We start from the raw sequence: 171,907 nt of genomic DNA on the forward strand, positions 1-171,907 counted from the left end.
AAATCCCGCGCCCATCTGCGCGATCTTGTGGTCGCCGATGGCCGGGTATCGGCCAAGCTGGTCGAGGCCAATCAGGATGCGGCACACGGTCTGGCATGGCTTGCTACCTATCTGGAATCGCTCAGACAAATGCAGGGCTGGGCCGAGCGGATGACCTCGGAAAGCCGCTTTGGCGAACTGGAAGCCTTGCTCCACCAAATCGCTTTTGGCGAATACCTCGCGCAGATCCGCGGCGGCATCCCGATGAACCAGGGCGAGATCGTGCGCCCGCGTGATTTCGGCGTCGACCCGTCCGAATTGAAGGTGCTCGACACCCCCGAAATCGAAACTCTGCTGACCTCTGGCAACACCACCGCCGCCCGCATGCGGCTGGTCGAGCTGATGCAGTTGCAGCATGGCGCAACGATGTTCGGCGCCTCCGGGCTCGACGAAGAGCTCGAGATGATCCGCGACCAGTTCCGCCGCTACGCGGTCGAAAAGGTTGAACCCTATGCCCATGACTGGCATCTCAAAGACGAGCTCATCCCGATGGAAATCATCGAGGAACTGGCCGAAATGGGCGTCTTTGGCCTTACCATCCCCGAAGAATTTGGCGGATTTGGTCTGTCCAAAGCCTCTATGTGTGTGGTCTCCGAAGAGCTGTCGCGCGGCTATATCGGTGTCGGCAGCCTTGGCACCCGCTCGGAAATCGCCGCCGAGCTGATCCTCGCGGGCGGCACCGAGGCGCAAAAGGCCAAGTGGTTGCCCGAGCTCGCCTCGGGTGAAAAACTGCCCACCGCCGTGTTCACCGAGCCCAACACCGGCTCCGATCTCGGCAGCCTCCGCGCCCGCGCGGTCAAGGACGAGAACGGCGATTACAAAGTCACCGGCAACAAGACCTGGATCACCCACGCCGCCCGCACCCATGTGATGACGCTACTGGCGCGAACCGATTCAGACACCAGCGATTACAAGGGCCTAAGCATGTTCCTGGCCGAGAAAACGCCGGGCGACGATGCCAATCCCTTTCCGACCGAGGGCATGACCGGCGGCGAAATTGAGGTGCTGGGCTACCGTGGCATGAAGGAGTACGAACTCGGCTTCGACAACTTCCACGTCAAAGGCGAAAACCTGCTTGGTGGCGAAGAAGGCAAAGGTTTCAAGCAGTTGATGGAGACCTTCGAATCCGCCCGCATCCAGACCGCCGCCCGCGCCATCGGCGTGGCGCAATCGGCGCTGGATGTGTCGATGCAATACGCGCTCGACCGCAAGCAATTCGGCAAGTCGCTGATCAATTTCCCCCGCGTCGCGGGCAAGCTGGCGATGATGGCGGTCGAGATCATGGTCGCGCGCCAGCTTACCTATTTTTCGGCCCGCGAAAAAGACGAAGGCCGGCGCTGTGACCTTGAGGCTGGTATGGCCAAACTCCTCGGCGCGCGCGTCGCTTGGGCCGCGGCCGACAACGGCCTCCAGATCCACGGCGGCAACGGCTTTGCGCTGGAATACAAGATTTCGCGCATCCTTTGTGACGCCCGCATCCTGAACATCTTTGAAGGCGCCGCGGAAATTCAGGCGCAGGTGATTGCCCGCCGTCTGCTCGATACCAAAAGCAACTAAGCGCTCAGCGCGGCGGCCCAAAAGGGCGCCGCGCTGTCACGCAAACTCAGCAATCAGCGCTTTGCGGTTTTTCAAGTGCCGCTGCAACAGCGTGCGAATCTGACGCCCCTTTTCGGCCAACAGCCGCGCCGGGGTCGGCTTGCCGCACTGCTCTGACAGCTCGGGAAACAGGCAGGTGATCTCTTCCACCGCCGCCGGGGCCATCCCCGAAAGCGCCTGCGGACCCGGATAAAGGCTCTCGGTCGCGGCCCCCTCGGAAAACAGGATTTCGTGCCGTTCGAGCAGCAGGTGAAAATACGTCACCTCGCGCGCGGTTTCGATCACCTCGATCCCCGGCATCCCCACCAGCTTGACCGCCGCAACAAGGATCTCCGATTCCGCAAACATCCGCTGCGCAATCGTCGAACGGATCATCACCCGGTGCTGCGGCGATACCACAAGATCGCGCTCCGGCGTGCCCCGCCCCAAGGCCCCCGCCGCAATGCGGATCGGCCGCAGTTTCGGCCGCAGCATCAACTGCGCCGGGCCAAGCCGGCATGACCCAATCCACCGCAGCGGCTGCTCGCCATTGTCCATCGTTGTGACCATATCGCCCACGCGCAGGTCCTCAACAGCCACCGGCCCGGCCCCGGTGGCAATCAGGGTGCCCGCCGCAAAACACACCACTTCCGAGCTTTCGATATTGCTGCTCTTAAAGGTGCTCGGCTCGGTCTCGGTGTACAGCGTGTCGTTGTCCTTGCCGCCGTCAATCTCGTCAAGCTGCGCGTTCTTGCCAATCCGAATAACGTCGTCGCCATCGCCGGTTCTAAGGTGATCGAACATGGTGAAATCATCACCGGCGGTGAAGGTATCGACCCCTTTTGAGCCGTGATAATGGTCAAGGGTAACACCATCCCCCGCGACCAAAACAATCGAATCCGCCTTGTCGGCATTGATGAAGGTGTTGCTCAGGTCAACATTGTCACTGATGTTGATCGTCGGATTAAGCCCGTTGTCGAACTTGTAATCCACCTTGTTAAGATTGCTCTCTTCGAACCGGACTTCAAAGTTCACCGGCGCGCCGTCGGGCGATTTGAAGTCGACATCTTTGTCGGCGGAGGGGTCGATGATAAACACATCGCCGTCGTTAACCACAATATCATCGCCCGCCCGGATCTCATTCGGACCAAGCGGATCAGTGTCGTCTGCAACAATGGTATAGGTCGCCATAGGCTCAACTTCTCAGTTCGCAAATCAGGGGCCCGCGCAAGGGTGAGAGGCGCGCGGGGTCGTAAGGCCGTGTCTTAGGCCGCGCGGTGCCGCAGCAGCGCGCTTTCGCTCGAGGTCAGGTTGCGGCGGGCATAGGCGCCATAGCTGTGCGCGTCGTGTTCGATGGTCGGCAATCCGGCGATAAGCCGCGCGCGGTCCTCGGCGTCCAAAGTCGACAGCTGCGCGCTCGCGGGGTGAAAGCTTTCGGTCTCCAGCCCGTTGGCCCACAGGATCTCGTGCCGGGGCAACAGCAGATGCACATAGGTCACATCGCGCACCGACAGATCGGTCTGCGCACAGGCCGTCCCGATAAGGTCGCGCGCCGCCACCAGCACCTCAGGCGTGTTGAACAGCGCCTCAATCTCGCGCCCACGCAGCAAAAGCCGGTGCTGCGGCGACACAAGAAAGCTGGTCTCGGGCAGATCGGTGCCAAAGGCGCCGGCAAAAATTCGCACCGGGCGCAGTTCGGGCATGGCATACAGCCGCGCGCCCGACATCCGCCGCGCGCCCGCCCAAAGCACCTCTTGCGGGCCATTGTCGCGGGTCAAAACCCTGTCGCCTTCGCGCAGATCCTCAACAGGGCAGGGGCCATTCGGCGTTTCAATCGCGGTGCCGGGGGTAAAGCAGATCACACCGGGGTCATCCGCCTCGCACGCAAACCCGTGATCCAGATCAAGGTTCACCACCCACAGCGCCACATCGCGCGGCGGCACCTCTCCGAGAAACATCAACAGCCGGTCCTGGCCCGCCGGAATCAGGGTCACGGCATAGCTTTTCAGCCCGTCGGTCACGACAAAGCTGCTCTCACCGGCCAGCGGTGCGATATCGCCGGACGGGGCGTTTGCGCCACCCGCCAACGCCCGTCCCACCAATTTGTTAACCATGCGCGCTGCGCGTCTGCGCAATGCGTCCTCTCCGTCTGCGTCGCCCAGTCGCAAGACATCGTTGGGGCCATCCACGCAAAGTGTCTGCCCCTGCCAGCTCCAGCGCGCGCCAACCCTCAAGGATGAGAGCGATGCGGCGGCGAAGCCGTCAATCTCTGTTTGCGACCATGAAATGACAAACGTGCCGCGATAGCCCGCTTCCATGCCCGGTCCTGCCTCGATTTTATTTTTATTACCTAAGGATTAACAGACTTCGGGCCGGATGGGAATTGCCTTTGACGTGGCGAAGTTTCGCCGTTGCAAACTTGCCCAGACCGGCCAAAGCCGCACTTAGGCTAGACGCATCGCGGGCGCTGCGATAAATGCGGGCAATGAACAAAAGATGTGCACCCCCCTTGGCAATCTCGATCGCGGCGCTTTTCTGGCTCTCGGGGTGCGGTGATCCTTTGGCAGGCGTCGACCGTCTGTCTGACATCGAATTGGCCGACGAGGCGCAAGTGCCCGCCATGGCCGCGCCCGAGGAGGGCAGCGACCAGCCAGTGGCGCGCGAGGGTCTGCTCCAGCAGATGATCGGCGGCGATGACACCACGCCAGACGCGCCAAACGCGCAAGCCGGACAAACCGCCGCGCTCAGCGCCCCCAAGCCGCGCCGGGGCCTGTTTGGCCGCATCACCGGCGGCGCATCGAACCGTTCCAGCGAACAGCCGCCCTCTGTTCCCGCCGGAACGCTGCTGTCCTTCGGTCTGGTCAAACCGGTCTGCGATCTGCCAAACGACAAACGCGGCGCCGAAATCGAAGCCTTCCCAGCGCGCAGCAAGGCCTATCGCCTCTACAATTCCGCCCCCGGCAAGACAACGCCGCATCCGTTCTACATCACCGGCTTTGCTGATGGCTGTGCCCGCACCTTCACCGCCGCCGTCGCGGTCTTTGGCGCGCCTGCGATGCACGAGTTGCTGCGCTATGGCCTGCCCGCCGAGGTCCAGCCCTACTCCGCCATCGACAGTGCTTATGAAACCATCAAGTCGCGGGTTTGCCGGGTGCGCGCGGGCCAACCCTGCGGCTCCAAAGTCTCGGCCATCGAAAAGAACACCGTGTTTGTAAGCGCTTATGAGACGTATGGCAGCAATGCCCATTGGCTCGAAATGCTGCTGCACGATGGCGCGCTGGTGGAAACCGTGGTCAAAAGCAACCCCGAGTAACCCCCGAGTAACGCAGCCAAAACCTAAAGCCGCAAACCCCTAGTAATGCGGCGGCCGCTCATCGCCCAGCACAATGCCGCCACTACCGGCGTCCTGCCGCTGGCCCTCACGGTCCATCAGCATCTGCACCCGGTGGGTCAGCCGCGCAATCTCGGTATCTTGCCGGGCGATCACGTCCGACATGTCATCCACCGAGCGGATCAAATGCGCAACACGCTCTTCAAGCGCTTGCAGTTTGTCTGTCATGCTGTCTGTCATCCGCCGCCTTATAGACGATTGCGCGCGCGTGTCAGGCGAAATCCGCCGGGGCAGGGGGCCGTCCGCCTTGCCCCGCGCCATGCTTCCCGCTACACCGCGCGCGAACCCCAGACAGCCGGAGCCTGACATGGCCAAGCAGAAGAAACAGCCCCGCCCCAAGGCGATCACCCCCAAAGGGTTTCGCGATTACTTTGGGCATGAAGTCACCGAGCGGGCCGAGATGCTCCAGACGATTGCCGGGGTCTATCATCGCTATGGCTTTGACGCGCTCGAAAGCAGTGCCGTCGAAACGGTCGAAGCGCTGGGCAAATTCCTGCCCGATGTCGACCGCCCCAACGAAGGCGTCTTTGCGTGGCAAGAGGACGATGCCGATTGGCTCGCCCTGCGCTATGACCTGACCGCGCCCTTGGCCCGCGTCTATGCCCAATACCGCAACGATCTGCCCACGCCTTATCGCCGCTTTGCGATGGGTCCGGTCTGGCGCAATGAAAAGCCCGGTCCGGGGCGTTTTCGCCAGTTCTATCAATGTGATGCCGATACCGTTGGTGCGCCCTCCGTTGCCGCCGACGCCGAAATCTGCGCCATGCTGTCCGACACGCTCGAGGCGGTTGGAATCGCCCGTGGCGACTATGTCGTGCGGGTCAACAACCGCAAGGTTCTGAACGGCGTGCTTGAGGCGATGAACGTCACCGACGAAGGCCAACAGGCCGCCGTGCTGCGCACCATCGACAAGTTCGACAAGGTCGGCGAATCCGGCGTGCGCGAACTGCTCGGCAAAGGCCGCCTCGATGCCTCGGGCGCTTACATCGACGGCGTCGGCCTCGCCGAGACCCAAGCCGAACCGGTGATTGCCTTCCTCACCTCCAAAGGCGCCGACGCGCAAACCACGCTCGCCAACCTGCGCGCCGCCATCGGCGACAGCGCGATTGGGGCCGAAGGCGTCGCAGAGCTCGAAATGATTGCCTCGCTGCTCGCGGCCCAAGGCTATGGCCCCGACCGCATCGAAATCGACCCTTCGGTCGTGCGCGGCCTCGGCTATTACACCGGCCCGGTGTTCGAGGCCGAACTCACCTTCGAAATCCTCGACGAAAAAGGCCGCAAGCGCCAGTTCGGCTCGGTCGCGGGCGGCGGGCGCTACGACGACCTCGTCAAACGCTTCACCGGCCAAGCCGTCCCCGCCACCGGCGTCAGCATCGGCGTTGACCGCCTGCTTGCCGCCCTGCGCGAAAAGGGCCGGATCACCTCGCAGGAACGCGGCCCTGTCGTTGTCACCGTGATGGACCGTGACCGCATGCCGGAATACCAGACCATGGTCGCCGAACTGCGCAACGCCGGCATCCGCGCCGAAGTTTACCTTGGCAACCCCAAGAACTTTGGCAACCAGTTGAAATACGCCGACAAACGCCAAAGCCCGGTTGCCGTGATCGAAGGCAGCGACGAGGCCGCGCGCGGTGTCATCCAGATCAAAGACCTGATCCTTGGCGCGCAAATCGCCGAAAACGCCACGCTTGAAGAGTGGAAAGAGCGCCCCTCGCAATTTGAGGTGCCCCGCGCCGATCTGCTCGCCAAAGTCTGCGAAATCATGGAGTCGCAAAGCTGATGCCCAACCGCTCCCAGATCATTGCCGAGGCCCAGCGCCTGCGCGCCGGCTTCGAGGCGTCGGGCGCGCGGGTGATCGACACCCCCGTGCTGCAACCCGCCGAGGCGCTTCTTGACCTCTACGGCGAGGATATCCGCGGCCGCGCCTATGTCACCGCCGACCCGCTGCGCGGCGAGCAAATGCTGCGCCCCGATTTCACCGTGCCCGTCGTGCAAATGCACATGGACGCGATGCAGCAAGGCGGCGCCGAACCCGCCCGCTACACCTACGCCGGCGCGGTGTTTCGCCGTCAAGAAGACGACCCCGCGCGCGACAACGAATATTTCCAAGTCGGCTACGAGGTGTTCGACCGCTCCGCCCCTGCATTGACCGAAGCCGAAGTCTTTGCCCGCCTCTCCGGTGCCCTGCGCGATCTGCGTCTGCGCGCCGCCACCGGCGACATCGGGCTGCTCAAGGCCGCCATCGCCGGGCTTGAAACCACCGAGAAACGCAAAGCCGCCCTCAGCCGCCACATCTGGCGCCCCCGCCGCTTTCGCGCCCTGCTCGAACGTTTCGCAGGCCGCAGCCCGGTGCCCGCCAGCCGCAAAGCGCTGTTGAAAAAGCCCGATCCGATGGGTGCCATCGCCAACCACATCGGCATGCGCGGCCCCGAAGAAATCAGCGCCCGCATCGCCGCCCTGCACGATGACGCCGCCACCCCGCCGATCTCCTGCGCGCAGGTCGACCTGATCGAAGCGCTGCTTTCCGTGCGCGAAAGTCTGCCGTTCGCGCTCGAACAGCTGCGCGATATCGCGGTTGATCTGCCGTGGATGCAGCACGCGGTCGACCGCGTCGCCGCCCGCTGCGAAGCGCTGCACAAACGCGGCGTTGACGTCGATGCCCTTGAATTTGAAGGCAGTTATGGCCGCACCTCGATGGAATATTACGACGGTTTCGTCTTTGGCCTCTATGCCGAGGGCCGCCCCGATCTGCCCCCCGTCGCCAGCGGCGGCCGCTATGACGCGCTGACCGCCGCCCTTGGTGGTGGCCGCGATATTCCCGCCGTCGGCGGCGTGATCCGCCCCGGCTTGGCGCTGCAATTGCGGGAGTCCGCGCAATGACGATCAAACTTGGCGTGCCGTCCAAAGGGCGGCTGATGGAAAAGACCTTCGATTGGTTCGGCGCGCGCGGCGTTACGCTTGAACGCACCGGGTCCGAGCGTGAATATGCCGGCGCGGTCTCGGGCGTTGAGGGTGTTGAACTCGTGCTGCTGTCGGCCGGGGAAATCCCGCGCGAACTCGCCGCCGGGCGCATCCACCTGGGCGTCACCGGCACCGATCTTGTGCACGAAAAGCTGCCCGTCTGGGAACAACAGGTCGAGCCGCTGGCCGAGCTGGGCTTTGGCCACGCCGACTTGATCATCGCGGTTCCGGCCTGCTGGGTCGATGTCGACACGCTCGACGATCTTGATGCCTGCGCCGCCGCCTTCCGCGCGCGCCACGGCTTCCGTCTGCGCATCGCAACCAAATACCACCGGCTTGTGCGCGACTTCCTGCGCGATGCCGGCGTCGCCGATTACCAGCTGGTCGACAGCCAAGGCGCCACCGAAGGCACCGTGAAAAACCTCACCGCCGAGGCCATCGCCGACATCACCTCGACCGGCGAAACCCTGCGCGCCAACCACCTGAAAATCCTTGGTGACGGTCTGGTGCTGAAATCGCAGGCCACGCTCTTTCGCGCCCGCGCCGCCACGCTCAACAGCGATGAACGCGCCGCGCTTGGCGCGCTCCGGGCGAAACTGGCGCTAGACGGTTAATCACCGCTCCGGCAGGCTTTATTAACGGTGCCGAAAGAGGGGCCAATGCATAGTCTTCGAAATCTGGCCACCACACTGGCCGCCGCTCTGGCGCTCACCGCCCCGGCCTTGGCCGAACCATGGTACAAAGTCGGCAATGTCGCCACCAACGACACGCTGAACGTGCGCAGCGGGCCCTCCGTGGCCTTTCCGGTGCTGTCCAAACTGGCCCCCTCCGAAGGCGGCCTTGAAAAGCGCGTCTGCGTTTTGGTCAAGCCCGACCCAGACGGCCCAGCCCCGGCCAAAATGCCCGAATGGTGCCTGATCGCGCGTTCGGGCACGGTGCTCGGCTGGTCGCACGCCCGCTATCTGGTCGAGGATGAGCCGGTCGCCGGGGGGGCCACGCCCACGGTAAGTCTGGTGTTCCTCGCCGGATACCGCTCGTACAATGATACCTGCCAGTTGGTTGGCGACAGCGCGGCGATGGCCCCGATGCAAGACGCAGGTGCCGATATCGTCGCCTGTCCGGTCAGCGATGCGGGCATCGATGCGCTGATCCACGAGGTCGGCGCCCGCCGCCTTGGCGTGATCGATGGCTACATGCTGCTCGCGGTGCCGCTCGGCTAAGCCTGCGGCATCTGCCCGAACTGCCCGGCATAAAACGCCAGCGCATCGCCATCGCGCATCGCGACATGCGTCACCTTGCCAACGAAAATCTCATGATCCCCGGCGCTGTGGCTGGCAAAAGCCTCGCATTCAAACCGCGCCAAACACCCCGCCAACAGTGGCACCCCCGCCGCATTCAACCGATGCGGCACGTCGCGCAAAGCAAAGGCATCGCGCGAACACGCAAAGCACAGATCCGCTTGTTTGGCCGACAGCACATGCACCGCATAAGACCGCGCATCGCGGAAATACGGATACCGGCGCGAGGCCGTGCCCGCCGCCCACATCACCAGCGCCGGATCAATCGACAGCGAGGAAAAGCTGTTGGCGGTGATGCACACCGGCCCGTCGTCGCTGGCACAGGTGATCACCGTCACCCCGGTCGCAAACCGCCCGAAAGCATCGCGCAACGCGCGGCTGTCGTCCTGCCCCGGCACAAACGCCCGCTCCATATCACCCGTCATCGCGTTCATTATGCCACCTCATGTCCCAGCGCGGCCTCATACAGCCGGAACCAGCTTTCGCGCGTCAATGTCACCTTAAGCGCGTCTGAAATCCGCCCGATCCGGTCAAGATTGTTGGTCCCCATCACCGGCAAGATCCGCGCCGGATGCGCCAGCAAAAACGCCACCGCCACCGCTGCGCGGTCGACGCCAAACTCTTCGGCTAGCTCGGTCATCACCGCCCCCGCCGAAATCCCCTGCGCCATCAGGCTGCCGCCGCCCAGCGGCGACCACGCCATCAACGGCGTGCCAAGCCTTTGATGAAACGCCACATCTCCATTGGTAAACGGCGCAATCTCGGCCAAGGACACCTCAATCTGATTGGTCGCCAGCGGCGTTTTCATCGCCGATTGCAGCAATTCCCAATCCCAGCGGCGAAAGTTCGACACGCCCACCGCGCGCACCTTGCCCGACTGCACCAGATCATCCAGCGCCGCCCCGGTCTCATGGTGGTCCATCAGCGGATCAGGCCGGTGGATCAGCAGCATATCGATGTGATCAATCGCCATATCCGCCAGCGAATGTTCCACCGACGCCTCGATATGCGCCCGGCTGGTATCATAATACTTCACCGACTTGTCGGCATAGCGCCCCATCGGCGCAACGATATCGCATTTGGTGACAATCTCGACCCGGTGGCGCAGCCCCGGATTGGCCCGAAACGCCCCGCCCAGCACCGCCTCGGCCGCATATCCACCATAGATATCCGCCTGATCCAGCGTGGTAATCCCCTGATCGAGGCAGGCGTTAATCTTGGCCTCAACATGCCCAGCCGAGGTATCGGCATCATCGCCCAGCCGCCACATCCCGTACACAATACGGCTAAATTCAAGCCCTTGGGCAATCTTCACACGGTCCATCAGCGGCGCTCTCCGTTTCCAAGCGGTGTTGCGGGGGTCTCATCCGGCACCCGGCCATAGGCCTGCGGCAGCGAACACGTCTCAAGCTGCGGCAGAACCCGCGCTCCGAAATGCCGCGCCTCCTCCAAATGCGGATAACCGGAAAAGATAAACGCCCGCATCCCCATCTTGCGATAGTCTTCAATCTTGCTCATCACCTGATCGGTCGACCCAACCAGCGCCGCGCCACAGCCCGACCGCGCCCGGCCCACCCCGGTCCACAAGCCCGGCTCGACATAGCCAAATTTATCCGCCAATTCCCGCGCCTTGGCCTGATGCGCCACGCCAAGCGAGGTCGAATCCAACGCCCGCTCGCGGATCAACTGGCCATATTCATCGTCGAGTTTCGATACGATATACTCGGCATATTCCCGCGCCTCAGCCTCGGTATCGCGCACAATCATATGCACCCGCAGCCCATAGTCCAAAGTCCGCCCCTTGGCCTCAGCCACCGCATGCACCGCCTTCATCCGCTCGGCCAACTGGTCCTTAACCTCTGGCCACATCAGGTAAACATCGCAATGCTCGCCACACAACTCCAGCGCATCCGGCGAATACCCCCCGAAATACAGCAGCGGCCCGCCGGTCTGATACGGCTTCACCGGATCGGTGGTCAGCCCGGCAAAGTCATACACCTCGCCCTTGAGATTGATCTCATCGCGCGTCCAGGCCTGCTTCAAAATCTCGACCACCTCACGCGACCGCTGATAGCGATACGCGCTGTCCTCTTTCTGCCCCGGAAAATCCGAACTGATGATATTAACCGTCAGCCGCCCCTTCAGCATGTGGTCCAGCGTCGCCAAAGTCCGCGCGAGCATGATCGGTTGCATCTCGCCACAGCGCACCGCCGCCAGCAGATTGATGCGCTCGGTGATCGGCGCACAGCCCGCCACAAAGCTCAGCGTATCCTGCCCAACCTGATACGACGACGGGCACAGGATATTGCGAAACCCCTGCGCCTCGGCCTCTTTCACAATTGCCGAACAATGCTCCCAGCTTGAGCGTAACGCGCCATCCGGCACCCCCAAAAACTGGTAATCGTCTGAGCACAAAGCGGAAAACCACGACACTTCAACCGCATCCAGATCGGCAGAGGTGATGGGAACAACGGTCATGGGGCAAGCTCCGGTAAAGTGGGCGACAGGTGCAATTTCCCCTTGCCTAGCAGTGCCGTTTTGATAAATCAATGGTGTATCAATTCTCCCTTGCCCTGGGTGAGCCCCGTGCCTCAATCCGCCAGAAAAGCCGCCGCGCTGCCCGTCTTCATCCAGATCGCGGAAATGCTGATCCGCGATATTGCCGCGGGCCGTCTGATCATTGGCGAACGCCTCCCGCCCGAGCGTGAGATGGCGCAGGGCCTCGGTGTCTCGGTCGGCACCCTGCGCAAGTCTTTGGCCGAACTGGAAAAAAAGGGCATGTTGGAGAGGGTGCAAGGCTCCGGCAACTACATCCGCGAGGCCGCCACCGTCGACAGCGTCTATGCCATGTTCCGCCTCGAACTGCCGGAGGGCGGCGGCCTGCCGCGCGCCGATCTGCTCTCGGTCGACCACCTCGACAAACCCGCCGATCTGCCGAAATTCGGCACCGCGGCCAAAGGCGCACGCGTCCGCCGCCTGCGCTCTCTCAATGATACACTCATCGCGGTTGAGGAAATCTGGCTCGACGACAGCGTCGGCAAAATCGACCCTGCGCTGCTCTCCGACTCTCTCTACCGCTACTACCAAGCCCACCTCGGCTTCTGGGTCTCACGCGCCGAAGACCGAGTCTCGCTGGGCCGCGTCCCCGACTGGTCGCCTGCGAGGTTTCAAAAAGAACCCGGCGCGACAGTGGGCTTTATCGAACGGTTCAGCTGGGCCGACGCGCCCGCACCGGTGGAATATTCGCGCACATGGTTCGACCCGGATCGGGCGATTTATGTGCAAAGATTGAAATAAATTAAAGGGGGCGGCGCATGGCCGACACGGTCAACTACGGCATAATCGGCTGCGGCATGATGGGGCAGGAGCATCTGCGCAACATTGCCCTGCTCGACGGCACCCGCATCGCCGCGATCTATGAACCCGACGAAGCAATGGCACAGGCCGCCGCCGTGCTCGCCCCCGACGCCACCTTCGTCAATTCGCTCCACGATCTCCTGCACATCGAAGCCCTCGATTGCCTCGTGATCGTCAGCCCAAACCATTGCCATATGGCGCAACTCGAACAGATCGCCGCCACCCGCGCCCTGCCGATCTTGGTGGAAAAGCCGCTGTTCACCGACCCCGCCGACCTTGCCCGAATTGACGCTTTCCGCGCGACCTATCCCGCCCCGGTTTGGGTCGCGATGGAGTACCGCTACATGCCCCCCATCGCCGCGCTTCTGGCCGAAGTCGAGGCGATCACCGGCGGCGTGCAGATGCTCACCATCCGCGAACACCGCTTTCCGTTTCTGCCAAAAGTCGGCGATTGGAACCGGTTCAACCGCAACTCCGGCGGCACATTTGTCGAAAAATGCTGCCATTTCTTCGACCTCATGCGGCTGATCCTGCGCTCCGATCCGGTGCGTATCATGGCCACAGGCGGGCAGGCCGCCAACCACCTTGACGAGCGTTACAACAGCGAAACCCCCGACATCCTCGACCACGGTTATGTCATCGTCGACTTCGCCTCCGGCGCCCGCGCCATGCTCGAACTCTGCATGTTTGCCGAGGGCGCGCGCTATCAGGAAGAGGTCTCCGCCGTCGGCCCCATGGGCAAAATCGAGGCGCTTGTGCCCGGTCCCGGCCGCTTCTGGCCCGCCGATCTTGGCGCCCCCCCGGTGCCCCGCCTGATCGTCAGCCCGCGCTACCCCAAAGGCCCCGAAGAGCGTGACATTCCCGTGCCCGATCTGCTGCTCGACGCCGGCGATCACAACGGCTCGACCTATTATCAACACATGCGGTTTCTCGACGTGGTGCGCGGCAACGCCACGCCCGAGGTCACTTTGGACGATGGCGCTTGGGCCGTCCGCATGGGGCAGGCGGCGCAACTTTCGGCCGCCACTGGCGAAGCTGTCCGGCTCTAACGCCCGATCAGCTCGGCCACAATTTGCGCCGTGCGCGGGGCCATCGTCAGCCCAAGATGCCCGTGCCCAAAGGCCAGCACCACGTCATCGCCGCCCTTTGAGGCGCGAATAACTGGCACTGTCGACGGCACCGAGGGCCGAAATCCCATCCATTTGCGGCTCGGCGCGCCCAGCCCCGGCAGAAACGTCGCCGCATGCCGCTCCAACAAATCCCAGCGTTTCGGATCGGGCGGCAGCCGCAGATTGGCCATCTCAACCATCCCAGAAAACCGCATCCGCCCAGCCATCGGGATCGCATAAAACCCCCGCATCCCCGAGGCCACCACATGCTGCAAAGGCATATTTTCCATATCGTATTCAATATGATAGCCACGCTCGGTATCAAGCGGCACCCGGTCGCCCGCCATCGCCGCCAAAGGCCGCGAATAGGCCCCGGCGGCAATCACCACCCGCCGCGCCACAATCTTCCCTTTGTCGAGGTTAAGCTGCACGCCATCGCCCGTCCGCTCCAGCCACTGCACCTTTTGCGGGACCAAAGTCACCCCGGCCACGTCCATCGCCGCCGCCAGTCGCGCCATCATCGCGCCCGGATCTGTCAGATGCACAATGCCGGGAAAGAAATGCGCGCCACCCTCAATCGGCCGCAACTCCGGCTCGACTTTGGCCACCCCAGCCGCGTCCAAAACCTCGATCTCCACCCCGAGCGACCGCCGAAATTCCCGGTCGGTGCCCGCATTCGCAAACGCTTCCGCGCGCTCATACAAATACAGCACCCCGTCGCGCCGGATCAGGTCCGCCGCCCCCGCCGCCGCCGCCGTCTCAATCCAAAGCGGCCCCGCATCGCGCAGCAACTCCGCCAAAGCCAGCGCATTCATCCGCGCCCGCCCCGGCGTACATTCGCGCAAAAACCGCGCAAACCACGGCGCAAGGCCGGGCAGGGCACCGTAGCGCAGCGAAAATGGACTGTCCCGGTCAAACAACAACGACGGCAAATTGCGCAACAGGTCGGGCGACCCGAGCGGCGTCACCGCATACTCTGCAATCGTTCCGGCATTGCCATACGACGCCCCCGATCCCGGCGTCTCGGGGTCGATAATCGCCACCTCATGCCCCTCGGCTGCCAGCCGCAGCGCGGTGGTCATCCCCACCACACCCGCGCCGATCACCGCAATCTCAATCCGCGCGCTCATCTAGGTGAACTTTCTGAAAAGCTTTGTCTGATCAAAGGCTTGCTCCAAAGCATCCGTGCGTTCCTTGACCGTTTCCCACATCATTTCCTGCACCGCCGCAATCGTGCACTCCACCAGCAACATCAGCGCCAGATTGGAATCCCACGCCGAGGGCACCGAGATCCGCGCCCCAAAAGTATACCGCGCAAACCGATGGATCGGCGAGCGCCATTGATCAGTCAACAGCGCCAAAACCGCCCCGCGCTCCGCCGCCATCTGCGCCATCTGCAACGAGTCATTCTGATAGCGCCGCACGTCAAACATGATCACCAGATCGTCGGCGCGAATATCCAGCAGATCATGCGCCCAAGCCGAATTGCCCGGCAACAGCCGCACGTCAGGCCGGATCATTTGCAGATGCAGAAACATATATTGCGCCAGCGGCCCGGTGATGCGCCCCCCGGCGATAAACACCCGCCGCGTCGGGTCGGCAATCAACTGGCACAGCCCGTCAAATTGCACCGGATCAAGATGCTCCAACGTCGCCCGCTGGTTGTCAAACGCGGCGCGGGAATAGCGCGAAATCACATGCTGGTCGGGCAGGTCGCTCTGCCACGCCTTGTGCTTGGCGATCGGGTTGGAAATCACCTCGCCCAGCTCCTCGCGCAGCGACGATTGAAAGTCCGGATAGCCGCCAAACCCCAGCTTGCGCACCATCCGCAGCACCGTCGGCGTCGACACCGCCGCCTTTTCCGCCAGCTCGGTGATGCTGCCCAGCCCCGAGATCGGATAATCGTCCAGCAAACACTCGGCCAACTGCCGTTCAGACCGGGTCATCTCGGCGGATTTGGCTTGAATTTTCTCGGCAATCGACATGCGCAGTCCGCCATTTTACGGGCAATTTTCAACGACGTTACATCCGACACGCGCGCCAATCAAACCATTTAAGAAACATTCTTGACAGGGCCGTGCGCTCTGTAGAATATTTTACAGATGACGCAATCCATCATCGATTCCAGTTTCGGTTCTGTTGTGCAGGTGGCGGATGCGCCCCCCGGCGCTGACGTGATTGTTGTCTGCGAACACGCCGCCAACGCCATCCCCGCGTCGCTTTCCGGGCTGGGCATCAGTCGCGAAACCGGCGAAAGCCATGTCGCCTGGGATCCCGGCGCGCTGGGTGTGGCCAAGGGGCTGGCGCAGCACCTCTCTGCGCCGCTGGTTTATGGCTGCGTCTCGCGGCTGGTCTATGATTGCAACCGCCCGCCCGAGGCGGCTGATGCAATCCCGGAACGCAGCGAAGTGCACGAAATCCCCGGAAATTCCGGCCTAAGCCCCGATGCGCGCACCGCCCGCATCACCGAGGTTTACGCACCTTTCCGCGACGTGCTTGCCCATGAAATCGCATCCCGGACGGGGGCCCTCGCGCTCATGGTCACGGTACACAGCTTCACGCCGGTCTATCGCGGCGTTTCCCGCGAGGTCGAGATCGGGCTGCTGCATGGCCGCGACGCCGCAATCGCCAAAACCATGCTGGCCGCCACCCCGCCCGACATGCCGTTCCGCGTTCGCCTGAACGAGCCCTACAGCGCCGCCGACGGTGTCGCCCACACGCTTGATGTGCACGGCGCGGCCAACAATCTGCCCTCCGTCATGCTGGAAATCCGCAGCGATCTTATCTCGACCGCCGCCGACCAAAACGCGATGGCCGCCCGGCTTGCCCCGTGGCTGCGCCAAACCCTCGTGGCCTACAAAAACGGAGAGGCCGCATGATCGCCGCCATGCTCGGATATGTCCGCGTGGTGGACGCCCTCAACCGCCGGGTCGGGCGATTTGCGATGTACGGGCTGTTTGGCATGATGGCCATTCTGCTCTGGTCGTCGATCTCCAAAACCTTTTTCCTGCCCTCGCTCTGGACGCTGGAAATCGCGCAATTCGCGATGGTCGCCTATTACATGATCGGTGGCCCCTACGCGATCCAGATGGGGTCGAACGTGCGGATGGACCTGTTTTACGGCGAATGGAGCACGCGGCGCAAAGCGGCGGTTGACTGTATCACTGTGTTTTTCCTGATCTTTTACCTTGGCGTGTTGCTTTATGGCGGCCTTGGGTCCACGGCCTATTCGCTTGGCTACTGGGGCGACGCGCCGATCACTTTCTTCGCGGGCCTCCTCACCGGAGCCGAGGAAATCGGCCGGGTCGAACGCTCCTCCACCGCATGGCGCCCCTACATCTGGCCCGCCAAAGGCATCATGGTGCTCGGCATCTTCCTGATGCTGCTGCAGGCCATTTCCGAACTGTTCAAAGACATCGCGCGCCTCAACGGGCATGACATCCCGGAGACCACCATATGAGCCAGGAACACATCGCGCTGTTCATGTTTGCGTCCATGATGCTGATGCTGCTGAGCGGCCAACGCGTGTTTGGTGCCATTGGTGCGATTGCCGCCATTGCCGCGATGGCGCTTTGGGGTGGGACTGGCGGCTATGACATCCCGTTTTCTGCCGCGATGAAGCTGATGAAATGGTATCCGCTGCTGACCCTGCCGATGTTCATTTTCATGGGCTACGTGTTGAGCGAGAGCAAGCTGGCCGACGACCTCTATAAGATGTTCCACGTCTGGTTCGGCAACGTCAACGGCGGTCTGGCGATGGGCACCATCGGCCTTATGGTGCTGATTTCCGCGATGAATGGCCTGTCGGTCGCGGGCATGGCCATCGGCGCGACAATCGCCTTGCCGGAGCTGCTGCGCCGCAATTACGACAAACGCATGGTGACTGGCGTCATTCAAGCGGGGTCCTCCCTTGGCATTCTCGTTCCGCCCTCCGTGGTCCTCGTTCTCTATGCCATGATCGCGCGCCAACCGGTCGGGCAACTCTGGCTCGCCGGGGTGCTGCCCGGCCTGATGATGGCGACGATGTTCGTGTTCTACATCTGGCTGCGCTGCAAACTTCAGCCCGAACTCGGCCCCGCGCTCCCCGAGGCCGGCAACGTGCCGCGCGCCGAAAAGCTCCGCCTTCTGGGCGCAGGCATCCTGCCGCTGCTGATCTTTGCAGCGATGATGGTGCCCTTTGTCAACGGCTGGACCTCGCTAGTCGAAAGCTCCGCCATCGGCGCGCTCACCGCCTTCTTTGCCGCCGTCGCCAAACGCCGCATGTCGTGGCAAGTCTTCGAAACCTCCGTCCGTCAAACATTGGGCATCTCCTGCATGTTCATGTGGATCATCCTCGCGGCACTTGGTTTTGGCGCGGTCTTCGATGGCCTCGGCGCGGTCAGCGCCATCGACAACCTGTTCACCGAACAACTCGGCCTCAGCCCCTGGGTCATCCTGATCTTGATGCAGCTCAGCTTTATCCTCATGGGCACCTTTCTTGACGACACCGCCATGCTGGTGATCGTCGCGCCACTTTACGTTCCGCTGGTTGGCGAACTCGGTTTCGATCTGATTTGGTACGGCGTGCTCTACACCATCACCACCCAGATCGCCTATATGACGCCGCCCTTCGGCTATAACCTCTTCCTCATGCGCGCGATGGCCCCGCCCGAGATAAGCCTGCGCGATATCTACATCTCCATCATCCCCTTCGTCGGGGTGATGGTCCTGGCGCTCAGCCTGATCATGATCTTCCCACAGATCGCAACTTGGCTGCCGGACTACGTTTACGGGCAATAAGTTAAAAAAGAGTTTCCCCAAGGAAACCATCCATTCACAACAAGGAGAAGTCTCATGACCACGACCAGACGCAAGTTCCTGACCACAGCCGCCGCCGGTGCCGCCGCGGCCCCCCTGGCCACGCCCGCCCTCGCGCAGGGCAAGATCACATGGCGGATGCAAACCTACGCTGGCCCCGCTTTGGCCGCCCATGTCATCGACCCCGCCATCGAGATGTTCAACAAAATTGCCGGCGACCGCATGCAGATCGAGCTGTTCTACGCCGACCAGCTTGTCCCCACCGGCGAGCTGTTCCGCGCGCTGCAAAAGGGCACCATCGACGCGGTGCAATCGGATGATGACTCGATGGCCTCCCCCACCGATGTCACTGTTTTCGGTGGATATTTCCCCTTCGCCTCGCGCTATTCTCTCGATGTGCCGGTGCTGTTCAACCAATACGGCCTGAATGAAATCTGGGATGAGGAATACTCCGCCGTCGGCGTCAAACACATCAGCGCCGGCTCGTGGGATCCCTGCCATTTCGCCACCAAAGACCCGATCAACTCGCTCGAAGATCTCAAGGGCAAACGCGTCTTCACCTTCCCCACCGCCGGGCGTTTCCTGGCGCAATTCGGCGTCGTGCCGGTCACCCTCCCGTGGGAAGACATCGAGGTCGCCGTACAGACCGGCGAGCTTGACGGCATCGCATGGTCGGGCATCACCGAAGACTACACCGTCGGCTGGGCTGACGTGACCAACTACTTCCTGACAAACAACATTTCCGGCGCCTGGGCCGGGTCGTTCTTTGCCAATATGGACCGTTGGAACGAGCTGCCCGAAGACCTCCAAACCCTGTTCCGGGTCTGCTGTGACCAGTCACATTACTACCGCCAGTGGTGGTATTGGGGCGGCGAAGCCTCGCTGCGGGTCAATGGCCCCAAGATGGAGCTGACCACCATCCCCGATGCCGAATGGGCGCAGGTCGAAAACGCCGCCGTAGAGTTCTGGGATGAGATCGCCGCCGAAAGCCCGACCAAGGCCAAAGTTGTTGAAATCATCAAGAAATACAACGCCGACATGCAGAAAGCCGGGCGGCCCTACCGCTACGGCTGATGCGATGAAAACCGCCTCGGGACAGTCCCGGGGCCAGATGGCATGCGCCCCGGAGCACACCCGGGGCGCATCTCGGTACAAAAGATGACAAGAGGTGGCACATGAGCCAGCAAATGAGCCTTGAAACGCTGATCCAACAGGTGAAGCGCGGCGAAATCGACACTGTCCTGACCTGCACCATCGATATGCAGGGCCGGCTGATGGGCAAACGCTTCCATGCCGAGGCCTTCCTCGACATCGCCCATGGTGAAACCCATTGCTGCACCTATCTGCTGGCCACCGATCTCGAAATGTCGACGCCCGAAGGCTTTGCCTCGACCAGTTGGCAGACCGGCTATGGCGATTATATCCTCAAACCCGATCTCGCCACCCTGCGCCCGGTGCCGTGGCTCGACGGCACCGCGATGGTGCTGTGCGATGTGCTCGATCATCACGATCACGCGCCGGTGCCGCACGCCCCGCGCGACATCCTCAAACGCCAGATTGCCCGCGCCGAGGCGATGGGCCTGACCCCGGTCACCGCCACCGAACTCGAGTTCTTCCTGTTCAAAGGCACCCATGATCAGATCGCCGAAAACGGCTTCCGCGATCTCAAACCGATCTCGAACTACAACGAAGATTACCACATCTTCCAGACCAGCAAGGAAGAGCCGGTGATGCGCCCGATCCGCAATCATCTGCGCGCGATGGGCATCCCGATCGAAGGGTCGAAAGGCGAGGCCGAGGCCGGCCAGGAAGAGCTTAACGTCAAATACGCCGACGCGCTGGCCACCGCCGACCACCACACCATTGCCAAACATGGCGTCAAGGAAATCGCGCATTTACAAGGCTTTGCCGCAACCTTCCTGCCGAAATACCGCCATGACAAGGTCGGCAGCGCCGCCCATGTCCACCAATCGCTCTGGCGCGACGGCGAAAACGCCTTTTTCGATGCCGACCGCCCCTTGGGCAAATCCGAGCTGATGGACCACTATATGGCGGGCCTGATCAAATACGCCGCCGATTACACCTATTTCGTCGCTCCTTATGTCAACAGTTACAAACGGTTCGCCAAAGGCACCTTCGCCCCGACCCAGATCGTCTGGTCGGTCGACAACCGCACCGCCGCCTACCGCCTTGTCGGCAACGGCACCAAGGGCATTCGCGTCGAATGCCGCACGCCGGGCTCCGACATGAACCCTTACCTCGCGCAGGCCGCCATGCTGGCCGCAGGGCTGAAAGGCATCGAGGAAAAACTGGCCCTCACCGCGCCCTTCAAAGGCGACGCTTACGGCAACGAGAAGGCCGCCCATATCCCCCGCAACCTGCGCGACGCCCGCGAAGCTTTGCTGGCCTCCGACATGCTGCGCGCAGCCTTTGGCAAAGATGTCATCACTCACTACGCCCGCGCGGCAGAGTGGGAACTCGAAGAATTTGACCGCGTGGTGACAGATTGGGAAATCGCACGCGGGTTTGAAAGGGCATGACCATGCTACACTGTATCTCTCCTATCGATGGCTCGGTCTTTGCCGAACGTCCTGTTCTAAGCCTCGACGATGGCACAGCCGCCGCCGCCCGCGCCCGCAAGGCGCAGAAATCCTGGGCCGCCCGCCCCCTGTCCGACCGCATCTCGCTGGTCATGGCCGGTGTCGCCGCGCTGGGTGCGATGGGCGACGAGGTCACAACCGAACTGGCCCACATGATGGGCCGCCCCGTGCGCTACGGCGGCGAATTTGGCGGCGTCAATGAACGCGCAAGCTATATGGCGGGCATCGCAGAAGCCTCCCTTGCCCCGACCATCATCGAGGACAGTGCCAATTTCGAACGTCGCATCCTGCGCGAACCGCAGGGCGTCATTCTGGTGGTCTCGCCGTGGAACTATCCTTACATGACGGCGATCAACACGGTCGCCCCCGCGCTCATCGCGGGCAACGCCGTATTGCTCAAGGGTGCCACACAAACCTTACTAGCAGGTGAACGGCTGGCCAAAGCCTTCCATTCCGCCGGTGTCCCCGAGGACGTGTTCCAGAACGTGTTCCTCGACCACCAAACCACCTCTGCCCTGATCGCTGGCCGCGCCTTCAACTTCGTTAATTTCACCGGTTCCGTCGGCGGCGGCCAAGCCATCGAACGCGCCGCTGCGGGCACCTTCACCGGCGTCGGCACCGAGCTTGGCGGCAAAGACCCCGGCTATGTCATGGCCGACGCCAACCTTGATGCCGCCGTCGACACCCTGATCGACGGCGCGATGTTCAACTCCGGCCAATGCTGCTGCGGCATCGAGCGGGTCTATGTCCACGACAGCCTGTTCGACGCCTTCATCGAAAAGGCCAAAGCCATTGTCGACGGCTACGTCCTTGGAAACCCGCTTGACCCCGCCACAACCCTCGGCCCGATGGCCAACATCCGCTTCGCCCAAACCGTCCGCGCCCAGACCGAAGACGCCGTCGCCAAAGGCGCCACCCGCGTCATCGACACCGCGAAATTCGCTGATGACGGCGGCGCCTACCTCGCGCCGCAAATCCTCACCAACGTCACCCACGACATGACCGTGATGCGCGAGGAAAGCTTCGGCCCGGTGCTTGGCGTCATGCCCGTGTCCTCCGACGAAGAGGCCATCGCTTTGATGAACGACAGCGATTTCGGCCTCACCGCCGCCCTCTGGACCGCCGACGCCGAGCGCGCCGCGCGCATCGGCAGCCAACTCGAAACCGGCACCGTCTTCATGAACCGCTGCGATTACCTCGACCCGGCGCTCTGCTGGACTGGCTGCAAAGACACCGGTCGCGGCGCCGCCCTCTCCTCCTTGGGGTATCACTCGTTGACCCGCCCCAAATCCTACCACCTCAAGAAAGCCTGAACATGTCCCTGACTGCCAATTGGTCATATCCCACCGCCATCCGTTTCGGCGCCGGCCGCATCTCCGAGATCGCCGAAGCCTGCGCGGCGGTGGGCATGCAAAACCCGCTCCTCGTCACTGATCGCGGCCTCGCCACCCTGCCGATCACCACCAAAACCCTCGACCTGATGGAAGCCGCGGGCCTGGGCCGTGGCCTCTTTGCCGAGGTCGATCCCAACCCGAACGAGGCCAACCTCACCGCCGGCGTCCAAGCCTACAAAGCCGGCAACCATGACGGCGTGATTGCCTTCGGTGGCGGCTCCGGCCTCGACCTTGGCAAGATGGTCGCCTTCATGGCCGGCCAGACCCGCCCGGTGTGGGATTTCGAGGACATCGGCGATTGGTGGACTCGCGCCGACGCCTCCGCCATCGCCCCCATCGTCGCCGTGCCCACCACCGCCGGCACCGGCTCCGAAGTGGGCCGCGCCAGCGTGCTGACCAACGCCGACACCCACGAGAAAAAGATCATCTTCCACCCCAAAGTCCTGCCCAGCGTCGTCATCGCCGACCCCGAGCTGACCACCGGCATGCCCCCCGCGATCACCGCAGGCACCGGGATGGACGCCTTCGCCCACTGCCTCGAGGCCTTCTGCTCGCCGCATTACCACCCGATGAGCCAGGGCATCGCGCTCGAAGGGCTGCGGCTGGTCAAGGAAAACCTGCCAACCGCCTACGCCACCCCCACCGACATCGAGGCCCGCGCCCATATGATGTCCGCCGCGATGATGGGCGCCACCGCCTTCCAAAAAGGCCTCGGCGCCATCCACGCCATTTCGCACCCCATCGGCGCGATCTATCACACCCACCACGGCACCACGAACGCGGTGGTCATGCAGGCGGTGCTCGATTTCAACCGCCCCGCCATCGAGGCCCGCATCGAGCAAGCCGCGGCCTACCTCGGCATCGACGGCGGCTTTGACGGCTTCCGTGCCTTTGTCGGAGACCTCAACGCCACCCTCGGCATCCCCGAGAGCCTCGCCGCAATGGGCGTCGCCACCCCCGACAAGGCGGCGATCCTGGAAGGCGCCCTCAAAGACCCCAGCTGCGGCGGCAACCCGATCGAGCTCACCCGCGAAAACGTAAGCGCGCTGCTCGATACGCTTTTGTAAGGCCTCGACAAACGGGCAGTGCACTCTCAAACCTACCGGCCAAGGCCAACGGTGCGGGGGGCGGATCTTGACGGTTCAACCACCCGCACCGTACTGTTTTTCGTAAACAAAGTCACTTGGGGCAGAGAATGAAAATAGATAAGGTTGTAACGAATGTTCTGTACACGGGCGCGCTCTGGGACGAGCTGACCGCCGCTTTCGCGCCAGCCGAAGTGACCCGTATCGAACCTGAGGATTACGACGGTTTGCGCCGCTCCTTGGCCACAGCCGATGTCGCCCTGCTGCAAAATCTGCTGCCGCCCGAGGAAATCCAAGGCGAAAACTTGCGTTGGGTGCATGTCACCCACGCGGGCGTCGATAGGATCGCGCGCCCGGAAATGTTGGAACGCGGCATCCGTGTGTCTGGCTCTGCGGGCTACTCGGTCGAGGCACTGGCCGAACACGCGCTGTTTTTCATGTTGTCGCTTGCTTACAAATCTACCGATCTTTGGGACTCGCAACGCCGATCCGCATGGGAAAAAGACGGACGCGAACACCTGCGCTCGCTCTATGGCCATACGGTGGGCATCGTGGGCCTTGGTCATATCGGTAAGGCCTTGGCCACACGGTGCGCGGCGATGGGAATGCGCGTCGTTGGCTATCGTCGCAGCGACGGGCCAGCGCCTGCCGGGGTCGATCAGCTTTATACCGAAAGCCAAAAGGACGGTCTCGAGACACTGCTCGGCGAGTCCGATTATGTGGTTCTTGCCGTGCCATTAACCAATGCAAGTCGCGGTTTGATGAACGCGCGCACGCTTGGCATGATGAAACCCAGCGCCCGACTGATCAATATTGCGCGCGGCGCGGTGGTGGATGAACCGGCGCTGATCGAGGCCTTGAAACGACAGCAGATTGCCGGTGCCGGTCTCGATGTCTTTTGCCAAGAACCGCTGCCGTCTGACAGCCCGCTCTGGACGTTGCCCAATGTTTTGATCACGCCGCACACATCGTCCCGAGAACCTGACCGGGATGCGCGGGCCGTGGCCCTCATTTGCGACAATATCAATCGCTATCGCACGGGTCTGTCTCTGCTGAACGAAGTGACCGAGGATGATCTTTTCACCCCCTGACGCGAGCGCAGTCCTAGGGCCGGGGGCCCTCACTCCTCCCAAACCACATCCACCGTCTCCCGCGTGATCGCCTTCACCCGCTTCCACTTCTCGTAATTGTCCTCCAGCCGTCGCCGCTCTTCTGCCAATGACCGGCGTTCCCATTCTTCCAGCCGCTCGCAGTGAAAGAACGGCACCACCGCCGCGACAAACCTTCCGTGTTTGGTCAGCCACAAGCGCCCGCCCATATGCTCGACCCAGCCGGTGAGCTGTGAGCAGTGTTTGCGGTAGTCCGAGAGGGGGGAAATGCGGTAGGGGGCGAGGGTCATGGCGGTCTCCGATCTGGGGCACAGTCTGCCCTAATACGGTTGCCAATTCCTTAATCCGGCGTGCGCGGCCCACAGCGCAGACGGATGGGTAGGGCCAAAGAATAGGGCAGGGGGATCTGACCAGATAAATAGGTCAAATCCCCCCAAAGCCCCTAAACTCAGGCGTTCTGATACGCGGTCAGCGCCGCCTCGACGCCCTCCGCCCAGATCAGATTGAGCCACGTCGAAAACTCCGACGCAAATCGCTCATTGTCCGCCAGATCGCCATAGAAATGCCGCTGCTCAAGCCAGACGCTCGGGTCGTCCTTCGCCGCCAAAGCCGCTGCATTCAGCTCGTCCCAAACCGGATCATTCGGCTCGATCACACTGCCATCTTCGCGCGTTCCGGCGCACATCCGGCACCAAAACGCTTGCGACAACGCCAAGCCCGACACCGGCGTTCCCGCCGCCAGAGAGTCGCGAATACCGGGCAAAACCGCCCCGGTCTGGCGCGACGATCCGTCAAACGCGACGCGGCGCACGGTGTCGTGAATCTTTGGGTTCGAGAAACGTCTGTCAATCAAATCAGTGTATTGCCCGGTGGTCATCCCCGGCACATCATCGACATGCGGCGCGATTTCATCGGTGGCCACCTTGCGCAGCAGCGCCTTGATGCCCGGATGCTCCAACGTGCCCGCAATCGTCTCGATCCCAAGGATCTCGGCCGGGGCCACGATGATCTGGTGCCCGCCGTTCAACATCCGCAGCTTCATCGCTTCGAAGTCATGCACGTTGTCGGTGAACGTCGCGCCGGCCTTTTCATAATCGGGGCGCCCGTTACAGAAGTCGTCCTCGATCACCCATTGGCGAAAGTTCTCATGCGTGACCGGCACCGCATCGTCGATCCCCAGCCCCTTGGCCAACTCAAGCTCTTTCGGCCCTGTCGCAGGCACGATGCAGTCCACCATCGAGTTGGGAAAGCTCGAGTTATTCTTAATCCAATCAAACAGTTCCGGGTCCATCAGCTCAGCGAGACCCAGCACGACTTCACGCAACTTCGTGCCATTGCCTGGGAGGTTGTCACAACTTTGGCAAGTAAAGGCAGGTACGCCAGCATCACGTCGCTGTTTAAGCGCCGCAATCATTGCCCCGAAAGCTGTACGGGGCGTGTCGGAGTTGGCGATGTCGTGCTGGATGTCGGGATGCCCGGGGGCAAATTTCTTCGTCGCGGGATCAAGGTAGTAGCCGCCTTCGGTCACGGTCAGCGCCACGATGCGGATCGCCGGATCGGCCATCTTTGCAATCAGTGGCCCGTTGCCTTCAACGATCGGAACGTAGTCGATCATCGAGCCGACAACCTCGGCGGAACTGCCCGCAGGGTCGAGCTCGATCAGGGTGGTCAGGTAATCCTGCTCCGCCATTTTCAGCCGCATCGTTTCATCATAGGCGCGCACACCTGCGCCAACGATGGCCCAATCGAGTGCGTCGCCGTCCTGCATCAGCCGGTGCAGATACCACGCCTGATGGGCGCGGTGAAAATTGCCGAGGCCGATATGCACAATGCCGGCGGTCAGCTTGGAGCGGTCATAGGTCGGCCGGACAACAGAGTCAGGCAGGTCGTTCAAAGTGGCGTTGGACAGTTTCATGTTCTCGTCCCTTTTCCGGTCAGCTCATCCATTGGCCGCCGTCGACATTATAAGTTTGCGATACAATGTAATTGGCCTCGTCCGACGCCAAAAATACCGCCATTCCAGTCAGATCGCCGGGCACGGCAAACCGGCCAGCAGGTACGCTGGCCGCGACTTCCGCCTTCTTCTGGCCGGGCTTCTTGCCCTCCAGTTTGGCAAACATCTCGTCCACATGTACCCAGTGATCGCCATCCACCACGCCGGGTGCGATGGCATTGACGTTGATCCCGTGGCTGATCAGGTTAAGCCCGGCCGACTGCGTCATCGAGATGACCGCCGCCTTGGTCGAGCAATAGACCAGCACCAGAGATTCGCCGCGTCGCCCCGCCTGGGACGCCATATTGATAATCTTGCCACCGTGGCCCTGCGCAATCATCTGACGCGCGGCCGCCTGCATGGTGAAAAGGGTTCCGGCAACGTTTACAGCATACAGCCGGTCATAGCTTTCACGGGTGATATCCACGGTCTCGGCCGCATCGAACAGCGCGGCGTTGTTGATCAGGATATCGAGCTTCCCCGCTTCGGCCACAACGCTTTGGATTGCTGTGTCGATGCTGTCTTGTTGCGTGACATCGAGATGCACGGCATAGGCCCCGCCCCCGATGTCATTTGCCGCTGCGCGGGCGGCGTCGAGGTTGATATCCCCGATCGCCACCTTTGCTCCCTCGTTCATGTAGGCTTGGGCAAAGCCCTTACCGATACCGCGTGCAGCACCGGTAATAAGGGCGGATTTACCCGCCAGCCGCATCAGTCGATCCGAAGTCCGTCAGCGCCGAACTTGTGGATGTGCTGCGGTTGCGGTGTCAGGTACACGGTGTCGCCGTGCTTGACGCCCACTTCGCCACCCGCACGCACGGTCAGCGGGTCGCAACCCGGAACGCCGTGGATGTGGATGAAGGTGTCGGAACCGAGGTGCTCGGCCACGCCGACCGTCCCCTGCCATGCGCCTGCCGTTGTCGACACGTCAAGGTGCTCAGGACGGATGCCGATGGTGTGCACGCCATGTTTGGACGCTTCGGCACCTTCGATCAGGTTCATCTTGGGCGAGCCGATAAAGCCCGCGACGAACTTGTTGCGCGGCGCTTTGTACAGTTCGAGCGGTGATCCGACCTGTTCGATCACACCGGCCTGAAGCACAACGATCTTATCGGCCATGGTCATCGCTTCGACCTGGTCGTGGGTCACATAGATCATCGTGGTCTGAAGACGCTTGTGCATCTCCGAGATTTCCAGACGCATGCCAACCCGCAGAGCCGCATCGAGGTTCGACAGCGGTTCGTCAAACAGGAAGGCCGAAGGTTCGCGCACAATCGCACGGCCGATGGCAACCCGCTGACGCTGACCACCCGAAAGCTGGCCGGGGCGACGCTCAAGATAGTCGGTCAGGTTCAGCGCTTTGGCCGCGGCATCAATGCGCCGGTCCTGCTCGGCCTGCTCCATGCCCGCCATTTTCATCGGGAACGCGATGTTCTTGCGCACCGACATATGCGGATACAGAGCGTAGGATTGGAACACCATCGCCAGACCGCGCTTTGCAGGCGGCAGATTGGTGGCGTCCTGACCGTCGATCTCGATCTGGCCGCTGGAGATATCCTCCAGACCGGCAATCAGACGGAGCAGCGTGGACTTGCCGCAACCCGAGGGGCCAACGAAGACCGTGAACTCGCCGTCATAGATCGTCAGATCAAGAGGCGGGATGACATTGACGTCGCCAAAGCTCTTGGTGACTTGGTTCAGTTGAATTTGTCCCATGATTTCAGGTCCTTATTTCACAGCGCCGAAGGTGAGGCCGCTGACGAGTTGTTTCTGGCTGAACCAGCCGAGGATGAGGATCGGCGCGATGGCCATTGTCGATGCCGCGCTGAGCTTGGCGTAGAACAGACCCTCGGGGCTGGAGTAGCTGGCAATGAACGCTGTGAGCGGGGCCGCTTTGGCCGCAGTCAGGTTGAGCGTCCAGAATGCCTCGTTCCAGGCCAGGATGAAGTTCAACAGCAGGGTCGATGCGATGCCAGGAACAGCCATCGGGGTGAGAATATAGATAATCTCATCCTTGAGGTTGGCCCCGTCCATCCGCCCGGCCTCGAGGATCTCGCCAGGGATCTCCTTGAAGTAGGTGTAGAGCATCCAGACAATGATCGGCAGGTTGATCAGCATCAAGACGACAACCAGACCAAACCGCGAGTCGAGCAGGCCCATTTTGATGAAGATCAGGTAGATCGGGTACAGAACGCCGACTGCCGGGAGCATCTTGGTCGAGAGCATCCAGAGCAGGATGTCTTTGGTCCGCTTCGAGGGCACGAATGCCATCGACCAGGCCGCCGGAACCGCGATGATAATGCCAAGGACAGTCGAGCCGCCGGCAATAATGATCGAGTTCCACAAGAAGCGGGCGTAGTTCGACCGTTCAAGGACTGTTGCGTAGTTTTCCAGCGTCCAGTTAAAGGCCAGGAACACGGGAGGATCAGCGATCGCTGTGGCTTCGGTTTTGAAGCTGGTCAGGATCGTCCAGAGGATCGGGAAGAAGATCAGCAAGCCGACAGCCCAAGCGGCCACGGTGTTGATGATCTTGCGATTGTTGGTAACGGAACGTGCCATGATTAATATCTCCTCACGCGTCCAGGTTCTTGCCGACGATGCGCATCAGGAAGATGGCAACGATATTGGCGAGAATGATTGCATAGACACCGCCTGCGGAGCCAAGACCGACGTTCTGGCTTTCCAAAACACGCTGGAAGATCAAGTAGGTCAGCGTCCGAGAGCCGAATGCACCGCCGGTGGTCACAAAGATTTCGGCGAAGATCGACAGGAGGAAGATGGTTTCGATCAGGACGACAATGGTGATCGCGCGGCTCAGGTGGGGCAGAACAATATACCAGAAGCGTTTCAGAACGGGTGCGCCGTCCATTTCAGAGGCTTCCAGCTGTTCGCCGTCAAGCGACTGGATCGCGGTCAGCAGGATCAGCGTGGCAAAGGGCAGCCACTGCCAACTGGTGATCACAATGATCGAGAACAGTGAGGCATCCGATAGCCAAACCACCGGTTCCGCGCCGAAAAATTTCCATAGGTGGGCAAAAAGGCCGTTCACCGGGTCCATGAACATGTTCTTCCAGACCAGCGCCGAAACGGTAGGCATGACAAAGAAAGGCGCGATGACGAGGATACGGACAACGCCCTGGCCCCACATCGGTTGGTTCAAAAGGATGCCAAGCAGAACACCAAAAAGCACGGTGATCATCAGGGTGCCACCAACAATGATCAGTGTGGCCTGAACACTGGGCCAAAACGCCGAGGAGGTGACGAATTTGACGTAGTTGTCAAATCCGGTCCAGCCAAGATCGCCGCCGCGCAGGGGCAAGTAAGTTTTAAATGAGAAATAGAGCGTCATGATAAGCGGGACGAGCATCCATCCTAGAAGTAGGATAACTGCTGGTGCCATCATCATGCGCGCTGCGGATCGGGAATGCTGAGTCGCCATGACACAAAGCCTCTCTGTTCACGCAAGTTGCATGTTGAACACGGGGATACGGGGGTAAAGGAACTAAAAGTTGTTAAGGGAACCGAGGGGCGGACATGCCGCCCCCCAGCCCTTGGGAGGATGCCTCAGTAACCTGCGGCTTCCAGTTCTTCTTCGGCAATCGCCTGCGCTTTTTCGAGCGCTTCGTCAGCGGTTTGCTGACCAGCCAGAGCTGCGGAGAACTCTTGGCCGATTTGACCGGCAAGGCCCGACCATTCCGGAATGGCAGCGAACTGAACGCCAACATAAGGAACCGGATCAACGGTCGAGTTTTTCGGATCAGCCGATTGGATCGACTTCAGGGTCATCTCTGCAAACGGAACTTTCTTGTAGTTCTCGTTTTCGTAAAGCGAGGTACGCGCGCCCGGAGGAACGTTGGCCCAGCCTTCGTTTTCAGCAACAAGCTCGATGTAGTCTTTCGAGGTTGCCCATTTGATGAACTCTTTCGCGGCGGCTTCTTTCTGAGTGCCGGCCGGGATGGCCAGTGCCCAGGCCCAGAGCCAGTTGGAGTTTTTGCCCAGACCGGTGTTCGGTGCGAGAGCAAAGCCAACCTTGTCAGCCACTTCAGAGTCGTCGGGGTTGGTCACAAAGGACGCCGCAACTGTTGCGTCGATCCACATGCCGCATTTGCCCTGTTGGAACAGCGAAAGGTTTTCGTTGAAACCGTTCGAGGATGCACCGGGAGGGCCTGCTTCGTTCATCAGGTCGATGTAGAAGTTAAGCGTGTTCGACCATGCTTCGGTGTTGTACTGCGGCTCCCACTCTTCGTTCACAAAGCGCGCGCCGAAAGCGTTCGACATGGCTGTGAGGAACGCCATGTTCTCACCCCAGCCGGCTTTGCCGCGAAGGCAGATGCCGTAGATTTCGTTTTCTTTGTCGGTCATCGCGACCGCAGCTTCTTTGATGAAGTCCCAGGTGGGGGCTTCCGGCATCTCTTTGCCAGCGGCTTCCATCAGGTCGGTGCGGTACATGATCATCGAGCTTTCGCCGTAGAACGGTGCCGCATAAAGCGTGCCGTCAAGGCTCAGGCCGTCTGCCATTGCGGGCAGGATGTCGTCGGCGTCATAGTCTTCGCCCAGGTCGTCCAACGAAACCAGCCAGTCGTTGCCAGCCCAGATCGGCGCTTCGTACATGCCGATTGTCATGATGTCGAACTGACCGCCCTTGGCGGAGATGTCGGTAGTGACGCGTTGGCGCAGTGTGTTTTCTTCCAGAGTGACCCAGTCCACTGTGTGGCCGGTCTTCTCGGTGAAATCATCGGTCAGGCCCTGCATGCGGACCATGTCGCCGTTGTTCACTGTTGCAATCGTGAGTGTCTCTGCGGTGGCTGCTGTCGCTGCGACAGATACCAGCGCGGACGCCGCGAAAAGTGCGTTCGTCAAGTTCATCCATTTTCCTCCCTTGGTTCTGGATGTAGAGACGCCAGTTAGCCCGATTCTGATGCGCGGGTCAACAAAAAGTTTACGCGCGTAAGATTTCAAGTTTCCGCGCCGCAGCGAGAACTTTCTGCAGTGCAGCGAGCTCAGGCGGAATCCCGCATTACCAGTTTCCCCTCGAACATCGACTCTACCCGAGGATGATTGTTATCAGCGTTTTCCATGACTTCAAACAAAGTTTCGACGCTCGTATCCGAAATAGCGGCGTAATCCTGGGCGATGGTTGTCATCGGCGGACAGGTGAATTGCGCGAACGGATGGTCGTCCATTCCGGCCACGCGCAGCGTACAATCCGCGCCGCGCCCCACGCGCACGCCCTTGGAGTAGGCGGCGGAAATCAGGCCAATCGCGAGGCGGTCATTGCTGCAAAGAATGGTGTCGGTCGGGAAATTTCCGTCTTCGATAAGCTTGATGCCGCCTTGAAATCCGATTTGTTCAAAACTCCAGCCATCGCCGCCGACTTTGATGATTTCGGGCGTGTGGCCCAAGGCCTTCATCGCCGCAAGATAGCCGTTTCGGCGGCGGTTGGCGTTCGGGTTGACCGGTTTGTCCATCTCGAAAAACATCGGCGGTTGGCCACTGCGGCACAGGTAATCCACCATGACATGCACCACCTGTGCATGGTCCGATCCCACGAAAGCAGCGCCGGTTTCCTCAAGATAACTGTCAAAAAGCACGGTTGGCACGTCATCGCAGAACCGCATGATCTGCTCACGATCAGAGTTGCGCCCCAAGGCCGCCAGCAGCACCCCCGCCGGTTTCAGCAGCCGCAGCGAGTTGAGAATTGCGGTTTCCTGTTCGCGTTCGCCATGCGAGCTGAACAGCAGCGGGAAAAAGCCCGCATCGATGCAGCGACGTTCGATATTTCGGGCGATTTCGGCAAAGAAAGGGTCGGCCAGATAGGGCACCACGACGCCGATGTTCTTGGTCAGCTGCCGGTTCTGGTTCATCGCGAAAATGTTGGGGCGATAATCGTATTGCTCAAGCGCTTGTTCGATCCGGGCGCGGGTGGATTTCCGCACGCTGTCGGGGTCGTGAAAATATTTCGAAACGGTTGGACGAGAGATGCCGCTGACCTCAGCAAATTCTTCCATATTTTTGATCTTGCGCAGCATGGGTTTCCCTATTTTCTGCGCCGCAAGCGGGTTGGTTCCCGGTGTTAATTAACGAAAAAGGCCCGTGTGGGCCCTAAGTTTACGCGCGCAAGATGAAACTTGACGTTATGCCGCGAGATTATTGCGGTCAAGCAAATCTAATCCTGCGCGCGTTATGTCAGCGGTAAAGTTCCGATATTAATTCAGGCGCTCTGCCACAAGTTTGATCAGTTTCTTGTGGTCAGCGTCGAACTTACGGATGCCTTCGGCCAGTTTTTCGGTCGCCATTGCGTCGGCACCCAGTTCCCAGCGGAAGGTCGCTTCGTTCATGCTGACGGCGTCCACGCCGCTCGCATTGTCGGGCGACAGCACGCGGGGCAGGTCGGCGGTGTCTTTGTCCAGCTCGTCAAGCAGCGCCGGGGCGATTGTCAGGTTGTCACAGCCCGCCAGCGCCTTGATCTGGTCGCTGTTGCGGAAGGAGGCGCCCATGACCACGGTCTTGATGCCGTTGGACTTGTAGTAGTCATAGATCGCGCGCACCGATTTCACGCCGGGGTCTTCATTCGCGGCATAGCTGTCGACGCCCTCGGCCTTTTTGTACCAATCGGTGATCCGGCCCACAAACGGCGAGATCAGGAAAGCGCCCGCATCGGCACAGGCAACGGCCTGCGCCATCGAGAACAGCAGCGTCAGGTTACAATCGATGCCGTCCTTTTGCAGGATCTCCGCCGCGCGGATGCCTTCCCAGGTCGAGGCCAGCTTGATCAGGATGCGCTCTTTGCCGATGCCGCGCGCGTCGTAGTCGGCCAAGATTTCGCGCGCACGCGCCACCGAGGCATCGGTGTCATACGACAGGCAGGCGTCGACTTCGGTCGAGACCCGGCCCGGCACAAGCTCGGTCAGGCGCGCGCCGACGGCCACGGTCAGCTTGTCTGCGACCTGTTCGGGCGTCAGCCCCGCCTTGCGTCCGGCTTCGATCTCTTTGGTGACAAGGTCGTCCGAGGAAGAATCGCTCAGCACGCTGAGCACCAGCGAGGGGTTGGTGGTGCAATCCACGGGTTTGTAGGTTTTTACAGCTTCGACGTCGCCGGTGTCGGCCACAACCACTGTCATGTCTCTGAGTTGGTCCAAAACGCTTGTCATAAGGCTACTCCTTCGTCTGATGTGTGCCGGTGCGCGGGGATCGCAGGCCGGTCCTGGTGTTCATCGGCGGTCCCGACCGTTTGGCCGTGACGCACCGGGGGTGTCTGTTGGTCGTCCCGCAGAAGTCTGCGGGCCCGAGATTAGCCGCCGAAACCGGTGCGCCCGGCGCCGGACTTGCCAAACCCACCGCGCGAGGCGGCGGTGGCGCGGGTCATCGGGGCTTTGCCTGCCGTGGTGGCGGGGCGGGTGAACTGCGAAGTGTTCAGCTTGGCCGCGCCACGGTTGGTGGAAAAGGTGCTCGTCCGGGCGGCATTGGTGAATTTGCCATCGGCGGTTTTATACATCGGTTGCGCCGACGCCATGCCCGACCGACCGCCGAGCATATTGCCGATCAGATAGCCCGCGAGCAGTGGCATAAAGATGCTGCCAGATCCGCCCTGCGTCGCGCTGGCCTCGGACCCGCAGGCCCCTTCGCCGTGCTGCTCTTCGCAAACCTCAACACTGTCATAGCGCGGGGCGGCCTCAACGTGCAGCGCCTCGGCCTGAAGGAACGAAAGCTCGCAGTCTTGCGCCGAAAAGGCGGGGTTCTGCGCAGACTCGTTGATGCAGGACTGAAGGTCGGGATAGGCGGCGGCGTCGATTTTTTCATCTTCACAGCCCGCAAGGGCAAAGGCGGAGGCGCCGACAATGGCGATGGCAACCCGTTTCGAGCGTTTGGTCATGACAAGCGTGCTTTCTGCGCTGATGGCGATTGGGCGTGCGGTTTAGACAGTAATATAGTGCGGTTTGAAGCGGGATAAATCCTGGGTGATGCGGGATTTGTCTTCGCGGATGCCGATCCCGGCACAGGTCCGGCCCACGATCCACGCGCCGATCACCGGGCGAAACCCGTCAAATACTGGCAGGGGGGCGTAGGCCTGGATGATGCGGGGATGCTCGGCGTAGTCGGTGTTTTTCGACGCCTCAAGAAGGTCGCCGTCTTGGTGGATCGTCACCGAAGCCCCCTCGCGCGACAGGATCGGTTTGTGGACATGGCCCGCCGTCAGCCGCTCTTGGGCGCGCTCAAAGGCCTCGGCCACTGCGGGGGCCGTTGTGCCGCCTGTCATGGCATCCGAGATGTCGCGTTCAAAGAACGCGGGCAGCAGGTTGGGGTGATCCTCGAACATCTGCCAGAGCACCGGCAACAGACCCTTGTTCGACAGAAGAGCCTTCCACGCCGGTTCCAGAAACAGACAGCCCGACCCGGCGATGTGTTTGGCGTAGTCGTCGCGCAAAAGGTCTTCCCACGGGTAGAGCTTGAACAGCACCGCAATCCGGCGATCCTCGTCATCAAGGAACTGGCCGTCCTTGCTTAGCCCGATCTTGTCGAGATCGAAGTAATGCGCGCCAAGGCCGGCTTCGCGCGCCGCCCAACCCATCGCCTCGACGGTGCCATAGTCTTCGGGGCTGCCGGCGACGGCGGTGAAATGCAGATCGCTGCCCGCCTCGAACACCTCGGAAAACCGCGCGACAAGCGCCTCGTGGATGCCATTGAACTGGTCGGCCCCCTCGGGCAGCACCCCGGCCTTGAGCTGATCTTCCAGCCATTGCCACTGAAACGCGGCGCTTTCGTAAAGCGAGGTTGGGGTGTCGGCGTTATATTCCAACAGTTTGGCGGGGCTCTTGCCGTCATAGGCAAAATCGAACCGGCCATAAATCTCGGGATCGTCGTTGCGCCAGCTTGCGGCCACAAGGTCGCGGTGCGCCTCGGGGATGGCCAGCCGGTCCATCAGCTCTTCGCTCTGAACGATATGGCCCACGGCTTCGCGGCACATCTCATGCAGCTCGGTGGCCGGGTCTTCCAGCTCGGTTTCGATCTGCTCAAGCGAAAAGGCATAGGCCGAGGATTCGTCCCAGTAGGGTTCGCCATACATATCGGCAAAGGTAAAACCGACCTCTTCGGCATGGGCGCGCCAATTTGGCCGCTCTGGCAAGGTGATCTTCTGCATAGAGCCGCTCCCCGGTGTTGCTGGAACCGTTTAGTTGGTTTTGTTTTTGGCAACCAGCCCAAGTTTGCCGTGACGTCACACCGGCGCATGCGGGCAGAGGACCCGCCGACCCCGGCCCAAGCGCGCAGGCCCAAGCACACAGGCCCAAGCGCGCAGGCCCAAGCACCCTGTGCGAAGCCGAGCATTTGCCCGCATTGCGCGGCTTGATCCGCGTGGCTGGCGGGGGAACAAGAAAACCGCCAGTCAGGTGACCGGCGGTTTTTCTTGTGCTCATTCAGGTAGATGTAGTGGTGAGCCGTGATGGGTTCGAACCATCGACCTACTGATTAAAAGTCAGTTGCTCTACCAACTGAGCTAACGGCCCACTGGCGGCGTATCTAGAAATGTATGGGCTAGCGGTCAACCCCGAAAACGCGAAAAAATGCGAGGCTCTGGAATTAGTTCTGACAGACGCGTATATGCGCGCAGATGAGCATTGCGAAAAACAGCAACTTGCCGTTCATGAAGATGCACGGTTTGGGCAACGACTTCGTTGTCGTGGATGGGCGTGCGCGCCCGGTAGAGATGACGGCCGCGCTAGCGACAGCTTTGGCCGACAGGCAACGTGGCGTCGGATTCGACCAGCTTGCGGTGATTGTGCCGGGTGAGAACGTCGATGCCGAGCTGATCTTTTACAACGCCGATGGCTCGATCTCGGCGGCCTGTGGTAATGCCACCCGCTGTATTGCGCGCCATCTGATGACTGAGACCGGGCAGGGGGCGTTGCGCCTGCGCGCCGGGACGCGGGTGCTTGCCGCGCGCGATGCGGGCATCGGTCTGACCAGTGTGAACATGGGGCTGCCGGACACCGACTGGCAAAGCGTGCCCCTGGCCCGCGCGATGGACACGTTGGAACTGCCGATTGACGGCACGCCGACGGCCACCGGCATGGGCAATCCGCATTGCACCTTTTTCGTCGAGGACGCCGAGGCGGTTGATCTGGCCACCCGCGGCCCCGAGATCGAACATCACCCGCTGTTTCCCGAGCGCACCAACGTGCAGTTCGCCAGCGTGATCGGCGAACACACCCTGCGGATGCGAGTGTGGGAGCGGGGGACGGGCATCACCTTGGCCTCTGGTTCTTCGTCCTGTGCCACTGCCGTTGCGGCGCATCGCCGAGGGCTGACCGGGCCAGAGGTGACGATTCACCTTGATGGCGGTATCATACAGATCAAAGTGACCGAGGATGGCGTTTGGATGACCGGGCCAACCATGCATGTGTTTTCCGCCGAACTGACGGCGGAGTTTCTGGAGAGCCTGTCATGAGTGCGCCCGTTCTGTCCAAACCTGTTTTCTCGACTTTAGGCTGCCGTTTGAACGCCTATGAGACCGAGGCGATGAAGGAACTGGCCGCCGAGGCCGGGCTAGGCGATGCCGTGGTGGTCAACACATGCGCCGTCACCGCCGAGGCGGTGCGCAAGGCGCGGCAAGAAATCCGGCGGTTGCGGCGCGAGAACCCCAATGCGCGGCTGATCGTGACGGGCTGTGCGGCGCAGACCGAGCCCGAGACCTTTGCCAAGATGGATGAGGTCGACGCGGTGATCGGCAACACCGAAAAGATGCAGCCCGACACTTGGCGCGGCATGGCGGCGGATTTTGTGGGCGAGACGGAAAAGGTGCAGGTCGACGATATCATGTCGGTGACTGAAACCGCCGGCCATCTGATTGACGGTTTCGGCACCCGGAGCCGCGCTTATGTACAGGTGCAGAACGGCTGTGATCACCGCTGTACCTTCTGCATCATTCCCTATGGTCGGGGCAATTCGCGCTCGGTGCCCGCCGGTGTCGTGGTCGATCAGATCAAGCGGCTGGTGGATCGCGGCTATAACGAGGTGGTGCTGACCGGGGTGGACCTCACGTCTTGGGGGGCCGATCTGCCCGGCACGCCGCATTTGGGCGATCTGGTGCGGCGAATCCTGAAACTGGTGCCCGATTTGCCACGGCTGCGAATCTCGTCGATTGATTCGATTGAGGCCGATCCGGCGTTGATGGAGGCGATTGCCACCGAACCCCGGCTGATGCCGCATCTGCATCTGTCGCTGCAGGCGGGCGATGACATGATTCTCAAGCGGATGAAGCGGCGCCACCTGCGCGACGACGCGATTGCCTTTTGCGAAGAGGCAAAGCGGCTGCGCCCGGATATGACCTATGGCGCGGATATCATTGCCGGTTTTCCGACCGAAACCGAGGCGATGTTTGAAAATTCGTTGAAGCTGGTCGAGGATTGCGGTCTGACCTGGCTGCATGTCTTTCCCTATAGCCCGCGTCAGGGCACCCCGGCGGCGCGGATGCCGCAGGTGAATGGACGCGCGATCAAGGACCGGGCGGCGCGGCTGCGTGCGGCGGGCGAGGTACGGGTCTCCGAACATCTGCGCGCCCAGACCGGGTTGCGCCATGCGGTGCTGATGGAGAATCCGGGCATGGGACGGACCGAGCAGTTTGCCGAGGTGCGCTTTGGCAGCGATCAGCCCGAGGGCCAGATCGTGCAAGCGACGATCACCGGCGTCGACGGCCAGCAATTGGTCGCCTGAGCGATGCACCCCAACCCAATCTTTCGCCGCGAGGCCGAGGCCAGAAATCTGGACTATGCCCGCGAGCGGGGATTCGGCTGTCTGACGGTGGGCAATGGCGATGCGGCTCCGCTGATCGCGCAGGTGCCTTTTCTTTTGGCACCGGACGGCGGCTTGGCCGAGCTGCATCTGGTGCGCTCGAATCCGATTGCCCGGCTGTGCACGGTGCCTTTGGCAGCGCGGATTGCGGTCAATGGCCCCGATTCTTATGTCTCGCCCGATTGGTATGAGGTCGCCGATCAAGTGCCGACGTGGAATTATGTGGCGGTCGAACTGACCGGGCGGTTGTCACCGCTGCCGCAAGACGCGCTGTGGGATCTGCTGAACCGGCAATCGGCGCTGTTTGAAGAGCGGCTGCGGCCCAAACGCCCCTGGACCACCGACAAGATGTCGCCCGGGGTGATGGCCAAGATGATGCGGATGATCCAGCCGTTCCGGTTTGAGGTCGCGGCGGTTGAGGGCACCTGGAAGCTGGGCCAGAACAAGCCCGGAGAGGTGCGCGATCGTGCCGCCGATGGCATTGCGGCCTATGGTCAGGGGCAGGAATTGGCGCTTCTGGCGGCGCTGATGCGGGGCGTGGACAAGGACGCGTAAGCTGCTAACCTGCGGTGAAATTCAAACACTGCGGAGACGAACGGCATGAAACTCCTGATGGCGGGTCCGTCGCCTTTCGTGCGCAAGGTCATGGTGACGTTGCACGAGACCGACCAGAAAAATGCGGTTGAATATGAACGGGTTGTGGCCTCGCCCACCGGCCCTTCGCCCGAGCTTATCGCGGCCAATCCGGTGGGCAAGATCCCCGCCTTGATCCGCCCTGACGCCCCTGCGCTGTATGACAGCCGGGTGATTTGCCGGTTTCTCAACGCGCGCGTTGGCGGCACGCTGTACCCCGAAAAACGCCAGTGGGATGTGCTCACGCTTGAGGCCACCGGCGATGGCATCATGGAGGCGGCGGTGCTGATGATCTATGAAGAGCGGTTTCGCCCCGAACAGAAGCGATCTTCGGAGTGGGTCGAGGCGCAATGGGCCAAGATTGACCGCGCGGTTTCGGCGCTGAACACCCGCTGGGTCAGCCATCTGCACGGGCCGCTGGACATTGGCCAGATCTCGGTGGCCTGCGCGCTGTCCTATCTCGATTATCGCCACGCCGCGCGGCAATGGCGCACCGGCAACACCGCGCTGGCCGATTGGTACAAGGTGTTCGCAGAGCGCCCGTCGATGGTGGAAACCGAACCTTCGGACTGAACACCGGCTGAACACGGGGTGAACACCGGCTGAATACGGGCTGAATTTGCCGTCTGGGTGCCGCGGGATGCGGACAAAAGCTCCCGACGGCAAAAAAGATTCGCCCGAGTCGCGTTATTTGACGATTTCTGTCCACTACCCGTTTGCCAAATTGGCGAAATCACCGGACAATCCGGCCACTGGTGTCGCCAAGACCGGTTTTCAACGTTTTTTTGGCGCGACATTAGGGCGCGATGTGCCCTGCGCGCTTTTGAACGCTGGACGTCATTTTGACGCGGCGCTAAACACCGCCCCGGGGAGCTGCGTCAGATTTGAGATGCAGCCGGGAATTGTTTTGCCAGTCATCTGGCGCTGAAATGGAGATCACTCGTGTCCCACGCAGACGATCACGAAGGCACCCGCAGAGATTTTCTCTACTATGCCACCGCAGGCGCAGGCACCGTTGCGGCCGGTGCCGCGGTTTGGCCGCTCGTTAATCAAATGAACCCGTCCGCCGACGTGCGCGCGCTCAGCTCGATCCGGGTTGACGTGTCTGGCGTCGAGGTCGGCACACAGCTTACCGTCAAATGGCTGGGCAAGCCGGTGTTCATTCGCCGACGCACCCAGGAAGAAATTGACGAAGCACGCAATGTCGATCTCAGCACGCTGATCGACGGTGTGGCCCGGAATGAAAACATTCAAGGCCAGGCCGCAGCCTCCGACGAAAACCGTTCGATGGACGAAAACGGCGAATGGCTGGTGCAAATCGGTGTCTGTACCCACCTCGGCTGTGTGCCTTTGGGTGACGGCGCGGGTGACTTTGGCGGGTGGTTCTGCCCCTGTCACGGCTCGCACTACGACACCTCGGGCCGCATTCGCAAAGGGCCGGCACCGCAGAACCTGCATGTTCCGCTGGCCGTCTTTGAAGACGACACAACCATCAAGCTGGGTTAAGGAGCGTAGATATGGCTGGTATTCCTCACGACCATTACGAACCGAAGTCCGGCGGCGAAAAGTGGCTGCACAAACGGCTTCCTATCGTTGGGCTCGCGTATGACACGCTGATGATCCCGACGCCGAAGAACCTCAACTGGATGTGGATCTGGGGCATTATCCTGACATTCTGTCTGGTGTTGCAGATCGTCACCGGCATCATTCTGGTGATGCACTACACGCCGCATGTTGATCTGGCCTTTGCCTCGATCGAACACATCATGCGCAACGTGAACGGCGGCCACTTTATCCGCTATGTCCACATGAACGGCGCGTCGCTGTTCTTTGTTGCGGTCTATGCGCATATTTTCCGCGGCCTGTATTACGGCTCGTACAAAGCCCCGCGTGAAATTACGTGGATCATCGGCATGCTGATCTATCTCGCGATGATGGGCACGGCGTTCATGGGCTATGTTCTGCCCTGGGGTCAGATGTCCTTCTGGGGCGCGACCGTGATCACCGGCCTGTTTGGCGCGATCCCGTTCATTGGCGAACCGATCCAGACTTGGCTCTTGGGTGGACCGGCGGTTGATAACGCGACGCTGAACCGCTTTTTCTCGCTGCACTATCTGCTGCCGTTTGTGATTGCGGCGCTGGTTGCGGTGCACATCTGGGCGTTCCACACCACCGGCAACAACAACCCCACGGGTGTTGAAGTGCGCCGGACGTCGAAAGCCGATGCCGAGAAAGACACCCTGCCGTTCTGGCCCTACTTCGTGATGAAGGACCTGTTCGCGCTGGCCGTCATCCTGGTGGTGTTTTTTGCCATCGTTGGCTTTATGCCCAACTACCTTGGCCACCCCGACAACTACATCGAGGCCAACGCGCTGGCGACACCGGCACACATCGTTCCGGAATGGTACTTCCTGCCGTTCTACGCGATCCTGCGGGCGTTCACCTCTGAGGTTTGGGTTGTGCAGTTTGCCAGCTTCGTGACCGGCGGTATCGTCGATGCCAAGTTCTTTGGTGTTCTGGCGATGTTTGGTGCGATTGCCGTGATGGCGCTGGCCCCTTGGCTGGACACCTCCTCGGTACGGTCGGGCCGCTATCGCCCGATGTTCAAGTGGTGGTTCGCGCTGCTGGTGATCGACTTCATCGCGCTGATGTGGCTGGGTGCCATGCCCGCCGAAGAGCCTTACGCCAGCTTCTCGCTGATCGCGTCGGCCTATTGGTTTGGCTACTTCCTGGTGATCCTGCCGCTTCTGGGTGTGATCGAGAAACCGCAGGCCGTGCCGGACACCATCGAAGCCGATTTCAACGCCAAGATGGCCAAGAAGGCCGCAAAAGGCACTGGCTCCGCCAGCCAGCCGGCTGAATAAGAGGACGAGAGAATGATGATCAAGAAACTCACCCTCTCTGCTGTCGCGGCGTTGGCGCTGAGCGTCAGCGGCGCATGGGCGGCAGGCTCGGAAGGTCACATCGAAGATGTGGACTTCTCGTTCGAAGGCCCGTTCGGTGCCTTTGACCAGAACCAGCTGCAACGCGGTCTTCAGGTCTACACTGAGGTCTGTGCTGGCTGTCACGGTCTGCAATATGTGCCGCTGCGCACGCTGGCCGACGAAGGTGGCCCGCATATGCCGGCGGATCAGGTTCGGGCCTATGCCGGGCAGAACTTTGAAGTGTTTGATGCCGAGCTGGATGATTTCCGCCCGGCGGTGGACACGGATAACTTCCCGGCCAACACGGCGGCGGGCGCTCCTGACCTGTCGTTGATGGCCAAGGCGCGTGCCGGTTTTCACGGGCCGTATGGCTCGGGCATGAACCAGCTGTTCAAAGGCATGGGCGGCCCTGAGTACATCACCGCGGTGCTCACCGGTTACACCGGCGAGGAAAAGACCGAAGCAGGTGCGACGCTGTATGAGAACACCGCCTTTCCGGGTGGCTGGATCTCGATGGCCCCGCCGCTGGATGATGGTCTGGTAGAGTTTGCCGACGGCCATTCCAACGATCTGCATTATCTGGCCGAAGACGTGTCGGCCTTCCTGATGTGGACGGCGGAACCCAAGATGATGGCGCGCAAGCAGGCGGGTCTGACCGGGGTGATCTTCCTCGTGCTGCTGTCGGTGCTGCTGTACCTCACCAACAAACGCATCTGGGCCCCGGTGAAACGGCAAGCCAAGCTGGCAGGCAAGTAAGCCAAAGCAGTAAATTGTCGAAAGGCCCTGCGGTTTCGCGGGGCCTTTTGCGTTTGGAGAGGGCCGATCCATCAATGGATCGGTGCTGATCTGTCAACAGATCAGGCAATGCGCGCTACTGAAGCGTCATGGGCAACGGTCCGGGAGAGAGATATCGCCGCCGCCGGCCTCCCGATCCATCAATGGATCGGTGCTGATCTGTCAACAGATCAGGCACCGCGCGCAGTCAAAGCATGACGGGCAACGGTCCGGAGAGAATCATCGCGGCCGCCGGACCCCCGATCCATTGATGGATCGGCACTGATCTGTTGACAGATCAGGCACCGCTCACAGCCCGAGGTAAGCGGCCAAATTCTCGGGGGGGGCAGCAAACAGCGTCGCGGTCGGCTGCGGCGGATGCAAGTGGCCATCGCCGACCCACGCGGTTTGGTCCGCCACCCGGCGCGCATCTTCGGGCGCGTGGCTGACCATGATCACCTTGATCCCGGCCGCGCCCGCCAGCCGCGCCACCAGATCGAGCATCTCGGCGCGCAGCGCCGGTCCCAGCGCCGAAAACGGCTCATCCAGAAGCATCAGCGGCCGGTCCTGCAACAGCACCCGCGCCAGTGCAGCGCGGCCTTGCTGACCGCCTGACAGTTCCGCCGGTTTGCGCCCGCCCATGCCGGTCAGGCCGACGTGCTCCAAAGCTGTCTCGATCTTAGCGACTTGGTCTTTCGAAGGGCGGCGGGTGGTCAGCGCCAGCGCCAGGTTGGCGGTGATGGTGAGATGCGGGAACAGATTGTTGTCCTGAAACAGGATGCTGACCGGGCGTTTGGCCGGGGGCAGAGCCGTAAGGGCAGCACCGCCCCAGAGGATCTCGCCGGTCGAGGGCGGCAAAAAGCCTGCGATCATGTTGAGGACGGTGGATTTTCCCGCGCCAGACGGCCCGATCAGCGCGGTGAATTGCCCCTCGAACGTGGCGTCGGCTTGCAGGTGAAAACCGGCCTGCTCCAGCGTGACAGTGCTCAGTTCAAGCATCGGTGCGACCTCCTCGATCAAAGGCCCAGAACACCCCCAGGCTCATCATCAACAGCAACAGTGCCGCCCCCTGCGCGGCCTCCATCCGGTAGGCCCCCATCAGCCGGTACAACTGTAGCGGCAGGGTCGCGTGTTCGCCATCGGCAAACAGCGCAATCACCCCCAGATCGCCCATCGACAGCGCCGCCGTCAGCCCGGCAGCAAAGCCCAAGGGGCGGCGCAGGCGTGGCAACAAGACGATGCGCCACAGGGCAAAGCCAGTGAGGCCCAGCGTCGCTGCGAGGTTGCCGAAATCGGCGCGGGCGGCTTCAAGCTCGGGCCGGAGAATGCGCAGCACGAAGGGCAGGGCCATCAGGGCGTTGACCAAAAGCGTGACCGGCAGGGCGGCCTCGGCGGGGCGGATGAACGGCTGCACGATAAGAAACAGCCCGGTGCCCAGCACCAGCCCCGAAACCGCCACGCCCAAAAGCCCGGCCAATTCGCCCGCCCGGGTGGCCAGCGGCAGGGCCAACAGCAACGTCACGCCGGTGGCCCCCAGCGCCACCGTCAAGGAACGCACTGCGGCCCACCACACGTCGGGCGTCAGCAACAAAAGCCCCGGCACACCGGCCAGCACGATCATCGCCAGCGGCGTCAGCAAGAACAGCGCCGCCAGCGCGATCCAGCAGTAATCCAGCGCGCGGGCCAGCGCGGTCTGCCCGTCCCAGCGCGCGTGCGCACGGTCCAGCCCTGCACCAAAGCCATCAGGCGGCGACAGCCAGAACAGCGTCAGCGCCGCCGTTAGGCCCAGCGCCAGTTGCACAAGCGCGAGGCTCGCCGCCTTGCCGAGATCGAAATCGAATTTGAACGCTTGGTAGATCGCCAGTTCCACCGTGGTCGCCTTTGGCCCGCCGCCCAAGGTCAGCGCGACGGCGAAAGACGTCAGGCAGATCACGAAGCTCACCGCAAAGGCCCCCGGCGCGATCCGGCGCAGCATCGGCCACTCCAGCAGCCGCCCCACCGGCGCGTCCAAGGACGCGGCTAGGCGGAAGCGTTCCGCCGGGATCGCCAGCCACCCCTGAAGGATCAGCCGGGTTGCCAGCGGCAGATTAAAGAACACATGCGCCAAAATCACGCCGTGATAGCCATAGATATCCATACGCGGCAGGCCAAAAGCGCCGCCAATTTGATTGACCAGCCCATTGCCGCCAAACACCGCCAGCAGCCCGAGCACCGCGACGATCACCGGCAGGATGAACGGCGCGCCCATCAGCGCGATGAGCAGCCCGCGGCCCGGAAACCTCTGCCGTGACAGGGCGCGCGCGACGGGCACGGCCAGCGCGACGCTGACCGCGGCCGACACCGCCGCCTGCCAAATGGTGAACCACAGCGCATCGAAATCCGCCGCGCCCAAAGCCCCAAGGCCCCCGCCACGCCAGATCACCGCAGCCACGGGGCCGATCACCAGCCCCGCAACCAGAAGCGCCGGGATTACTGCGACAGCGCGCTGCGCCATGCGTCGATTGCCGTGTCGCGAAGCTCTGCGGCTTCATCCTCGGTATAGAACAGCACCTTGTCGGGCACCGGCAAATCGCGGAATCCGTCGGGCCATTTGTCCACCGGCAAAGCGGCCGGGAACGACCAGTTCGACGTCGGGATCATGGTCTGGAACTCTTCGGTCAGGATGTAGTCCATGAACTGATCGGCAAGGTCGGGGTTGTCGGTGCTGGCCAGTTTGCCCACCAATTCGGCCATGAAATAGTGGCCTTCTGGGAAAATCGCCGCCGATTTGGTCAGGTCGCCCTCGGCGATGATGTGGTAGGCGGGCGAGGTGGTGTAGCTTAGCACCATATCGGCCTCGCCATCGGTGAACAGGCCATAGCTTTCCGACCAGCCTTTGGTGACGGTGACGATCTTGGGCGCGAGCTTCTCCCACGCCGCCTGAGCGCCATCGCCGTAGACCGCCTGCACCCAAAGCACCAGCGCGAGGCCAGAGATTGACGAACGCGGGTCCTGGATCACCAGCCGCAGATCGTCGGGGGCGTTCAGCAGGGCGTCAAACGTTGCGGGCGGAGTCACGACCAACTCGTTGTTATAGATAAACGCGGTGTGGCCGTAGTTGAACGGCAAGAAGGTGTCGTCGTCCCAAGCCACCGGCAGAGTCAACGACGCAGTGTCGACCCCGTGCGGCGCAAACAGCCCGCTGTCGCGTGCTTTCTTGGTGATGTCTGTGGTCAATCCGATCACCACGTCGGCCTCGGTCCGTGCGCCTTCCAGCAGGATGCGGGGCAGAATATCGCCGGTCTTGTAAACCAGATCACAGCCACAACGCGCCTCGAACCCCTGTTCGATGCCGGGGCCGGGGCCCCATTCGGAATTGAAATAATCGCCTGCGTAAACAGTCAGCACGGGGGTCTCTGCGCTGGCCAGTGTGGCCGAAGCAGTGACAAGTCCCGCAACGATGGTGCGTCCCAGCATGGGGCTCTCCAAATGTTGTGGGCGGAGTGGGGGGTGCACACGCAGTCAACCTTCCCTCCGCCGGTTTTAGCCGGTTCAGGTTCAACGGGTTCGCCAATGGCATCTCAGCAGTTTCACGCGAAACAGCTCCCCGAGGTGGGGCCAGTGGTACGCGCCCCATGGGGGTGCCACAAGGCAATTGTGCTTGAGGGTCAGCGGTAGGGGGCTTAGAGAAATGGGCAGATGGAGGGTCTCACATGAGCTACAACACCTTTGGCCGCATGTTCCGCGTCACCACATGGGGCGAAAGCCACGGGCCTGCGCTTGGCGCGACGGTGGATGGCTGCCCTCCGGGGGTCGCGATCGACGCCGCATTCCTTCAAGTCTGGCTCGACAAACGCAAGCCCGGACAGAACAAGAACATGACCCAGCGCAAAGAGCCGGATGAGGTCGAGATCTTGTCGGGGGTGTTTGAGGGCAAATCCACCGGCACGCCGATCCAGCTGATGATCCGCAACACCGATCAGCGGTCGAAGGATTATGGCGATATCGTTGAGAAATTCCGCCCCGGTCACGCCGATATCACCTATTGGCAGAAATACGGCATCCGCGATTATCGCGGCGGCGGGCGGTCTTCGGCGCGCGAAACGGCGGCGCGGGTGGCGGCGGGTGGCGTGGCGCGGGCGGCGCTGGCGCATATGCTGCCGAGGCTGAAGATCACCGGCTACATGGTGCAGATGGGTGAGAAACATATCGACCGGTCGCGGTTTGATTGGGACGAAATCGGGCGCAATGATTTCTGGGTGCCGGATGCCGAGGCTGTGCCGGAATGGGACGCTTATCTTGGCCACTTGCGCAAGGACGCGCATAACTCGGTTGGCGCGGTGATCGAAGTGGTGGCGCAGGGCGCGCCGGCGGGTCTGGGCGCGCCGGTCTATGGCAAGCTGGACACCGATCTGGCGACGGCGATGATGTCGATCAACGCGGTGAAAGCGGTTGAGATTGGCGATGGCATGGCGACGGCGGCGCTGACTGGCAGCGAGAATGCCGACGAGATTTTCATGGGGCCGGAGGGGCCGGTGTATGCGTCCAACCACGCGGGTGGTATTTTGGGCGGGATTTCCACCGGGCAGGATGTGGTGGTGCGCTTTGCGGTGAAGCCGACGTCGTCGATCCTGACCACGCGCAAGACGATCACCAAGTCGGGGGAAGAGACCGAGATCATCACCAAGGGTCGCCATGATCCCTGTGTTGGTATTCGCGCGGTGCCGGTGGGCGAGGCGATGATGGCCTGCGTGATCCTCGATCACATCCTGATGCACCGTGGTCAAATGGGCGGCGCGGTTGGCGACACCCTGGGCAAGATCGGATAAAACTTTTCCGCTTGCGGGGTAGCTGATCCATTGATGGATCAGTCCCGATCTGTTGACAGATCGGGCGTGTCGCGCTGGTTTAGAGGACGCAGTGCATCGGCTGATCCATTGACAGATCGGGTGTGTCGCACCGGTTTAGGGGTCGCGGCGCATCGGCTGATCCATCAATGGATCAGGACCGATCTGTCAACAGATCGGAGCTGACGTCAGGAATGCGCGCGCGCCGCCCCTTCCTGGATCGCAGTCCGCAGCTTGTTCTCCAACGTTTTCTGTTTGCCCGGCGAATGGAACTTCAGCCCGAACATGTCCTTGACGTAAAAGCTGTCCACCACCTGTTCGCCGTAGGTCGCGATCACGGCAGACGAGATATAGACGTTGGCATTGGCGAGCGTCCGCGTCAGATCGAACAACAGGCCGGGTCGGTCGCGGGTATCAACTTCGATGATCGTGTAAATTTCCGACCCATCGTTGTCGAAGGTGATATGCGTTGGCACCCGAAAGGCCCGTTCGCGCTTTTTGATCTTGTCGCGTGATTTGATTGCATCGCGCGTCACCACTTCGCCCAGCAAGGTTTTGTGGATCATGGTGCGCATCCGGGGCAGCTTGCTGGCCTCATACGGCGCGCCTTCGCTGTCTTGCACCCAAAAGGCCGCTGTGGCGAAACCGTCTTTGGTGGTAAAGGTCCGCGCGTCCACCACATTGGCCCCAACCAAGGTCAGTGCGCCGCACATCCGGCTAAAGATACCGGGGTGGTCGGCCATGGCAAAGCATACGCGGGTGGCATCCCGGTCTTCGTCGGGGTGCAGGTCGATGGCGATTTCGTTGTCGGCCAGATTGCGCAGCAGCCCCGCAAACACCACATGCGCCGTGACATGCAGCCCTTGCCAATACGGCGGATAATGCCGCCCGGTCTCGGCGCGCACCTCCTTGGTGGGCCAATCGACCAGCGCCTTGCGCAGATCCTTCTTGGCCTCGGTGCCGCGGTTCTCGCGGTTGAGCGCCTCCATACCGTCTTCGAGCGCCCGCCGGGTCTGGCGATAGAGCGCGCGCAGCAGCGCCGCTTTCCAGTTGTTCCAGGTGCCCGGCCCGACGCCGCGAATATCACAGACCGTGAGCACGCAGAGCAGATTGAGCCGCTCCACCGTCTTCACCGCCTTGGCAAAGTCGCGCACCGTGCGTGGATCGGCGATATCGCGTTTCTGGGCCATGTCGGACATCAACAGGTGATAGCGCACCAGCCATTCGACGGTTTCGCATTCTTTCTTGGTCAACCCCAGCCGCGGGGCCACCACCCGTGCAATGCGCGCGCCAAGAATGGAGTGATCCTCATCCCGGCCTTTGCCGATGTCATGCAGCAGAAGCGCCACATACAGCACCTTGCGGTCGATACCTTTCTCGATGATCTCGGTCGACACCGGAAGCTCTTCGTCGAGCTCGCCACGCTCGATCTCGGCAAGGTGGTGGATGACCTGAATGGTATGCTCGTCCACCGTATAATGGTGGTACATGTTGAACTGCATCATCGCCACGATCGGTGCAAATTCCGGGATAAACGCGGCCAGAACGCCCAGTTCGTTCATCCGGCGCAGGGCGCGTTCCGGGTTGCCATGTTTGAGCAGCAGATCAAGGAATTGCTTCGCCGCCGCCGGGTCGCGGCGCATGTCATCGTCAATCAGCGACAGGTTCGATTTCACCAGGCGCATTGCGTCCGGGTGGATCAGCACCTCCGAGCGCAGCGCCTCTTCGAACAGCCGCAGCATGTTGAGCTTGTCCGACAGAAAGGCGGCCTCATCGGCAATCGCCAGACGGCCGTTGGTGACGATGTAACCGTCCTTGACCTTGGGCGTGCGGCGGAAAATCCGCTCGATCAGCGCCGGGCCTTTGGTGTGATCAGCCTCGAGAGAGGTCAGGAAAATCCGCGTCAGATCCCCCACCTCGGTGGCGTGCAGAAAGAAGTCCTGCATGAAGTGTTCGACGGCCCGTCGACCGCCTCGGTCGATATAGCCCATCGCCGACGCCACTTCGACCTGAAGGTCGAATGTCAGCTGTTCTTGCGGGCGCCCCGCAACAAGGTGCAGGTGGCAGCGCGTGGCCCAGAGAAAGTTTTCCGCCCGCTCAAAGCTGGAGTATTCCTCGGGGTCAAACACGCCGAGCGGCACCAACTCGCTGGAATGGCTGACATGGTGGACGTATTTAGCGATCCAATACAGCGATTGCAGATCGCGCAGCCCGCCCTTGCCCTCTTTGACGTTGGGCTCAACCATATAGCGCTGGCCCCCCTGTTTTTCGTGCCGGGCGTCGCGCTCTTCCAGCTTGGCCTCGACAAATTCACGCTCAGTGCCGGTGAAAAGATCTTCGCTCAACCGGGTGTCGAGCCGCTCGGCCAAAGGTTCGTCTCCGGCCAGCAAGCGATGCTCTAATAGGGCGGTGCGGATGGTGAAATCTTCGCCGCCAAGCCGGATGCAATCGCGCACCGTGCGCGACGAATGCCCCACCTTTAGCCGCAGATCCCACAGGATATAGAGCATGGATTCAATCACGCTCTCGGCCCAGGAGGTGATCTTGTACGGCGTCAGAAACAGCAGATCGACGTCGGAAAACGGTGCCATCTCGCCACGGCCATAGCCGCCGACGGCGATCAGCGACAGCCGCTCGCCTTCGGTCGGGTTGGACAGCGGGTGCAACAGCTCGGTCGCCACGCGCCAAGCGGTCAGCACCAGTTTGTCGGTCAGCCACGTATAGCTGCGTTTGGCCGGGATCGCGTTTAACGGATTGGCGCGCAACTCTTCGGCAATCGCGGCCATGCCCGATTTGCGCGCCGCCAGTAGGTGCGCGACCAGCGTCTTGCGAAACGACGCCTGCTCTGCGCGGTCAAATTCGGCCATCAACGCGTCAACCGCGGCGTCATCAAAGATGCGCGCCGCGGGACAGATCAGGTCTTCATCGGTGAAAGTCGGACGTGCCGGTTCAGAAACCGGCACCGCCAAAGCGTTTGGGGGCTGGGTCAAGTATTACCACCTTTTTGCCGCGCACAGTGGCCACTGCCAGCGCGCGTTCGTTTGTACCGTCGGACAGCAGCCGGAAGATGCCGCCAACACCCTGGAAGCCCGAAGTTTGGGTCAGGGAGCGTGTTGTCAGCGCATCCGATTTGCCTTTGGCGACCAAGGCGCCGATGGCGGCGATGCCGTCAAATCCGAGACCGGCCAGCGGGTGCGGCGACTCGCCGTATGCGGCGCGGTAACGGCTCTCGAAGGCGGCTGTGCGGGTCTGATCGGGAAGGGCGAACCAGCCACCCTGCACACCGGGCAGCGCCAGCGTTGCCGGCGGCACATCCCAACGGGCCAGGCCGATATACTGCTTGGCGTCCGGCGCGATGCCGTTCTCGGGGAGGAGTTGCACCAGAAGCGGCAGGGCACCAGCGGCGTTCGAGGTCAGGAAGACCGCGTCAGATTTGCGCGCCGCAGCGGCGATGCGCGGCATGGCCGACACCACGCCGTCTTGCGAGAAGTCAAAGCCTTCGGCGCTGGTCACTTCGATGCCATTTGATCCGGCGGCGGCCTCGATGGCGACCTTGCCAAACTGGCCCTCAACATTGTTGGGATAGACAATCGTCACCGATTTTTTGCCAGAGCGGCCCGCGTAGTCCATCAGCCGGTTGGCGGTGTTGCGGAAGGTCGCGCCGAGCACAAAGACGTTGCCACCGGCAATCGACGGGTTGTTGGAGAAGCTCAGAACATTGACGTTGTCATCGGCCACCTGAACGCCCACGGCGTTGGCGGCTTCGCCAAACAGCGGGCCAAGGATGATCTTGGCACCGTCGTCGACAGCCTTTTGTGCCTGCGCAGCAGCGGTCGCGGCACTGCCCGCCGTGTCATAAACCCGCAGATCGATCCGCACGTTGCCCAGATCGGCCACCGCCAGCTTGGCCGCGTTTTCCAAGGCACGGGCCACCGCGCCGGCGCCCGCATCGCTCTTGGGCACCAAGAGCGCGACAGGAACCGGTTGGCTGGCGTCAATCTTCTGGCCGCCGCCGCTGCCAAGCCCGCCCATCTCGATCGGTTCACAGGCGGTGAGTGCGATTACGCCGAACGACGCCGCCGCAACGCGGGCAAAACGGGGCAGACGCAGCCGCTTGCGGGCTACAGACAAAACGGCAAACATGGCATATCTCACTTCGTGGTTTGACGGGGGGGCACGCGCCACCCTATTTGGCGCAATAATAAACACAGAGCGGGGCGGGTCCAGTGGGGAATGTGAACGAGGGCCATAAGTGGCAGAGAGACGCCCGTGCGCTGGCGGGGGGCTTGTATTTTGTGGCGGTGCCAATTGGCAATGCGCGCGACATCACGTTGCGCGCGCTTGATGTGCTGGCGCAGGCCGATGTGCTGGCCGCCGAAGACACTCGCGCCCTGCGCCGACTGCTGGAATTGCATGGCGTGGCGCTGAATGGGCGGCAAATCCGGGCCTATCATGAACACAACGGCGACAAGGTGCGCCCCGGCTTGCTTGCGTCTTTGGCCGAGGGGCAATCGGTGGCCTATGCGTCTGAGGCGGGCACGCCGTTGATCTCGGATCCGGGGTTTGACCTTGCGCGGGCGGCGGCGGAAGAGGGGGCCAAGGTGATGGCCGCGCCGGGGGCCTCGGCGGTTCTGAGCGCGCTGAATGTGGCCGGATTGCCGACCGACAGGTTTTTGTTTGCCGGTTTTTTGCCCTCCTCGGCCTCGGCGCGCCGGCGCGCGCTTGAGGGCGTGGCGAACATCGAAGCGACGCTGGTGTTTTACGAATCGCCCCGGCGGGTGGCTGCGATGCTGGCCGATGCGGCGCAGGTGCTGGGCGAAGATCGCCCCGCCGCCACCTGCCGCGAACTGACCAAGAAATTCGAAGAGGTTGTGCGCGCGCCGCTGGGCCAGCTGGCCGCGCAGATCGCCGAAGGCGAACCACGCGGCGAATTTGTCGTGGTGATCGGCAAAGGCGCGGCAGAGGAGCAATCCGAGGAAGACATCGAAACGGCGCTGCGCAAAGCGCTTGAGACGATGACGGTGCGGGATGCGGCGGATGTGGTGGCCAAGGCCTTTGGTCAAAAGAAACGATTCGTTTACCAAATGGCCATAGAGTTGAGCAAAGAATAACCATCTCAGAGGTATGTCATGGCGCTGGATATTGGCTTTGCGGATCGTGCCGAGGTACGCGCCCGGCGTGGACGGTCCAATCATCTGGCCGGCAGTTCCGCTGAAACGGCGGTTGAACGCCGCTATGTCGACAGCGGCTATACGGTCTCGGCGCGCCGATGGCGCGGCGCAGGTGGCGAGATTGATCTTATCCTGCGGTCTCCCGCTGGCGAATGGGTCTTTGTCGAGGTCAAGAAAGCCCGCGATTTCGATCAGGCACTGGCGCGCATCTCACCCCGGCAAGTGGCCCGCATCCATGCCGCCGCCGCCGAGTTTCTGGCGCAATTTCCGGGGGGCGAAAACAACGATATGCGATTTGATGCCGCGCTGATGGATGCAATGGGACAGATATCCATTCAAGAGGGTGTGTTGCTGGGATATTGATCGGTCTTCGTTGCACCATTGAACCCGGGTTGGGCTTGGGCCATGTATGAGGCTGCAACAGCTTGGGACTAGCACATGAAAATTGCCTTCCAGATGGATCCGATCGAAACGGTGGACATCAATTCCGACAGCACATTCCGGCTGGCCGAAGAGGCGCAGGCGCGGGGGCATGAGCTGTTTTATTATCTGCCGGACCGGATTGCCTATCAAGAGGGGCGGATCACCGCGCGCGGGCAGGATCTGCGTGTCAAACGTGAGCAGGGCGCGCATGCAGAGCTTGGGCCGCTGCGCGAGGTCGACCTGTCAGAATTCGATGTGATCTGGCTGCGTCAGGACCCGCCGTTTGACATGCATTACATCACGCTGACCCATCTGCTAGATCGGCTGCGTGGACAGGTTTTGGTGGTCAATGATCCGTTCTGGGTGCGCAATTACCCCGAAAAGCTTCTGGTGCTGGATTTCCCCGATCTGACCCCACCCACCGCCATCGCGCGCGATCTTGATACGCTGCGCGCGTTCCGCGAACGGCACGGCGACATCATCCTCAAGCCGTTGTACGGCAATGGCGGGGCCGGTGTGTTCAAGCTGAATAAGGACGACGGAAATCTTGCGTCCCTGCATGAATTGTTCAGTGGTTTTTCGCGCGAGCCGCTGATCGTGCAGAAATATCTGCCGGCCGTAACCGCAGGCGATAAACGGGTCATTTTGGTGGATGGCGAACCGGTTGGCGCAATCAACCGGGTGCCGGCCAAAGGCGAAACCCGCTCCAATATGCATGTCGGCGGCCGCCCCGAGAAGATCGGGCTGACAGACCGCGACCGCGAAATTTGTGATCGCATTGGCCCGTTGCTGCGCGAAAAGGGGCAGGTGTTTGTCGGCATCGACGTGATCGGCGACTATCTGACCGAAATCAACGTGACATCGCCCACCGGCATTCAAGAGCTGGAGCGGTTCGACGGGATCAACGTGGCCGAAAAAATCTGGCAGGCGATTGAAGCCAAGGTCAGCTGAGGATGATCCGCCACCTTCTCAATCCGTATTTGCGGATGACGGAAAAGCGGCGGCTGTCGCGGGTTGACGACCCTAAGGCGCTCCGCCGGGCCTTTGAGATAAACGCGCGGCTGTTCTTCTGGCCACCGCGCGGCGCGGCGTTTGCCGCGCGCGAAGTGGCGGGCGTGCCGGTTACCGGCGTCAACGAGCATGCGAAAGGGCCGCTGATTCTTTATCTGCATGGCGGCGGCTATGTGTTCGGCTCGCCGCGCACCCATCGCGCCATGGTGGCGCATCTGTCCCGGCACACCGGGTTTCCGGCGCTGTTGCCAGATTATCGCAAGGCCCCCGAGCATGCCTTTCCCGCGCCAGTCGAGGATGCGCTCGCGGTTTACCGCGCCGTGATGGCGCGTCCGGGCGGCATCATTTTTGGCGGAGACAGCGCCGGGGGCGGGCTTGCGCTGGCCTTGCTGGCGGAGTGTTTGCGTCTGGACTTGCCTTTGCCGCGCGCGCTTTTTGCCTTTTCGCCGCTGACGGATCTAACCTTTTCCGGTGCCAGCGTTAAGACAAATGCCGCGTCTGACGTGGTGCTCCCGGCGCATCGGACCGCCGAAATTGCCGAAAAATACCTGCAAGGCGCAGATGCAAAAGACCCGCGCGCCTCGCCCTTGTTTGCCGATTTCACCGGTGCTCCGCCGGTCTGGATCACGGTCGCCGACCGTGAAATCCTGCTGGATGACACCGTGCGGATGGCGGCGCGTCTGCGCGCACAGGGGGTGCAAGTGACTGACATTATTGCGCATGATTTGCCGCATGTTTGGCCGCTTATGCACGGGCTACTGCCCGAAGGTCGGGCGACATTACGCGACTTGGGTCAATGGCTTACACGTCTTTCACCCCCAAAAGCCGATAGCTGAGCGCTTCGGCGATATGGGGCCGGTGGACGCTGGCGGAGCCGTCGAGATCGGCAATCGTGCGCGCCACCCGGATCACCCGGTGATAGCCGCGCGCCGAAAGGCCAAAGCGGTCGGCCGCCGTGAGCAACAGCCTGCGCCCCTCGTCATCGGGCGTGGCAAAAGCCTCTAACGCCTTGCCTTGGATGTCGGCGTTCACGCGGGTGTGATCCAGCTCGGCATAACGCGCGGTTTGCACGTCACGGGCGGCGGCGACACGGGCGGCGACCTCGGCCGAACTGTCACCGCTTTCAGGCAGATCGAGATCGGCAAAGGACACCGGCGGCACATCGACCCGAAGATCGAAACGGTCCATCAACGGGCCGGAAATGCGGCCCATGTAGTCTTCGCCGCACTGCGGCACACGGGCGCAAGCGCGGGCGGGATCGGGCAAGTAGCCGCATTTGCAGGGGTTTGCGGCGGCCACCAGCATGAAACGGCAGGGATATTTGACGTGCGCATTGGCGCGGGCCACCATGACTTCGCCGGTTTCGATAGGTTGGCGCAGGGTTTCCAGAACCGTGCGCGGAAATTCCGGAAACTCGTCCATGAACAGCACGCCGTTGTGCGCGAGGCTGATTTCGCCCGGTTTGGCACCGCGCCCGCCACCGACAATTGCGGGCATCGATGCGGTGTGATGCGGCTCGCGGAAGGGGCGCACGCGGGAGATGCCGCCTTGGTCAAGCAGCCCGGCGAGCGAGTGGATCATCGAGGTTTCCAAGGCTTCGGTGGCCGAAAGATCCGGCAAAATCGAGGGCAGGCGGGCCGCCAGCATGGATTTCCCCGACCCCGGCGTGCCGACCATCAAGAGGTGGTGGCGCCCGGCGGCGGCGATTTCCAGCGCGCGTTTGGCGCGTTCTTGCCCGCGCACATCCCGCATGTCGCGGCCCGTTCTGGCCGCGATCACCTCGCCCGGTTCCGCCGGGGGCAGCGGCGATTGGCCGGTGAAATGGCGCACCACATCCGACAATGTCGCCGCGCCGATCACCTGGGTTGCGCCCACCCAGGCGGCCTCGGGGCCAGAGGCGCGCGGGCACAGCAGGGCGCGGTTATCCTCGGCGGCGGCCATCGCGGCGGGCAGGGCGCCGATCACCGGGATCAGCCCGCCATCGAGCGACAATTCCCCCAGCGCGACGATGCCAGCCACCGCATCTTCTGGGATGATTTCCAGTGCGGCCAAGAGGCCCAGCGCGATGGGCAGGTCGAAATGCGAGCCCTCTTTGGGCAGGTCAGCGGGCGAGAGATTAACGGTTATCCGCTTGGACGGCAGCGCAATCGACATCGAGGCCAGCGCAGAGCGCACCCTGTCGCGCGCTTCTGACACCGCCTTGTCGGGCAGGCCGACGATCGAGAAGGCGGGCAGCCCGGCGGTGACCGCGCATTGCACTTCGACGGTGCGCGCCGTCACGCCCTCAAAGGCCACCGTATAGGCACGCGAAACCATGAAAACATCCTTAACCACTGATCACACGCGAGGGTGGGCCTGAGTGGTTGAGGAAGGGTTAACAGCCGGTCGAAAAGGTTACCGGCGGCTGGGTCAGGCGCCGTCGACCATGGCGATGAATTGGGGCCAGGCGGTGGGATCAACGCAGGTCTTGTCCCGGCAAAACGGGTTGCAAAACCCCCAGACCTTGCCGCGAAATTCGAGGAAATCTGTCACCGGATCGCCCGAGTAGGGGCAGGTGTCATTGACGGATGGGCCGGTTTCGACACGCGCCGCAGGCTCGGGGACCGGGCCGGGCCAGTCCACCACGGCAAACTCTTTGGCATAGCGTTGCAGCGTCGCGCCCTTAACGAGCCCCATCGCGCGGAACCGGCGAAAGGCCGGATCGGACAGGTGTTGGGCGACGTATTTCGCTGCTGCATCGCTGATCGGCAGGCCGTACCCCGCCAGCCGCGCCGCCACCGGAGCAAAGAAGGCATCGGCGGCAGAATACTCGCCGCACAGCCACGGACCGCCTGATTTTGCCAAAGAATACGCCCAAATTTCTTCCAGCCGCGCGAGGTCTTCCGCCAATGCCGCAGACACCGGCACATCGGTGTAGGCCAGCCGCAAATTCATCGGGCAAAAAGAGCGCAATTCGCCAAAGCCCGCGTGCATTTCAGCCGTCAAGGACCGGGCTGTTGCACGTAGCGCAGGGTCGCTTGGCCACAACCCCAATTCGGGGTGCCGCGACGCCAATTCCTCGGCCAAGGCCAGCGAATCCCAAACCAAATCGCCATTTTCCAGCCCGGCAGTGGGAACTGTTTTGGCCGGCGGACGTTGTAACTGCAGAGCTACGGAGGCGTCATCGTGAAAATCCAGCAGTCGAACACGGCAATCGCGACCGAAGCGGCGGAACAAAAGCCAGCCGCGCAGGGACCAGCTGGAATAGGCGTAATCGCCAATGTGGAGAATGTCAGTCATGCGCGCAGCTTAGGGCCGCTCGGAATGGCTGTCCAACAGCGTTTTGTGCGCACCTTCATAAGGATTTGTGAATGTTCGTAATGGCACTCTTCAAGCTTTCAATAGCGGGTTCAACAATGAATCTGATCCAACAGGGACACCGGGGCGTACCAATTGTGGTGACACGACAGACGGTCAAATCAGTGAGGACGAAACATGGCGCTTGATGCTTTGAACGACAGGGTGCTTTCGCGGGCGGCAATGAAAGCCGAGCTGCTGGACGCGGAAACCGAGCTCAAGCTGGCCTATGCGTGGCGGGACGACCGGGATGAAGCCGCGCTTCACCGCCTGATCACCGCCTATATGCGGCTTGCCATTTCGATGGCGTCGAAATTCCGCCGCTATGGCGCGCCGATGAATGACCTGATCCAAGAGGCCGGTCTTGGCCTGATGAAAGCCGCCGACAAGTTTGACCCCGATCGCGGTGTGCGGTTCTCGACTTACGCTGTGTGGTGGATCAAAGCGTCGATCCAGGACCACGTGATGCGCAATTGGTCGATGGTGCGCACCGGGTCGACCTCCTCGCAAAAGTCGCTGTTTTTCAACCTGCGCCGGGTGCAGGCCCAGATCGAGCGTGAGGCCGCGGCCCAAGGCCAGACGCTGGACCAGCACCAGATGCGCCACAAGATTGCCACTGAGATTGGCGTGCCGCTAGCGGATGTCGAGATGATGCAGGGGCGGTTGTCCGGCTCCGACTTCTCGCTGAACGCAACGCAATCGGCCGAGGATGAAGGCCGCGAATGGATTGACACGCTTGAGGATGATGGCCCGCAAGCTGCCGATCATGTCGAGTTGTCGCATGACAGCCGGCAGCTACGGCAGTGGCTGTTGGTGGCGATGGAGCAGTTGAACGAACGCGAGCGGTTCATCGTGCGCGAACGCAAACTGCGCGGCAAACCACGGACGCTTGAGAGCCTAGGCGACGAGCTGAGCCTGTCGAAAGAGCGCGTGCGCCAGCTTGAGGCGGCTGCGTTTCAAAAGATGCGCAAATCGCTTGAGGGCCAGAGCCACGAGGTGCAACACTTCCTTCTATGAGGATGTTTCTGGTTTTACTGTTAACGATTATTGCCCCGGTCGCCTCTGCGTCCGGGGTTTTTGACGTGGTGGTGCTGGGCGAGGTGCATGACAATCCGGGCCATCATCAGGAACAGGCGCGGCGGGTTGAGACGCTTGAACCAAAGGCGCTGGTGTTCGAGATGTTAACCCCGGAGCAGGCTGCAAAGGCGGTTCCCGAGATCCGCGAAGATGCGGCGGCGCTGGGCGCGGCCTTGGGCTGGGCTGACAGCGGTTGGCCGGATTTTGCGCTGTACCACCCGATCTTCGCCGCCGCGCCCCAGGCGCAGATTTTCGGTGCAGCGATCCCGCGTGCCACCGCGCGCGCGGCGATGCAGTCCGGCGCAGGGGCTGTTTTTGGCGCGGAGGCGGCGCGGTTCGGGTTAAACGATGCCTTGCCGCCCGACACCCAAACCGCGCGTGAAGCTTTGCAAATGGCCGCCCATTGCGATGCCTTGCCCGAAGCGATGCTGCCGCAAATGGTCGAGATCCAGCGGCTGCGTGACGCCGCTTTGGCGCGGGCGGTGCTCGCCGCGATGGCGCAAACCGGCGGCCCGGTGGCGGTGATCACCGGCAATGGCCATGCCCGCAAGGATTGGGGCGTGCCGCAGGTGCTAGCAAAGGTCGCCCCCGATTTGCGGGTGTTTGTGCTCGGGCAGGGCGAGGAGGGCACCCCGCCCGAAGGCGGCTTTGACGAGGTGGTTTTTGCCCCGGTCCCCCTGCGTGACGATCCCTGCGCCGTCTTCCGATGATACCGGCTCTTCCGCCCTTGCGGGCCTCGTCGCATTGGCCGTAGGGTCGGGCGCAATTCTCTGAAAGGGGCCGGGCATGTTGGCGGGCAAGCGGATACTTCTGATCATCGGTGGCGGAATCGCGGCCTATAAGTGCCTCGATCTGATCCGCAGGTTGCGGGATCGCGGTGCCACAGTGACCCCGGTGATGACCCGCGCCGCCGAGGAATTCGTGACCCCCCTCAGTGTTTCGGCATTGGCGGGCGAGGCGGTGCACCGCGATCTGTTCGACCTCACCAAAGAGGCCGAGATGGGCCATATCCAGCTAAGCCGCGTGGCCGATCTGGTGCTTGTGGCCCCGGCAACGGCGGACCTGATGGCGAAAATGGCGGCGGGGCTGGCCAGCGATCTGGCAACGACGCTTTTGATGGCGACGGATACCCCGGTGATGATTGCCCCGGCGATGAACGTGCGGATGTGGCAACACGCGGCGACGCAGCGCAACCTCGCCACTCTGCGCGGCGATGGCGTGACGGTGATCGGCCCCGACGCTGGCGACATGGCTTGCGGTGAATTTGGTCCGGGGCGGCTTTCAGAAGTGCCCGACATTCTCGCCGCGCTTGAGGCGCATTTCACCGCTGGGCCGCTGTCTGGCAAGCGGGTGCTGGTGACCTCTGGCCCGACGCATGAGCCGATCGACCCGGTGCGCTATATCGCCAACCGGTCGTCGGGCGCGCAGGGCACCGCCATCGCGCGGGCGCTTTTGGCGCTGGGGGCCGAGGTGGTTTTTGTCAGCGGACCGGCGGATGTGCCGCCGCCCGAAGGCGTCGAGCTGCACGCGGTCGAAAGCGCGGAGGAGATGCTGGCGGCGGTCGAGGCCGCCTTGCCCGCCGATGCCGCGATCTTTGCCGCCGCCGTTGCCGATTGGCGGGTGGCCGAACGCAGCAACTCGAAGATCAAGAAACAGGCCGGGGCCTTGCCGGTGCTGAGCTTCACCGAAAACCCCGATATCCTCGCCCGTGTGGCGCAGATGACGGACGGACGGCCCGGTTTGGTGGTGGGCTTTGCCGCCGAAACCGACGATGTGGTGGTCAATGCCACGGCTAAGCGGGCGCGCAAAGGCTGCGACTGGATCGTGGCCAACGATGTGCGCCCCGAGACCGGGATTATGGGCGGAACGGAAAACGCCGTGGTGCTGATTACCGACACCGGGGCCGAAGAGTGGCCACGGATGAGCAAGGGTGCTGTGGCCGACAAATTGGCGCAGCGGCTGGCTGATGCGCTGAGCTGATCCGGTAAAATATGTGTATTATCAACAAGAAGGGTGGCGCGTGGTTTCGCTGAACATCATGTGGGAGACCGGGGCAGACCGGGATTTGGGCTTGCCGCGCTATGAAACGGCGGGGGCGGCGGGGGCAGACCTGCGGGCCGACCTCCCGGATCGCGGATCGGTCGAGCTTGCGCCCGGCGCGCGGACCTTGGTGCCGACCGGGCTGCGGTTGGCGGTGCCGGCGGGCTATGAAGTGCAGCTTCGACCACGTTCGGGGCTGGCGTTGAAACATGGCATCACCCTGCCCAACAGCCCCGGCACAATCGACAGCGATTATCGCGGCCCGCTGGGGGTGATCGTGATGAACGCGGGGCAGGAGCCATTTACGATTTCGCACGGCATGCGGATTGCGCAGATGGTCATCGCCCCGGTGGTGCAGGCCGAATTCGCGTTGGTTGAGGCGCTGGACGACACCACGCGCGGTGCCGGTGGCTTTGGCTCAACGGGGCGCGACTGATGCTTTTGGTGCTGGCCATCGCGGCGGCGATCTGGGGCTTGGGTTATGCGCTCGGCCTGCCGCGCAGCGCGCGTTGGCCGCTGATCGGGCTGTTGTTCGTGGCGGTTTTGGGCATCCAGTTCCTGTTTCCCGACGGCCACCCGTTGCGTGCCGCCACCGGCGGCGACCCGGCGCTTTGGCTGCTTTTGGCCGGTTTCGGCATTCTGGTGATGGCCTACCGGCAGGTCTTGGTGCATCTGCGCGCCCGCGTTAAGGCGAAGGCCGCCCCGGCACCCACTTCCGCCAGCGAAAAAATGAGCGAAGCCGAGCTCGAACGCTACGCCCGCCATATTGTTCTGCGTGAACTGGGCGGGCCGGGGCAACAGCGGCTGCGGCGTGCCCGCGTGCTGGTGATCGGCGCGGGCGGACTTGGCGCTCCGGCGCTGCAATATCTCGCGGCGGCGGGGGTCGGGCATATCGGCGTGATCGACGATGACACGGTGGAAAACGCCAATCTGCAACGCCAGGTGATCCACCGCGACCGCGACATCGGCACGCCCAAAGTGTTCAGCGCCGAGGCCGCGATGCTGGCGCAAAACCCCTTTGTCACCGTCAAACCCTATCACCGGCGTTTGACCGATGAGATCGCGACAGAGCTGTTTGCCGACTATGATCTGGTGCTCGACGGCACCGACAATTTCGAGAGCCGCTACCTTGCCAATCGGGTGGCGGCGGCGGCGGGGATTCCGCTGATTTCGGGCGCGCTCAGCCAGTGGGAGGGGCAGCTTTCGATCTTTGATCCCGCGCGCGGAACGCCCTGTTATCAATGTATTTTCCCCGAGGCTCCCGCCGCGGGCCTTGCCCCCTCCTGTGCCGAGGCCGGGGTGCTTGGCCCGCTGCCCGGCGTGGTCGGGGCGATGATGGCGGTCGAGGCGATCAAGGTGCTGGCCGACGCTGGCGCGCCGCTTCGCGGTGAGATGTTAATTTACGATGCGCTGTGGTCCGAGACCCGCAAAATCGCGCTAAAGCCCCGCCCGGATTGCCCGGTGTGCGGCGCAAACAAGGAACAATAACATGACGAACCCGCTGCTTACGGATTGGACCGGGCCGTTTGCCCTGCCGCCCTTTGCCGAGATCACCGACGCCGATTTCGCCCCCGCGCTTGACGCCGCTTTGGCCGAGGATCTCGCCGAGGTGGAGGCCGTCGCCACGCAAACCGACGCCCCGACATTTGCCAATACCATCGAGGGTCTGATGCGCTGCGGCGCCACGCTCGACCGGGTGGCGGGGGTATTCTACAACCTCGCTGGCAGCGACAGCACGCCCAAGCGCGAGGAGCTGATGCGAGAGTTTTCCCCCAAGATGGCGGCACATTCGGCGGCGATTTACGGCAACCTCGCGCTGTTTGACCGCATCCGCAGCATCTGGGAGGCGCGCGATACGCTGGACCTGACGGCGGAACAGGCGCGCGTGCTGATGCTAATGCATCGCAATTTTGTTCGCGCCGGCGCGGCGTTGACCGGCGATGAGGCCGCGCGGATGAAGGCGATCAAACAGCGGCTGGCGACCCTTGGCACCAGCTTCACCCAGAACCTTTTGGCGGATGAGCGCGACTGGTTCATGCCGCTGGCCGAGGCCGATCTGGACGGGCTGCCGGGCTTCGCCGTCGCTGCCGCCAAGGCCGCCGGACAGGAGCGGGGGCAGGAGGGGCCGGTGGTGACGCTGTCGCGCTCGATCATCGTGCCGTTCCTGCAATTCTCGCCGCGCCGCGATCTGCGCGAAACCGCGTATAACGCCTGGGTCGCGCGTGGGGCCAATGGCGGCGAAACTGACAATCGCGGCATCGCGGCGGAAACCCTCGCGCTGCGCGAAGAGCGCGCCAAGCTGTTGGGGTATAAGGATTTCGCCAGCTACAAGCTTGAGACCGAAATGGCGGGCACACCCGAAAAGGTGCGCGATTTGCTGATGGCGGTCTGGGCACCGGCCAAGGCGCAGGCCGAGACAGATGCACAGAAGCTTGAGGATATGATGCACGCCGATGGCGTCAACGCGGCGCTCGAGCCGTGGGATTGGCGCTATTATTCCGAGAAGCGGCGCAAGGCCGAGCATGACCTCGATGAGGCGCTGCTGAAGCCGTATCTGCAGCTTGATCGCATGATCGAGGCGGCGTTTGACTGTGCAAACCGGCTGTTTGGATTGGAATTCCGGGCCTTGGACGTGCCGCTGTATCATGCCGATGCCCGCGCCTGGGAAGTCACGCGCGACGGTGCGCATGTGGCTGTGTTCATGGGTGATTATTTCGCGCGCGGCTCGAAACGCTCGGGCGCGTGGTGTTCGGCGATGCGGTCGCAGAGCAAGTTCCCCGAGGTGCAGCGCCCGATTGTCGTGAACGTCTGCAACTTTGCCAAGGGCGATCCGGCGCTGCTGTCTTATGATGACGCCCGCACGCTGTTTCACGAATTTGGCCACGCGCTGCACCAGATGCTGTCGGATGTGACTTATGAAATGGTGTCTGGCACCTCGGTTGCGCGCGATTTTGTGGAACTGCCAAGCCAGCTTTACGAGCATTGGCTCGAGGTTCCCGAGGTGCTGCGCAGCTTTGCCACGCATGTCGAAACCGGGGCGGCGATGCCGCAGGACATGCTCGACAAGGTGCTTAAGGCCGCGAACTATGACCAAGGGTTCCAGACGGTGGAATATGTCGCCTCGGCGCTGGTCGATCTGGCGTTTCACGAAGGCGGGGCGGCCAGCGATCCGATGGTGAAGCAGGCCGAGGTGCTGGCCGATCTGGGGATGCCGCATGCCATCGGGATGCGCCACGCCACGCCGCATTTCGCGCATGTCTTTGCCGGGGACGGATATTCCAGCGGCTACTACAGCTATATGTGGTCGGAAGTGATGGACGCCGATGCCTTTGCCGCGTTTGAAGAGGCGGGCGGGGCGTTTGATGCCGAGATGGCGAAAAAGCTCGAACGCCACATCCTGTCGGCGGGCGGATCAGAGGAGGCCGAGGCGCTGTATCTTGCGTTTCGCGGTCAGATGCCCGGCGTTGAGGCGCTGCTCAAGGGGCGGGGTCTGGCGGCCTGACATTGCGAAAAGCGGGGCCGCGTTTGGCCCCGCAATCCGATCAGAACGGCAGCCGTTCGAGGGTATAGCCACGCTGTTCTAGCTGGCTTAGCAAGCCGCTTTCGCCCATCAGATGCGCGGCCCCGACGGCCACGGCGATGTGACTTTCCGGGGCAGCTTCGATCACCTCGATCCACGCCAGATTGCGGTCGGTCAACAACCCTTTTTCCATCTTGTCCTGCATCGCGGCCACCTCGGCTTCAGGCAAGTCGATGTGCGCGAGGCTGACCATACGCGACAGTTGCCAGCTGTCGGAATGCGACTCTTCGAAATAGCTGTTGAGGGTCGAGGCCATCAGATCGCCGCCCATATCCTCGGGCGACACGCTGATTTGCAGCATCTGCAATTGCTCATCCAGCGGCTCGGCGTTGAAGACGCGAAACACGGTGTCATAAGGTTCAAGCGAGCGGCGCGCGACCCCGGCTTCGGTTGCGAGCGCTTCGAGCCGCGCGTCCAGCCCCTTGCCCTCGGTCATCACGTCCATCGCGCAAGCCGGCATCGCAAGCACAAGCGAGAGATACCAGGGCTGCATCTTGGCCGCCATAAACGCGGGAATGCCGCGCTCTTTCGCGGCGTCCGCCAGCGCTTGCCAGTCGTCCTCGGCGAGCAGCTCAGGCAGGGTTGTGTCCTGCAACAACAACAGCGAACTGTCGGTGGCAAGGTTACGTTCAAGCGCCTTGCGGTCTTCGGCAATGGCCTCAAGAAACAGCAAATCGGCGGTGTCGATCACCGGAGAGAAGCGGGTCACAACCGGGTCAAGCCGCGGGTCGGAAATGTGGATCGTGCCGATCAGATCAATCACCCGGTCGTCGCGGGTGGCCCGCCAGCGATTGCCGGTGGAAAACGGCGTTTCGGCTTCGGCTTTGGCCAAATCGGCCTTTTGCGCGGCACTCAGACCGTCGCGCAGATCGGTGCCAGAACAGGCCGCCCAAAGGGACTGGGGCAGCAGGATCAGCATGCAAAACAGGAACAATCGCAAACCGGGAACTCCAAACAGGGGCGGGCTTTAGTGGACCGCTGAAATCTTGTGATCGGTGTCGTTAAAGGAAAAGCTGTCGCCCGCGCCCAGGCCCTTCATCGCGCGAAAAATCGGTGCGGCGGGCGAGATGCCCATGGTCTTTTGGCCTTCAAATTCAAACTCTTGGGTGGAGACGCAGACCACCAGCACCCGACCGTCCATCTCAACCGCCGCCCCGGCCTCGACCTCGGTTTTGGGGCCAAAGTCGATCTCGTCCAGCCGCTTGATCCGCGCCTCATCGTCGTGCATCGCCTCGTCCCAGGCTGCCGCCAATTCGCCGGTAGACTCGGCCTGCGAAAGCTGGTCGCGGTCGATGGTTTCATCGCCTGAAACCCGCGCCTCGGCGGCAAGGGTTTCGTACTTCTGGCGCGCGGCGTCATAGTCGGCCTTGGCCAGTTCCTGAAGGCGGGATTTAAGCTCGGTTTTGTTCATGTCACGTCCTGTCATAGCCGAATGCGGAAAGGGGGGAGGCGCAGGCGGTCAGGTGCCGCAGAAGGTCTTGTACGGGCCGAAATCCGCCGGGGCCGGGGTGGCATAGGCCTCCAGTCCGGGGCGGGGGGCAAAGGGGGCGCGCAGGGCCTCAAGCAGCTGTACCACGGGGGCCATGTCGCCCTCGGATTCGGCGGCGACAAGCGCGGCCTCGACCATGTGATTGCGCGGCACATAGACCGGATTGACCCGGTTCATTGCATCGCGACGCTCGGCCGGATCGCGACCGTCGCGCGCCAGCCTGCCACGCCATTGCGGCAGCCAGTCGTGGATCGCTGTGGCGTCGTCAAATAGCGCCAGAAGCGCGGTCTCGTCGCCCTCGGCAGCATCAGGCAGGTGGCGGAAGAACAGTGTGAAATCAACGCCCTGTCCGGCCATCGCCGCATGCATCGCGTTGATGAACTCGGAATCATTGTCTTCCTTGCCCAGCCCGATCTTCGCGCGCGCCCCCGACAGCCACGCCTCGGCATAGAGTTGCGGGAAACGCTCGATCTCTGCGGTGGCGATGCGGATTGCTTCGTCCTGATCCTCGGCCAGCAGCGGCAGCAGGGTTTCGGCCAGCCGCGCAAGGTTCCACTGCGCGATGACAGGCTGGTTGCCATAGGCATAGCGCCCGCCGTGGTCGATCGAGGAGAACACCGCCTTGGGATCGTAGGTGTCGATAAAGGCGCAGGGGCCGTAATCGATGGTTTCCCCCGAGATCGTCATATTGTCGGTGTTCATCACTCCGTGGACAAAGCCGACGTGCACCCAGCGCGCAATCAGCTCGGCCTGCCGCTGCATCACGGCGCGCAGGAAGGCGAGGTATGGGGCGTCACGCCCCGCCAGATCGGGGTCGTGGCGGGCGATGGCATAATCAGCCAGCTGTTTGACGCGTGCATGGTCGCCTCGGGCGGCGAAATACTGAAAGGTGCCAACGCGCAGGTGGCTGGCGGCAACACGGGCCAGCACCGCACCGGGTTTGGGGCCTTCGCGATAGACGGTCTCGCCGGTGGTCACCGCCGACAGCGCGCGCGTGGTGGGGATGCCAAGCGCGTGCATCGCCTCGCCCAGAATGAATTCGCGCAGCACCGGGCCCAGCACCGCCTTGCCATCGCCACCGCGTGAAAACGGCGTGCGGCCCGAGCCTTTGAGATGCAGGTCGACCCGGTCGCCGTGGATGTCGATCATCTCGCCCAGAAGGATCGCGCGGCCATCGCCAAGCTGCGGGGAAAAGCCGCCGAACTGGTGGCCAGCATAGGCCTGCGCCAGCGTCGTGGCCCCCTCGGGGGCGGTGGTCCCGGCAAGGATCGCGGCGCCTTCGTCGCTGTCGAGCGCGTCGGGATCAAGGCGCAGGTCCTCGGCCAGTTCGGCGTTCAAGAGCACGATGCGCGGGTCGGGCACCTTGTCGCCGTCCCACGGCACGTAAAAGCCGTCAAGCTCGCGGGCATAGCTGTTGTCAAAGGTGAAGTGCGGCGATTGATGTGTCATGGTTTACAAGGTGTGTCGTTTGGCGGGGATTTCCAAGGGCAAGTTTCGGATCACCGCAAAAGGAACCAGCCCGCACCGGGGGGGGCGCGAAAGAAAACCCTCGCGCCCGGCGTTATCACTCTGCCGCATTCCGGCGGGGCAGCACCCAATGTTTGCGCGGGAAATGGCAGGTATAGCCGCCCGGTATCCGCTCAAGATAATCCTGATGCTCAGGCTCCGCCTCCCAGAAATCGCCCACCGGTTCGACCTCGGTCACCACTTTGCCGGGCCAGATGCCCGAAGCATCGACATCGGCAATGGTATCAAGCGCCACGGCCTTCTGCTCCTCATCCACGTAGTAAATTGCCGAGCGATACGACAGGCCACGGTCGTTGCCCTGTTGGTTGACCGTGCTCGGATCGTGGATTTGGAAGAAGAACTCCAGCAGTTCGCGATAGCTGATCTGCTCGGGATCATAGACGATCTCGATGCCCTCGGCGTGGCTGCCGTGATTGCGATAGGTGGCGTTGGGCACGTCGCCGCCGGTATAGCCGACACGGGTGTCGATCACGCCCGGCATCTTGCGAATCAAATCCTGCATGCCCCAGAAACACCCGCCGGCCAGAACTGCGCGCGCGCTCATTGCGTCACCTCTTCAACCTGATCAAGGTACGCGCCATAGCCCTCGGCCTCCATGTCCTCACGCGCGATAAAGCGCAACGAGGCGGAGTTGATGCAATAGCGCAGCCCGCCGCGATCCCGCGGACCATCGGGGAAGACGTGGCCGAGGTGGCTGTCGCCGTGGGTCGAGCGGACCTCGGTGCGAATCATCCCCATCGTGGCATCGCGCACTTCGTTGACATGGGCAGGCTCGATTGGCTTGGTAAAGCTCGGCCAGCCGCAGCCGGATTCGAACTTGTCAGACGAGGCAAACAGCGGCTCACCCGAGACGATATCGACATAGATCCCCGGCGCGGTGGTGTCGTTGTATTTGCCGGTAAAGGGCCGCTCTGTGCCGCTTTCCTGAGTGACCCGGTATTCCTCGGGGCTAAGTGCGGCAACAGCGTCGGCGGATTTGGTATAGGTCACGTTGGAACCCTCCTGTTCGTGGCGTTGAGCCGAATGTGGGGTGACGGGGCCGATTTGTCCAATGTCTGTCAATCCCGTCACGCGAGCGTGAGCAGTTTGCCAGCCCCAGACCAAGAGGCACCCAGCGCAGCGTTACGCAACCCTTACTTGCGTAAGTCAAATGGGCAACAGTGGGGCGCGCTCCGTCGCACAATCTATAAATCATGTTGATTTACTTATTCAAGAATGCCACTATTCGCCAAGAAGGAGCCTTGCCCATGGAGCGACATGACGTCCGGACGTTCAACGCCGGTGTTAATCAAAGCGGCGTTCGTGACTATAACGAACGGCTCTTGCTGACGATGATTCAAAAGCTTGGCCCCTTGCCAGGCAGCGATATCGCGCGTCAGGCCAGTCTCTCGGCCCAGACCGTATCGGTCATCCTGCGCTCGCTTGAGGCGGATGGTCTGTTGGTCAAAGGCGAGCCGCAACGCGGCCGAGTCGGCAAGCCGCGCATCCCGATGAAGCTCAACCCAGAGGGTAGCTTTTCCATCGGGCTTAAGGTGGGGCGGCGGTCTGCGGATTTGGCGCTGATGGATCTTATCGGCAACGTGCGGATGCAACGTCAGCTGTTTTACCGCTATCCCGACCCGTTGAAATTGGTGGATTTTCTCCACAACGGTCTGGACGAGATGACCGACAGCCTGCCCGAACATCTGCGCGAGCGGCTGTGCGGCATTGGCATCGCGGCCCCGTCCGAACTGTGGAAACGCAACCGGTTCATCAACGTCGAAGACCGCGCATTGGACGCTTGGCACGATGTCAGCATCGCCGAGCAGGTGTCGAAATTTACCGAATTGCCGGTGTCTTTTGTCAATGACGCCACATCGGCCTGTTATGCCGAGAATACCTTTGGCCGGGGCGTGGGCTATCGCGATTTCGCGTATTTCTTTATCGGCGCCTTTGCGGGCGGCGGCGTGGCGATGAACGGGGCCGTGTTTGAGGGCCACCGGGGCAATGCCGGCGCGCTTGGATCGGTAATAATCCGCGACGAAAAAGGCCGGTTTGTGCAGCTGATGGACAAGGCCTCTATCGCGCAGTTGGAATCCGCAATCAGCCTTGCGGGCGGCAATCCGACCGAGCTTTGGGCCCATGGCGCGGATTGGTCGATCTTCGAGGCGCAGCTTGGTCCCTGGATCGAAATGGCCTCAGAAGAGCTTGCGATGGCGGCGATCACCTGCTGTGCGATCATCGATTTTGAAGCGGTGGTGATTGACGGCGCCTTCCCGGCGGCGGTGCGCGCGCGGCTTGTCAAACGCACGGTCGAAAAGGCGCGGGCGATTGAAACCATCGGCCTGTTGCGCCCCGAAATCATCGAAGGCAGCGTCGGGGCCAATGCCCGTGTTCTGGGCGCCGCCTATCGGCCAATTGCGACGCAATACTTCCTTGGGAACAACGGCTTGAACGCCTACCTCTAAGCTGAGCCACGGCGGTTTATCGCAAGATATGCTCCGCCGTGCGCATCGCCAGACCCGCAATCGTCAGGGTCGGCGCGTTGACCGGCATGGTCACATGCGCCGACGACCCCATGACATACAGATTGCGGTGCTGGTGCGATTGTTGCTCGGCATTCACCACCGATGCATCCGGGTCATCGCCCATCCGCGCCGTGCCGCCGATGATGGCGTTGGACAGGTAAACCTCGTCTGATTTGATCTCGGTGGCATGCAGCAGTTCCAGCACCTTTTTGTTGATTTCCAATGAGATATCCATGCCCGCACGGGTATAATCGTCGATGCTATAGGCAATCCGCGATTTCGGCAGCCCGGCGCTGTCGCGCTCCTCCGACAGCGTCAGACGGTTGTTGGCGTCCGGCAGAATCTCACCACTGGAATTGAGCCGCAGATGGCGCGACACCACCCGGTTGATCTCAGCCGCCAAAGGCTGTCCCATCATCCCCTTCGCAATCAGCGCTTTCGCCACATTGGTCGCGTCGGAATTGCCGCTGTGCCCGGAGTTCATGAAACTGGTGCCAATTGCCGCGTGCGACGATCGGAAATCGCCGTCGCGCAGTTCGATCAACCCGCTGGTTTGTTGCGGGCCACGGTACGGAAATACCGGATCGCGGGTCACACCTTGGGTGTCTTGATTGGCCTGCGTGATCAGGTAACGCCCGACAGCATCCGAGCCATTGGCCACGCCATTCGGCGCGTTTTCCTGCGCCGACATCAGCAAAAGCCGAGGGTTTTCAATCGCATGGCAACAAAGCGCATAGACATTGGCCGTCACCCGCGTCTCGGTCCCGTCGGGGCGGCGCACGTCGACACCGCTCACCAGCTTATTCGCGCCGATGTGGATCATTGTCACCACCGCTTCGGTGATGATCTGCGCGCCCGCCGCTTCGGCCTTGTCGGCAATCACCGAGCCGTCAAGCTTGGCCCCCACCGGACAAATCGGCACGCAGGTGTTGTTGCCACAGCAGGGCGGGCGGCCATCGAATTGCACCGAATTGCGCGCGTGGGAAAAGATGCCGGAGTGCAGCCCCATCTGCCTAAGCGCGATATCCACCTGCCCATCCATAAACGACGCCGGGATTGGCGGCATCGGATAGGGCTCTTTGCGCGGCGCGCCCCAAGTGTGGTCCATACTGCCCGCCACGCCCCAGATCTTCTCGGCGCGCACGTAATACGGCTCTAGGTCTTCGTAAGTCACCGGCCAATCCAAAGCGACGCCATAGTCGGTCTTCATTCGGAAATCGGCGGGGCGCAGGCGGTCGGCAAAGCCGGTCCAATGCCAAGTCGAGCCGCCGTATATCCGCAGGTACGCCCCGACAAACTCCATCGGCCCGGCCTGATCGTAGAACGTGCCATAGCCGCCATCTTCGGGATGCGGCGCCCAGGCATTCGACGGATAGGGGGCCTGTGGGCCTTTCACCGGGTTGTTGGTAAAGACCGACATCCAGTCGTGGCGCGGCTTTTTCGGCCCGGCCTCAAGCACCGTGACCTGCCGCCCGGCCTGCGCCAACTCCAGCGCCAGATGCGACCCGGCCATGCCGGCGCCAACCACCAGCACATCAACGTTTTCGGGCACTGGGTTGCTCATCGTTGCGGCTCCACCCAATGGCCAAACGGCCCGCCACACAGCCCCGGCGCAGTGGCAAACGTCAGCGATTGCCAGGCCAGACAGTAATCGTAATAGCGCACCTCGCCATCAACCTCGCCAGTGTACAGAAACGCCGCGATCCAGCGCATTTGGTCGCCGGCCAGCGTGCTTGCCGCCGCGCTCATCGCCTCAAGATCAGGCCGCCGCCGCGCCAAGGCCACCAGCGAAAACATCGCCTCAACCCCGAAGGCGCGGGCGAATTCGGTTTCGCAAGCCTCGGTCAGCAGGGTGGGGATATAGGTGGTGCCGCCAATCGCGCGGATGATGTCACGAAACACCGCCAGATCATCCTCAACCCCCAAACGCGCCGAAGCCCCCGCCGGGGCCAGCGCCATCGCCGCCCCAAGAATGCGGATCACATCGCGGCGGGCAAACATCTAAAACGTCCTCACAATGGCGAGCCCGCGCGAGCGGTTGGACGAACTGTCTTTATCCAGCATCGCCTCATACAGCAGCGACATCGGGATCCACGACGGCGGGTATTTGTACCCCGCCACATCCAGCACCAACACGGAATCGCTGGCCTCGTGATAGGCCGCGATGGGCGAGACATGGCCTTCGCCGTTCTGCCCGACAATGCCGCGATTGTAGTTCAGGATCACCCGCGCGCCGGGGTCCGACAGCCCCTCAAGGATGGCATTGCGCATCAACTCAAGGCTGTTGTCCTCGGCAAAGATCGTATCCACCTGCACATCAAGATGCGTCAGATACAGCCCGATCTGCTCAAGCGTAAGCCCGTCTGTCACCACCTTTTCAAAGGTTTTGACCTGCTGGTTGGCGGCGTTAAAGATATTGTCTTGGGTGAAATACGGATAGGGATAGCGCGCGGTGTCAATTGGCCGCTGCAACGCGTCGCCAAAGGAGTTCAGCACCGCCGCCATCGTGGCAATCGAACAGAAGGTGAGGAATTTCTCGCTCTCGACGTATGGCGCGACCATGAAATAATCGAGGTTGAACTGGCTCTCAACCAGCCGCGCCGCGCCTTCGCGGGTATTAAGGTATACCAGCCGGTCCTCGGCCCCCTCGGCGGCGGCCTTGATCAGATGCGCAATCGGCGCGGTCTGCACCACCGAGACATCGGAGCCAAAGAACCCGGCCAACTGGTTGATCTGCGCCTCGCTCAATTGCCGCGCCACCGCCTGCATCACATCCGCCGTGCCGCCGCTGCGGTCTCCGGTTTTGTAGGCGTGCAGGGCGTTCACCAGATAGGTCTGCGATTGGCCATGAATGATCGGCACATGGTTAATATGCGCCACCCCGTCGACCGAATGACAGCTAAGACAGGTCTGGGCGTCGACCGATGGTTCGGCCAACGCGGGACCGGCAAACAGGGTGAGGGCCAGAAGGGCAGGGCGCAAAAGGGTCATGGCAAAATCCTTACGTTCATCATCATGCCCGCGTCTTCATGCGGCAGGATGTGGCAATGGGTGACAAAATCGCCGTCAAAATCTTCGAACCGAGACCGGATGGTCAGCGTCCCGGCGGCGGGCACAACAAAGGTGTCATACCACGGGCGCGCGGGCTCAGGCGTGCCGTTGATCGCCACCACCTGAAACGGGTTGATGTGGATGTGCATCGGATGCGGATAGGCGGTGGTGTTGACGAAGGTCCATTCCTCTGCAGTGTCGAGCTTGGGGTCTAGGTGCCAAGTGTCGGGGTCATAGGACTTGCCGTCGATGGTAAATGCCAGATCAAACACCGCGCGCGGATTTTTCGTCTCGCCCAGCACCACGGTCCGGCGGCGGACGATTTCCGCGTCGGTGATGTCGGGCGGGGCGGATGCGCCGGCGGGCATGAGATCGGACGTCCCGCTGCCGACCTCCACATGCACCTGCCCAATCGTGCGCGCGTCAAGATCGACCAACCCGTGCCGATAGGGTTGGCGCAACATGTCATGCAGCCCCGGCGCGAGGCCTTCGACAACCACATCGATTCGGTTTCCAGGTGAGAGCAGCACGTCTTCCACCGCCTCCGGCGTGGTCAAAGGGGTGCCATCCCGGCCCACAAGCAGCGCTTTCAGCCCCATTGCCTTGAAATTAAGCGGACAAAACTGAAAATCATTCGCCAGCAGGATGCGCCAGAATTGCCGTTCGCCGTGGCGCAGCCGAATGGTCGGGCGGTACTGGCCGTTGAGGGTAAAGATGCGCGGTGCTTGCAGCGACATGAACTGTTCGGGGTCGTCAAATGCCGCTTCATCGCTGCCAATCACGGTCTGGATCACAATCTGCCGTTCGGGCAAACCTTCGGGCAGATAGCCCTCCGGCTCGACGATGATCAGCCCGGCCATGCCGGTGCCGATTTGGGCGGCAACCGAGCCGTGCCAATGCGGATGATACCAAAAGCTGCCGGTCGGATGGGTGTCGGGGATCTGCACGCGATAGTTGAACGTGCCGCCGGGTTCGACGGTTAGAAACACATTGTCGCTGTCGCCCTTGGGGCTGACGTGCATACCGTGGAAATGCAGGTTGGTGGTGTTGAGGTCATGCGGCGCGACATGCACCGCCTCTGTGTGGCCAGTGCTTTGCGCGCCGGAATGTGCAACCGCAGCGAGATCGTCCGGGTTGGGCGGCAGGCCGTTCTCGAGCCTGATTTCCATCAGGTCGCCGGGCCGCACCCGCAGCGTTGGGCCGGGCAGACCATCGTTGTAGCGGCGCAGTTTGCGCGGCTGATCATTCACCAAACCCTGCCCCAAAGTGGGCCGAAGCGTGACCTGCAAAACGCCATTTTTGCTCTGAATTTCCGGCGGATTGACCAGATCGCCGGGGCCACCAAGGCCAAACCCCGTCAGCGCATCCGCCACCGCACGCCCCGACCAGGCCAAAGCCGCCGCGCCGCCAAGCGCGGCCCCCACAGCCCCCAGTGCCAACATCTGTCTGCGATTGTGCATCTGTCCGTACTCCGCTGCGGTGCAGCTTGCCACGAAAGCACCGAGAAAACGAGTTTCCTGTATATCGTAATCAATTTTTAAGATGTATAGGTGTGACGCATGTCACTTTAAAAGTTTTTGCGTTGTTCAGCAATTGTGAAAGTTAATCGGCGGGGGTCCCGATTGCAGGTTGAAGACTGGCTCCAAAGCCACGGACTCGCGAAATACGCGGCTCGCTTTGCCGAGCATGACATCGGTCTCGATATCCTCGGGTCGCTGACCGATGAGGATTTGCGCGAGATCGGCTTGCCCTTGGGCGCGCGCAAACGGGTGTTGCAGGCGATTGCCGGGATGAACGCGGCCGATCCTGTTGCGCCGAATGCGCCGCGCGCGGTGGCTGCAGGTGGCCCGGCGCAGTACGCAGGCGAGCGGCGACATATCACTGTGCTGTTCTGCGATCTGGTTGATTTCACCGGGCTGGCCACGGCAATGGACCCCGAAGACCTTGAGGCGCTGATTGCCCGGTTCGTGGAAACCTGCCGCAGCGTGGTCGACCGTTGGGGCGGGCATGTCGGCAATTACCTTGGCGACGGCGTTCTGGTGTATTTCGGCTGGCCACGCGCCTTTGAGGACGCGCCGCAGCGCGCCGCCCATGCCTCGCTCGCTTTGGTCAAGGCGGTCCAACGGATCAAGGCCCCCACCGGACGCCCGCTTGAGGTGCGCGTGGGCATGGCCTCGGGGCTGGTGCTGGCGGGGCGTACATTGGAATCCGGGTCTGGGCAGCTTGAAACCGTATTTGGCAAAACGCCCAATCTGGCGGCGCGGCTTGAGCAGCTGGCGAGCCCCGGACAGGTCATGATCTGCTCCGCCACGTCGGCCCTGCTGCCCGCCCCCCGGTTTGCGCAGGTCAATCTTGGGGTGCATGCGGTCAAAGGGTTTGCCAGCCCGGTCGGCGTTTGGCGGCTTGAGAATGCCTCGCTGCAAACGCCGGGCCATGGCCGGATCGCACGTCTGGGCGAAGCCCCGATTGAGGGCCGCGCCCGCCCGCTGGCGCGGCTCGAGGGCTGGTGGCACGAGGCGGGCTCTGGGCAAGGCATGCGGCTGGTGTCGCTGGTCGGCGAGGCGGGCATTGGCAAAAGCCACACGACCGCCCACTTCCTGCGCATTTGCCGTGCGGCGGGGGGGCAGGATTTCGAACTGCAATGCTGGCCGTTCAATGACAATGCCACGCTCTATCCCTTTGTCGCCTGGTTCTGCGAACGGGCCGGGGTGCGCCCGGATGCCCCGCGCGGCGTGCGGCGCGCGGCCTTTGCCGCGATGGCGGCGGCGAATGGGGTGCCGCGAGAGGTCTATTTCGACAGTCTCGGCGATCTGTTGGATCTTGAACCCGCCCCTGTCGGGCAAAACGCCGACCTGCGTCGCGCCACATGGTTTGGCGCCATCGCCAAGGATCTGCGGGCGCTTTGTGCGCGGGCACCGACACTGCTTGTCATGGAAGACATGCATTGGACCGACCCCCTTACCGAGCAATTGCTGGGCACCTTGATAGAGACCTGTCGCGATCTGCCGTTGATGATCCTGGCAACCTCGCGGCCCCATTTTACGCCCGCATGGAGCGCCGGGGCCGGGGCGCGCAAGCTTGAGTTGACCCGCCTTGCACGCACCGCCGCCGAACGGATGGTCAAGCATCTGGCCGCTGATCTGCCGCTGACGCCAACGGTGCGCGAAAAGATTGTCGAGGCCTCGGACGGGGTGCCGCTGTTTGTGGCGGAACTGACGCGCGACGTGATCAAGCGCGCGGCCGAGGGCAGCGAAGATGCCGCCACGATCGAGATCCCGGCAACCCTGCAAGGCGTGCTCTCGGCGCGGCTTGAATCGGCGGGCGAGGCGCGCTCTGTGGCGCAGGCCGCCAGCTGCATCGGGCGGGTGTTCGACCGCGATCTGGTGGCGCGGGTGACGGGCCTTGACCCTGCGGATCTGACGGCGCGGATCGAAGCGCTAGAGCGCCTCGCGCTGATCGAACCGCTTGATGACAGTGAGGCGCGCTATATCTTTCGCCACGCGCTGATCCAGGAATCGGCGTATCAGTCGCAACCTCGGTCACGCAGGCGGGCGATCCACGGCGATATTGCCGATGAAATCGCCCTGCGCCCCGGCAATGACGCCCGCCACCTTGCCCATCACATGACGGCCGCAGAACGGTTCGACACGGCGATCACGCAATGGAAAGTGGCAGGCGACCGCGCCATGCAGCGTTCGGCGCTGGGCGAGGCGGTCGATCTCTACCGCCGGGGTCTTTCGCTTGTGGCCAAACTGCCGGTCGGCACGGCGCGCGACGCGCGGCATCTGTCGATGCTGTTGGCCTTGGGGCCGGTGCTCTCGGCGCATGATGGCTATGGGTCTGAGTCTGTGGGCAGCCTTTATGCCGAGGCCGCGCCCCTTGCCGATGCTTTGGGCCACGTGTCCGACAGGTTTGCGGTGCGGCGCGGCCTGTGGATGTACCGCCAGATGTCGGCGCAATACGTGGCGGCCGAAGATGTGGCGCAAGACATGATGACGCTCGCCAGCGAGAGCGACAACGAGACCGACAAAGCGGTCGAGGCCAACCGCGCCTTGGGGGCCACGGCGTTTATGCGGGGCAAACTGCGGCTGGCTCGGCACCACCTTGAAGCGGCGATTGCCGGATATGCCCGCGGGGCCGGGGCCGACAACACCGAGCGCTACGGCGATGATCCCGGCCTTGGCTGCATGGCCTATCTCAGTTCGGCGCATTGGTATCTGGGCGATGTCGACGCGTCCCGGCAATGCTGTGCCGAGATGCTGGCCCTCGCGCGCAAACTGGAACATCCGTTTTCAATGGCGCGCTCGCTGACCTTTTCGGCCTTCACCTATCACCTGATGCAGGATTTCGACCGCCTCATTCCCACCGCGCAAGAGGCCGCTGCGCACGCCGACCGCTATGAATTCCCCTTTCATGCCGGTGTCGGGCGCATTCTGGGCGGCTGGGGCCTGTGTCGGATGGGCGATCACGATCAGGGGCGCGCGTACATCGACGCCGGGTTTTCCAGTTATGGCGCGTCGGGGAGCCAGATGCTTTTGCCGCTCTACCTGTCGCTGCGGGCCGGGTTGGCGGATGAATGCGCCGCACCCGAAGAGGCGTGGTACTATTCCGAACAGGCGATGACGGCACTGGCCAAATCGCAAGAGGATCTGGTCAAACCCGAAGTCCTGCGGGTGCACGGCGAACTGATGGTCAAACGCGGCCAGCACAGCGAAGGCTTTGCCCATCTCGACCGCGCCATTGCCCTCGCGCAAGAGCAGGGTTCGGTGTTTTGCCATCTGCGCGCGCTCAGCGCGGCTTGCCGCCTTGGGGCCGAATACACCGATGCGCTGGCCAAGGCCGTGGCGCAGTTTCCCCAAAGTACAACCTCCCCCGATCTTGACGCCGCGTGTGAAATTCTCAAGAAAGTTGGCTGAGAATTTAAAGGCCAAGCCATGAGCAATCAGGACACGCACGACATCTGGAACGGGCAATCCGGCCGCGATTGGGCGAATTTCCAGACCCAGCTTGATACCTTTCTTGCGGATTCGATACGCCGGTTGCTGGCGCTTTTGCCCCTTGCCCCCGGCGCGCGGGTGCTTGAGATCGGCAGCGGTGCCGGCACCCTGAGCCTTGAAATGGCGCGGGCTGTTGCGCCCGCCGGTTCGGTGCTGGGGCTTGATATCTCGGACCCGCTGCTTGATCTGGCGCGGCGCAGGGCGGTGAAGCAGGGCAATCTTGGCTTTCGCAACCTCGACATCCAGACCACCGATCTTGACGAGACCGGGTTTGATATCTGCGCCGCGCACGTCGGCATGATGTTCTTTTCCGATCCGGTGCTGGCACTGTCGCGCATCCGCGAGCACTTGGCCCCCGGCGCGGTGATCGCCTTCAACGGCTGGGCCGATCACGACAATCCGTGGTTCTCGGTGCCGATGCAGGTGGCCGAGCGTCATCTGCCGCCCTTGCCCGCCTCTGCCACCAGCAAAATCCCGCCGCCGGGGCCGCTGGCTTTTGCCAATGTGACCTATGTAACAGGCGTTTTGAACGCGGCAGGGTATAGTGGAATCGAGGGCTGGCAAGAGGGCATCGAAATCCGCCATCCCGGAGGTATGGAGGCGCTCATGCAGTCGCTGTCTTACGTCGGCCCGATTTCCACGCTCTACCGGTTGCGCCAACCGGATGCGGCCACGCAGGCGCGCATCGCCGATGAAATCCGCACGGCTTTCGCCCCCTACATCGCCAAAGACGGGTCACTGCTGTTGCCCGGCACCATGTCGTATTACCGGGCCATCGCGCCATGAGCGCCGAGGTCCTTTGGCTGTTGGGGTTGATTGCGGGCCTCCAGATCAAGCATCTGTTCGCGGATTTCCTGATGCAGACGCGCTATATGCTCGACGGCAAGGGCCGCTATGGCCATCCCGGCGGGCTGGCACATGCCGGGGTGCATGGCGGGATGAGCTTTGTGCTGCTGGCACTGGCCAATGTGCCCCTCGTGGCTGTCGCGGGCTTGGTTCTGGCGGAAATCGTGGTGCATTATCACCTCGACTGGGGCAAGGAACGCTGGTGTCAAAAGCACCGCCTTGGCCCGACGCGGCCTGGGTTTTGGCGTGCCTTCGGGGCCGATCAGACCTTGCACCAACTGACTTACCTCGCGATGGCGGCACTGGCGCTAGGGGCGGTGGGCTAGGCGCTTGGCCACGGGATTTGCGGCTCCGCAACCGCTGTGGATGCAAAACGGGCTTACAACCGGGCGCCGAGGGCGTTAAAGCCTTGGGCAACAGCCACAAAGCCTGAAAAAAACCCATGTCTGAAGAATTTTACCGCCTGCGCCTGCTCCCGCCCTATGTGATTGCCGAAGTCACCGCGATGCGCGCGGCGGCGCGGCGCGAAGGCCGCGATGTGATCGATCTTGGCATGGGCAACCCCGATCTGCCGCCGCCCCAGCACGTCATCGACAAGCTGGTGGAAGTGGCGCTAAAGCCCGACGCGCACGGCTATTCCCAGTCCAAGGGCATCCCCGGTCTGCGCCGCGCGCAGGCGAATTACTATGGCAATCGCTTTGGCGTCGATCTTGACCCCGAAACCGAAGTTGTCGTCACCATGGGCTCGAAAGAGGGGCTCGCCAGCCTTGCCACCGCGATCACCGCGCCGGGCGACGTAGTGCTGGCCCCCGATCCGTCTTACCCGATCCACACCTTCGGCTTTATCATGGCCGGGGCCACGATCCACGCGGTGCCGACCACGCCGGATGAGTTCTATTTCGAAAGCCTCGAAAAGGCCGTTGCCGACTGTCGTCCCAAGCCCAAGGTGCTGGTGGTCAACTATCCCTCGAACCCCACAGCCGAGACCGTGGACCTTGCGTTTTACGAGCGCCTCGTGGCGTTTGCCAAGGAAAACCACCTCTATGTCGTCTCGGATCTCGCCTATTCCGAGCTGTATTACGATGGCAAACCCACCCGTTCGATCCTCGAAGTGCCGGGCGGCAAGGATGTCGCGGTCGAGTTCACCTCGCTGTCGAAATCCTATTCGATGGCGGGCTGGCGCATGGGCTTTGCGGTCGGCAATCCCAAGCTGATTGCGGCGATGACGCGGGTCAAATCCTACCTCGATTACGGCGCCTTTACCCCGATCCAAGCCGCCGCCTGCGCCGCGCTGAACGGACCGCAGGACATCGTGGCCGAAAACCGCGCCCGCTATCAGAAGCGCCGCGATGTGATGGTCGAAAGCTTTGCGCGCGCTGGCTGGGACATTCCCGCGCCAGCGGCATCGATGTTCGCCTGGGCCCCACTGCCGCCCGCGTTGGCGCATATGGGGTCACTGGAATTCTCCAAGGCCCTGCTGACCAATGCCAATGTCGCTGTGGCCGCCGGGATCGGCTATGGCCCGCGCGGCGAAGGCTATGTGCGCCTTGCCATGGTCGAGAATGAACAGCGCATCCGGCAGGCCGCGCGCAACATTCGCCGGTATCTGCAATCGGTCGGGGTCAACACGCCCGCGCAGAAGGACTAAGCGTTACGCTGGCGGCAAAAGCGCCGCCAGTTCCGCCACCTTTTGCGCGTTGTCGCGGGCGATATCGCCATTGCGCAACTGGCGCGAGTTTTCAAACCCGATCCGGCATTTCCCGCCAAGCGATGCGGCGTGCAGCAGGCAATCCACTTCGCGTGCGCCAAAGGCACAGATCGCCCAATCCGGCGTCAGGGCTTCGCGCGCCAGCCAGTCGGTAAAGGGCGTCAGATCCTCGGGCGTGGACTGGCCATTGCTGCTGTAACGGCCGAGCACATAGATCAATTGCAACGCATCCGAGCGCAACAGCGCCTCGGGCAATGCGCGCAGCAACAGCGCGCAATCCTCAACGTCATACAGGATGTGCTGGATGGCGATGCCCTTGGACTCGCAGGCGTTATAGAAGTCTGCCACCGGCGCAGAGGTATCCCGGCTCAGCTCGCGGATTGACGCCGACACCAGCGAAGCCCCCGAGGTCAGCGCCACGTCGCGCTGCACATCCGGTTCGTAAATCCCCACCGCTTCGGTGGTGATCTGCACCGTCAGCTCCGGCACCGCCTGCGAAAGTTCTGCCAAAGCCTCGCGATACGCCCCCGCATCAAGCAGATGCCCGCCATCAGCGTCGCGCAGATGCAGGTGAAGCCCGTCAGCCCCCGCCGCATGACACGCCTGCGCGCAGGTCACGATCTCGGGCAGGGTCAGCGGAAACGCGGGGTGATCGGCCTTTTGCAAACGCGCGCCGTTGGGCGCAACCATGATCCGGGGCAGGGGCATCGGGGCATCTCCGTGAAGCACATGTTGCCCCAGCGATACCCCAGCCCATGCCCCGGTAACAGGGGTTTATTCCGCCGCCGCCCGCAGCCCCGGTTTCGCATTCCGGTCAAGCGCTGCGGCAATCGCCTGCGGCACCGGCTGGCCGGTGCGCCCGGCGGCAAAGACGTATTCCCCGGCGGGATTGACCTCAAAAAACACATGCTCGCCCTCGGGTGTCACCCGCAGATCAAGCGCGCCGTAGACCAACCCGAAGTGGTCCATAAGCGCCTGCAATTGCGTCTGGATCTGGTCAGGCAGATCATAGGCAAAGACCTCGGCCGTGCCGATGCCCGAGCGATAATCCACCTCATGCGCGACCTCGCTGCGAAACGCGGTGGCAAACATCTCGCCGTCCACCGCCGTGACCCGAATATCGAGCGACAGCGGGATGTATTCCTGAAAGATCACCGGCGCAAACCGCACCGCATCCAGCCGCGCCAATTCATCCGGGCCAACCTTCATCGTCTCACGCGGGGCCTCGGGCAGGTTGCGAAACGCCTTGCGGATCGTGCCGGTGGCCTCATGCGCCTCGATAAAGGCACGCGCCTGCTCGGGCCCGTTGGTGACAAGCGTGTCGGGCACCCGCATCCCCAGCCGTTGCGCCACCCGCAGCTGTGCGATTTTGCGGCTTGCGGCCTCGTCGGCGTTGGGGTGGTTCATCCAGAAACAGTCCATCGCGTGCCACAACCCGTTCACCGCCTCCGTCGTCTCAGACCAGGCAAACATCCGGCTGGTGTCATCGGTCAGCGCGGGGTCAAGCTCGAACGGGCGAATGCGCCGGTTCCAGATCGCGCCGACCTCATCAAGGTTTATGCGCTGGCCATCGCTGGTGTCGATAAACAGCGCATCGCCCTGCGCCCCGGCCATCGCATGCAGCTTGGCCCGCTGGGGAAAATCGGCGAGATCGAGCACGGTATAGGGCTGGGTCACATGCTGCAAAACGCGCTCTACGTGGTCGTTATCGGAAAATGTGATGATCAAAATCATGGCGGTTGTCCAAATCGGGCCTGAGTGGGGGGCACCCGGCGAAACCGCTCCGCCGGGCGCAATCGGTCACATCGCGGGTTATTGCCCGCCCATCTGGACATAGGCCTCATAGGCCTGCTGGAAGCCCTGAAGCCCCTGATGATCGAGCATACCGCGCTGATTGAGCTGCATATATTGGCTCAGGATCATCGCATAATGCTGCAACATCATCTGCTGGCCCTGATCGGGGGCAGGGGGCTGGGGTTGCGCCTGAGGTTGGACCTGTGGCTGGCCGGGCGCGGCCCCGGTGCCAAGCACGAAAGGCATCGGGCTTGGGAAGGGGAACGGAAACGGGCCAGGGAACGGGCCGATAGGGCCGGGATCAAGCTGCTTGGGACCGGGATCGAAAATCTTGGGGCCGGGGTCAAGCTGCTTGGGTCCGGGGTCGCGGATCTTCGGACCAGGGTCGAGGATCTTGGGGCCGGGATCGAAAATCTTTGGCCCCGGATCGCGCACCTTGGGCCCGGGATCGAAGGCCCCTTTTGGACCCGGCTCCAGAATGGATTTCGGATCGGCAAAGGGTGGCTTGGGATCGAACGGGAGATCCTTGGGGAAATCCTTGCCGGGATCCTTGGGAAAGTCCTTCGGCCCGTCTTTCGGAAAGTCCTTTGGCCCGTCCTTGGGGGTTTCCTTGATCGGATCCTTGATAAAGTCCTTGGGGCCATCCTTTGGCAGTTCCTTGATCGGAATTTTCGGACCGACCACGATATCACAGGAGATCGCCTCACCGATGGTGCTGCGCACCCCGTCAAGACAGGCGTGCATCCGCGCCACCTGACCCTCGGAGAACATCACCATCGTATCATCGTCGACATAATCCATGTAATTCATGAACATGTCGCCATTCGGCCCGTTGCTGCAGGAAATCGACGGGAACGTCGGTTTGCCCACGTTCTCCCCGCCCTGATTGGGCGTATCGGCCACGAAATCGGTGCCGGAGCAGCCGCCGCCGTCATCGCCCCAGATGTGGCGCAGGTTAAGCCAGTGGCCGATTTCATGCGTCGTGGTGCGGCCCTTGTCGAACGGATCGCGCGCGGTGCCGGTGGTGCCAAAGCCGGTGTGGGTGACGACCACGCCATCGGTTGCCGCTGCACCGCCGGGGAACTGGGCATAACCCAACAGCCCGCCAGACAGGTTGCCGACCCAAATGTTAAGGTATTCGTCACTGGGCCAGGCATCCTTGCCGCCGCGCCCATCGAACTTGATGTCATCGTTGCCGCTGAAAGAGGTCTTGCTGGTTTCGGTGCGGGTCACACCGTCGGTTGGATTGCCCTCGGGGTCGGTTGAGGCGAGTATGAACTGAATGCGCGCATCCGCCGCCAAGGGGGCAAAGGGCGCGGGCACATTGGCCACATCGGCATTACGCTTGCGAAAGTCCTTGTTGAGCACGTCGATCTGACTGTCGATCTGCGCCTGTGTGATATTCTCTGCGGCGGTTTTGTGAACCACGTGAACGACAACCGGAATGCGCACACACCCGGGGCGCATCACCGGGCCGCTCATCGCCACACGAAAGGCGTGCTCTTCGATCCGGGCCAGCCTGCGGGCATAACCGGGGTCTTCGTCAAGCAAACGCCGGTGGTTCTTCATCGTACCGCAATCGCGGTGCTTGTGCTGTGTCTCGTCAGCCATGGGAAATCTCCTTTGAAACGAATTCTTTTCCGCGGGGGTGCCGCGCCTGTAAAAAGGGTCAGGCCTGATGCCCCGATCCCCTTTCGGGGATCTCGCGCCGAAAATGCAGCACGGGTCAGGGCAAATTTACTCTCAGGTGGCCAAACCTAGCGGCGCCGCAAAATCAGCGTGTCGTCAGATAGCTCTTCTATCTCATACGTGCCCTCCCAATCCTTGAGGCGCAGCGCGAGCGAGGCACCGTCGAGGGTCCAACTGCCGCGGCCATCCTCGACCAGCGCATCGGTTGGGCTGCCCGACATCTGCGTGGCGCGGCCCTGTCCCGACAGATCAAGCTGGCGGCGCGGGGCGCGGGTGCGGGGGATATCGGCCTCGGGGCTTTTCAGAACGATTTTGCCGTCGCCCGAAAGCTCGGACATCTCGACCCAGGTTTGTTGCAGTTTGGTTTCATCGGTCATGGTTCTCTTACCTTTCGTGACACGGGGGTACGCCCCTATCAGGTAGTGCGCGCCACCAGAGTATCATGGGCATATCGCAGCGCCTGCCATGTCATCCTGTCCTCATTAGAGAGCCACCCCGACGGGCCAAGCCGGGCATATTGCGCCATCAGGATCTGGTAATGCCGCGCCAATTCGCGGACCTGTTGGCTCTGCGCGCTCTCGCCACCCCCACAGCCACAGCCGCAATCCTCTTTCGGTTTGGGCGCGTCGGCCACCACCGCCGCCTCGGCCAGATACCCGGCGTTCATCCGCAGGATTTCAGCGCCGTAGCCGGTGTCGATCTTGTCAAGCGTGTCATTGCCGGTGTGAATGTCGGAATTGGCGGTGTCGGTGCCCTCGATGCTCAGTACCGCCGGGATGCCGACATCAAGAAACGGCATGTGATCGCTGGCAAAAGGCAGCAGCGAGACCTGCACCGTGAGGCTGGTAAAGGCCGCAGCGGCGGCGGCCATCTTATCGATCTGATCCTGCGCAAACGGGTGGCTTTCCAGCAGCACCGCCTGCGGCATCGCATTGACCGTGCCGATCATATCCATGTTGAGCACACCGGCGATCCCGTCGCGGTCGCCTTGGCTCAGCCCGGCAACATATTGCGTGCTGCCGTGCAGGCCCTGTTCCTCGCCGCCGACCAGCACAAAGGTGATGTCATGTTCGGTGTCGCGCCCGGCCAGCACCTGCGCCAATTCCAACAGCCCGGCCGAGCCAGAGGCATTGTCATCCGCGCCGGGGGCAGGCGCGGCAGGGCCATCGCTGTGATTGACCGAATCCAGATGCGCCACAACGACATATTCGCGCGGCTCGGCCCCGGTGCCGCGTTTGTGCGCCACCACATTGTGCGAGGTGCCGCCGGGGATCGTGACATTGGTCAGTTCCGCACCATAGCCCATCGCCGCCAGCTCATCCCGCGCCCATCGCGCCGCCTGCACAAACTCCGGGCTGGACGACAGCCGTGTGTGATAGCTGGTCAGATGCGCCAAACGCTGGCCAAACCGCGCGGCATCAACGGCGTTCACCACGCTTTCCACCGCCGCGCTGCTGCGCTGGGTTGCGCCGGGCTGAACGGTTTCAAACGCCACCGAGTTCTCGGCCAGCGGCAGGATCTCGAAACAAACCTCATCCTTGTGGATCAGCTTCGACACCTTCTTGGGCGCGACATCAATGACCAAATAGCGCCCCTTGTCGAGCAGCACCGGAATGTCGGGATGGGCCTGCTGAAAGGTGCGGCCCTTCTGCACAACCAGATGCATATTGCCCTTGCGCGCAGATCCCTCGGGCTGTGCCGCGTTGCGTTTGGCAAGGCCCTTGGTCACGTCCGACCATTTGTCATTGGCGGAATAGACGAACAGATCGTCACCGAACTGAACCCACCAGCCCTCGGATTTTTCGGCTTTTCGGCGTGCAGCTTTGGCACCGCCCGAAGGGGCGGGAAACGTGGAAAATTTCATGGCAAAATACCTATAAGAACGAGAGGTATCTTAGCAAAATCAGGCGATTCCCTCAACCATAGCGAAAGTAGAGGTGCAACCCAAAGTTTTGCTTTGGGAACACAGGTTTACTGCAAAACCTTGGAAAAACGGCCGGTCGGGTATACCTGACTTACGCGCTATGGTTGATTTGCGCTATTGCGCGGCGATTCGACATCCGGCGTTTTTGCCCGTGTGCGCGCGGCGATGAAAGTGCGCCCCAGCTCAAGCGTATATTGCTCAAGCGCCTGCAACACCCGGTCGGCCTCGCGCGGTTTGCGCGCCTCGATCGCGTCAATCAGACGGGCGTGCAGCCCGAGGATCTGTTCGCGCGACCGGGCGGAAAAGGTGATCATGTTCATCAGCGGCTGCATCGCCTCGACCGCGCCCGCCAGTTGATACGACAGGATCGGATTGCCCGCCGCATCCACCAAGCGGCGATGCAGCGCCACGTCGGAGGCGCAGAAATCTTCGTCGCTCAGTCCGGCCTGCGCCTGCCGTCCAATCTCGGCCCGCATCGCAGCAAGATCCTCATCGCTGCGCCGCTTGGCCGCAAGCCCGGTACAGGCGGTCTCCATCGCGTAACGCGCTTCGCAGGCGACCTCAAAATCGACCTCATTGATCGACAACAACAGCGTCGAGGTGGTGGCATGTTGCGCCTGCGCCTCGGCATAAGACAGCCGCCGCACAAAGGCCCCGCCAAAGGCCCCACGCTCAGTTCGGATCAGCGATTGCGCCGCCAACCGCTTGAGCGCCTCGCGCACCGTGGGCCGCGACACATCAAAGGTTTCGGCCAGGTCCTGCTCGGACGGAAGCCGGTCATCCGCCGTCAGCTCGCCAGTCAGAATCGCATCCCGCAGCGCCTTGGCAATTTGCGCCGGAAGATCGGATCGTTGATTTAGCTTGGTTTTTTTCATTTGTCTTACATTTAATTGTAAGGCATTTTATACCGCAGAATAGGGGCACATGGCAAGAACGGGGAGGGTTCATGCAGGCAATACGTGGCATTACCGTCGGCCGGCTGCACTGGCTCACCTTCTTCGGGGCCGTCCTTCTGGGCTGGGTCGCGCTGTTCGCGATGGCCATCCCGCAAGAGCTGCGCACGTTCGAGGCGACCTATGGCGGCACAGGCCTGTCCCTGATCGAAATCCTCTGCGGTGGGGCGCTGGGCGCATCCGGGTTCCTGACCGCTTTCGCGATGTGGGCGCTGATGAGCGCGGCGATGATGGCCCCGACGGCTGTGCCCGCCTTTCGCACCTATGACGACATCGGCCATGTCACCGCCACCGGTTTTGGCAAGCTCCTCACCGGCTATCTCACCGCTTGGATCGGCTTCTCGGCGCTGGCCGCCGCCGCGCAGGTCGCGCTGTTCGATCTCGGGCTGATCGGCGCGCTGGGCCAAAGCCTGTCGCTGCCGCTGACGATAGCGCTGCTGATCGGCGCGGGGGCCTATCAGTTCAGCCCGATGAAGGCCGCCTGCCTGTCGCGCTGCCGTGCCCCGCTGACGTTTTTCATCCAACATTGGGACGAAGGTCCGCTGCGCAACGGCCTGCGATTGGGCCTCGATTGCGTCGGCTGTTGCTGGGCGCTGATGACGCTCGGCTTTGTCGGCGGCACGATGAACCTCGCCTTTATGGGCCTCGCTATGGTGCTGATGACATTGGAAAAACTGCCCGACATCGGGCGTTACCTGACCAAACCGATGGGCGCGGGGCTGATCGCTTCGGGCCTGATGCTACCGCTATTCTGACACGGGAGGAGACACCCCATGGCGCTTGATGCCACCACGATTCCGGACTGGACGATCAAAGGCGAATTGATCCTGAACTGCAACTGCACGGTGTTCTGCCCCTGCGTTGTGTCGCTGGGCAAACACCCGCCCACCGAGGGCTATTGCCAGGCTTGGGTCGGCGTCCGCATCGACGAAGGTTCCTATGGCGACGAAGATCTCTCGGGCCTCAATGTCGGGCTGATCATGGACATTCCCGGCAACATGGGCCGCGGCAACTGGAAGGCCGCCGCCTATATCGACGACCGCACCAGCGCGGCGGCATATGATGCGCTGATCGCCATCTTCTCGGGCGCGGCGCGCGGCACGACAGGGCTGTTTGGCATCATGGTGAGCGAATTTCTCGGGGCCGAACGCGCGCCGGTTTCATTCGAAACCGAAGGCACCACCCGCCGCCTTATGGTTGGCAAAAAGATCCAAGGCGAAGTGGTGCCAGTGACCAACGCGCAGGGCAAGGAAACCGTGATCACCAACACCGATTACTGGATGGGCCCCGACATCACCGTCGCCACCGCCACCAAGGCGCGGGTGCGGGCCTATGGCCGCGTGTGGGATTTTGAGGGCCGCTCGGCCGAGATTTGCCAGATCGATTGGCACGGTCCACGTTAACCTGAAAGGAACTCGGGCGATGGCACTGTTGTCCCAATCGCGGCGTCTGCGCCGCACACCGTTTTCCGATGGGGTCGAGGCTGCGGGCGTGCAGGCTTATACCGTCTATAATCACATGCTGTTGCCGACGATGTTCCGCAGCGTGGAAGAAGACTATCGCCATCTGAAAGAGGCGGTTCAAGTCTGGGATGTCGCCTGCGAACGGCAGGTCGAACTGCGCGGGCCAGACGCCGGGCGGTTGATGCAATTGCTCACCCCGCGTGACCTGCGGGCGATGCTGCCGGGGCAATGCTATTACGTGCCGATTGTCGATGAAACCGGCGGCATGTTGAACGATCCGGTGGCGGTGAAACTGGCCGAAGATCGCTGGTGGGTGTCAATCGCCGACAGCGATTTGCTCTATTGGATCAAGGGGCTTGCCTATGGCTATCGGCTTGATGTGCTGGTGGATGAACCCGACGTTTCGCCACTGGCCATTCAAGGGCCGCGCGCCGACGATCTGATGGCGGCGGTGTTTGGCGACGTGGTGCGCAACATTCGGTTCTTCCGCTTCATGCACCTCGATTTCCAGGGCCGCGATATGGTTGTGGCGCGCTCGGGCTATTCCAAACAGGGCGGGTTCGAGATTTATGTCGAGGGCGAAGACATCGGCATGCCGTTGTGGAACGCGCTGATGGAGGCGGGCCGGGGCATGGATGTGCACGCCGGTTGCCCCAATCTGATCGAGCGGATCGAGGGCGGATTACTGTCGTATGGCAACGACATGACCGACGACAACACGCCCCACGAATGCGGGCTGGGGCGGTTCTGTAACACGCAGACGGCGATTGGCTGCATTGGCCGCGATGCTTTGTTGCGGGTCGCCAAGGAAGGCCCGGTCAAACAGATCCGCGCGCTTGCGATTGACGGCGATCCGGTGCCGGGCTGCGACCGGTTTTGGCCGGTGCGGGCGGGCGAAAAAGTGGTGGGCCGGGTGTCCTCGGCGGCATGGTCGCCCGACTTTCAAACCAACGTTGCCATCGGCATGGTCCGCATGACCCATTGGGATGCCGGCACCGCGCTGACGGTCGACACGCCGGCAGGCGCGCGGGCGGCAACGGTTCACGAAAACTTCTGGCTTTAAGGGAAAAGTAACATGTTCAAGGCACTCCTCGTTGAGAAGGACGAAGACGGCAAGACATCGGCCAGCGTGCAGGAGGTCAGCGAAGACCAACTGCCCGACGGCGATGTGACGGTGGCGGTGGAGTATTCTACCGTGAATTACAAAGACGGGCTGTGCATTGGACCGGGCGGCGGTTTGGTGCGCACTTACCCGCATGTGCCGGGGATCGACTTTGCCGGGACGGTCGAGGCGTCGGACGACGCCCGCTACAAACCCGGCGATAAGGTTGTGCTCACGGGGTGGCGCGTTGGCGAAAACCGGTGGGGCGGTTATGCCGAAAAGGCCCGCGTCAAGGCGGATATGCTGGTGCCGCTGCCCGAGGGGCTGGACACACGGCAGGCGATGGCGGTGGGCACCGCCGGTCTGACCGCGATGCTGGCGGTGATGGCGCTGGAGGATCAGGGAATCAAAGACGGGCCGGTTCTGGTGACGGGCGCGGCGGGCGGTGTCGGTTCTGTTGCCACGGCGATCCTGGCCAATCTTGGCCATCAGGTGGCGGCTGTCACCGGGCGGCCCGATCAAGAGGACTACCTCCGAAGCCTCGGCGCGACGCAGATCGTTGCGCGCGAAGAGCTGACGGAAGTGACGCGCAAGCCGTTGGAGGCCGAACTCTGGGGTGGCTGCGTGGATGCTGTCGCGGGGGCAATGCTGGGCCGGGTGCTGAAACAGATGCAATACGGGTCGTCTGTGGCGGCCATCGGTCTTGCGGGCGGCGCGGCAATTGAGGGCGGTTTGATCACGCCGTTCATCCTGCGCGGCGTCAATCTGCTGGGCATCGACAGCGTGATGCAGCCCTATGACAACCGGGTGCGCGCCTGGAAGCGGATCGCCAAGGATCTGCCGATGGACAAGCTTGAGGCGATGGTTCAGCCCGCCACACTGTCGGATCTGCCGGGGTTGGGGCGCGATATCCTGAAGGGTCAAGTCAAGGGCCGGGTCGTTGTCGACGTAAAAGGCTGATTTTCGCCACGCCTGCGCGTGTCGACAGGCTGGGGGGCGCTGCCTCCGTCGTCCATTGGGCTCGGACCAATGGCGCCACAATGGACGACCCCCTGAGGTATTTTTGAACAGAAGAAGTAGGGGGAAAGGCCGCAAGCTGGTCGTATCAGCTTTGCAGCAGAATAGCTGTTCCCAGCCCGCCTGCGGCGGCGATGGCGGCGAGGCCGAGGCCAGTTGTCTGGCGTAGTTGGTGGAACAGGTCGACGGCAAGTACGGCACCGCTTGCGCCGATTGGGTGGCCGCGGGCCAAGGCACCGCCCTGTTGGTTGACGATATCACTGGGCAGATCGGCCCCACGTTGGCAGGCGATGGCCTGAACCGCGAAGGCTTCCATGATCTCCGCCGCCACCAACGCGGGGCGATTCGTGGTGTCGAGCAGGGCGTTGATTGCAGCGACCGGGGCCAGGCCCGGCATATCTGGCGTGCCGCCGAGGGTCAGGCCGGACGCGATTGCGATGGCGTCATGGCCCCGTGCCACGCGTTCGGACACCACCAGCGCAAAGGCGGCCCCATCCGCCGCAACCGCCATATTCGCCGCCGTGATCGTGCCATGCACCACCGGCGCACGGGCGCAAAGCGCGGGGCTCAGCCGTCTGGCGAAAGGGTCGCGCTCCAGTCCATTGATTGCGACGATGCCAGCCGGAGGTGCCGCCATCGCCTTGCGGTGGCTTTCGACGGCCCAAGCGGTTTGCGCCGCGCGGTCGATCCCAAGCTTGCGGGCCAGCAGATCGGCGGCCACCGCCATAGCGGGGTCGCGCTCGGGCCAGGGGGTGAACCGCGCTTGGGTGTAGGCTTCGGGCGGGCGGCCGTCGGCAAAGGTCCGCAATCGGTGTGGCCTGCGCGAATAGCTCTCGGATCCTCCCGCAATCACCACGTCATGCACACCCGCGCGCACCAAAGCGTCGGCCAGCACCAGCGCGTCAAGCCCGCCGGCGCATTGCCTGTCGATGCTCAACCCGGCCACCTGTTCCGGCAACCCAGCGGCCAGAGCCGCAACCCGCGCAGGGTTGCCGCCGGCCCCAAGCGCGTTGGACAGGATCAACTCGCCCACCGCCTCGGGTGCCATCCCTGCATCGGCCAGCAAAGCGTCGATCACCGGCACGGCCAGCTCGGGGCTGTCAAACGTTGCCAAGGCCCCGCCGTGCGGCACAACCGGGCTGCGCCGGGCAGCAATGATGTAGCTCCGGCTCATGTCAGCTCCTCCGCCATCCGCGCCAAGGCTTGCAAATCCGGCTTGCCCGCAGGCAGCAGCGGCAGCGGGTCCAGGCGAACAAACCTGTGCGGCACCGCCTGCGCCCCAAGCGCCACGCGACAAGCGCTGCGCATATCGCGATCCTGCGCGTCACCTTGAACAAACCCAACCAGCCGGTGCCCACGCGCCAGATCAAGCCGGGGCACCACCGCACAGGCCACGACGCCGGGCAGAGCGGCGATCACCCGCTCGATCTCCTCGGGAAAGACATTGCGGTCGGCCACCGTGACCATCCGGCTCTTGCGACCGCGCAGAAACAGGAACCCCTCGCCGTCCAGATACCCCATCTCACCGATGCGCACGGTGGCGTTGCTGCGCGCCGGGTGCCCGTCGTAGCCGTCAAACAGATAGGGCCCCGCGACCTCGATCTCGCCAGTCTCATGCGGCGCGGCAGCGATGCGCAGCTGCACGCCAGGATAGGCGCGCCCGACCGATCCGGGCGGGGTATCGGCATCGCTCATAGTGATAAAACTGGTCTCGCTGGCACCAAAGAATTCGCGCAGCTCGGCCTGCGGGAACAGACCGGCCAAGGCCTGCCACAGCGCCGGGTCAAGCGTGCCACCGCCGCAAAATATCCGCCGCATGTCGGGCAGGGCGGGGATGTCCTCGGCCTCGGCGGCGCGCAGCACCAGCCGCAGTTGCGTGGGCGTGGCATAAAGCACCGTGATGCGCTGATCGCTCAGAAACCGCAGCTGGCGCCGTGGCGAACGCCCCGCCAAAGCCGCCACATCGGCGCCAATGTGCATCGCCTCGAGCACGCCATACAGCGACAGCGAATGCCCGAGCTGGCCGAAGGTGGCATAGCGGTCCGCCGGCCCAATCTGGAACGCCTCGGCATTAACCTCGAACGAGCGCTGCCAGCTTTCGGGCCGCCGCCGGATCACCTTGGGCGCGCCGGTCGATCCTGAGGTTTCGCAAAACAGATAGGGCGCAATGCCCACCGTAACCGTTACTGTCGCGGTCACCGCCCGCTGCGACACCCGAAGCGACAGCCCGCGCCGCACGCCGTCGATCAACGCCGCGATGCCGGGGGTGTCCGGGGTCAGCACCTCGCAGGTGTCGGATATGGCAAAGCCGCGCATCATCGGCCCTGTCATGGCATATCCGCGCGGCTTTGGCGACGTCAGTAATCGCGCTCGTAGAAGATGCCGATGCCGGTGTCGCCATCGCTGCCAACCCGCCCGCGCACGGTCACATCCGGCGTCAGATCAAGATTGAGATTGATCTCGCTGGTGCCATCGCTGCTGACCGTGACGTCGGTATAAATGTTCTCTGACAGATACTTACCCACCCGCGCCTCGGTGTTGCCCTCGGCATCGGTGCCAATATCAAGATCGTCGACGCCCAGCCCCTCACGCAGGGTGCCGGTCAGGCCAAGCCCGCCTTGCCCGGTCAATGTGCGGATCGCCGCCGCCAATTGCACCGCCTGAAACGGCGAGATCGAGGTGACATCGCGCCCGAACAGGAACAGCGACAGCGCCTCTTCCTGCGGCAACTCCGGCACCGACGTCACCGTCAGTTCGGGGGCCGAAGCCAGCCCTTCAATCCGCAGGGTGATCGCAACATCATCGACCTGCGTGGTGGCTTCAAACGCGATGATCGGGTCGAAACTGCCGCGCAAAATCACCTCGCCCTGGGTCACGTCCAACCGCCGCCCCAACAGATCAAGCCGCCCGCGAATAAGGGAGAAACTGCCCACCGGAACGATATTTGTGGTGGTGCCCGTCAGGCGCAGCCGCCCGCCGAGTTCGGCGTCAAGGCCACGCCCGCGCACAAACAGCCGGTTGGGGGCGTTCACCACCAGATCGATGGGATACGACGGGCCGCTGCCGCGCCGCGTTTCAACCTGCTCCAGCCCGGCATAGCGCAGGGTCTGGCGCACATCGGCAGGCGGGTTGATGTGGCGCAAACCGTCAAGCGCGGAATACGAGGGCCCCAGATCGGGAATGCGCATCTCGGCGGTTTCCAGATTGATCGCCCCGCCGATGCGCGCCCCGCCAGTGAGCGGCCCGGTCATGGTGATCCGCCCGCCCAGAAGCACCTCGTAAAGCGACTCGTCGCGCAGGGTGACGTTGATCAGTTCAGCCGTCAGATCGGCGTTGAACGGCGCAGCAAGCGCCACGGGGCCGGTGATCCGCAACTGTCCGCCGCTGGACAGCGTGCCGCCGATGGCCACCCGCGCCTGCGCGCCAGCCAGATCGACCTGCCCGCTGATCCCATCAACCGAAAGCCCCTGCGCCGGGAGCGCCAGCCGCGCGTCGGCCAGGCTCAACCGTCCCGAGACCGAGCTTAGGGCAGGGGGGCCGTTCACCGCGAGATCGAAGCGGACAAAACCGCTCAGCGCCTGCCCCGACAGTTGGCGATTGGCCAGCGCGAGCGGCACCAACCCGCTTGTGGTCAGGTCAAGCCGCGAGCCGTCTTGCGCCGCGCGCCCGCGCACCGACAGCTCGATGCCGCCGGGGCCGGTGCCTGCGGCGTTGATCTGCCAGCTGTCGCCTTGTTGCTGGGCGGTGCCGGAGACGCTGGCGGGGCCGGGCAGATCGGGCACCACAAGCCCGAGATTGGGCAGGGACACGCGGTAAGTCACCGACCCGCTGTTGTCGCCGAAACTGCCGCTGACATTTGCATCGATGCCGCTGGCGTCGAGCATGACATTGCGGATTGAAATCGCCCCATTCGCGGCGCGCGCGATAGAGAGGTCGAACTGCGATGTGCCGCGCAGCAGCGGCTCGATTGCGGGCACGCCAAAGCCTGGATTGCTCGCCGATCCGCTGGCGGTGATGTCAAATGCGCCGTCAAGCACCGCGATCTGCCCCTCCGCCGTAAGCGACACCGCACCCGAAAGCGGGCGTCCGGCCAGCGGTGCAAAGGCCGACAGGCGCGCCACCTGGGCCTCGATCCGCCCGTCAATGTCCAGCGCCGTGGCGCCATCGCCCGCAACCGTGCCGCGAAAGCTCGCGCCGGTGTCGCCGGGCAGGTTGGCATCGGCCACCACGGTCCAGACGCCGGCCTGGCGATCCGCCGTACCGTTCAGCCGCGCCGGCCCGGGCAAACCGGGCAGGACCACGCCAAGATTAACCACCGCCACATCCAGCGCCAGCCTGCCGGTTTCGGGGCCAAAGGCACCGCTCGCCGTCGCCTGAAGCTGTTGGCCGTCGATCAGAGCGTTGCGGATGGTGATGTCACTGCCGATCTGCCCCACCGCCGAGATATCAAAACTGGTGCGCCCGCGCAGCAAACCCTCGGCCATCGGCACGCCGAATTTCGGGCTTTGCGTCGCGCCGGTGGCGATCAGGTCAAAGGATTTCGCCACCACGTCGCCCCGGCCTTCGATCACGACCTCGGCAGACCCGGCCAGATCGCGCCCGGCCAACGGTGAGAACGCCGAAAGCTGCGCCACCTGCGCCTCAAGCCGACCGGCGATTTCCAGCGCGGTGGTGCCATCGCCCGCCACGGTGCCGACAAAGCTGGCCCCGGTGTCGCCGGGCAGACGCGCATCGGTGTCGATCGCCCAAACGCCCTCGCGGCGCACCACGGTGCCGGTCAGATTGGCCGCGCCCGGAAGCTCGGGCAGCGCCAATCCCAGATCGGCCAGCGTCACGTCAAAGGCCAGATCGCCGGTCTGCGGGCCAAACCCGCCGCTCAGTTTCGCGTTGATCTGCGGGCCCTCGATCACGGCGGTGCGGATGTCGATCTGCCCGCCCACCGCGCCCGCCGCCGCGACGTCAAAGCTGGTGCGCCCTTGCAGGAAACCCTCGGCCAAAGGCACGCCAAAACGCGGGCTTTGCGTCGCGCCACTTGCGGTCACGTCAAAGGTTTTCGCCAGAATATCGGCCCCACCTTCGACCGTCAGATTGACCGCACCGGCCAAATCCCGCCCGGCAATCGCGGAAAACGCCGCCAATTGCCCAACCGCCGCCTCAAGCCGCCCAGCCACTGCCAGCGCATCGGTGCCATTGCCGCGCAGGGTGCCGCGCCACGTGGCGCGTGTTGCGCCGGGCAGGCTGGCGTCGGCCTCGATGGTCCAGGTTTCATCCACCTGCACCAGCGTCGCCGTCACATCCGCCGCGCCGTCAAACCCTGCGGCAATGCGCGACAGATCCGGCACCGATGCTGTGATTTCGGCGGTGCTCGCCCCTGTGCGCAACTGCGCAATACCCTCGATACGGGCGTGATCGGTGCGGATCAGCAGGGGGTCAGCCGTCAGCCCAGTCTCATCCCGCGTGATCCCAAGCGTCAGCACACCATCACCCGCCAGCAGCGGATCAACCTGCGCAATGCCCAAACCCAAAGCCCGCGTGCTGCCATCAAGTTTCAGATCGATCACCCCGGTCACAGGCTCGGCCCGCCCAGAGACATCCAGCTTCGCAGACCCGGCCAGCGCCAAGCCGGAAATCTCGGCAAACCGCGTCAGATCCAGCGCCGAAAGCACCAGATCCGGCGTCACGGTGATTGGCGTTTCGCCCTCCAGCCCGCTGACGGTGATCATCCCGGTCAGACCATAATCGGCCCCCGACAGATCAACCTCGCGCAGCCGCAGCGGCGCGCCCTTGGCCCAGCCAAACTTCAAAGCGCCGCGCAGGGCCGTGCCAATCGCCTCGGCCAGAGCGGCATCCACCGGGGCAATCCCGTCACTGTTCAGGTCAAGCGCGCCCGTAACGCTTTGGTTCTCTCGCGAAATCTCGCCTTCGCCGTCAAATCCAACCGTCTCGATGCGCAGCCGCTCTTGCGAAAAGCCGCGCGCCTCGCCGGTGATGGCCCAGACATCGCCCGCCGCCGCATTGAACGACGCGCTCAGCGTCACACCCTCAACCGAGGTCGCGGCACCGGGCAGGGGCAGCACCACGGTATTGCTTTCGGGCGGCGCGATCACAGCATCCAGCGCAAAAGTCTCGGGCCAGCCATCGGCCCCAACGCGCGCCGCACCGTCCAGCGACAGCGCCGCCGCCTTGAGCTGAAGCTGCGACAGATCGAACGCGCCATCCGCCGCGCGCGCGCCTTCGGCCCGCAATTGCACCGCGTCACCCAGAAACTCGGCGTATTGCGGCGCAAGGATCGGCGCGAGGTCGCCCCCCAGATCGGCGGCAAAACGTGCGGTGCCATCGTCATCGCTCAAAAGCGAGACTTCGCCAGTCAACCGCTCCTGACCGTCGGTGGCCAAAAGCACGGTTGCGGTGAAATCGCTTAACGGGTCGTCGCCCTTGACGCTCAGCGCGACCGAGGGCTTGCCGGGCAGGCCCAGCAGGTTGGCCGCGATGCCGTCCGCCGGTTCGACCAGATCAAGATCAAGCACCAAGGCGCGGCTTTCGTTGTCGAATGCCCCTGCGATGGTAAAGCTGCCGTCGCGGTCCAACCGTTTGATTTCAAGCGCGGTTTCGCCCGCGCCACCGGCCAGCTTGGCCGAGCCGGTAAACATCACTTCGGCGGCCTGACCAAACACCGTTTCGCCCACCACCATGCGATCAATGCGCATTTCCGCGATGTCGACAGACACCGGCAGCTCCGGCAGGGAAAACGCCCCCGAGGCCTCGGGGCTGGGGGTTTCGCCTTCGGCTGGCAGGGGCTTGCGAGGCAGCAACAGTTCCTCGATCGAGATTTCCTCGATGATCACCTGCCCGCGCAACAGCGCGCTGCGGTTCCAGTCGAGCGCAACGCCGCGCGCCGTCACCCAAACGCCGTCCGGGTCGGTGACTGTGATCTCGTCAATCGTTGCGCGCGAACTGAGCGCCCCGGAAAAACCTTCGATCCGCACGCTGCGGCCCGGTGCCGAAAGCGCATCTTCTAGGATGCCTTGAATGAACCCCCGGTCGCTGTTGTCGGATTGGGCCAGCGCGGCAAAGGGGGTGAGAAGACAGAGACAAACAAGGAAAATACGCATCAAAATGCCTGACCGATCCCGATATAGATTTGAAATCCGTCGCCGGTGTCGCCCGCGACAGGCCCGGCCAGATCCACACGGATCGGCCCGACAGGAGTGGAGTAGCGCAGGCCAAGCCCGGCGCCGGCGTGATAGTCGCCATCGTCAAAACCGTCTGGCCCAACAAAGCCCGCATCGGCAAAGCCGACCACGCCGATCTTGTCTGTCACATCAAACCGCAGCTCGCCCGAGAGGGCCGCAAAGGCGCGCCCACCCAACGACACACCGTTATAGTCGGCATCAAGCGATTGATACGGCTGGCCCCGCACAGAGCCGCCCCCACCCGAGTAAAACAGCATCCCCGGCGGTGCATTTTCCGCCTCCGGCCCAACCAGCGCGCCCAGTTGCAGGCGGGCGGCGGCCACGGCGCGGTTGTCCTTGTCGAGCGGTTGATACATCCGCGCATCAAACGTCAGATGCGCCCCCGCGTCGCCCGCAACCGTCTCATAATACGGGGTAATATCTGTGCTGAGGTAAAATCCGTTCTTGGCGTTCAGCGTGCTGTCGCGCTTGTCATAGGTCAGGCCAAAGGGCAGGGACACGGTCTGCAACGTCCGGGTGGTTTCCGGCGTGGCAAAGCGGTCCGTCACCTCGGAATACCCAAGCCCAATGCCAAGTTCGCCGGTCAGATATTCGTTAAAGGTCCGCGACACGCCAAAGGTCAGCTCGGCCTTGCGCTCAAGGTAATCGGGCTCATCAAGATAGCCAAACCCGGCCTCGGCGAAAAACAATGTATCGGCGCCATAGACCGCAGGCTTCTCGATCCGGAACGACAGTTCATAGTCGATGCCCTCGGCCTGCAGCCCGATCTGGCTAACCTCGCCCTCGACCCGAAACCGCTCGGCCCCGCCAAAGATATTGCGGTGCAGCCAAAAGCCAGAGGCGGTCAGCCCGTCAAAGGTCGAGAACTCGAGGCCGCCGCCAATGCGCCGCGGCTTGCGGTCGACCACGGTGATCTCCATGTCGAGTGTGCCGTCGGCGGCAATCTTGGGCGCTTCGTTGACCTGCACCGACTGAAAGGTGCCGGTTTTGCGCAGCCGCGCCGCCGCCTTGTCGACCTCGCTGGTGGCGAATGTCTCGCCCTGCGGCAGGCCGGCGATCTGGCGCACCCGTGGTTCGCGCACCGTGGTCTTGCCGCTGATGGTGGTGTCGCCAAAGGTCGCCCGCCGACCGGGGGCAATCTGCGCCTGCACGTCAAGCTGCGCCTCGCTGTGGCGCGCCGCAATCGACTGATCTGCGATCTCGGCCTTGGCATAGCCGTTCTCGCGCCAGTCCGACACCGCCGTGCGCGCGGCATTGCGCACCACGGTCGCGAGCGCCGGTTCCCCGGTGACAAAGCCCTCGACCGGCGGATTGTCGCCTGCCAAAGGATCAATCCGCGCCACCCCCAGCCGGAACAGCCGCCCCGGATCAACCACAATGCGCACATCCCCGATCTGCGCAGGTTCGCGAAACGGATCAATCCGCGCCGCCTCACGCCCATCAATCAGGATGTTCACAACGGCGGAATAATAGCCCTGCGCATACAGCGTTTCGACCAGTTTGGTGTAATCCGCCCGCGCCGCCGCAACCACGTCACGCGGCAAGGTTTCGGGGCTTTTTTCCAGCGAATTCAAAACCGAGGCCGCTTGCAGGCTCTCCGCAAGATCATCGTTCTCTTGGCCCACCAACTGAAGCTGCACGCTGTTCAAAGCCACCGCATGATACGGCATGAAAAATGCCGTGACACCGATTGCCAGAAGTCGCCCGATTTTGCGTTTGCCCATTGCCCGCTCCGCTGTTTTTGCCAGCCTATTCCAGCCGACTTGAAGCTGCCACCAGCAAAGGCAAGTATGACGCAGGGATTTCAGCCCGAGATGTCAGCGCGCAACGGCCAACAGCCCCGCCACATCCAGATGCGCCTCGAGATGATCGGCCAGCGCGTCCAAAGTCGCCTCGACATCGGCATCATAGCGGCCCACCGCCTGCACACCGAACCCGGCAAGATACGCCGTGCGAAAACCATCGTCGCGAAACATGCCGTGCAGATAGCTGCCCTGCACCCGGCCATCCGCGCTTTGCGCGCCCTCTGCCGCGCCGGCGACATGGGCAAAGGGGCGGGCACGGTCGGCACCGTCGCTCGCGCCAATATGAATCTCATAGCCGCGAAACCCCCGGCCCGTGGCAACATGCGTCGCCGCCACCTCACTCAGCTGCTTTTGCGGCGTCATCACCGTCTCGATCCCAAGCAGGCCCAGCCCCGGATCACTGCCCGCCGGGCCTTCGATCCCGTCAGGATCGCTGATCACAGTGCCCAGCATCTGATACCCGCCGCAAATCCCCAGAATATGCCCGCCGCGCCGGTGGTGCGCCGCCAGATCAATATCCCAACCTTGCGCGCGCAAATACGCCAGATCGCCGCGGGTGGATTTGGTGCCGGGCAGGATCACCAGATCGGCATCGCCGGGGATCGCTTGCCCCGGTGCCAGCATCGTCAGCCGCACGCCGGGTTCCTGCGCCAGCGGATCAAGATCGTCGAAATTGGCAATCCGCGACAGGCGCAGGCAGACCACATGCAGCCCGCTGTCGCGCTTCGGGGCCGTCACCTCAACCGCATCTTCGGGCGGCAAACGCCAGGCCTCGGCAAACCACGGCGCCACGCCAAAGCCGCGCCAGCCGGTGGCGGCGCTGATCATCGCATAGCCATCGTCAAACAGCCGGGGGTCGCCGCGAAACTTGTTGATAAGGAAACCGGCCACCAGCGCCGCATCCTCGGGCGAGATCACCGTCTGCGTGCCGACGATCTGGGCAATCACGCCGCCCCGGTCGATATCGCCGCACAGAACCACCGGCACATCCGCCGCCTGCGCAAACCCCATATTGGCAATGTCATTCTGGCGCAGGTTGACCTCGGCCGGGCTGCCGGCACCTTCGACAATCACCAGATCATGCGCGGCGCGCAGCCGCTGAAAACTGTCCAAAACAGCCCCCATAAGCGCAGGTTTCAGCTTGGCATAATCGCGCGCCTTGGCAGTGGTCAGCCGCTTGCCCTGCACAATCACCTGCGCGCCGACATCGGTTTCGGGTTTGAGCAGCACCGGGTTCATATCGACCCGAGGCGCAATCCCGCAGGCCAGCGCCTGAAGCGCCTGCGCCCGGCCGATTTCGCCGCCATCCGCCGTGACAGCCGCATTGTTCGACATGTTCTGCGGCTTGAACGGCGCCACGCTAAGCCCGCGCCGCCGCGCCGCCCGGCACAGACCGGCCACAAGCATGGATTTCCCGACATTCGAGCCGGTGCCTTGTATCATCAGTGCGGTCATCTGCGGGCTGCTCCTCGGGCGATGCCTTCGGTTGCTAGCCACAAATGCGCGGCTTTGCCAGTGCTGGCAAAGCCTTGGATGTCACCCGAGCGCTGCACGCGCCGTGCATCGCCCCAACAGCAAGGCACAAAAAAACCGGGCAAAGGCCCGGTTTGGTCTGTCCGGTTATGCAACCGGCGGGGTTTTGGTGGAGCCTAGGGGGGTCGAACCCCTGACCTCTTGCATGCCATGCAAGCGCTCTCCCAACTGAGCTAAGGCCCCTTTCCGATGACGCATCGTCGTCGTTGGCGTGCGTCATAGGCAAAGGCGCGGGGAGGTTCAAGCGAAAATCTGCCCCCCGGCACCGATTTTATAAGGATCAGGAATCGTCGTCTTCCGACGCGACATCCGCAATCTCTTCGAGCGGGACATTGTCCTCGTCATCGTCGTCTTCGAGCAGATCATCGCCGAGATCGACGTCAACCGCATCATCATCATCTTCGAGCACCGCATCGTCCTCGGTTTCCTTGGCCTTGACTTTGGCCTTGGAGGTCGCTGCATCGGCCGCATCGGCCTCGATCATGCGGTTCTTCGACTGATCAAACTCCAGAACTTCGCCCGTATAGGGGCTGACGATCGGGTTTGCATTCAGGTCGTAAAAACGCTTGCCTGTTGTTGGGCAAAGGCGTTTCGTTCCCCATTCTTCTTTGGGCATCCGGGTCCCTCTCAAACTTTCCATCTTGCGGGCAATTGCGGTCCCCTGCCATAAGACCCTTGCCCATGTCAAAGCCTTTGGCAAAAGGCACGCAGATTGGCAGACAAGGACCCCATATGGGCCAACATTCGCTTCCCGGCAACCCCCCGGTGCCGCTCAGGCTGCGCACATCGGCGCAGGCGCGGCGAATTACCCTGCGTATCTCCTCGCTTGACGGCACCGTGACCCTGACAAAACCGCGCGGCGTGACCGAACGCGAGGCGCTCGCCTTTGCCCGCGAAAAGGAAGACTGGCTGCGCAGTCACCTCGAAAAACAGTCGGGCGGCATCGACGTGGCCACTGGCGTCCACCTCCCCATCGAAGGCACCCCGCGCGCGGTCCTGCTAGGGCCGGGCCGTCAGGTTCAACTGCTCAATGACCGCGTGCTGGTGCCGGGCCCCGCCGACCGCATCCCCGCGCGCCTCTTGGGCTTCCTCAAGGCGCACGCCCGCACCCGGCTGGCCCAAGCCTCTGACCGCTACGCCACGCAACTGGGCCTGCCCTACACCAAGCTCACCCTGCGCGACACCCGCTCGCGCTGGGGCAGTTGCACGTCGCAGGGCGGGCTGATGTACTCGTGGCGCCTGATCCTCGCACCGCCCGAGGTGCTCGATTACGTCGCCGCCCACGAGGTCGCCCACCTGCGCGAAATGAACCACTCCGCCGCCTTCTGGTCCGTCGTCCGCGATCTCTATGGCCCGCACGAGGCCCAGCGCCGCTGGCTGCACACCGAGGGCGCGGCGCTTCACCGCATCCGCTTTGGTGGATGACATATTGCCGCGCGCCCATTTTGTGATCACACTCGCCCCATGTTGATCAATCCCAAGCCAGACAGCGCCATTTCCACCCACGACCGGGTGTACCGCGGCCTGCGCTCGCAAATCATGTACGGCGAGATTTCCCCCGGTGTGGCGCTGACCCTGCGTGGCATCGGTGCCGAATACGGCGTGTCGATGACCCCCGCGCGCGAAGCGGTGCGGCGGCTGGTGGCCGAAGGCGCGCTGTCGCTGTCAAGCTCGGGGCGGGTGAGCACGCCGGAATTGTCGAACGACCGGATCGAGGAACTGGCGGCGCTGCGCTCCCTGATCGAAGTCGAGCTGGCCAGCCGGGCGCTGCCGCGCGCCCACATCGCCCTGATCGAACGGCTGCAAACCATCAATGTCACCATCGCCGAGGTGATCTCGAATCGCGATTCCGTGGGCTATATCAAGGCCAACCTCGAATTCCACCGCACGCTTTACCTGCGCGCTCAGGCCCCGGCGATGCTGGCGATGGCCGAAACCGTCTGGCTGCAACTCGGGCCCACCATGCGCGCGCTTTACGGCCGGTTGCGCCGCACCGAAGCACCGCATTTTCACCGCCTGATCATCGCCGCGCTCAAGGCAGGCGACGAACCCGGCCTGCGCCTCGCCGTCAGATCGGACGTCACCCAAGGCCTGCGGATGCTGACCAACTGACAGCCACCCGGCCCAGGCTTCTTCTGTTTAAAAATACCTCGGGGGAGGGCGTAGCCCGGGGGCAGAGCCCCATAAGCCAACGCCAACCCCAATCACCACCCTAAGCGGCAAGCCCCTTCGACCCAAGATCGAGAAACTTCTGCCGCCGCTCCTTGCGCAGCACATCGCCGTCCTTGCCAGCCAGCTCTTCGAGCATCTGCTCAATCGCCCGACCCACAGTCTTCATCGTGCCCGACCGGTCGCGTTGCGCGCCCCCCATCGGCTCGGGGATGATCCGGTCGCAAACCCCTAGTTTATAAAGGTCTTCCGCCGTCAGCCGCAGCGCCTGCGCCGCTTCGCGCATCTTTTCGGCGTCCTTCCACAGGATCGAGGCACAGCCCTCGGGCGAGATCACCGAATAGACCGAATGCTCCAGCATCGCGACCTTGTTGGCCGTGGCCAAGGCCACCGCGCCGCCCGATCCGCCTTCGCCGATGATCACCGAAATCACCGGCACGCGCAGCGCCAGACAGGCCTCTGTCGAGCGGGCAATCGCCTCGGATTGGCCGCGTTCCTCGGCGCCTTTGCCGGGATAGGCCCCGGCGGTGTCCACCAAGGTCACCACCGGCAGCTTGAACCGGTCGGCCATATCCATCAGCCGTGCGGCTTTGCGATAGCCTTCGGGCCGCGCCATGCCGAAATTGCGATCAAGCCGCGATTGCGTGTCGTGGCCCTTTTCGTGCCCGATCACCATCACTGGCCGGTCGGCAATCCGCGCCAACCCGCCCATCACGGCAAGGTCTTCGCCAAACTGCCGGTCCCCGGCCAAAGGCGTGAACTCGGAAAACAGCGCTTCGATGTAATCCTTGCAATGCGGGCGCTGCGGATGCCGCGCCACCTGGCATTTGCGCCAGGGCGTCAGGTCGCGGTACAGATCCTTGAGCATCACCGCCGCCTTGCGATCAAGCGCGCCGGCCTCTTCGTCCACATCCATCGGATCATCGCTCTGCCGCGCGATTGCGCGCAATTCCTCTGCCTTGCCCTCGATCTCGGCCAGCGGTTTCTCAAAATCGAGATAATGCGCCATGCGACACTCCTTTGTTCCTCAACGCTATATGGCGCGGTCGCTGTGAGGATGCAATAAAACAACAGCGCCCGTGTGCCCGATCCTACCCGCATTAACAGGGGCGCGGTCGGCAACTTCGCCACAGGGTGTAGCCCGTTGAACCAGAACGTAAACTTGGCGAATCCCGGCATTTAATAAACAATAACAAATATTTACACCTTATCCGCGGGTAAGGTTTTTACGCCAGATCAAGCGCCGCGCGCAGGGCCAGTTCCGGCGAAGACAGCACATCCGGGCCAACCCCGTCGAGCAGGTGCACCGTGTCCGACATCGAGGCTTGTGCCAAAACGACCGTCTTGAAGTCGGGGCGCGCCTGCACCGCTTCGATCACCGCCGCGGCGATGGCGGCGCAGAAATTGGCCTTTTGCCCGGCCTCGAACAGCGGCCAAAACCCCTCAAGCACCAGCGTCGTCACCGGCGTCTCGCGCCCAAGATCGGTAAGATTGGCCTGCAACAATCGCTGACTGCTCTCGACCGTGCTTTGCAGCGCGCACACCAGCAGGATCGCCCCATCCGACTGCGCCGCGCGTGCCATCATCGGTTGGTCAATCCGGATCGCGCCAGCCTCAACCGCCGCTTCGCCCAGCGTGGTGCAGGTGCACAGCACCGGCCCGCCCACCTTGCGGACCGTTTTGCGAATTTCGGCGGCCAACTGCCGGGTCATGCCTTCGTCGCGCGCCCGAGCAAGCCAATCGGCGCGGATATTATGCTCTAGCCGCATCGCAGGGGCGAGCCTGTCGCGCAGCGACTCGAACGTCTGGCGGTGGTCCTCAGCAGAGTGCAACAAAGTCAGCGGCATCAGGGTAAGCCTAATTCAATGTAAAAACGGCCCGACTTTCGCCGGGCCGTCCAAGCATGCCGCAAGAGGGCTAAGGATCAGTTACCAGCGATCATTTCCGATTGCCGCACGATCACTTCGGCCTGTTTGATCGAGGCGATATCGACCAAACGGCCCTTATAAACGGTGGCGCCTTCGCCGTTAGCCTTGGCCGCGTCCATCGCCGCAAGGATCTCGCGCGCTTCGGTCACAGCCTTTTCCGAGGGGGTAAAGACCTCATTGGCAATCGCGATCTGCTTGGGGTGAATCGCCCATTTGCCGACCATGCCCAGCGTCGCCGAGCGCAGCGCCTGCGCGCGAAAGCCCTCGTCATCGGAGAAGTCGCCAAACGGCCCGTCAACCGGCAGCACGCCATGCGTCCGGCAGGCAGCGACAATCGCGGCCTGCGCCCAATGCCAGGGGTCCGACCAATGCTTCTGGCCCTCATGCGCCATGTAGTAATTTTCCTGCGTGCCGCCGATCCCGGTGGTGGCCATGCCCATCGACGCGGCAAAATCCGCCGCCCCAAGGCTCATCGCTTCCAGCCGCGGCGAGGCGGCGGCGATTTCCTCAACATGGGCGATCCCGGCGGCGCTCTCGATGATCACCTCAAAGGCAATCCGCTTCTTGCGCCCCTTCGCGGCCTCGATCGCCGTCACCAGCGCATCAACCGCATAAAGATCTCCGGAGCAGCCCACCTTGGGGATCATGATCTGATCCAGCCGTTCGTCGGCCTGCTCGAGCAGGTCAACCACGTCACGGTACCAGTACGGCGTGTCCAAACCGTTAATCCGCACGCTCAGCGTTTTGGTGCCCCAATCGACGTCGCCTATCGCCTTGATAACATTGGCACGCGCGCTGTCCTTGTCCGACGGCGCAACCGAATCCTCGAGATCAAGGTTGATCACATCCGCCGCCGAAGCGGCCATCTTCTCAAAGATCGCGGGCCGAGAGCCGGGGCCAAAGAGCTGGCAGCGGTTGGGGCGGGCGGGGGCCTGAGGCTGAATTCGGAAGGACATATGGGTGCCTTTCGGTAAGGATGTTACGAAAATATTGCGCTCAGCGATATTAAATTACGCTGCGCTGTGCAAGTCTATTTTGCGGGTGCAGCATGAGCAGGTGCCCCGGCGAACTGCTGAATATTCGTGCATCTGCGGTAAGTTCGAAGGTTATTCGATCTTTTTGCGTCATAGCCGAAGAATCTTCTGAAATTGATCGCCATACTGGAGGATTAGGGAAGGACGGCCCTGCGCAAAATGCTAGGTCCGGTGCAAACATGATGCGTGGAGACTGACCGATGATCCAGACACCTTATCTTTTGTTTCTTGGCGATGCGCCGGACGGGTTGGCCGCCAAAGTGGCCCAGGGCATCAAGGATTGGCGCCCCGAGAACGTGGTCGGGCAGTACCGGATGGACGGCTGCAAGGCCGATCTCAAGGTGACCGATCTTGGGCTGGATGAAGCCCGCGACGCGGGGGCGAAAACGCTGGTGATCGGCGTGGCCAACCGGGGCGGCGTGATCAGCCAGGCGTGGAAATCCGTTTTGATTGAGGCGCTTGAGAAGGGCTTTGATCTGGCCTCCGGCCTGCACAACCTGCTGAGCGAGGAGCCCGATCTGGTGGCCGCCGCCGAAGCGAATGGCCAGCAACTGCACGATGTGCGCGTGCCGGGCGTGGAGTATCCGATTGCCAATGGCGTGAAACGCAGCGGCAAGCGGGTGCTGGCAGTGGGCACCGATTGCTCGGTCGGCAAGATGTACACCGGGCTGGCGCTTGACCGGGCGATGAAGGCCGCAGGGCAAAAATGCACCTTCCGCCCCACCGGCCAAACCGGCATTCTGATCACTGGCGACGGCATCCCGCTCGATGCGGTTGTGGCCGATTTCATGGCCGGGTCTGTCGAATGGCTGACGCCTGACAACGACGCCGATCATTGGGACATCATCGAAGGGCAGGGCAGCCTGTTCCACGTCTCGTTTTCCGGTGTGACGCTGGCGCTGATTCACGGCGGCCAGCCGGATGCGTTGATCCTCAGCCACGAGCCGACGCGCAGCCATATGCGGGGCCTGCCGGGCTATACCCTGCCGTCGCTGGAGCGGTTGCGCGATACCGCGCTGCCGCTGGCGCAGGTGGCCAACCCTGACTGCCAAGTGGTTGGAATCTCGATCAACACCGTGAATATGGCCGAGGATGAGGCGCTGGCCTATATGGCCGAGGTCGAGGCGCGGATGGGGCTTCCTACCGTTGATCCGATGCGCCAAGGTGCCGAGCGTCTGGCGGCGGCTTTGGCGGCGCTTTAAGCCGTGAAGCCACCGCTGGAAACGGAACGATAAAAAGGACCGGGATATGATCGAAACCCGTCGCGATACTTTCCAATTGGCGGAAGTTTTCACCATCTCTCGTGGATCACGGACGCAGGCCGAAGTCTTGACCGTTTCGGTCACGCGCGGCGGCGTCACGGGCCGGGGCGAATGCGTGCCCTATGCGCGCTATGGCGAAACCTTGGCCTCGGTCGAGGCCGAGATCGCCGGGTTGCCCGAGGGCATCGACAGGCGCGCGCTGCAAGCGGCTTTGCCTGCCGGTGCCGCGCGCAATGCGGTGGATTGTGCGCTGTGGGATCTAGAGGCGAAACAGGCCGGCTGCCGGGTGTGGGAGCTGGCCGGATTGGCGGCACCGGGGCCGGAAATCACCGCCTTTACCCTGTCGCTCGACACGCCCGAAAAGATGCGCGCACAGGCGGCGCGACATGCGGCGCGGCCTCTGCTCAAGATCAAGCTGGGCACGCCGGATGACATGGCGCGGCTGGAAGCGGTGCGGGCCGGGGCCCCGAAGGCGCGGATCATCGTCGATGCCAATGAGGGCTGGAGCGCCGAAGTTTACGCTGATCTTGCGCCGCATTTGCTGCGCCTCGGGGTCGAGCTGGTGGAGCAGCCGTTGCCCGCCGGAGAGGACGACGCCCTGATGGGGCTGGCGCGGCCCTTGCCGGTGTGCGCCGATGAAAGCTGCCATGACCGTGGGTCTCTTGCGGGGCTGACGGGCAAGTATGATGTGATCAATATCAAGCTCGACAAGACCGGCGGGCTGACCGAGGCGCTGGCGCTGCGCGACGCTGGTTTGGCGGCGGGGTTCAAGGTGATGGTGGGCTGTATGGTCGGATCATCTCTGGCGATGGCCCCGGCGGTTCTGGTGGCGCAAGGCGCGGCGGTGACCGACCTTGACGGGCCGCTGCTTCTGGCCGAAGACCGCGCCACGCCTCTGCATTTCGATGACCGGGGTGTGCACCCCTCTGACCCGGCCCTCTGGGGCTGAAATCTGACTGGAGTTAAGCCCATGAGCCGTACCGTTTATCTCAATGGAGAATATCTGCCCGAGGGCGAGGCCAAGATTTCGATCTTTGATCGCGGATTCCTGATGGCCGATGGCGTCTATGAGGTGACTTCGGTTCTCGGCGGCAAGCTGATTGATTTTGCCGGCCACGCGCGGCGGTTGGAGCGGTCGCTGACCGAGCTGGGCATGGAAATGCCGATGACGGAGGAGGCGCTGTTGGCGATCCACCGCGAGCTGGTGACACGCAATGAGATCGACGAGGGCATGATCTATTTGCAGGTGACGCGCGGCGCGCCGGGCGACCGCGATTTTGTGTTCCCCGATCCCAAAGAAACGCCGCTGACCGTGGTTTTGTTTACCCAATCTAAACCAGGTTTGGCGAATAATCCGGTGGCAAAGCGTGGCATCAAGGTGATCTCGATCGAGGATATTCGCTGGGGTCGGCGGGATATCAAGACGGTGCAGCTGTTGTACCCGTCGATGGGCAAGATGATGGCCAAGAAGGCAGGCGCCGATGACGCCTGGATGATCGAGGATGGGCTGGTGACGGAGGGCACGTCGAACAACGCCTATATCGTCAAGGACGGGCGGATCATCACTCGCGAATTGTCGCGCGATATTCTGCACGGGATCACCCGTGCGGCGGTGCTGCGGTTTGCGGCCGAGGCACAGATGAAGGTTGAGGAACGCGGCTTTACGATTGAAGAGGCCAAGGCGGCGGATGAAGCTTTTGTTACGTCGGCGTCGACCTTTGTGATGCCGGTGGTTGAGATTGACGGCGCTGCGGTGGGTACGGGCACACCGGGGCCTGTGGCGGCGCGGCTGCGGCAGATCTATCTGGAAGAGAGCCTTAAAGTCGCAGTGTAAGATAGCGGTGTGAGATAGCGGCGTGAGATAGCGGTGTGAGGCAAATGTCGCAGGCATGTGCGGCCGCAAGTGAGGCGGGCGGGCAACAGGTGGCAAAAGCTGGCCGATGCGGGACGCAAAAGTCACGCTTTGCCGCCGATTCTGCACCGTTTGCGCGTGGGGGCTTGAGCAAATCACCCGGCTTGGTGTTTGTGTGCCTTACGGCCTGACACGATTGCCAGCGCCGCGTCCGGGACAACGCACATGGTCAGACATGTGCCGGTATGTCGTCGTCATTTTCGAGTGACGGACTGGTTCGATTGGCCGCTGCAGCCAGAGGAACACCCCACGTGACGCGCCACGCAACCGAACCGGGCCTGTGACCAGGTTTGGTTTGGTGTTTTGGGGGCGGAAATGTTGGAAATCTGGAGTGCATGGGCGACGGCCATCTTGGCTGTGTGCGGCGGGCTTGTGTTTGGTTGGGCCTTGCGGGGCCGCGCCACGGTGAAGCCTCCGCATGTGGTCGAGCTTGAGCGGATGCGCGCGGAGCTGCGGGTCTGTGTCGGGCTGTTGGCGGACAAAGACGCGCGGATTGCCACGCTCGAGGCCAACCTTGAGCAGGAACGCACCGGCATCGTCCGGTTTGAGCCTGAGCGCCGCGGCGCGCAACTGGCCAGACGTCAGTTCGGCTAAGACCTTAGTCATTCACAGTTAGAAAAGCCGCGCCCCAACCGGGTGCGGTTTTTGCGTTTTAGGCAGGGGGTCACAGGGCGGCACACAAATACGTGAGGGTCACTAGACGACCGGTCTATTATTGCCTATCTGCCCCTCATGACAGAGCAAACAAAATCCGATCTCAAGCGATTGCACATCCTCACCACCGGCCGCGCGCTGGTGCTTCGCCACGGGTTCGGGGCCGTTGGGATCGCGCGTATCCTGAGCGAATGCGGCATTCCGAAGGGGTCGTTCTACTACTACTTTGCCTCCAAAGAGGACTTCGGCAAGGCGCTGCTGGAGACTTACGTCGAGGAGTATCTGGCCCGCTTCGATGCGCTGATCGCCAGTCCTGGTCCGGCGCGCGACACGCTTGACCGGTTCTTTGCGGCCTGGCTGGCACAGGCCGGCGGCGAAGGCATCGCCAGCCAATGCCTTGTGGTCAAGCTGGGGGCGGAGGTGGCCGACCTGTCCGACGACATGCGGGTGATCCTGAACAACGGCGTCACCGAATTGGTGCGCCGCATCGCCGACCTGCTGCGGCAGGGCGCGCACGAAGGATCACTCCGCGCCTTTGATGACCCCGAGGCCACGGCCCGAATGCTTTATGCCAAATGGTTGGGCGCGGCGATCCTCGCCAAGCTTGACCGCTCGCAAGCGCCGCTGGAACTGGCGCGCTCCGAGACCACGAACCACATCACACCCTGAAGGAAAACGAAATGAAAGCTGCAACTCACGATACATTCGGTGAGCCCGTTGACGTGCTCAAAACCTCGGATGTGGCACAGCCCGTGCCGCAGGCGGGCGAGGTGCTGATCAAGATGACGCTGTCGCCGATCCACAACCACGATCTTTGGACCATTCGCGGCAATTACGGCTATAAACCCGAGTTGCCCGGTGCCATCGGCGGATCAGAAGCGCTGGGCACGGTTGTGGCCGTCGGCGACGGTGTTAACGCCGCGATGATGGGCCAGCGGGTGACCGTGGCCGGGGTGCACGGCAGTTGGGCGGAGTATTTTACCGCACCGGCGGCGGGTGTTTTGCCATTGCCCGAAGCGATCAGCGACGAAGCTGGCGCGCAACTTATCGCGATGCCGTTCAGTGCGCTGTCGCTGCTCGAACGGCTCAAGGCAAAGCAGGGCGATTGGGTTATCCAGACCGCAGCCAACGGCGCGGTGGGCAAGATCATGACGGTGCTGGCCAAAGCGCGCGGCATCAATCTGCTGAGCCTTGTGCGCCGCCCCGAAGCGGTGGCCGAGCTTGAGGCGATGGGCATCGACAACGTGCTGTCGACCTCGGACGCGGATTGGAAAGACAAGGCGACGGCGCTGATCGGCACGCAAGGCGCGGTGTCGGCCATTGATTCGGTCGGGGGCGAGATCTCGGCCGATCTGGTTGATCTGCTGGGCGTCGATGGCGAGCTTGTGGTCTTTGGCACCGCGACTGGTGTGCCGATGCCGCTGCCGTCGGGGCCGCTGATCATGAAGCACATCACGGTCTGGGGTTTCTGGGGTTCGCGCGTCAGCGGCGACATGGCGGCAGAGGAGCGCACGCGGCTGATCACCGAACTGGTGACACTGGCGGCGACCGGTGCATTGACGCTGGAAGCGGGCGGAGCTTATGGGCTCGACCAGTTGCAACAGGCGATGACCGCCGCACAAACGCCGGGCCGCGCGGGCAAAGTGATGCTGGGCGCCTAAGCCAAAATGCCGCCCCTCGCAAATGGGGGGCGGCAGTCCGTTAGCTGTCTTTTTCGACGTTCTCGGCAAAGGCGGTCTTGAAGGCCGCCTGTTGGGCATCGCCAGCCTCGGTCTGATGCGCGGCCTTCCACTCGGCAAACGGCATGCCGTAATAGATTTCGCGCGCCTCATCCTTGGTCATCTCGATGCCGCGTTCGTTTGCAGCCTCTTGATACCAGCGCGACAGGCAATTGCGGCAGAACCCGGCGAGGTTCATCATGTCGATGTTCTGCACATCGGTGCGCTTTTCCATCAAATGGGCGCGCAGCGTGCGAAATGCTGCGGCCTCAAGCTCGATGCGGGTTTGGTCATCCATGTCGGTCTCTCCCTTTTGGGCGGGATACATAAGGGGTCAGCGGCGCGGCGGCAATTGCCGCAGTCAGCGCGCCTGTCGGCAAATGCTCAAGTCAGCGTGCCTGTCGGCAAGACGCCAGCTGCACCTGATAGGTGATCGCCCGCATGCCAACCTCATCCGCGACCCGCAAAAGCCAGGCTTTTTGGTTAAACGACTGACGCGCAAAGCCGGTGTGCCCCTCGTGATAGGCGAGGTACTGGTTGCGCGCGTCATGCAGCGACACATTGTTGCGCGCGCGGGTCTTGTTCATGTACCAGCCCATGAAATCCGTGGCATCGTTGATCTGATCCCGCTTTGCACCGCGCTTTCCGGTCTCTTTGCGGTACTCATCCCAGGTGGCATCAAGCGCCTGCGAATAGCCATAAGCCGAGCTTTGGCGGCCCATCGGAATCACCCCGAGCTGATACTTCAGCGGGGTCCGGGCGTTGCCGATGAATTTGCTTTCCTGATAGATCGTCGCCATCTGCACATGCACCGGCACGCCCCAACGGCGTTCGGTTGCACGGAAGGCGCGGATGTATTTCGGGCGCTGTTTGAGAATGCCACAGGCATCATCAAGATTGCGGGGCGCAGAATGATTGCCACCGCCACACGAAGCAACGGCCAGTACAATCACCATAGCGCGAAGGACTCTGCTCATTTGCCTCTCGCTCTTTTTGTCGTCTTTTTGTTAACGGGACTGTAGCGGAAACTGGTTCACTGTGAAATCACGTTTTGCAAAGTGGGGTGCGCATCGGCGGAAGACTGTATGATCTGGCGTCACAGTCTGTTTCCGGGAAACCCCGCCTGAGAATTGGACATTCCCCCCTTGATGGCGCTAAAACGGATAGGTAGAGGCACTCCGAAATGTACACACAGCGCGCGAAATATCACTTGGGCCAGGTTGTCCGTCACAAGAAGCACCCGTTCCGCGGCGTGGTCTTTGATGTCGACCCTGAGTTCAGCAATACCGAAGAGTGGTACAACGCCATTCCCGAGGACAGCCGCCCCAAGCGCGAGCAGCCGTTTTACCACCTGTTGGCGGAAAACGATCAGAGCTTTTATGTGGCCTATGTGTCGGAACAGAATCTAGTGGCGGATTACTCCGGCCGTCCGGTCGACCACCCCGATATCCCCGATCTCTTTGGCGAGTTCGAGGACGGATCTTACCCGCTGCATTTCCAGATGAACTGAGGCGGTGGTAAAATGGCACCCACCTTTGGGGCGGGTGCCAGTCTGCGGATTTCCCTTTAATACCCGATGGCTGCGCCGTCTTTGCGCGGGTCTGACGCGCCTTCCAGCACGCCGCTCGGGTGGATTCGGATCGCCTGTGCGCCGCCAATCGGCTCTTGTGGGACAACGATGTCGTGGCCAAGCGCGGTGAGACGGCTGCGGGTTTCGTCCGAGAAACCCCGCTCTAGCTTGAGCTGGCCACCTTCGGCAAAGGCGCGCGGGGCGTCGATCGCGGCCTGCGGCGTCAGATTGAAATCGGTCATGTTGGTGACAAACCGTGCGTGACCGCAGGCCTGATACTGGCCGCCCATCACGCCAAACGGCATCGAAATCCGCCCCGCTTCGCCCAGCATGCCCGGAATGATGGTGTGCATCGGGCGTTTGCCGGGGCCAAATTCGTTGGGATGGCCCGGCGTCAGGGAGAATCCAGCGCCGCGGTTGTGCAACAGCAGGCCGTATTTGGAACTGGCATGGCCCGAGCCAAAGCTATGAAAGATTGAGAAAATCAGCGAGACCGCCATGCCGTCCCGGTCGACAGCGGTGATATACACAGTGTCGCGGTGCACGGATTCGGTGATTTCGGTGGTGGCGGATTGCGCCCGCTCGGGATTGATCAGCGCGGCAAGATCGGCGGCAAGGCGCGGGTCTTGCATTCGGGTGGTGGCGTCAAACACCGTGGGCTCAGACACCAGCCGATTGCGCGCGTCATAGGCCAGTTTGGTGGCCTCGGCCTCGATATGGGTGCGTTCGGCCCCGAACGGATCCATCGACGGCAGGTCGAAATGGCTCAGGATGTTAAGCAACAGAATCGCGGTCGCGCCTTGGCTGTTGGGCGGATGTTCAAACAGATCGCGGGATTTGTAGGGGCCCGAGATCGGGGTGGTGGCCTCGGTGCGGACATTGGCAAAATCGCTGGCGCTGTGCCCGCCGCCCATCGCGGCGAGGGCGGCGATCATGTCGTCGGCCACATCGCCCTCGTAAAATCCTTTGGCCCCGTGTTTGGCGATGCGGCGCAGCACCTCGGCTTGGCCGGGCGCGCGGAAAATATCGCCGGTTGTCAGGGCTTTGCCGTCTTTTAGGAAGTGCCCGCGTGCCGCCCCTTGCAGCGAACCCGCCCCGGCGGCCCAATCAAGCGCCACACGCGGCGCGACAGGCACGCCCTCTTCGGCATAGCGAATCGCAGGTTGCAGCAGCCGGTCGAGCCCCAACCGGCCATGCGCCTCGGACAGGCGGCTGAAGGCATCGACGGCGCCGGGCAGGGTCACCGCGTCGGGGCCGTTTTCGGGAATCGTGGCATGGCCGGCGTCGCGCAACCGCGCGGCGCTGGCCGAAGCCGGTGCCGCGCCAGAGCCGTTGTGGCCCAAAACGGTGTCACTGCCCGCCGGTTTGATCAGCGCAAAGCAATCGCCAGCAAGGCCGCACATCTGTGGTTCGCACAGGGTCAGCAGCGCAGCGCCGCAAATCGCAGCATCCATCGCGGTGCCGCCGTCCTTGAGGCAGGCCAAAGCCTCGCTCGCAGCAAGCGGGTGCGACGTGGCAACCATTCCATTGGTGGCAAGAACCGGGGACCGCCCCGGAAAGTGGAAATCGCGCATGGTATCATCCCTGTTGTTGGCGCAAAGGCTAGCGCCGCCGGGCCGGGATGAAAATGCCGGAAATTCGTTTGCGATTTCGGGGGTATGGAACCTCGGCACCGTGCACTGGGTGGGGGCTGTTAACACACGGTGCCGAGGTGAAGCTATATGCAGCTACCCGTACTGTATCGCGTGGCAATCGGGCGCGGATTGGATGGCTTTGCGGCAGTTTTGCGGCATCTCGCCCGAAACGGCGAAAGTGGCGGGTAAATGTGCGCCATATCACAGAGTTTGGAAGCTGAGGGTGAGTTGGTTGCGCCCGTCGTTGCGATTGTAGTCCAGCGAATTGGTCAATTGGTGGATCAAACGCCAGCCAAAGCCGCCCTCGGGCAGATCTTCGCGCGCGCAGTCGAGTTTGACCGGCAGGCCCTGCGGCAAGGTTCGTCCCGGCAGGGGCGCGCCCGAATCGGTCACAATGCAGGTCACATCGCCAGCCACCAATCGCAGTTCAAGGTGGATTGGGCCGCCGCTACAGCCATAGCCATGCTCAACCACGTTGTTGAGCACCTCGGCCAGCACCAGTTCGACCCGCGCGAGGATGACCGCAGAGCATCGCCACTGCACGAGGGATTTTTGGGTCTGGTCCAGCATAGAGCGCACCGCCTGTTGCGTGGCGTGCGTGTCGAGCGTGGCTATGCGTTCCACGGTTCGGGTCACTGTGATTGGCTCAAAATCTGGCCCGCCTCCACTGCAATGATCAGCCCGCCTGTGCCATCAATGCCGCGTCCAGCGTTGGAAACAGGGCAAAAACGGTATCCATCCGGGTCAGCCGGAACACGCTGTCCACATTCGGGCGCAACCCGGCGAGATCGAGCCTGCGATCCGCGCCAAGCTGTTTCATCGCGGCGACGATGGCCCCAAGCCCGCTGGAATCAATGAAATCGACGCGGCTGAGATCAAGGATCACGCGTGGGGTCGGGGCGCGCGTTCTGGCCCGCATGGCATCCTTGAACTGGATCGCCACGGCGGCATCAATGCGGTCGGCATTGACCGTGACAATCTGAAGTCCGCCATTGGTTTCGCTGCTCATGTCCATCGCTTGGGTCACCACGGGTTGCTGCAAACATCTCTACGCTAGACGGCAAACGTTACTATTCGGTATGCAAGAGGCTGGTTATTTTGGGAGATGGGCGATGAAAGACGTGATGATCCTGGGCGCGGCGCGCACCCCGATGGGGGGATTTCAGGGCGAGTTTGACGGCGTGTCGGCCGCGACATTGGGCGGCGTCGCAATTGCGGCGGCCCATCGCGATGCGGGCAAGCCTGCGGTGGACGACGTCATAATGGGCTGTGTGCTGCCAGCGGGGCAGGGGCAAGCCCCGGCGCGCCAAGCCGGATTCGCCGCGGGATTGGGCGAAAGCGTGCCTGCCACGACGATCAACAAGATGTGCGGATCGGGCATGAAGGCCGCGATGATGGCGTTTGACCGAATCGCGCTGGGCGGCTCTGAGGCGATGGTCGCGGGCGGGATGGAGAGCATGTCCGAGGCACCGTACCTGTTGCCCAAGATGCGCGGCGGCGCGCGGATCGGGCATGGTCAGGTGGTCGATCACATGTTTCTCGACGGGCTGGAGGATGCCTATGACAAGGGCCGCCTGATGGGCACCTTTGCCGAAGATTGCGCCGATTACTATCAGTTCACCCGCGAGGCGCAGGACCAATACGCGCTGGCCTCATTGGACAATGCGCTTGAGGCGGAACGGAGCGGGGCTTTTGCCGATGAGATTGCGCCGGTCACGCTGCACCGGCGGCATGGCGAAGAGATCATCACCTGCGACGAACAGCCCGGCAAGGCGCGGCCAAGCAAGATCCCGACGCTGAAGCCGGCGTTTCGCAAGGATGGGACGGTGACCGCGGCCAATGCTTCGTCGATTTCGGACGGGGCGGCGGCGCTGGTGCTGGGCACGCGCGCTATGGGCGAGGCACAGGGGGTTGCGCCGCGCGGGCGCATCCTTGGGCACGCGTCCCATGCGCAAGCGCCGGGGTGGTTCACCACGGCTCCGGTTCCGGCGGCGCGCAAGCTTATGGAGCAGATCGGGTGGCGGACGTCGGATGTTGACCTTTGGGAGGTGAACGAGGCCTTTGCGGTGGTGCCGATGGCCTTCATGCAGGAAATGGGCCTGCCGCGCGATGTGGTGAACGTGAACGGCGGGGCCTGTGCGCTGGGCCATCCGATTGGCGCATCTGGCGCGCGGATCATGGTGACTTTGCTCAACGCTTTGGAAAAACGCGGGTTGAAGCGGGGGATCGCCGCGATTTGCATCGGCGGCGGCGAAGGCACGGCCATCGCAATCGAGCGGGTGTGACGTAACACGGGAGCCGATCCATCAATGGATCGGTGCCGATCTGTCAACAGATCGGGTGACGGTCGCGGGCGCAGGGTGTGCGCGGTTTTCGGGAGGTCGGGATGGAGGTCCGATCCATTGATGGATCGGAACCGATCTGTTGACAGATCGGGGTGCGTCTATGGCGAAGCGGCGGAGGTGAAAGCGGCTCTCGACGCCGGGGGACGGCGCACTAGGTGATGGTGCGGCGGCGGTTGCTGCCTGGCGTGACAGTGACAGGGTGCCCCCATGAACCGACAAATCGAGACAGCAGCCAACCAGACGCGGGCCAAAGCGGGGTTCACCCTGTGTCTGGCCCTCAGCGCGGCAATCGGCTGTGCGATCTTTGTGGTTTCTATCCTGATCGCGGATGTCGTGGTGCCGAATCACGACTGGATCGCCGACACGATCAGCGATCTCGGGGCCGGGCGGTATGAATTCATCGTTGACATCGGCATCTACGCCTTTGCGGCGGCCTTGATCTGTGTCGCCCTGCTTGGCGCGCATGTGCATCTGGGTGGCACCGGGTGGAGCCTTGGGGTGATCGGGCTGGCTCTGGGAGGATTGATCGTGTTCTTGATCGGCGCGCGCAATGAATATGGCGACAATGACAGTGATGGCGTCGTGATCCACATTTACCTCGTCTACGCGCTTGGGGTGCTGTTTGCCGCGGTCCCCTTGCTGATGCGCCACGGTGCAAAGCGGGTGAGCGTCGCGCATGCACGGGCCCTTGTCGGGTTGGCCGTTCTCTGGATCATTTCGGCCCCGATCTTCCTGTTTCTGCCGACCGGAATAGACGGAGTTTATGAACGGTATCTGGGGATCATTGCGATGGGCATCGTTCTTGCGCTGGCCCATCTGATACATAAGGGGAGGTTCGCCAATGTTTGTTGACTCTGCGCCGCTTGATCTGGTGTTGCGCGCTATTGTCTTGGCGGCTTTGGCAATGGCTTGGGTCATTCTTGTCGTGCGGGTGGTCGGCTTGCGCGCCTTTTCCAAGATGACCGCGTTTGACTTCGTTGCCACGGTGGCGATCGGCTCGCTGTTGGCCGGGGCGTCACAAGCGGCGGAGTGGGAGGAGTTTCTGCAACCTGTGCTGGCGATTTCGGCCTTGCTGGGGGTGCAATATACTGTCGCCCGCCTGCGCAAGACCTCGGATATGATCGAACATGCGGTGCAAAACACCCCGGTCCTGCTGATGCGCGAGGGGGTGATCCTTGACGAAGCCCTGCGCGCGACGCGGGTCTCGGAGGCGGATTTGCTGGCAAAGCTGCGCGAGGCGAATGTTTGCGATTTCGCCGAGGTCCGCGCGGTGGTGCTCGAGACCACCGGCGATATCTCGGTTCTGCACGGCAATCACCTGTCGGCGGCGCTGCTTGACGGCGTGCATCGCGTCGATTGAGGCGGCAAGCGGCGCAACCCCCGTTGCGCCCTTGCGCCAGCCCGGCTACACCCGCGCCCCATGAGCGAAACAAATCACCCCTCCGGCGCCCCGTGGCGCAATTTCTATGGCCGGTTCAAAGGCAAGGGCCTGCGCAAGTCGCAGGAACGCCTTCTTGACGAAGACCTGAGCGCGCTGTCGCCCGGCTCTGTTGGCTGGGACGAAAACCCCGAGCGCACCCCGCTGGACGTTGAGGCGCTGTTTGGCACCCGGGATCTTTGGCTTGAGATCGGCTTTGGCGGCGGTGAACATCTGGTGCATCAGGCGGCGCAAAACCCGCAGGTCGGCATCATCGGGGCCGAGCCCTATATAAACGGTGTCGCCATGCTGTTGGGCAAGGTGCGCGCGGCGGGCGTTGACAACCTGCGCATCCATCCCGGCGATGCGCGCGATCTGTTTGATGTGCTCGCCCCCGCTTCGGTGTCGAAGGCATTTCTGCTGTACCCTGACCCCTGGCCCAAAACCCGCCACCACCGCCGCCGCTTTGTGACGCCCGAGCATCTTGAACCGCTGTCGGCGCTGTTAAAGCCGGGTGCCGAGTTTCGCGTGGCCACCGACATTCCCGATTACGTCCGTCAGACTTTGGAGCAGGTGCCGCGGCACGGGTTCGAATGGACGGCTGAACACCCGGATGACTGGCGCACCCCGTGGGAGGATTGGATTTCCACCCGCTATGAGCAAAAGGCCCTGCGCGAGGGCCGGGTGCCGCATTACCTGACGTTTCGCAAGACCTGAGCGCGCTGCGGCGGCGCAGGTCGCGGATGCAGTGCGCCCATAAGACAACCAATATGGACGCGTCCCGGCCCCCTTGCTAAGAGGGCTGTGAGCGATAACAAAGGATTTCCGCCTATGTCCGGCCACGGCACGCCCATTCCGATGATTTCCACTCCTTGCGGCCCGCTGTCCGGCGTGGCCGAAGTGCCCGGCGACAAGTCGATCTCGCACCGTTCGTTGATCCTTGGCGCAATGGCAGTCGGGGAAACGGTTGTGACCGGGTTGCTTGAGGGCGAAGACGTGCTCGACACGGCCAAGGCGATGCGCGCCTTTGGGGCCGAGGTGACGCGGGATGAGGATGGCACATGGCATGTGCACGGCGTCGGCGTTGGCGGATTTTGCGAGCCGGATCAAGTGATTGACTGCGGCAACTCGGGCACCGGCGTGCGGCTGATCATGGGCGCTGCGGCGACCTCGCCGATTTCGGTGACGTTCACTGGCGACGCCAGCCTCAATTCTCGGCCGATGGCGCGGGTGACAGACCCGTTGGCGCTGTTTGGCACGCAGGCGGTTGGGCGCAAGGGTGGGCGGTTGCCGATGACCTTGGTGGGCGCCGAGAACCCGGTGCCGGTGCGCTATGTGGTGCCGGTGCCCTCGGCGCAGGTGAAATCGGCGGTGCTTTTGGCCGGGCTGAACGCGCCGGGCCAGACCGTGGTGATCGAGAAAGAGGCCACCCGCGACCACACCGAACGGATGCTGGCGGGTTTTGGCGCGACCATCACCACCGAAGAAACCGACGAGGGCCGGGTGATCACCCTGACCGGCCAGCCCGAGTTGAAGCCGCAGGTGATTGCCGTGCCGCGCGATCCGTCCTCGGCAGCCTTTCCGGTGTGTGCCGCGCTGATCACGCCCGGCTCAGACGTGTTGGTGCCCGGTATCGGGCTGAACCCGACACGCGCCGGGCTGTTCACCACGCTCAAGGAAATGGGCGCGGACCTGACCTATGAAAACCTGCGCGAAGAGGGCGGCGAGCCTGTTGCCGATCTGCGCGCGAAATACTCGCCCGATATGAAGGGCATTGATGTGCCGCCCGCGCGGGCCGCGTCGATGATCGACGAATATCCGGTGCTGTCGGTGGTGGCGGCCAATGCGACCGGCGTGACCAACATGACCGGCGTCAAGGAACTCCGCGTCAAGGAAAGTGACCGGATCGAGGCGATGGCCAGCGGGCTGCGTGCCTGTGGTGTGGCGGTTGAGGACGGCCCGGACTGGTGGCGTGTCGAGGGCAAAGGGCCGGGCACGGCCAAGGGCGGCGCGACCTGCGTCAGCCATTTGGATCACCGCATTGCCATGTCGTTCATGGTGCTCGGCATGTCGACGCAAGAGCCGGTGCGGGTGGATGACGGCACGCCGATTGCCACCTCGTTCCCGATTTTCGAGCCGCTGATGGCGCAACTGGGCGCAGATATTCAACGCGAAGGATAGGCCGTGACACAGTCCCGCCTGAGCCTATTGTTCTGGGTTTTCTTCGCTCTGGCGGGGGCGCTGTATCTGGCGATTGTGCTTTGGTCCTTGCCGAGGGTGATGGCCGAAGCCGGCGGGGCGATGCCGTTCGACTTGCGGCCCGGCGGATATGATCTGGAACAGGCGCGCGGCTTTCTGATGGCGCTGAGCGATGCGGGCCGGGCGTTTTACCTTGGCACGCAGCACTGGCTTGATACCGCCTATCCGCCGCTGCTTGCGGTGTCCATCGCGCTGGGCGCGCGGCTTTTGTTCCGGCTCTCGGTGGCGCGGGTGGTGACGCTGTTTGCCGTCATCGGCATGGTGGCGGATCTCTACGAGAATCATCTGGTGGCAGAGCTGTTGCGTGGCACCCCGGCGGACCCCGACCCGGCACTGGTGATGCGGGCAAGCATGGCGACGCTGATCAAATCCATTGCAACCACCATCGGACTTTCGGCGTTAAGCTATGGCGCGCTGCGGGCAGTGTGGCGGCGCTGGCGCGGTTGACGCTGCGTGACTTGGTGACAGGTTTTACATCCGCCGGGCATTGGCTAACCTGCGAGTCCAATTTCGCCGCACGCGGCGATGCAAAGGAACGGGATATTTATGGCATTCACCATTGCGGTCGACGGGCCAGCGGCCTCGGGTAAGGGCACGATTTCCAAAGCGCTGGCGCGGGAGATGGGGTTTGCCCATCTCGACACCGGTCTGCTGTACCGAGCTGTCGGGCGGCAGGTGCTTGACGGGACGGACCCTTTGAAAGCCGCGCTGGCCCTGACCGCCGAGGCGCTGGACGACCCAAGCCTGCGCACCCCCGAAGTGGCGCAGGCCGCATCGAAAGTGGCGGTGCTGGCCGAGGTGCGCGGTGCATTGGTCGATTTCCAGCGGGCCTTTGCACGGCGCGATGGCGGCGCGGTGCTGGATGGGCGCGATATTGGCACGGTGATCTGTCCGGAGGCCGAAACCAAGCTATATGTCACCGCAAGCGCCGAAGTTCGGGCCGAACGGCGGTTTCTGGAGCTGAGCGGCAAGGGGGTTGAGACCACATTCGACACCGTTTTGGCCGATGTGCGCACGCGCGATGAGCGTGACATGGGCCGGGCCGAGGCTCCGCTAAGACCGGCGGAGGATGCGGTGCAGATCGACACCACGACGATGTCGATTGAGGATGCCTTTGCCGCAGCGCTGAAAGTTGTGCGCGACAGGCAGGGTATCGGGCAGGGTGCTGGGCAAACCAATGGGCAGGGGAATTGACCATGCAGACGCGTAAAATCGCCGGAACGGATGTTTCGGCTATGGGTGTCGGCGCGATGTCATTCGCCGAGTTCTATGGTCCCACGACCGAGGAAAACTCTTGGGCGGTGCTTGATGCGGCGGTCGAATTGGGCGTCTCGCATATCGATACCTCGAATGTCTACGGCATGGGCCGGTCGGAAAACGCGATTGGCGCTTACTTAAAGCGTAACCCCGGCGCGCGGGACGGCTTTCATATTGCCACCAAGGCCGGGATCACCCGTGACGGCGATGGCAACCGCGTCTTTGACAATTCCCCGGCGCATCTTGAGGCCGAACTGGACCAAAGCCTTGGCCGGATGGGGATCGAGGCGGTCGATCTGTTTTACGTCCATCGGCGCGAACAGGACCGGCCAATTGAAGAAGTTACCGAAACGCTGGCCGCGATGATCCGCAAGGGCAAGATCAAGGCGTTTGGCTTTTCCGAGATCGCGCCGTCCTCGCTGCGGCGTGCCTGTGCGGTGGCCCCGGTGGCGGCGGTGCAATCAGAATATTCGCTGGCGACGCGCGCGCCGGAACTTGGGCTGGTGCAGGAATGCGCGCTGCAAGACACGGCATTGGTGGCCTTTTCTCCTGTGGGTCGCGCGTATCTGACCGATACTCCGGTGGATCTGGCGCGGGCGACAACGCTGGATTTCATGAAGGCAAACCCAAGGTTTCAAGCGCCCAATTACGCGGCCAACATTGCCGCCACCGACCGGTTGCGCGCGCTTGCGGCGGACTGGGGTGAACCTGCGGCGGCGCTGGCGATTGGCTGGCTGCTGGCGCAAGGCGATCACGTCATCCCGATTCCCGGCACCCGCTCGGTTGCGCATTTTCGCGAATGCGTGCGGGGCACAGAGGTTGAGCTGTCGTCGGATGATCTTATCCGGATTGAAGAAGCCTTGCCGCTGGGCTGGGCCCATGGCGACCGTTACGGCGCCGCGCAATATGTCGGACCCGAGAGGTACTGCTGAACCGATGACTGGAATTTTCGCCTCACTTGCCCTGCCGGGCCATATGCAGCGCAACTCTGTCCTTTCGGAACGGTATCATCCTGACGGCTATCTGGAGGCGCTGGACCGCGAGACCCTGTGGTATGACGCGATCTGGTGTGAGGGGCGGCTTTCGCTGATCTGCCCGCCGTTGAACAATTTCCGCGCGGCGTTTCGCAAATCCGTGTTCCGTGCCGATGACACCCCGATCAAACTGCGCCGATTGCGCCGCTATGCCCGCCACGAGGTTGCGGAATTCGATGTGCCCAAGTGCCCGGCGCAGGTCTCGGTTTTGTTGAACGGATGGACCGGCACAAGCGGGGTCAGCAAGAGCGAACCGGAGATGTTTGCCGGGCTGAACACCGCGTTCCTGATGTCGAAAGACAACCCGCTGGAGTGGCTCGTCACCCACGCCCGCTATCACCACGAGGCGCATGGGCTTGAGGCGTTGATCGTTATGGACAACGGCTCGACCAGCTATAGCCGCGATGACATTCGCGCCGCGCTGGGTGAGGTCGGGTTGACCAAACTGCTGGTGCTGGATGTGCCGTTCAAATACGGCCCGGTTGGCAAAAAGCCCTATCGGCGCACCGAGAAATACATGCAAACCGCGCTGTTCAACGTGTTGCGATTGCGGTTCTTGGGGCAGGCGCGGGCGGTGCTGAATTGCGACGTCGACGAATTGATCGTGACCAAGGGGCCAAGCGTGTTTGATGCGGCCTGTGCCTCGCGCATCGGGTTGGCGCAGATTGCCGGGCATTGGGTCTATCCCGCGCCGGGCAAGGAGGGGCCGTTCAGCCACGCCGATCACAGCCATACCGGCGCGCCGCCCAAACCCTGCCCGCCCAAATGGTGCCTTGCCCCTGCTGGGCGACTTGGCGGGTTTTCCTGGGATGTGCATGGGCTGGAACGGCTGCCGTTTCTGCGCCGTCGCACCCATGCCGCGCTGTCGTTTCTGCATTGCCGAAGCCTGACAACCGGGTGGAAAAGCATGAAACGCGATCAGGTGCCCGAAGATACAGTGCCCGATCCCGAGGCAGCGCAAGCGGCGCGGTATTTGCCAGACTGAGGCGAAGGCCGCGAACCCCTTGATTGCTGAGCCAGACAGGCGTATAGACGCCCCGTCGACAAGGCGGTTAACGCCGCGAACAAGAGATCGAGCAGGGTCGGGGATTTCTACCGGCCCTCTTTGTTTTGCGGATGGCTTTGCGACCAAACCGTTCCGCAGTATGCGGGCACCAACTAAGACCGGTGGAGACAACCACCCGGCCAGTATAGTGACTTGAAAAAGGAAATTCACGCCAGATGGCAGATACAACGATGGAGGAATTCGAAGCCCTCCTGAACGAAAGCTTCGAAATGGACACGCCCGAAGAGGGGTCTGTTGTCAAAGGTAAGGTCATCGCGATCGAAGCGGGCCAAGCCATTATCGACGTCGGCTACAAGATGGAAGGCCGTGTCGAGCTTAAAGAATTCGCAAATCCCGGCGAAGCCCCTGAAATCGCTGTCGGCGACGAAGTCGAAGTGTTTCTGCGCTCGGCCGAGAACTCGCGTGGCGAAGCCGTCATTTCCCGCGAAATGGCCCGCCGCGAAGAAGCCTGGGATCGTCTCGAAAAAGCTTATGCTGACGACCAGCGCGTCGAAGGCGCGATCTTTGGCCGTGTCAAAGGTGGCTTTACTGTCGATCTCGGCGGTGCCGTGGCCTTCTTGCCTGGTAGCCAGGTTGACGTGCGCCCCGTGCGTGACGCTGGCCCGCTGATGGGTCTTAAGCAGCCGTTCCAGATTCTGAAAATGGACCGTCGCCGTGGCAACATCGTTGTGTCGCGCCGCGCCATCCTTGAAGAATCGCGTGCCGAACAGCGTGCCGAAGTCATCGCCAACCTGGCCGAAGGCCAAGCGGTTGACGGTGTGGTCAAGAACATCACTGAATACGGCGCATTCGTCGACCTCGGCGGTGTGGACGGCCTGCTGCACGTTACAGACATGGCATGGCGTCGGGTCAACCACCCCTCCGAGATCCTGTCGATCGGCGAAACCGTCAAGGTTCAGGTCATCAAGATCAACAAAGAGACTCACCGTATCTCTCTCGGCATGAAGCAGCTGCAGGAAGATCCGTGGGATCTGGTTGCTGCCAAGTACCCGCTGGAATCGAGCCATCAGGGCCGCGTCACCAACATCACCGATTACGGTGCGTTCGTGGAGCTGGAACCGGGTGTCGAAGGTCTCGTTCACGTCTCGGAAATGTCCTGGACCAAAAAGAACGTACACCCCGGCAAGATCGTTTCGACCTCGCAAGAAGTCGAAGTCATGGTGCTGGAAATCGATCAGGCCAAACGTCGTGTGTCGCTCGGTCTCAAGCAGACCATGCGCAACCCATGGGAAGTCTTTGCTGAAACCCACCCTGAGGGCACTCAGGTGGAAGGCGAAGTCAAGAACATCACCGAATTCGGTCTGTTCGTTGGTCTCCCCGGCGAAATCGACGGCATGGTGCACCTTTCGGATCTGTCCTGGGACGAACGTGGCGAAGAAGCCATCCAGAACTACCGCAAGGGCGACATGGTCGAGGCCGTTGTTTCGGAAGTCGACATCGAGAAAGAGCGCATTTCGCTCTCGATCAAGAACGTTGGCGGCGACAAGTTCGCTGACGCGATTGGCGGCGTGAAGCGTGGCTCGATCGTGACTGTCGAAGTGACCGCAATCGAAGATGGCGGGATCGAAGTGGAATTTGAGGGCATGAAGTCCTTTATCCGCCGCTCCGATCTGGCGCGTGACCGTGCCGAACAGCGCCCCGAGCGCTTCTCGGTTGGCAACAAGCTCGACGTGCGTGTGACCAACGTTGACAGCAAGACCCGTCGTCTTGGCCTGTCGATCAAGGCACGCGAAATCGCCGAAGAGAAAGAAGCAGTGGAACAGTACGGTTCGTCCGACTCCGGTGCATCGCTCGGCGATATCCTTGGCGCAGCCCTCAAAGGCGGCGACGAGTAAGCCAACGGCTTGTGAAAATTGGAAAGCCCCGGTGCGCTGCGCCGGGGCTTTTTGCTGTCCAAAGCCTGCCGCGCAGAGCCTGAACCGCGCCGAATCAAACCCGCGCCTGGCACCCGCCAGAGGCCGGGATTGGCACCGCTCGGGCGCGATTGCCCGCATTTTGCCCGCCCCAACGCGAAAAAAGCGCTAAATTTCAGGCGGTTTGCCGCTTTCACCCGGTAACGGCTGTTTCCGTGGCGCGACATTGTTCCTATAGTCTTCTTACAATAATGGACGCGCGAACCAGTTCAGGGGGGATGGCGCATATGATCAGATCAGAGCTGATCCAGAAACTTGCGGATGAAAACCCACATCTTTATCAACGGGATGTGGAGCGTATCGTGAACACGATCTTCGAAGAGATCACCGACGCCATGGCGCGCGGTGATCGGGTCGAGCTTCGTGGCTTTGGTGCCTTCTCGGTGAAAAAACGCGACTCGCGTACCGGTCGAAACCCACGCACGGGCGAGGCCGTCGATGTAGATGAAAAGCATGTGCCGTTCTTCAAGACCGGCAAGCTGCTGCGCGATCGCCTGAACGGAAAGTAAACAGTACCTATGCGCTATATCAAATATGCGTTCCTCGCGATTGTCGCCTTGGCGATTGTCGCGGTGGCCGTGGCGAACCGCGGGATCGTCACACTCAAACTCTTGCCTGTGGGTCTGTCCGAACTGGCGGGCGTCAATCAATCGATCACGCTGCCGCTGTTTGCCGTGATCATCATTGGCGTTGCGGCGGGGCTGTTGATCGGCTTCGTCTGGGAATGGCTGCGCGAGTTCAAACAGCGCGCCGAAAGTGCCCGCAAGGACGCCGAGATCAAGCAGCTCAAACGCGAGCTGCGCCGGTTGAAGGCGGAAAAACACGAAGGCAAGGACGAGGTTTTGGCGCTGCTCGACGAAGCCAGCTAAGCCGCGACCTTGATGAGCGAGATAAGAACCAAGATTTGCGGCCTGACCCGGCCGCAAGATGTGGCCGCCGCGGTGCAAGCCGGGGCGACCTATCTTGGTTTCAACTTCTTCCCCAAATCACCCCGTTACGTTGACCCCGCCACCGCGCGGGATTTGGCACTTGAGGTGCCGCCTGGCGTCGCCAAGGTGGTGTTGGTGGTCAATCCCGATGACGATCTGCTGGATGCGATCACTGGCGTTGTGCCGGTCGATATGATCCAGCTGCACGGCAAGGAAACCCCCGAACGGGTGGCCGAGATCAAGGCGCGCTATGGCCTGCCGGTGATCAAGGTGCTGGGGGTGGCGGATGCCGATGATCTGGCCCCGCTCGATACCTATGGCCGGGTGGCTGACCAATTGCTGATTGATGCCAAACCGCCCAAGAACGCGGTGCTGCCCGGTGGCAATGGGCTGACCTTTGATTGGCGGCTGATTGCGGGCCGCCGTTGGCCGGTGCCGTGGATGCTGGCCGGGGGGCTGACCCCTGACAATGTGGCCGAAGCCATCGCCATGACCGGCGCGCGTCAGGTTGACGTTGCCTCGGGTGTGGAGAGCGCGCCGGGCATCAAAGACGCTGCGATGATGGCCGCCTTCGTGGCCGCCGCGACGGGCGCAAAAGCCGCCCCGCCCAAGCTGCGCTAGAGCGTTAAGCGCATTACCTGAAACAACAGGCATTACTTCATGCGTTGAAATCTTTGATTTCAGGCAGTGTGAGGTGATTTCAGGTTTATCGCGCATCGCTTTGGGCCCGATTGCCCTTGGGTAAGGAATACCCGACCGTCTGGAATCCCTGACTTATGTGACGCGGCGTCAAACGGCATGATTGTCTCATGGATAACGCGCCATGTGCTCCCGTTACTTGTTTTATTTCAAAATGTTACGGCGCGGTGTTCTTTTACTCGAGGTGATTTAATGCAAACCCTTTTTAGCACCAACAAAGCGGCAGAGCGCAGGGCGCGTCTTGTAGTCGAGCGTAAACTGCTCTCTGCCGAATTTCCCGGTCTTACGCCCACCCCCGGCGATGTCGCATGGCATTGTGAAAGCTGGGTTCGGATGTGGGTGGATCATTCCTACGTGGTGTTTTCCGCCTGCGGGATGATGTTTGCCCGCCGGGGCGTGACCGACGATAGCCAGATGATTTGGCTAGTCCGTCACATCGAGCGCCCGCTGGCCTTTCATGCAGTGGGCCACGATCCCGAGATGGCGTTCCAGCGCGCCCGCGATGCCTGGGCGCGGTGTGACATGCTGCGCCTGCGCAAGCTGGAAATCCGCGCCCTGTGCCGCGATCTTTTGCTGGGGCGCGAACACTTCGACATCACAGTCGAAGACGCTGCGGCCTCGCCGTTGTCGGCGGTGGAGGTGCGGTCTTTCATGACGCGGATGGGCCTGTCGCGCCGCCGCCGGATATCGGGACGCCTGGCCGCGCTGTTTGCCATCATCGAGCCGCAAGTGGGCGTGGTGATCTGGACCGCACGCGCCCGAAAAGCCCGCCGCGGGGACGCGGCGGACGTTGCGCAGGTCTTGGCCTTGTGAGCCGCTATCGCCTTACGCGAAAAACCTGAAGCACCTAACACTGGCTGAAATCAAAGAGTTCACCGCATTGGGTGGTGCTTGTTGGCTCAGGTCATTTGCGCAACGCTTAAGATCAGAGCGCGCGGGTCATTTCGATCGCCACCGCCTGATCGGAAAACCCGAGGAAACGATAGCTGTCGTCGGGCAAGCTTTCCTGCAACGCCTTGTATTCATGATGGCGCCAGCCGGGATAGCCGTAGAGTTCGTCAAACAGGATCACCGTCCCGGCGCGCAGCCGTGGGCGGATCAGGTCGAGCACAAAGGCGGTGGGCGTATAAGTGTCCATGTCGAAATGCGCCAGCGCAAAGGGCGCATCGCCCTGCGCCGCAAGCCACCCCGGCACCGTGTCCTGCACCCAGCCTTTGACCAGCGTCACATTGGGCCGCACCTCGGGCAGCACGCCATCAAGGTTATAGCGCCCGGTTTCGCCGCCTTTGGCGTGGCCGGTCCAGTCCTCTTCCAGCCCTTCAAAGCTGTCGAAACCGGTCACGGTGCCGCCCGCGTCTTCCAGCATCCGCGCAAACAGGTTCACGCCGTGGCCGCGCCAAACGCCGAACTCGGCGTAAAGCGCATCGGTGCCCTGCGCCAGTATCGCCTGTTTCATGCAATAGCGCCGCAGCATCGCCTTGCGCGGAAACAGCATGGCGTCGGCCATCTGCTCTTGGAAGGTCTCGAAACTGTCGCGCACGGCGTGGTCTTGCAGCAGCGTCAGCGGGGTGATGCGCTCGATTTTGTCTTCGCTCATCCCGCCACCTTCAATACGATTTTGCCGATGTGGCCGCTGGCCTCCATCCTTGTATGGGCTTGCGCCGCGTCCGCGAGGGCAAATTCGCTGTCCATCACCGGAGCAATCTTGCCCGTGTCGAGCAGGGGCCAGACGGTTTCGCGCAGGCTTTCGGCGATCCGCGCCTTGGCCAGATCGGACTGGGGCCGCAGAGTCGAGCCGGTGATTGTGAGCCGGCGCGCCATGACCGGGGCGAAATTGACCTCGGCTTTCGGGCCTTGCAGAAAGGCGATCTGCACCAGACGGCCATCCATCGCCAGCGTTTTCAGGTTGCGCACGATGTAGTCGCCGCCAACCATATCAAGGATGAGATCGGCGCCGCCTTCGGCTTTCATCACCTCGACGAAATCCTCGTCACGGTAGTTGATCGCCCGCTCTGCCCCGAGATCGGTGCAGGCCTTGCACTTATCGGCCGAGCCCGCGGTGGCAAAGACCCGTGCGCCGAAATGGCTGGCCAGTTGGATCGCTGTCGTGCCGATGCCGCTTGATCCGCCGTGGATCAGAAATCGTTCGCCCGCCTGCAAACCGCCGCGTTGGAACACGTTGGACCAGACGGTGAAATAGGTCTCGGGCAGGCAAGCGGCCTCTTTCATCCCCATGCCCGCCGGCACCGGGAGGCAGTGCGCGGCGGGGGTGGCGACGTATTGGGCGTAGCCACCGCCGGGCAGCAGCGCGCAGACCTGATCGCCAATCGACCAGTCGCTGACCCCATCGCCAAGCGCCACAACCTCGCCCGAGGCCTCAAGCCCCGGCAGATCGCTGGCGGTGGGGGGCGGGGCATAGAGGCCCGCGCGTTGCAGCGCATCGGGGCGATTGACCCCGGCCCAGGCCACACGAATCACCACCTCGCCTGCGCGGGGTGTGGGCACCGGGCGCTCGGTCACTTGCAGCACATCCGGTCCGCCGGGGCCGGTGATTTCCACCGCCTGCATCGTCTTGGTCATGAGGTATCCTTAGAGTTTTGGGTTGTGCGAGGTCCATCGGCCCGGCAGATCATCCGCCGGTTTCGGCGCGCGTATCCGCGAGAGCAGCGCATTCGGCCCCGCCATTAGCTTCGACAAAACTGGATTGTCGCGGGTCTGCGCCTTGAGCTTTTCGATCTGCATCACGTTGTCGATCCGCCGGTCGAGAAACTCCCAAGTCGCATGGTGGTCGGGGGTAGTGTCGCCCAGCCAGTACAGCACGGTAGAGCCGTAAACTGCGCTCAAGGTGGCGCGTTTGGTGTACCAGTTCACATCGTCCGAGGTATCGCCCAGCGTAGTCCAGATCGCATCACAAGTGCCCCAGATTGCGCGCGCGCCGTCAGCGGCATGATTTGGCAGCGAAAACAGCGTGGTTCCACGGCGCACCGCTTCTTTGTCTTCAACCGCTTCGAGCCTTGCGCGGACGGCAAAGGCGATCCGGTCACGAAAGCGCATCGCGCCGAGCACAGCGGTCTGCAACCGCGCCACCATCGCCGCGTCGCCGCGCGCGTGAAACGCCAGCGCAAGGTCAACGGCACCGCGCGGGCACAGCGCACGCGCGACGGTTTCGTTGACGCCGCTTTCGGCAATCGCGGCGCGGAACGTGGCATCGCTCCAGCCATCAAAGGCCACATGGGGCAGGGCGGCGTTCAGTAATTTTTCCTTCGGGTCGGTCATGGATCATGCCTCCTTGGGCGGTTTGATCGGATACTAGACAAGTGACGGTCCCTTTGCTATATGGCCACTTCCTGCAAATCCTTGCAACTCAACTTAGAAAGGTGGTGAAAACCACATGCAGGTTAGTGTTCGCGACAACAATGTCGATCAGGCGCTTCGTGCCCTGAAGAAAAAGCTGCAGCGTGAAGGCGTCTTCCGCGAAATGAAGCTCAAGCAACATTTCGAGAAGCCGTCCGAGAAAAAAGCGCGCGAGAAAGCTGAAGCGATCCGCCGTGCCCGGAAACTGGCGCGTAAGAAAGCCCAGCGCGAAGGTATGCTCTAAGCATATCCAGCTTTGGACACAGAATAAGACGACCCCCGGGCAGCCGCTTCGGGGGTTTGTCGTTTTTGGGGGGTCCGTTTTATCGGTCGGGGGTTCAAAGCCGGTGAAACGGCTTGCCCAACGGCCGCGCATAAAAGGGGCCGCCAAACGACAAAGGACCGGCCCTGTTGGACCGGCCCTTATCATCAACCTGACTGCAAACTGCAGCCGGGTCTCCGCTAGATTACATGCCGAGCATGGCTTTCACGGTGTCACGAGTCTCGCTGGAGTTTTCACCCGAGCTGATCTCGTTCAGGATCGCAGCGATTCTCTCGTTACCGGCGTTGAGCAGGTCGTTCATGGTCACTTCCGGAACAATCTGCTGGATGGTCACCAGATTGCTTTCGTTGGCAAAATCGGCTGTGGCCATACCGCCACCCACGCTGGTTTCAAACATCGCAGCAACCGCTTCACGCTTTTCGCTCTCGCTGTCGCCACCCGAGATGATGGCGAGCATGGAGGCAACGGCTTCGTCGCCCATTGCGGCCAGATCGGCCAGAGTGGCGTCGGGAGCGTAGGCTTGGATGGTCACCAGGTTCGATTCGTTCACGTAATCGCTGGTCGACATCGCGGCGTTTGTCGGCTCAAGCGATGCTTGAACGGCTTGGCGGATATCGCTTTCCGACTCGCCCGAGTTGATTTGCAGCAGGATGCTTGCAACCACAGAGTCGCCAGCCGCGTCCAATTCGGCCATCGTAACGTCGGGCGCGTATTGCTGGATTGCGGTCAGTTCAGCTTGGGTTGCAGCGGTTGCAGCTGTGGCGCTCATGAGTACAAATGCGCTTACGTGCAGAAAATTTTTCATTGTTTGTCCTTTCAGATCATGCGGCCAATACGGCCCTTATTTTCGTCAGCGACCATTCCGGTGCCGCTTGAAGACACAACAACGTTGAGGCGTATTCCGTTCCCATCCGGGGCGGTGACAAAACGGTGAACGACGGGAGATTGCCGGGAGTAGATCGCGCGCTAAGGGTGCTTAAGTTACTGATATTGCGGTGAAGTTAATTCCGTTTATTTCCATTCAATCCAATAGAGATCAACGGATCGGGCCGAAATAGGTGTGAATTCATTTTCGAAAGCGCATTTCGGGGCGGACTAAAGCTCGTTTGCCCTGCCTTAAAACATAGAAGACCGGCCTTGATGGCCGGTCTTTGTGTAATGAACCCGCAGGATAATCCCGCGAGACATATTCGATGGGGCGTTTACCGGCCCGAGCCGACCAAAGCGCGCACGGTTGTGCGGATCTCACCTTGGCTGCCACCGGCGCTGGCGGCGTTCAAAGCGGCGAGGATTTTCTCGTCGGACAGGTTCGACAGGTCAGCGTTGGGCGCATACTGATGGATCGCTGCGGCGTTGGCCGTGGTGTCCAGGGTGGTGGCCGACGCGAGGGTTGCGGTGCCAGCGATTGCGAGAGCGGCGATTGCGAGGATGTTTTTCATAGTAGTGGTCCTTAAACTTGGGGGAGTGCGTTGAGGGGAGGGGAGGGGAGGGCGGCGCTTACCGGCCCGAGCCAACCAACGCACGAACGGTTGTGCGGATTTCACCTTGGCTGCCACCGGCGCTGGCTGCGCTCAGAGCGGCGAGGATTTTCTCGTCGGACAGGTTCGACAGGTCAGCGTTGGGCGCGTACTGGTGGATCGCTGCCGCATTGGCCGTGGTGTCCAGCGTGGTGGCCGACGCGAGGGTTGCGGTGCCTGCGATTGCGAGAGCGGCGATTGCGATGATCTTTTTCATGGGTCGTGTACCTTTTCTAATAGTATGCCCGTGGGGCGGATTTCTGTGTGTCGGTGATTGCCTCCGACAACAGCTATTTGGGTGTAAAACCCGGCGGCCTCAAATCACGCTAATGCTCACGAAAGCTCACGCTGTTGTGGGCTTGAAGTTGAGGGAAATGCTTCCGTGGCGTCCGAAAACCCTTTGTTTTATATGAATTTTGACGCGCGGCACGGCGATGACGCCGTGCAAAAATCGTAAGCCGGGATCGTGTGACAGAGGCTCAACATCTTTTGTGCATTCATGCACATCGAAATTTGAAATCAAACTCACGGCGCGGTGACGCGCAGGGTGCACTTCGCATGCCGATGCGACCCGAATTGAGCAAGTGTCCCAGGGTAAGTCCGACTCGCACAGCGAGTCTGAACGACTCTGCTGTACCTACTCCCGAACGGGGACTTCCGGATCGTGCGGGGTTGGGATGTGGGAAGGGCGGGAGGCCGTCACAGATAAAGCTGTTTGATCGTAACGGCGGGGTCAGGCGGCAGATCACCCGCCGGAAAGCCCCCGCGCAGGTTATGCCTGCGTATCTGTCGTGTAAATTGTCGCACACATTGAGTCTACGCGCGATGCGGTCCTGAAACTGGAAAACCGGCCCGAAAGCCGGTTTTCGCGAACGCTGCACCACGCAACCTGTGCGGCACCATCACCGATGGCCGTCAGATCTCAGCGTTGATTGAGGAAACCGCGAACGGCCCGGCGTACCTCATTCTCGTGGCTGCTGCTGCTGATGATGGTCAACAGCATGTGGACTTCTTCATGGCTGAGAGACGAGAGGTCCGTGCCCGCCGGTGCGTAATTCATGATCGGCTGTCTGTCGTTATGGTCGTACTGCTGGGCAGATGCGGTCGAGCCAGCCCCTGCCAGAACGAGAGCGACGATTGCGATAATCCTTGTCATTGTTTGTTCCTTTGTTTGAAATTATTGCCCTGTCGGGCGTTGGCGTCAGATCGAAGATCGCGTCCAACGTGGAAATGTATCGTGGATACGGTCACTGAGTGGCAAAGAGCCTGCGCCTATCGTTTGCACTAAGCAAATCACGCAAAATCGGTTGCGAATTCACGGGAACGTTATCTTGAATGTGAGCACGCTTTGCCCGCCTCCTGTTGAGGGAGGGTTTTATCGTTTGGTTTCGGCTCACGGTTTCGAGAGCCGCCGCGACGATTTCGGGATCACAGGTGACGTTGCGTAAGATGCAACAAATCTTGTGCTGTCGGTCCTGCCAAAATTCACGCGTATTTCACGAATGCCCCCCCCCGGTAATCCGCCTTATTCTCCGCTCCGTCCCAGAAAAAACGCAGGCAACTATGGGTGAGTCGCAAAATCGGGGTTGCGTTCGATTTGGTCGGGTAGTATCCGATCACCCGGCCTTAGGGGTATAGCTCAGTTGGTAGAGCGACGGTCTCCAAAACCGTAGGCCCACGGTTCGAGCCCGTGTGCCCCTGCCATTTCCTTCCAAATATGCAATTCGAGGTCTACGCCGTGCGGCGTAGAGCGGCGATGCAGCTTCATCGCTGTGCATGGATACGGCTGGCCGTGGGGGCATCGCAGCGGTCAGGCTTGGGCGGTCTCTGGATCGGTGGCTTTTCTGGCCCAGAGCAGGGGAAAGAGAACCGCGGCGGCCACAAGGTTGACGGCGACAAGCGCCCAGAAGAGGCCCGCCATCGCGCCAAAGGTCTCCATCGCCCCGCCGAGTGCAAAGGAGAGTTCGAACATCATGGCAAGCAGGGCCGGGTAGGCGCACCATCGCCATGCGCGCAGCAGGCCAAGCCCCAAAAGCGCCCAAAGCACCGCCGCGATGATCGACGCCCCGCCATAGGCCGCAGGGGAAAGTGCTGCGATCGGCAGATGCAGCCCGGCGGAGAGGAACATCAACGTTGCGGCAGCGGTGTAGGTGCGTTCATCTCGTGTCATCGAAGCGTCCTTTCAGGTGCGGGCAGCCTTAGATTTGCAGGCGGGCGTCAGTCTTGCGGGCAGGGTTGCCCGGCGGTGCCCCAGGCCAAAACGTCATCCATATGGGCTTGCAATGTATACGGCGCCGGGGGGGCGCGCGCCGCCGGGGTTCCAGCCCCATAGGACAAAGCCGCGATGACCGGCGTCTTCGATCAAATGCTCGGCCAGTCCCATCCAGTCGCGCCCGCCGGTACGGTCAGGGTCGGACAGTTGGGCGCAAATCTCGGCGGGGCTCTTGGCGAACCATTCAAATTCCACCGGGGCCAGTTGCCAATCCAAGGCGGCATGCGGCGGCGCGTTGGGGTCGCTGCGCAGATCGTCCGAGGTGCGGTGACAGGTGGAGCACAAAAGCGTTTCGGCCCCGATCCGGCTGTCGCCCGCGTTGATGTTCATACCGTGGGGCCGGGCGGGGCCGTCGCTGCCGCCGTACCACATCGGGATATTGTCGGCCCCGGTGTGGCAGTTGGCGCAGCGCGGGTGGCTCACCACCTCATAGATCCGGGCGAAGGCGGCAAGGCCCTCAGCCGCGCTCACCGAGCCTTCGGCCGGGGCGTTGATCGTGGCGGGGGCTTCACCTTCGGCCCCAGCAAGGGTTGCCAGCGCGAGGGCGGAGATCGTCATGGATGTCAGGAAAGCGGGTTGCATCTGCATCTCCTCAAACGAAATCGATGTGTTTGTTGAGCGGCAATTCGCGAATGCGCTGGCCGGTGGCGGCAAAGATCGCATTGGCCAGGGCGGGGGCGGCGGGGGGAACACCCGGCTCGCCGATGCCACGGATCTTGGCGGCATTGCTCAGCGCCTTGACCTCAATTTCAGGCGTCTGATACAGCCGCATCCCCTCATAAGCGTGGTAATTGTCCTGCTGTGCGGCGTGGCCCTCATAGGTCATCTCGCAATTCATCGCGTGACCGAGGCCAAAGATCACCCCGCCGTACACCTGCGCCTCAAGGTTCACCGGATCAAGCACCTCGCCCACGTCAACCGCCACAAAAACCTTGTCGATCTTGATGCCCCGGTCGGTGTTGGTCACCTCGATCACCTGCGCCACCGGCACCCCGAACGACATGCAGAACGCCACGCCGCGCCCGCGACCAGCGCCCAAAGACGGCCCGTCCCAGCCCGACATCTCGCCCACGGCCTCGAGCACCTTGCGCGAGGTGTCATCAAGGCACAGCCGGATGCGTTCGGCCAGCGGGTCGGCCCCGGCGGCATGGGCCAGCTCGTCAAGGAAACAGTCGTGCAGAAAGCCATTGCCCGACGCCCCGACCGAGCGCCACGACGACACCGGCACCATGGCTGGCGCGCGGTATCCGGTGACGCGGTAGTTGGGGATGGCAAAGGGCTGGTCCCACGAGCCTTGGGTGATCGAGGCGTCCGGGCCGGGGATTGTCATCCCCATCAGGCGGCCAAACAACTCGGGCATCACCGCCGATTGCGCGACGGAGAGGTCAAAGGTGTCGATCTTGCCATCCACCACCCGCCCGCGCGCCCGCGATACGGCGGCGGGGCGGACATAGTCATGCGTCATGTCCTCTTCGCGGCTCCAGGTGAGCTTGACCGGCGTGCCCTTCATCGTGAGCGCGATTTCGACGGCCTGTTCGACATAGGTCATCTCAAGCTTGTGGCCAAAGCTGCCGCCCATCGGCTGGACATGGACCAAGACGTTTTCAGCCGCCAGCCCGGTCATCGCCGCCGCTTTGTTGCGGATGAACAGCGGGATCTGGGTGCCGGTCCAGATCTCGCAGGTTTCCTCGGTGACGCGCACAACGGCGTTCATCGGCTCCATCGGCGCATGGGCGAGATAGGGAATGCGATACGACGCCCCGATCACATCGCCCTTGGCCAGCGCCGCATCAACATCGCCTTCGTTGCGCTGGCGGTGGTCATAGGCGTCGGGGGTGTCGACCGTGGCCTCGAGCGTTGCGAAAATCTCGGCAGAGGTGGCGGGATAGGCGGGGGCGGCCCATTCGATATCAATCGCTTCGGCGGCCTTGAAGGCAACCCAGGTGTTGCGCGCAATCACCGCGACCCCATGCGCCACCGGCAAGACCTTTTGCACGCCGGGCATTGCTTCGGCGGCGCTGGTGTCCATCGAGAGGACATCGCCGCCAATGCCGGGATTGGCGCGCACGGTGGCATGCACCATGCCGTCAAACGCCAGATCGATGCCATAGACTTCGGTGCCGGTGCATTTGGCGGCCATATCGGTGCGCTGTGCAGGTTTGCCCAGACGGGTCCAGTCGGACGACGGGCGCAGGGTGACATCGTGGACCGGGTCAATCTTGGCGGCCTCGGCGGCAAGGTCGGTATAGGCGATGCGCGTGCCATCGGGCAGGATCACATGGCCCTCTGCGGTGCTCAGCGCGCTGCGCTGTACGCCCATGCGCTGCGCCGCCGCCTCTTTCAGCGTTTCGCGGGCGACGGCCCCGGCCATGCGCATCCGCACATAGCCATCGGGCACGGTCGACGATCCACCGGTCAGTTGCAGTTCCAAAAGCTTGGCGGGCAGCGCCATGAAACTGCGCATCGCCTCGGCCACCGCATTTTGATCATAGGCCGGGAAGGGCACGCCTTCTTCGAGCAGGACGCCATTATAATAGGCCGGTCCCGGAAGTCCGGGGCTGAGCGTCGCGGTCGCCGGATCAATATCGAGCTCTTCGGCAATCAGCGCGGCCTGCATGGAATAGGCCCCCTGTCCGCTGTCGGCGCGCGGGGTGATCAGGGTGATGCCGGTGCTGTCAATCTTGACGTAAGGCGTGATCGCGGCCTCGCCCTCGGCCAGGGTATCAAGCAGCGGATTGGGGATGGGTTTCTTGGCAAGGTAGGTGCCAAAGGCCACGCCGCCGGCAACAGCCGCCGAGCCGATCAGAAAGGTGCGACGGGTGATCGTGCGCAATGTGCCCATCGCTCAGGCCCCCTGCTTTTCAATCGCCAGCCGGATCGCGGCGCGGATGCGGGGATAGGTGCCACAGCGGCACAGATTGCCCGACATCACTGCGTCAATCTCGTCGTCAGTGGGGTCGGGGTTGTCGGACAGCATCGAGGCCGCCTGCATGATCTGACCGGACTGGCAGTAGCCGCATTGCGCCACCTGCGTTTCGATCCACGCCTGTTGTACCGGGTGGGGGGCATCGGGGGTGCCAAGGCCTTCGATGGTGGTCACTTGCGCTCCGTCCAATTCGCGCGCCTCGACCTGACAAGACCGGACCGCGACGCCATCAAGATGCACGGTGCAGGCCCCGCATTGCGCAATGCCACAACCGTATTTCGTGCCGGTCAGGCCGATCTCGTCGCGCAAGATCCACAACAGTGGCATATCCTCGGGCACATCGACGGATCGCTCGGTGCCATTCACGCGAAAACTTGCCTGCATTGTTAACTCTCCACTCGGTCACACCCTGACTGTGGCCAAGGGTAAAGGGTTGTGCGGCAAGCGCCACTCGCAAATTATGCAGGTGTTGAAACCTGCGGTGTGTCCCGCAAATTGTCAGCGTTTTAAGGCCCGGCCCCGGATGGGCTGGCGCTTTGGCAGGGGGCTGGCCCGACGGGGTGCGGATGACATGGCCACGAGAGGCCCGGATTTCAATCTGTTCCGCTGCGTTCCGGCCCTTTGTCCGCGTCCGCACAGCGGCGGGCTCTCCACTGGGTTTCGCGCGTTTGCCGGTTGCACAACGGCACGCGTCGGGGAATGGTGGCGCAAACAGAATTGGGGGTATCATGACAGAGATTTCAAAGGTTGGATTCATCGGGCTCGGCTCGATGGGGTATGGGATGGCGGCGTCGGCATTGCGCGGCGGGCTGCGGGTTTGGGGCGCGGATATCAATCCGGATCAAGTGGCCAAGCTGCGCGGTGAGGGTGGCGAAGACAGCGACCTCGCGGGGGCCGCCGCCGAGCTTGACGTCGTGGCGGTTGTGGTGCTGAACGCGGCGCAAACCGAAACGGTGCTGTTTGGCGAGGGCGCGATTGTGCCCAAGATGCGCCGGGGCGCGGTTGTGCTCGGCTGTGCGACAGTGCCGCCCGAGTTTGCCCGCGACATGGCGCAGCGCTGCGCCGAACATGGGGTGATTTACCTTGATGCGCCGATTTCCGGCGGCACCCGTGGGGCCAACAGCGGCCAGCTGTCGATCATGGCGTCGGGTGCGGCCGAGGGCTTTGTGACCGCGCGGCCTTTGCTGGATGCGATCTCCAAAAAGGTGTTTGAGCTGGGCGAAGAGCCGGGCGCGGGCAGCGCAATGAAAGCGGTCAACCAACTGCTTGTCGGGGTGCAGATCGCAGCGATGGCCGAGGCGATGACCTTTGGCATGACCCAAGGCGTGACGCCCGAAAAGTTCCTTGAGGTGATCCCGCAATGCGCGGGCACCAGCTGGGCGCTTGAGGACCGTGGGCCGCATATTGCCGAGGGCGATTACGCGCCCAAAAGTGTGGTGAACATCTGGCCCAAGGATCTGGGCATCGTGCTTGATATCGCCCGCAGCGCCCAGTTCAGCGCGCCGCTGACAGCCGCCGCCATGCAGCAATACCTTGCGGCGGCGGGCATGGGGCTGGGGCTGCAGGACGACGCGGCGGTGGCCAAGGTCTATGCCCGCAACGCCGGGCTGACCCTGCCGGGTGAGGACCGCGAATGACCACCGTACTAGGCTGTATTGCCGATGATTTCACCGGGGCGACCGATCTTGCGGGGCTTTTGGCGCGCAGCGGCGTGCGGGTGTCGCTGCGGATGGGCGTGCCGTCCGAACCGCCGCAGGAAACCGCCGCGTTTGAGGTGATTGCCCTGAAATGCCGCACCGCGCCGGTGGCCGATGCGGTGGCGGAATGCCGTGCCGCGCTAAAGTGGTTGCGGGCGGCCGGGGCCGAGCGGTTCTTTTGGAAATATTGCTCTACCTTTGACAGCACCGCCGAGGGCAACATCGGCCCGGTCGCCGAGGCGCTGATGGCGGATCTGGGCACTGACCAGACGATCTATTGCCCGGCGTTTCCGGAAAACGGCCGGTCGATCTTTATGGGCAACCTGTTTGTCGGCCAACAGCCGCTGGCGGAAAGCCCGATGAAGGATCACCCGCTGACCCCGATGCGCGACAGCAATCTGATGCGGCTGTTGCAGCCGCAGGTGACGCGCCCGGTGGGGCTGGCCGATCGGTTGTGCGTGGCGCAGGGCGTTAAGGCGCTGGGCGATCGGTTGGCCGAGCTACGTACCGAGGGCGTGGCGCATGTGGTCGTTGATGCGGTGGCGAACGATGATCTGGCTGTGATCGCCGAGGCCTGCCGCGACATGGTGCTGATGACCGGGGGCAGCGCCGTCGCGATGCCTCTGCCGGCGCTGTATCTGGCGGATGGCACGCTGTCGGCGGATGCACCCAAGGCCGCGACACCCGCGCTGGCCGATGAGACCATCCTGCTGTCGGGCAGCTGTTCGCAGATGACCAACCGGCAGGTGGCCGACTACCTTGCGACCGGCGCGGCGGGCTTCCAGCTTGATCCGCTGGACTTGGCAAACAACGGCCCTGCGGCGGCGCTTGATTGGCTGGCGCAGCAGGACATGCGCGCCGCGCCGCTGATCTATGCCACTGCCACCCCCGAGAGCGTCAAGGCGGCGCAGGCCAAGCTTGGCGTCGCGCGCGCCGGTGAGATCGTCGAAGAGGCGCTGGCCGCCTGTGCCGTTGCCGCCCGCGATCACGGCGCACGCCGTTTTGTGGTGGCCGGGGGCGAAAGCTCGGGCGCGGTGACGCGGGCGCTGGGCGTGACGCAGCTTGATATCGGGGCCGAGATCGCGCCTGGCGTGCCCTGGACCTTTTGCCACTCGGGTGGCCACCAGATCGCGCTGACGCTGAAATCGGGCAATTTCGGCGCGCCGGGGTTCTTCTCGGACGCGCAATCGGCCCTGACGGCATGAGCGCGGAGGCGCATCTGCGCGACCAGATCTGCCTGTTGGCGCGGTCGATGTTCGACAGGGGGCTGACCGGCGGCAGCACCGGCAATATCTCGGCCCGGACCGAAGATGGCGGGCTACTTGTCAGCCCCACCGGCACCAGTTTCGGCAGGCTCGACCCCGCGCGCCTAAGCCGTTTCGACCGCAAGGGCCAACATATCGACGGCGACCAACCGACGAAGGAAATGCCGCTGCATTCGGCGTTTTACGACACGCGCAGCAGCGCCGGGGCGGTGGTGCATTTGCATTCGTGCCATTCGGTGGCGCTGTCGATGATGCCCGATGCCGATGCTGACAATTTCCTGCCGCCGCTCACGCCTTATGGCATCATGAAACTGGGCCGGGTCAAGCTGTTGCCGTTTTTCCTGCCCGGTGATCCGGCGATGGGTGACGCAGTGCGGGGCTTGGCGGGCAAACGCAGCGCGGTGATGTTGGCCAATCACGGCCCGGTGGTGGCAGGCAAGGACATCGAAGCCGCCTGCAATGCCATCGAAGAGCTGGAAGACACGGCGCGCTTGGCGATGATGACACGGGGCCTGTCGCCCCGCATGCTAAGCGAGGCCCAGGTGCGCGGGCTGGTGCGCAAATTTGATGTGGAGTGGGATGAATGAAGTTTTCGGCCAATCTTGGATTTCTGTGGGCTGACAGGCCTTTGCCTGATGCTATCCGTGCCGCCAAAGCGGCGGGGTTCGACGCGGTTGAATGCCATTGGCCTTATGATGTGCCCGCCGAAGAGGTGAAGGCGGCGCTGGAGGAGACCGGATTGCCCTTGCTGGGGCTCAACACCCGGCGCGGCGATCTTGCGGCCAAGGAAAACGGGCTGTCGGCGCTTCCTCTGCGCGAGTCCGATGCGCGGGCGGCGATTGACGAGGCGCTGCACTACGCCAACATCACCGGCACGCCCAAGGTGCATGTGATGGCCGGGTTTTCGCGTGGCACCGCCGCCAATCAGGCGTTTATCGGCAACCTGCGCTATGCTTGTGACCGCGCGGCCAAGCTTGGCAAGACGATCCTGATCGAGCCGCTCAACAGCTATGACGCGCCGGGGTATTTCTTGACCACCACGTCGCAGGCTTTGATGGTGATGGATGCGGTCGGGGCCACCAACCTCAAGCTGATGTTTGATTGCTATCATGTGCAGTTGATGGAGGGGGATCTGAGCAACCGGATCGAAAAGCTGCTGCCCCGGATCGGGCATATTCAGTTTGCATCCGTCCCAGGGCGCGGCGCGCCGGATCAGGGCGAGATAAACTACGCCCACATCTTTGATTTGATTACCCGTCTGAATTACGGCGGCCCCTTGGGTGCCGAGTACAAACCCGGCGGCGACACCGAAGCGACCCTGGGCTGGATGCAAACGCTGCGCCGCTGACTGAGCGCACCCCGGCGATGGCCCCGGATTCTTGGGGCTGTTGTCGGGGGGACTTGCTTGAGGCTGGTTATATGAGGACGGTTAGCCTCTCGACTCAGGGGCTTTGGCGCTGACGAAACCCGTAGTCGAGCCATCAGCGGGCGCGTAGATATGATAATCGCAGTGACCGGGAGGGAGATGGTGCTGTGAGAGAGGATTGAACTCTCGACCTCACCCTTACCAAGGGTGTGCTCTACCACTGAGCTACCACAGCATCTCGTTTTCCAGACTGCTAACCCAGGCGTTACCCTGATGCAAGCGGGCTCTGAAAAAACCCTTTCGTTTCAGCCACCTTCGCCCGAAAAGCCTGTCCTTATCCAAGGACCGCTCCACCTCTGGGCCAAGGCCGCGCCGTCTGTCGTGACGGACCGTCTTGGTGTGGCGGGTGATTAGACGCAATCGCGCAGCAGTGCAAGGGCAATCTGGACCCTTTTTTGCTCTTGCGATACCACGGGCGCATGACCCGTGATAGCGACACCGGAAGAACCGGCAAAAAGCCCCGTAAAGATGACCGCGAAGCCCGGCTGAAAGCCGCGCTGAAAGCCAATATGGGGCGCAGGAAGGCGCAGGCCCGTGCAAGGGCCGAGCAAACCGATGCGCCTGATGACAAGAATGAGAAGAAGGACTAAAGAGGCATGGATTCGATTATCGTGACGGGCGGCGGCCCGCTGAACGGGCAAATTCCGATTGCGGGCGCCAAGAACGCTTGCCTGACGCTGATGCCAGCGACGCTTTTGAGCGAAGAACCGCTGACGCTGACCAATGCGCCGCGGCTGTCCGACATCAAGACAATGACCGCCTTGTTGCAGTCGCTCGGGGCCGAGGCATCGAGCCTGCAAGACGGCAAGGTGATCTCGCTGTCGAGCCATAACCTTACCAGCCACACTGCCGATTATGAGATCGTGCGCAAGATGCGCGCCTCGAACCTCGTGCTCGGGCCGATGCTGGCGCGGCTGGGGCAGGCGATTGTGTCGCTTCCGGGTGGCTGCGCGATTGGCGCGCGTCCGATGGACCTTCATATCACCGCGCTTGAGGCGCTTGGCGCGCAAATCGAGCTGAAAGACGGCTATCTGCACGCCAAGGCCCCCGGTGGGCTTAAGGGCGCGGTGCATGAGCTGCGGTTTGCGAGCGTGGGCGCGACCGAGAACACGGTGATGGCGGCGACGTTGGCCAAGGGCACCACGGTGCTGAAAAACGCCGCGCGCGAGCCCGAGATTGTCGATCTGGTGCGCTGCCTGCGCAAAATGGGCGCGCAGATCGATGGCGAGGGCACATCGACCATCACCATCCAGGGTGTGGACCGGCTGCACGGCGCGACCCACCCGGTTGTGACTGACCGGATCGAGCTTGGCACCTATATGATAGCGCCGGCGATTGCCGGGGGCGAAGTGGAATGCCTTGGCGGCAAGTTGGAACTAGTTTCGGCCTTTGCCGAAAAGCTCGACGAAGCCGGGATTTCGGTTGAGGAAACCGCGACGGGCCTGAAAGTGGCGCGGCGCAATGGTCGGGTGAAGGCGGTCAACGTCAAAACCGAGGTGTTCCCCGGCTTCCCGACCGATTTGCAGGCGCAGATGATGGCGCTGATGTGCACCGCCGAGGGCACATCGGTGCTCGACGAAACGATCTTTGAGAACCGGTTCATGCACGCGCCGGAACTGACGCGGATGGGGGCCAATATCGAGGTTCACGGCGGTCAGGCGCGGGTAAAGGGCGTTTCGCGGCTCAAGGGCGCGCCGGTGATGGCGACGGATCTGCGGGCGTCGGTGTCGTTGATCCTTGCGGGTCTGGCGGCCGAGGGCGAAACCCGGGTCAGCCGGGTGTATCACCTTGATCGCGGCTATGAGCATGTGGTGCGCAAGCTCGAAGGCGTGGGTGCCAAAATTGCGCGGGTGCCCGAATAATGAGCCGGGACGCCACATTCGAAGAGGGCCGGGAAGCGCCGCTGTATATCGCGGCGCTGGACCCGGAGGATTTGCAAGTGTTGTCGGCGCTGGCGCAGGATGCGGTGTTTCCGATCACCGAAATGCGCTGGCAGGCGCGGCAGCGCCGGTTTGCGCTGTTGCTCAACCGGTTCCGCTGGGAAGACCTGCCCGCCGCCGAGCGCCTGAAGCGCAAGCCGGAACGGGTGCAGGCGCTTTTGGTCATCGACAACGTGATGAAGGTGGCGAGCCAGGGCATCGACCGCTCGGATGCGGATATGGTGCTGTCGCTGTTGGCGGTGAGTTTCACGCCGGGTGAAGACGGCACCGGTGAGGTGCTGCTGACGCTGGCGGGGGACGGGGCGATCCGGCTTGAGGTCGAGGCGCTGGAGGTGACGATGAAAGACGTGACCCGCCCGTACATCGCGCCCTCGGGCAAGGCTCCGAAACATCCCGTCTGACCAAGCCGATTTATCAATAAATCGGTCCCGATCCATTCATGGATCGGGTTGCGCCAAGCGGCGGCCGGTGCATCAAAACGCCAGAGGACCGGCATGGAAAACGACTTCGAGATCTTTCTGGCCTGCCCTCCGGGGCTTGAACCCATGCTGCGCGATGAGGCGCGGGATGCGGGCTTTACCAACCCGCTTTGCGTGCCCGGCGGCGTGACCCTGCGCGGCGGCTGGCCCGAGGTGATGCGCGCCAATCTTGCCCTGCGCGGCGCAAGTCGCGTCTTGGCGCGGATCGGGGAGTTTCGCGCGATGCATCTGGCGCAGCTCGACAAACGGGCGCGCAAGATGCCGTGGCGGGAGATTCTGCGCGCCGATGTGCCGGTGAAGGTCGAGGCGACCTGTCGCAAATCGCGGATCTATCACGCCAAGGCCGCAACCGAGCGTGTGGTCGGCGCGCTTGAGGCCGCCGGGATCACCGTCAGCGCCGAGGCCAGCCTTGTGGTGCGCACCCGGATCGAGGACGATCTTTGCACCTTCAGCATCGATACTTCGGGCGAGTTGCTACACAAACGCGGCTTTAAGACCGGCACCGGCAAGGCCCCGATGCGCGAGACCCTCGCGGCGCTGTTTCTGCGCGCTGCCGGGTATGACGGCACGATGCCGGTGGTCGATCCGATGTGCGGCTCGGGTACCTTTGTGATTGAGGCGGCAGAAATGGCGTTGGGGCTTTATCCGGGGCGCGGGCGCAGCTTTGCCTTTGAGCGGTTGGCGAATTTTGATGCGGCGTTGTGGGACGAGATGCGCCGCGCCAATGCGCCGCGCGACACCGCGCTTGCCTTCTTTGGCGCGGACCGCAACGAAGGCGCGATTGCCAATGCGCGCGAGAATGCCGCGCGCTCTGGTGTGGAGGCGATCACCACGTTCACCCACCACGCGATCAGCGATTTGCAGCCGCCCGAGGGGCGCAAGGGGCTTGTCATCGCCAACCCGCCCTATGGCGGACGGATCGGCAATACCAAGCTGCTTTATGCGCTATACGGGGCCTTTGGGCAGGTGCTGAAAGAGCGGTTCGGCGGCTGGCGCGTCGGCATCGTGACCAGCGAGGCGGGGCTGGCCAAGGCGGCGGGGCTCAAGCTGTCGCCCGGTCCGGTGATCGACCACGGCGGTATCCGGGTCCGGCTGTATCAGGGGCGGGTGTCGGGCTGAAGCCCGGCCCAGAGCGGCACGTATTTTGGTATACCATTTTACCCGGTGATGTGTCATGTCGGGGGCAAGCAAGGATTGTTGCCCGCTTTTCACAGCCTGACAGGGAGTTATGACATGAACAAAGTATTGGCCATCGGGCCGTATTCGGCGCAGGAACTGGACGATCACAAGGCGCAGCTTGATTGCCTTTATCTGTCCGGCCCCGGTGAGATTTCCGGTCTGGACGAGGCCGCGCGCGGCGCGATCACCGCCGTGGGCTATAAGGGGCATCACGCGTTTGGCGCGGCGGAAATGGACCTGCTGCCCAACCTGAAAATCGTTGCAAACTATGGCGTTGGCTATGACGCCATCGATGTCTCTGCCGCCGATGCGCGCGGCATCAAGGTGACCAACACGCCCGATGTTCTGAATGACGACGTGGCCGATCTGGCCGTCGCGATGTGGCTGATGCAGGGCCGCGAGATGGAGCAAGCGTCGCAATGGGCGCGCTCGGGCAACTGGGCCAGCACCAGCGAATATCGCCTGAATCGCAAGGTTAGCGGCACCAAGGTTGGCATCGTCGGGCTGGGCCGCATCGGGCGCGAAATCGCCGACCGTCTGGCGGCGTTCAAGACCGAGATCCACTATCACGCGCGCAGCGAAAAACAGACGCCGGGCTGGACCTATCACGCCGATCCGGTTGCCTTGGCCGAGGCGGTGGATTTCCTGTTCATCGCCCTCGTTGGCGGTGCTGCGACCGAAAAATACGTCTCGAAAGAGGTGATCGAGGCATTGGGGCCCCGCGGCGTGATCGTCAATATCTCACGCGGGTCGACGGTGGACGAAGGCGCGATGCTGGATGCTTTGGAGGCCGGCAAACTGGCGGGCGCGGGCTTGGATGTGTTCCTCAACGAGCCCAAGATCGATGCGCGGTTTTATGACCTGCCGAACGTGGTGATCCAGCCGCATCAGGGGTCGGGGACCGTGGAAACCCGCGCCGCGATGGCGCAATTGCAGCGTGACAACCTGCTGGCGCAGCTCGCGGGTGAACCGCTGAAAACGCCGGTAAACTAAGGGCTTGGTCGGCGGCGGGGCAGGGTGCTCCGCCGCCGATGTACTCAGGCGGCGGGTTTGTCGTCTTCGAGGTAATAGCGGATGTTGTCCTCGAAACTGTCATCCGCGCTCAGGCCGAGTTTCACCGATTTCTCGGGCCGCAGATCAAACCGCCAGCCTTTGACAATCGCCTGAATGTCGGGCTGTGCCTCCCAACGGATCAGCTTGGCCGGCTCTGGCCCCACCACCGCTGTCATCGCGTCGATCAACTGGCGAATGGTCCACATCCGCCCCGGCATCATCATGCAGCGGTTCAGGCCCAGATCTTCCTCGGCAAGCTCCGCCCCTTTGATCAGGTTTTCCACGCATTTGCGCGGGCTGAGGTAGTAGTGCGGGAAATCGTCGTTCACCGGACAGATCGCCTCTTGCCCATTCAGCGGCTCGCGCAAGATCGAGGACATAAAGCTGGACGCCGCGCGGTTGGGCTTGCCTGGACGGACCGAGATGGTCGGCAGACGGAAGCCCCGGCCATCGACAAACCCTTTACGCGAGAAATCGTTGAGCAACAGCTCGCCCATCGCCTTTTGCCCGCCGTAAGAGGTCTGCGGGTTGAGGAAGGTGTGGTCGGTGATCGGATCGGGCACTTCGCCGCCGTAGACTGCGATTGATGATGAGAACACCACCACCGGTTTGGTGCCCAGCTCGCGGCAGCGTTGCAGCACGTTGAGCGGGCCGAACAGGTTGATGTTCATCCCGTCGTCAAAGGCTTCCTCGGCATGGGCTGAGACCACCGCCGCCAACAGATAGATCACATCGGTTTCCGCCGTCAGGCAGGCCGCGATTGAGGCCGGGTCGGTGATATCGCAGCGGGTGGTTTCGACCGGCACAGCGCCCGCGATTGGCGCAGGGTCGGCAATGTCGGCGAGGGTGATCTTGCTGATCTCTTTGCCGCGCAGGGTGCCGCGCGCGACAAGGGCCGTTGCTAGTTTCTGGCCAACGACACCGCCGCCGCCAAGGATGAGAATATTCATGCAAATGCTCCGTTGGAAAAGATGTCCGGCACCAGCGCGCCGGGGGCTTGGATCACCTGACCGGCCAGCGCCATCGCGCGTTTCGCCGCCTCTTCCAGCGAATGCCCGGTGGCGAGCGAGGCCAGCAACCCGGCGGCAAAGCTGTCGCCCGCGGCGGTGGAATCGACCGGTGTGACCTTGGCCGGGCTGAGCTTGAGCGTGCCGGCACCTTCGGACCAGACCGTCAGGGGATTGCCACCATCCTTGACGGCGATCAGCTTGGCCCCGCCGTCGCGGTAACGGGTGATGGTGTCTTCGGGGGTGGCGTCGCCAAACAGCTCGGTCTCTTCGTCAAACGACGGCAAGACGATATCGGCGACCGACGCCCCCAGCGTCAGCCCTTCGCGCATCGCCTCTTCGCTGCCCCAAAGCTTGGGGCGCAGGTTGGTGTCAAAGGCGATCTGTGCGCCAGCGGCCCGCGCCTCGGACATCACATCACAGAAAGTCTGGCGCTGCTCGGGGGGCAGAATCGCCAGCGTGATGCCAGAGAAATGGATGATGTCGCGGCCCTTGGTAATTTCGCTCAGCCAATCCCGGTCTTCGGCCATCGCGCGCGCCGCCGACTGGCCACGCCAATAGGAAAAGCTGCGCTCGCCGTCCTGGACCGAAATCATGTAAAGCCCGACGGTGCGGTCCGGCATCTGGCGCATCGCCTTGGTGTCGATGCCTTCGTTTTGCATATAATTTGCCATCGCGTTCGACACCGCGTCATCGCCAATGCACGAGCCATACGAAACGGTCCAATCGTCGGGCAACAGCCGGCGCGCGTACCAAGCGGTGTTAAAGGTGTCACCGGCAAAGCCACGACGGCACATGCCATCCTTTGACGGACCGATTTCCACCATACATTCCCCAAGTGCCAAGAAATTCGCCATTACAAAAGTCCCCGTCCAGCCAAATTGCGCATCAGTGATGCAGTCCCAAATGTCCACTCCGCGCAATCGGTTGAAAGACGCACGGTGTTGTGCAGCGTGCCAAGCGCCGCCTCGGATATGGTTACTACATCGCCAGCGTGATGCGTAAACCCCTGTCCGGGGGCATCGCGGTCCTTTATCGGGGCAAACATCGTGCCGAGGAACAAAAAGAACCCGTCCGGGTACTGATGGTGGCGTCCGATGGTCTGTTTCACGATCGACGCCGGGTCGCGGCTGATTTTGGTCATCGACGATGCGCCGTCCATGGTAAAGCCGTCTGTGCCCTCGACCCGCATGCTGAGTTCGGCGCGGCGCACGTCGTCAAGCGTATAGGTTTCGTCAAACAGCCTCACGAACGGGCCGATTGAGCACGAGGCGTTGTTGTCCTTGGCTTTGCCCAACAGCAGCGCAGAGCGGCCCTCGACATCGCGCAGGTTGACGTCATTGCCCAGCGTCGCGCCGCGAATGTCGCCGCGTGAGTTGATCGCCAGCACGATCTCCGGCTCGGGGTTGTTCCAGTTCGAGATCGGGTGCAGACCCACCGCCGCGCCGCAGCCCACAGCCGCGGTCGGCTGGCATTTGGTAAACACCTCGGCGTCGGGACCAATGCCCACTTCGAGGTATTGCGACCACAGCCCCTCTTTCAGCAGCACCGCCTTGACCTGCATCGCCTTGTCCGAGCCGGGTTCGATGCCCGACAGGCTGTCGCCGATCACACCTTGCACCTTGGCGCGGATTTCGGCGGCGCGGTCGGCATCGCCAGCGGCTTGTTCTTCGATCACCCGTTCGACCATCAATTCCGCAAAGGTCACGCCCGAGGCCTTGATCGCTTGCAAATCCGCCGGGGCCAGCAGGTGCAGCACGGTGTCAGCAGCGCCTTCCACCGAGCCTGCCACCAGATCGGCGAGGGTGCCGATGTCTTCGCCAGTTTGCTTGCGGATGTGGGCCAGCGGGTCTTGCAGCTCAAGCAAATCGGTCATCGTCGGCGCGGCAGCGCTGGTGATATCTACGACCGTATCGCCGCGCAGGGTGATCAGCGCCGGGCCAATGCCGGGGCGCCAGACGCGGCCAACAAAGGTGGCCTTGGGATCAGGATTGGAATGGGGGAGCATGACTGCCTCCGTCAGATGTTGCCCGGCGGCAAAAGCTTGCCAGGGTTGAGAATATTCTTGGGGTCATAGGCCGCCTTGATCGCGCGCATAAAGCCCAAGGCGGCCCCGTGTTCGCGCGCCATATAGGCCTGTTTGCCGATGCCGATGCCATGTTCGCCCGACACCGTGCCGCCCAGCGAGAGCGCCATATCGTTGAGATCGTTGACGAAGCCTTTGACCGCTTTCAGCTCATCCGCATTGTCGGGATCAAACCGCAACCCGCAGTGGAAATTGCCGTCGCCGACATGGCCGACGATGGCGCAGGTCAGGCCCAACTCGCGGGTGCGCTGCTGTGCGCGGGTCACGGCCTCGGCGAGTTGCGAGATCGGCACGCAGACGTCTGTCGACAGGGTGCGCGCTTGCGGGCGCAGCGCAAAGGTCGCGTAATGCGCATTGTGGCGCATCGCCCAAAGGCGGCTGCGGTCTTCGGGCTTTTCGGCTTTCGAGAAACCGGAGGCCCCGAAGTCCTCGGCGATCTCGGCAAAGGCCGCCGCCTGTTCGGCCACGCCCGAGGGCGAGCCGTGGAATTCCAAAAACAGATGCGGCTTTTCCGGCAGGCCGACATCGCCATGCAGGTTGAAACCCCGCACCATCATCTCATCCACCAGCTCGATCCGCGCCATCGGGATGCCGGACTGGATGGTCAGGATCACGCAGTTCACCGCGTCCTCCACGCTGTCGAAACAGCAGGTCGCGGCGCTCACCGCCTCGGGCTGGCCCTGAAGCCGCAGAGTGATCTCGGTCAGGATGCCCAGCGTGCCTTCCGAGCCGACAAGCAGGTGCGTCAGATCGTAGCCGGTCGAGGACTTGCGCGCCTGAGAGCCGGTGCGGATCACCGTGCCATCTGCCATAACCGCTTCAAGCGCCAAGACATTCTCGCGCATGGTGCCATAGCGCACGGCGGTGGTGCCACTGGCACGCGTCGCCGTCATCCCGCCGATTGAGGCATTGGCACCGGGATCAATCGGGAAAAACAGCCCCGTCGCGCGCAGCTCGGTATTCAGCGCCTCGCGGGTGATGCCGGGCTGCACCACGCAATTGAGGTCTTCGGCATTGACCGCCAGCACCGCGTTCATCCGGTTCATATCAAGGCTGATGCCGCCCTTGATCGGCAGGTGCTGCCCCTCAAGCGAGGAGGCCGCGCCAAAGGCGGTGATCGGGCAGTCGTGCTCGTTGCAGATCCGCACAATCGCCGCCACTTCGTCGGTGCTCTCGGGGTAGGCGACGGCGTCGGGCAGAGCTTGGGCGAAATGCGCTTCGTTTTGCGAATGCTGGTCGCGGTGGCTGTCTGCGGTGGCGAGCCGGTCGCCCAGAAGCGTGCGAATCGCGTCGATTGCGGCGGCATGCGCCGTGGCGGTGTCGGTCATGCGAGGTATCCTGTGGCGGAAAGAATGGCGAGCGCGACCACCCCCAGCATGGCCAGCGCCATGGCATAGTTGATCGCGCGTTGGGTGCGGGCGGGCAGGTTGAGCCGGTGCAGGGCGACCCCGGCCCAGAGCCAGCCCAGATGGATCGGTATCCAGATCAGGTTCATAATCAGCAGCTTAAGGCCGGTCTCGACTGCAAGGCTCGCGGGGTAAAACGCAAAGCCGGTGATCAGCGCGGTGTTGACCGCATAGGCCTTGGGATTGATCGCTTGCAGCAACACGCCCGCGCCAATCCCCGGCGGCGCTTTGGCCTCGATAAAGGCGATGCGCGACCGGGCAAAGGCAATGCGGGCGGCAAGATACAGCAGGTAAGCGACCGAGGCGACCATGAGCACTTCGCGCAGGCCCGGCACCGACAGGACAATCGCGGCCAGCCCAGTGATCACCGCCAAAGCCACCAGATTGGTGCCAAGGAACAGCCCGGCGACATAGGCCAAACCGGGGCGAAAGCCATACGCGGCACCAACCCCAGCGGTCGACAATACGCCGGGACCGGGGGTGATGATCAGCAAAATGACAGCGGCGGCAAATGTAAACATCAGGCGAAGTCGAGCTGAACTTTCATGGATTGCGATTTGTCGCTGGCGGTGGCGAAAGCGGCCTCGAATTCGGCCAGCGGAAAGGTGTGGGTGAGAAGCGGGGCAGGGTCGATCAGACCTTTCTGCATCAGTTGCACGGCGATGTCGAACTCCTCGTGAAAGCGGAACGATCCGCGCAGCTCAAGCTCTTTGGCGGTGATCGCCATCATCGGCAGCGCCATATCGCCCGACAGACCAAGCTGCACGATCACGCCGCGCGGACGCAACGCCGCAATGCCTGCGGCCAAGGCGGGTTGCGCGCCGGAGCATTCAAACAGCACATCCAGCGTGCCTTTGCCGGTGGTGTAGGGGGCCAGCGCCTCGGGGTTTTCCAGCGTGTTCAGCGTCACGTCGGCCCCGGCGGCACGGGCGAACTTTAGCGCGGGCGCGGCGATGTCACAGGCGATGATTTCGCCCGCACCGGCCCGGCGCGCCGCCATGATCGCAAGCACGCCAATCGGGCCGCAGCCGGTGACCAAAATACGACGCCCCAGCATTTCGCCGCCGCGCCGCACCGCATGCAGACCCACCGCCAAAGGTTCGGCCATCGCCGCCTGCGCAGGGGTCAGCCCGTGGGCCGGGGCGCATTGGCTGGCCTTGGCGACAAGCTCCTCGCGAAACGCGCCCTGAATATGCGGGAACGGCATCGCCGAGCCGTAAAACGCCATGTTGAGGCATTGGTTCGGCAAACCGCGCAGGCATTCGACGCACCCTCCGCAGGGCCGTGACGGCGACACCGCCACCAGATCGCCTTCGCGCAGGTCCGTGACACCGGCCCCAAGCGCGCTGATGTGGCCCGCAACCTCATGCCCAAGGACCATCGGTTCGCGCAGGCGCACCGGGCCGAAGCCGCCGTGATGGTAGTAGTGCAGGTCCGATCCGCAGATGCCGCCGCGCGCCAGCTTGATTGCCACTTCGCCGTCGCCGGGCGCGCGGGTTTCAAAGGCCGCCAGCCTCACGTCATGCGCCGCGTGGGCGTAAAGTGCCTGCATAGTCGTCCCCCCGGAGGATGTTGTCTGCGGTGCCGACAGAAGGCGGCTTGCTTATGCGCAGATTTGGTATACCATTTCTATAAAGCGGGTCGCGGCCCGGAATGTCAACCGCGCCAAGGCGGCGTGGACGAGGGAGATTGTATGTCACTATTCGATCTGACGGGCCGGACGGCCTTGATCACCGGGTCATCGCTGGGGATTGGCCGCGCGCTGGCCTCTGGGCTGGCCGAAGCGGGCGCGCGCATCGTGATGAACGCGCGCAATGCCGACCGTCTGGAGGAGGCAGCTGAGGCGCTGCGCAGCACGGGGGCCAAGGTGGACACGCTGGCCTTTGACGTGACCGATGTCGAGGCGGTGCGCGCGGCGGTGGATGGCTATGAAGCCGAGCACGGCGCGATTGACATCCTGATCAACAACGCCGGGATGCAGCACCGCGCCGCGCTGGAAGAGTTCCCGCCCGAAATGTTCGACACGCTGATGCGGACCAACGTGAGCTCGGCGTTTTACGTCGGCCAATCGGTGGCGCGGCACATGATCGGGCGCGGGCAGGGCAAGATCATCAACATCGCCTCGGTGCAGGCCGCATTGGCCCGCCCCGGCATCGCGCCTTACACCGCAACCAAAGGCGCAATTGCCAATCTGACCAAAGGCATGGCGACCGATTGGGCCAAGCACGGGTTGAACTGCAACGCCATCGCGCCGGGCTATTTCGATACGCCGCTGAATGCTGCTTTGGTGGCTGATCCAGAATTTTCCGCATGGTTGGAAAAACGCACACCAGCGGGGCGTTGGGGGCAGGTCGAAGAGCTGGTCGGCGCGGCGGTGTTCCTGTCGTCGCCTGCGGCAAGTTTTGTGAATGGCCACACGCTGTACGTGGATGGCGGTATTACTGCGAGCCTGTGAACGCGCGCCGCGCGTCGATGTGCGGCCCGGTCCCTCTCGGCGGGGGCGGCATGGCCCAATCTCCTGCCGGGAGACGGATGCGCGGCGGCCTGCGGCCACTGTTAACGCGCTTGGGAATGATTGAAATGGAACGAGGGGGGAGACTATGAGCAAACCGGTGATCGGATTTATTGGCGTGGGCCTGATGGGCCACGGCATGGCGAAAAACATCCTTGAGGGCGGCTATGCGCTGCACATCAAAGGCAACCGCAACCGCGAGCCGATCGATGATCTGGTGGCGCGCGGCGCGCAGGAGGTGGCCAGCCCGAAAGAGATGGCCGCCGCCTGTGACATCATCCACATCTGCCTGTCGAACTCGCCTCAGGTGGAAAGCGTGTTTCACGGCGACGACGGCATCTTGGCTGGGATGCGCGAAGGGCTGATCGTGATCGACGCCACCACCGCCGATCCGGTGTCGACGATGAAACTCGCCGCCGCGCTGAATGCCAAAGGCGGCGCGATGGTGGACGCTCCGCTGGGCCGCACGCCGAAAGAGGCCGAGGCGGGCGAGTTGGACGTGATGGTTGGCTGTGACGATGCGCAGTGGGATACGGTGCGCCCGCTGATCGAATGTTGGGGTGGCAATATTAACCGCATCGGCCCAGTGGGCAGCGGCCACAAGATGAAGCTGATCATGAACTTCATCTCGATGGGCTATGCCGCGTTGTATTCCGAGGCGACGGTACTGGCGGCCAAAGTCGGCGTCAGCCCGCAGAACGTGCAACAGGTGATCGGCACCTCGCGGATGGGCAACGGGTTCTTTGACACCTTCATGAAATACACTGTCGGGCGTGACCGCGATGCGCATAAATTCGCCATCGCCAACGCCAGCAAAGATGTGCGCTATGTCAACAACATGGCCAATGATGCGGGCGTGATGAACGTGATGGCGAGCGCGGTGAAGCACTACTTTACCCATATCGAAGCCATCGGCCACGGCGATGATTACGTGCCGATGATGAGCGATCATATCGCGCGGCTCAACGGGATGGACATGGCGGAAGAGGTCGAAAAGGGCAAATAGGCGTTGCCCTTGCCGCCTGTTACCCGTCGGTAAACACCGCACGCCCGTCGGCGATCATCACTTCGGTCAGGGCCATGGTTTTGCGCCCATTGGCGACCTGTGCGTCAAGCTCGGTTTCGAGGGCTTTTATGTCTTCGAGCCGGGCGATCACCGCGGCGATCCGCGCGAAGGGCACCACCACCACACCATCGCGGTCGGCCACGATCATGTCGCCGCTGTGCACCGTCATTCCGCCAATCGCCACGTCCTCGCCCACCCGGCCTGGACCGTTGGCAAAGGGGGAATTCGGCGTCAGCCCGGTGCACCAGCAGGGCAATCCTGCGGCGACGATACCGTCATAATCGCGCATCGGCCCGTCGGTGACAAAGCCCGCCACGCCCGCGTTGCGCAACATGCCCATCACCCGGTCGCCCGCCGCCGCAGCCCCCTGAAACGCGCCAAAGCCCGCGATCACCACATCGCCGGGCTGGGCAATCTCTTGCGCGCCAAAGGTGGCCAAGACGTCGCCCGGCCCGTTGTCGGCACACAGCGCCGGGCCAGCGGCCACACAGCGCAGATCGCGGCCAAAGCCAATCGGCGCAATCGCGGCGTCCAGCGCGCCCCGGCCATTCATCGCATCGCAGACAAAGCTTGACGGCACGCCCTGAAACGCTGCGATCTGCGCCTTGGTCGGGCGGGGGAAATCGCGGCGCAGGGTCAGGAGCGGAGGCGATTCAATCATGGCGTTTTCCGATCACGGCAGGAGAAATTGCAAAAGATAAAGCGTGGCCATCCCGGCGACGATGGCCCAGACCACCGAGACCCGCAAGCCCACGGCAAAGGCGGCAATCGCGGCGATCAGGCGGGCGGGGTCAAACACGCCGCCCGTCGCCTCGGGCCAGAGCACAAGCGGCGTGACCAAGGCAGGAAACACCGCAACACCCACGTATTTCAGGTGCAACAGCGCCCACTCCGGCATCTGCCGCTTGCCAAAGAAGCCCAGAAACGAAAACCGGATCAGGAAGGTGCCGATGCCAAGCAGGATCGTCAGGGTCCAAAACGCCGTGTCGGAAATCATCGGGCAGCCCTTTGCGCGCGGCGTTTCAGGAACAGCTCGCACTGCGCCCCAGCGACCATCGCAATGATGGCAGAGACAAACAGCCCAAGGCTCCACGGCAGCCCGACAAAAAGGATCGACGCCACGCAGGCCACCCCGGCGGCGAACATATGCGGCAAGCTGCGGATCAGTGGCGCGGTGAGGGCGATGAAGCAGATCGGCACGGCGAAATCGAGCGAGAAAGACGACGGAATCGCTTGCCCCACCAGCGCGCCAATCAGCGTGCAGGCGTACCAGAACGGACAGATCAGCATCATGCAGCCGAAGTAATAGGCCACCTTTTCAGCGCCCGTCATCTCGGGGTGGTCCTGATAGTGTTTCTCGGCCACGGCAAAGGCCTGATCGACCATCAGATAGGCCATCAACGCCCGCGTCCGCAGCCGCGCATGGCCTAGATGCGGCACCAAAGCGGCGGAATACATTGCCATCCGCAGGTTGACGGCCAGGGCGGCCAGCAGGGCGATGAACACCGGCGCTTGGTCTTTCAGCAGCGCCAGCGCGGTGAATTGCGACGCGCCGGCAATCACCAGCACCGACATCGACATGGTTTGCAGCACATCAAGCCCGGCATCGCGCGCCACCACGCCAAACAGGATCGAATAGGGCACAACGATCAACACGAAGGGCGCACAGTCGAGATACCCCCGCCAAAACGCGGCGCGCGGGGTCATGGCAGGTTTCGCGACTGCACCAGCAGCTTGGCATAGGCGAGGCCCATCGTGGTGGCGGTGCAGCCGGATTTCTGGATGTTGATCTCGTCGCTGCTGCGGTCGGTTAGCAGGGAAAGCTCTTGCAGGCGGTCACATTGCAACAACCCGCTAAGCACATCGTATTTCACCTCGACCCCGGCGATGTCAGCGATCTTTTCGTCTGCAGCCGCGCGCAGCTCATTCAGTCGCGTCTTGATTGCACCGGTCCAACTGTTCTTCGCCTCGACGTAACACAGCACGGCCGCCGCCGCGCCTTCGGTGGTGTCGATGGTGCCACAGGCGCGCAATTCGGCCTGAATGCAGGATTGCGTCGGGGCCTGCGCCGCGATCTGCGTGTCGATGCAGGCGCGAAATCCGGCGATGTCCATCTTGGTGGGGGCGGTCTCGGCGGGGGTGCTTTCGGCGGGGGTGCTTTCAACGGGCACCGCATCAGACAGCACAATTTCGGCCGCCACCGGCGTGGCTCCGAGGCAGACAACCGCCAGCAAACCTGTCAGATGTTTCATGGCAGTTCTCCCCAATATCAGTGTGGCGTAGGCCCGCCACAGAATGCCCTTGCATTTGGTATACCAAATGAGGAAGCTGTCACAAGCCCAGAGTCGCTTTGCCAAGCGCCGGAACGCAATCGGAGATCCGACCATGACAGACACCCGCGCCCATAAGCGATTTCGTTCGCAGGAATGGTTCGACAATCCCAACAATCCCGGCATGACCGCGCTGTATATCGAGCGCTATCAGAACCAGGAATACACCCGCGAGGAATTGCAGGGCGGCAAACCGGTGATCGGCATCGCCAACACCGGCAGCGATCTGGCCCCGTGCAACAAGATCCACATCTTCCTGATGGACCGGATCAAGGCGGGCATTCGCACCGCGGGCGGTATTCCGATGGAATTCCCGGTGCATCCGATCCAAGAGACCGGCAAACGCCCGACCGCCGCTTTGGACCGCAACCTGGCGTATCTGTCGCTGGTCGAGGTGCTGCATGGCTATCCGATCGACGCGGTTGTGCTGACCACCGGCTGTGACAAGACCACGCCTGCAGTTCTGATGGCGGCGGCGACAGTCGACATTCCGGCGATTGCGCTGAATGGCGGGCCGATGCTGGATGGCTGGTGGAAGGGCAAGCGCGCGGGGAGTGGCACCATCGTCTGGGAATCGCGCCGGCTTTTGGCTGAGGGCAAGATTGACTACGAAGAATTCATGAGCCGGGTCTGTTCGTCCGCGCCGTCGCTGGGCCATTGCAACACGATGGGCACGGCAAGCACGATGAACGCAATGGCCGAGGCGCTGGGCATGTCGATGACCGGAAACTCTGCGATTCCGGCGCCGTTCCGCGAACGCATGGCGATGGCCTATGAGACCGGCAAACGCATCGTGCAGATGGCCTATGACGATCTGAAACCGTCGGATATTCTGACGCGCGAGGCGTTTGAGAATGCCATCGTCGTCAATGGCGCGATTGGCGGCAGCACCAACGCGCCGCCGCACCTTCAGGCGATTGCGCGCCATGCCGGGGTCGAGCTGAACGTGAAAGATTGGGAGACGGTCGGCTTTGACGTGCCGCTGCTGGTCAATATGCAGCCGGCGGGGGAATACCTGGGCGAAAGCTTTTTCCGCGCGGGTGGTGTGCCGGCGGTGATGGCCGAACTGATGAAGGCCGGGCGCATCCATGAGGGCGTGATGACGGCGACGGGCAACACCATGGGGGCCAATCTGGCCGGGGTGGAAAGCGCCGATACCGACGTGATCAAGACCTATGATGCGCCGATGCGGATCAACGCCGGGTTCAAGGTGCTGTCAGGCAATCTGTTTGATTCTGCGCTGATGAAGACCTCAGTGATCTCTGCCGATTTCCGGGAACGTTTTCTGTCTGAACCGGGGCAGGAGGGCATTCTCGAGGCCCGCGCGGTGGTGTTTGAAGGGCCGGAAGATTACCACGACCGGATCAACGACGCCTCGCTTGGCATCGACGAACGCACGATCCTGTTTATCCGCAACGTCGGCTGTGTTGGCTATCCCGGCTCGGCCGAGGTGGTGAACATGCAGCCGCCAGATGCGCTGATCCGGCAGGGCATTGCGCATCTGCCAACGGTGGGCGACGGGCGGCAATCGGGCACCTCGGAGAGTCCCTCTATCCTCAACGCCTCGCCGGAATCGGTTGTGGGCGGCGGGTTGGCCTATTTGCAGACCGGCGACATGGTGCGGCTTGATCTCAACGCCTCGCGCATGGATGCGCTTGTCGATGAGGCTGAGTGGGCGCAGCGCAAGGCCGATTGGTCCGAACCCGAGATCGTGAGCCAGACGCCGTGGCAGGAAATCTATCGCAAGCACGTCGGGCAACTGGCGGATGGCGGCTGTCTGGAACTGGCGACGGCCTATCAACGGGTGGTCAAAGATCTGCCGCGGGACAATCACTAAGCAATTTTCGCAGACGCGATCCCCGGGGCGGGCCAAATTTCATTGATGAAATTTTGAAAAGTTTTTGAAAAACTTTTGGCTGCGTTTCGGGGCAATGGAGGGTTACATGAAAAGCATCATCATCACCGGTGGCGGGGGTGGCATCGGCAAATCCTGCGCCAAAGTCTTTGTCGAGGCGGGGTGGCGCGTGGGCGTGGTCGGCCGCCGTTCGGAGCCATTGGAGGCGCTGGCAGCAGAGCATGAAAACGTGCTGGCGTTGCCCTGCGACGTGGCCGAAGAGGCGGCGGTGGATGCGGCGTTTGACACGGCGCTCGACGCTTGGGGCCGGATCGACGTGCTGTTCAACAACGCCGGGATTTCGGCGCTGGGCGCGACGATTGACGAGGTGTCTGTCGCCGACTGGCGGCGGTGCATCGAGATCAACCTGACCGGCAGTTTCATCTGCGCCCGCGCGGCCTTTGCCCGGATGCGCGCGCAGGATCCTCAGGGTGGGCGGATCATCAACAACGGCTCGGTCTCGGCCTATGTGCCGCGCTGGGGGTCTGCGCCTTATACCGCGTCGAAACATGCGATCACCGGGCTGACCCGGTCGATCTCGCTTGATGGGCGGCCGTTTGGCATTGCGTGCGGTCAGATCGACATCGGCAATGCGCTGACGGATATGGCGGAGAAAATGACCAAGGGTGTGCCGCAGGCCGACGGGTCCATCGCGGTGGAGCCGGTGATGGATGTGTCCAATGTGGCGTCGTCGGTGCTTTATATGGCGGGGTTGCCAGCGGAGGCGAATGTGCAGTTCATGACGGTGATGGCGCCCGGGATGCCTTATATCGGGCGGGGGTGAGCTTGGGGGCTCTGCCACGGAAGTTAAGATGAGGGCTCTGCCACAGAAACAGTAGGTGGGGGCTCTGCCACAGGCACAATAGATGGGGGCTCTGCCCCCGTCCTTTGGACTCCCCCGCGGTATTTATGAACAGAAGAAGGGCGGGTTGCGCCCTTCTTTTTTGTTTCGCGCATATCGCGGTTTGCTTTGATGCTTCAGGTTGTACGCGACGGGTTTAGCGGGTGGAAGGCACCGGGCGGCGCACGCGGCCGCGGACGGTGCGCTCGCGTTGCCAGATGTAGAGGCCGGAGGCGATGATGATCGAACCGCCGCCCAGGGTCCAGATCGTGGGCCATGTGTCGAAGATGAGAACACCGGCGATGGCGGCGAGGAAAATCTGGATGTAGATCACCGGTGCCAGCACCGATGCATCGGCCCAGCGGTGGGCGATGGTGGCCGAGATATGACCGACCGCCCCGAACACTCCGATCAGGCCAAAGACCAGCCAGGTGGTGAGGTCGGTCGGCCATTGCCAGACATTGAGCGCGAACGGCAGGATTGCCGTGGCTGCGATGCCGCTGGACCACAGTTGTTGCGTTGCATTGCCCTCGATTCCCGCCAGCATCCGGGTCATCACGAAGTATAGGGAGGCCATGGTCAGGGCGCCCAGAGTGAGCAGCATGGCGGGGTGGAATTCGGTGCCCCAAGGTTGCATCACCACGATCACCCCAAAGAAGCCGACGCAGACCGCGAGGATCCGGCGCAGGCCGACCTGTTCGCCGAGGATCGGGATCGCGAGCAGGGTGGTCACCACCGGCCCGGCGAACATGATGGTCGTGGTCATGGTGATGGGCAGGTATTGCAGCGCGGTAAAGTTCAGCGCCGTGCTGCCCAGCAGGAAAAAGGAGCGCAGGAACTGTTTGCCGGGGCTGTTGGAGACCAGCGCCGAGACCCCTTCCTGCGGCAGGTAGAGGACCAGTGCGACGATGAAATGGCCGATGTAACGGGCGAACACCACCTGAAGGGCGGGCAGCCCTGCCAGCATCAGCCATTTTGCCGAACTGTCGATACAGGTGAAAAACACCACGGCCAGCGCCATCAGCAGGACGCCGGAGGAGGAGCGGTCTTCGCGTGCGATTGGGGTGCTCATTGGGGCCTCACAAGCTCATGCCGCCATCGATGGCGACACATTGGCCGGTCATGTACCGGCTTTCGTCCGATCCGAGGTAAACCGCGAGATCGGCAATTTCCACCGCTTCGGCGATCCGCCCAATCGGTTGGCGGGCGATGAAATCCGCCATCGCCTTTTCGTAGTTGCCAGTGGCGCGCAGGCGTTCGTGGAGGCTTGGGCTGTCCACCGTGGCGGGGGCGATGCCGTTGCAGCGGATGCCCTGGCCAACATAGTCGCGGGCGACGGATTTGATCAGGCCGATCACCGCCGCCTTGGAGGTGGAATAGATCATCCGGTTGGGCACGCCCATGATCGTCGAGGCGACCGAGGCGATGCTCACGATGGCCCCGCCGCCCCGCGCCTGCATTCCGGGAAGCGCCGCCTGGATCGCGTGCATTTGTGCCCGGACGTTCAGCGCCATTGCCAGATCAAAGTCGTCATCGGTGGCCTGTTCGATGGTGCCCGCATGCACGATGCCCGCGCAGTTGACGAGGATGTCGGGGGCGGCATCTTTGACCGCCGCTTGCAGCGCTGCCTTGTCGCGCACGTCGAGGGCAAAGGTGGTGCCGGACAGCCCGGACAGCAGATCGCCGTTCAGATCGGTGGCTGTCACCTCGGCCCCTTCGGCGGCGTAACGCTCGGCGATGGCGCGGCCGATGCCCTGGCCCGCGGCGGTGATAAAGGCGCGTTTGTTTGCAAGTCGCATGGGATAGTCTTTCCGGGGTTGGCTTTGGTTTTCAATCGTTTATGGCAAAATCAGCGGTGGCACCGGCAACAGTTGATGCTCTGGCGATTTATTCGTCTAATCCTTAGGCACCGGTGAAATCGCCGGGCACCTGCCCTTTTTGAACTGGGGTTGCGCGTTGCGCCGACAGGATCACAGCGAGGGTCATTTCAAGACTGGCCGTGCCTGCCGCACCAGAGCAGAGCACGTCATCAGAGCCGCCCCCGGCCACTTTGGCGAAGCGGTTCAGTTGTTCCAACAGGGGATCGATGCGGGCGAAAGCTGCGGCGGGGGAGGGGGCCATTGGCTTGGACCATTCGACCTCGCCCGGGGCGGATTGTGCCCAGCGGGTGAGGGAGGGGAACTCCAGCGCGCCTGTGGTGCCGGTGACGCGGAGATAGTCCTGACCACTGGCCGCGATGCCGGGGTTTTCGCCGCTCGCGGCCTCAAACGACCACGGCGAGGCTCCGGCATCGGAGATCAGGAACGACCCCAAAGCTCCGCTGGCAAAGCGCAGAGCAATGGCGGCGGTGTCTTCGATCACCATGGTGCGGCGCGCCGAGGAGACCAGTGCGGTGACTTCAGTTATCTCGCCCATCAGGACATGCAGCAGGTCGATTTCGTGGCTGAGATTGGTCATCAACGGGCCAGCGCCCGGCAGTCTGCGCCAGTCGAGTTGGTAATAGGCGTCGGGTTTGCGCAAGGACCAGAAACCTTGCACGCCAACCGGCGCGCCGATGTCGGCGATGGCCGCGCCCGCCGCGCGTGTGAAGGGATGGCAGCGCCGATGGTGGCCGGTGATAAGCGGCACGCCTGCGGTGTTCGCGGCGGTGGTCATTTTGCGGGCATCGGCAAGGCAACCGGCGATGGGTTTTTCGACCAAGACCGCCCAGCCGCGCGCGATGCAGCGCAGGGCAGTGGGGGCGTGATCGGGGGTTGGGGTGGCGATGATCGCCGCTGCGGTGTCGCCGGGCACATCATCAAGGTCGGCCACGGCGGGCAGACCTTGCTGCAACAGCTTTTCGCGCGTGGCGGGGTGCGGCTCGACCACGGCGGTCAGGCGCACGGCGTCCGATGCGGCGCAGACCTCGATATGGCGCAGGCCGATCAGACCGGCCCCGATGATGCAGAGCGGGAGGGCCGTCACATCACGGCTCCGATTTGCCAGGGGACGAATTCGAAATCGCCCAGCCCCTGTGCTTCGGATTTGGTTTCCTCGCCCGAGGCGACGCGCAGCCACATCTGATAGATTTCGCGGCCCACCTCTTTGACGCTGGCCCCATCGGACAAGATGCGACCGGCGTTCACGTCCATGTCGTCGGTCATGCGGGTGTACATTTCGGTGTTGGTGGCGACCTTCATCGAGGGGCTCGGTTTGGCCCCGAAGGCCGATCCGCGCCCGGTGGTGAAACACACCAGATTGCAGCCAGAGGCGATCTGGCCGGTCACGCTGGCCGGGTCATAGCCGGGGCTGTCCATAAAGGTAAAGCCGCGCGCCGTGACCGGTTCGGCGTATTGAAACACGCCCATCAACGGGGTGGTGCCGCCCTTGGCCGCCGCGCCAAGCGACTTTTCAAGGATGGTGGTCAGCCCGCCCTTTTTGTTGCCGGGCGAGGGGTTGTTGTCCATCGAGCCGCGATTGCGGGCGGTGTAATCCTCCCACCAGTCGATCAGACCGAGCAGCTTGTCGCCAATCTCGCGGGTGTTGGCGCGGGCGGTGAGCAGATGCTCGGCGCCATAGATTTCGGGCGTTTCGGCCAGAACGCCGGTGCCGCCCTGCGCGACCAGAAGATCGCAGGCGTAGCCGACCGCCGGGTTGGCGGTGATGCCCGACCACGCGTCGGACCCGCCACATTGCAGCGCGACCATCAGCTCGGACGCGGGACAGCTTTCGCGGGTGGCCTCGTTGACCTTTGGCAGCATCTTTTCGATCTTGGCGATGCCGAGGTCGACAGATTTGCGCAGCCCGCCGACATCTTGGATGTTCATGGTCTGGAACAGCGGGCCGGGGGTGAGGCCGTAGGCTTCGATCAGCCAGTCGATCTGCATCATTTCGCAGCCCAGACCGGCCATCAGCACGCCGCCGACATTGGGATTGCGGGCATAGCCCCAAAGCACGCGTTGCAGCGCCTCGAAGCCGGTGCCATCGCCGCCCATCGCGCAGCCGGTGCCGTGCACGAACGCCACGACGCCATCAACGTTGGGGTATGCGGCGAGCTTTTCGTCGGTGAAGTGCTGGGCGATCATCCGCGCGGCGGTGGCCGAGCAGTTCACGCTTGTCAGCACGGCGATATAGTTGCGGGTGCCGACCCGGCCACTGGCGCGGCGGTAGCCTTGGAAGCTGTCCTGGGTGGTGGCCGGGGCGACCGGGTGCAGATTGGTCGAGAATTCATACTCCGCGTCAACGTTGCGAAATTCGAGGTTGTGGGTGTGGACATGCGCGCCCTTTGCGATGTCCTCGGCAGCATAGCCGATGACCTGAGCGTATTTGCGCACGGGCGCGCCTTTGGCGATGTCGTCGCTCGCCATCTTGTGGCCGCGCGGGACGATCTGGGTGGCGCCTTGGGTGCCGATCTTAAGCGGGGTGATTGCGGTGACGACGTTATCGGCGGCGGCGAGGCGGACAATGCTCATGGTCGGGTCTCTTTGGCTGGGTGGGGCGTTTCGGGGGCGCTGCCCCCGGACCCCCGAGGTATTTGAGAACAGAAGAAGGTGGGGGTCAGGCGCAGGCTGGGCAGTCGGCGCACTGACGGCGAATATTGGTGTGGTGTTGCCTATGCGGGCGGCGCGGGGCCGGCAGAGCGTCAGGTCTTGGAGGCCTGACAGTCAACGGGTCCTTTGGGGGATCGGGGCGGAGGGTGCCGCCCCGATCAATGACTTCGGCCTTAGAGGAAGATCGAGATGATCGAAGGCCAGATCAGCAGCACCGACAGCGCAATCAGTTGCAAGCTGATGAACGGCAGGAAACCGCGGAAGATATCGGTCAGCGAGATATGCGGCGGGGCCACGGATTTGAGGTAGAAGGCCGCCGGGCCGAAGGGCGGCGACAGGAAGCTGACCTGCATGTTCATACAGAACACCACGCCGAACCAGATCGCCACATGGCGCGGGTTGAGTTCACCGATCAGGCCGATTTCCTCGACCGGCAGTTTCAGCACGATCGGCAGGAACACCGGCATGATCAACAAAACGATGCCGACCCAATCCATGAACATCCCCATGATCAGGAAGATGAACATCATCACCAGGATAACGCCCATTGTTGGCATGTCGGCCCCGATGATCAGGTTGGCCACATAGTTCGGCCCGCCCGCCAGCGTATACGCCGCCGCAAGCGCCGCCGCGCCGATGGTGACCCAGATGATCGTGCCGGTGGATTTCAGCGTGCGCAGCAGGCTGTCCCAGACGACCTCAAAGCTCATCTCGCGCCGCACGAGGCTGATCACAAACACGGCGACAACGCCCATGCCCGCCGCTTCGGTGATGCCGGTGATGCCCATATAAATGGACCCGAGCACAACGCCGATCACGATGATCGGGGCGACGAGACCTTTGCCCATTTCCCAGCCTTGCGCCGTGCGTTCGCGCCCGACAAGCACAAAGACGATCAGGGCCGAGATGACAAAGGCACCGACGATCCACGGAATGGAGCTGACCATGCCAAGTGCAATCGGCTCGACGCCTTCGACGATTTTGTTTTCACCGGTGATGGTAAAGAACAGCGCCCGGATCAGCAGGACGGCGGTGAACCACATGGTGAATTTACCGAGGAAGCCCAGGAACATCAGCCCCTTTTCCGAGCCTTTCGGTGCGCTTGGGTCTTCTTCTGGCAGCGGGGCCAGCGAGGGATTCATCTGTGTGCGGATGATGATGTAGGCGATGAAGAACGACGCCAGCATGAAACCGGGCAGGAACGAGGCGGTGAACAGCGCCTTGATCGAGGTTTCGGTGACCAGACCATAGAAGATCAGGACAATCGACGGCGGGATCATTGTGCCCAGCGACCCCGACGCACAGATCGTGCCGATGGCGAGGTTCTGGTTATACCCCAGCCGCAGCATCTGGGGAAGGGCGATCAGCCCGAGCAGAACGACTTCGCCGCCGATGATGCCCGACATGGCGGCCATGATGACAGCCATGATCGAGGTGACAACAGCAATGCCGCCGCGCATCCGCGACATCCAGACATTGAGCGAGCTATACATGTCACGCGCGATGCCCGACCTTTCGAGCAGTGCCGCCATAAAGATGAACAGCGGGATCGAGATCAGGACATAGTTCGTCATCTGCCGATAGACCGCCTGGCCGAGCACCGAAAACGGGCCACGACCAAAGGTTTTGAACAGGATGTCGACGTCGAACTTAAGGACCAGTGTCACCACCGCAAGAAAGGCCGAGGCAAAGCCAAGCGGCATGCCGATTGCCAGCAGCGCGAACATGCCCAGAAGCACCAGAAGGCTGAGTGTGCCGATATCGACCATTATTTAGGGTCCTCCAACGTCTTCCGGATATTTGCGATCTCGGTTTCGTCAATGTCATCAAGAGGTGAGTGGTGTTCGGGGGCCTTGTTCCAATCGGCAATCAGGTTGGACACCGCCTGAATGGTCACCAGAACGATGATAAACAGGATGGCCGCCTTCATGGTGCCGGGAATGGGCGGATCCCACGCGGTGCCAAAGGTCTCCATCCGCATCAGGCGGGTATAGGCATCGTTCCAGCCGCCCCAGACCAGCGCAAAGGTAAAGCCGACGATCAGCGATACGGAAATCACATCCGAGGTCTTTTGCATCCAGCGGGGCATGATGTCGTAGATCACATAGATGCGGATGTGGCTGCGCTGTTGCATGGCGTATTGCCCGGCAAACAGAAACACCACCGCCGCGATCCAGAGCGACAATTCGTTGGCCCAGAGCGTTGGCATGTTGAACACGTAACGCGAGATGACCTCGTAGAACATCACCAGCACGATCAGCACGATGCCAATCATCGCCATCCGCGAGGTGACAAGCGACAGGATGTCGAAAAAGCCATGCGGCTCGGGTTCGATCGCGCCTTTGGTGTCGGACAGATAAAGTGATCCGGATATGAGGCTGCCCAAGATCGCAAACAGCATCAGTTTGGCCTGAATGCCCCCTTCGGGGCGGATCAACTCGTGAATGCCGACGGCGTTTTCGGAAATCAGCAGGTTAATGGCCAGCCATGCATACATCAGCATGGTGAACGTTATAAAAGCGATTGCGATTTTTCGTACAGGTCCGCGAAGTGGCCCGAGCCACACACTCTCCTGGGTCATACCGGTCTCCCTACCAGTAGGATTGTTGTTCAGCCTTTCGCGGGCGTGCGTGCCGCGCGCGGTGGCGAACAAAAGCGGCGGGCTCATGGTTGCGAGCCCGCCGTCTCTCTCAGCCGTTCACGAAGGGGTGGCTTACTTGGCGGAAATCAGACCCAGCTGGGTCAGATAACTGCGGTGGCTTGCCACCAGAGCCGCAGCTTCCGGTGTTTTTTCTGCCCAGCCATCCCATGCTTTTTGAGCGGCGGCGCGGAAGTCAGCTTTGTCCTTGGCGGACCAGTCATACAGAGTCACGCCTTGGGTTTGCAGCATCGCAGCCGCTTCGGCGTTCTTCTTCTCGTTCGAGATCGCGGTGTGCAGGGCCAGTTTCTGCATCGCGGTGTCCATGATGCGGCGCTGGCCTTCGCTCATGCCGTCCCAGACGTCTTTGTTACACGCAAGGTGATCCGACGGCATCGAGTGGAAGCCGGGATAGTTGGCGTGCTTGACGATGTCGTAGAGACCAAGGCCAACGTTGTTGGCAAGGCCCGACGCATCGGCGCCGTCGATGATGCCGGTTTCCAGCGCGGTAAAGATCTCGGTGAAGTCCATCACGATCGGGGTTGCGCCCAGTTCGGTGAAGATTTCGGTCTCAAGACCCGGAGGCGAACGGAACTTCCAGCCTTTGAGGTCTTCGGGGCCAGCAATCGGCTTGGACGAGGCAAAGCTTTCCTGGCCATAGATCCACCAGCCGACGAGCTGCATGTTGAATTCGTTATATAGCGATTGGGCCGCGTCATAGCCGCCGCCGTAATACAGCCAGCTCAGCTGTTGATAGGGGGTGTCATAGCCGCCCATGATATCGCCGACGAACTGGAACGCCGGGTTTTTGCCGGTCTGATACGCGCCACCGGTCATGTCACAGTCAAGAATGCCGTTCACAGCGGCGTCCCACGTCTCGGTCGTGGCAACCACGGACGAGGAATAGAACATCTCGATGGTGATCGAACCTTCCGACATGGTTTGCACGTCGTCGATGAATTGTGCCGCCAGCTTGCCCGAGGGGTGCTCGGTTGCATAGTGCGTCTGAATGCGCAGGGTAATGTCTTCGGCCGCGTTTGCGGTGCCGGCGACGGCCAGCGCTGCAACGGTTGCCGACTTCAAAAGCGTTTTCAATTTCATTTGGTCTTTCCTCCCTGGTGGCCCAAAGGCCGTATCGTCGGGGCGCTCCCGGCCCCTGTTGGCGATGGTATACCATTCGCACCGGCAGGCTAGCGAAAGCCTTCTCGACAATCAATAACTTTTGGTATACCAAATTTGAAAGCCTGAAATTTGGGCGCTCTTTGGGACGGTGGTGGCCCAAAGCTGTTGGAACTGTTGATAAAGGCTCATGCAATGGCGGCTGAGAACCGTGCCGAACAGATTGCCAAGCAATTGCGCCGCGAGATACTGCTGGGCACGCTGGCGCCCGGTGCCCCGCTCAAGGAACGCGACAACGCGCTGGAGATGGGGGTCAGCCGCACGCCGATGCGCGAGGCGATTCGTATTCTGGCCAATGAGGGGCTGGTGATTCTGCGCCCCTCGCGCAGCCCGATCGTGGCCGAACCAACGCTGACCGAAGTGTCCAACGCCATCGAAGTCCTGAGCGCCTTGGAGCTGTTCTCTGTCAAACTGGCCTGCCAACGTGCGACGCCCGAAGATCTGGCCGAGATTCGCCGTCTCGAACGTCATATGGCCACCAATTACGACAGCCTCGATGATGTGGACCGCTTCGAGGTCGACATGAGCTTTCACGTTGCCATCGTGCGCGCCTCTTACAACGACATGCTGGTCGAGACCCATTCCGCCTATCTGGCGCGGCTGTGGCGGGCGCGCTTCCTGTCGGCGATCAACAAACGCTCACGCGAACGGGTGCTGGCCCAGCACGCCGCCATCATCGACGGGCTTGAGGCGCGCGATGTCGACGCCACGCAGACGCAGGTCAACCTGCATCTCGAACACCTGATCATCAATGTGACGGATTTCTTCAAGACCACCGAAAAGACCGCTGAGAAAACCACCGAAGAAACCGCTGCGGATCACGCGGCAAGCCCGGACTGACCGGGCCCTGTCAAGACACTCACTGAACCTAAGGAAGAAAGAGCGATGAAACTCTTGCGATACGGTGCGCCGGGCACCGAAAAGACCGGCATGCTGGACGCCGACGGAAATGTCCGCGATCTGAGCGCACATGTGCCCGACCTGGCCGGCGCCGCCGTCAGCATCGATGCGCTGGCATCCCTGCGCGACATCGACCCTGCCTCCTTGCCGCTGGTGGAAAACCCCGGCCGCATCGGCTCCTGCCTTGCCTCGGTGCCGAACTTCTTTTGCGTCGGTCTGAACTATGCGCTGCACGCGGTCGAAAGCGGCCTGGATGCGCCCTCCGAGCCGATCCTGTTTTCCAAGGCCAGCTCGGCGCTGTCCGGTCCGTTCGACGATGTGATCATCCCACGCAACTCTGCCAAGGCCGATTGGGAGGTCGAACTGGGCGTGATCATCGGCCGTGACACGCTGTATGTCTCCGAAGAGGACGCGCTTGATCATGTGGCGGGCTATTGCACCATCAACGATGTTTCCGAGCGGGAATTCCAGATCGAGAAGCTCGGCCAGTGGATCAAAGGCAAATCCGCCCCCACCTTTGGCCCGGTCGGCCCCTACCTCGTGACCGCCGACGAGGTGCCAGATCCGCAGACGCTGGGCGTGTCGCTCAAGCTTAACGGCGATACGGTGCAGGATTCCAACACCGCCGACATGATCTTTTCGGTGCGCCAGATCGTATCGTACATGAGCCAGTTCATGAAACTGCAAGCGGGTGACATCATCGCCACTGGCACGCCGTCGGGCGTTGGCATGGGGATGAAGCCGCAGCGCTTCCTCAAACCTGGCGATGTCATGGAAGTGACGGTCGAGGGGTTGGGCACCCAACGGCAAGAAGCCGTCGCCGCAAATTAATGCAGAAGAGGGGCGCTTGCGGGCGCCCCTTTCGCGTTATTTGGCAACAAGATTACAGATGCGGCGCACGCCCGCCGCGTAGCCTTCGACCCCAAGGCCGGCAATCACCCCTTCGGCGCGCAACGACACATAAGAATGGTGGCGAAAGCTTTCGCGTTTGTGGACGTTGGAGATATGCACCTCAATCACCGGCCCTTCAAAAGCATTGAGCGCGTCAAGAATGGCCACCGATGTATGGGTAAAGGCGGCCGGGTTGATGACGATGCCACAGCCCGCCTCGCGCGCCTCATGAATCCAGTCGATGATCTGGCCTTCGTGGTTGGATTGCTCAAGCCGGATATCAAAACCCTCGGCAGCCACGGTTTCGCACAGCGCTTTGACGTCCTCGAGCGTGTCATAGCCATAGATCTCGGGCTGACGCTTGCCCAACAGGTTAAGGTTGGGGCCGTTGAGAACAAAAATCGTATTCATGATCGGGGTCCTGTGTGTGGTGTCTCGCAGCCTTTGGGGCCGGGGGGTGTCTGCGACCCGCTGTTCCCGGCTTGACGCACTGCGCGCTGGATGTATCAATTTGGTATACCATTCAGGCGTGGCTGGCCAGATGACGAAACCGGCGCGCCGCCACGGGAAAGGCCACATATGAACGACCACATCTATGACGCGCGCGCCTGCGCCTTGGGGGAGGGGCCTTTGTGGCATCCCGAGCGTCAGCAATTGTTCTGGTTTGATATCGTCGGGCACCGGCTGTTGAGCCGTGATGGCGATACACCCTTGGAGTGGCAGTTTGACGAGCATGTCTCAGCAGCCGGTTGGGTTGATCGCGAGACCTTGCTGATTGCCTCGCAAACCGCGCTGATGCGGTTCGACATTGCCAGTGGCGCGCACGAGGTGCTGTGCCCGCTTGAGGCCGACAATGCCATGACACGCTCCAACGATGGCCGGGCCGATCCCTATGGCGGGTTCTGGATTGGCACGATGGGTTTTGAGGCAGAGCCGGGGGCCGGGGCGATCCATCGCTATTATAAGGGTGTGGTGGAAACGATCCTGCCTGAGATCACGATCTCCAATTCGATCTGTTTCGCACCGGATGGGCGACACGCCTATTATGCCGACACGCCCACTCGCCAGATCATGGTTGTGGCGCTCGACAGCGAAGGCTGGCCGTCGGGGCGTGCCGAGGTTTTTGCTGACCTGAATGCCGATGGCCTTAATCCGGATGGATCGGTGGTCGATGCTGCGGGCGGGCTTTGGAATGCACAATGGGGGGCAGGGCGGGTGGCGCGCTATCATCCCGATGGTCGGTTCGATCGCGCGATCGAGGTTCCGGGGCGGCAAACCACCTGTCCGGCGTTTGGCGGGGCCGATTTGAGTACAATGTTTGTCACGAGCGCTGGGAAGGGGCTCGAATCCGAGGGGGCTTTGCAGGGCTGTACCTTCATTCTGGACCCCGAAGCAGTCGGTCAGGAAGAATTTCGGGTGAACCTGGGATGAATCGGGCCTGAATCGAACCCGACTCTGGCCTGAATCCGACTCAAAAAGCCGGATTTTCCGAGTCGCGGGGGGTGTTTCGGTCTCTGAGGCGAGGGGACCAAGCCCTCCGATGCCAAAA

168 protein-coding genes, 4 tRNA genes and 1 riboswitch (1 of these 173 running past the window's edge) are annotated in these 171,907 nt (G+C 62.6%); of the genes, 85 read left to right on the forward strand and 87 right to left on the reverse strand.

Going from position 1 to position 171,907, the window contains the following annotated elements; all coding sequences use genetic code 11:
* On the forward strand, positions 1-1,596 hold the 3' portion of the coding sequence (locus ACW9UO_RS13395; protein WP_457088655.1) for an acyl-CoA dehydrogenase family protein. The gene continues 105 nt to the left of window position 1, outside the view; 1,596 of the gene's 1,701 nt are visible here — the last part of the coding sequence; the start codon falls outside the window, past its left edge; it ends in the stop codon at positions 1,594-1,596.
* Positions 1,597-1,632: 36 nt separating this feature from the next.
* On the opposite strand, the gene ACW9UO_RS13400 is transcribed toward ACW9UO_RS13395, so the two are convergent.
* Both ACW9UO_RS13400 and ACW9UO_RS13405 read right to left on the reverse strand, forming a co-directional pair.
* On the reverse strand, positions 1,633-2,805 hold the full coding sequence (locus ACW9UO_RS13400) for a Hint domain-containing protein (RefSeq protein WP_457086293.1): 1,173 nt from the start codon (positions 2,803-2,805) through the stop codon (positions 1,633-1,635).
* Positions 2,806-2,879: 74 nt separating this feature from the next.
* Positions 2,880-3,932, reverse strand: coding sequence for a Hint domain-containing protein (locus tag ACW9UO_RS13405; protein ID WP_457086294.1), 1,053 nt, complete (start codon positions 3,930-3,932; stop codon positions 2,880-2,882).
* 191 nt (positions 3,933-4,123) lie between these two features.
* Here ACW9UO_RS13405 and ACW9UO_RS13410 point away from each other — a divergent pair, with 191 nt between their 5' ends.
* The gene (locus tag ACW9UO_RS13410; RefSeq protein ID WP_457086295.1) at positions 4,124-4,927 is read left to right on the forward strand and encodes a hypothetical protein; all 804 of its coding nucleotides are present in this window, start codon (positions 4,124-4,126) and stop codon (positions 4,925-4,927) included.
* Positions 4,928-4,966: 39 nt separating this feature from the next.
* Here ACW9UO_RS13410 and ACW9UO_RS13415 read toward each other — a convergent pair whose 3' ends face one another.
* A complete protein-coding gene (locus ACW9UO_RS13415; protein WP_457088656.1) occupies positions 4,967-5,161 on the reverse strand; it encodes a SlyX family protein in 195 nt (64 codons plus the stop codon).
* A gap of 151 nt (positions 5,162-5,312) precedes the next feature.
* On the opposite strand from ACW9UO_RS13415, the gene hisS reads away from it, so the two are divergent.
* From hisS to ACW9UO_RS13435, 4 genes are read left to right on the forward strand one after another with little or no spacing between them, the layout of a single operon-like run.
* On the forward strand, positions 5,313-6,785 hold the full coding sequence (hisS, locus tag ACW9UO_RS13420) for a histidine--tRNA ligase (protein ID WP_457086296.1): 1,473 nt from the start codon (positions 5,313-5,315) through the stop codon (positions 6,783-6,785).
* Positions 6,785-7,885 carry an ATP phosphoribosyltransferase regulatory subunit gene (locus tag ACW9UO_RS13425; protein WP_457086297.1) on the forward strand — a complete coding sequence of 367 codons (1,101 nt, stop codon included), beginning with the start codon at positions 6,785-6,787 and terminating at the stop codon, positions 7,883-7,885. Before hisS ends, ACW9UO_RS13425 begins: the two co-directional genes overlap by 1 nt.
* A complete protein-coding gene (gene hisG / locus ACW9UO_RS13430; RefSeq protein ID WP_457086298.1) occupies positions 7,882-8,580 on the forward strand; it encodes an ATP phosphoribosyltransferase in 699 nt (232 codons plus the stop codon). The genes ACW9UO_RS13425 and hisG overlap by 4 nt, the downstream gene beginning before the upstream one ends.
* Positions 8,581-8,625: 45 nt before the next feature.
* Positions 8,626-9,186 (forward strand): SH3 domain-containing protein, encoded by a 561-nt coding sequence (locus ACW9UO_RS13435; RefSeq protein ID WP_457086299.1) that lies wholly within the window; start codon positions 8,626-8,628, stop codon positions 9,184-9,186.
* Here the strand turns inward: ACW9UO_RS13435 and ACW9UO_RS13440 are convergent.
* Genes ACW9UO_RS13440 through ACW9UO_RS13450 form a run of 3 tightly spaced genes read right to left on the reverse strand, consistent with a single transcriptional unit; the run spans position 9,183 to position 11,742 of the window.
* Positions 9,183-9,698 carry a flavin reductase family protein gene (locus ACW9UO_RS13440; RefSeq protein ID WP_457086300.1) on the reverse strand — a complete coding sequence of 172 codons (516 nt, stop codon included), beginning with the start codon at positions 9,696-9,698 and terminating at the stop codon, positions 9,183-9,185. The two genes, ACW9UO_RS13435 and ACW9UO_RS13440, sit on opposite strands and share 4 nt — an antisense overlap.
* On the reverse strand, positions 9,698-10,588 hold the full coding sequence (locus tag ACW9UO_RS13445; RefSeq protein ID WP_457086301.1) for an aldo/keto reductase: 891 nt from the start codon (positions 10,586-10,588) through the stop codon (positions 9,698-9,700). Before ACW9UO_RS13445 ends, ACW9UO_RS13440 begins: the two co-directional genes overlap by 1 nt.
* Complete coding sequence (locus ACW9UO_RS13450; RefSeq protein ID WP_457086302.1) at positions 10,588-11,742, reverse strand: LLM class flavin-dependent oxidoreductase; 1,155 nt, start codon at positions 11,740-11,742, stop codon at positions 10,588-10,590. Before ACW9UO_RS13450 ends, ACW9UO_RS13445 begins: the two co-directional genes overlap by 1 nt.
* A 165-nt stretch (positions 11,743-11,907) precedes the next feature.
* Here ACW9UO_RS13450 and ACW9UO_RS13455 point away from each other — a divergent pair, with 165 nt between their 5' ends.
* On the forward strand, positions 11,908-12,561 hold the full coding sequence (locus tag ACW9UO_RS13455; RefSeq protein WP_457088657.1) for a GntR family transcriptional regulator: 654 nt from the start codon (positions 11,908-11,910) through the stop codon (positions 12,559-12,561).
* 17 nt (positions 12,562-12,578) lie between these two features.
* Positions 12,579-13,670: a Gfo/Idh/MocA family protein gene (locus tag ACW9UO_RS13460; protein ID WP_457086303.1), complete on the forward strand. Its 1,092-nt coding sequence runs from the start codon at positions 12,579-12,581 to the stop codon at positions 13,668-13,670.
* Here the strand turns inward: ACW9UO_RS13460 and ACW9UO_RS13465 are convergent.
* Positions 13,667-14,860: an NAD(P)/FAD-dependent oxidoreductase gene (locus ACW9UO_RS13465; RefSeq protein WP_457086304.1), complete on the reverse strand. Its 1,194-nt coding sequence runs from the start codon at positions 14,858-14,860 to the stop codon at positions 13,667-13,669. The genes ACW9UO_RS13460 and ACW9UO_RS13465 overlap by 4 nt on opposite strands.
* Positions 14,861-15,715, reverse strand: a complete 855-nt coding sequence (locus ACW9UO_RS13470; RefSeq protein ID WP_457086305.1) for a MurR/RpiR family transcriptional regulator — start codon at positions 15,713-15,715, stop codon at positions 14,861-14,863.
* A 117-nt stretch (positions 15,716-15,832) separates the two neighbouring features.
* Between ACW9UO_RS13470 and ACW9UO_RS13475 the strand changes: the two genes are divergently transcribed.
* The 8 genes from ACW9UO_RS13475 (at position 15,833) to ACW9UO_RS13510 (ending at position 24,697) form a co-directional block, all read left to right on the forward strand.
* Positions 15,833-16,609 (forward strand): N-formylglutamate amidohydrolase, encoded by a 777-nt coding sequence (locus tag ACW9UO_RS13475; protein WP_457086306.1) that lies wholly within the window; start codon positions 15,833-15,835, stop codon positions 16,607-16,609.
* Positions 16,606-17,190 carry a TRAP transporter small permease subunit gene (locus tag ACW9UO_RS13480; protein WP_457086307.1) on the forward strand — a complete coding sequence of 195 codons (585 nt, stop codon included), beginning with the start codon at positions 16,606-16,608 and terminating at the stop codon, positions 17,188-17,190. Before ACW9UO_RS13475 ends, ACW9UO_RS13480 begins: the two co-directional genes overlap by 4 nt.
* Positions 17,187-18,509 carry a TRAP transporter large permease gene (locus ACW9UO_RS13485; protein ID WP_457086308.1) on the forward strand — a complete coding sequence of 441 codons (1,323 nt, stop codon included), beginning with the start codon at positions 17,187-17,189 and terminating at the stop codon, positions 18,507-18,509. Before ACW9UO_RS13480 ends, ACW9UO_RS13485 begins: the two co-directional genes overlap by 4 nt.
* A gap of 54 nt (positions 18,510-18,563) precedes the next feature.
* On the forward strand, positions 18,564-19,601 hold the full coding sequence (locus tag ACW9UO_RS13490; RefSeq protein WP_457086309.1) for a TRAP transporter substrate-binding protein: 1,038 nt from the start codon (positions 18,564-18,566) through the stop codon (positions 19,599-19,601).
* A gap of 101 nt (positions 19,602-19,702) precedes the next feature.
* A complete protein-coding gene (locus ACW9UO_RS13495) occupies positions 19,703-21,067 on the forward strand; it encodes a glutamine synthetase family protein (RefSeq protein WP_457086310.1) in 1,365 nt (454 codons plus the stop codon).
* On the forward strand, positions 21,064-22,440 hold the full coding sequence (locus tag ACW9UO_RS13500; protein ID WP_457086311.1) for an aldehyde dehydrogenase family protein: 1,377 nt from the start codon (positions 21,064-21,066) through the stop codon (positions 22,438-22,440). Before ACW9UO_RS13495 ends, ACW9UO_RS13500 begins: the two co-directional genes overlap by 4 nt.
* Positions 22,441-22,442: 2 nt before the next feature.
* On the forward strand, positions 22,443-23,588 hold the full coding sequence (locus ACW9UO_RS13505) for an iron-containing alcohol dehydrogenase (protein ID WP_457086312.1): 1,146 nt from the start codon (positions 22,443-22,445) through the stop codon (positions 23,586-23,588).
* 128 nt (positions 23,589-23,716) lie between these two features.
* Positions 23,717-24,697 (forward strand): D-2-hydroxyacid dehydrogenase, encoded by a 981-nt coding sequence (locus ACW9UO_RS13510; RefSeq protein ID WP_457086313.1) that lies wholly within the window; start codon positions 23,717-23,719, stop codon positions 24,695-24,697.
* Positions 24,698-24,726: 29 nt separating this feature from the next.
* Here the strand turns inward: ACW9UO_RS13510 and ACW9UO_RS13515 are convergent, their stop codons facing one another.
* The 12 genes from ACW9UO_RS13515 to ACW9UO_RS13570 form a co-directional block, all read right to left on the reverse strand.
* Positions 24,727-25,005 (reverse strand): hypothetical protein, encoded by a 279-nt coding sequence (locus ACW9UO_RS13515; RefSeq protein ID WP_457086314.1) that lies wholly within the window; start codon positions 25,003-25,005, stop codon positions 24,727-24,729.
* 158 nt (positions 25,006-25,163) lie between these two features.
* Positions 25,164-26,630 carry a mannitol dehydrogenase family protein gene (locus ACW9UO_RS13520; RefSeq protein ID WP_457086315.1) on the reverse strand — a complete coding sequence of 489 codons (1,467 nt, stop codon included), beginning with the start codon at positions 26,628-26,630 and terminating at the stop codon, positions 25,164-25,166.
* A gap of 19 nt (positions 26,631-26,649) precedes the next feature.
* Positions 26,650-27,420 (reverse strand): L-iditol 2-dehydrogenase, encoded by a 771-nt coding sequence (locus ACW9UO_RS13525; RefSeq protein ID WP_457086316.1) that lies wholly within the window; start codon positions 27,418-27,420, stop codon positions 26,650-26,652.
* Positions 27,420-28,424 (reverse strand): ABC transporter ATP-binding protein, encoded by a 1,005-nt coding sequence (locus ACW9UO_RS13530; RefSeq protein ID WP_457086317.1) that lies wholly within the window; start codon positions 28,422-28,424, stop codon positions 27,420-27,422. Before ACW9UO_RS13530 ends, ACW9UO_RS13525 begins: the two co-directional genes overlap by 1 nt.
* 12 nt (positions 28,425-28,436) lie before the next feature.
* The gene (locus tag ACW9UO_RS13535) at positions 28,437-29,267 is read right to left on the reverse strand and encodes a carbohydrate ABC transporter permease (protein ID WP_457086318.1); all 831 of its coding nucleotides are present in this window, start codon (positions 29,265-29,267) and stop codon (positions 28,437-28,439) included.
* Between the two features lie 13 nt (positions 29,268-29,280).
* The gene (locus tag ACW9UO_RS13540) at positions 29,281-30,147 is read right to left on the reverse strand and encodes a carbohydrate ABC transporter permease (RefSeq protein WP_457086319.1); all 867 of its coding nucleotides are present in this window, start codon (positions 30,145-30,147) and stop codon (positions 29,281-29,283) included.
* Between the two features lie 125 nt (positions 30,148-30,272).
* Entirely contained in the window at positions 30,273-31,574 is a 1,302-nt protein-coding gene (locus tag ACW9UO_RS13545; RefSeq protein ID WP_457086320.1) for an ABC transporter substrate-binding protein, read from the reverse strand.
* A 134-nt stretch (positions 31,575-31,708) separates the two neighbouring features.
* On the reverse strand, positions 31,709-32,737 hold the full coding sequence (locus ACW9UO_RS13550; RefSeq protein ID WP_457086321.1) for a LacI family DNA-binding transcriptional regulator: 1,029 nt from the start codon (positions 32,735-32,737) through the stop codon (positions 31,709-31,711).
* A gap of 177 nt (positions 32,738-32,914) precedes the next feature.
* Complete coding sequence (tal, locus tag ACW9UO_RS13555) at positions 32,915-33,859, reverse strand: transaldolase (protein ID WP_457086322.1); 945 nt, start codon at positions 33,857-33,859, stop codon at positions 32,915-32,917.
* Between the two features lie 140 nt (positions 33,860-33,999).
* Positions 34,000-34,581, reverse strand: a complete 582-nt coding sequence (locus ACW9UO_RS13560) for a DUF1190 domain-containing protein (RefSeq protein ID WP_457086323.1) — start codon at positions 34,579-34,581, stop codon at positions 34,000-34,002.
* Between the two features lie 42 nt (positions 34,582-34,623).
* Positions 34,624-35,847 (reverse strand): glutathionylspermidine synthase family protein, encoded by a 1,224-nt coding sequence (locus tag ACW9UO_RS13565; RefSeq protein ID WP_457086324.1) that lies wholly within the window; start codon positions 35,845-35,847, stop codon positions 34,624-34,626.
* Between the two features lie 288 nt (positions 35,848-36,135).
* A tRNA-Lys gene (locus tag ACW9UO_RS13570) sits at positions 36,136-36,211 on the reverse strand.
* Positions 36,212-36,315: 104 nt separating this feature from the next.
* Here ACW9UO_RS13570 and dapF point away from each other — a divergent pair.
* The 8 genes from dapF to ACW9UO_RS13610 all read left to right on the forward strand — a co-directional run bounded on the left by dapF (position 36,316) and on the right by ACW9UO_RS13610 (position 42,808).
* Positions 36,316-37,152 carry a diaminopimelate epimerase gene (gene dapF, locus ACW9UO_RS13575; RefSeq protein WP_457086325.1) on the forward strand — a complete coding sequence of 279 codons (837 nt, stop codon included), beginning with the start codon at positions 36,316-36,318 and terminating at the stop codon, positions 37,150-37,152.
* Complete coding sequence (gene mtaB / locus ACW9UO_RS13580; RefSeq protein WP_457086326.1) at positions 37,149-38,417, forward strand: tRNA (N(6)-L-threonylcarbamoyladenosine(37)-C(2))-methylthiotransferase MtaB; 1,269 nt, start codon at positions 37,149-37,151, stop codon at positions 38,415-38,417. Before dapF ends, mtaB begins: the two co-directional genes overlap by 4 nt.
* A gap of 3 nt (positions 38,418-38,420) precedes the next feature.
* Entirely contained in the window at positions 38,421-39,050 is a 630-nt protein-coding gene (locus ACW9UO_RS13585; RefSeq protein ID WP_457086327.1) for an FMN-binding negative transcriptional regulator, read from the forward strand.
* Positions 39,051-39,095: 45 nt separating this feature from the next.
* A complete protein-coding gene (locus ACW9UO_RS13590) occupies positions 39,096-39,701 on the forward strand; it encodes a glutathione S-transferase family protein (protein WP_457086328.1) in 606 nt (201 codons plus the stop codon).
* Positions 39,702-39,768: 67 nt separating this feature from the next.
* The gene (locus ACW9UO_RS13595) at positions 39,769-40,056 is read left to right on the forward strand and encodes a hypothetical protein (protein ID WP_457086329.1); all 288 of its coding nucleotides are present in this window, start codon (positions 39,769-39,771) and stop codon (positions 40,054-40,056) included.
* Positions 40,057-40,070: 14 nt separating this feature from the next.
* Positions 40,071-40,634, forward strand: a complete 564-nt coding sequence (gene petA / locus ACW9UO_RS13600; RefSeq protein ID WP_457086330.1) for a ubiquinol-cytochrome c reductase iron-sulfur subunit — start codon at positions 40,071-40,073, stop codon at positions 40,632-40,634.
* An 11-nt stretch (positions 40,635-40,645) separates the two neighbouring features.
* The gene (gene petB, locus ACW9UO_RS13605) at positions 40,646-41,992 is read left to right on the forward strand and encodes a cytochrome b (protein WP_457086331.1); all 1,347 of its coding nucleotides are present in this window, start codon (positions 40,646-40,648) and stop codon (positions 41,990-41,992) included.
* 15 nt (positions 41,993-42,007) lie between these two features.
* On the forward strand, positions 42,008-42,808 hold the full coding sequence (locus ACW9UO_RS13610) for a cytochrome c1 (protein WP_457088658.1): 801 nt from the start codon (positions 42,008-42,010) through the stop codon (positions 42,806-42,808).
* A gap of 327 nt (positions 42,809-43,135) precedes the next feature.
* Here ACW9UO_RS13610 and ACW9UO_RS13615 read toward each other — a convergent pair whose 3' ends face one another.
* From ACW9UO_RS13615 to ACW9UO_RS13625, 3 genes are read right to left on the reverse strand one after another with little or no spacing between them, the layout of a single operon-like run.
* On the reverse strand, positions 43,136-43,825 hold the full coding sequence (locus ACW9UO_RS13615) for a thiamine ABC transporter ATP-binding protein (RefSeq protein WP_457086332.1): 690 nt from the start codon (positions 43,823-43,825) through the stop codon (positions 43,136-43,138).
* Positions 43,818-45,320 (reverse strand): ABC transporter permease family protein, encoded by a 1,503-nt coding sequence (locus ACW9UO_RS13620; RefSeq protein WP_457086333.1) that lies wholly within the window; start codon positions 45,318-45,320, stop codon positions 43,818-43,820. Before ACW9UO_RS13620 ends, ACW9UO_RS13615 begins: the two co-directional genes overlap by 8 nt.
* Positions 45,296-46,282 (reverse strand): thiamine ABC transporter substrate-binding protein, encoded by a 987-nt coding sequence (locus tag ACW9UO_RS13625; protein ID WP_457086334.1) that lies wholly within the window; start codon positions 46,280-46,282, stop codon positions 45,296-45,298. The genes ACW9UO_RS13620 and ACW9UO_RS13625 overlap by 25 nt, the downstream gene beginning before the upstream one ends.
* Positions 46,283-46,317: 35 nt before the next feature.
* Positions 46,318-46,425: riboswitch (TPP riboswitch) on the reverse strand.
* A gap of 93 nt (positions 46,426-46,518) precedes the next feature.
* Here ACW9UO_RS13625 and aroC point away from each other — a divergent pair.
* A complete protein-coding gene (gene aroC, locus ACW9UO_RS13630; RefSeq protein WP_457086335.1) occupies positions 46,519-47,634 on the forward strand; it encodes a chorismate synthase in 1,116 nt (371 codons plus the stop codon).
* A gap of 206 nt (positions 47,635-47,840) precedes the next feature.
* Here aroC and ACW9UO_RS13635 read toward each other — a convergent pair whose 3' ends face one another.
* Positions 47,841-50,642 (reverse strand): [protein-PII] uridylyltransferase, encoded by a 2,802-nt coding sequence (locus tag ACW9UO_RS13635; RefSeq protein WP_457086336.1) that lies wholly within the window; start codon positions 50,640-50,642, stop codon positions 47,841-47,843.
* A complete protein-coding gene (locus tag ACW9UO_RS13640) occupies positions 50,602-51,795 on the reverse strand; it encodes a penicillin-binding protein activator (protein WP_457086337.1) in 1,194 nt (397 codons plus the stop codon). The genes ACW9UO_RS13635 and ACW9UO_RS13640 overlap by 41 nt, the downstream gene beginning before the upstream one ends.
* 152 nt (positions 51,796-51,947) lie before the next feature.
* Between ACW9UO_RS13640 and rsmI the strand changes: the two genes are divergently transcribed.
* From rsmI to ACW9UO_RS13660, 4 genes are all read left to right on the forward strand, one after another.
* On the forward strand, positions 51,948-52,763 hold the full coding sequence (gene rsmI, locus ACW9UO_RS13645; protein ID WP_457086338.1) for a 16S rRNA (cytidine(1402)-2'-O)-methyltransferase: 816 nt from the start codon (positions 51,948-51,950) through the stop codon (positions 52,761-52,763).
* 18 nt (positions 52,764-52,781) lie between these two features.
* Positions 52,782-53,186, forward strand: a complete 405-nt coding sequence (locus tag ACW9UO_RS13650; RefSeq protein WP_457086339.1) for a YraN family protein — start codon at positions 52,782-52,784, stop codon at positions 53,184-53,186.
* Positions 53,187-53,261: 75 nt separating this feature from the next.
* A complete protein-coding gene (gene gshB, locus ACW9UO_RS13655) occupies positions 53,262-54,197 on the forward strand; it encodes a glutathione synthase (protein ID WP_457086340.1) in 936 nt (311 codons plus the stop codon).
* 2 nt (positions 54,198-54,199) lie between these two features.
* Positions 54,200-55,093, forward strand: a complete 894-nt coding sequence (locus ACW9UO_RS13660; protein ID WP_457086341.1) for an alpha/beta hydrolase — start codon at positions 54,200-54,202, stop codon at positions 55,091-55,093.
* Here ACW9UO_RS13660 and ACW9UO_RS13665 read toward each other — a convergent pair.
* A complete protein-coding gene (locus ACW9UO_RS13665; protein ID WP_457086342.1) occupies positions 55,059-56,573 on the reverse strand; it encodes a YifB family Mg chelatase-like AAA ATPase in 1,515 nt (504 codons plus the stop codon). The two genes, ACW9UO_RS13660 and ACW9UO_RS13665, sit on opposite strands and share 35 nt — an antisense overlap.
* Positions 56,574-56,666: 93 nt before the next feature.
* A complete protein-coding gene (locus tag ACW9UO_RS13670) occupies positions 56,667-57,536 on the reverse strand; it encodes a glutathione S-transferase (protein ID WP_457086343.1) in 870 nt (289 codons plus the stop codon).
* A 195-nt stretch (positions 57,537-57,731) separates the two neighbouring features.
* Between ACW9UO_RS13670 and ACW9UO_RS13675 the strand changes: the two genes are divergently transcribed.
* The 6 genes from ACW9UO_RS13675 to ACW9UO_RS13700 all read left to right on the forward strand — a co-directional run bounded on the left by ACW9UO_RS13675 (position 57,732) and on the right by ACW9UO_RS13700 (position 64,212).
* A complete protein-coding gene (locus tag ACW9UO_RS13675; protein WP_457086344.1) occupies positions 57,732-58,610 on the forward strand; it encodes an RNA polymerase factor sigma-32 in 879 nt (292 codons plus the stop codon).
* Between the two features lie 2 nt (positions 58,611-58,612).
* The gene (locus tag ACW9UO_RS13680; protein WP_457086345.1) at positions 58,613-59,380 is read left to right on the forward strand and encodes a ChaN family lipoprotein; all 768 of its coding nucleotides are present in this window, start codon (positions 58,613-58,615) and stop codon (positions 59,378-59,380) included.
* A 76-nt stretch (positions 59,381-59,456) separates the two neighbouring features.
* The gene (gene coaBC, locus ACW9UO_RS13685) at positions 59,457-60,650 is read left to right on the forward strand and encodes a bifunctional phosphopantothenoylcysteine decarboxylase/phosphopantothenate--cysteine ligase CoaBC (protein ID WP_457086346.1); all 1,194 of its coding nucleotides are present in this window, start codon (positions 59,457-59,459) and stop codon (positions 60,648-60,650) included.
* A 58-nt stretch (positions 60,651-60,708) separates the two neighbouring features.
* Entirely contained in the window at positions 60,709-61,146 is a 438-nt protein-coding gene (dut, locus tag ACW9UO_RS13690; protein WP_457088659.1) for a dUTP diphosphatase, read from the forward strand.
* Positions 61,146-62,198 carry a HesA/MoeB/ThiF family protein gene (locus ACW9UO_RS13695; protein WP_457086347.1) on the forward strand — a complete coding sequence of 351 codons (1,053 nt, stop codon included), beginning with the start codon at positions 61,146-61,148 and terminating at the stop codon, positions 62,196-62,198. The genes dut and ACW9UO_RS13695 overlap by 1 nt, the downstream gene beginning before the upstream one ends.
* A 1-nt stretch (position 62,199) precedes the next feature.
* Complete coding sequence (locus tag ACW9UO_RS13700; protein WP_457086348.1) at positions 62,200-64,212, forward strand: M3 family metallopeptidase; 2,013 nt, start codon at positions 62,200-62,202, stop codon at positions 64,210-64,212.
* A 40-nt stretch (positions 64,213-64,252) separates the two neighbouring features.
* Here the strand turns inward: ACW9UO_RS13700 and ACW9UO_RS13705 are convergent, their stop codons facing one another.
* The 5 genes from ACW9UO_RS13705 to msrB form a co-directional block, all read right to left on the reverse strand.
* Entirely contained in the window at positions 64,253-65,209 is a 957-nt protein-coding gene (locus ACW9UO_RS13705) for a TraB/GumN family protein (RefSeq protein ID WP_457086349.1), read from the reverse strand.
* 48 nt (positions 65,210-65,257) lie between these two features.
* The gene (locus ACW9UO_RS13710; RefSeq protein WP_457086350.1) at positions 65,258-65,701 is read right to left on the reverse strand and encodes a hypothetical protein; all 444 of its coding nucleotides are present in this window, start codon (positions 65,699-65,701) and stop codon (positions 65,258-65,260) included.
* 48 nt (positions 65,702-65,749) lie between these two features.
* Positions 65,750-67,228, reverse strand: coding sequence for a protein adenylyltransferase SelO (locus ACW9UO_RS13715; RefSeq protein ID WP_457086351.1), 1,479 nt, complete (start codon positions 67,226-67,228; stop codon positions 65,750-65,752).
* A gap of 115 nt (positions 67,229-67,343) precedes the next feature.
* Entirely contained in the window at positions 67,344-67,850 is a 507-nt protein-coding gene (msrA, locus tag ACW9UO_RS13720; RefSeq protein WP_457086352.1) for a peptide-methionine (S)-S-oxide reductase MsrA, read from the reverse strand.
* Positions 67,847-68,296, reverse strand: coding sequence for a peptide-methionine (R)-S-oxide reductase MsrB (msrB, locus tag ACW9UO_RS13725; protein WP_457086353.1), 450 nt, complete (start codon positions 68,294-68,296; stop codon positions 67,847-67,849). The genes msrA and msrB overlap by 4 nt, the downstream gene beginning before the upstream one ends.
* Before the next feature lie 257 nt (positions 68,297-68,553).
* Here msrB and ACW9UO_RS13730 point away from each other — a divergent pair, with 257 nt between their 5' ends.
* The gene (locus ACW9UO_RS13730; protein WP_457086354.1) at positions 68,554-69,753 is read left to right on the forward strand and encodes an ROK family protein; all 1,200 of its coding nucleotides are present in this window, start codon (positions 68,554-68,556) and stop codon (positions 69,751-69,753) included.
* A 16-nt stretch (positions 69,754-69,769) separates the two neighbouring features.
* On the opposite strand, the gene ACW9UO_RS13735 is transcribed toward ACW9UO_RS13730, so the two are convergent.
* Genes ACW9UO_RS13735 through ACW9UO_RS13750 form a run of 4 tightly spaced genes read right to left on the reverse strand, consistent with a single transcriptional unit; the run spans position 69,770 to position 74,306 of the window.
* Positions 69,770-71,377 carry a GMC family oxidoreductase gene (locus ACW9UO_RS13735; protein WP_457086355.1) on the reverse strand — a complete coding sequence of 536 codons (1,608 nt, stop codon included), beginning with the start codon at positions 71,375-71,377 and terminating at the stop codon, positions 69,770-69,772.
* Complete coding sequence (locus ACW9UO_RS13740; RefSeq protein WP_457086356.1) at positions 71,374-71,814, reverse strand: hypothetical protein; 441 nt, start codon at positions 71,812-71,814, stop codon at positions 71,374-71,376. Before ACW9UO_RS13740 ends, ACW9UO_RS13735 begins: the two co-directional genes overlap by 4 nt.
* Positions 71,815-72,804, reverse strand: coding sequence for a phytochelatin synthase family protein (locus ACW9UO_RS13745; protein ID WP_457086357.1), 990 nt, complete (start codon positions 72,802-72,804; stop codon positions 71,815-71,817).
* A complete protein-coding gene (locus ACW9UO_RS13750; RefSeq protein ID WP_457086358.1) occupies positions 72,801-74,306 on the reverse strand; it encodes a multicopper oxidase family protein in 1,506 nt (501 codons plus the stop codon). Before ACW9UO_RS13750 ends, ACW9UO_RS13745 begins: the two co-directional genes overlap by 4 nt.
* Positions 74,307-74,486: 180 nt before the next feature.
* Between ACW9UO_RS13750 and ACW9UO_RS13755 the strand changes: the two genes are divergently transcribed.
* The 4 genes from ACW9UO_RS13755 to ACW9UO_RS13770 all read left to right on the forward strand — a co-directional run bounded on the left by ACW9UO_RS13755 (position 74,487) and on the right by ACW9UO_RS13770 (position 80,355).
* The gene (locus tag ACW9UO_RS13755) at positions 74,487-77,780 is read left to right on the forward strand and encodes an adenylate/guanylate cyclase domain-containing protein (RefSeq protein WP_457086359.1); all 3,294 of its coding nucleotides are present in this window, start codon (positions 74,487-74,489) and stop codon (positions 77,778-77,780) included.
* Positions 77,781-77,798: 18 nt separating this feature from the next.
* Positions 77,799-78,647 carry a class I SAM-dependent methyltransferase gene (locus ACW9UO_RS13760; RefSeq protein WP_457086360.1) on the forward strand — a complete coding sequence of 283 codons (849 nt, stop codon included), beginning with the start codon at positions 77,799-77,801 and terminating at the stop codon, positions 78,645-78,647.
* Positions 78,644-79,033 (forward strand): DUF3307 domain-containing protein, encoded by a 390-nt coding sequence (locus ACW9UO_RS13765; protein ID WP_457086361.1) that lies wholly within the window; start codon positions 78,644-78,646, stop codon positions 79,031-79,033. The genes ACW9UO_RS13760 and ACW9UO_RS13765 overlap by 4 nt, the downstream gene beginning before the upstream one ends.
* Positions 79,034-79,149: 116 nt before the next feature.
* Positions 79,150-80,355, forward strand: a complete 1,206-nt coding sequence (locus tag ACW9UO_RS13770; RefSeq protein ID WP_457086362.1) for an LL-diaminopimelate aminotransferase — start codon at positions 79,150-79,152, stop codon at positions 80,353-80,355.
* A 3-nt stretch (positions 80,356-80,358) separates the two neighbouring features.
* Here the strand turns inward: ACW9UO_RS13770 and ACW9UO_RS13775 are convergent, their stop codons facing one another.
* From ACW9UO_RS13775 to ACW9UO_RS13800, 6 genes are all read right to left on the reverse strand, one after another.
* On the reverse strand, positions 80,359-81,123 hold the full coding sequence (locus ACW9UO_RS13775; protein WP_457086363.1) for a 3-keto-5-aminohexanoate cleavage protein: 765 nt from the start codon (positions 81,121-81,123) through the stop codon (positions 80,359-80,361).
* Positions 81,124-81,189: 66 nt separating this feature from the next.
* On the reverse strand, positions 81,190-82,149 hold the full coding sequence (locus ACW9UO_RS13780; RefSeq protein WP_457086364.1) for an ATP-grasp domain-containing protein: 960 nt from the start codon (positions 82,147-82,149) through the stop codon (positions 81,190-81,192).
* Positions 82,150-82,227: 78 nt separating this feature from the next.
* Entirely contained in the window at positions 82,228-83,820 is a 1,593-nt protein-coding gene (locus ACW9UO_RS13785) for a zinc metalloprotease (protein WP_457086365.1), read from the reverse strand.
* A 146-nt stretch (positions 83,821-83,966) separates the two neighbouring features.
* Positions 83,967-84,275, reverse strand: a complete 309-nt coding sequence (locus ACW9UO_RS13790) for a hypothetical protein (protein ID WP_457086366.1) — start codon at positions 84,273-84,275, stop codon at positions 83,967-83,969.
* 38 nt (positions 84,276-84,313) lie between these two features.
* Positions 84,314-85,762 (reverse strand): M28 family metallopeptidase, encoded by a 1,449-nt coding sequence (locus tag ACW9UO_RS13795; RefSeq protein WP_457086367.1) that lies wholly within the window; start codon positions 85,760-85,762, stop codon positions 84,314-84,316.
* A 158-nt stretch (positions 85,763-85,920) separates the two neighbouring features.
* Entirely contained in the window at positions 85,921-86,697 is a 777-nt protein-coding gene (locus ACW9UO_RS13800; protein ID WP_457086368.1) for a FadR/GntR family transcriptional regulator, read from the reverse strand.
* 71 nt (positions 86,698-86,768) lie between these two features.
* Between ACW9UO_RS13800 and ACW9UO_RS13805 the strand changes: the two genes are divergently transcribed.
* Genes ACW9UO_RS13805 through ACW9UO_RS13820 form a run of 4 tightly spaced genes read left to right on the forward strand, consistent with a single transcriptional unit; the run spans position 86,769 to position 90,300 of the window.
* A complete protein-coding gene (locus tag ACW9UO_RS13805) occupies positions 86,769-87,530 on the forward strand; it encodes a DUF2182 domain-containing protein (RefSeq protein ID WP_457086369.1) in 762 nt (253 codons plus the stop codon).
* 18 nt (positions 87,531-87,548) lie between these two features.
* Positions 87,549-88,178, forward strand: coding sequence for a DUF1326 domain-containing protein (locus ACW9UO_RS13810; protein ID WP_457086370.1), 630 nt, complete (start codon positions 87,549-87,551; stop codon positions 88,176-88,178).
* A gap of 19 nt (positions 88,179-88,197) precedes the next feature.
* Positions 88,198-89,301 (forward strand): dimethylsulfoniopropionate demethylase, encoded by a 1,104-nt coding sequence (locus tag ACW9UO_RS13815; protein ID WP_457086371.1) that lies wholly within the window; start codon positions 88,198-88,200, stop codon positions 89,299-89,301.
* 12 nt (positions 89,302-89,313) lie between these two features.
* A complete protein-coding gene (locus ACW9UO_RS13820; protein ID WP_457086372.1) occupies positions 89,314-90,300 on the forward strand; it encodes an oxidoreductase in 987 nt (328 codons plus the stop codon).
* A 145-nt stretch (positions 90,301-90,445) separates the two neighbouring features.
* Here ACW9UO_RS13820 and ACW9UO_RS13825 read toward each other — a convergent pair whose 3' ends face one another.
* The 7 genes from ACW9UO_RS13825 to ACW9UO_RS13855 all read right to left on the reverse strand — a co-directional run bounded on the left by ACW9UO_RS13825 (position 90,446) and on the right by ACW9UO_RS13855 (position 101,504).
* Entirely contained in the window at positions 90,446-91,531 is a 1,086-nt protein-coding gene (locus tag ACW9UO_RS13825) for a thiolase family protein (RefSeq protein WP_457086373.1), read from the reverse strand.
* Positions 91,528-92,688: an AMP-binding protein gene (locus ACW9UO_RS13830; protein ID WP_457086374.1), complete on the reverse strand. Its 1,161-nt coding sequence runs from the start codon at positions 92,686-92,688 to the stop codon at positions 91,528-91,530. Before ACW9UO_RS13830 ends, ACW9UO_RS13825 begins: the two co-directional genes overlap by 4 nt.
* Positions 92,689-92,714: 26 nt before the next feature.
* Positions 92,715-97,469 carry a translocation/assembly module TamB domain-containing protein gene (locus tag ACW9UO_RS13835; RefSeq protein ID WP_457086375.1) on the reverse strand — a complete coding sequence of 1,585 codons (4,755 nt, stop codon included), beginning with the start codon at positions 97,467-97,469 and terminating at the stop codon, positions 92,715-92,717.
* Positions 97,469-99,274, reverse strand: coding sequence for an autotransporter assembly complex protein TamA (locus ACW9UO_RS13840; protein ID WP_457086376.1), 1,806 nt, complete (start codon positions 99,272-99,274; stop codon positions 97,469-97,471). The genes ACW9UO_RS13835 and ACW9UO_RS13840 overlap by 1 nt, the downstream gene beginning before the upstream one ends.
* A 93-nt stretch (positions 99,275-99,367) precedes the next feature.
* A complete protein-coding gene (locus tag ACW9UO_RS13845; protein ID WP_457086377.1) occupies positions 99,368-100,810 on the reverse strand; it encodes a cobyric acid synthase in 1,443 nt (480 codons plus the stop codon).
* 185 nt (positions 100,811-100,995) lie between these two features.
* Positions 100,996-101,071: transfer RNA gene (locus ACW9UO_RS13850), tRNA-Ala, on the reverse strand.
* 97 nt (positions 101,072-101,168) lie between these two features.
* Positions 101,169-101,504, reverse strand: a complete 336-nt coding sequence (locus tag ACW9UO_RS13855) for a TIGR02300 family protein (RefSeq protein ID WP_457086378.1) — start codon at positions 101,502-101,504, stop codon at positions 101,169-101,171.
* Positions 101,505-101,620: 116 nt separating this feature from the next.
* Between ACW9UO_RS13855 and ACW9UO_RS13860 the strand changes: the two genes are divergently transcribed.
* Positions 101,621-102,313: a M48 family metallopeptidase gene (locus ACW9UO_RS13860; RefSeq protein WP_457086379.1), complete on the forward strand. Its 693-nt coding sequence runs from the start codon at positions 101,621-101,623 to the stop codon at positions 102,311-102,313.
* Between the two features lie 39 nt (positions 102,314-102,352).
* Positions 102,353-103,000, forward strand: a complete 648-nt coding sequence (locus tag ACW9UO_RS13865) for a GntR family transcriptional regulator (RefSeq protein ID WP_457086380.1) — start codon at positions 102,353-102,355, stop codon at positions 102,998-103,000.
* A 100-nt stretch (positions 103,001-103,100) separates the two neighbouring features.
* Here the strand turns inward: ACW9UO_RS13865 and ACW9UO_RS13870 are convergent, their stop codons facing one another.
* The 3 genes from ACW9UO_RS13870 to ACW9UO_RS13880 all read right to left on the reverse strand — a co-directional run bounded on the left by ACW9UO_RS13870 (position 103,101) and on the right by ACW9UO_RS13880 (position 105,941).
* Positions 103,101-104,066 (reverse strand): acetyl-CoA carboxylase carboxyltransferase subunit alpha, encoded by a 966-nt coding sequence (locus ACW9UO_RS13870; RefSeq protein ID WP_457086381.1) that lies wholly within the window; start codon positions 104,064-104,066, stop codon positions 103,101-103,103.
* Between the two features lie 217 nt (positions 104,067-104,283).
* Positions 104,284-104,904 (reverse strand): hypothetical protein, encoded by a 621-nt coding sequence (locus ACW9UO_RS13875; protein ID WP_457086382.1) that lies wholly within the window; start codon positions 104,902-104,904, stop codon positions 104,284-104,286.
* Between the two features lie 77 nt (positions 104,905-104,981).
* The gene (locus tag ACW9UO_RS13880) at positions 104,982-105,941 is read right to left on the reverse strand and encodes an L-malyl-CoA/beta-methylmalyl-CoA lyase (protein WP_457086383.1); all 960 of its coding nucleotides are present in this window, start codon (positions 105,939-105,941) and stop codon (positions 104,982-104,984) included.
* 278 nt (positions 105,942-106,219) lie between these two features.
* Between ACW9UO_RS13880 and dgcN the strand changes: the two genes are divergently transcribed.
* The 6 genes from dgcN (at position 106,220) to ACW9UO_RS13910 (ending at position 111,508) form a co-directional block, all read left to right on the forward strand.
* A complete protein-coding gene (dgcN, locus tag ACW9UO_RS13885) occupies positions 106,220-107,221 on the forward strand; it encodes an N-acetyltransferase DgcN (protein WP_457086384.1) in 1,002 nt (333 codons plus the stop codon).
* A gap of 46 nt (positions 107,222-107,267) precedes the next feature.
* Entirely contained in the window at positions 107,268-108,230 is a 963-nt protein-coding gene (gene dgcA / locus ACW9UO_RS13890) for an N-acetyl-D-Glu racemase DgcA (RefSeq protein ID WP_457086385.1), read from the forward strand.
* A 21-nt stretch (positions 108,231-108,251) separates the two neighbouring features.
* On the forward strand, positions 108,252-109,115 hold the full coding sequence (locus ACW9UO_RS13895; protein ID WP_457086386.1) for a D-amino-acid transaminase: 864 nt from the start codon (positions 108,252-108,254) through the stop codon (positions 109,113-109,115).
* Between the two features lie 429 nt (positions 109,116-109,544).
* Complete coding sequence (locus tag ACW9UO_RS13900; RefSeq protein WP_457086387.1) at positions 109,545-109,787, forward strand: hypothetical protein; 243 nt, start codon at positions 109,545-109,547, stop codon at positions 109,785-109,787.
* Positions 109,788-109,925: 138 nt separating this feature from the next.
* Entirely contained in the window at positions 109,926-110,516 is a 591-nt protein-coding gene (locus ACW9UO_RS13905) for a TetR/AcrR family transcriptional regulator (RefSeq protein ID WP_457086388.1), read from the forward strand.
* Positions 110,517-110,527: 11 nt separating this feature from the next.
* Positions 110,528-111,508: a zinc-binding dehydrogenase gene (locus ACW9UO_RS13910; protein WP_457086389.1), complete on the forward strand. Its 981-nt coding sequence runs from the start codon at positions 110,528-110,530 to the stop codon at positions 111,506-111,508.
* Positions 111,509-111,548: 40 nt separating this feature from the next.
* Here ACW9UO_RS13910 and ACW9UO_RS13915 read toward each other — a convergent pair whose 3' ends face one another.
* Both ACW9UO_RS13915 and ACW9UO_RS13920 read right to left on the reverse strand, forming a co-directional pair.
* Positions 111,549-111,863, reverse strand: coding sequence for a DUF1244 domain-containing protein (locus ACW9UO_RS13915; protein WP_457086390.1), 315 nt, complete (start codon positions 111,861-111,863; stop codon positions 111,549-111,551).
* A 91-nt stretch (positions 111,864-111,954) separates the two neighbouring features.
* The gene (locus ACW9UO_RS13920; protein WP_457086391.1) at positions 111,955-112,542 is read right to left on the reverse strand and encodes a transglycosylase SLT domain-containing protein; all 588 of its coding nucleotides are present in this window, start codon (positions 112,540-112,542) and stop codon (positions 111,955-111,957) included.
* 206 nt (positions 112,543-112,748) lie between these two features.
* Here ACW9UO_RS13920 and hspQ point away from each other — a divergent pair, with 206 nt between their 5' ends.
* A complete protein-coding gene (gene hspQ / locus ACW9UO_RS13925; protein ID WP_457086392.1) occupies positions 112,749-113,075 on the forward strand; it encodes a heat shock protein HspQ in 327 nt (108 codons plus the stop codon).
* A 56-nt stretch (positions 113,076-113,131) separates the two neighbouring features.
* Here hspQ and ACW9UO_RS13930 read toward each other — a convergent pair whose 3' ends face one another.
* From ACW9UO_RS13930 to ACW9UO_RS13940, 3 genes are all read right to left on the reverse strand, one after another.
* Positions 113,132-114,709, reverse strand: coding sequence for a gamma-glutamyltransferase family protein (locus ACW9UO_RS13930; protein ID WP_457086393.1), 1,578 nt, complete (start codon positions 114,707-114,709; stop codon positions 113,132-113,134).
* 261 nt (positions 114,710-114,970) lie between these two features.
* Positions 114,971-115,405, reverse strand: a complete 435-nt coding sequence (locus tag ACW9UO_RS13935) for an ATP-binding protein (protein ID WP_457086394.1) — start codon at positions 115,403-115,405, stop codon at positions 114,971-114,973.
* 40 nt (positions 115,406-115,445) lie between these two features.
* Entirely contained in the window at positions 115,446-115,784 is a 339-nt protein-coding gene (locus ACW9UO_RS13940) for an STAS domain-containing protein (protein ID WP_457088660.1), read from the reverse strand.
* Between the two features lie 97 nt (positions 115,785-115,881).
* On the opposite strand from ACW9UO_RS13940, the gene ACW9UO_RS13945 reads away from it, so the two are divergent.
* The 14 genes from ACW9UO_RS13945 (at position 115,882) to ACW9UO_RS14010 (ending at position 128,501) form a co-directional block, all read left to right on the forward strand.
* Positions 115,882-117,054, forward strand: coding sequence for an acetyl-CoA C-acyltransferase (locus ACW9UO_RS13945; RefSeq protein ID WP_457086395.1), 1,173 nt, complete (start codon positions 115,882-115,884; stop codon positions 117,052-117,054).
* Positions 117,055-117,321: 267 nt separating this feature from the next.
* Entirely contained in the window at positions 117,322-117,966 is a 645-nt protein-coding gene (locus tag ACW9UO_RS13950) for a DUF998 domain-containing protein (protein ID WP_457086396.1), read from the forward strand.
* Entirely contained in the window at positions 117,956-118,474 is a 519-nt protein-coding gene (locus tag ACW9UO_RS13955) for a DUF421 domain-containing protein (RefSeq protein WP_457086397.1), read from the forward strand. Before ACW9UO_RS13950 ends, ACW9UO_RS13955 begins: the two co-directional genes overlap by 11 nt.
* 60 nt (positions 118,475-118,534) lie before the next feature.
* Entirely contained in the window at positions 118,535-119,248 is a 714-nt protein-coding gene (gene trmB / locus ACW9UO_RS13960; RefSeq protein WP_457086398.1) for a tRNA (guanosine(46)-N7)-methyltransferase TrmB, read from the forward strand.
* A gap of 114 nt (positions 119,249-119,362) precedes the next feature.
* Positions 119,363-120,712 (forward strand): 3-phosphoshikimate 1-carboxyvinyltransferase, encoded by a 1,350-nt coding sequence (gene aroA / locus ACW9UO_RS13965; RefSeq protein ID WP_457086399.1) that lies wholly within the window; start codon positions 119,363-119,365, stop codon positions 120,710-120,712.
* 3 nt (positions 120,713-120,715) lie between these two features.
* On the forward strand, positions 120,716-121,237 hold the full coding sequence (locus tag ACW9UO_RS13970; RefSeq protein ID WP_457086400.1) for a hypothetical protein: 522 nt from the start codon (positions 120,716-120,718) through the stop codon (positions 121,235-121,237).
* A gap of 99 nt (positions 121,238-121,336) precedes the next feature.
* Positions 121,337-121,984, forward strand: a complete 648-nt coding sequence (locus ACW9UO_RS13975) for a (d)CMP kinase (protein WP_457086401.1) — start codon at positions 121,337-121,339, stop codon at positions 121,982-121,984.
* Between the two features lie 2 nt (positions 121,985-121,986).
* Positions 121,987-122,979 (forward strand): aldo/keto reductase, encoded by a 993-nt coding sequence (locus ACW9UO_RS13980; RefSeq protein ID WP_457086402.1) that lies wholly within the window; start codon positions 121,987-121,989, stop codon positions 122,977-122,979.
* A gap of 4 nt (positions 122,980-122,983) precedes the next feature.
* Positions 122,984-124,066, forward strand: coding sequence for a glycosyltransferase family protein (locus tag ACW9UO_RS13985; RefSeq protein WP_457086403.1), 1,083 nt, complete (start codon positions 122,984-122,986; stop codon positions 124,064-124,066).
* A 236-nt stretch (positions 124,067-124,302) separates the two neighbouring features.
* Positions 124,303-125,982, forward strand: a complete 1,680-nt coding sequence (gene rpsA, locus ACW9UO_RS13990; RefSeq protein ID WP_457086404.1) for a 30S ribosomal protein S1 — start codon at positions 124,303-124,305, stop codon at positions 125,980-125,982.
* 305 nt (positions 125,983-126,287) lie between these two features.
* Positions 126,288-126,569, forward strand: a complete 282-nt coding sequence (gene ihfB / locus ACW9UO_RS13995) for an integration host factor subunit beta (protein ID WP_457088661.1) — start codon at positions 126,288-126,290, stop codon at positions 126,567-126,569.
* A 9-nt stretch (positions 126,570-126,578) separates the two neighbouring features.
* The gene (locus ACW9UO_RS14000) at positions 126,579-126,929 is read left to right on the forward strand and encodes a LapA family protein (protein ID WP_457086405.1); all 351 of its coding nucleotides are present in this window, start codon (positions 126,579-126,581) and stop codon (positions 126,927-126,929) included.
* Positions 126,930-126,941: 12 nt separating this feature from the next.
* Positions 126,942-127,610: a phosphoribosylanthranilate isomerase gene (locus ACW9UO_RS14005; RefSeq protein ID WP_457086406.1), complete on the forward strand. Its 669-nt coding sequence runs from the start codon at positions 126,942-126,944 to the stop codon at positions 127,608-127,610.
* Between the two features lie 270 nt (positions 127,611-127,880).
* Positions 127,881-128,501, forward strand: coding sequence for a hypothetical protein (locus ACW9UO_RS14010; RefSeq protein WP_457086407.1), 621 nt, complete (start codon positions 127,881-127,883; stop codon positions 128,499-128,501).
* 112 nt (positions 128,502-128,613) lie between these two features.
* On the opposite strand, the gene ACW9UO_RS14015 is transcribed toward ACW9UO_RS14010, so the two are convergent.
* From ACW9UO_RS14015 to ACW9UO_RS14025, 3 genes are read right to left on the reverse strand one after another with little or no spacing between them, the layout of a single operon-like run.
* Complete coding sequence (locus tag ACW9UO_RS14015; RefSeq protein ID WP_457086408.1) at positions 128,614-129,285, reverse strand: class I SAM-dependent methyltransferase; 672 nt, start codon at positions 129,283-129,285, stop codon at positions 128,614-128,616.
* On the reverse strand, positions 129,282-130,268 hold the full coding sequence (locus ACW9UO_RS14020; protein ID WP_457086409.1) for an NAD(P)H-quinone oxidoreductase: 987 nt from the start codon (positions 130,266-130,268) through the stop codon (positions 129,282-129,284). The genes ACW9UO_RS14015 and ACW9UO_RS14020 overlap by 4 nt, the downstream gene beginning before the upstream one ends.
* Positions 130,269-130,277: 9 nt before the next feature.
* Positions 130,278-130,964 carry a COQ9 family protein gene (locus tag ACW9UO_RS14025; protein WP_457086410.1) on the reverse strand — a complete coding sequence of 229 codons (687 nt, stop codon included), beginning with the start codon at positions 130,962-130,964 and terminating at the stop codon, positions 130,278-130,280.
* A 115-nt stretch (positions 130,965-131,079) separates the two neighbouring features.
* Between ACW9UO_RS14025 and rpsU the strand changes: the two genes are divergently transcribed.
* The gene (gene rpsU / locus ACW9UO_RS14030) at positions 131,080-131,286 is read left to right on the forward strand and encodes a 30S ribosomal protein S21 (RefSeq protein WP_008207378.1); all 207 of its coding nucleotides are present in this window, start codon (positions 131,080-131,082) and stop codon (positions 131,284-131,286) included.
* A 223-nt stretch (positions 131,287-131,509) separates the two neighbouring features.
* On the opposite strand, the gene ACW9UO_RS14035 is transcribed toward rpsU, so the two are convergent.
* From ACW9UO_RS14035 to ACW9UO_RS14050, 4 genes are all read right to left on the reverse strand, one after another.
* Positions 131,510-132,130 (reverse strand): hypothetical protein, encoded by a 621-nt coding sequence (locus tag ACW9UO_RS14035; RefSeq protein ID WP_457086411.1) that lies wholly within the window; start codon positions 132,128-132,130, stop codon positions 131,510-131,512.
* Between the two features lie 397 nt (positions 132,131-132,527).
* Positions 132,528-132,764 carry a hypothetical protein gene (locus ACW9UO_RS14040; RefSeq protein WP_457086412.1) on the reverse strand — a complete coding sequence of 79 codons (237 nt, stop codon included), beginning with the start codon at positions 132,762-132,764 and terminating at the stop codon, positions 132,528-132,530.
* A gap of 58 nt (positions 132,765-132,822) precedes the next feature.
* On the reverse strand, positions 132,823-133,059 hold the full coding sequence (locus ACW9UO_RS14045) for a hypothetical protein (RefSeq protein ID WP_457086413.1): 237 nt from the start codon (positions 133,057-133,059) through the stop codon (positions 132,823-132,825).
* Between the two features lie 705 nt (positions 133,060-133,764).
* Positions 133,765-133,998, reverse strand: a complete 234-nt coding sequence (locus ACW9UO_RS14050) for a hypothetical protein (RefSeq protein WP_457086414.1) — start codon at positions 133,996-133,998, stop codon at positions 133,765-133,767.
* A 472-nt stretch (positions 133,999-134,470) separates the two neighbouring features.
* Between ACW9UO_RS14050 and ACW9UO_RS14055 the strand changes: the two genes are divergently transcribed.
* Positions 134,471-134,546: transfer RNA gene (locus ACW9UO_RS14055), tRNA-Trp, on the forward strand.
* A gap of 106 nt (positions 134,547-134,652) precedes the next feature.
* Here ACW9UO_RS14055 and ACW9UO_RS14060 read toward each other — a convergent pair.
* The 4 genes from ACW9UO_RS14060 to ACW9UO_RS14075 all read right to left on the reverse strand — a co-directional run bounded on the left by ACW9UO_RS14060 (position 134,653) and on the right by ACW9UO_RS14075 (position 138,424).
* Positions 134,653-135,012: a hypothetical protein gene (locus ACW9UO_RS14060; RefSeq protein WP_457086415.1), complete on the reverse strand. Its 360-nt coding sequence runs from the start codon at positions 135,010-135,012 to the stop codon at positions 134,653-134,655.
* Between the two features lie 93 nt (positions 135,013-135,105).
* The gene (locus ACW9UO_RS14065) at positions 135,106-135,696 is read right to left on the reverse strand and encodes a hypothetical protein (RefSeq protein WP_457086416.1); all 591 of its coding nucleotides are present in this window, start codon (positions 135,694-135,696) and stop codon (positions 135,106-135,108) included.
* 10 nt (positions 135,697-135,706) lie between these two features.
* The gene (locus ACW9UO_RS14070) at positions 135,707-137,956 is read right to left on the reverse strand and encodes a xanthine dehydrogenase family protein molybdopterin-binding subunit (protein WP_457086417.1); all 2,250 of its coding nucleotides are present in this window, start codon (positions 137,954-137,956) and stop codon (positions 135,707-135,709) included.
* Between the two features lie 3 nt (positions 137,957-137,959).
* Positions 137,960-138,424: a (2Fe-2S)-binding protein gene (locus tag ACW9UO_RS14075; RefSeq protein WP_457086418.1), complete on the reverse strand. Its 465-nt coding sequence runs from the start codon at positions 138,422-138,424 to the stop codon at positions 137,960-137,962.
* A gap of 344 nt (positions 138,425-138,768) precedes the next feature.
* Between ACW9UO_RS14075 and ltnD the strand changes: the two genes are divergently transcribed.
* The 4 genes from ltnD to ACW9UO_RS14095 are packed head-to-tail and all read left to right on the forward strand — an operon-like array spanning position 138,769 to position 142,350.
* A complete protein-coding gene (gene ltnD / locus ACW9UO_RS14080; protein WP_457086419.1) occupies positions 138,769-139,677 on the forward strand; it encodes an L-threonate dehydrogenase in 909 nt (302 codons plus the stop codon).
* Positions 139,674-140,942: a 3-oxo-tetronate kinase gene (otnK, locus tag ACW9UO_RS14085; protein ID WP_457086420.1), complete on the forward strand. Its 1,269-nt coding sequence runs from the start codon at positions 139,674-139,676 to the stop codon at positions 140,940-140,942. Before ltnD ends, otnK begins: the two co-directional genes overlap by 4 nt.
* On the forward strand, positions 140,939-141,589 hold the full coding sequence (gene otnC / locus ACW9UO_RS14090; RefSeq protein ID WP_457086421.1) for a 3-oxo-tetronate 4-phosphate decarboxylase: 651 nt from the start codon (positions 140,939-140,941) through the stop codon (positions 141,587-141,589). The genes otnK and otnC overlap by 4 nt, the downstream gene beginning before the upstream one ends.
* Positions 141,586-142,350 (forward strand): hydroxypyruvate isomerase family protein, encoded by a 765-nt coding sequence (locus ACW9UO_RS14095; RefSeq protein WP_457086422.1) that lies wholly within the window; start codon positions 141,586-141,588, stop codon positions 142,348-142,350. Before otnC ends, ACW9UO_RS14095 begins: the two co-directional genes overlap by 4 nt.
* A 178-nt stretch (positions 142,351-142,528) precedes the next feature.
* On the opposite strand, the gene ACW9UO_RS14100 is transcribed toward ACW9UO_RS14095, so the two are convergent.
* Positions 142,529-142,603 (reverse strand) — tRNA-Thr (locus ACW9UO_RS14100).
* A gap of 244 nt (positions 142,604-142,847) precedes the next feature.
* Between ACW9UO_RS14100 and ACW9UO_RS14105 the strand changes: the two genes are divergently transcribed.
* From ACW9UO_RS14105 to ACW9UO_RS14125, 5 genes are all read left to right on the forward strand, one after another.
* Positions 142,848-143,018 (forward strand): hypothetical protein, encoded by a 171-nt coding sequence (locus tag ACW9UO_RS14105; RefSeq protein ID WP_457086423.1) that lies wholly within the window; start codon positions 142,848-142,850, stop codon positions 143,016-143,018.
* 6 nt (positions 143,019-143,024) lie between these two features.
* Positions 143,025-144,290, forward strand: coding sequence for a UDP-N-acetylglucosamine 1-carboxyvinyltransferase (gene murA, locus ACW9UO_RS14110; protein WP_457086424.1), 1,266 nt, complete (start codon positions 143,025-143,027; stop codon positions 144,288-144,290).
* Entirely contained in the window at positions 144,290-144,769 is a 480-nt protein-coding gene (locus tag ACW9UO_RS14115; RefSeq protein ID WP_457086425.1) for a DUF2948 family protein, read from the forward strand. The genes murA and ACW9UO_RS14115 overlap by 1 nt, the downstream gene beginning before the upstream one ends.
* 93 nt (positions 144,770-144,862) lie before the next feature.
* Positions 144,863-145,966: a THUMP domain-containing class I SAM-dependent RNA methyltransferase gene (locus ACW9UO_RS14120; RefSeq protein ID WP_457086426.1), complete on the forward strand. Its 1,104-nt coding sequence runs from the start codon at positions 144,863-144,865 to the stop codon at positions 145,964-145,966.
* A 114-nt stretch (positions 145,967-146,080) separates the two neighbouring features.
* Positions 146,081-147,019: a 2-hydroxyacid dehydrogenase gene (locus ACW9UO_RS14125; protein WP_457086427.1), complete on the forward strand. Its 939-nt coding sequence runs from the start codon at positions 146,081-146,083 to the stop codon at positions 147,017-147,019.
* Between the two features lie 44 nt (positions 147,020-147,063).
* Here the strand turns inward: ACW9UO_RS14125 and denD are convergent, their stop codons facing one another.
* Genes denD through ACW9UO_RS14155 form a run of 6 tightly spaced genes read right to left on the reverse strand, consistent with a single transcriptional unit; the run spans position 147,064 to position 153,130 of the window.
* On the reverse strand, positions 147,064-148,029 hold the full coding sequence (gene denD / locus ACW9UO_RS14130) for a D-erythronate dehydrogenase (RefSeq protein WP_457086428.1): 966 nt from the start codon (positions 148,027-148,029) through the stop codon (positions 147,064-147,066).
* Positions 148,026-148,943, reverse strand: a complete 918-nt coding sequence (locus ACW9UO_RS14135; RefSeq protein ID WP_457086429.1) for a sugar kinase — start codon at positions 148,941-148,943, stop codon at positions 148,026-148,028. The genes denD and ACW9UO_RS14135 overlap by 4 nt, the downstream gene beginning before the upstream one ends.
* Positions 148,943-150,094: a fumarylacetoacetate hydrolase family protein gene (locus tag ACW9UO_RS14140; protein ID WP_457086430.1), complete on the reverse strand. Its 1,152-nt coding sequence runs from the start codon at positions 150,092-150,094 to the stop codon at positions 148,943-148,945. Before ACW9UO_RS14140 ends, ACW9UO_RS14135 begins: the two co-directional genes overlap by 1 nt.
* An 11-nt stretch (positions 150,095-150,105) precedes the next feature.
* Entirely contained in the window at positions 150,106-151,500 is a 1,395-nt protein-coding gene (locus ACW9UO_RS14145; protein WP_457086431.1) for an FAD-binding oxidoreductase, read from the reverse strand.
* Positions 151,497-152,099, reverse strand: a complete 603-nt coding sequence (locus ACW9UO_RS14150) for a LysE family translocator (RefSeq protein WP_457086432.1) — start codon at positions 152,097-152,099, stop codon at positions 151,497-151,499. Before ACW9UO_RS14150 ends, ACW9UO_RS14145 begins: the two co-directional genes overlap by 4 nt.
* Positions 152,099-153,130, reverse strand: a complete 1,032-nt coding sequence (locus ACW9UO_RS14155) for an L-idonate 5-dehydrogenase (RefSeq protein ID WP_457086433.1) — start codon at positions 153,128-153,130, stop codon at positions 152,099-152,101. The genes ACW9UO_RS14150 and ACW9UO_RS14155 overlap by 1 nt, the downstream gene beginning before the upstream one ends.
* A 141-nt stretch (positions 153,131-153,271) precedes the next feature.
* Here ACW9UO_RS14155 and ACW9UO_RS14160 point away from each other — a divergent pair, with 141 nt between their 5' ends.
* Positions 153,272-154,033: an SDR family oxidoreductase gene (locus ACW9UO_RS14160; protein WP_457086434.1), complete on the forward strand. Its 762-nt coding sequence runs from the start codon at positions 153,272-153,274 to the stop codon at positions 154,031-154,033.
* Positions 154,034-154,178: 145 nt separating this feature from the next.
* The gene (locus tag ACW9UO_RS14165; RefSeq protein WP_457086435.1) at positions 154,179-155,096 is read left to right on the forward strand and encodes an NAD(P)-dependent oxidoreductase; all 918 of its coding nucleotides are present in this window, start codon (positions 154,179-154,181) and stop codon (positions 155,094-155,096) included.
* A gap of 19 nt (positions 155,097-155,115) precedes the next feature.
* Here the strand turns inward: ACW9UO_RS14165 and ACW9UO_RS14170 are convergent, their stop codons facing one another.
* From ACW9UO_RS14170 to ACW9UO_RS14185, 4 genes are read right to left on the reverse strand one after another with little or no spacing between them, the layout of a single operon-like run.
* The gene (locus ACW9UO_RS14170; RefSeq protein WP_457086436.1) at positions 155,116-155,817 is read right to left on the reverse strand and encodes an RraA family protein; all 702 of its coding nucleotides are present in this window, start codon (positions 155,815-155,817) and stop codon (positions 155,116-155,118) included.
* Positions 155,818-155,829: 12 nt separating this feature from the next.
* Positions 155,830-156,153, reverse strand: a complete 324-nt coding sequence (locus ACW9UO_RS14175) for an AzlD domain-containing protein (RefSeq protein ID WP_457086437.1) — start codon at positions 156,151-156,153, stop codon at positions 155,830-155,832.
* Positions 156,150-156,863 (reverse strand): AzlC family ABC transporter permease, encoded by a 714-nt coding sequence (locus tag ACW9UO_RS14180; RefSeq protein ID WP_457086438.1) that lies wholly within the window; start codon positions 156,861-156,863, stop codon positions 156,150-156,152. The genes ACW9UO_RS14175 and ACW9UO_RS14180 overlap by 4 nt, the downstream gene beginning before the upstream one ends.
* The gene (locus tag ACW9UO_RS14185; RefSeq protein WP_457086439.1) at positions 156,860-157,408 is read right to left on the reverse strand and encodes a hypothetical protein; all 549 of its coding nucleotides are present in this window, start codon (positions 157,406-157,408) and stop codon (positions 156,860-156,862) included. The genes ACW9UO_RS14180 and ACW9UO_RS14185 overlap by 4 nt, the downstream gene beginning before the upstream one ends.
* A gap of 133 nt (positions 157,409-157,541) precedes the next feature.
* On the opposite strand from ACW9UO_RS14185, the gene ACW9UO_RS14190 reads away from it, so the two are divergent.
* Together ACW9UO_RS14190 and ACW9UO_RS14195 are read left to right on the forward strand one after the other, a co-directional pair.
* Complete coding sequence (locus ACW9UO_RS14190) at positions 157,542-159,323, forward strand: IlvD/Edd family dehydratase (RefSeq protein WP_457086440.1); 1,782 nt, start codon at positions 157,542-157,544, stop codon at positions 159,321-159,323.
* Positions 159,324-159,429: 106 nt separating this feature from the next.
* Complete coding sequence (locus tag ACW9UO_RS14195; protein WP_457086441.1) at positions 159,430-160,164, forward strand: SDR family oxidoreductase; 735 nt, start codon at positions 159,430-159,432, stop codon at positions 160,162-160,164.
* Between the two features lie 214 nt (positions 160,165-160,378).
* Here ACW9UO_RS14195 and ACW9UO_RS14200 read toward each other — a convergent pair whose 3' ends face one another.
* From ACW9UO_RS14200 to ACW9UO_RS14230, 7 genes are all read right to left on the reverse strand, one after another.
* Positions 160,379-161,293, reverse strand: coding sequence for a DMT family transporter (locus ACW9UO_RS14200; RefSeq protein ID WP_457086442.1), 915 nt, complete (start codon positions 161,291-161,293; stop codon positions 160,379-160,381).
* 7 nt (positions 161,294-161,300) lie between these two features.
* Complete coding sequence (locus ACW9UO_RS14205; RefSeq protein ID WP_457086443.1) at positions 161,301-162,020, reverse strand: SDR family oxidoreductase; 720 nt, start codon at positions 162,018-162,020, stop codon at positions 161,301-161,303.
* Positions 162,021-162,123: 103 nt separating this feature from the next.
* Entirely contained in the window at positions 162,124-163,185 is a 1,062-nt protein-coding gene (locus tag ACW9UO_RS14210) for a Gfo/Idh/MocA family protein (protein WP_457086444.1), read from the reverse strand.
* Positions 163,182-164,672: a UxaA family hydrolase gene (locus ACW9UO_RS14215; RefSeq protein ID WP_457086445.1), complete on the reverse strand. Its 1,491-nt coding sequence runs from the start codon at positions 164,670-164,672 to the stop codon at positions 163,182-163,184. The genes ACW9UO_RS14210 and ACW9UO_RS14215 overlap by 4 nt, the downstream gene beginning before the upstream one ends.
* Before the next feature lie 251 nt (positions 164,673-164,923).
* Positions 164,924-166,519 (reverse strand): TRAP transporter large permease, encoded by a 1,596-nt coding sequence (locus ACW9UO_RS14220; protein WP_457086446.1) that lies wholly within the window; start codon positions 166,517-166,519, stop codon positions 164,924-164,926.
* Positions 166,519-167,253 (reverse strand): TRAP transporter small permease subunit, encoded by a 735-nt coding sequence (locus tag ACW9UO_RS14225; protein WP_457086447.1) that lies wholly within the window; start codon positions 167,251-167,253, stop codon positions 166,519-166,521. Before ACW9UO_RS14225 ends, ACW9UO_RS14220 begins: the two co-directional genes overlap by 1 nt.
* A gap of 210 nt (positions 167,254-167,463) precedes the next feature.
* Positions 167,464-168,489, reverse strand: coding sequence for a TRAP transporter substrate-binding protein (locus tag ACW9UO_RS14230; protein ID WP_457086448.1), 1,026 nt, complete (start codon positions 168,487-168,489; stop codon positions 167,464-167,466).
* A 150-nt stretch (positions 168,490-168,639) separates the two neighbouring features.
* On the opposite strand from ACW9UO_RS14230, the gene ACW9UO_RS14235 reads away from it, so the two are divergent.
* The gene (locus ACW9UO_RS14235; protein ID WP_457086449.1) at positions 168,640-169,407 is read left to right on the forward strand and encodes a GntR family transcriptional regulator; all 768 of its coding nucleotides are present in this window, start codon (positions 168,640-168,642) and stop codon (positions 169,405-169,407) included.
* A gap of 45 nt (positions 169,408-169,452) precedes the next feature.
* A complete protein-coding gene (locus tag ACW9UO_RS14240; RefSeq protein WP_457086450.1) occupies positions 169,453-170,298 on the forward strand; it encodes a fumarylacetoacetate hydrolase family protein in 846 nt (281 codons plus the stop codon).
* 36 nt (positions 170,299-170,334) lie between these two features.
* On the opposite strand, the gene aroQ is transcribed toward ACW9UO_RS14240, so the two are convergent.
* Positions 170,335-170,769 carry a type II 3-dehydroquinate dehydratase gene (gene aroQ / locus ACW9UO_RS14245; RefSeq protein ID WP_457086451.1) on the reverse strand — a complete coding sequence of 145 codons (435 nt, stop codon included), beginning with the start codon at positions 170,767-170,769 and terminating at the stop codon, positions 170,335-170,337.
* A 168-nt stretch (positions 170,770-170,937) separates the two neighbouring features.
* Between aroQ and ACW9UO_RS14250 the strand changes: the two genes are divergently transcribed.
* The gene (locus tag ACW9UO_RS14250) at positions 170,938-171,789 is read left to right on the forward strand and encodes an SMP-30/gluconolactonase/LRE family protein (RefSeq protein ID WP_457086452.1); all 852 of its coding nucleotides are present in this window, start codon (positions 170,938-170,940) and stop codon (positions 171,787-171,789) included.
* The last annotated feature ends 118 nt before the right edge of the window (positions 171,790-171,907 follow it).

Source organism: Marinovum sedimenti (assembly GCF_054052205.1).

What these genes read in the sequence shown, in the direction of transcription:
- ACW9UO_RS14075 (WP_457086418.1), bottom strand. Translation starts at nt 138,424, where the DNA reads ATGCAGGCAAGTTTTCGCGTGAATGGCACCGAGCGATCCGTCGATGTG.
- ACW9UO_RS14000 (WP_457086405.1), top strand. Translation starts at nt 126,579, where the DNA reads ATGCGCTATATCAAATATGCGTTCCTCGCGATTGTCGCCTTGGCGATT.
- ACW9UO_RS13775 (WP_457086363.1), bottom strand. Translation starts at nt 81,123, where the DNA reads ATGCCCCTGCCCCGGATCATGGTTGCGCCCAACGGCGCGCGTTTGCAA.
- ACW9UO_RS13860 (WP_457086379.1), top strand. Translation starts at nt 101,621, where the DNA reads ATGGGCCAACATTCGCTTCCCGGCAACCCCCCGGTGCCGCTCAGGCTG.
- dgcA (WP_457086385.1), top strand. Translation starts at nt 107,268, where the DNA reads ATGATCGAAACCCGTCGCGATACTTTCCAATTGGCGGAAGTTTTCACC.
- ACW9UO_RS13695 (WP_457086347.1), top strand. Translation starts at nt 61,146, where the DNA reads ATGCTTTTGGTGCTGGCCATCGCGGCGGCGATCTGGGGCTTGGGTTAT.
- ACW9UO_RS13450 (WP_457086302.1), bottom strand. Translation starts at nt 11,742, where the DNA reads ATGACCGTTGTTCCCATCACCTCTGCCGATCTGGATGCGGTTGAAGTG.
- ACW9UO_RS13865 (WP_457086380.1), top strand. Translation starts at nt 102,353, where the DNA reads ATGTTGATCAATCCCAAGCCAGACAGCGCCATTTCCACCCACGACCGG.
- ACW9UO_RS14220 (WP_457086446.1), bottom strand. Translation starts at nt 166,519, where the DNA reads ATGGTCGATATCGGCACACTCAGCCTTCTGGTGCTTCTGGGCATGTTC.
- ACW9UO_RS13805 (WP_457086369.1), top strand. Translation starts at nt 86,769, where the DNA reads ATGCAGGCAATACGTGGCATTACCGTCGGCCGGCTGCACTGGCTCACC.
- ACW9UO_RS13440 (WP_457086300.1), bottom strand. Translation starts at nt 9,698, where the DNA reads ATGAACGCGATGACGGGTGATATGGAGCGGGCGTTTGTGCCGGGGCAG.
- ACW9UO_RS14230 (WP_457086448.1), bottom strand. Translation starts at nt 168,489, where the DNA reads ATGAAATTGAAAACGCTTTTGAAGTCGGCAACCGTTGCAGCGCTGGCC.
- ACW9UO_RS14145 (WP_457086431.1), bottom strand. Translation starts at nt 151,500, where the DNA reads ATGACCGACACCGCCACGGCGCATGCCGCCGCAATCGACGCGATTCGC.
- ACW9UO_RS14065 (WP_457086416.1), bottom strand. Translation starts at nt 135,696, where the DNA reads ATGCAACCCGCTTTCCTGACATCCATGACGATCTCCGCCCTCGCGCTG.
- ACW9UO_RS13815 (WP_457086371.1), top strand. Translation starts at nt 88,198, where the DNA reads ATGGCACTGTTGTCCCAATCGCGGCGTCTGCGCCGCACACCGTTTTCC.
- ACW9UO_RS13985 (WP_457086403.1), top strand. Translation starts at nt 122,984, where the DNA reads ATGACTGGAATTTTCGCCTCACTTGCCCTGCCGGGCCATATGCAGCGC.
- ihfB (WP_457088661.1), top strand. Translation starts at nt 126,288, where the DNA reads ATGATCAGATCAGAGCTGATCCAGAAACTTGCGGATGAAAACCCACAT.
- ACW9UO_RS13705 (WP_457086349.1), bottom strand. Translation starts at nt 65,209, where the DNA reads ATGCTGATCCTGCTGCCCCAGTCCCTTTGGGCGGCCTGTTCTGGCACC.
- ACW9UO_RS14165 (WP_457086435.1), top strand. Translation starts at nt 154,179, where the DNA reads ATGAGCAAACCGGTGATCGGATTTATTGGCGTGGGCCTGATGGGCCAC.
- ACW9UO_RS13700 (WP_457086348.1), top strand. Translation starts at nt 62,200, where the DNA reads ATGACGAACCCGCTGCTTACGGATTGGACCGGGCCGTTTGCCCTGCCG.
- ACW9UO_RS13915 (WP_457086390.1), bottom strand. Translation starts at nt 111,863, where the DNA reads ATGGATGACCAAACCCGCATCGAGCTTGAGGCCGCAGCATTTCGCACG.
- ACW9UO_RS13520 (WP_457086315.1), bottom strand. Translation starts at nt 26,630, where the DNA reads ATGAAACTGTCCAACGCCACTTTGAACGACCTGCCTGACTCTGTTGTC.
- ACW9UO_RS13615 (WP_457086332.1), bottom strand. Translation starts at nt 43,825, where the DNA reads ATGCTTGAACTGAGCACTGTCACGCTGGAGCAGGCCGGTTTTCACCTG.
- ACW9UO_RS13950 (WP_457086396.1), top strand. Translation starts at nt 117,322, where the DNA reads ATGAACCGACAAATCGAGACAGCAGCCAACCAGACGCGGGCCAAAGCG.
- ACW9UO_RS13745 (WP_457086357.1), bottom strand. Translation starts at nt 72,804, where the DNA reads ATGACCCTTTTGCGCCCTGCCCTTCTGGCCCTCACCCTGTTTGCCGGT.
- ACW9UO_RS13730 (WP_457086354.1), top strand. Translation starts at nt 68,554, where the DNA reads ATGGAGCGACATGACGTCCGGACGTTCAACGCCGGTGTTAATCAAAGC.
- ACW9UO_RS14185 (WP_457086439.1), bottom strand. Translation starts at nt 157,408, where the DNA reads ATGAAACATCTGACAGGTTTGCTGGCGGTTGTCTGCCTCGGAGCCACG.
- ACW9UO_RS13510 (WP_457086313.1), top strand. Translation starts at nt 23,717, where the DNA reads ATGAAAATAGATAAGGTTGTAACGAATGTTCTGTACACGGGCGCGCTC.
- ACW9UO_RS13790 (WP_457086366.1), bottom strand. Translation starts at nt 84,275, where the DNA reads ATGACCGATGAAACCAAACTGCAACAAACCTGGGTCGAGATGTCCGAG.
- ACW9UO_RS13455 (WP_457088657.1), top strand. Translation starts at nt 11,908, where the DNA reads ATGCTGATCCGCGATATTGCCGCGGGCCGTCTGATCATTGGCGAACGC.
- gshB (WP_457086340.1), top strand. Translation starts at nt 53,262, where the DNA reads ATGAAAATTGCCTTCCAGATGGATCCGATCGAAACGGTGGACATCAAT.
- ACW9UO_RS14025 (WP_457086410.1), bottom strand. Translation starts at nt 130,964, where the DNA reads ATGACCGACCCGAAGGAAAAATTACTGAACGCCGCCCTGCCCCATGTG.
- ACW9UO_RS14060 (WP_457086415.1), bottom strand. Translation starts at nt 135,012, where the DNA reads ATGACACGAGATGAACGCACCTACACCGCTGCCGCAACGTTGATGTTC.
- ACW9UO_RS13620 (WP_457086333.1), bottom strand. Translation starts at nt 45,320, where the DNA reads ATGGCGCAGCGCGCTGTCGCAGTAATCCCGGCGCTTCTGGTTGCGGGG.
- ACW9UO_RS13590 (WP_457086328.1), top strand. Translation starts at nt 39,096, where the DNA reads ATGAAACTCCTGATGGCGGGTCCGTCGCCTTTCGTGCGCAAGGTCATG.
- ACW9UO_RS14105 (WP_457086423.1), top strand. Translation starts at nt 142,848, where the DNA reads ATGACCCGTGATAGCGACACCGGAAGAACCGGCAAAAAGCCCCGTAAA.
- ACW9UO_RS14175 (WP_457086437.1), bottom strand. Translation starts at nt 156,153, where the DNA reads ATGATTTCCGACACGGCGTTTTGGACCCTGACGATCCTGCTTGGCATC.
- ACW9UO_RS13495 (WP_457086310.1), top strand. Translation starts at nt 19,703, where the DNA reads ATGAGCCAGCAAATGAGCCTTGAAACGCTGATCCAACAGGTGAAGCGC.
- ACW9UO_RS13480 (WP_457086307.1), top strand. Translation starts at nt 16,606, where the DNA reads ATGATCGCCGCCATGCTCGGATATGTCCGCGTGGTGGACGCCCTCAAC.
- ACW9UO_RS13625 (WP_457086334.1), bottom strand. Translation starts at nt 46,282, where the DNA reads ATGCTGGGACGCACCATCGTTGCGGGACTTGTCACTGCTTCGGCCACA.
- rpsU (WP_008207378.1), top strand. Translation starts at nt 131,080, where the DNA reads ATGCAGGTTAGTGTTCGCGACAACAATGTCGATCAGGCGCTTCGTGCC.
- ACW9UO_RS13910 (WP_457086389.1), top strand. Translation starts at nt 110,528, where the DNA reads ATGAAAGCTGCAACTCACGATACATTCGGTGAGCCCGTTGACGTGCTC.
- ACW9UO_RS13840 (WP_457086376.1), bottom strand. Translation starts at nt 99,274, where the DNA reads ATGGGCAAACGCAAAATCGGGCGACTTCTGGCAATCGGTGTCACGGCA.
- trmB (WP_457086398.1), top strand. Translation starts at nt 118,535, where the DNA reads ATGAGCGAAACAAATCACCCCTCCGGCGCCCCGTGGCGCAATTTCTAT.
- ACW9UO_RS13485 (WP_457086308.1), top strand. Translation starts at nt 17,187, where the DNA reads ATGAGCCAGGAACACATCGCGCTGTTCATGTTTGCGTCCATGATGCTG.
- ACW9UO_RS14035 (WP_457086411.1), bottom strand. Translation starts at nt 132,130, where the DNA reads ATGAAAAATTTTCTGCACGTAAGCGCATTTGTACTCATGAGCGCCACA.
- ACW9UO_RS13425 (WP_457086297.1), top strand. Translation starts at nt 6,785, where the DNA reads ATGCCCAACCGCTCCCAGATCATTGCCGAGGCCCAGCGCCTGCGCGCC.
- ACW9UO_RS14225 (WP_457086447.1), bottom strand. Translation starts at nt 167,253, where the DNA reads ATGCTGATGTATGCATGGCTGGCCATTAACCTGCTGATTTCCGAAAAC.
- ACW9UO_RS13675 (WP_457086344.1), top strand. Translation starts at nt 57,732, where the DNA reads ATGGCGCTTGATGCTTTGAACGACAGGGTGCTTTCGCGGGCGGCAATG.
- ACW9UO_RS14050 (WP_457086414.1), bottom strand. Translation starts at nt 133,998, where the DNA reads ATGACAAGGATTATCGCAATCGTCGCTCTCGTTCTGGCAGGGGCTGGC.
- ACW9UO_RS14010 (WP_457086407.1), top strand. Translation starts at nt 127,881, where the DNA reads ATGCAAACCCTTTTTAGCACCAACAAAGCGGCAGAGCGCAGGGCGCGT.
- ACW9UO_RS13565 (WP_457086324.1), bottom strand. Translation starts at nt 35,847, where the DNA reads ATGCAGAAGATCACCTTGCCAGAGCGGCCAAATTGGCGCGCCCATGCC.
- ACW9UO_RS13475 (WP_457086306.1), top strand. Translation starts at nt 15,833, where the DNA reads ATGACGCAATCCATCATCGATTCCAGTTTCGGTTCTGTTGTGCAGGTG.
- ACW9UO_RS13680 (WP_457086345.1), top strand. Translation starts at nt 58,613, where the DNA reads ATGTTTCTGGTTTTACTGTTAACGATTATTGCCCCGGTCGCCTCTGCG.
- ACW9UO_RS13975 (WP_457086401.1), top strand. Translation starts at nt 121,337, where the DNA reads ATGGCATTCACCATTGCGGTCGACGGGCCAGCGGCCTCGGGTAAGGGC.
- ACW9UO_RS13830 (WP_457086374.1), bottom strand. Translation starts at nt 92,688, where the DNA reads ATGACAGGGCCGATGATGCGCGGCTTTGCCATATCCGACACCTGCGAG.
- ACW9UO_RS13610 (WP_457088658.1), top strand. Translation starts at nt 42,008, where the DNA reads ATGATCAAGAAACTCACCCTCTCTGCTGTCGCGGCGTTGGCGCTGAGC.
- ACW9UO_RS14140 (WP_457086430.1), bottom strand. Translation starts at nt 150,094, where the DNA reads ATGCTCCCCCATTCCAATCCTGATCCCAAGGCCACCTTTGTTGGCCGC.
- ACW9UO_RS14150 (WP_457086432.1), bottom strand. Translation starts at nt 152,099, where the DNA reads ATGTTTACATTTGCCGCCGCTGTCATTTTGCTGATCATCACCCCCGGT.
- ACW9UO_RS14005 (WP_457086406.1), top strand. Translation starts at nt 126,942, where the DNA reads ATGAGCGAGATAAGAACCAAGATTTGCGGCCTGACCCGGCCGCAAGAT.
- ACW9UO_RS14190 (WP_457086440.1), top strand. Translation starts at nt 157,542, where the DNA reads ATGACAGACACCCGCGCCCATAAGCGATTTCGTTCGCAGGAATGGTTC.
- msrA (WP_457086352.1), bottom strand. Translation starts at nt 67,850, where the DNA reads ATGAGCGCGCGCGCAGTTCTGGCCGGCGGGTGTTTCTGGGGCATGCAG.
- ACW9UO_RS13715 (WP_457086351.1), bottom strand. Translation starts at nt 67,228, where the DNA reads ATGACACATCAATCGCCGCACTTCACCTTTGACAACAGCTATGCCCGC.
- ACW9UO_RS14240 (WP_457086450.1), top strand. Translation starts at nt 169,453, where the DNA reads ATGAAACTCTTGCGATACGGTGCGCCGGGCACCGAAAAGACCGGCATG.
- ACW9UO_RS13500 (WP_457086311.1), top strand. Translation starts at nt 21,064, where the DNA reads ATGACCATGCTACACTGTATCTCTCCTATCGATGGCTCGGTCTTTGCC.
- ACW9UO_RS13945 (WP_457086395.1), top strand. Translation starts at nt 115,882, where the DNA reads ATGAAAGACGTGATGATCCTGGGCGCGGCGCGCACCCCGATGGGGGGA.
- hspQ (WP_457086392.1), top strand. Translation starts at nt 112,749, where the DNA reads ATGTACACACAGCGCGCGAAATATCACTTGGGCCAGGTTGTCCGTCAC.
- hisS (WP_457086296.1), top strand. Translation starts at nt 5,313, where the DNA reads ATGGCCAAGCAGAAGAAACAGCCCCGCCCCAAGGCGATCACCCCCAAA.
- ACW9UO_RS14250 (WP_457086452.1), top strand. Translation starts at nt 170,938, where the DNA reads ATGAACGACCACATCTATGACGCGCGCGCCTGCGCCTTGGGGGAGGGG.
- ACW9UO_RS13770 (WP_457086362.1), top strand. Translation starts at nt 79,150, where the DNA reads ATGTCTGAAGAATTTTACCGCCTGCGCCTGCTCCCGCCCTATGTGATT.
- ACW9UO_RS13665 (WP_457086342.1), bottom strand. Translation starts at nt 56,573, where the DNA reads ATGGTTTCGCGTGCCTATACGGTGGCCTTTGAGGGCGTGACGGCGCGC.
- ACW9UO_RS14205 (WP_457086443.1), bottom strand. Translation starts at nt 162,020, where the DNA reads ATGCGACTTGCAAACAAACGCGCCTTTATCACCGCCGCGGGCCAGGGC.
- ACW9UO_RS14015 (WP_457086408.1), bottom strand. Translation starts at nt 129,285, where the DNA reads ATGAGCGAAGACAAAATCGAGCGCATCACCCCGCTGACGCTGCTGCAA.
- ACW9UO_RS13930 (WP_457086393.1), bottom strand. Translation starts at nt 114,709, where the DNA reads ATGCGCGATTTCCACTTTCCGGGGCGGTCCCCGGTTCTTGCCACCAAT.
- petB (WP_457086331.1), top strand. Translation starts at nt 40,646, where the DNA reads ATGGCTGGTATTCCTCACGACCATTACGAACCGAAGTCCGGCGGCGAA.
- ACW9UO_RS13670 (WP_457086343.1), bottom strand. Translation starts at nt 57,536, where the DNA reads ATGACTGACATTCTCCACATTGGCGATTACGCCTATTCCAGCTGGTCC.
- ACW9UO_RS14180 (WP_457086438.1), bottom strand. Translation starts at nt 156,863, where the DNA reads ATGACCCCGCGCGCCGCGTTTTGGCGGGGGTATCTCGACTGTGCGCCC.
- ACW9UO_RS13660 (WP_457086341.1), top strand. Translation starts at nt 54,200, where the DNA reads ATGATCCGCCACCTTCTCAATCCGTATTTGCGGATGACGGAAAAGCGG.
- rpsA (WP_457086404.1), top strand. Translation starts at nt 124,303, where the DNA reads ATGGCAGATACAACGATGGAGGAATTCGAAGCCCTCCTGAACGAAAGC.
- ACW9UO_RS14125 (WP_457086427.1), top strand. Translation starts at nt 146,081, where the DNA reads ATGAACAAAGTATTGGCCATCGGGCCGTATTCGGCGCAGGAACTGGAC.
- ACW9UO_RS14160 (WP_457086434.1), top strand. Translation starts at nt 153,272, where the DNA reads ATGTCACTATTCGATCTGACGGGCCGGACGGCCTTGATCACCGGGTCA.
- mtaB (WP_457086326.1), top strand. Translation starts at nt 37,149, where the DNA reads ATGAGTGCGCCCGTTCTGTCCAAACCTGTTTTCTCGACTTTAGGCTGC.
- ACW9UO_RS13955 (WP_457086397.1), top strand. Translation starts at nt 117,956, where the DNA reads ATGTTTGTTGACTCTGCGCCGCTTGATCTGGTGTTGCGCGCTATTGTC.
- ACW9UO_RS14170 (WP_457086436.1), bottom strand. Translation starts at nt 155,817, where the DNA reads ATGATTGAATCGCCTCCGCTCCTGACCCTGCGCCGCGATTTCCCCCGC.
- ACW9UO_RS13735 (WP_457086355.1), bottom strand. Translation starts at nt 71,377, where the DNA reads ATGAGCAACCCAGTGCCCGAAAACGTTGATGTGCTGGTGGTTGGCGCC.
- ACW9UO_RS13640 (WP_457086337.1), bottom strand. Translation starts at nt 51,795, where the DNA reads ATGTTTGCCGTTTTGTCTGTAGCCCGCAAGCGGCTGCGTCTGCCCCGT.
- ACW9UO_RS13445 (WP_457086301.1), bottom strand. Translation starts at nt 10,588, where the DNA reads ATGGACCGTGTGAAGATTGCCCAAGGGCTTGAATTTAGCCGTATTGTG.
- ACW9UO_RS13400 (WP_457086293.1), bottom strand. Translation starts at nt 2,805, where the DNA reads ATGGCGACCTATACCATTGTTGCAGACGACACTGATCCGCTTGGTCCG.
- ACW9UO_RS14115 (WP_457086425.1), top strand. Translation starts at nt 144,290, where the DNA reads ATGAGCCGGGACGCCACATTCGAAGAGGGCCGGGAAGCGCCGCTGTAT.
- ACW9UO_RS14020 (WP_457086409.1), bottom strand. Translation starts at nt 130,268, where the DNA reads ATGACCAAGACGATGCAGGCGGTGGAAATCACCGGCCCCGGCGGACCG.
- ACW9UO_RS13560 (WP_457086323.1), bottom strand. Translation starts at nt 34,581, where the DNA reads ATGACCAAACGCTCGAAACGGGTTGCCATCGCCATTGTCGGCGCCTCC.
- ACW9UO_RS13460 (WP_457086303.1), top strand. Translation starts at nt 12,579, where the DNA reads ATGGCCGACACGGTCAACTACGGCATAATCGGCTGCGGCATGATGGGG.
- ACW9UO_RS13650 (WP_457086339.1), top strand. Translation starts at nt 52,782, where the DNA reads ATGGCGCTGGATATTGGCTTTGCGGATCGTGCCGAGGTACGCGCCCGG.
- tal (WP_457086322.1), bottom strand. Translation starts at nt 33,859, where the DNA reads ATGACAAGCGTTTTGGACCAACTCAGAGACATGACAGTGGTTGTGGCC.
- dgcN (WP_457086384.1), top strand. Translation starts at nt 106,220, where the DNA reads ATGATCCAGACACCTTATCTTTTGTTTCTTGGCGATGCGCCGGACGGG.
- ACW9UO_RS13810 (WP_457086370.1), top strand. Translation starts at nt 87,549, where the DNA reads ATGGCGCTTGATGCCACCACGATTCCGGACTGGACGATCAAAGGCGAA.
- ACW9UO_RS14040 (WP_457086412.1), bottom strand. Translation starts at nt 132,764, where the DNA reads ATGAAAAACATCCTCGCAATCGCCGCTCTCGCAATCGCTGGCACCGCA.
- ACW9UO_RS13835 (WP_457086375.1), bottom strand. Translation starts at nt 97,469, where the DNA reads ATGCGTATTTTCCTTGTTTGTCTCTGTCTTCTCACCCCCTTTGCCGCG.
- ACW9UO_RS14155 (WP_457086433.1), bottom strand. Translation starts at nt 153,130, where the DNA reads ATGCAGGCACTTTACGCCCACGCGGCGCATGACGTGAGGCTGGCGGCC.
- ACW9UO_RS13540 (WP_457086319.1), bottom strand. Translation starts at nt 30,147, where the DNA reads ATGGCGACTCAGCATTCCCGATCCGCAGCGCGCATGATGATGGCACCA.
- ACW9UO_RS13760 (WP_457086360.1), top strand. Translation starts at nt 77,799, where the DNA reads ATGAGCAATCAGGACACGCACGACATCTGGAACGGGCAATCCGGCCGC.
- ACW9UO_RS13750 (WP_457086358.1), bottom strand. Translation starts at nt 74,306, where the DNA reads ATGTTGGCACTGGGGGCTGTGGGGGCCGCGCTTGGCGGCGCGGCGGCT.
- ACW9UO_RS14070 (WP_457086417.1), bottom strand. Translation starts at nt 137,956, where the DNA reads ATGGGCACATTGCGCACGATCACCCGTCGCACCTTTCTGATCGGCTCG.
- otnK (WP_457086420.1), top strand. Translation starts at nt 139,674, where the DNA reads ATGACCACCGTACTAGGCTGTATTGCCGATGATTTCACCGGGGCGACC.
- ACW9UO_RS13795 (WP_457086367.1), bottom strand. Translation starts at nt 85,762, where the DNA reads ATGAAATTTTCCACGTTTCCCGCCCCTTCGGGCGGTGCCAAAGCTGCA.
- ACW9UO_RS13920 (WP_457086391.1), bottom strand. Translation starts at nt 112,542, where the DNA reads ATGAGCAGAGTCCTTCGCGCTATGGTGATTGTACTGGCCGTTGCTTCG.
- ACW9UO_RS13825 (WP_457086373.1), bottom strand. Translation starts at nt 91,531, where the DNA reads ATGAGCCGGAGCTACATCATTGCTGCCCGGCGCAGCCCGGTTGTGCCG.
- ACW9UO_RS13470 (WP_457086305.1), bottom strand. Translation starts at nt 15,715, where the DNA reads ATGTCGATTGCCGAGAAAATTCAAGCCAAATCCGCCGAGATGACCCGG.
- dapF (WP_457086325.1), top strand. Translation starts at nt 36,316, where the DNA reads ATGAGCATTGCGAAAAACAGCAACTTGCCGTTCATGAAGATGCACGGT.
- ACW9UO_RS13940 (WP_457088660.1), bottom strand. Translation starts at nt 115,784, where the DNA reads ATGGACATGAGCAGCGAAACCAATGGCGGACTTCAGATTGTCACGGTC.
- ACW9UO_RS13465 (WP_457086304.1), bottom strand. Translation starts at nt 14,860, where the DNA reads ATGAGCGCGCGGATTGAGATTGCGGTGATCGGCGCGGGTGTGGTGGGG.
- ACW9UO_RS13875 (WP_457086382.1), bottom strand. Translation starts at nt 104,904, where the DNA reads ATGCCGCTGACTTTGTTGCACTCTGCTGAGGACCACCGCCAGACGTTC.
- ACW9UO_RS14135 (WP_457086429.1), bottom strand. Translation starts at nt 148,943, where the DNA reads ATGGCGAATTTCTTGGCACTTGGGGAATGTATGGTGGAAATCGGTCCG.
- ACW9UO_RS14120 (WP_457086426.1), top strand. Translation starts at nt 144,863, where the DNA reads ATGGAAAACGACTTCGAGATCTTTCTGGCCTGCCCTCCGGGGCTTGAA.
- ACW9UO_RS13765 (WP_457086361.1), top strand. Translation starts at nt 78,644, where the DNA reads ATGAGCGCCGAGGTCCTTTGGCTGTTGGGGTTGATTGCGGGCCTCCAG.
- ACW9UO_RS13895 (WP_457086386.1), top strand. Translation starts at nt 108,252, where the DNA reads ATGAGCCGTACCGTTTATCTCAATGGAGAATATCTGCCCGAGGGCGAG.
- aroQ (WP_457086451.1), bottom strand. Translation starts at nt 170,769, where the DNA reads ATGAATACGATTTTTGTTCTCAACGGCCCCAACCTTAACCTGTTGGGC.
- ACW9UO_RS13855 (WP_457086378.1), bottom strand. Translation starts at nt 101,504, where the DNA reads ATGCCCAAAGAAGAATGGGGAACGAAACGCCTTTGCCCAACAACAGGC.
- ACW9UO_RS13505 (WP_457086312.1), top strand. Translation starts at nt 22,443, where the DNA reads ATGTCCCTGACTGCCAATTGGTCATATCCCACCGCCATCCGTTTCGGC.
- ACW9UO_RS14215 (WP_457086445.1), bottom strand. Translation starts at nt 164,672, where the DNA reads ATGAGCATTGTCCGCCTCGCCGCCGCCGATAACGTCGTCACCGCAATC.
- ACW9UO_RS13780 (WP_457086364.1), bottom strand. Translation starts at nt 82,149, where the DNA reads ATGATTTTGATCATCACATTTTCCGATAACGACCACGTAGAGCGCGTT.
- ACW9UO_RS13740 (WP_457086356.1), bottom strand. Translation starts at nt 71,814, where the DNA reads ATGTTTGCCCGCCGCGATGTGATCCGCATTCTTGGGGCGGCGATGGCG.
- murA (WP_457086424.1), top strand. Translation starts at nt 143,025, where the DNA reads ATGGATTCGATTATCGTGACGGGCGGCGGCCCGCTGAACGGGCAAATT.
- ACW9UO_RS13595 (WP_457086329.1), top strand. Translation starts at nt 39,769, where the DNA reads ATGCGGACAAAAGCTCCCGACGGCAAAAAAGATTCGCCCGAGTCGCGT.
- hisG (WP_457086298.1), top strand. Translation starts at nt 7,882, where the DNA reads ATGACGATCAAACTTGGCGTGCCGTCCAAAGGGCGGCTGATGGAAAAG.
- ACW9UO_RS13525 (WP_457086316.1), bottom strand. Translation starts at nt 27,420, where the DNA reads ATGCGGCTGGCGGGTAAATCCGCCCTTATTACCGGTGCTGCACGCGGT.
- ACW9UO_RS14195 (WP_457086441.1), top strand. Translation starts at nt 159,430, where the DNA reads ATGAAAAGCATCATCATCACCGGTGGCGGGGGTGGCATCGGCAAATCC.
- ACW9UO_RS14095 (WP_457086422.1), top strand. Translation starts at nt 141,586, where the DNA reads ATGAAGTTTTCGGCCAATCTTGGATTTCTGTGGGCTGACAGGCCTTTG.
- ACW9UO_RS13880 (WP_457086383.1), bottom strand. Translation starts at nt 105,941, where the DNA reads ATGTCCTTCCGAATTCAGCCTCAGGCCCCCGCCCGCCCCAACCGCTGC.
- ACW9UO_RS13490 (WP_457086309.1), top strand. Translation starts at nt 18,564, where the DNA reads ATGACCACGACCAGACGCAAGTTCCTGACCACAGCCGCCGCCGGTGCC.
- ltnD (WP_457086419.1), top strand. Translation starts at nt 138,769, where the DNA reads ATGACAGAGATTTCAAAGGTTGGATTCATCGGGCTCGGCTCGATGGGG.
- ACW9UO_RS13980 (WP_457086402.1), top strand. Translation starts at nt 121,987, where the DNA reads ATGCAGACGCGTAAAATCGCCGGAACGGATGTTTCGGCTATGGGTGTC.
- ACW9UO_RS13905 (WP_457086388.1), top strand. Translation starts at nt 109,926, where the DNA reads ATGACAGAGCAAACAAAATCCGATCTCAAGCGATTGCACATCCTCACC.
- ACW9UO_RS13800 (WP_457086368.1), bottom strand. Translation starts at nt 86,697, where the DNA reads ATGAAAAAAACCAAGCTAAATCAACGATCCGATCTTCCGGCGCAAATT.
- ACW9UO_RS13870 (WP_457086381.1), bottom strand. Translation starts at nt 104,066, where the DNA reads ATGGCGCATTATCTCGATTTTGAGAAACCGCTGGCCGAGATCGAGGGC.
- ACW9UO_RS14045 (WP_457086413.1), bottom strand. Translation starts at nt 133,059, where the DNA reads ATGAAAAAGATCATCGCAATCGCCGCTCTCGCAATCGCAGGCACCGCA.
- ACW9UO_RS13550 (WP_457086321.1), bottom strand. Translation starts at nt 32,737, where the DNA reads ATGCTGCGCAAGATCAAAAATATGGAAGAATTTGCTGAGGTCAGCGGC.
- ACW9UO_RS13845 (WP_457086377.1), bottom strand. Translation starts at nt 100,810, where the DNA reads ATGACCGCACTGATGATACAAGGCACCGGCTCGAATGTCGGGAAATCC.
- ACW9UO_RS13515 (WP_457086314.1), bottom strand. Translation starts at nt 25,005, where the DNA reads ATGACCCTCGCCCCCTACCGCATTTCCCCCCTCTCGGACTACCGCAAA.
- ACW9UO_RS13585 (WP_457086327.1), top strand. Translation starts at nt 38,421, where the DNA reads ATGCACCCCAACCCAATCTTTCGCCGCGAGGCCGAGGCCAGAAATCTG.
- aroC (WP_457086335.1), top strand. Translation starts at nt 46,519, where the DNA reads ATGAGCTACAACACCTTTGGCCGCATGTTCCGCGTCACCACATGGGGC.
- coaBC (WP_457086346.1), top strand. Translation starts at nt 59,457, where the DNA reads ATGTTGGCGGGCAAGCGGATACTTCTGATCATCGGTGGCGGAATCGCG.
- ACW9UO_RS13710 (WP_457086350.1), bottom strand. Translation starts at nt 65,701, where the DNA reads ATGAACAAAACCGAGCTTAAATCCCGCCTTCAGGAACTGGCCAAGGCC.
- ACW9UO_RS13405 (WP_457086294.1), bottom strand. Translation starts at nt 3,932, where the DNA reads ATGGAAGCGGGCTATCGCGGCACGTTTGTCATTTCATGGTCGCAAACA.
- ACW9UO_RS13535 (WP_457086318.1), bottom strand. Translation starts at nt 29,267, where the DNA reads ATGGCACGTTCCGTTACCAACAATCGCAAGATCATCAACACCGTGGCC.
- aroA (WP_457086399.1), top strand. Translation starts at nt 119,363, where the DNA reads ATGTCCGGCCACGGCACGCCCATTCCGATGATTTCCACTCCTTGCGGC.
- ACW9UO_RS13435 (WP_457086299.1), top strand. Translation starts at nt 8,626, where the DNA reads ATGCATAGTCTTCGAAATCTGGCCACCACACTGGCCGCCGCTCTGGCG.
- ACW9UO_RS13820 (WP_457086372.1), top strand. Translation starts at nt 89,314, where the DNA reads ATGTTCAAGGCACTCCTCGTTGAGAAGGACGAAGACGGCAAGACATCG.
- ACW9UO_RS13785 (WP_457086365.1), bottom strand. Translation starts at nt 83,820, where the DNA reads ATGGCTGACGAGACACAGCACAAGCACCGCGATTGCGGTACGATGAAG.
- ACW9UO_RS13530 (WP_457086317.1), bottom strand. Translation starts at nt 28,424, where the DNA reads ATGGGACAAATTCAACTGAACCAAGTCACCAAGAGCTTTGGCGACGTC.
- otnC (WP_457086421.1), top strand. Translation starts at nt 140,939, where the DNA reads ATGAGCGCGGAGGCGCATCTGCGCGACCAGATCTGCCTGTTGGCGCGG.
- dut (WP_457088659.1), top strand. Translation starts at nt 60,709, where the DNA reads ATGTGGGAGACCGGGGCAGACCGGGATTTGGGCTTGCCGCGCTATGAA.
- ACW9UO_RS13545 (WP_457086320.1), bottom strand. Translation starts at nt 31,574, where the DNA reads ATGAACTTGACGAACGCACTTTTCGCGGCGTCCGCGCTGGTATCTGTC.
- denD (WP_457086428.1), bottom strand. Translation starts at nt 148,029, where the DNA reads ATGAATATTCTCATCCTTGGCGGCGGCGGTGTCGTTGGCCAGAAACTA.
- ACW9UO_RS14200 (WP_457086442.1), bottom strand. Translation starts at nt 161,293, where the DNA reads ATGAGCACCCCAATCGCACGCGAAGACCGCTCCTCCTCCGGCGTCCTG.